Source organism: Micrococcus sp. EWR3.9.1 (assembly GCF_052615555.1).
Genome location: NZ_JBQXFD010000001.1, coordinates 54,740 through 282,031, shown reverse-complemented (window position 1 = coordinate 282,031; position 227,292 = coordinate 54,740). Strand labels below are relative to the sequence as shown.

The following is a 227,292-nucleotide window of genomic DNA, read 5'->3' as shown; positions in this document are numbered from 1 at the left end:
GCCCGGCCTGGACACCACCGCGACGGCGGCGCTCGCCGCCGGCGTGGACCCGCGGCGGGTCTGGCTGGCGGTCTGCGACCTGCATGAGATCCCGCAGGAACGGCGTCTCGGTCGGGACGTGCCGCCGAAGCGGTGAGGGCGCCGGGGCGCGCCGGGGAGGCCGCGGCGCCTGCCCGGCGGTGGCGGCGGCTACAGTGACCTGCAGGACTTCGGCGCGCGCCGCGCGTGAAGGACCCACGTCGCGCGTCCTCTCGACAGCGCGAGGACCCCTGTCTCGTCCCACCCCTCGAGGAGGCCCTATGCCCACTCCCGGTTCGGATGAACCGGTCGCACGCCTGCTGGCGCGCGGCTCAGAGTACAGAGTGATCGTTCCCGATGCGGGTGAGGACTACATCCAGGGCATGGTGCTGGAGGGGACGGTGTACGAGTCCGCGATGCTGGAGAAGATGGCCGAGGCGCTCTCGCCGGGTGACGTGGTCGTCGACGTGGGGGCCAACGTGGGCAACCACACCCTGTTCCTCGCCTGCACGGTGGGGGCTCAGGTGATCGCCGTGGAGCCAGATGCACGGCTCGCAGACGCCGTCCGCCGCTCCGCCGCGCTCAACGGCGTCGAGGACGCCGTGGAGGTGCACGCCTGCGCGGCAGGCGCCGGCGAGGGCGAGGCCGTCCTGCGCGAGGGGGACCCGGCCAACCTCGGGACGCGGTCGATCGACCGGTCTCCGGAGGCCGAGGGCGACCGGGTGCCGGTGCGCACCGTGGACGAGATCGTCGGCTCGCGCCTCGTCGCGATGCTCAAGGTGGACGTCGAGGGATTCGAGGCGCACGTGCTCGACGGCGCCCGCCGCACGCTCCGGCGCAGCCAGCCCCGGCTGTGGATCGAGTGCCTCGACGAGCCCGCCTACGAGGCGGCGGTCGAGCGGCTCCGCCCCCTGGGCTACCGCGTGGCCGACGTGGAGAACTCCTCGCCGACCGTCCTCTTCGTCCCTCGATCCGCGGACGAGCGGCAGGAGGCCGGGATGGACGCGGTCATGCGCCGCATGTACGCCGAGCGCTCGACCGCGCTGGCCCTACGGGAGCGGCTGCGGGCCGGTGACGGTGAGCCCGGCGAGGGCGCGGAGATGCGAGCCGACCTGGCGGAGGCGGAGGCGGACCGGGACGCGGCGCGCCGTCGAGTCGAGGAGCTGGAGGCGCTCGTCGCCCGGAACCGGGAGGACTTCCGCGTGCTCCGGGGGTTCGTGGCGGAGGCCGAGGACCGCATCTGGAACCAGCGGGACGCCCAGTCCGAGCGGGAGGCGGCGCAGGAACGCCTGCAGGAGATGGAGGACGCCCTGGAACGCCTCGCGGTGGAGAAGGAGTCGGCCCTGCAGGCGGTCCAGCAGACGCGGGCCACGTTGCGTCAGGTGCGGTCCTCGCGCACCTTCCAGGCGGGCAAGGCGCTGCGGGAGGCCCAGAGCCTGACCGGCGTGCGCCGCGCCGTGCCCCGACTCATCTCGATCATCCGCGCCGACAAGAAGGGTGGGCAGGCATGAGCCCCAGGATCCCCGCACCTGTGGTTCCCGAGGACGTCGCGTCGCGGCGCCGTGAGACGGATCCGGTGCCGGTCCGCAGACGCACCGGCCGGGCCGGGAAGCTCGTCGTGGCCTGCATCCTGGACGAGTTCTCCTTCACCTCCTTCGAGGGCGAGGCGGACCTGGTGCCGCTGACCATGGAGTACTGGCGCGCCGAGCTGACGGCGGCGCAGCCGGACCTGCTGCTCGTGGAGTCCGCGTGGCGCGGGCACCGCCAGACCTGGTGGAACACCGTCCATCGGTTCGGCCCCGAGCTGGAGGGCATCCTCCGGTGGTGCCGTGAGAGGGGTGTGCCCACCGCCTTCTGGAACAAGGAGGATCCGGTGCACTTCAACACGTTCCTCACCACGGCGGGCCACTTCGACGCGGTCTTCACCACGGACCTGGACTGCGTCCCGCGCTACAAGCGCGAGCTCGGGCACAGCAACGTGCACTTCCTGCCGTTCGCGGCCCAGCCGGTCCACTCCAATCCCGTGGAGGCCTTCGAGCGGGTGCAGGGGTGCGCCTTCGCCGGCGCCTACTACGCCCGCTACCCCGAGCGGCTGGCGGATCTGCGGGAGCTCAGCTCGGAGCTCTCCGCGGATGGCCGGCGGTTCGACATCTACGACCGCAACCTGGGCCGGGGGAACGCCGACTACGCCTTCCCGGAGGAGTACAAGCGGTTCATCGTGGGCGGCGCGCTGACGCCGGACCTGCTGGACATCCCCTACAAGGGCTACACGGTCAACCTCAACCTGAACTCCGTGAAGCAGTCCCAGTCCATGTTCGCCCGCCGGGTGTTCGAGCTCCTGGCCTCCAACACGCTGGTGGTCAGCAACTTCTCCCGCGGGCTGCGGCTCATGTTCGGCGACCTCGTGGTGGCGACGGACTCGGGGACGCAGATGCGACGTCGGCTCGAGCAGATCGAGGCCCACTCCAACGGCAACGAGCGGATGCGCGCCATGGCGCTGCGCAAGGTCCTGCGGGAGCACACCTACGCCGAGCGGCTCTCCTTCGTGGCCCAGCACGCCGGGGTCACCCTGCCTCCGGCCGAGGTCGAGCGCCCGCTGCTGATCGTGCCGCATGCACCGGGCCGCGATGAGGAGGCCGTCCGCGGCCTCCTGGCGTCCTGGACGCGGCAGTCCTGGATCGACTGGGTGCTCGCCGTCCTGGTGGAGGACGATGCGGACGCGGCGGCCGTCGAGGCCGCGGCTGACGACGACCGCGTGGTCGCCGTCCAGTCCGCCGACGGCCTTGCGGCGCTGGCGCGGTCGCGCGGATGCACCGCCCTCGGCACCCTGGAGCCCCAGGACTGGTACGGGCCGCACTACCTCGAGGACCTCGTGCTGACCCTGCGGTGGGCCGACGTGGACGCCGTCGGGCACCGGGAGCACTACGCGGTGCCGGAGGGTGGCGGCGCCCCGGTGCGCCGCGAGCCGCGCACCGCGTGGACCCCGTGCGACGGACTGCCCCTGCACCGGTCGCTGGTGCGCCTCGACCCGGCGGCGGAGGCCGCGGTGTCCGGCGTCCTCACCGAGGCGACGGCGCCTGCCGGCCTGGCCGTCTCCGCGCTCGAGTACTGCGCGGGCGGGGCGCATGACCCGGCCGCCCTCCTGGAGCCGGTGTCGGCGCTGCCCCTCGACCAGGGGCTCGGACTGGACGAGATCCGTCGCCACGCCGACGCGCTGGTGTTCGAGGAGTCCTCCGACGACCTGCCCGTCCTCGACCTCGACATGCTGTTCGAGGGCATGACGACCTTCGACGCCCTCACCATGACGTGGGAGGACGGCGAGGCGCGGCTGACCTCGCGGATGGAGGCAGGCCGCCACCAGTACTGGATCAACCCGCACGTCAGGCCGCTGGACGCGGAGCTCCTCGGTCGCACGGAGCCCCTCTATCTGGACGTCGGGGTCGGGCTCGACGTCATGCTCGTCGCGTACTGGCTCGACTCCGCGGGAGGGCGCATCGGCCACGCGATGATCCCGGCGCGCCAGTTCGTGGAGGTGACCATTCCCGACGACGCCGTGGCCATGCGCTGGGGACTGCGGGTGAGCGGGTCCGGCAGCGCGGTGATCCACCGTGTGGTGAACGGCCCCTTCGTGGCGCCGCCCGTCCCCCTCCTGGTGCGCAGCCCGGACGTGCTGGTGACGAACATCTACCCGTCATACGGGAACCTGTACCGCAACGGGTTCGTGCACAGCCGCCTACGTCGCTACCTCGAGGCGGGGCGCCGGCTCGAGACCGTCACCCTGGGGACCGCTCATCAGCCGGAGTTCCGGGAGTTCGAGGACGTGGACGTGGCCGTGCTGCGGCCGGCTGACCTGTCCGCCACGCTCGCCACGGGGGAGGCGCGCTCGCTCACCGTGCACTGCCTCCTGCCGGAGACCTGGGACGTGCTGAAGACGGCTCCGTCGCTGCCCCCCACCACCGTGTGGATCCACGGGTTCGAGATCCAGCCCTGGTGGCGCCGGCGGTTCAACTACACCTCCGAGGAGGAGCTGGAGGCCGCCAAGGACCTGTCGGAGACCCGTCTGACGATGTGGCGGGAGATCTTCGAGTCCTCTCCCGAGGACATGCACTTCGTCTTCGTCTCCCAGTGGTTCGCGGAGACGGTGTTCGAGGACGTCGGCGTGCGGCTGCCCGACCACCGCTGGAGCATCATCCACAACCCCATCGACGCGGACGTCTTCCCCTACCGGGAGAAGACCGCCCAGCACCGCCTTCGAGTCCTGTCCATCCGGCCGTACCACTCCCGCGTCTATGCGAACGACCTCTCCGTCGCCGCCGTCCTGGAACTCAAGGACGAGCCGTGGTTCGACGAGATGGAGTTCACGTTCCTGGGGGACGGTCCGCTGTTCGAGGAGACCCTCGCACCCCTGCGGGGCCTGCCCAACGTCTCGATCCGCCGCGGCTTCCTCACGCACGAGCAGATCGCCCGGGAGCACGCCGTCCACGGCGTGCTCCTGGTCCCGACCCGCAGCGACACCCAGGGGGTGAGCCGCGACGAGGCCATGTCCTCGGGCTTGGTCCCGGTGACCTCGGCCGTCGCCGCAGTCCCGGAGTTCGTGGACGAGGAGTGCGCGTTCCTCGCCCCGCCGGAGGACCACCACGGCCTGGCCGACGCGTTGCGGGCGCTGCACCGGGACCCGGAGCGCTACCTGGGGATGTCCCGCGCCGCCGCGGAGCGGGTGCGGGCGCAGTCCGGGGCGGACCACGTGGTCGCCGAGGAGATGGCGGCCTCATTCGGGAGGACCGCCTCATGACTCTGCGCACCACCGTCCTCGGCAGTCGGCTGACCTTCAACGCGTTGTCGAGGCACCCGGACTTCGTGACGTCGACGGCCGGATTCCTGTCCCGCGTGTCCCTGGCCGGATGCGGCACTCCTCCCGTGGCGGAGGTCGACCTCGCATCGGTGCCGACCCCTGCACGCACGATGCTGACCCGCGACCTGGACCGCACCCTCCTCGCGGACGTCGTGGTCTCGCAACCGGACGTCGTCGTGCTGGACGCGCTGGAGGAGAGATGGCCGCTCGTCGTCCTCCCCTCCGGCGCGGTGGTGACAGCGTCTCCCGAGCTGGGAAGGCTCGGCAAGGTCGCAGGGGAGAGGGTTCCGTTCGGATCGGACCGTCATTTCGCCCTCTGGGAAGCCGGGTGGGAACGCGCACTGTTGGTGTTCGAATCGGTCGGTCTGCGCGACCGGCTCGTCCTCCATCGAGTGCTGCTGCCGACCCAGGACGAAGCGGGGGACGTTCTGGCGGGCGCCGCCGAGCGACACCGGGCCAACCAGTTTCTCGCACGGGTGTACGGGCGCATGCAGGAAGACCTGCCCTGGCGACGGGTCGTGGCCCTTCCGCCAGCGGCGGCGCACGCCGCCGCATCGGGCGAGGGGAACGCTGATCCGCTGGCCCTGAGTCCGGACTCGGCCGCAGAGCTGACACGTCGCGTGCTCACGGCGGTGGAGTCCACCTCGGGGGGCGTCGCCGGGCGCCCGGGCGGCCTCTTCCTCCACGGTGACCTCTCCCGGGCAGAGGAGGATCGATCCCTCGTCGTCCTCCTCGACGGTCTGCACCACGAGGACGGGGCGGCGCCCCGTGCGGTCGTGGCCGCGCAGGGGTGGCTCACGCAGAGGGCCGTGCCGTGGTTCTCGCTGACGGTGCGCGGCGGCCAGACGGCCGTGTCGGAGGCGGCGGCCGAGCTCGCCGAGCTGTCCGAGGCGACCGGCCGCGATCTGCTCCTCGTGGGCGGCGGAGGCGCCGGATACGAGGCGCTGCGGCTGGCCGGCCGGCTCGGAGACGCGGCGTCCGTGCTCGCGTGGAACCCGGATGCCGGTCCTGAGCCGCAGGACGAGGAGGGCGACGGCGCGAGCACAGAGCGGGTCGACTCCCTCGTCGCGGGACGGCGTGCGCTGGTCCTCCAGGGTTCGGAGGACCCTCGGCTCCAGTCGACTCTGATGCCGGTCGTCCAGCGGACCCCCGGGGCGGGGCCCGGCCCCCTGCTATACGGGGTGGGGGACGGCCACGCGGCCCTCGTGCTGCGGTGGCCCGGCGGCGAGGATGACATTCCTCCGGCGGTGCTCCTGCTCGTCCTCGACGCACTGCGCCGGGGCGGCCGCCCGAGGGCGGTGCTCTCCGCCCTCCAGCGGCGCCTGGCGTCCGGTCCGCCGGCAGCCGTCGCGCACGCCCCCGGAGCGGTGCCGGAGGCGCGGTCCTCCCCTGAGGAGATGACGGGCCCGGAGCCTGCGGAGGCGCCGGTCGTAGACGAGCCGGGGCCGGCCGAGGGCGCGAGCGCCGGTCTCGCCGTGCGGGGGGCCGACGACGGTCGGGTGCGCGTCGACTGGGACCTCGCCGAGCTGTCGGACGGCCGGGCAGCCGGAGCGGACTTCTCGATCGAGGCAGACGGGCTGACGGAGGCGACGGTGGAGGACGCCGTGCCGCCCCTGATCGTGCAGCCGCTCGGCGATGACGGGTCCTGGCGCCTGGACCTGCGGGACGGGCGAGGCCGGGCCGTGGGCTCGGTCCGATTCGACCGGCGTGCGCGTCGGCTCGAGCCACCGACATCCTGAGGCCCGGAGGCTGCCGGGCGCGCGCGACTCGCCGGAGATCGAACACATGTTCGATCCATGCGGTAGAGTCCTGCACAGCAGTGCGACGGGGTGATCTCGTGCACAGGCGGGGCGGGCCACGCTTATCGTGTCCGCCGCCCCCCGTAGATTCACGGACATGACCGAGGCGGGCGCTCCAGCGTCCGCGGCAGCACCACCAGAGCTAGGGGTGAAGGATGAGCAAGGTGACGGATCGCGAGAAGGCCCTCGAGGCCGCTCTCGCCCAGATCGACAAGCAGTTCGGCAAGGGTTCCGTCATGCGGCTGGGGGACCAGACCCAGGCACCCGTCGAGGTCATCCCCACGGGCTCGGTGGCCATGGATGTGGCCCTGGGCATCGGCGGCCTGCCGCGCGGCCGCGTGGTGGAGATCTACGGCCCGGAGTCCTCGGGCAAGACCACCCTGGCCCTGCACGCGGTGGCCAACGCGCAGCGCAACGGCGGCATCGCGGCCTTCATCGACGCGGAGCACGCCCTGGACCCGGTCTACGCCCGCCAGCTCGGGGTGGACACGGACGCCCTGCTGGTCAGCCAGCCGGACACCGGCGAGCAGGCCCTGGAGATCATGGACATGCTCGTCTCCTCGGGCACCCTGGACATCGTCGTCATCGACTCCGTGGCCGCGCTGACCCCGCGCGCCGAGATCGAGGGCGAGATGGGCGACTCCCACGTCGGCCTGCAGGCCCGCCTCATGTCCCAGGCGCTGCGCAAGGTGACCGGCCGCCTGCACCAGACCAAGACCACGGCCATCTTCATCAACCAGCTGCGCGAGAAGATCGGCGTGTTCTTCGGCTCCCCGGAGACCACCACGGGCGGCAAGGCGCTCAAGTTCTATGCGTCCGTGCGCATCGACGTCCGCCGCATCGAGACCCTCAAGGAGGCCGGCAACCCCGTCGGCAACCGCACCCGCGTGAAGATCGTCAAGAACAAGATGGCCCCGCCCTTCAAGCAGGCCGAGTTCGACATCCTCTACGGGGTCGGCATCTCCCGCGAGGGCGGCCTGATCGACATGGGTGTCGAGGAGGGCATCGTCAAGAAGTCCGGCGCGTGGTTCACCTATGACGGGGACCAGCTCGGGCAGGGCAAGGAGAACGCCCGTCGCTTCCTCCGGGACAACCCGGACCTCGCCAACGAGATCGAGGAGCGCATCCTCACGAAGCTCGGCATCGGCGTGGCCCCGGAGGCCGAGGACGACGAGGCCCCGGCCCTGACCGCGGTTCCGGGGGACACCGCGGCCGGATGACCCGATCGCGCCGGAACGTCGGAGGCGGGGCCGCCCACCGGTCGGAGACGGCCGGCCGGAGCGGCTCCGCCCCCGGTGTGTCCGCGTTCGACGACGCGCGCGACACCGACGCCGCCCGGATGTGGCTCGAGCTGGCGGGTGTGCCCGAGGCCGACGGGCCGGTCGAGGAGAGGAACGCGGGCACGGCGTCGCCCGCGGTCCCGCCGGATAACCCGGTCGATCGCAGCCTCGCCGCGGCGGGGAACGCCCCTGCGTCAGCGCCGTCCGGTCCTGTCCCAGCGCGGGCCGAGGCCGAGGCACCGGACCTGGGCTCGCTCTTGGGCCGTGCGAGCGACCTGCCCAGCCCCTCGCCCGGCGCCGCCGCGCGCGTGCTGCCGTGGTCGACGGACGCACGACCCGCGCGTGACGGGGGCGGTGCCCCGTCCGGGCCGAGGCGTGTGCGCCGTCGGAATGCCCGGCCGTCCGCCGCGGATGCCGCGTCCACCCCTGAGGAGGCCCGGCCGCGCCGTCGCCCGGGGCCCGCGCCCCTGCCGGCCGACCCGCAGGAGCGGGAGGAGGCCGCCCGGGAGGTCGTCCTGCGGCAGCTCGCCCTGGGACCGCGGTCCCGCGGCCAGCTCGAGGCCAAGCTCACCGAGCGCGAGGCCGAGCCCGCGCTCATCGCCCGGGTCCTGGACCGGTTCGAGGAGGTCCGGCTCGTGGACGACGTCGCATTCGCCGAGGTCTGGGTCCGCAGCCGCCACCGGTCCAAGGGACTGGCCCGGCGGGCCATCGGCCACGAGCTGCGGCAGAAGGGTGTGGACCGGGACGTCGCGGCCGAGGCGCTCGAGGCCATCGACGGGGAGGACGAGCGTGCCGCCGCCCTTGAGCTCGTCCGCCGCCGCCTGCGCGGCCGCCGGGTCCCCGCCGGCAACGGACCGGACGCGCGCGCAGAGCGGGACAAGGTGACCCGGCGCCTCGTGGGCATGCTGGGGCGCAAGGGGTATGGAGGAGGGCTCGCTTTCGCAGTCGTCCGGGAGGCACTTCAGGAGCAGGGATGACGAGGTGTTCCTCCGGCAAGACCGCGTCGACGGACGCCGAGGCGCCGCCTGGCCGTTACGATGACCGCCATGCTCGCAATGCCAGACGTCACCGCGCTGCCCGGCCCCACAGGACTGGTCGTCGAAGCGCTGGTGCGTGACGTCCCGTCTCCCCGGGGCCTCGTCGTATTCCTCCCCGGAGCGCTCTCGCCCAAACGTGAGGACCGTTCCATGCCGGTGTTCCACCGCTGGTCGTGGGCTGAGGACCTGCCGGACTTCGCGGTCCTGACCATCGCGGACCCCGCACTCCGCCAGGACGCGGAGCTCGACGGGGCCTGGTTCATCCATCCCGAGGTGGACGTGGTCCGCGAGATCGCGGCCGTGGTCCTCGAACATGCCCGGGAACGTGGACTCGGCCGGGACAAGATCCTGTTCTACGGATCCTCGTTGGGTGGTTTCGGTGCGCTCGCCGCCGCCGCCGCCGCCCGGGCCCGTGCGGTGGCTGAAGTGCCTCAGATCGACTTCCGCGGCTGGCTCCCCGGCGCCGTACGGGCCGTCGAGAAGCGCATCCTCGGGATGACGGTCACCGAGTATCGACGCCACCACCCCGAGCGGGTGGACGTCTGGTCCCGGTTCCTCTTCGAGCGGTACGTCCCACCGTTCACCATGATCTCCAATGAGGCGGACCGGTGCTTCCCCCAGCAGCTGAAGTTGATCAGCACGATCCGTTCGAGCACGCTCTACCGCGCGGAGAACGCCGACCTTCTGGTGACGGCACGCACTCACGAGCATCAGACCCTCCAACGCGCAGTGGCGTTGCGCGCCATCAAGGCAGCGCTGCCGACGGAAGGCTGAGGTCTCACCCGGCGGGTATCACCCGATTCCGCCTCGATCGGCCGGTGGACGTCTTGACACTCCCTCTGTCACGGACGACGCCGTCCAGGGGCTTCTGCCGGCTTCGACACCGCTGACGCCGGATCCCCGTCGCCTGCCACGAGCGGGGCGTCCGCGCAACGTCTGATCGGCGGCGGGCCCCGCGCCCCGCCCGAGGTTCCTAGATGTTGTGGGTCATGAGGTTCTTGGCACGGGGGCCGGGCTGAGATGAGACGAGTGGGCCTCTGCCGCAGGATGGAAGTTCCTACACCACCCATCCGCGCAAAGAGACCCACTCATGACTCACGCTCATGCACCCCTGACTCCCACCGGCCGTCTCAGGATGGTCCAACGCCACCTGAACGACGGGATCCCACAAGCGCACGTGGCCGCCGAGTTCCGGGTCGCACGTCCCACGGTGGCCACCTGGGTGGCGCGCTACCACGCCGAGGGCGAGGCCGGGCTGCTGACCGGCCCAGGCGTCCGCGCCGTTCACCTGCCCAGCTCGACCCCGGGGTGGTGGCTCAGATCCAGACCCTGCCTCGCAGGGAGAAGTGCTCGGCCCGCCGGATCCATCACCACCTCGTCTCCGAGGGCCACCGGGTGTGTCTTCGTGCCGTGGGACGGTGGCTGCACCGGGCCGGGCTCTGCCGGCTACGGGACCTGACCCCGGCCGGGGAAGACCCTGCGCCAGCAGCCGGCCCAGAGGATCACCGCGAGGGGGCCGGGGCACAGGGTGCACCTGACGTGAAGAAGATCGGGAAGATCCCTGACGGGGGCGGCTGGCGTGCTCACGGACGGGACTGCGAGAACGCGCGAGCAGCCACGCGCGGGCCTGGCCGGCGGGTCGGCTACACCTGCCTGCACTCGGCGATCGACGGGTTCACCCGCCTGGGCTACACCGAGGCGTTGGAGGATGAGCGGACGGTGACCACGATCGGGTTCTTCTGCCGGGCGCGGGCGTTCTTCGCCGCCCACGGCATCCGGATCGACAGGGTGGTCACGGACATCGGGAACGACTACCGGGCTGCGGAGTTCACCCGGAAGGTGGTCTCGCTCGGGGGCCGGCACCACCGGATCCGCCCCTACACCCCGCGCCATAACGGGAAGGTCGAGCGGTACAACCGGCTGATGGTCGATGAGGTCCTCCACGCCCGCCCGTCTACCTCAGAGACGGCTCGGCGTGAGGCCCTGCAGGTGTGGGTGAACCACGACAACTACCATCGGCCTCATACCTGATGCGGGGACGCCCCGCCGGCCTCACTGGCCCCGGCCCGAGTCAACAACGTCATGCCCTCCTACACCTAGGGGCACTCGGGCCTTCCGCCGCCGACGAGTTGTCTTGAAGCGAGCTGGCTGCAGGTGCGTTGTCTGCGGAGTATCTGAAACGCTCTGAGCAATGTACAAGGGGAACCGGGATGCTTCTATCCAGGGAGTCACACGACGTTGACAGCTTCCACACGTTTTAACTTCTGTATCATCGCACCAATGAATGTGGCCATCTATGGATCGTGTGTCTCTCGAGACGTCCTCCGCGTCCACCCCGTGGCCCCGGTCGCGGCATACGCGGCGAGGTCGTCCTGGGTCTCCGCCCTGACCCCGCCCGTGGCGGAGCCGGACGCAGACATCGGACTTGCCTCGGACTTCCAGGCGCGCATGGTGCGGGACGACTTCGCATCCACCGCGCCCGCCGCACTCGACGCAGGGGATGCCCTGTTGCTCGATCTCACCGACGAGCGCTTCGGCGTGATCGAGTACGGGGGGGGCTTCATCACTCCGTCCAATGAGTTCCGCCGTTCGGCGTGGAACGACGTCGTGGTGGGGCGACGGATCCCCTTCGCCTCGGACGAGCACGTCGCCCTGTTCCGAGAACTGGCCCCCCGCATGAAGGAGAGGCTGCGCGGCCGACGCGCCTGGGTCCTGCGTGCACGCTTCGCCGACGTCACTGACACCGGCGAGTCCGTGTGCCGCTCCGACGGACGATCCGGTGACCAGTGGCAGGTCGCCTTCGCGCCCTACTTCGCGGTGCTGGAAGAGCTGGGGCTGCCGATCCTCGACGTGCCGGACGAACTGGCCGTGGCCTCCAAGGACCACCTCTGGGGCGCAGCGGCCATGCACTATGCGGACCCGTTCTATGCCTGGGTCGCCGACCGGCTCACCGATGCCCCCACGATCGACTGATCGGCGGCGGGCCCCGCGCCGCGCCCGGAGTTCCTAGAATGGTGCGGTGACTCTGACGGACCCCACCCCCCGCACCACCCCGCTCGCGCAGGACGGCGCCGCCGCGCGCCCGCACGAGGGTCTGACCTATGAGGTCCGCACCTTCGGCTGCCAGATGAACGTGCACGACTCCGAGCGCATCTCCGGCCTGCTCGAGTCCACCGGCTACGTCCCGGTCGCCGAGGACGCCCAGGCCGACCTCGTGGTCTTCAACACGTGCGCGGTCCGTGAGAACGCGGACAACCGCCTGTACGGCAACCTCGGCAACCTGCGTGCGGTGAAGGACGCGCACCCGGGCATGCAGATCGCCGTCGGCGGGTGCCTCGCCCAGAAGGACCAGGCCGCCATCCAGCGCAGGGCCCCGTGGGTGGACGTCGTCTTCGGAACCCACAACATCGGCTCCCTGCCCGTGCTGCTGGAGCGCTCGCGCCACAACGCCGAGGCCGAGATCGAGATCCTCGAGTCGCTCGAGGTGTTCCCCTCCACCCTGCCCACCAAGCGCGACTCCACCCACTCCGGCTGGGTGTCCATCTCCGTGGGCTGCAACAACACGTGCACGTTCTGCATCGTCCCGTCGCTGCGCGGCAAGGAGAAGGACCGCCGCCCCGGGGAGATCCTCGCCGAGGTGCAGGCGCTCGTCGACGCCGGCGCCGTCGAGGTCACGCTGCTGGGCCAGAACGTGAACACCTACGGCGTCGAGTTCGGCGACCGCGGCGCGTTCGCCAAGCTGCTGCGCGCGTGCGGGGAGATCGAGGGCCTCGAACGCGTCCGCTTCACCAGCCCCCACCCGGCCGCGTTCACGGACGACGTCATCGACGCGATGGCCGAGACCCCCAACGTCATGCCGCAGCTGCACATGCCCCTGCAGTCGGGCTCGGACAAGGTGCTCAAGGACATGCGCCGCTCCTACCGGTCCGCGAAGTTCCTGCGGATCCTGGAGAAGGTGCGCGAGCGCATCCCGCACGCCGCCATCACCACGGACATCATCGTCGGCTTCCCCGGGGAGACCGAGGAGGACTTCGCCGAGACGATGCGCGTGGTCGAGGCCTCCCGCTTCTCCTCCGCGTTCACCTTCCAGTACTCCATCCGCCCCGGGACCCCCGCCGGGGAGATGGACCACCAGGTGCCCAAGGCCGTCGTCCAGGAGCGCTTCGAGCGCCTCGTGGCCCTGCAGGACCGGATCTCGGCCGAGGAGATGGCCACGCTCGTCGGCACCCGCCAGGAGCTGCTCGTCACCGCCGACTCCGGCTCCAAGGCCGCGGAGCGCGGCCGCCTGTCCGGGCGCGCACCCGACAACCGGCTCGTGCACTTCTCCGTGCCCGCCGGCGCCGAGACCCCCCGCCCCGGCGACTTCGTCACCGTGACGGTCACCGAGGCCCACCCGTTCTTCGCCGTCGCCGACCCGACCGCACAGGACTACGTCCTGCGCCGCTCCCGCGCCGGCGATGCGTGGGACCGCGCCCAGGCCGAGTCGTGCGGCGCCCCGGCCCCCGGCACGGCGGGCGGCTCCGGTGCCACGAGCCTCGGCATGCCGACCCTGCGCCCGCGGTCCTGATGCCCGCCGCCGCGGCCCGGCCGCCCGTCGTCGCCGTCGTCGGGGCGACGGCGACGGGCAAGTCCGCCCTCGCCGTCGCCCTGGCGCACGCGCTGGACGGCGAGGTGGTCAACGGGGATGCCCTGCAGTTCTACCGGGGGATGGACGTGGGCACGGCGAAGGTCACCCCGGCTGAACGCGAGGGCGTCCCGCACCATCTGCTGGACGTGCTCGACGTCGGCCAGGAGGCCTCGGTGGCGGCCTTCCAGTCCGCGGCCCGCGACCTGTTCGACCAGATCCGCGCGCGGGGTCGGACCCCGATCCTCGTGGGCGGCTCCGGGCTGTACGTGCGGGCGGCGCTGGACGTGCTCGAGTTCCCGCCCACGGACCCGGCGCTGCGGTCCGAGCTGGAGGCGCGCGCGCAGCGGGAGGGCCTGGCCGGGCTGAGGGCCGAGCTGGCCGCCCTGGACCCGGTCTCGGCGGAGCGGCTGCAGGACGCCCGCCGCATCGTGCGCGCACTGGAGGTGTGCCGGCTGACGGGCCGTCCGTTCTCCGCGTTCATGCCGGAGCGCACGTACGCCCCGGAGGTCGCCCCCGTGGTGCAGCTCGGCCTGCGCCTGGACCGGGCCGAGCTGCACCAGCGGATCGCGGCCCGGGTGGAGCGCATGCTGGCCGGGGGCCTGCTGGACGAGGTCCGCCGCCTCGACGTCCCCGGGTCGGAGGGGCTGCGGCAGGGGCCGACCGCGTCCCGCGCGATCGGCTACGCCCAGATGCTCGCCGTCCTCGACGGCGAGCTCACCGAGGCGGAGGCGGCCGAGCAGACCGTCGTGGCCACGCGCCGGTTCGCCCGACGCCAGGAGACCTGGTTCCGGGCCGACCCACGCGTCGTCTGGCTCGACGCGCAGGGCGAGGACATCGTGGCGGAGGCGCTCGCCGTCGTCGCCGGGACGCCACCTAGACTGGGCCCATGACCGAGCAGCCCGCGGCGCCCGCCGCCCAGGACCCCCTCCACGCGAGCGCGCCGCGCGTGCCGTTCACGAAGGGCCATGGCACGGGCAACGACTTCGTGCTGATCGCCGACCCGGACGGCAACACGCAGCTCGACGCCCAGCGCGTCGCACGGCTGGCTGACCGGCACCGGGGGATCGGCGCCGACGGCGTCATCCGCGCCGTGCGGTCCGCGCGTCTGCCGGAGGGTGAGGCGCTGCTCGCCGAGCACCCCGAGGCCGAGTGGTTCATGGACTACCGCAACGGCGACGGCTCGATCGCCGAGATGTGCGGCAACGGGGTGCGCGTCTTCGTGCACTTCCTGGTCGAGAAGGGCCTCGTGGACCTGGCCCCCGGCCGGGCGATCACCATCGGCACGCGCGCCGGTGTGAAGGCCGTGACCCGGCTCGAGCACGGCTACGCGATCGACATGGGCCCCTGGTCGTACCTCGACCCCGAGCTGGCGGAGGAGGCGGCGTCGGACTCGATGGTCCTCGCCCACGGCCTCACCGATCCGCGTCCGGCGCTGAGCATCTCGATGGGCAACCCCCACACCGTGGTCCCGCTGGCCTCCTTCGCCGACCTGCAGGGTCTGGACCTGGGCCGCGCCCCCGAGGTGGACCCCGCCCCGCCGCACGGCACGAACGTCGAGTTCGTGGCCGCGCACGAGCCGCTCGTGCGCGAGGGCGTCGGGCGCGTGCGGATGCGCGTGCACGAGCGCGGGGTGGGCGAGACCCAGTCCTGTGGGACGGGCGCGTGCGCGGCGGCTGTGGCGATGCGCGCGTGGTCGGGCGACCAGGGCTCGGACTCGTGGCTCGTCGAGGTGCCCGGTGGCGTGCTGGCCGTGGATGTCGTGCCGGGTCCGGAGGGGACCGAGCACGTGGTCCTCTCCGGCCCGGCCGAGCTGGTCTTCGACGGCGAACTCACCGCCTGACCGCTGTCGTTCGGGAAACGGCGGGCCACGAACCGCTGTCGTTCGGGAAACGGCGCCTCAGCGCGCCCGCGCCACCCGCAGGATCCGGAAGCCCTTGACGCTGTCCGCCCGCTCCGCGGTGAACCGGCCGGGCGCGCGCTCCTCGAGCATCCGGCCGATCCACGGCAGCAGCGAGTCCGCGCCGAGGTTCTTCTGCACCACCAGCCAGGCCTCGCCGCCGGGGGCCAGGCGTGGCAGCCACCGCTCCAGCAGGGCGTGCAGCGCCGGCTTGCCGATCCGGATGGGCGGGTTGGACCAGATGAGGTCGAACTCCGCGCCCTCGGGGACGTCCTCCGGCCGCAGTGCCACGACATTGCCGAGGCCCAGGGCCGCGGCGTTGTCGCGGGTCAGCTGCAGCGAGCGGTCGTTGACCTCGACGGCGGTCACCTCCGCCTCGGGCGACCGCAGCGCCAGCGTGAGGGCGACCGGCCCCCAGCCCGCGCCGACGTCGAGGAACCGGCCCCTCGCCGGCGGCGCGGGCACGGCCGAGAACAGGGCCGCGGTGCCCTTGTCCAGACCGTCCGGGGAGAAGATCCCGTTGGCCGTCTGGACCTCGACGTCGCGGCCGGCCAGGCGTGTCCGCACGGTGCGGCGCCGCTCGGGTGCGGAGGGGTCGGCGTCGAAGTAGTGGGATGCGGAGCTCACGGCGACCATGGTAGCCAGCGGGTCGTGGCGGCCCTCAGCCCGATGCCGGCCCGGCCAGGTCCGCGAGGATCGCGCGCACTGCGTCGCGCCCGGCGCGGTTGGCCCCGACCGTGGACTGGGAGGGCCCGTAGCCGAGCAGGAACAGGCGCGGCTCGTCCAGGGCGCGCCCGCCCGCCACGCGGATGCCGCCGGCGGGCGTGCGCAGCCGCAGGGGAGCGAGGTGCCGGATCGCCGGCCGGAAGCCGGTGGCCCAGAGGATCACGTCCGCCGGTTCGAACGAGCCGTCGGGCATCCGCACCCCGTCCGGCTCGACGGCCGTGAACATGGGGTGGCGCACCAGCACGCCTCGTGTCTCGGCCTCGCGCACCCAGGACGAGCGGTGCATCCCGGTCGCCTCGACCACGGAGCCCGGCGGCAGGCCCGCACGGGTCCGTTCGTCCACCCCGCGCACCGACTCGGCCAGGGCGCCGGGCGCGGCCGAGTCCTGCCACTGCGGCTCGCGGCGGGTCACCCACAGGGTGTCCGCGACCGTGGAGGTCTCGGCCAGCAGCTGCGTCGCCGAGACGCCCATGCCCACGATCACCACCCGCTGCCCGGCGAACTCGTCCTTGGACACGTAGTCATGGGTGTGCAGCTGCCGGCCGCGGAACGAGCGCATCCCGGGCACCGAGGGCCACCGCGGGGACGTCCAGGTGCCGGTCGCGTTGACCACGAAGTCCGCCCGCCACGTGCCCGGCGCCCCGTCCGTGCGGACGAAGAACCCGCGCGCACGTCCCGGCTCGCCGATCCGCTCGACGCGCCTCACGCGCACGGGCCGCCGGATCGGCAGGGCGAACCGTGCCTCGTAGTCCGCGAAGTAGGCCGGCAGCAGGGCGTTGGCGCGCGCGGCCGGGTCGGCCGGCGGCACCGGGTCGCCGGGCAGCTCGTGGATGTGGTTGACGGTGGCCATCGTGAGCGAGTCCCAGCGGTGCTGCCAGGCCCCGCCCGGGGCGGTCTCCGCGTCGAGCACCACGAACGTGCCGGGGGCGTCCTCGGGGACGCCGGCGGCGCCGTCGTCGTTCGGAGTCAGCCCCACGAAGCCGCGGCGGCGCAGGTGGTAGGCGGCGGACAGCCCCGCCTGGCCCGCGCCCATCACGACGACGGTCGCCCGGCCCGTCCGGCCGGGCTGCGGCGGGGCAGGGGAGGGGGACGCGGTCATGCCCGCAGGATACGTGCGCGTCGTCAGCGGACCGGGCGCCGGGGCCCCTGTCGCCCACACGCGCCGCCCGGTACACTCGACGCCCATGTGGATCTTCCTGCGCTGACGCCCCCGCGTCACTGCCCGCCCCCGCCCCCTCGCGCGCCCGCCTCGGATGAGGCCGTCGAGCGCGCCCCGGCACCTGATGGAGATCCCACCATGGACGATGTGGTCCGCCCCTGCACGCCCGCCGACGAGACCTCGTGGCTGCGGTGCCGCGTGCTCACCTTCCTCCCGCGAATGGAGCCGCCGCGAGATCGTCGCAGCGCGGCGCCGACCCCTGCCCACACGGCCGTGCGCGTCACCCGCCACGTCCGCCCCCTGCGGACAGCTGCCTAACGCGTCCGCGCACCCCTCTACCCTGAGACCATCGGGCCGCCCGACCGCGGCGGCCCAGAGGAGACCATGACTGAGAAGAACCAGCACACCCCCGGCCCCCAGGGCGCCCACGGCTCCGAGGACGAGATCCAGGCCGTGATCGACCGCATCCTGGCCGCCGATGACGCTCGCCGCGCCTCCGAGCGCGAGGTGACCGGGCGCGGCTCCGCGGACAGCGCGGCCGCGGACCACGAGGGCGCCCCCGACGACGGGACCCCGGATCGCTCCGGCGCGCTCGCGGGCCGCGCACTCGCCCTGGACGAGGGCGAGGACGGCCACACGGATGCCGACGGCGACCAGGACGAGCTCGCCGCGCGCCACTCCCTCAAGCGCGTGCAGGGCCTGTCCACCGAGCTCGAGGACATGACCGAGGTCGAGTACCGCCAGCTGCGCCTGGAGCGCGTGGTGCTGGCGGGGGTCTGGACCGAGGGCTCCGCGGAGGACGCGGAGAACTCCCTGCGGGAGCTGGCCGCGCTCGCCGAGACCGCGGGCTCGGAGGTGCTCGACGGCGTCATCCAGCGCCGCGCCACCCCGGACCCGGCCACATTCCTCGGCAAGGGCAAGGCGCAGGAGCTCGCCGAGATCGTGGCGCTCTCCGGCGCGGACACCGTGGTGGTGGACTCCGAGCTCGCCCCGTCTCAGCGCCGCGCGCTGGAGGATGTGGTGCGGGTGAAGGTGATCGACCGGACCGCGCTGATCCTGGACATCTTCGCCCAGCACGCGAGTTCGCGTGAGGGCCGCGCCCAGGTCGAGCTCGCGCAGCTCGAGTACCTGCTGCCGCGCCTGCGCGGCTGGGGCGAGTCCATGTCCCGGCAGGCCGGCGGCCGTGCCGCCGCCGGCGAGGGCATCGGCTCCCGTGGCCCCGGCGAGACCAAGATCGAGCTGGACCGCCGCCGCATCCGCACCCGCATGGCGAAGCTGCGCCGGGACATCGCCGGGATGAAGCCGGCCCGCGAGGCCAAGCGCGCCAACCGTCGTCGCAACCGGGTGCCGTCCGTGGCGATCGCCGGGTACACCAACGCCGGGAAGTCCTCCCTGCTCAACCGCCTCACCCACGCCGGGGTGCTCGTGGAGAACGCCCTGTTCGCCACGCTGGACCCCACCGTGCGCAAGGCCATGACGCCGGACGGCATCGGCTACACCCTCTCGGACACGGTCGGCTTCGTGCGGAACCTGCCCACGCAGCTGGTCGAGGCGTTCCGCTCCACCCTCGAGGAGGTCGCGGACGCGGACGTCATCCTGCACGTCGTGGACGGCTCGCACCCGGACCCCGAGGGCCAGATCGCCGCGGTGCGCTCCGTGTTCGCGGAGGTGGACGCGCACCGGATCCCCGAGATCATCGTGCTGAACAAGGCGGACGCCGCGGACCCGGCCGTCATCGCCCGGATCCGGGCCAAGGAGCCCCACGCCGTGGTGGTCTCCGCGCGCACCGGCGAGGGCATCGACGAGCTCGAGCGCGCCATCGCGGCCACCATCCCGCGGCCTGACGTGCGGCTCGAACTGCTGATCCCGTTCACCCGGGGTGAGCTGGTCTCCCGCCTCCACTCGGCGGACGCGGAGATCCTGGCCGAGGGCTACGAGGAGGGCGGCACCCGCCTGTCCGTGCTGGTCCGTGAGGACATCGCGCCGGACTTCGCCGAGTTCGTCGTGGAGGCGGACGCGTCGTGAGCGACGGGGCGAAGGAAGCCGGGGCGGGCGGCGCGCAGCCACTCACGGAGCACGAGCGCGAGGCGCTGCGCCTGCTGGACGCCGCGGTGCAGGCCACCGGCGGCCAGCACCGCGCGGGCCAGCGGGAGATGGTGCTGCAGGTGGCGCGCGCCCTCGAGTCGCGCCGCCACCTGCTCGTGCAGGCCGGCACCGGCACCGGCAAGTCCCTGGCCTACCTGATCCCCGCGCTCCAGCACGCGATGACGCAGGAGGACCCCGTCGTCGTCGCCACGGCCACGCTCGCGCTGCAGGCCCAGATCATGAAGCGGGACGCCCCTCGGCTGGTCGAGGCGCTCAAGGACGAGCTGCCTCGCGAGCCCGTCGTCGCCCTGGTCAAGGGCCGCTCCAACTACCTGTGCCGCCACAAGGTGGACGGCGGCTACCCCGGGGATGAGGGCGAGGAAGCCCTCTTCACGGTCGCCGACGACGGCGGGGTGATCGGCTCCGCCACGGACGGCGCCGCCGGGCCCTCCTCCCTGTTGGGCAAGGAGGTCATGTACCTGCGGGCGTGGGCGGACCAGACCGAGACCGGGGACCGCGACGACCTCGAGGTCCCCGTCACCGACCGCGCGTGGCGGCAGGTCTCCGTCTCCGCAGTCGACTGCCTCGGCGCGTCCCGCTGCCCCCAGGCCGAGGAGTGCTTCTCCGAGCGGGCCCGCGCGGACGCGGCGGACGCGGACGTCGTGGTCACCAACCACGCGATGCTCGCCATCAGCGCCTTCGAGGGGCTCGCGGTCCTGCCGGCGTACTCGGCCGTCGTCGTGGACGAGGCCCACGAGCTGCAGGACCGGGTGACCGGTGCGGTCACCGGGCAGCTGTCCGGGTCGATCGTGCACGGCGCGGCCACCTCGCTGCGCCGCCACACCACCGTGGCCGTCGAGGATCTGATCGAGGCCGGGGCGGCCCTGGACCGCGCGTTCACGGACACCCCGTCCGGCCTGATCGCCGCGGGCCCGGACGAGGTGCAGGAGCAGGCCCTCACCGGCGTCCTCATGGCCGCGCGTCAGTGCCTGTCCGACCTCGGCCAGGACAAGGACAAGGAGGCCGACGCCGACGGCGGACGGCAGATGGCGCGCTCGCGGATCCTCGAGGTCCTCGAGGTGGTGGAGCGCATGCTCGCCGCCCGGCCCGAGGCCGACTTCCCCGAGGTGCTGTGGGCCACCCGCCCCGGCCACTTCGAGCCCGGCGTGGGCTGGCAGCCGGGGGACGAGACCGACCCGCCCCAGCTCTACGTGGCCCCGCTCTCGGTGGCCGGCAAGCTGCGGGAGGGCCTGTTCGGCAAGGCGACGACGGTGCTCACCTCCGCCACGCTCACCGTGGGCTCGGGGGAGCGCCGGTTCGACTCGGTGGCCGGCGACGTGGGCCTGGCCGGCCCGGACGCCCCGAAGTTCGAGGCCCTCGACGTCGGCAGCCCCTTCGACTACCCGCGTCAGGGGGTGCTCTACGTGGCCCGGCACCTGCCCCGGCCCGGCCGCACGGCCTCGCCCGAGTCCCTCGATGAGCTCGAGGCGCTCCTGAGGGCGTCGCGGGGTGGGGCCCTCGGCCTGTTCTCCTCGCGCCGGGCGGCCGAGGACGCCGCCGCCGAGATGCGCCGTCGGCTCGGGCCGAAGACCACGATCCTGTGCCAGGGGGACGCGACCCTCTCCGCCCTCGTGCGCCAGTTCTCCGAGGAGCCGGACACGTCCCTGTTCGGGACCATGAGCCTGTGGCAGGGCGTGGACGTGCCGGGGAACTCGCTGCGGCTCGTGGTGATCGACCGCATCCCGTTCCCGCGGCCGGACGACCCGCTCTCCCAGGCCCGCACCCGGGACGTCGCCCGGCACGGCGGCAACGGGTTCATGCGGATCTCCGCCACGCATGCGGCCGTGCGCATGGCCCAGGGCGCCGGGCGCCTCGTGCGCTCCGTGACGGACCGCGGCGTGGTGGCCGTGCTGGACCCCCGCCTGGCCACCGAGCGGTACGGCGGCTACATCACGAGCGCCCTGCCGGACTTCTGGCGCACCACGGACCGCGACGTCGTCCGCGGGGTGCTGGCACGGCTCGCCTCGGGCGATTGACCTCGCTCGGCCTCGGGCCGTCGGCCCGGCCGGAGGGAGCCGGTCAGAGCGAACGCAGGACCGTGACGACCCGCCCCATCACGGTGGCGTGATCGCCGAGGATGGGCTCGTAGGCCGTGTTCTGGGGGAGGAGCCAGGTGTGCCCGTCACGGCGGCGGAAGGTCTTCACGGTGGCCTCGTCGTCGAGGAGGGCCGCGACGATGTCGCCGTTCTCCGCCGTCTCCTGCCGGCGCACCACCACCCAGTCGCCGTCGCAGATCGCGGCGTCCACCATCGAGTCACCCGTGACACGCAGCATGAACAGCTCGCCCTCGCCCGTGAGGCGTCGCGGGATCGCCATGACGTCCTCGACCTGCTGCTCGGCCAGGACGGGGCCGCCCGCCGCGATGCGGCCGACCCAGGGGACCGGCACGCTGTCCGCCTCGTCCGTGCCGGTGTGCCACGCGGGGATCGTGGAGACCTGCGACGACGGCGCAGCGGCGGGGGAGGCGGCCTCGCCCAGCGGGGTGCCGTCCACGTCGAGCAGCACCTCGAGGGCACGCGGGCGTCCGGGGTCGCGCCGGATGTAGCCGTGCCGCTCGAGACGGCCCAGCTGGTGCGTGACGGAGGAGAGCGAGGCCAGGCCCGCGGCGTCGCCGATCTCGCGCATGGAGGGCGGGTAGCCGTGGTCGGCGATCGCGTCCCGGATGGTCTGCACGATCCGCCGCTGGCGGTCGGTGAGCGGCGCGCGCGCCGCCGGCTGATCGTCGGTGGTGCTCATGGCTGCCGTCCGTTCTCCCGGGGTGATGGTGGCCGGACTCGTGTTCCGGCGTCCGGCTGCCGTCCGGACGCTTACCGTGTCCGCCCCCGCTGGTTGCCTGTGTCCTGGCGATCCCCGGGGGCGTTCCGGGGCGTCCGTGCATGGCCTCGAGCCTAGAGGAGAGCCGCCTCTCCTTCAAAGATATGTTCGATCTCGTCGTGGCATGTCTCGAACACCTGTGCTAGAAAGGCATTCGAACGGATTCGAACACATGTTCGATCACCTGGAGGGCATCCGCCCCGGAGGAGGACACCATGACGCTCACCACCGCCCAGTTCGCCGGCTCGCCCGCGACGGCGCGGCCGCGTCCGGCCACCATCCGTCTGACCCGCCGCGGCCGCCTCGTGCTGCGGGGGATCCCCGTGATCGCCGCGGCCGTGGCCGCCACGCTGGCGGCCGCCTTCTTCCTGGGTGTGCTGCTGTCGCCCGCCGCGGTGTCCGCGGACACCGCGGGGCCCGCCACCCAGTCCGTCACGGTCATGCCCGGGGACAGCCTGTGGACCATCGCCACCACGGTGGCTCCGCAGGCGGACGTCTACGAGGTGATCGCCACGATCGACGAGCTCAACGGACTCGAGGGCCGGGCCCCCGCCCCGGGCGAGGAGCTGTTCGTCCCGGCCACGCGGTGACGCACGGCGGGCCTCGCCCTCCACGCTTCCTAGACTGGCGGCCATGACCGACCTCAGCTCTCTGCCCCTGCGCGAGAACCTCCGCGGCCTGAGCCCCTACGGCGCCCCCCAGCTGGACGTGCCGTACATGCTCAACACCAACGAGAACACGCACCCGGTGCCGGAGGAGGTCGCCACCGCCATCGCCGAGCGGGTCGCGGCCGTCGCCGGGGGGCTGAACCGCTACCCGGACCGCGAGTTCACGGGGCTGCGACGCGCGCTCGCCGGCTACCTCGGCCACGGCCTCACGGCGGACCACGTGTGGGCCGGCAACGGCTCCAACGAGATCCTGCAGCAGATCCTCCAGGCCTTCGGCGGCCCCGGGCGGACACTGCTGAGCTTCCTGCCCTCGTACTCCATGTACCCGCTGCTGGCCGGCGGCACGGACACCGTGTTCGTGGACGGCGGCCGCGCCGAAGACCACACCCTCAGCGCCGAGCACGCGGCGGCCATGGTGCGGGAGCACCGTCCGCACGTCGTCTTCCTGGCCTCCCCCAACAACCCGACGGGCACCGCCCTGGACCTGGCGACCATCGAGGCCGTGTACGCCGCGCAGGCGCAGAACGAGGCCGCCGGCGGGCCCGGCGCCATGGTCGTCGTGGACGAGGCCTACGCGGAGTTCGCCCTCGCCGGCACCCGCTCCGCCCTCACCCTCCTGCCCGGCCGGGAGCGGCTGATCGTCACGCGCACCATGTCCAAGGCGTTCGCCCTGGCCGGCGCGCGCCTGGGCTACCTGGCCGCGGACCCCGCCGTCACCGACGCCCTGCGCCTGGTGCGCCTGCCGTACCACCTCTCCGCGGTCACGCAGGCCACGGCGGAGGCTGCTCTCGACCACGTGGACGCGCTGCTGCGCACCGTGGAGGACATCAAGGCCCAGCGCGACCGCATCGTCTCCACCCTGCGCGGCCTGGGACTGAGGCCCTCGGTGTCCGACTCGAACTTCGTCTTCTTCGGTCACCTCGAGGACGCCTCCGACGTGTGGCGCCGCCTGCTCGACCGCGGCGTCCTCGTGCGGGACGTCGGCATCCCGCACCACCTGCGCGTCACCGCCGGCACCGAGGCGGAGACGACGGCGTTCCTCACCGCTCTCGCGGAGGTCCTCGGCGAGACCGGGGACCGGTCCTGAGGCGTCACCGGAGTCTCGGCGTCCGCCCGGCTCCCTAGGATAGGGACAGCGCGCGCGGCGCCCCGGCCCGCCGGCACCGGCCGCGCGCACCCGCATCCCCCCGCACCCGTCCCGGACCGGTGCGGACCCAGCCCGAGGAGGACCCGTGGCAGCCGAGCTGATCTCCGGACGCCGTGCGCGCATGACGCGCACCACGAGCGAGTCGGACGTGTACGTCGAGATGGATCTGGACGGCACCGGCCGCGCTGAGATCTCCACCACCGTGCCGTTCTACGACCACATGCTCACCGCGCTGTCCCGGCACTCCCAGATCGACCTGACGGTCCGTGCCACCGGGGACACGCACATCGACGTGCACCACACGGTCGAGGACGTCGCCATCACCCTGGGCGAGGTGCTCAAGACCGCGCTCGGGGACAAGTCCGGCATCCGCCGCTTCGGCGAGGCGTCCGTGCCGCTGGACGAGGCGCTGGCGCGCGCCGTCGTCGACGTCTCCGGCCGGCCGTACCTCGTGCACGAGGGCGAGCCCGAGGGCCAGCAGTACCACCTCATCGGCGGGCACTTCACCGGTTCCATGACCCGCCATGTGTTCGAGTCGATCACGTACCACGCGGCGATCTGCCTCCACATGGACGTCGTGCGGGGCCGGGATCCGCACCACATCGTCGAGGCGCAGTTCAAGGCCTTCGCCCGCGCCCTGCGCGCCGCCGTCGAGGACGACCCCCGCATGACCGGCGTGCCCTCCACCAAGGGCGCCCTCTGATGGCCCGCCCCACCACCGTCCCCGGTGTGCGGCCGCGCGTCGCCGTCCTGGACTACGGCTCGGGCAACGTGCACTCGGCGCTGCGTGCCGTGGAGCGGGCCGGCGCGGAGGTCGAGCTCACGCGCGATCCGCAGGCCGTGCAGGAGGCCGACGGGCTGCTCGTGCCCGGCGTCGGGGCGTACGCGTCCGTGATGCGGGCACTGACCGAGGTCGGCGGCACCCGCTGGATCGGCCGCCGCGTGGCCGGGGGCCGACCCGTCCTCGGCATCTGCGTGGGCCACCAGATCCTCTTCGACGCCGGCGTCGAGCACGGTGAGCGCACCGCGGGCATGGGGGAGTGGCCGGGTGTCGTCGCCGAGCTGCCCGCCGAGGTCCTGCCCCACATGGGCTGGAACACCGTCCGGCCGCCCGAGGGCAGCGCCCTCTTCGCGGGCATCGAGGACGAGCGGTTCTACTTCGTCCACTCCTACGGCGTGCTCGACTGGGAGTTCGACCAGACGATCTCCGCCATGCGTCCGCCCCAGGTCACCTGGGCGCACCACGGCGCGGACTTCATCGCCGCCGTGGAGAACGGCCCCCTGTCCGCCACGCAGTTCCACCCCGAGAAGTCCGGGGATGCCGGGCTGCAGCTCCTGCGCAACTGGCTGGAGACCCTCTGATGCCCTACTGGTCCGTCCTGTACCTCGCCCTCGGCGGGCTGCTGCTCGGCGCCGCCTGGTCCATGCGCACGCAGAAGGCGCCGCTGTGGGCCATCGTGATCGTCCTCGTGCTGGCCGGCATGGCCATCGCCGCCTCCTTCCTGACCGTCGGCGCCTGATCGCGCCGGCCGCCCCACCCGAGAGGAACCCCATGACCCCGAACGCCCCCGCACTCGAGCTGCTGCCCGCCGTCGACGTCCAGGACGGCCAGGCCGTCCGCCTCGTCCAGGGCGAGGCCGGCAGCGCCACCTCGTACGGCGACCCGTTGACCGCCGCCCTGGACTGGCAGCGCGCCGGCGCGGAGTGGATCCACCTCGTGGACCTGGACGCGGCCTTCGGTCGCGGTGACAACCGCGAGGTCATGCGCCGTGTGGTGGAGGAGATCGGCGTGAAGATCGAGCTGTCCGGTGGCATCCGCGACGACGCATCGCTCGAGAACGCCCTCGAGATGGGTGCGGCGCGGGTGAACCTGGGCACCGCCGCCCTCGAGGACCCGGACTGGACCGCGCGCGTCATCGAGCGCTTCGGCGACCGGGTCGCCGTGGGCCTCGACGTGCGCGGCACCACGCTCGCCGCCCGTGGCTGGACGAAGGAGGGCGGCGACCTCTGGGAGGTGCTGGACCGCCTCGAGGACGCCGGCTGCGCCCGCTACGTGGTCACCGACGTCACGAAGGACGGCACGCTCAAGGGGCCGAACACGGAGCTGCTGGCCCAGGTCTGCGCGAAGACCGCGAAGCCGGTCGTCGCCTCGGGCGGCATCTCCTCCCTCGAGGACGTCGCCGCGCTCGCCGCCATGACCGGCCAGGGCGTCGAGGGCGCGATCATGGGCAAGGCGCTGTACGCCGGCCGCTTCAGCCTGGAGCAGGCGCTGGCCGTTGCCGGCGGCGCCACGGTGGAGCAGGCGCGCTCCGAGCAGCCCGGCCCGGTCGCCCCGTGACGGGCTCGCACGACGACGGCGGCCTGGCCCGCGACGACGGGCTCGGTCCGATCGACGAGACGGTCGCGGTGCCGCATCCGGCGGCCCGGGAGCTGCCGGGGCACATCCGGGCCGCACTCGACCGCATGCGGGAGAAGACCGCGGGCGAGAACACCGCGGACACCGCGGGCGTCCCGTGGCAGGGCCGTGACCTCTCCGGCCCCGGCGTGGACGGCTCCGCGAACCCGTTGCACGTGTTCGACGAGGACGACGGCACCAGCCCGGCCGAGTGGACCGCCGTCATGTCGGCCCTGACGGACGGCTCCGCCGGTGAGCGGGAGGTGACGGAGGTGCTCGCGCGCATCCGCGTGTTCGCCGCCGTCGTGCCCACCCTTGCCGTGGACGAGGACGACGTCCACGACCACGCCGACCACACCGGTCACGAGCACGACGTCGCGGCGCACGGGGACAAGGCCGCGGACGTGGCCCTCGTGACCATGCGCGCGCCGGACGGCCGGCAGGCGCTGCCGGTGTTCACGAACGTGCCCGCGCTGACGGCGTGGAACCCGGTCGCCCGACCCGTGGCCGTGTGGCTGCCGCGTGCCTGCCTGTCCGCCGTGGACGAGGGCTGTGAGCTCGTCGTCATCGACGCCGGCGCCGAGCACACGTACGTGGTGCGACGCCCGGCCGTGTGGTCGCTCGCCCAGCAGAGGGAGTGGACCCCCGCCTATCGGGACCAGGAGATCGCGGACGAGATCGCCGAGGTCGCCGACCTGGTCCCGAACCTGTTGAACCTGGGCCTCGCACCCGGGTCGGGGGTGGCCACGCACACGGGTTCCGGCGCGGTGATGAACGGAGGCGGGGCCGGGCCCGAGCTGCAGATCGTCGCGATGCCCACCCGGGACGCCGACGCGGCCGGGGTGCGCCTGATGACGGCCACGCTCAAGACCCTCCTGGCAGACCTGCCGCTGCTGGCCGAGCGGGCCGACTCCGTGGAGATCACGGTCCGCCGACCCTGATCGGTCGCCCGGCCTGTCCGGTACCGTTGAGGGGGAGGGGAGGGCCCGTGGTGGCCCCACCCCATCCTGGAGGCCGTGCGCCGCGCGCCGGCCCCATGCCTCCCATCCTCCGAGGAGTACCCATGAGAACCAGAACCTTGACCGGCGTCGCCACCGCGGCGCTGGGCGCGGTGGTGGTGGCCGGTGCCGGCCCCGCCCTCGCGCAGACCACGCTCACCCAGGGCTCGGCGATCACCGCGCCGGCCGGGGCGTGCAGTCTGACCATCGTCGACGACGCCACCGCCTACACCGCGGCCCACTGTGGTGCGGGCCAATGGCAGATCGGCTCGACCGTCCGCGACGTCGACGGCGCCGCGATCGGCACCGTCTCGGCACTGCCCGGCGATTCGGGCGTGGACGCGGTCCGCGTGGCCCTGGCCGACGACGTCGACGTCGTGGGCGACTGGTCCACGCGGCCGGCCTCGTCCATCGGTGTGGGCGAGACCGTCTACACCCACGGCTCGTCCGTGCCGCTGGGCGCGCCGAACACCGTGTCCCACACGCAGACCTTCGAGGCCGCCACGGTCTGCGACGACGCGTACGCGGATCAGGTTGCCCTCGACACCGCCTCGACCTACGCCGGCGACTCGGGCGGGGCCGTCTATGACGCCCAGCAGCGGGTGGTCGGGGTCATCTCGGGCATCGCCCCGGTGACCTTCGACGCCGAGGGCAACGTGGTGGGCTGCGACGCCCAGGCGATGTCCTCGATCATGGTCCCGGTCGAGTCCCTCGACGCGCTGGACGCCTCCGCGGCGCCCGCCGCCGAGACCGCCGCGGCCGCGGAGACCGCCGCGGCCGCGGAGACCGCCGCGGCCGCGGAGACCGCTCCGGCCGCCGAGACCGCCCCGGCGATCGCCGACGTCGCGGGCCCCGTGGCCGACGAGGACCTGCCCACCGGCGGCGAGCCCGCCGTGGACGAGTCCGAGCTGACGGAGTTCACGCCGGCCGAGGAGGAGGCCATCGCGGCCGAGCTCAAGGCCCGCGCCGAGGCTGCCGCGGAGGAGGAGGCCGCCGAGGCGGCCCCCGCTGCTGAGACCCCGGCGGCCGAGGCCGCCGCGCCGGGCGTGACCGACGTCGTGGCCGCGCCCGCCGAGGGTGTCGCCTACGGCACCCAGGTGGTCGCGCAGACCGAACAGGGCGGCTTCGCCTCCGTCACCGTCACGGCCTATGACGCGGACGGCACCGTCCTGGGCCAGGACGGCCTGGACCTCACCGGCGAGTACCGCGCCTGGCTGCCCGTGCCGGCCGAGGTGCCCGCGGGCGGCTCCGTGGTGGTGACCGTGGTCGACGCGGCCGGCGCCGCCACGGACGCCACCGTGACCCTGGGCGGTCAGCTGGTCGGCTGATCGATTCCGCCCCCAACGGCACGACGAGGCCCGGTGATCCCGCACGGATCACCGGGCCTCGTGACGTCCCGGGGCGGCCCCGGCCAGGTGGGGACGCGGTCAGCACAGCCCCTCGAGTCGCCGCCCCAGGCGGGAGAAGATCCGGGTGAGGGACTCCGCCTCGCCCGGCGCCAGGTCGCCGAGGAAGAGCTCGTCCACCTGCCGGGCGTGCTCGATCGCAGCGCGTCGGAAGGCGGACCGGCCCTCGTCGGTGAGGACGGCCTCGAAGCCCCGCCGGTCACAGGCCACCGGGCGGCGGTCGATCAGGCCGCGGGCCACGAGCGTCTTCACCTGGTAGGTGATGCGCGACGGGGAGAAGACCATCCGGGACGCCAGCTCTCCCAGCCGGAGCCGGCCCTCGGGGGACTCGTAGAGGAGCAGCAGCAGGTTGTAGTCGGCCAGCGACATGCCGCAGTCCTGCTTCAGGCGGCGCTCCACCACCTCCGTGAGCATCTGGGTGGCCTCGAAGTAGGCGCGCCAGGCGCGCTTGGGCGGGTCCACCGGGCGGTGCGCCTCCGATGCGGAGCCGAACCAGCCGCCGTCGGGCTCCGCCGGCGCCGCGTCCTGCGCGGCGGGCTCAGGGGCCGGGGTTGAGGAGCTGCTCAAAGGGGGTCACCTCCAGGTCGATGTCCGCGGGCGCGGCGGCGCGTGCCCGCGGGGGGCGGCTCAGGGTGATCTCGGCCAGGTCGCGTCCGGCGGCCCGGATGCGGGACTGCAGCGGGTCGGTCCGCATCGAGGCCTGCACGCCGGCCGCCTCGCCCCAGTCGTCCGAGGCCGCGAAGACCGCGGTCGGCACGATGCGGGCCTTGAGGTAGGCGAACAGCGGCCGCATGGCGGTGTCGATCATGAGCGAGTGGCGGGCGGTGCCGCCGGTGGCGCCGAGGAGCACGGGCACCCCGACGACGGACGTGGGCTCCGCGAGGTCCCAGAAGGACTTGAACAGGCCCGAGTAGGAGGCCTTGTACGTGGGCGAGACCGCGATGACGGCGTCGGCCTGGGCGACCTCGTCCAGGGCGGCGCGCAGGGCCGGGGAGATGGCGAAGGTCACCAGGGCCTGCGCGATGTCCACGGCGAGCTCCCGCAGCGTGATCAGGTGGATCTGCGGGACCACGCCGTGCTCGGAGAGCGCCGCCGAGGCGGACTCCGCCATGCGTTCGGCGAGCATGCGGGTCTGGGACGGGTCCCCGGACCCGCCGGAGACCACGGCGAGGTGCCGGGCCTGCGGCGTGAACGGGGCGGAGGCATCGGGGGCGCCGGGGGTGGTCACTGCGCGGCACCGCCCTTCGCGGCATCGGCGGTGGCGCGCTGCTCGGCGGCCGCCGCGCGGTCGAGCTGGGCCTGCGATCCCTCCTTGCCGCCGGGCACGGGAGCCTCGCCGCGGCGGGCGCGTGCCACGAGGAACTCGTGGGTCGGGGCCGCCGGGACGTCGTCCGGCTTCAGAGCGTCGAACTCCTTGCGCAGCACGGGCAGGACCTCCTCGCCGAAGAGGTCGATCTGCCGCAGGACGGTGTCCGTGGGCAGGCCGGCGTGGTCGATGAGGAACATCTGACGCTGGTAGTCGCCCACCCAGTCGCGGAACGTGAGCGTGCGCTCGATGACCTGCTGCGGCGAGCCGACCGTCAGGGGCGTCATCCTCGAGAAGTCCTCGAGGGACGGGCCGTGGCCGTAGACCGGCGCGTTGTCGAAGTAGGGGCGGAACTCCGCCACGGCGTCCTGCGAGTTCTTCGCCATGTAGGCCTGGCCGCCCAGGGCCACGTACGCCTGATGGGCCTTGCCGTGGCCGTAGTACTCGTAGCGCTGGCGGTACAGGCGCACCATCTGGATGACGTGCTCCTTGTTCCAGAAGATGTTGTTGTGGAAGTAGCCGTCGCCGTAGTAGGCGGCCTGCTCGGCGATCTCGGGGGAGCGGATGGAGCCGTGCCACACGAAGGGGGCGACGCCGTCCAGGGGCTGCGGGGTGAGGGTGAAGTCCTGCAGCGGGGTGCGGTGGTTGCCGCTCCAGTCCACGGTCTCCTCATGCCACAGGCGGTAGAGGAGGTTGTAGTTCTCCACGGCGAGTTGGATGCCCTGGCGGATGTCCTTGCCGAACCACGGGTACACGGGGCCGGTGTTGCCGCGGCCCATCGTCAGGTCCACGCGACCGTCGGCGAGGTGCTGCAGGTACGCGTAGTCCTCGGCCAGACGCACCGGGTCCATGGTGGTGATCAGGGTCGTCGCCGTGGAGAGCTGGAGGGTCTCGGTCTGCGCGGCCAGGTAGGCCAGCAGCGTGGGCGGGTTGCCCGGGGCCACGAAGGGCGGGTTGTGGTGCTGGCCGGTCGCGAACACCTCGAAGCCCGCCTGCTCGGCGTGGCGGGCGATCTTGACGGTGTCCTTGATCCGCTGATGCTCGGTGGGGGCGGTCCCGTTCGTCGGATCGGCGGTGATGTCGCCGATCGTGAAGACGCCGAACTGCATGGTGTGCTCCTCAGTGTGCCCGGGGGCGGGTCTCACGGTGCCGGCCGCGCCGTCGCCGTGTTCTTCAAAAATGAACTATACCGCACAACGAGCCGCCCCGTCCTGAATATTCCGCAGGGCCCGACACGGCAGACTGGTCCCATGAGCCCCGCCTTCGACGCCGGTCGCCTCGCCCACACGGACGTCCTCATCCTGCAGCAGGTGACGAGCTTCCTGTCCAACGACATCCAGGTGACGGACCCGGACGGGCGCACCGTCGTCTCGGTGGTCACTACGGGCGGGGGCCTGGGCCGAATGTTGATGGGGAACCGCAGCTTCGACGTGGTCGACGGTGACGACGGCCGCGTGCTCTTCCGCCTCGCCGACCCGGCCACGTTCGGCCGCGACCGCTTCGCGATCCTGGACGCCGACGGGCTGCCCTTCGCCAACCTCGTCCGCCAGATCGCGTTCCTGCGGACGTCCGTGAACGTCGAGGTCGTGGACGGCACGTGCTTCGCGGTGACCGGCGACCTGTGGGACCACGACTACGCCATGACCGTGGGCCAGCAGCCGATCGCCCGCGTGACCGCGCGGTTCGGAGGCGTCATGAACGCCCTGGCCGGGCGCTCGCGGTACGAGATGCGCCTGGACCCCGGCATGCCGCCCGTGGTGCGCTGCGCCGTGCTCGGCACGGCCATCGCCCTCGACCTGATCCGGGCCAAGGACCGGCGCAGCAACGGCTGAGTCCGCCGAGCGCGCGGCCGTCTCGACGGCGCCTCCGGGGCGTGCCTTGACCCCTCCCGTAGGATTCGACGGTGGACTTCGGAGCGTACGGACGGCTGTTGCAGGACCCTCGGATCCGCCATCTGCTGGCGGTGGGGTTCATCGCCCGCTTCCCGCACACCGCCGCCGGGGTGATCCTCACCCTGCACGTGGCGCTCACGCTGGGCCTGGGCTACGGCCAGGCCGGCCTGGCTGGGGCGGCGATGACGCTGGGCATCGCGGTGGGCTCGCCGTGGCGGGGCCGCGTGGTGGACGCGAAGGGGCTGCGCCGTGCACTGCTGCCCTCCGTGATCGCGGAGGCCGTGATCTGGCCGATCGTCCCGTGGCTGCCGTTCTGGCCGATGCTCCTGGCCGTGTTCCTGGGCGGCGTGTTCTCACTGCCGATCTTCTCCGTCGTCCGGCAGGGACTCGGCGTGCTCACCCACGGCAAGGACCGGCAGACGGCGTTCGCCCTGGACTCCATCGTCACGGAGACGATCTTCATGATGGGCCCGGCGCTGGGCGCCGTCGTCGCGGCCACGTGGTCGAGTGCCCTCGGCCTGACCATCGTCGGCCTCTCCAGCGCGCTGGGCGGCATCCTGCTGATGTGGTTCAACCCGCCGACACGGTCGAGTCAGCTGGCCGTCGTCGGACCGGCGACCGAGGATCCCTACACCGAGGAGCAGGACCGTCAGGAGGCGATCGCCCAGGCGGTGACCGCCGCGCCCATGCACGTGGAGATGGCCGCCCCCAGCCTGGCGACCGGTGCGCTGCCGGCCATCACGGAGGCCATCCCCCTGGTCACCGGGTCGCTGCCCGTCATCGCCGCGGACGGCTCCGGGCCGACGACGGCGCCGCGCCGGGCCCGGGCCGAGCGGCTGCGGCAGTGGCGGCGGACCCACTTCTCCTGGGTCGGGCCGGAGGTGCTCGGTGTGCTCGTGGTGTCGATGGCGGCCGGGATCGTCATGGTCGGCACCGAGGTCTCGATGGTGGCCGAGCTGGAGTCGCAGGGCGCCGCGGCGTCGGTGGGTCTGGTGTACGCGTTCTGGTGCGGCGCCTCCGCCGTGGGCGGGCTCTTCTATGGGGCCTGGGGCCGCCAGGTGCACCCGTACCTGCTGATGGCGCTGTTCGCCGTGGCGACGGTGCCGCTCGCGCTCGTGGACGGGGTGTGGGCGCTCGCGCTGGCCTCGATCCCCTCGGGTCTGCTGACGGCGCCGACCCTGGCCTCGGCCTCGTCCCGGCTCTCGCACCTCGTGGTGGAGGAGCGGCGCGGCGAGGCGATGGGCTTCTACGGCTCGGCCATGACCGCGGGCGCCGCGATGGGCGCCCCGCTGGCCGGCGTGTTCATCGACGGCGTCGCCCCGTCCGCGGGCTACGTGTTCGCGGCGGCCGCGGGCTTCGTGCTCGTGCTGCTGGCCGCCCTGGCGACGGTGGCGCGCGGACGGCGCTCCGCCTGAGCCGGGCCTGCTCCGCGGGTCAGGCCAGGAGCTCGTGGATGCGGCGGACCAGCACGGCGGTGAGGTCCGCGTCGAAGTCCGCGGTGGAGGAGTCCATGAACAGGTGCCGGTCCGTGTCGTACTCGAAGAGGTCGGCGGGGCGGTCCGGGTGCTCGGCGGTGGCCGCGTAGGAGCGGGCGGTCTCGAGGTCGCCCTCGAGGGCCCAGGGGTCGCGGGTGCCGAGGTGGATCTGCAGGGCGGTGTGGGGCTGCCAGAGCGGGGCGTAGGCGTCGAGGGCCTCGGCGCCGGCCATGGCGATGCACGCGCGGAAGCCGGGGACCACCTGGGCGGCACGCCAGGCGGGCATCACACCCATGCTGATGCCCGCGACGACGGAGGCCTCCTGGTGCTGGGCACACGCCCGCATGCCGCGCCGGCCGATCTCCTCGAAGCCGATCTGTTGGGCGTGGGCGACACCCTCGTCCACGGTGGCGAAGGTGCGGCCGTCGTAGAGGTCAGGGGTGTGGACCGTGTGACCGCCGGCGGCGATCTGGTCGGCGAGCGCGCGCACGCCGTCCGTGAGACCGAGGGCGTGGTGGAAGAGGATGATTTGCGCCATGGGTCAGAGCGTAGACCGCGGTGAGCGGCTGCCCCATCGTGGGGGTGTGTGAGCGGGGGCGAAGACGTGAGGTGGCTCGCGTCTGTCGCCACGGGTGAGTTGGCGCTCATTGCGTGGAGGGCAAGCGCAGTGCTTCCCCGACTGGTGCCCTGGGTTCTCGTCTCGGCGGCCCCAGGACAGCACCGTCTCAGTCTTCACGTCGCGCGGTCGGAGACTGCGCGAGCGAGCGGCGAGGAATCTTCTGCATGAGTGCCGAGGCACTCGTGCGATCGGTCACGGGGCTGCTCGAGGCAGGAGCGGGCAGCGGCCTCCTGGCCTCATCCGTCCTGCGACCTTCGGGACGTCTTCGCCGGACGATGCCGCGGCCGCTTCGGACGTACGGCGACGAAGGGGCGCCCTGTCCGACTGCTCCTGGCGACCTCGACCACGGCATCCACGTTCGACGGAGGACGGGAGAACGTCTCGCCGGGTGGACGTCGGAGCTGAGTCCACCGTTCCGCTGCGGTCACACGGGAATCGCCGTCAGTGCGGTCACGCCGGGGCGGGAGACGCGAGCTGGCAGGGCATGCCGGGTTCGGGGACGGCGGGACTGATGTGCACGGCCCGCCCCGGCAGGGGCTCGACCTCGGTCAGCCGGGGCCAGATGAGCCGGTGCTCGGCGTTCGTCCCGGCCGGCACGAAGAAGCGGTGGGGCAGGTGCAGCAGCAGCCGGCCCGTCGCCAGCTCTCGGCCGCCGAACACCGCCAAACGCAGCCCGACGGCCGCCGGACGGCCGAGCCAGTCGTGCACGTCCTCTTCGACCGTGCGGTAGGTGTCCCCGACGCGCAGGCCGGACCACGCGTTCCAGCCCGTGATCACGGCCGTGCCGCCGGCGGCCGCGAGCTCGCGCAGGCGGGCCAGGACGGCCTCCCCGGCTCCCTCGGAGTCCGGGGTCAGCACCGGCAGCCCGGACCGTGCGGCCGCCGCGGCCTCCCCGGTGCCGTCCAGCACGGCCACCGGCCCGCCGCTGCGCACCGCCACCTCGACGACGGCGGCCAGCGTCTCCGCGCGACCTCCCGCGGCCTCGACGATCCACGCGGTGCGTCCCTCCGCGCCGGCCGGCCACCGCCAGGGACGGTGCCGGCCGTGGGCCGCGTCGTCGAGCAGGGCCAGGGCCGTGGCCTCCGCCCGGCGAGCGCGGTCCGGCACCCAGCGCTCCGGCAGGGCGGGGGTGACCACGGGCGGAGGTGTCGGCCAGTCACCCGCCGCGTACTTCTCCACCAGGACCGAGACGACGGCCTCCCAGGGGGCGACGGCCGGGGCGGCCGCGGCCTCGCCCAGCCGTCGCCACACGGGCGTGCCGCCGTCGACCGTCCACTGGGACGCGCGGAACGAGACCGTCGGGCGCCCCGCCGTCGAGAGGATCGCGGAGCCGGGGCGACGCGGGTCGAGCCGGGCCGCGGCAGCCGTGCCCACCAGGTCCCATGACTCCTGCTCCGTCGCGGTGCGCAGGGCGATCGTGCTGCCCAGGTTCGAGCGCAGGTCCGAGCCCACCGCACCCGTGGCCCGCTGCGTGGCCAGGATGAGATGGAAGCCGAGGGAACGGCCCGTGGCGGCCAGACGCTGCAGGACGGCGGCCGCGTCCGGGTGGTCGTCCACGAGCACGCGCAGCTCGTCGATCGCCACGACGAGCCGAGGCAGCGCCGCGTCCGGATGGCGGCGGCGGAAGCCGGGATAGTCGCTGACCCCGGCCTCCGCGAAGAGGGCCTCGCGGCGATGCAGCTCCGCTCGGATGGCGCTCAGCGCCCGCAACGAGGCCGCTCCCACGTGGTTGGTCTCCAGGCTCATCGTGTGGGGGAGCGCGCCCAGCGGACCGAACGACGCGCCGCCCTTGAAGTCCAGCAGCAGGAACGCGACCTCGGCCGGCGGGTGGTGCGCCGCGGCCCCCAGCAGGAGGGACAGCAGGAGGTCCGACTTCCCGGATCCCGTGGTGCCCGCGATGAGCAGGTGTGGCCCGTCGGCGGCCAGGTCCATCTCGACGACGCCCGCCTCGTCACGGCTCCGGGCGAGGGCCACGGTGAGCCCGTCGACGGCATCGCGGGCGCCCACCTGCCCCGGTGGCGTGAGCGTGCCGTCCCCGTCGTCGGTGGGCAGCAGGCCGAGGTCCACGACGTCGTCGGCCAGCTCGGTCAGCCAGGCGACCAGGGTACCGTCGGCGAGACCGTCGGCGGCCATGTCCTCGAAGCGCTGCTGTTCGGCCGGGACCACGACGGTGCGCCCGCGCAGGTCGACGACGGCGTCCCCCGGCGCAGGCGGCGGCCCGGTGAAGTCGTACCGCGTCCAGGGCAGATCCGTCCGGGCCGTGGGCGTCGTCCCCGCGTCGTCGCCGATGGCGGCCCGCCACGCTCGCCACGCCGGATCCAGTGCCGCGTCCTCAGGAGCCGACACCAGCAGCCGCGGGCCGGACCCGCCCGACCACCAGGTGCGGCGGACTCCACCGGCCTCCACCACGAACGCGCCGTCGGCGGCCACCGCGTGCCGCAGGAGCTGGAACACCGCCCACCGGCAGGCCCCGGCCACATCGCGCGGTGGCCCGACCACGACGACGCGCGACTCCGGCGGTGACGTCGTCATCACGGTGCGCCGCGACGTGACGGCCTCCACCCATGCCTCGTCCGGGTCGTCCCGCGACAGGGACAGCGCCCCGACGCCGGAACCCCACGAGACCGCCACGGCCTCGTCGGCCCCTGCCGTCAGTCCGAAGCGGTCCGTCGCGCCGGAGCGGACGGCGCGGGCCACCCCACCGGGGCTCAGTGCCGCCCGAGCCCGCCGGCGGACGACCGCGTCCGCGCGGGCGGCGAGCAGCCGCGCATGCCGCAGCCGGGTACGGCGCTGCATCGCCAGCATGACCAGCGCCACCGCCACGGACAGGACGCCGAACAGCAGGAACATCGGGTTCCCCATCATCAGGACCAGGGCGACCCCGAGCACCAGCGGGCCCAGGGCCGCCACCAGCGGGATCACGACGGACTGCCGGGCCGGTGGGGATCCGAGGTCGACGGCGGGCGGCTCCGGCGTGACCGGCCGCGGCAGGGCGGCCCCGGGCCCGCGGACCAGGCCTAGGGCGGTCCGGCCCACAGGGAGCGGGCTGCGGCCGTCCCACAGGCGTCCGGTGTCCCGAGGACCGTCGTGGACGTGCAGCCCGGTGGGCGCGAGCCGCAGACGCATCGGCCGCGACGGGGCTGAGGGGTCGTCCAGCAGCAGCCGTGCCCCACCGCGTCCCACGCTCAACCCGCCCTCCCCCAGAGGGACGAGGCGGCCGGCGTCGGGTCCGTGCTCGGTGACCACCGCGAGCTCCGGCCCCCGGGCCGGTGCACTCCCGACCCGTTCCGCGTACGTCACGCTGCGCCGCCCGGCAGCGCACCGGCGCAGCGACCGGGCGGGAAAACGTTCCCGCACCGCCCGGTCCTGCTCGTCCGCGCCGGCGGGGAAGTGCTCCACCCGCCATGTCTCGGGAGCGGCCCCGCCCAGGATCCGCACGCTCCAGGCCATCCCCGCCCCTCCCTCCTGAGACCGGCGACTGGCCCGTCCGGCCGCCTGGGGACGACCCTGCCACGGCCTGATGGCGGTTCGGGCGGCCTGTGGACAACTCACCGTCGAACGGGTCCGCCGCCACGTTGTCCACAGTCATGGTGTCCTGGGGCACACGCATCGACGGAACGGGGTATCTTCCTGATCGAGACATGTGCGGCGCTGGGGATGGCGCCGAACCGGGCACAGGAGGGACACATGGATGCGGTGCGCATTCTCGAGGACGAGATCCGGGAGATCGTCCGGCGGCAGGGCATCGACCCGCAGCGTGAGCACGCCCGGGTCCTGACGCTCATCCAGGACGCGGCCGCGGACTACGAGTCCCGCGCGATGGTCAGCTCGCTGCCAGACCTGGAGGATCCCGTGGCGGCGCGGCAGGACCTGTTCGACCGCATCGCGGGCCTCGGGCCGCTCCAGCGGCTCATGGACGATCCCTCCGTGGAGGAGATCTGGCTGAACGCGCCGGACGCCGTCTACTGCGCGCGGTCCGGCCGCTCCGAGCTGACGGGCATCGTCCTGACCGAGGAGGAGGTGCAGGACCTCGTCGAAGTCATGTTGAAGTCCTCGGGCCGGCGGCTGGACCTGTCGATGCCGTTCGTCGACGCGGCCCTGCCGGACGGTTCGCGCCTGCACGTGGCCATCCCCGACATCACGCGGCGGCACTGGGCCGTGAACATCCGGAAGTTCATCGCCCGGGCGCGCCGGCTGGACGACCTCGTCCGGGGCGGTTCCCTCACTCCGACGGCGGCCCGCTTCCTGGACGCGGCCGTGGACGCGGGCATGAACATCCTCGTCAGCGGAGCCACCCAGGCCGGCAAGACCACCCTGCTCAACTGCCTGGCCTCGGCCATCGGCCCGCGGGAGCGCGTGATCACCGTGGAGGAGATCTTCGAGCTGCAGATCCCGGTGCGCGACGTCGTCGGGCTGCAGTGCCGCCAGCCGAACCTGGAGGGCCACGGCGAGATCCCGCTGCGCCGCCTCGTCAAGGAGGCGCTGCGGATGCGCCCGGACCGCCTGATCGTCGGCGAGGTGCGCGAGGCCGAGGCACTGGACATGCTCGTCGCGCTGAACTCCGGCCTGGCCGGCATGTGCACGATCCACGCGAACTCGGCCGCGGACGCACTCACGAAGCTCTGCACGCTGCCCCTGCTGGCAGGGGAGAACATCTCCCGGGACTTCGTCGTCCCGACGGTCGCCACGTGCATCGACGTCGTCGTGCACTGCGAGCGCGACCGCCAGGGCCGCCGGCGGGTGCGGGAGATCCTCACCGTCGGCTCACGGGTGGAGGGTGGGGTCATCGAGACGTCGGCGCTCTTCCAGCGCGACACCGAGGGCGACCTGCGCCTCAACGAGGGTGCGAACCTGGGGTTCGAGGCGCTCGCCCGTCGCGGCGTGGACGTCCACGAGCTGGTGGGGCTCCGCTGATGGCCGCGCTGCTGGGGCTCGCGCTCGGCTGCGGCCTGTTCCTGCTGTGGTGGTCCCTCTGGTCCCCTCCCACGGAGAGACCCGAGGCCGCCCGCGCCGACTCGCGCTTGCGTGTGCTGATCGCCCAGTCCGGCATCCAGCGCCTCAGCCCGGCCGGCGTCGTGTCCGCCATGGCCGTCGGCGGTCTCGTGGTCGGGCTGCTCGTCCTGTCGCTGACCGGCACGTGGACCATCGCCGCGTGCTTCGCCGTCTTCGGGGCGGCCGTGCCCTGGCTGCTGCTGTCCTGGCAGGCCCGTCGGCGGTCCACGGCACTGCGCGAGCTGTGGCCGGACGCGATCGACCACGCCCGGTCGGCCATCCGCGCGGGCCTGACTCTCCCGGAGGCGCTCATCCAGCTCGGGGAGACCGGGCCGGAGGGGCTGCGCGAGCCGTTCCAGCACTTCGCCCGGGACTACCGGGCCGGAGCCCGCTTCGTGGACGCACTGGACCGGCTCAAGGCCCGGATGGCCGACCCCGTCGCGGACCGCCTGGTGGTCTCGCTGCGCCTGACCCGCGAGGTCGGGGGCGCCGACATCGGCCGTCTGCTGCAGACCCTCTCCGAGTTCCTCCGGCAGGACGCCCGCATCCGCGCCGAGCTCGAGGCCCGGCAGTCGTGGACCGTGAACGCGGCCCGGTTGGCGGTGTGCGCCCCGTGGCTCGTGCTCCTGCTGCTGGGGACCCAGCCCGCCGCGGTCGCGGCCTATCGGTCCGCCGCCGGCGGGGCCGTGCTCCTCGCCGGCATGGTGGCCTCCGTCGTCTGCTACCGCGTCATGCTCCGCATCGGCGCGCTGCCCCGGGAGAAGCGGGTGTTCGCATGACGTCCGCGCTGATCTGGGCTGCGCTCCTGGGCCTCACCCTCGGGGCGGGACTGCTCCTCATCCTGGTCACCCAGCCGGTGGGCTGGCGCCCCAGCCTCGAGCAACGGGTCGAACCGCAGCTGCGCCACCACATCCCGGCCTCCCGCCTCCTCGAGGAGGAACGTGCGGGCGCCTCGCCCTGGGGAACGTGGGGACGCATCCTCGATCCCGTGGTGCAGGCCGGAGTCGGCTGGGTCCAGCGCATCTCCCCGGGCGGGGCGGCGCTCGACCGCAAACTGGCCGCCGCGGGGCTCGCGGTCACGTCGACGGACTTCCGTGCCCAGCAGGTCCTGAGCGCGGCCGCGGGGGCCGCCGTGGCGGCCGTCCTCGCGCTCAGCCTCACCGTCACGGGCCGCGTGCCGGTGATCACGGGGGTCGCCCTCGTGATCGCCGGCGGCATGGCCGGGTTCCTGCTCCGGGAGCAGCTGCTCTCCCTGCGGGTGCGACGGCGGCGCGAGGCCATCCTCTCCGAGTTCCCGTCCGTGGCCGAGCTGTTCGCGCTCTCGGTGGGCGCGGGGGAGAGCGCCGCCGGAGCGCTCGAACGCATCGCGGGGACGGCGCGCGGGGAGCTGGCCGGCGAGTTCCGCACCACGCTCGCCGACATGCGTGCCGGGGCGTCGCTGTCCGCGGCGCTCAAGGCCATGGGACGGCGCGTGCAGCTGGCCCCCGTCGAACGGTTCATCGGGGGCGTGCTCATCGCGCTCGACCGCGGCACGCCCCTCGCCGACGTCCTGCGCGCGCAGGCCCAGGACGTGCGTGAGATGGGTCGCCGCGAGCTCATGGAGGCCGCCGGCCGGAAGGAGATCCAGATGATGGTGCCGCATGTCAACCGCTAGGATTACTACATGACCCCTGCCGCCCTGTATCTCCGCCAGTCAAAAGACCGCGCCCGCGACGAAGCGGCCGTAGATCGCCAGGAAGCCGCGTGCCGGGCGCTGGCCGAGGCAAAGGGCATCACGGAGCTGCGGCTATACGTGGATAATGACCGATCCGCCACGGCGGGGGAGCGTCCTGAGTTCGAACGGCTACTAGAGGACGTGAGCGCCGGGCACGTGTCCGTCGTCATCGTCTTCCACCTCGACCGGCTCACGCGGTCAATTCGTGACCTCACTCGCGTAATCGAAGCGGGCCAGCCCCGCCGACTCAATATCGCCAGCGTTCACGGCGTCGGTATCGACCTGGGGGACCCTACGGGCGTTGCTGTCGCCACGATCCTTACCGCCGTTGCTGCTATGGAGGTGCAGCACAAGGGCACCCGCCAGCGCGCTGCTAACCGGCAACGGGCCGAGCGCGGGGCCGCCTTCTGGACGCGCCGCCCGTTCGGGTACGACCGCGAAGACGGGCGGGTCTACGTCGTGGAGCGCGAAGCCGAGGCAATCCGGGAGGGCGCGCGGATGATCCTTGAAGATGGGGCCACCCTGTCTGCCGTCATGCGTGCATGGGACGCCGCCGGTCTGCGGACCACGGGCAAGAACCGCGCGGGGGAACCGGGCCGATGGTCAGTCACCAAGGTTCGCGGCGTGCTGCTCAATCCGCGCTACGCCGGACGGCGCATGTACAACGGAGAGGACGTCGGGCCGGGCGACTGGCCGGCCATCCTCGATCGGGACACATTCGATGACCTCACGGTGAAGCTCACAGACCCGCGCCGCCGGACCGCGCCGGATGACCTCAACGCTAAACACCTGCTCTCGGGAATCCTGACATGCGGGAAATGTGGGGCGCGGATGTTCGCCGCCCCCTCGAAGTACCGGGGCAATGTCCGCATGACGTACCGCTGCCACGGCGGCTACTGCATGGGGCGCGGCATGGAAGACGTTGACGGCGTGGTGACCGCCGTCCTCCTGGCTCGTCTGGCTCAACCGGATGCCCTTGCCGCCATGAGCCCCACGGAGGATGTGCAGGCGTTGCACGCGCGTGCGGCGGACGTGCGTGACCGGCGTGACGCGCTGGCCGAGCTATTGGCAGATGGGCTGATGTCACCCACGGCTGTGCGTGAGCAAGCGGGCCGACTCAACCGAGAACTAACGGACCTCGAAAACCGTCTAGCTGCGGCCACGGGTAATGACCCGGTGGTCAACCTGATTCAGTCCGCCGATGTGGCCGCGTCGTGGGAGACCGCCGCCGTGGCAGACCGCCGCCGCATCGTCCGGGCGCTCATGAAGGTGACTCTCATGCCCGTTGGGAAGGGAACCCGGTTCGCGCCGGAGCATGTCCGTATTACTTGGAAGGGTGGAGACGATGAGTGAGCCGACCCCGCTGGAAGTGTATGACGCACTGAAGCAGTCAGGCCGACTGAAAGCCGCTGTTATTGCGGAATGGAGGTGCAAGAAGAAGGGATGCCTACTGGGGCAGGTGTTCCCTCATGAGGGCGAGTTGTATTTCTACGCGCCCCCTTACCGCCTCTCCCCGGCCCGCCATGAAGCCGAGACGACCCCGCGCGCGCGGGAACGCAATACCTTTGATGGCGCGATCTGGAAGCCCCGCATTCAATGGCTGGAATTCTTTAAAGGTGCCGAGTCGGTGACGGGTATGGACGCCACCTGCCAGCACATGCAGAACGTACGCATCTCGGCCTGGGACATCCTGCGTGCCGCCGAAGAGGGCAGGCCTGGAAAGCCGGTGCGGACCATGTTGTGACTACAGGATTCTGTGGTACACTGTAAAAACAAGTGAAGCGCCCCACCAGCACGGGAAACGCCGGACCATTGGGCAGGTTCGGGACACGCTGAAAGGCTCTCCCGTGCCATCTTCCCGGCCCTCACTCTCCCCGGACGCCCGCGCCGCAATCGCCCGCGCAAACGTCCTCAATCGGCACCGTCCCGCCGGTCATCCCCAGCTCGTCGAAGCTCGCCGTGACGCCGCTGCGGCCACTCTCGCCGACTACGTCTCAGCCGTCGTGGCCGAGGCCCCGCCCCTGACGGACGCCCAGCGCGACCGCATCGCCGCCCTGCTGCGCCCGACCAAGGCGCGGGATGCCGCTTGAGCGCCGCCGCCACCCTCACCCGGCCCACGGTCGGAGACACTGGCCGACTCGACGTGCGGGCCGTACAGCGCATGATTCGCGCCATGTCCAAGCGGGACGCCGTGACGTTCCTCCACCGGCACATCGGTGTGACGACCTCATGGGCCGAGCGGCACCTGAAAGCGCTGGGCCAGATGCATCCCCACGAGTTCGCCCAGGCCCTCGCACTGGGCGGCGCGCCCGCTCACGTCCTCCACGGATTCGACCCCACGGGCAACACCGCCGCGCGCAACGTGGACATGGAGCGGGCGGGGGTGACCGCATGATGCTCCCGAACATGGAAGAACGCCGCCCCCACACCCTGGGAACGGCGTCCATGAATCCAACCGACCCGGCCACCACCAGAGAGCCTGAGTCTGCCGCCATTCTACCTGACGCCGCCGACCTTTTGGAAGGCGTGCACGTCCTCATCGTCGCCATTCAAGAGCCCGAGCGCGTCCGTTACCGGCGTCGATTCATGTACTCCCTGGATGCGGCCGAGAAGGCCCTGAACCGGGCCGTGATGCGTGGTCACCGGGCGTCCATTGTCCTTGCCCGCATCAACGGGGCGGAGACGGTTCGGGGATGGGAGGAGTCCGCATGAGCGCCGCGCTGATCGACACGGCCCGACAGATGCACGCTGCCGGGGTGAACGTGATCCCCGTTCGCCACGACGGCACCAAGGCCCCCGCGCTGAAGGCGTGGCAGTCACACCGGACGACTGCCGCCGACCTCGACGCATGGTTCGGCGGGGACGATCCCCGCCACCGGTCTATCGGGGCCGCGTGCGGTGCCCTCTCCGGCGGTCTGGAGATGCTGGAAATCGAAGGCGCTCATGTCGGGCTGCTGGAGGACGTGGGACGCGCCGCCGGGGCTGCTGGGCTGCTGGAGCTCTGGGAGCGCGTGAACGGGGGATGGTGCGAACTATCCCCGTCTGGCGGAGTCCACTGGTTCTACCGCGTGGAGGGCATGGACGTGCCTGGCAACACCAAGCTTGCCGCCACCGAAGCCCGGCAGACCATCGCGGAGACGCGGGGCCAGGGTGGGCAGGTGGTCCTCGCCCCCTCCGGTGGGACCACGCACAAGACGGGCCGGGCGTGGGAGCGCCTGGACGGTGGGCCGGAGACGGTGCCGACGCTGACCGCTGCTGAGCGCGAGGCGCTGCACGGGCTGTTCAGGGCACTGGATCGCGCGCCCGAACGTGTGCCGGCCCCTGCGCCGACCTCCACGCCCCAGCGGGCCGAGGGTCCGCGCCCTGGCGACCTGTGGGCCGCCCGCACGACGTGGGCCGACCTGCTGACCCGCCACGGCTGGCAGGTCCACCACACGAGCGGGGTAGAGACGCACTGGACCCGTCCCGGCAAGTCCACGACGGAGGGGCCGAGCGCCACGACGCGCGAGGACGGCGGGCTGTACGTGTTCAGCACCTCGACCATGTTTGACGCCGAGACGCCCTACTCCAAGTTCGGGGCGTATGCGGTGCTGGAACATGGCGGGGACCATGCCGCCGCCGCCCGTGCGCTGGCCGCTGACGGGTTCACGGACCGTCCGGTGGTCCCGAGGACCGCCCCGGCCCCCGAGGCCGTCACGGAGGCGCCTGGGGCCGTGGAGCGGTACAGCCGGGATCGTGCGATCGCGGAGGCGGCCGAGCGTCTGCGAGTCACGGAGGCGGCCCGGCGCATGGTGTCCGCTGAGCGTGCAGCTCAGGCCCCGCCGCCGGTACCTGTGGACATGGGAGAGTTCATCGCCGCCCACGCAGACGATGAAGCCTCATGGCTGCTGGAGGACCTGTGGCCCCTGGGCGGCCGGGTCATGCTGACCGCCCCGGCCAAGGGGGGCAAGACGACCATGATGGGGAATCTTGTCCGCACCCTGGCCGATGGTGCCCCGTTCCTGGATCGGTTCGCCCCGGTGAACCTGTCCGAGACGGGCGGGCGCGTGGTGCTGCTGGACACGGAGATGACGGAGGGCCATCTGGCCCGATGGCTGCGGGCCGTGAAGGTGCGCCACCCGGAGCGGGTCCGCGTGGTGTCACTGCGCGGGCGGGTTCAGACGCTGGACCCCACGGAGCCGGCCAATCGTGCCCAGTGGGCGCGCATCCTCGCTGGAGCGCAGACGGTCATCCTCGATCCGGTGGGGCCGGTTCTGGCCGCGCTGGGGCTGGAGGAGAACTCATCGACGGACGTTGGCGGGTTCTTCACGGGCTGGGATGCGCTCATGGCCGAGGCGGGCGTACAGAACAGCCTGATCGTCCACCACCACGGGCACAGCGGGGAGCGGGCGCGCGGCTCGTCCAAGTTCGCGGACTCGTGCGACGCGCTGTGGACTCTCGTACGAGATGGGGACGCCACGGACGCGCCCCGATATTTCAAGGCTATGGGCCGAGACGTGGACGTATCCGAGGGCCGGCTGGAGTTCGACGCGGGTACCCGTCACCTCTCGTACACGGAGGGCAACCGCACGCAGGACCGGCAGACCGAACGGCTGGATGACCTTGTCCCCAAGGTCGTGGACTACGTCACCGCTCACCCCGGCGTCTCCGGCGCGGGGATCGAAGCGGCGTTCCCGGCTCGCGCCGCCGAGGTCCGGGCGGCACGGCAACACGCCCTCGAAACGGGGCAGATCGTGGAGCGCAGACGGGAGGGGAGGGGAGGCGGAAAGGCGTACCACCCGCCCCTGTCCTGACCTCCGAACCTCGTCCCGAACCTCGTCCCACAGACCCCTCTCGGGACGAGGTTCGGGACGAGGTTCGCCGGACGGACCTGGGACGAGGTTTGACCGCATGATGACGCGGAAAATCACAACCTCGTCCAACCTCGTCCAACCTCGTCCCGGACGAGCTAACTAACCTCGTCCCCCCCTTTATGGGGGGGACGGGGTTAGAGCGAAGTACCACCACCCCAGAATCGACAGGAAAAAGACCATGAGCACCACCACCCGCCACACCTGGCTCGACATCGATTTCAAGCCCGCCCCACCCGTGAGCACCACCACCCGGCCCACACCGAAGCACGCCGCCACCACGGCACTCGAACGCATAGCCGCCGAGCTCGCCTACCTGCGGAATGAGTGCCACAGCATCCGCCACGCCCTCGACCACCGAGCCCGGGAGCGCGCATGAGAGCCCGCCGCACGTTCATCGTCGCCCGTGACCGGTGGTCCCGCGACCTCACCACCGCCAGCAAATCCCGGGCCAACGCAATCCTGCGCGAACACCCGGACGGGGGCACCGTGCCGGGCGTGATGATCTTTCGGGACTACTTGCCCGTGCTCGCCCTGACCCCGGACCAGGCGCGGACGCTGGCCGACCAGCTGCACGACGCCGCCGACACCTGCCTAGAGGCCGCCCATGGATGAGCACGCCCGCGCGGCCCTCGTTGCATGGCTGGCCCGCCGACGACGCGAACACATTGAACGCATCCATACCGCCTCAACCGAACGTGAGGCCCCTACAGACATGGCGTGAAGATCACCGGCGGACCCGCAACACCGCGGGGGCTGGAATCAAGGCGGCGAGCGATCGCTAGAGGCCGCGAAGACCCGCCTGCGCCAGAGTGACCGGCAAATGCCCGCACGAGACATGAAAGGGATCACCCATCCGCCTGCGGGCGGTCACTCAAGCGGTCCGGCGTCACCACGACGCCGGGCCGCCCCCTTACCTAAACCCTCTCCGAAAGGAACCCACCATGAACACCCCTACCCCTGCCCCTACCGTCCATGACCTCGCCGCCCAGCTGACCCGTGAGCGCACCCGTGCTGTCGCCCTCGTGCGCAAGCTGGAGAACATCGGCGTGAAGCCGTCTAAGCGTCTGACCGCCGCACGCGAGGCCCAGGCCGCACACAGCCGGCTCCTGGCCGAGACCCGCCGCGACGCCGCCGCCGTCGAGCACGAGATCACCGAGGCCGCCGCCACCGCGAACGGGGACGCCCTCACCGACGCCCTGGCCCGCCGCCAGAACCTGGCCGCCGCCGTAGACGCCCTCAACTCCCCCGACGTGATAGCACGTCTCGTACAGGCCGAGGTGAGCGCCGCCTACGGGGCCGCCCACGACGCCCGTGAGAGCGTCGCCGCGTACTTCAACCGGGCCGCCGAGGAGTTCGTGAACGTACACCGCGAACATTTCAATGCCGGGCCGCTGCTGGCCCACCACGTTCTCGGCACCGCCGCCGCCGGCCGCTGGGGAGAGCTCACGGACGCCGCCGAGCGCATGAGCCTGGCCGCCGCCGTCCTCGACCTTGTAGACGGTGTGGAGGATGAGGCCCCCGCCAGCAGGTACGGGCGAAACCTCCTGCACCCCGCCGCCGCCGACCACAGCCCCATCATGGGAGGCCCCTCCATGCTCCGCGCAGACGGAGACCTCGTGCGCGTAGGCGAAAACATCACCGCCTTCGCCGGTGGCTGGGAATGGCTGGGCAGCCCGGAGGTGGCCCCGCTGCGACCGTGGATCGACCTCGCCACCGCGGACGCCCGACCCGGGGAGCGCGTGGGAATCGCCTATGACCCCGCGGCCGAACGCGCCGACGCCACCATCTGGGCCGCTATGGCCGCAGACCACGGCAACGTGCAGTCCTCCCAGTACGACGTGAACACCCGTGCCGGGTACGCCGCCGCATGGTGGCAGAAGCGTCAGGGCTGACCAGCGCGAACCGAGGCTAGGGCGGGTGGTTGTCAATGCGACACCGCCCGCCCTGGCCCGCCCGCCGCAAGGCAGTGACCCAACGGGACCGAGGGCTGTGCGTGCTATGTGGCAGCAAGGGCACCGACGCGGACCACATAGTGCGTGGCAGAGATGCATGAGCGTAACTACTACCGAAATCGCATTACTGAACTTGAGAATGCTTTGCGAACTGTTGCGCCAAACCATGAAGCGCTAACCGAGAACCTAGCAAGGACTATGGCATAGCCCACTCCCGAATCCTCCCCGCCCCTTTATCTGCCGGTCACCGTTTAGCGCCTGACATTGTGAGCGACCTAAAACAATCCCTCGCGCGCGAGGGAACCCCCTTTGACCCCCAAAACCCCGCGTGTACGGCCCTGAGCGCCGTTCTCACGCACTTTGAAAGGACAGACCTGCAATGACCCGTGAGCGAATCCCCGAAGGCCTTAGAGAGCGTGGAACGCGCCTGTGGAAGGAGACGACCGACGTTCTTGATCTAGAGGCGCACGAAGAACTGACGCTGCTGGAGGCGTGCCGGACCGCTGACCGGCTCGACGCACTGGCGGACGCCCTGGAGGACGCACCGCTGACCGTCACGAATGCCCGTGGCGACGAAGTGGCACAACCGCTGATGGTCGAAGCCCGGCAGCAGTCCATCGTATTAGCCCGTCTGATCGCGGCGTTGCGTATCCCGGACGCCGAGGACAACCGCCCCCAGCGTCGCGGCGTGCGTGGCGCGTACGGGGTGCAGATGCGGAGCGTCTCATGAGGCGGCGGCGTCGTCCCGTGCAGATGGTCCCTGAGCACGCGGCGATTGTGGCCGAGTGGTGTGCGCTGTGGCGCTCGGGGACGCCGGAGGATTTCGATGCCTGGCACTCACGGCATAGCGCCCTGATGCAGCGCATGTACGAGGCGCGTCTATCTCCGGAGACTGTTGCCGAGTGGGCTGGGCCGGACCCGAGGGCGGGTGAGGGCCCGTGGTGACCGCCGTTGGGATGCCACCTACCCCCAGCGCCAGCGTGCCCGTACTGTGGCATGCGTCTCACCCGTAGGTCACGAGAAGGAGGGCCGCAATGGCTCGAAAGCCCCCTGGACACACTTGGGATGGATTCACTGCCGAGCAATCCGAGCTGCTGGACAGTCTCGACGTCTACGGCAACAACGGCTGGGGCCGGAACGGGCAGTCGGAGGCCCTGATGCCGAAGCTCATGGGCGAGGTGGCCGGCAGTGGGATGACGGTGCGCCAGGTGCAGGACGCAATGGAGTCCATCGGTTACTCGCGTAAGGCGGTCCATCAGCTCCAGCGGTGGGAGAACAAGCGCACTACGGGCAAGTTCGGGCGCTGATCTAGCCGCGCCCGCCTCGCGGGGCGGGAGCCGCACTCTTCCCCACCTACTGACCGATCCGGTCCAGAAGGAGGCGCGCGAGTTCGCGCCACGCGTCCGGTGACACTCCGGGTGTGGACTGCGCGGCTAGGAACTCGGCATCCTCGGGGTTCGCGGCGTCCCAGTCCACGCCCGGGGTGACCACGACGGCGGGCGGACAGCTCTCTGACCATGAGATGAAATGGTTGACTCCGCGACGCCCTCGTGTGGCGGTCATCTGGGGCATGTTGAAGCGCCCTGCCCTGACCTCCGCCCCAACGGCGGGGAAGTGGTCTGCGTGTGGCCAGGCCCGCCAGGCGCTACGGAAGCTGAGTTCTACCGTGGTCCGGTTGCCGGCAAGCTCCGGTTGCCCGGCAAGGAGGAGGCCCAGCGCGAGGCCCGTTGATACGGCGTAGGTCTGCTGCTGTTTTGTCCGCGTTTCCATAAGGGGACAGTAACCGGGGTCGGTCATAGCGGAGACGTCAACGCGCCAGGCATGGCGGTGCCCCCGGCCTTGAAACGGGATCGACCGGGGGCACCTAACGCCGCCAGGCCAGCGGGGGGGAATGCGACGGGCGGCGCTGAGGACAACCTAGCGCAGCTCTCGACGTGGGCGTGAGTTGTCCACAACGCGAACAGAAACGATGGCCCCGGCCGTCCCGTTGCGAGATGGGATGGTCGGGGCATTTTCGTGTTTCCGGGGGTGGTGTTCTACTGCGAGGGCTGGACTAGGTAGGTGGTTGCCAGGCCCCTACGGGGCTAGCGGAGCCCTGCGGGCCCAGGTCTCCCGGTCCCTCACTCCAGTCGACCCGCCGCCCTCCGCCCCAGCTCTGCGACATTCGCCCACGCCGACTAGACCCCCACGGTTCGGCGGGTGTCTCTCGGGTGGCCCTGGGACTGGCCGTGCACGGGCTGTCCTCGCCCCGGCGGTTCGGGACGTTCGGGAGGGGTATCACCGCGCCCTCATGATTGGCAGCACAGAGGGCTGTAGACGCTGGAGGATCACGCTGTGACCTCGGGCCGGGCATGGACGGTTCCGGGCGTCCATGCCCAGCACGCGGCCCCGCGTGTGGGGGGCCGGAGGCTTTAGGGCACGCCCTGGCCGGAGAAGATGCGCCACAGGGGCACATGGACTGTGGGGCCGATGACACGGCGCTCACGAGCCGCCCACAGGTCTACAGGCACGTCCTCGCCCGGCATCGGGACACGATGGACGCCCGAGGCATCACGGCGTGTGTGCGCGTGAATGGTGCCGTCCTGGCCGACCATGACCCCGGCGTGCATGTCGCCGTGTGCGTCTCGTGCAGCCTGGGCCAGCGGGGCCGGGTCCGCGTCAGGGTGCGCGCCGACCTGGGCCAGCAGTCGGGCCGCCTTGTCGTGGTGGGAGCCGCCCATGCTCACATCGCCCCCGTGAAGATCGACGGCCAGGAGAGCATGAAGAAGCCCGCCACCGTGACCGCCGTGTAGGTGACGGCGCGGGCGACGGGCTGAAGGAGCTGGGGGAGGGTAGGCTGGTTCACGGCGTCACGTCCTTGATCACGTGGTGTCCATACCCCCGGACGGTTGCCGCCGTCGCGGGGGCTCTTCTATGTGTGGAAGTAGTACGGACGATGACACATGACAGTCCCCCTCGTGTTCGGCATCCTCCCGCTCACGGTGATCTTCGCCGTCTTCCCCGGCATCTCCCTGATGCGCCTGGGGTTCTGAAGACCCACAACTGAATAGTCCATCCATCCACCCACGATCACCATCCACTCCGGCCGCACGGGCGGCCGGCCACCCGAGGAGGGGACCATGCTCCACCACCACGCCATCACCGTCCTGGCCGCCCTGCGCGCCCTCATCCACGACGACGTCCGCGACGAGCGCGGCGACGTCCCCGGCTGGGTGATGATCACCCTCATGTCCGCCGTGCTCGTGGCCGGCCTGCTGGCCCTCGCCCTGCCGGCGCTCCAGGGACTGTTCAACCAGGCCATCTCCCAGGTGTCCCAGGGCGGCTGAGCATGCCCCGGGGTGCTGTCCACGCCGTGCCGGTGCCCCGTGGCGTCCACATGGGCGTCCGCTGGCGGGACGACCGGGGCGCCGCGGTGGCCGAGTCCACCATGGTGATGACCCTGGTCGTCCTGCTCTTCGCGGCGCTGCTCCAGGCCGGCGTCGTGATCCACACGCGCAACGTGATGATCGACGCCGCCTCCGCCGGCGCCCGGTACGGGGCGCTCGCGGACCGGAGCCCCGAGGACGGCGTCCAGCGGGCTCGGGAGCTGCTCTCGGCCGGCGTGCCCGGCCAGTCCGGGGCCGACGTCGCCGCGGAGCTCACCAGCCAGGACGGGGTCCCGGTCCTGCGCGTCACGGTCTCGAGCTCGCTGCCCGGCCTGGGGTTCCTGCCGGGCCCGATCCCCGTGGAGGTGAGCGGTCATGCGTTCCGTCAATGACGTCCGCGACGAGCGGGGAGCGGCCACGGTCGAATTCCTGGGCCTCACCCTCGTCCTGCTGATCCCCGTGGTGTACCTGATGATCTACGTCTCCCAGGTCCAGGCCGCGGCGTTCGCCTCGGTCGCCGCCGCGGACCAGGCCGTCAAGGCCGTGGTCGCCGAGGCCGATCACCCCAGCGCAGGCGCCGCCCACGCCACCGTCGAGCTCACGCTCGCCGACTACGGCGTGGGCGCCGGCCAGTACGACCTGACCGTCGGCTGCGACCAGGGCGGCTGTGGCACGCTCGAACCGGGCGAGGTCGTCGCCGTGCGGGTGGACGTGGGGGTGCCCGTCCCTCTCACGCCGGCAGCGTGGTCGCTGACCCCCGTGACGGTGGGTTCCGACGCCCGGCAGACGGTGCCGAGGTTCTGATGAGCCGCCGCCTCACCGCTCGCCTGGGTCACGACGACGGGCAGACCACCGTCCTCACCGTCGGCCTGTGCGCCGTGCTCGTGGCCCTCATGCTGGTCATGCTCGCGGTCACCACCGTGCAGTTGCAGCACCGTCGCCTGCAGTCGCTCGCGGACTCGGCCGCCGTCGCCGGGGCAGAGGAGCTCGGCTTCCGGCTGGGGGAGGACCCGGGCGTCGTGCTCTCCGACGACGACGTCGCCGCCTCCGCCAGCGCACACCTCGCGGCCGTCGGTGCCCAGGAGGCCGTGCCCGGGCTCGGCGGGATGAACGCCCGCGTGGCCGACGACGGCACCACCGTCGTCGTCACCCTCGACGCCCGGGCCGATCTGTTCGCCATGACCGGCCCGTTCGCGGGGACACTGCCCCTGTCGGTCCCCCTCGAGGCGACGGGCAGCAGTCGCACTAGCCTGGCCCGGTGATCCGCTTCCTCCACGGCATCGGTGGCCGACCCGCCCACTTCGAGCCCCTGGCCGACGCGCTCGACGCCGCGGCCGACCTCGCGGTCTCACCCGCCCTGCCCGGCCACCCGGGCACGGGCGCCAGCGATCCGGACCGCCACCGCGCCGCACGGCCGGCGACCGATGCGGACCCCGTCCTCGACGCCGCCCGCACCTGGGCGGCGCAGGCCGGCCCCGTGCCGGGGCTGCTGATCGGCCACAGCACGGGCGGGGTCATCGCACTGCGCGCCGTCGCCGACGGGCTGGTGCGGCCCCGCGCCCTCGTGGTCATCGACTCGAACGTCCCGGTGACGGACACCGCCCTGGCCGCCCGGGCGGCCAAGGCCCGCCTCGCCGCCCGCTCGGACTGGCGGAGCATGCTCCGCGCCTCGCTCGCACGCGACCTCCTCGCCCCGGAGCCGTGGCGCGAGCGGATCCTGACCGACCTGGACGCCACGCCGGACCATCCGATGCGCGAGCTCTGGGCCGCCGTCCTCGCCGCGGACACCCGTGCCCTCTGGGCCGGCATCACCGTCCCGGTGCTGTACGTGCGCAGCACCCGGGACGTCCACCAGCGAGACCTGGACGCGGTCATCGCGCACACCACCGTCGTCGACGTCGGCCTGGGCCACTGGCCGCACGTCGCGGAGCCCGAGGCCGTCGCCGGGGTGATCCGGCGCTGGCACACGACCGGCGTCCACCCCACGCGGTAGGCTGGCCGAATCATGGCTGACACTGACTTCTCCGCGGAGATCGACTCCCTGCGCCACACCCTGGCCTCCATCGAGCAGGTCTCGGACCTCGACCGCATCAAGGCGGACATCGCCGAACTGGAGCAGCAGGCCTCCGCACCGGACCTCTGGGACGACCCGGAGGAGGCCCAGAAGGTCACCTCCAAGCTCTCCCACCGTCAGACGGATCTCAAGCGCATCACCTCCCTGGAGAGCCGCATCGAGGACCTGGAGACCATGGTCGAGCTCGCCGCGGAGGAGGACGAGCCCTCCCTCCTCGACGACGCGAACCAGGAGCTGACCTCCATCCGCAAGGCCCTGGAGGAACTCGAGGTCGTCACGCTGCTCAGCGGCGAGTACGACCAGCGCGACGCCGTCGTGACCATCCGCGCGGGCGCCGGCGGCGTGGACGCGGCCGACTTCGCCGAGACCCTCATGCGCATGTACCTGCGCTGGGCCGAGCAGCGCGGCTGGTCCACCAAGGTCATGGACACCTCCTACGCGGAGGAGGCCGGCCTGAAGTCCGTCACCTTCGAGGTCAACGCGCCCTTCGCGTTCGGCACCCTCTCCGTGGAGGCCGGCACGCACCGCCTCGTGCGCATCAGCCCCTTCGACAACCAGGGCCGCCGCCAGACGTCCTTCGCGGCGGTCGAGGTGGTGCCGCTGATCGAGTCGGACGACTCCATCGAGATCCCCGAGTCCGAGATCAAGGTGGACGTGTTCCGCTCCTCGGGCCCCGGCGGCCAGTCCGTGAACACCACGGACTCCGCCGTCCGCATGACGCACCTGCCCACCGGCATCGTCGTGTCCATGCAGAACGAGAAGTCGCAGATCCAGAACCGTGCCGCCGCCCTGCGTGTGCTCCAGTCCCGCCTGCTGCTGCTGCGCAAGGCCGAGGAGGATGCGAAGAAGAAGGAGATGGCCGGCGACGTCAAGGCGTCCTGGGGCGACCAGATGCGCTCCTACGTGCTGAACCCGTACCAGATGGTCAAGGACCTGCGCACGGGCCACGAGGAGGGCAACCCCTCCTCCGTGTTCGACGGCCACATCGACGATTTCGTGGACGCCGGGATCCGCTGGCGCGCCGAGCAGGTCAAGGCCGCCCAGGAGGACTGAGTCCCGCGGCGCGGCCCCGCCGCCCAGGCCATCACGACGCCGGCCCGCACCTCCGCAGCGAGGCGCCGGCCGGCGTCGTCGTTCCAGCCCCCGCAGGGGCCGCGGGCCTGGCCCGGCAGACCGGCCCGGTGGGATGCTCGAAGCACCGGGGCGGGCGCCCCCGCGCATCGGCCCGGCACCCGACTACGTCCCCACTCAGGAGGTCGACCAGCATGACCATGCGCGCCGCACGTTGGCACGGCAAGAAGGACATCCGCATCGAGGAGATCGACTCGCCCACGGCCGGTCCGGGGCAGGTCCTCGTGGACGTCGCGTGGTGCGGCATCTGCGGCACGGACCTGCACGAATACCTCGAGGGGCCGATCTTCATCCCGCCGGCCGGGCACCCGCACCCGATCTCCGGCGACGCCGCCCCCGTCACCCTGGGGCACGAGATGTCCGGCACCGTCGCCGCCCTGGGCGAGGGCGTCACGGACCTCGAGGTCGGCCAGAAGGTCGTCGTGGAGCCGTACATCGTGCGCGAAGAGGACCAGGACCGACCGGACTACAACCTCGCGCCGGACATGAACTTCATCGGCCTGGGCGGCAACGGCGGCGGCCTGGCCGAGCAGATCGCGGTGCAGCGCCGCTGGGTCCACCCGGTGGCCGACTCCGTGCCCCTCGACCAGGCCGCGCTCATCGAGCCGCTCTCCGTGGCCCACCACGCGTGGGTGCGGGCCGGTTCTCCGACGTCGGGCGTGGCCGTGATCGGCGGCGCCGGCCCCATCGGCGCGCTCACCGCGGCCGTGCTCAAGGGCAAGGGCCTGACGGTCTACGTCTCCGAGCTCTCCGAGCTGCGTCGGCAGAAGGTGCTCGAGGCCGGTGTGGTGGACGAGGCCTTCGACCCCCGCGAGGTGGACGTGCCCGCCAAGATCCGCGAACTGCACGACGGCCAGGGTGCGGACGTGGGCTTCGAGTGCACCTCGGTGGACGTGGTGCTGGACATGCTGCTGGACGCGGTGCGTCCCGGCGGCGTCATCGTCAACGAGTCCATCTGGGGTCACGAGCCCGCAGTGGCCCTGCACAAGCTGGTGCTCAAGGAGATCGACCTGCGCGGCACGATCGCGTACGCGAACGACCACGCGGACACCATCCGCATGGTCGAGGACGGTGCCGTGGACCTCGCACCGTTCATCACCGGCAAGATCGGCCTCGACGACCTGGTCGACCAGGGCTTCGAGACCCTCATCCACCACAACGAGACGGCCGTGAAGATCCTCGTCTCGCCGACCGGCCAGGGCCTCTGAGGCTCCGGCCCGGCCCTCGGACGTCCCGACGACGGCCCGCGCCCGCAGCCGGCGGGTGCGGGCCGTCGGGTCCCTGCACCGCGGCGCGCCGTCATGGATGCGTCGTCGCCTGGCGCGCCTGTGACCGGGGTCATAGACTGCATTTGAGTGAATCGTGATGAACCGAGTTGAACGTCCCAGGAGGACCGCATGACCGCCGAGCTGCCCCCGCCTCAGCCCACCGATGCCGTGATCGTGGGCGGTGCCCGCACGCCCTTCACCCGGCTGCTCTCGCAGCAGGCCGACCTGCGCGCCGTGGACCTGGGCGCCCACGCGATCACGCACGCGCTCGAGCGCGCCGGCGTGGCCCCCGAGGACGTGGACATGGTCTACATGGGCCAGGTCGTGCAGGCCGGCGCGGGCCAGAACCCGGCCCGCCAGTCCGCGCTCGCCGCGGGCATCCCGTGGAACGTCCCGGCCATGACGATCAACAAGGTGTGCCTGTCCGGCCTCACCGCCGTGATCGACGCCGCCCGTCTCATCCGCCTCGGCGAGGCGGACGTGGTGGTGGCCGGCGGTCAGGAGTCCATGACCAACGCCCCGCACCTGCTGCCCGGCGCGCGCAAGGGCTTCAAGTACGGCCCGGCCACCATGCTCGACGCCGTCGCGTGGGACGGCCTCACCGACTCCCTGAGCCACGAGGCCATGGGCGAGCTGACCGAGTCCGGCAACGGCGAGCGGAACATCGCCCGCGCCGAGCAGGACGAGGTCGCCGCGGCCTCGCACCAGCGGGCCGCCCGGGCCCAGTCCGAGGGCGTCTTCGAGGGCGAGATCGCCCCGGTGGAGGTGCCGCAGCGCAAGGGCGACCCGCTGGTCGTCTCCCAGGACGAAGGGGTCCGACCGGACACGACCGCCGAGTCGCTGGGCGCCCTGCGTCCGGCGTTCGCGAAGGACGGCACGATCACGGCCGGCAACTCCTCGCCCCTGTCCGACGGCGCCGCCGCCCTCGTGGTGACCTCCCGTGCCTTCGCCGAGGAGAAGGGCCTGACGATCCTCGCCACGGTGGGCGCACCCGGCCAGACCGCCGGCCCGGACAGCTCGCAGCTGCACTCGCAGCCCTCCGACGCGATCAACGCCGCCATGCGGAAGCAGGGCTGGGACGTGGCCGACCTCGACTTCATCGAGATCAACGAGGCGTTCGGCGCGGTGGCCGTCCAGTCCCTGCGCGACCTCGACTACCCGCACGAGAAGACCAACATCCACGGCGGCGCCATCGCCCTGGGCCACCCGATCGGCGCCTCCGGCGCCCGGCTGGCCCTGCACGCCGCCCTCGAGCTCGACCGGCGCGACGGCGGCCGCGCGGCCGTCTCGCTCTGCGGCGGCGGCGGCCAGGGCGAGGCCCTGATCCTCTTCCGCTGACGGACCGCCCCTGAGAGAAAGGACCCCGGACATGGCTCTCGACAAGACCGTGGCCACGCCCGCCGAGGCGGTGGCGGATGTGCCGGACGGCGCGTCCCTGGCCGTCGGCGGCTTCGGACTCACCGGCAACCCCGTGCAGCTCATCGAGGCCCTGCTCGAGCAGGGCGCCACGGACCTGTCCGTCGTCTCCAACAACTGCGGCGTGGACGGCTGGGGCCTGGGCATCCTGCTCGGCGCGCGCCGGCTGCGGAAGATGACCTCCTCCTACGTGGGGGAGAACAAGGAGTTCGCCCGCCAGTACCTCGAGGGCGAGCTCGAGGTGGAGCTCGTCCCACAGGGCACCCTCGCGGAGCAGCTCCGCGCCGGCGGCGCCGGCATCCCGGCGTTCTACACCCGCTCCGGCGTCGGCACCCAGGTGGCCGAAGGCGGCCTGCCCATGCGCTACGACGCGGACGGCACCGTGGTGAAGTCCTCGCAGGCCAAGCCCACGGACACGTTCGTGCTCGGCGAGGGCTACCTCAGCCAGACCCCGGACGAGCCCGAGACCTATGTGCTCGAACGCTCCATCGTCACCGACTTCTCCCTCGTGCACGCCTGGAAGGGCGACCGCCACGGCAACCTCGTGTTCCGCAAGGCCACCCGCCAGTTCGGCCCGCCCGCGGCCATGGCCGGCCGGGTGTGCATCGCCCAGGTGGAGGAGCTCGTCGAGCCCGGCGAGATCGACCCGGATGACGTGCACCTGCCCGGCATCTTCGTGCACCGGATCGTGGAGGTCGGCACGGACATCGAGAAGCGGATCGAGAAGCGCACCGTGCGCACATCGGGGGAGGAGCAGGCATGAGCGAGCAGACCACTGAGCGTCCCCAGGGCCTGAGTCGTGACCAGATGGCGGCCCGCGCCGCGCAGGAGCTGCCGGACGGCGCCTACGTCAACCTCGGCATCGGCATGCCCACGCTGATCCCCAACCACATCCCCGCCGGGCGGTCCGTGGTGCTGCAGTCCGAGAACGGCATCCTCGGCACGGGCCCGTACCCCACGGAGGACGCCGTGGACCCGGACCTGATCAACGCGGGCAAGGAGACCGTCACCGTGAACCCGGGGGCGTCCTTCTTCGACTCCGCGCTGAGCTTCGGCATGATCCGCGGCGGCAAGATCGACGTCGCCGTCCTGGGCGGCATGGAGGTCTCCGCCGCGGGCGACCTGGCCAACTGGATGGTGCCCGGCAAGATGGTCAAGGGCATGGGCGGTGCGATGGACCTCGTCCACGGCGCCGGCCGCGTGATCGTCATGATGGACCACGTGTCCAAGGACGGGACCCCCAAGATCGTCGACCAGTGCACCCTGCCCCTGACCGGCCGCGCCGTCGTCGACCGCATCATCACGGACCTGGCCGTCATCGACGTCGTCGGCACCCCGGAACAGCCCCGCCTGGCGCTCGTGGAGACCGCGCCCGGCGTCACCGAGGAGCAGGTCCGCGCGCTCACCGGCGCGCCGCTGGACTGAGCCGACGACGCCGCCCCGCGGCCCCCGCGCACCGCCTCGGCGGGCATCGGACCGGCACGGGATAGACTGGACGGCCGCGCCCTGATCGGGGCGCGGCCGTCGCCGTGGACGCTGGAAGGACGTGAGGCCATGGGCAAGAACAGCAAGGGCAAGGCCACCAAGCAGCCGGCCCCCGGCGAGCGCCAGGTGATCGCCAACAACAAGAAGGCGCGCCACGACTACACCATCCTCGACACGTACGAGGCCGGCATCGTGCTCACCGGCACCGAGGTGAAGTCGCTGCGCGAGGGCAAGGCCTCGCTCGTGGATGGCTTCGCGGTCTTCTACCGGGACGAGCTGTGGCTCGAGCAGGTGTACATCCCGGAGTACCTCAACGGCTCGTGGACCAACCACGCCGCCCGCCGGCGCCGCAAGCTGCTGCTGCACCGCGCCGAGCTGACGAAGATCTCCCGGCAGATCCAGGACCCGGGCCTGACCATCGTGCCCCTGTCCCTGTACTTCCTGAACGGGCGCGTGAAGGTGGAGATCGGCGTCGCGCGCGGCAACCGCGAGTACGACAAGCGGCACAAGCTGCGCGAGCAGCAGGACAACCGCGAGGCCCAGCGGGCCATGCGGATGCGCAACCGGCGCGCCGGCGTGGCCTGAGCGCGGCAGGCCCCTTGGGAATGCCCGGGGGGCGTGCTACGTTGTATCTCTCGCAGGCCCGGTTTCAGGACCGGCGGGCTCCGCGCCCTCCGCCTGCAGTGGTGATTGACAACCTCATAGAGGAGTCGCCCCCCTGGGGCCGATCGGTTTCGACGGTGTGTGTCGCGTCGGGAGAAGCGGGCCGAGGATGCAGAGTCATCTCGTCAAACGCTCTCTGCAAACCAATAAGTGCCGAATCCAAGCGCACTGACTTCGCTCTCGCTGCCTGATCAGTGATCGAGTCCGTCACCCCGAGGTCGCTGTCGCCTCGGATCGTGGCGTCAGCTAGATAGCCACTGGGCGTCACCCTCGCCGGGGGTCGTGACGCCGACATCAATCCGGCTGGGTCCGGGTTGGCCGCCCGTCTGCGGGACGGCCAGGACCGAGCAACACCCACAGCAGACTGCGCCCGGAGAAGACCCGGCAACACCTCATCGGACGCGGGTTCAATTCCCGCCGGCTCCACTCACCACCACGGGAAGGCCCCGGAATCGTCACGATTTCGGGGCCTTCGTCGTGTCCGCGCCCGGTGTGCGGCGGCCCGCCCCTCAGCCGGCCAGGACCGCGTGCAGGCCCAGTCCGGCGCCCCAGCCGACGACGACGGCCACCAGCCCCAGACCCAGATGCGCGGTCCACAGGCGGGCGGCCGCGCCCCATCGACGGGCGAGCGCGGCGTCAGCCGCCTCAGCGGCCACGGTGGACCACGTCCCCAGGGCGAGGCAGAATCCGGACACCACGGCGGACACCGCCGCGACGAGCATGAGCCCCTGCCCGTCGCCCCAGCTCTCGGACGCGTACACCAGCTCCGGCACGGCCAGGCCGACGGTGGCGCCGAGGACCAGGGCCGCCGTCGTGTTGGCGGTGAGCAGACCCCGGGGGCCGAGCCGGTCGGTCAGGCGCCCACGCGCCAGGGCGCCGAGCGCCCCGCCCGCCGCGAGGCAGGCCAGAAGGGCCACCTGGAAGAGAGCGAAGACCTCGTATCCCGCGCCGCTCATGCGTCCTCCGCCGAACGATCCGTCCCGACCACGCGGGAGCCCGGGGCGCCCCCGGCGCGCAGGCCGAGCACGGCCGCCGCCGTCGAGAGCGCAGCCATCAGCGCGAGCACCAGCAGCACCGATGCCGCCGCGGTGAGGACGCCACCCGCCCCGGACACCGCGGCGCCCAGCCGCACCGGCCACAGCACCAGGGCGACGGCGCTGGAGATGGTGGTGAACGCACCGAGGAAGCCGGTTCCCAGCCCCGCCACCAAGCGTGGACGCCAGTCCGGCCCGCGGCGTCGCGAGGCCGCCCACAGCAGGCCGAGCAGGAACGAGCCGAGCACGTTCACCACGAACAGCGGCAGGGCCTGGACGAGCACGTCGACCGCCCCGAACGCGGCGCCGAACGTGCCGCGGAAGTTGGGCGCCCCGGCCAGCGCGGTCACCGCGTTCATCACCCCCGCACCGCACAGCACGCCCGCGGCACCGCCCAGGGCCACCGCACCCGCAGTGCCGGGCCGTCGATCTGTCCCGCGCCCGCCCCTCCGGTCGGCCGTCGGCTCCCCCCGCGCGGCCATCAGGCGCCGTCCTCGGCCTCGTCACCCGCGCGCAGGCGGGCGAGGACGTCGTCGTGGAGCAGGCCGTTCGTGGCCAGCGCATGCCCGCCGAACGGGCCGTCCTCGCCGTCCAGCGAGGTGAAGCGGCCGCCGGCCTCGCGCACGATCGGCACCAGGGCGGCCATGTCATGCAGCTCGAGCTCGGGCTCGGCCGCGATGTCCACGGCGCCCTCGGCGACGAGCATGTAGGACCAGAAGTCGCCGAAGCCGCGCACGCGCCACACGTCCGAGGTGAGCTGCAGGAACGCGCGGATCGAGCCGCGTTCGCGCCAGCCCTCGATCGAGGAGAAGGACAGCGACGCGTCCTCGACCCGATCCATGCCGGACACGGTGATCCGCTGAGCACGCGTGAGCGAGGTGCCCGCGAAGGCGCCCTGGCCGGCCGCGGCCCACCAGCGACGGTGCAGGGCGGGGGCGGAGACGACGCCGACGACGGGCTCGCCGTCGATCAGCAGCGCGATGAGGGTGGCCCACACGGGCACGCCGCGCACGAAGTTCTTGGTGCCGTCGATGGGGTCGACCACCCACTGCCGGCCGGAGCGGCTCAGAGATCCGCCGAACTCCTCACCCACGATGCCGTCGCGCGCCCGGGCACGGGACAGGGTCGAGCGGATGGACTCCTCGGCGGCGCGGTCCGCATCCGTGACAGGGGTGAGATCCGGCTTGGTGCTGACCTCGAGGTCCTGGGCCTTGAACCGGGACATCGTGATCGAGTCCACGTTGTCCGCCAGCATGTGGGCCAGCCGCAGGTCCTCCGTGAGGTCGCGGCCGCGGGTCGCAGGGTTCTCAGGTCGCTCCATGCCGCCCACGCTATACCGCGCGGGCCGCCTCAGTCCTCGGACGACGCCGCGTCCTCCGCCCCCGAGGGGGCCAGCCGGTTGCCGAGCAGACGCCGCAGCGAGGCCAGGCGTGCCGCTCCCGAGGGGCCGGCGTGGCCCGCGGCCACCCATGCGTCCAGGCCGCAGCCGGGGGAGTCGGCGGTGTGGGTGCAGCCGCGCGGGCAGTCCGCCAGCCCGCCGGCGAGGTCGTCGAACGCCTCCACCACGCGGTCCGGCTCGACCCAGCCCAGCCCGAAGGACCGGATGCCGGGGGTGTCCACCACCCAGGTGTCCGGCAGGGGGGCGCCGTCGTCGCCCGTCAGCGGCAGTGCGAGCGCGGACGAGGAGGTGTGCCGGCCCCGGCCGGTGACGGCGTTGACGTGGCCGGTGGCCCGTTCCGCGCCGGTGAGCGCGTTCAGCAGCGTGGACTTGCCGACGCCGGAGGGCCCCACGAACGCGCTCGTGTGCCCGATCAGCCGCTCGGCCACCCGGGCCACGAGCGAGGCGTCCAGGGCGGTGTCCCCGGTCTCGGCCTCGAAGGTCGCCGCACCGGAGGTCATCACCTCCAGGTCCAGGGCCTCGTAGTGCGCCACCAGCGCGGCCGGATCACGCAGGTCGGTCTTCGTGATGAGCAGCACCGGGTGGATGCCGGCGTCGTAGCAGGCGACCAGGGCGCGGTCGATGAAGCCGGTCCGGGGCTCCGGATTGGCCGCGGCCACCATGATCACCAGCAGGTCGGCGTTGGCCACCACCACCCGCTCGACCTCGTCCGAGTCGTCCGCCGACCGGCGCAGGACCGTGCTGCGCTCCTCGACACGGATGATGCGCGCGAGCGTGCCCTCGTCCCCGGAGAGGTCCCCGACGACGGCCACCCGGTCGCCCGTGGCGATCGGCGTGCGGCGCAGCTCGCGGGCGCGCATCGCCGTGATCCGCTCGTCCAGGCGATCCGGCAGCACCACGGCGTACCGGCCGCGGTCCACCGTGGTGACCATGCCGACCTGCGCATCCTCGTGCTTGGGCCGCTCCTTGGTGCGCGGGCGGGTGCCGCGTTTGGACGGGCGCACCCGGACATCGGACTCGTCCCACGCGGAGGGATCGAGGCGCCGGGCCATCAGCGGGCCTCCTCGGCCGCATCGCCGGGTGCCACGAGCGCGGTCCACAGTGCGGGGAAGTCCGGCATCGTCTTCGCGGTGGTCGCCACGTCCACGATGCCGGTCCCCGGCACGCGCAGGCCGACGACGGCGGCGAAGGTCGCCATCCGGTGGTCGTGGTAGGTCTCGAGGGCGGCGGGCGACAGCGGCCCCGACGCGTCCGTCCCCGGGAAGCCGAGCGACGTCTCGTCCTCGTCCACGGTGATCCCCAGGCGGGCGGCCTCGGCGGTGAGCGCGGCGAGCCGGTCCGTCTCATGGCCCCGCAGATGGCCGATCCCCGTCAGGCGGGTGGGCCCGGAGGCCAGCAGGGCGAGCGCGGCCGCTGTGGGGGCGAGCTCGGCCGTGTCCGCGATCTCACCGGCGCCGGTGATGCGGGGCGCGCCGTCGTCGTGGACCGCCCCCGTCACCGTGAGCCGGCCGCGGGAGCGGTCCGTGCGGTCGACCGTGAGGGCCACGCTCGCCCCGAACTGCGGCAGGATCCGCCGCCAGCGGTCGCCGATCTGCGTCGTGCGGGTGGGCCAGTCCGGCACCGTCACGGAGCCGCCCGTGGCCACGGCGGCGGCCAGGAAGGGGCCTGCGTTGGACAGGTCCGGCTCGACGGTCGCCTCGTGTGCCGGGATGCGCCCCGGGGCCACGGTCCACGCCCCGGGACCCGTCTCGGCGACGTCCACCTCGAGCGCGCGCAGCACCCCGACGGTCATCGCGACGTGCTCCGGACTCGGCACGGCCTCCCCGGTGTGCCGTAGCCGGAGACCGCGCGGCATCCCCGCGGCCGCCAGCAGCGCGGCGGACAGGAACTGGGAGGAGCCGGCGGCGTCGACCGCGACCTCCGGCACGTCGCCGTCGGGGGCCACCGTGGCCGCGTCCGCGCGGGTCGTCGTCGTGAAGGGCAGGCGACCGGGCTCACCCTCCTCGACGACGGCCACCCCGAGCTGGCGCAGCGCGTCCAGGACCGGGGCCATCGGGCGCAGGCGCGCGCCGGCGTCGCCGTCGAAGCGGACCCGGCCGGGCCGGAGCGCGGCGACGAACGGGACGAAGCGCATGACCGTCCCCGCCAGTCCGCAGTCCACGGTGACATCCCCGGCCAGCGGCTCGCCGACCGGCATCGGATGCACGCGCAGTCCACCGTCGGACAGGGGCTCGAACCGGGCCCCGAGCGCGGTGAGCGCCGTGCGCATCAGCGCCGTGTCCCGCGACTCGAGGACGCCGTGCAGGATGCACGGGCCGTCGGCGAGGGCGGCGAGCACGAGGTGCCGGTTCGTCAGCGACTTCGATCCCGGCAGCCGCACGTCTCCGCGCACCGGGCGGCGCGCCATGGGCGCGGGCCAGGTCTCGGCGGCGTCGGGACGGGGGGCGGGGGAGTGCGTGGCGGCACGCGTGGGGCGGGTCACCGGACCAGCCTATCCGGCGTCTGTCGGCCGGGGTCGGCCTGTCTCGGGGGAATACCTGGAACGCTGCTGGCGCTCCACTTGGACGACCCCGTACCCGTGTCGGCGGACCGGTCCCGCTTGCCGAGGGCCGCAGCCGGAGAGGAGCCCCGCATGAGCGCCGCCCTGCTGACGCATGCCTCCCGGACCGTAGACTGGCCCGCGATGAGCACTGACAACAGCCGGCCGGAATTCGCCCGGCCCGAGGACGCCCCCGAGCACGACCGCGCCGACATCGACGTCGCCGCCGAGTCCGAACAGCAGCGCCGTGCCCGGTTCGAGCGCGACGCCCTCGAGTTCGTGGACCAGTTGTACTCCGCTGCGCTGCGTATGACGCGCAACCCGCAGGACGCCGAGGACCTGGTCCAGGAGGCGTACACGAAGGCCTACTCTTCGTTCCACCAGTACCGGCCCGGCACCAATCTCAAGGCCTGGCTTTACCGGATCCTCACGAACACGTACATCAACCTCTACCGCAAGCGGCAGCGCCAGCCCCTCGAGGCGGACAACCCTGAGGTGGAGGACTGGCAGATGGCCCGGGCCGCCGAGCACACCTCCGGTGGCCTGCGCTCAGCCGAGACGGAGGCCCTCGACCGGCTCCCCGACTCCCAGGTGAAGGACGCCCTGCAGGCGATCCCGGAGGAGTTCCGGCTCGCCGTGTACTTCGCGGACGTGGAGGGCTTCGCATACAAGGAGATCGCCGAGATCCTCGACGTGCCGATCGGCACCGTCATGTCGCGGCTGCACCGGGGCCGCAAGCAGCTGCGCGAGCGCCTCGCGGACTACGCGGCGGCGCGCGGCATCAAGGCCCAGCCGAAGAAGAAGACCGGGCGCGGCGGAACGAAGCAGACCGAGACGAGCACGAAGGAGGCCACGCGATGACTGTGGACCAGCACGGCCATGAGTGCCGCGACGCCCAGGACGCCTCCCTGGAGCGGCTGTACCAGTACCTGGACGGCGCCCTGACGCCCGAGGACATCGAGCAGGTGCGCGCCCACGTGGCGGACTGTCCGGACTGCCGACACCAGAAGGAGCTCGAGGAGCTCATCCGCTCGGCGGTGCGTCGGTGCTGCCAGGAGAAGGCGCCCGCGCAGCTGCGGGCCACCATCATGACCCGCATCACCCAGACCCCGATGACGACCGTCACCTGGGGCTGACACCGCGACATGCGGACCCGTGGGCACCCGATCGGGCGCCCCGACGATGACGAAGGGCCGTCCCCTGAGGGGACGGCCCTTCGTGGTCTGCGGTCGCCGGGTGGCACCCGGCCGGTCCGCGACGCCGATCAGCGGATCAGGCGTTGGGACGCTTGCCGTGGTTGGCGCCGTTCCTGCGGCGGTCGCGACGCTTGCGTGCACGCTTGCTCATGACGTCTCCCTTCAACGAGTCGGTCGGTGGTCCATTCTGTCACATCAGGCCGTGGGCTCGGGCAGACCGAGCCACTGGTACCAGCCCCGGTGCAGCACGAGCCACGCGATGAGCCCGTGGCCCGCCTGGCCCGGCCGGCCCTGGCCGGAGGCGAGGTCCGAGCGCCACTGCTCGTGGCTCACCAGCGGGGTGAACGTGTCCACGTACACGTGGTTGCGCCGATCGGCCACATCCAGGTAGGCCGCGTTGAGCTCAGCGAGCCGGGCGTTGCGCTGCTCGTCCAGGGTGGGCGTGGGGCCCACCACGAGCACCGGGATGTTCCGCTGCGAGGCGGTGTCCAGGACGTTGGCCAGGTTCAGCCGCGAACGGGCGGTGGAGGTGGCCTCCAGGTCCAGGTCCGCGTCGGACAGGGCCACGACGAGGCGGTTCTCCGTCTCCTCGGAGAAGCGCCGTGAGGCCTCGCCCCACCAGCGCTCGTTGAGGTCCTCGGTGGTCTCGTGCGGCACGGCCAGCACGTAGTTCTCCAGCTCCACGTCGGGGGCCTGGGTGCGGGCGAGCACGCGGCCCCACCAGCCGATGGCGCGGGCGTCGCCCGCACCGGCCAGCAGATGGTCGCCGACGGCGGCGATCCGGATCCGGCGGTTGTGCACAGTGTGTCCTTTCGTCGGCCGTTCCGGCGCCGCCGCCGCACCGGAGGGTGCGGCGGCGGCGCAGGGTCGGTCCGGGTCAGCGGCCGAAGGCGGCGTCCAGCAGCGTGCTGAGCTCCTGGTCGTGGCGGCCCTTGGTGCCCGCGGAGGTCGCGGCCGAGGCCGGGCGGGACACGAGGGTCACGGGGACGTCGAGCTGCGGCACGAGGTTCAGCGCCATGAACGGCCACGGGCCCTGGTTCGCGGGCTCGTCCTGGACCCACGCGACGTCGGCGTCCGGGTAGGCACGGAGCGCCGTGCGGATCTCCTCGAGCGGCAGCGGGTAGAGCTGCTCCACCCGCACGATCGCGGTGGAGGTGTCACCGGACTTCTGGCGGCGGGCGAGCAGGTCGTAGTACAGCCGGCCGGAGACCAGCAGCACGCGCGTGACGTCCTTGGCGTCCACCCCGGCGTCCGGGATGACCGGCTGGAAGCGGCCCTCGGTGAAGTCCTCCACCGAGTTCGCGGCGGCCTTGAGGCGCAGCAGCTGCTTCGGGGTGAACACGATGAGGGGCCGGCGCGGGCGGGCGTAGGCATGCTCGCGCAGCAGGTGGAAGTGGTTGGCGCCCGTGGAGGGGTTGACCACGCGCATGTTGTCCTCGGCGCACATCTGCAGGAAGCGCTCGATGCGGGCGGAGGAGTGGTCCGGTCCCTGCCCCTCGTAGCCGTGGGGGAGGAGCAGGACCACGGACGAGGTCTGCGACCACTTCTGATCGGCCGAGGAGATGAACTCGTCGATGATCGTCTGCGCGCCGTTCACGAAGTCGCCGAACTGGGCCTCCCACAGCACGAGGGCGTCGGAGCGCTCCACGGAGTAGCCGTACTCGAAGCCGAGGGCGGCGTACTCGGACAGCAGCGAGTTGTAGACCCAGAACTTCGCCTGGTCCTCGGAGAGGTGCCTGAGCGGCGCCCACGTGTCGCCGGTGATCCGGTCATGGAACACCGAGTGGCGCTGCGTGAAGGTGCCGCGCTGGGAGTCCTGGCCCGCCAGGCGGACCGGCACGCCTTCCATGAGCAGCGAGCCGAAGGCCGCCAGTTCGGCGAAGCCCCAGTCGATGCCGCCGTCGACGGCCATCTTGGCGCGGCGCTCGAGCAGGGCCGCGAGCTTCGGGTGGACCGTGAAGCCCTCGGGCACGTCGAGGTGCGCCTGCCCGATGGCCCGCAGCATCTCGGCCGAGATGGCCGTGGATGCCGGCGCCTTCGGGACCGCGTCCCGGTCCTCGGCCGGGCGGATGCCCTCGTCGCCGGAGGTGGGCGCGTCTTCGTGGGTCTCCGCGAAGGCCCGCTCGAGCTGCTGCTGGTAGTCCTTCAGGGCGCTGTCCGCCTCCTCCTGCGTGATGTCGCCGCGGCCCACGAGGGACTCGACGTACAGCTTGCGGGTGGAGCGCTTCTGCTCGATGAGGTTGTACATGCGAGGCTGCGTCATCGACGGGTCGTCGCCCTCGTTGTGGCCGCGGCGACGGTAGCAGACGAGGTCGATGACGACGTCCTTGTTGAACCGCTGCCGGTACTCGAAGGCGAGCTGGGCCACGTGCACCACGGACTCCGGCTCGTCGCCGTTGACGTGGAAGATCGGGGCCTGGATGGTCTTGGCCACGTCGGTGGAGTACACCGTGGAGCGCGCCTGGGTCGGCGGCGTGGTGAAGCCCACCTGGTTGTTCACGACCACGTGGATGGTGCCGCCGGTGCGGTAGCCGGGCAGCTGTGAGAGCTGCAGCACCTCGGCCACGACGCCCTGGCCGGCGAAGGCCGCGTCGCCGTGCACCAGGATCGGCAGCACGGAGAAGGAGTCCGGGCGCTGGCCGCCCAGATCGAGGCGGTCCTGCTTGGCACGCACGACGCCCTCGAGGACCGGGTCCACGGCCTCCAGGTGCGAGGGGTTGGCGGCGAGGTATACGCGGGTGCTGTTGCCGGCGTCGGACACGAAGGTGCCCTCGGTGCCCATGTGGTACTTCACGTCGCCCGAGCCCGAGGCACCGCCCGGGGTGGCCCCCTCGAACTCGCGGAAGACCTGGCTGTAGGTCTTGCCGGCGATGTTGGTCAGCACGTTCAGGCGACCGCGGTGCGCCATGCCGATGGCGACCTCGTCCAGCCCGGCGTCGGCGGCATCGCCGAGGATGCCGTCCAGCAGCGGGATGAGGGACTCGCCGCCCTCCAGGGAGAAGCGCTTCTGGCCGATGTACTTGGTCTGCAGGAACGTCTCGAACGCCTCCGCGGCGTTGAGGCGGCCCAGGATGCGCAGCTGCTCCTCGCGGGTGGGCTTCGCGTACGGCTGCTCGAGCTTCTCCTGGAACCAGGCGCGCTCGGACGGGTCCTGGATGTGCATGTACTCGACGCCGAGGGTGCGGCAGTACGCGTCACGCAGCACGCCGAGGATCTTGCGCAGCGTCAGGCTGCCCGCCCCGCCGAAGCCGCCGGTGGGCCACTCGCGGTCCAGGTCCCACAGGGTGAGCCCGTGCTCGCGGATGTCGAGGTCCGGGTGGTAGGCCATCGAGTACTCGAGGGGGTCCACGTTGGCCAGCAGGTGGCCGCGGTCCCGGTACGCGTGGATCAGCTGCTGGATGCGGGCGACCTTGCCGATCTGCTCCTCCGGGTTCACCTGCACGTCCTGGGCCCAGCGGACGGGCTCGTAGGGGATGCGCAGGGAGTGGAAGACCTCGTCGTAGAAGCCGTCCTCGCCCAGCAGGAGGCCGTGCACGATCTTCAGGAACTCGCCGGAGCTGGCGCCCTGGATCACGCGGTGGTCGTACGTGGAGGTGAGCGTGATCGTCTTGGAGATCGCCAGGTCGTGCAGCGTGGACTCGGCGGCGCCCTGGAAGGCGGCCGGATAGGTCAGCGCGCCGACGCCGATGATGGCGGCCTGGCCCTGGGACAGGCGGGGCACCGAGTGCACGGTGCCGATGCCGCCCGGGTTGGTCAGGGAGACCGTGGTGCCGGCGTAGTCGTCCATCGTCAGCTTGTTCTTGCGGGCGCGCTGGACGAGGTCGTCGTACGCCTTCCAGAAGCCGCGGAAGTCGAGGGTCTCGGCGGCCTTGACGTTGGGGACCACGAGCGCGCGGGTGCCGTCCGGGCGGGGCAGGTCGATGGCGAGGCCGAAGTTCACGTGGGCCGGCTCCACCATGGTGGGCTTGCCGTCGCGCTCCTCGTAGGTCACGTTCATCGAGGGCATGGCCGCGAGCGCGCGGACCACGGCGTAGCCGATGAGGTGGGTGAAGGAGACCTTGCCGCCGCGGGTGCGGGCCAGGTGGCTGTTGATGACCACGCGGTTGTCTATCAGGACCTTGGCCGGCAGGTCGCGCACGGTGGTGGCGGTCGGCACGGACAGCGAGGCGTCCATGTTCTTGGCGACGGCCTTGGCCATGCCCTTGAGGACGGTGGCCTTCTCCTGCTTCTCGTCCGCGGTGGTGGCGGTGGTGGTGTCGGCGGGTTCGGAGGGCACGGCCTGGGCCGCCGGGGTCTTCTTGGGCTTGGGGCCGGTGCTGACCGAGGTCTCCTTGGGCTGCGCACCCCGGGCCGGGGCGGTCGCCGCCTTCGGCTCGGTCACCTTGGCGGAGGCCTTCGGCTCGGTCTTGGTGGCGGCCTTCGGCTCGGTCTTGGTGGCGGCCTTCGGCTCGGCCGTGGTGGAGGCCTTCGGCTCGGCCGTGGTGGAGGCCTTCGGCTCGGTCTCGGCGGCGGGGGCGCTGGCCTCGAGACGGGCGAAGATCTGTGCCCACTGCCGGTCCACGGAACCGGAGTCCTCGCGGTACTTCCGGTAGATATCGGCCACGAGCCGTTCGTTCCCCGGGAACTCCTGTGCGAGCCGGTCCGACGTGAGTTCTGGCACTGTGTAACGCCTCTTCCTGAGCCTTGGGATGCGATGTGCTGCGCCGGGCCACCCGCGCGGCGCGCGTGGGGCCGGGAACGCCTCGGGACATCATAGTTCTTCGACGCCCCCGGTCGGAATGCCGCGACCTCGGCTCGACTCCGCTCCCGGCGGACGCGCGGGGGCCTCTCGGCGTCCGCCGCGTCTGGGAGACTGACGCCATGCGCTTCCTCACCGACCCGGCCGTCGACCTGACGTACAACGACGTCTTCCTCGTGCCCTCCCACTCGGACGTCGCCAGTCGCATGGACGTGGACATCGCCCCGGATGACGGCACGGGTGCCACCGTCCCCCTGGTCTCCGCCAACATGACCGCCGTCACCGGGCGCCGGATGGTCGAGACCATGGCCCGGCGCGGCGGTCTCGGGATCCTGCCGCAGGACATCCCGGCGGACGTGATCCGGGACGTCGTGCATCGGGTGAAGGCGGCCCACCCCGTGGCGGACACCGCCCTGACCGTCGGGCCGCAGGACACGGTGCTGGACCTGCTCCACCTCGTGGACCGCCGCAACCACGGGGCCGTCTGCGTGGTCGACGCGCACGGCGGGCTGCTCGGCGTGGTCAGCCCCCAGGACTGTGAGGGCGTGGACCGCTTCGCCTCGGCCGCCTCCGTCATGCACCCTCCGGCGGTGACCCTCACGCTCGCCGAGCTCGGCGGCACGGACGGGGCCCCGAGCAAGGACGCGCTGCGGGCGGCCTTCGAGCGCCTGCACGCCGCGCGCCAGGAGATGGCCCCCGTCGTGGACCCGGCAGTGGGCGCCGCCGCCCCCGTGCTGCGCGGGGTCGTCACCGCGGCGGGCCTGGTGCGCTCGTCCCTGTTCACGCCCGGTCTCGACGACGACGGACGGCTCCGCGTCGGCGCCGCCGTCGGCATCAACGGGGCGGTGGGGGAGAAGGCCGCCGCCCTGGTCGAGGCCGGTGTCGACGTGCTCGTCGTGGACACCGCGCACGGTCATCAGCGGACCATGCTGGACGCGCTCGCCACCGTGCGGGCCCTCGACCCCGACGTGCCCGTGGTGGCCGGCAACGTCGTCTCCGGCGACGGCGTCCGGGACCTGGTCGCGGCCGGCGCGGACATCGTCAAGGTGGGTGTGGGCCCGGGCGCGATGTGCACCACGCGCATGCAGACCGCGGTGGGTCGGCCGCAGTTCTCGGCGGTCCTGGAGTGCGCCGCCGCGGCCCGCGAGCTCGGGGCACGCGTGTGGGCGGACGGCGGGGTGAAGCACCCGCGGGACGTGGCGCTCGCGCTGGCCGCCGGCGCCAGCTCGGTCATGATCGGCTCGTGGTTCGCGGGGACCCTCGAGTCTCCGGGCGACCTCGTGCACGGCCCGGACGGTCGGCGGTACAAGGAGAGCTTCGGCATGGCCTCCGCCCGTGCGGTCCAGCACCGCACCCGCCGCGAGGACGCCTTCACCAAGGCCCGCAAGGCGATGTTCGAGGAGGGCATCTCGTCCTCGCGCATGTACGTGGACCCGCGCCGCCCCTCGGTGGAGGACCTGCTGGACACCATCACGTCCGGTGTGCGCTCGTCGCTGACCTACGCCGGTGCCCATGACCTGGCGGAGTTCCGCGAGCGCGCCGTCGTCGGCCTGCAGTCCGCGGCGGGCTACGAGGAGGGCCGGCCGGTCGCCTCGTCGTGGTGAGGCGGCCGCATTCCCCGGTCCGTTCCGCCGGGGCCTGACGCCCCATATACTGGACGGACTATGGATCACCCTGACACCTGTGTGCCAGACCGCCCCTCCGCCCACGCGGACGCGGCCGGATCGGAGCCTTCCAGTCCTGGTGCCCCGCACCGCCGCCCGGTCCGCCGTCGAGGGGGTGGGGTCGAGTGGAGTGGCTCCTGCTGATCCTCGGCCTGGTCCTGATCGCGGGCACCGGCTTCTTCGTGGCCGTCGAGTTCGCCATGATCGCGATCGACGTGCCGACCGTGCAGCGCATGGTGGACGCGGGTGACCGCGGCGCCGAGCCCCTGCTGCGCTGCCTGAAATCACTCTCGACCCAGCTCTCCGCGTGCCAGCTGGGCATCACCCTGACCACACTGCTCACCGGATACGTGATGGACCCGGCGATCAGCCGGCTCATCGACCCGCTGCTGCTCCAGGTGGGGCTGCCGGCCGGCGTGGTGGGCACCGTCTCGCTCGTCGTCGCGATGGTCGTGGCGACCCTGCTCTCGATGCTCCTCGGCGAGCTGATCCCCAAGAACCTGTCCATCGCCGAGCCCATGGCGATCGGCCGAGCACTCGCCCGGCCCCAGCTCGTGTTCAGCACCGTGTTCAAGCCGGCGATCCTGGTCCTGAACGGGTTCTCCAACGGCGTGCTGGCCCGCGTGGGCATCGAGGCCAAGGAGGAGATCTCCGGCGCCCGCAGCCCCGAGGAGCTCTCCTCGCTGGTCCGCCGCTCGGCGCAGCTGGGCACGCTCGACGCGCAGACCGCCACGTTCCTGGATCGGACGCTGCGCTTCGCGGACCGCACCGCCGCGGACGTGATGACCCCGCGCATCCGCGTGGAGACCGTGAGGGAGGACCAGGCTCTGCCCGAGGTCCTGGACCTGGCCCGCAGCACCGGCTACTCCCGGTTCCCCGTGATCGGCGACTCCTCGGACGACATCCGCGGCGTGGTGCACGTGAAGAAGGTCGTGGCCGTGCCGCGGGAGCGCCGCGCCGACCTCGAGGCCGGTGCGCTGATGACGGACGTCATCCGCGTGCCGGAGACCGTGCACCTGGACCAGCTGCTGGCCGAGCTGCGCGATGCGAACCTGCAGATGGCCGTCGTCGTGGACGAGTACGGGGGCACCGCCGGGGTGGTCACGCTCGAGGACGTGGTGGAGGAGATCGTCGGCGAGGTCGCGGACGAGCACGACCGAGTCACCCCGGGGGTCCTCCAGACGGCCTCCGGCCGCTGGTACTTCCCGGCGGAGCTGCGGCCCGACGAGGTGCGAACCCAGATCCCGGGCCTCGTGGTGCCGGAGGACGGGGCCTACGAGACCGTCGGCGGGTACATCCTGGCCCGACTGGGGCGCCTGGCGGAGGTCGGGGACGTGGTGGACGTGGACGGCGGCACCCTGACGGTCGAGCGGATGGACGGCCGCCGCATCGAGCGCGTGCGCTTCGACCCGGCCGCTGAGGACGAGGAGACGCGCGCATGAACGGGGACGTCGTCGGACTGCTGTGGCTGGTGGTCCTGTTGGCCGCCAACGCCTTCTTCGTGGCGGGCGAGTTCGCCGTCATGGGCGCCCGTCGGGCGCAGATCGAGCCGAGGGCCGAGGCCGGCTCCCGCCAGGCCCAGGTGGCGCTCTACGCGATGGAGCACGTCTCCCAGATGCTGGCCGTCTGCCAGCTCGGCATCACGGTGTGCTCCCTGCTCATCCTCAACGTGTCCGAGCCGGCGCTGCACCACCTGCTCGTCGTCCCGATGGCCGCCCTCGGGGTGCCGGCCGCGGCGGCGGACGTCACCGCCTTCGTGCTCGCGCTGCTGGTGGTCACCTTCCTGCACGTGACCCTGGGCGAGATGGTGCCCAAGAACGCCGCCGTCTCGTTCGCGGACCGCGCCGTGATGCTGCTGGCCCCGCCGCTCGTGTGGCTCTCGAAGCTGCTGCATCCGGTCGTGGCCGCGCTGAACTGGACGGCCAACCTCGTGCTGCGCGCCCTTCGCATCGAGCCGAAGGACGAGGTGGCCTCCTCCTACACGCTCGAGGAGGTGCAGTCGATCGTGGCCGAGTCCACCCGCTCGGGCACCCTGGAGGACGAGTCCGGCGTGCTGCACTCGGCCCTCGAGTTCTCGGACCGCCGGGCCGGGGACGTGATGGTGCCGCGTGAACGGGTCGTCACCGTCCCCGAGGGGATCACGCCGCACGACTTCGAGTGGACCGTGGGCCGCGTGGGCTTCTCCCGGTTCGTGGTCGAGGACCCCGATGGCGGCTACACCGGCTACCTGCACCTGAAGGACGTCCTCACCGTGGGGCCGTCGGGGTACGACGAGCCGATCCCGCTCACGCGCGTGCGGTCGCTGGCCAACGTGCGGCTCGAGGACGAGGTCGAGGACGCCCTGGCGCTCATGCAGCGCACGGGCTCCCACCTGGCCCGGGTGATCACGCCCGAGGGTGAGACCGCGGGGATCCTCTTCCTCGAGGACGTGCTCGAGGAGCTCGTCGGGGAGATCAACGACGTGACGCAGTCGCCACGTCGGTTCCGGCCCGCGTGAGCGTCGCGGGTGGCGCGGTGCTACTGTTGAGAACCGATTTCATGCACCGTCCCCGACACGAACGAGGTCGCCCCATGCTCCGCCGCCGTCGTCTGCCCGCCCTGACCGGGGCCCTCGCCACGCTCACCCTGAGCCTGGCCGCGTGTGGCGGGACCAGCGGCGACTCCTCGGGTGCGCAGGCTGCTGCCGCCGGGTCTGGCTCGGCCGCGGGCGCGCCCGTGGCCGTCGCCACGACGACGCAGCTCGGCTCCGTGCTCGACCGCGTGGTCGCGTGCGCCGACGCCCGCAGCGCCACGGTGATGGGCCCCGGCGACGACCCGCACGACTTCTCCGCCTCGTCCGCGCAGGTGAAGGACATGGTCTCCTCCGGCCTCGTGTTCTCCAACGGCCTCGGCCTCGAGGGCGGCATGGAGTCCGCCCTCGCGAACGCGGAGGCGGACGGCGCGACCGTCGTCGAGGTGGCGCCCCAGCTGGATCCGCTGCCCTTCGGCGGCCATGACCACGCCGAGGAGGGGGCGGGCCACGAGGGCCACGACCACGGGTCCGAGGATCCGCACGTCTGGATGGACGTCGCCCGCATGGCGAGGGCCGCCGAGCTGATGGGCGACACGCTCGCCCAGGAGCGGGGTGACGAGAGGTTCGCCGAGTGCGGCGCGACCGTCCGCGGGGAACTCGAGCAGACGGACACGCAGGTCCGGGAGATCCTCGCCGGGGTCCCGGAGGACCGCCGCACGCTGGTCACGGACCACGACGCCTACGGCTACTTCAGCGACGCCTACGACTTCACCGTGTCCGGCGTCGTCGTCCCGGGCGGCTCCACCGACGGCGAGCCCTCCTCTCAGGAGATCGCCGAGCTCGCCCGGTCCATCCGTGACGGCGGCGCGGACGCCGTGATCACGTCCGTGGGCGCGCGCAACAGCCTCGTGGACACCGTGGCCGAGGAGGCCGGCAACCTGCCGGTCATCGAGGTCTACGAGAGCGGCGTCGGCCCGAAGGACACCCCGGAGGCGGACTACGCCGAGGCCATGCTCGCCAACGCCCGCACCCTCGCCGACGCGCTGGAGGGCTGAGGATGGACTGGCTGCTCGAACCCTTCCAGATGGGCTTCCAACAGCGCGCCCTCGTCGGCGGACTCATCGCGGTGGTGATGTGCTCGGTCGTGGGCACGTGGCTGGTGCTGCGCGGGATGAGCTTCTTCGGGGACGCGTTCGTGCACGGTGTCCTGCCGGGCATCGCCCTGGCGGTCGTCACCGGCGGCAGCCCCCACCTCGGTGCGGCGGTGGCCGCCGTCGTCATGATGGCGGGCATCTCACTGGTGCACCGGGCCACCACCCTCAAGGAGGACACGGCCATCGGCCTGCTCTTCGTGGGGATGATGGCCCTGGGCGTGGTGATCATCTCCAAGTCGGACTCCTACACGGGTTCGCTCACGTCGATCCTGTTCGGCGATGTGCTGGGTGTCAGCGTGGACGCCATCGTGACCCAGGCGGTCATCGCCGTCGTGGTGATCGCCCTGGCCCTGTTGCTCTACCGGCCCCTGCTGGCGCTGAGCTTCTCCGAGGTCAAGGCGCGCTCGCTGGGCATGCGGCCGGGGCTGACGCACACGCTGCTGCTGGTGATGATCGGCGCGGCCGTGATCGGTTCGTTCCAGGCGGTGGGCACGGTGCTCGTGTTCGGCCTCCTCGTGGGACCGCCCGCGACGGCGGCGCTGCTGACGCGCAGCGTCCCCCAGATGATGCTCGTCTCCGTCGTGATCGGCGCGGCGTGCGTCGTCACCGGGCTCACCCTCAGCTACCGGCTGGGCACGGCGGGTTCGGCCACCATGGCGCTCATGCCGATCCTGCTGTTCTTCGTCGTGCTCGCCGTCCGCGCCGCCGTGCTGGCGCTCCTGGGCCGGCACGTGCGCTCGCGCGCGCAGCGTGAGCAGGAGACGCCGGTCGTGGCCCTGCCCGGAGCGGAGGTCGCCCGATGAACGCGTCCTTCCCCGCGGGCGCCGCGGCGGCCACGCCTCCCCTCGCGGTCGCCCGGGCGCTCGAACTGCGCCACGGCTCGCACGTGGCCGTCCGGCCCTCCGACTTCACCCTGCCGGCCCGGCGGCTGATCGCGGTGATCGGGCCCAACGGCTCCGGCAAGTCCACGCTGCTGACCGCCCTGGCGGGCCTGAGCGACCCGGCCTCCGGTGCGCTGGAGGTGCTCGGCGAGAACCCGCGGCGGCGCTCGCAGCGCACCTCCTTCGTGATGCAGTCCATCGGCGTGCCCCAGGGAGTGCCGGTGACGGTGCGCGACGTCGTCGGGATGGGCCGGTACCCCACGCTCGGGTGGTTCCGCCCGTTCCGGAAGCAGGACCGGGACATCGTGCGGGCCGCCATGGAGCGCATGCAGGTCGCGGACCTGGCGCGGCGGCACCTCGACCAGCTCTCCGGCGGCCAGCGCCAGCGCGCCTACGTGGCCCAGGGCCTCGCCCAGGACCACGACGTGCTGCTGCTCGACGAGCCGATGACGGGCCTCGACATCGTCTCCGCCCGCACGATCGACGACCTCCTCCACGAGGAGCCGACGCGCGGGGTGTCCGTGGTCTACACGACCCACGATCTCGACGAGGCTGCGGAGGCGGACCATGTGGTCCTGATGGGCGGGCGTGTCGTGGCCTCCGGCCCGCCGCGGAACGTGCTCACGGTCGAGAACCTGGACATCGCCTACGGCCGGGGCGCCCTGCACGGGCCCTCCAAGGCAGTCGAGGACCCGGCGGACTTCCTGGACGACCCCGCGGGCGGCATCCGCCACTGACCGGGGCCCGGCCCCGGGGTCAGGCCGCGCGGGTGCGCCCCTCGGCCCGGCAGCGGGCACAGACGCCGGTGATCTCCACCGTGTGGTCCGCGTCCGTGAAGCCGTGCTCCGCGGCGACGGCGGTGGCCCACGCCTCGACGTGGGGGGCGGTGACCTCGACGGTGGTCCAGCAGATCCGGCACACCAGGTGGTGATGGTGGCCCTCGTCCTCGCACCGGCGGTACACGGTCTCGCCGTCGTCGCGGCGGAGCATGTCCACGAGGCCGTCGTCGAGCTGCTGCTGCAGGGTCCGGTACACGGTGGCCAGCGAGACGCGTTCGCCCTGGTCCTGGAGGCGGGCATGGAGCTCCTGCGCGCTCACGAAGTCCGGGATGCGGTTCAGGGCTCGGTCGACGGCGGCCTTCTGCCGGGTCGCCCGGGGACGGGCGGCCCGGGGGCTGGGCTGGGGGGCGCTCACGGTGCTCACGACTCCTTCTGCGGCGGCTGCCGCCTCCTCCGCGCGGTCCGGAACAGGTCCGCGCGGGCCATCCTCCAGGTTATCAGCGGCGCCGAATGGGGCGTGGAGTAGGGTGTCCGGGTGCACAGCGAGAGCCCGGACCCATCCCCTGTCCCGGACCGCGACGGCGCCGCCCCCGATCGACCCGACCCGCTGATCGTCGTCGACGAGGGGCAGGGCCGCGTGGTCCCGGCGCCCACGGCGGCCCCGTCCTCGTCCCATGACGCCGGCGGCGACCCGGACGCGGACATCGACGGCGTCGACCCTGAGGCCGCCGAGCCGCCCACCCTGGTGACGGTGGACGTGCTGGCCGGCTGGCTCGGCCTGGCCCCCGTCGAGGACCTGCCGCCGGTGCCCGGGGGCCCGGCCTACGCCCAGCCGGGCCGATGCCGCCCGAACCGGGTGATCCTGCTCGACGTCCGGTTCCGGGCCACGGGGGGCGGGCCGGACCACGCCGCCTATCTCCAGGGCCATCTGCCCGGCGCCGTCTACGTCTCCCTGCCCAGCCAGCTCGCCGGCCACGCCGGTCCGGCGGCGGGGCGCCACCCCCTGCCGGACGCGCGCCAGTTCGCGGAGACCGTGCGGATGTGGGGGATCGACGAGGGGGACACCATCGTGGTCTACGACGACGACCACGGCCTGTCCGCCGCGCGCGCCTGGTGGCTGCTGCGCCACGCGGGGCTGCGGGACTCCGTGCTCCTGGACGGCGGCCTCGAGGCGTGGCGCGCCGCGGGCCTGCCCCTGCAGCCCGGTGAGGTCATCCCGGTGCCCGGCACCGCCCGGCCGTCGTGGGGCCGCATGCCCGTCGTGGACACGGCCGGCGCCGAGGCGATGGCCTCCGGCGGTCTGCTCCTCGACGCGCGGGCGGCCGAACGCTACCGCGGGGAGGTCGAGCCCTTCGACCCCGTGGCCGGGCACATCCCCGGGGCGCGGAACGTGCCCACGGCGGAGAGCATCGCCGAGGACGGCCGCCTGCGGCCCGCCGCAGAGCTGGCGGAGCGGTTCGACGCCGTCGGCGTGGACGACGCCACTCCCGTGGCCGTGTACTGCGGCTCGGGCATCACCGCGGCGCACGCCGTGCTCACCCTGGCCGTCGCGGGGCGACCCGGAGTGGCGCTCTACCCGGGTTCGTGGTCAGCATGGGTCCAGGACCCGTCCAACGCCGTCGCGGTCGGCCCCGAGCCCTACGGCGCGTCCGGCCGGGACTGACGAGCCCCGGGGCCCCGCCCCGCCGACCCCCAGGAGGACCCCCCATGGCCACCGTCTTCAGCAGGATCATCGCCGGCGAGCTGCCCGCCCGCTTCGTGTGGCAGGACCCGACGTGCGTCGCGTTCCTGTCCGCCGCGCCGCTCCAGCCGGGGCACACGCTCGTGGTGCCCCGTGAGGAGGTGGACGAATGGGTGGAGGTCGACCCGGCGCTGGTCACGCACCTGACGACGGTCGCCCAGCAGATCGGCAAGGCGCAGGTGGCGGCGTTCTCCGCCCGCCGGGCCGGGCTCATGATCGCCGGCTATGAGATCCCGCACCTGCACGTGCATGTGTGGCCCTCCACCTCGCTCGCCGACTTCGACCTGGCTCGCGTGGACAACGCCCCCGATCCGGCGGACCTGGACGACGCCGCCGCCCGCCTCCGCGCGGCCCTGCGGGACCTGGGCCACGGCGAGGTCGTCCCGCAGGACTGACGGCCCGCGCCGCCCGGGCCCGACTCAGGCGCGCGTGGCCCGGGCGAGCGCCTGACGCACCCGCTTCTCGGAGACCGAGACCGCCGTGCCCAGCTCCTGGGCGAAGAACGAGACGCGCAGCTCCTCGATGAGCCAGCGCACCCGCTCCAGCTCCGCGGGCACGGGCGTGCCCGCGAACCGGGCGCGGTGGGCCGCGACGGCGGCGTCGAACTCGTCCTCGAGCCCCTGCACCACCGCCATGTGCTGCCCGTCGCGCTGCAGGTGGCCGCCGGCGTCCAACCGGTCCAGGCGCGTCAGCATGCCCTGCAGGTAGCGCGGCAGGTGCTGCAGCCGCTCCCAGCCCGTGGTGGCCACGAAGCCGGGGAACACGAGCTGCTCGAGGTGTGCCTTCACGTCCGACAGCGCCGGCGCGAGGGCGAGCGAGACCGAGCCCTTGAGCCGGCGTCGCACCTGCGCGGCCCGGGAGAGCACCTGCTCCACCAGGGACGTGACGGCGAAGACCGTGTCGATCAGGTCGGCCCGCACCCGGTCGAACAGGGCACGGAACGCGGCCTCGTCGAACGGCAGCTCGTCCCCGACGAGACGGTCGACGGCGGCCTGCGTGCAGTCCGCGACGAGGGAGTCCACCGAGCCGTGCGGGTTCTGGGTGAAGGTGAGCTTCTCCCGGTTGTCCAGGTGGTCCAGCACGTAGCGCTGGGGGCTGGGCAGGGTGGCCAGCAGCAGCCGGATCACCCCGGCCCGGTGCCAGGCCGCCTGGTCATCCGCGGACCGGGCCACGGTCAGGCCGGCCGCGGGGCCGCCGTCGGGCGTGGTCTCCGGCACCAGGCTCGGGTAGCCCGTGATGGCGGGGCCACGCGCCCCGGCCGCGGTGGAGACGGTCCGCGGCACCGTGCCGATGCTCCATGAGGTCAGCCCGTGCCGCTCCTCGAAGGCCGGCGTCGCGCCGGACCGCCCGGGGCCCTCCGGGCGACGGCGTCCCTCGGCCCCGGCCCGCCCGTCGGCCTGGGCCCGGCCGCCGCGGCCCGTGCGGCGCGGCCCCGGCCGGGCCGAGGCGGGGTCGTCGGTGCCGGCGAGCCGGGCGGCGATCGCGGAGCGGTTGGCCTGCGCGAGCCGGGCCTGCAGCGCGGGCAGGTCCTGGCCGGCGCCCATCACGGCGCCGCGGGCGTCCACGACGCGGTAGTCCATCCGCAGGTGCAGGGGCACCGCGTCCGGGGCCCACAGTCCGGGCTCCACCACCACGCCGCGCACCCGGCGCACGGCCGCGGACAGCGCGTCCGGCAGCTCGTCCCGCAGCGGGTCGGCGTGGGCCTCGAGGTCCGCGACGAGCTGCTGGGCCACGTCCGGGGCGGGCACGAGGTTCTTGCGCACGGCCTTGGGCAACGCCTTGATGAGGGCGGTGACGAGCTCGACCCGCAGGCCGGGGACCAGCCACGCGAAGGGGCCGGGGGAGACCTGGTTGAGCAGCAGGATCGGCACGGCCACGGTCACGCCGTCGGTGCCGGCCGCGCCGGTCGGGTCGAACGTGTACTCGAGGTCGAGCTCCACGTCGCCGCCGGGCATCGGATACGTGAACGTGGTGGGGAACGCGTCGGTGTCCAGGTCCTCGGCGTCCTGGGTGAGCAGGGCGGCGACGTCGAGGTCCAGCAGGTCCGGCTGATCCTGGCGCGCCTTCTTCCACCACGCGTCGAAGTGCCGCTCGGAGACGACGTTTCCCGGGATCCGCGCGTCGTAGAAGGCGAACAGGTCCTCGTCCCCGATTCGCAGGTCGCGGCGGCGCAGGCGCGTCTCGAGGGCGTCGACCTCCTCGAGCGCGGCCCGGTTGCGGGCGAAGAACCGGTGGCGCGTGCGCCAGTCGCCCTCCACGAGGGCGTGCCGGATGAACAGCTCGCGGGAGAGCTCCGGGTCGATCCGGCCGTACCGGACCGAGCGGTCCGGGATCAGGGTGACGCCGAACAGCGTCACCTTCTCGCGCGCGACGACGGAACCCGCCCGCCGCGACCAGTGCGGCTCGTTGTAGGTCCGCTTGACGAGGTGGCCGGCGACCTCCTCGGCCCACTCCGGCTCGATCCGGGCCACCGTGCGCGCCCACAGCCGGGAGGTCTCCACGAGCTCGGCGGCCATGACGAACGGGTGGCGCTTCTTGAACAGGGCGGAGCCGGGGAACACGGCGAAGCGGGTGCCGCGGGCGCCCACGTACTCGCGACGGCGCTCGTCGTAGGCGCCGATCTGCGAGAGCAGGCCGGTGAGCAGGGACTTGTGCACGGCCTCGTGCCGGCCGACCGGGTCCACGGGTCCGGCCTCGACGGTGAGGCCCACGTCCTTGGCGAGCTGGCGTAGCTGGCGCACCAGGTCCTGCCACTCCTGCACGCGCAGCCAGTTGATGTGCTCACGGCGGCACAGCTTGCGGAACTGGGAGCCGGAGAGCTCCTTCTGCCGCTCGTGCAGGTAGGCCCAGAGGTTCAGGATCGCGGAGAAGTCCGAGTTCTCGTCCGCGAACCGGCGGTGCAGCTCGTCCGCGGCCTCGCGCTGCTCCGTGGGGCGCTCGCGGGGGTCCTGGATGGTCAGGGCCGCGGCGATCACCATGACCTCCCGGACGCAGCCGCGTTCACCAGCCTCGAGGATCATGCGGCCCAGCCGCGGGTCAACGGGCAGACGGGCCAGGCGGCGTCCGACCCGGGTGATGGTGCCGGCGCGGGCGCCGCCGGCCTCGAGCGCGCCGAGCTCGGTGAGCGTGGTGGCGCCATCGGTGACCTGTCGGCCGTCCGGGGGCTGGACGAAGGGGAACTCCTTGACGTCGCCCGGGGTGCGGGCCACACCGAGGGACAGCATCTGCAGGATCACCGAGGCCAGGGAGGTGCGCAGGATCTCCGGGTCCGTGAACTCGGGGCGGGAGAGGTAGTCCTCCTCCGAGTACAGGCGGATCGCGATGCCGTCCGAGGTGCGGCCGGACCGGCCCGCGCGCTGGTTCGCGCTGGCCTGGGAGACACGCTCGATCGGCAGGCGCTGCACCTTGGTGCGGTGCGAGTACCGCGAGATGCGCGCGGTGCCCGTGTCGATCACGTACTTGATGCCCGGCACGGTCAGGGAGGTCTCGGCGACGTTCGTGGCCAGCACGATCCGCCGGCGCACCCCGGCCCCGGCGCGGCCGAACACGCGGTGCTGCTCCGCCATGGACAGGCGGCCGAACAGCGGCAGGATCTCCGTGCCGGCCAGGCGCGTGGTGCCGGCGACGACGCCGGTCAGGTGGTCCGCGGCCTCGCGGATCTCCCGCTCGCCCGGCAGGAACACGAGGATGTCACCCGGCGGCTCGGCGGCCAGCTCGAGGACGGCGTCGCCGATCGCGTCGAGGGGGTCGCGGGTCTCGGCGGCGTCGTCCGCATCGTCCTCGGGGTCGTCGGGGGAGGGCTCGTCGGTCAGCGGCCGGTAGCGGATCTCGACGGGGTAGGTGCGCCCCGAGACCTCGATGATCGGCGCCGGGACCACGCGGCCGCCGTCGTCGGCCTCCACCGCGTCCGCATGGTCCTCGCCCGCGGCCAGCGGCCGGCCGAAGTGCCGGGCGAAGCGCTCCGGGTCGATGGTGGCCGAGGTGATGATCACCTTCAGGTCCGGGCGCTGGGGCAGCAGGTTGCGCAGGTAGCCCAGGAGGAAGTCGATGTTGAGGCTGCGCTCGTGGGCCTCGTCCACGATGATCACGGAGTAGCGGCGCAGCTGCGGGTCGTGGGGGATCTCGGCCAGCAGGATGCCGTCCGTCATGACCTTGACCCGGGTGGCCTTCGAGGTCTGCGTCGTGAAGCGGACCTGGTAGCCGACCGTCTGCCCGATCTCCTCGCCCAGCTCCTGCGCGATGCGTTCGGCCACGGAGCGGGCGGCGATGCGCCGGGGCTGGGTGTGGCCGATCGAGCCGGCCTCCCCGAGCCCGAGGGCCAGGCACATCTTCGGCAGCTGCGTGGTCTTGCCCGAGCCGGTCTCGCCCGCGACGATCACCACCTGGTGGTCGCGGATCGCGGCCATGATCTCCTCACGGCGCTCCGCCACCGGCAGGTGTTCGGGGAACGTGATCGCGACGGCGTCGTGGGGCGTCGCCGACGGCTGCGCGGCGGGCGTGGAGGGCGGGGGAGTCTGCGTCATGACGGCCTCCATCCTAGGCGCGCGGGGGCCCGGGCCGACCCGGACGGGGCGAATCTGGGACGGACCTGGGACTGGGGCTGAGAGTCCGGATGTGATTCTCTGGAGCCCATGGACACGAACACCGTCTTCCTGTTGGCGGCGATCGGCCTCTATTTCCTCGCGATGATCGCGATCGGCCTGTACGCCTCCCGCAAGAACACCGACCTCGACGACTACATGCTCGCAGGACGCGACATGAAGCCGTCCGTCGCGGCGCTCTCCGCGGGTGCGTCCGACATGTCCGGCTGGCTCCTGATGGGCCTGCCCGGCGCGATCTACGCCGCGGGCCTGGTCGAGGGCTGGATGGCGGTCGGCCTGACCGTGGGCGCGTGGGTGAACTGGCGCGTGGTCGCCCCCCGCCTGCGCTCCTACACCGAGGTGGCCGGGAACTCGATCACGATCCCGTCCTTCCTCGAGAACCGATTCAAGGACCGCACGCACATCCTGCGGATCGTGGCCGGCCTGATCATCCTCGTGTTCTTCACCTTCTACGTGTCCTCGGGCATGGTGGCCGGCGGCAAGTTCGTCGAGTCCACCTTCGGCCCCGACTCCTTCTACGCCCAGGGCATCAGCATCAACTACCTCACCGGCATGCTCGTGGTCGCGGGCATCACGGTGCTCTACACCCTGTTCGGCGGCTTCCTCGGCGCCTCGCTGACGGACGTGGCCCAGGGCATCCTCATGTTCCTCTCCCTGCTGGCCGTCCCCATCGTCGTGATCCTGACCATGGGCGGCTGGGACGCCGTCGTCGAGGGCATCCGCGCCGCCGACGCCGCCGGCGGCGGAGTGAACCACTTCTCGATGTTCGAGAACGCAACGCTGATCGGCGTCCTGTCCTCCCTTGCCTGGGGCCTGGGCTACTTCGGCCAGCCGCACATCATCGTCCGCTTCATGGCCCTGCGCACCCCGCACGACGCGGCCGTCGCCCGGCGCGTCGGCATTGGCTGGATGGCGCTGTCCGTGTTCGGCGCCGTGATGGTCGCCCTCGTCGGCATCGCCTACTTCCAGGCCAACCCCGGCACCACGCTCGAGGACCCGGAGACCGTGTTCCTGGTGCTGGCCTCGATCATGTTCCACCCGTTCGTGGCCGGCCTGGTGCTGGCCGCCGTCCTCGCCGCGATCATGTCCACGCTCTCCTCACAGCTGATCGTGTGCTCCTCCGCCCTGGTGGAGGACCTCTACATGCTGCGCGGGCGCACCGGTTCCCCGACGTTCACCCTGTGGCTCGGCCGCATCGGCGTGCTGGTGGTGGCGCTCGTGGCGGGTCTGCTCGCCCTCAACCCGGACTCCTCCGTGCTCGAGCTCGTCTCCTTCGCGTGGGCCGGCTTCGGCGCCGCCTTCGGCCCCGTGATCCTGCTCGCCCTGTACTGGCCGCGGTTCACCTCGTGGGGGGCGATGGCCGCCATGGTCACCGGCGCCGCCGTCGCCTGGGTGTGGTCCGAGGCCAGTGCCGAGACGTGGGAGTGGTTCGGCCTGTACGAGCTGCTGCCGGGCTTCGTCGCCGCCTTCGTGGTGGGTGTGGTGGTGTCCCTCGTGACCCAGCGCTCGCGCCGGGTGCAGCGGCGGATCGACGCCGAGTTCACCGGCGCGATCGACATCGTGGCCGGCCGCGAGCCGCACCCGGACGTGGCCCCGGCCGCCATGACGCGCGACGCCGCCGGGGGCTCGACCGCAGCCGCCACGGATCCGCGCGCGCAGGCGTGAGGCTCTTCCTCGCGATCCGTCCGCCGAGGGCCGTGCTCGACCACCTCGAGCCGGCCCTCGACGGCGTCCGGGACCGGGCCGGACGCGCGCTGCGCTGGACCGAGCCGGAGCAGCGGCACCTGACGCTGGCGTTCCACCCGGAGGTGCCCGCCGGCGCCGTGGACGACGTCGTCGCCGACGCCGGCCGCATCGCGGCGGGACATGCCCCGCTGCACCTGCACCTGGCCGGAGCGGGGGAGTTCTCCCACCGCACGCTCTGGGTGGGGGTGGGCGGGCAGGTCCGGGAGCTCGGCGCGCTCCTGGCGGAGCCCTGGCTCGCCGACGACGACGGCCGGGACCGCCGGCGTGCCCACCTCACCGTGGCGCGGGTCTCGGCCGCCGCGCCCCGACCTCGGGGTCGGAGGCGGGGCGAGCCCCGTCCGCCGGCACCGGCCACCGTCCTGCTGGCCGAGGCCGTGCGCGCGCTCGCCGTGTACCGCGGTCCGCAGTGGACCGCCGACGGGGTCGAGGTCGTGGCGTCCCGGCTCGGCGAGGGACGGTCCGGCGGGCCGCTGCACGAGGTGCTGGCGACCGTCCCGCTGCGCGGCTGAGAGGCCGACGGGGCGGCCGGAGCGGGAGACCCGCCCGGCCGACCCGGCCCCGGGTCAGCCCTCCAGGGGGCCCTGCACCGCGTACAGGCGCTTGTTGGCGAACTCGTCCACGGCCATGGGGCCGAGCTCGCGGCCGAAGCCCGAGCGCTTCACGCCGCCGAAGGGCAGGTTCGCGCCGGCGGCGGAGGCGAGGTTCACGTTCGCCATGCCCACCTCGAGCTGGCCGGCCACGCGCTTGGCCTCGTCCAGGTCCGTGGAGAACACGGCGCCGCCGAGACCGTACTGGGAGTCGTTGGCCAGGGCCACGGCCTCCTCGGCCGAGGACACCTTGTAGACCACGGAGGCCATGCCGAACAGCTCCTGCGTGTAGGCGGGGTTCTCCTGGTCCACGTCCGTGATCACGGCCGGGGAGACGTAGAAGCCCTCGCCCTGGGGGCCGGACACGCGCTCGCCGCCCACGTGGACGGTGGCGCCGGCCTCCTTGGCCGCGGCGATCTGCTCGGTGAGCCCGTCGGCCGCGGACTCGGAGGACAGCGGGCCGTAGACGTCGGCGTCGCGCGAGGTCGGGTCGCCGGGCTTCATCGCCGAGGAGCGCTGGACCAGCTCATCCACGAAGTCGTCGTAGATGTCCTCCATGACGATCATGCGCTTGTTCGAGTTGCAGGCCTGGCCCCAGTTGCCCATCCGGGTGGCCAGTGCGTCGCGGGCGGCGGCGCGGGCGTCCGGCGCGGAGAGCACGATGTACGGATCGGAGCCGCCGAGCTCGAGCACAACCTTCTTGAGGTGCCGACCGGCCTGCTCGGCGACGGTGGCGCCGGCCCGCTCCGAACCGGTGAGGGACACGCCCTGCACGCGCGGATCGGCGATGATCGTGGAGATCTGGTCGTGGGTGGCGAACACGTTCTGGTACACGCCCTCCGGGAGCCCGGCCTCGGTGAAGAGCTCTTCCAGCAGCTGCGCCACCTGCGGGTTGATCTCGGCGTGCTTGAGCAGGATGGTGTTGCCGAGCACGAGGTTCGGCGCCACGAAACGGGCCACCTGGTACACCGGGAAGTTCCACGGCATGATCCCCAGCAGCGGGCCGAGCGGCAGCCGCTGGATGAACGCCTCCTGCCCGGAGAACTGCTTGATCCGCTGGTCCGCGAGCAGCTCCTCGGCCTCGTCCGCGTAGTACCCGAAGATCTGGGCGCCGTAGCGCACCTCGCCGACTGCCGCGCCGAGGGACTTGCCCATCTCCGTGGTGATCAGCGCGGCGATGTCCTTGGAGCGCTCGGCCAGCAGCTCGGAGATCCGCTTCACGACGGCGGCGCGCTCGGCCACCGACTTCCGGGACCACTGCTCGTACGCGGCCTGCGAGGCGTCGAGGGCGTCGGCGATCTGCTGGTCCGTGGCGTTGTCGAAGGACTTCAGCAGCTCCCCGGTGGCCGGGTTGATCGTGCGGTAGCCCTGAGATGCGGAGGTGGTGGTCATCAGTCGTCACCCTTTCGTGTGGACGTCCTGCGTTGAGCTCCCCATCCTGCCGGAGGCCCCCGCTCACTCCCAGATCCCGGACGCCCCTCTTCGCCACGAGCCGAGAAGGTGGGTGTCCACGATCCCGGCGGCCTCCAGCAGGGCGAAGCACGTGGTCGGCCCCACGAATCGGCAGCCGTGCGCCTTCAGCGCCCTCGCGAGCGCGCGCGACTCGTCCGAGGTCGAGGGGACCTGGGCCACCGTCTCCGGCCGTGGGGTCGCGGCAGGCTGGTGCGCCCAGACCAGCCCCGGCAGACCGCGGGCCGGCCGGTCGCCGTCGCCGTGCCAGGCCGGGCCCGCGCCGGGGGCGCCCGGGTGCAGCGGGGCGAACCGCTCGTCGCGCATCCCGACGACGGCCCTCGCGTTCGCGATCGCGGCCTCGATCTTGCGCCGGTTCCGGATGATGCCGGGGTCTGACAGCAACGCCTCGACTTCCGCGTCCCCGAACGCCGCGACGGCGTCCGCGTCGAAGCCCGCGAACACCTCCCAGAACCGGGGCCGCTTGGCCAGGACGGTCCGCCAGCTCAGGCCCGACTGGAACGCCTCGAGCACGAGGCGCTCGAACAGGCCCCGCTCGTCCGTGACGGGCAGGCCCCACTCCGTGTCGTAGTACTCCCGCAGCAGCGGATCCCGTGCCGCCCACGGCGGGCGGGCCCGCCCGTCCTCACCCACGACGACGCCACTCGGCGGCGCCTGTCGCCCGCCCGCCGGTGGGTCCTCGGCGAGGGTGGAGACGGGGACGGGGAGGCCGTCGTCGGCGTGGTGCGCGCTCATGCACCCGAGCCTAGGAGCGGCCCCGGACATCCGGAGCCGGAACGCGACGCCCGGGGACGCAGCCCCGTCTACGGACACCTGTGCAGGAGGCACGGCCAGACGTCGTCACTCGAGCCGCCCGGCCCGCAGCCGCCACGTGTGGTCGCACCGGGCCGCCACGGCGGGGTCGTGCGTGACGACCACGATCGCCCGCTCCGGCTGGGACATGGAGCGGAAGAGCCCCATCACCTCGTCGGTGCGCTCCTCGTCCAGGGCGCCCGTCGGCTCGTCGGCGAGCAGCAGGGAGGGCCCCATGATCACGGCCCGGGCGATGGCCACGCGCTGGCGCTCGCCGCCGGAGAGCCGGCCGACGGGGTGGTGGAGACGGTCTCCGAGCCCGAGGCGCGTCAGAAGCTCGGCGGCTATGTTGCGGCGCTCCCGCTTCGAGGTGCGCGGCCGCGCGTAGAGCAGCGGCAGGGCCGCGTTGTCCATGGCGGTCGCCCGATCGATGAGCAGATGGTCCTGGAGCACGATGCCGCACGTCCGGTTCCGGTAGGCGTCGCCGTCGGACGACCACGGTGCCGGCAGGCTCCGCCCAGCCACACGGATGCTGCCGGCGTCCGGTGTGTCAAGGCAGGCGAGGAGCCGCAGCAGGGTGGACTTGCCGGACCCGGAGGGTCCCATGATCGCGTGGACGCCGCCCTCGGGGACCTGGAGTGAGACGCCTCGGAGCACGGGGACATCCCCGGCGGGGCCGCGGTAGGAGCGGTGCACGTCGTGCACGGTGAGCAGGGACATCACACGGTCCCTTCGACGAGTGCCGCCGTGCGGACGGCCCGGTGCAGCTGGCGGAGGGGATGACGGGTGCACGCAGCGGCGATCGCCAAGACGACCGCCAGCCCGACCACGACGACGGCAGGCGCCGGACGCAGTCCGCCCGCTTCCGAGGCGATGCCGAGGCCGAGCAACGATCCGAGCACGGCCGGAATGCCCCATACCGCGGCCACGGATGTGGCGATCCGGAGCCGGATCAGTCGTCTGGGCGCCCCGACCGTCAGGTGCGCCAGCCACGTGGGCGTGAGTCGACGGGTCACGGTCGTCAGGAGGCTCACCACCGTCACGACGGCGCTGGCAAGCCCGGCGGTGTAGGCGGTGACCATGAGCGCGGCACCGCGGGCTTCTCGGGCGATCGGAGACCTGGCCGAGGCGATCGGGGCCAACTCGGCGACCACGCCCGTCTCGTCCTCGAGGACGTCGAGTGCCGCTCTCACCTCGGAGGCCGCGTCCTGGCGTGCCACGACGGAACCGTAGACCGCCGCGAGCTGGGCCGGTTCGATCAGGCCGGCCATGGTCGTGGTGCTGGTGACGATGACGGGCGACTCACCCAGGGGCCAGAGGGATCCGTCGGCCCGCGGCGCGGCCGCGTCCCCGGGGAGTGGGCCGGCATAGCTGTGGGGTGTGGACCCCACATACACGGTGCCGCCCGGCCCCCCGGAGGTGATCGCGGCGGGAGCGAAGTACACACCCTCGGCGGGACTGACGGCAGCGGCAGCGCCGAACTCCCGGGCCAGACCAGGCGTGGCGATGATCGCCCCCTGCAGCCGGGGGTCCTCGATTCCGATGGCGTCCGTCACGAGAAAGGCACGGGGGTCGACTCCGTCGACATGGGCGGCGAACGCCCGGGAGACGGTGTCGACGGCGCGGGGGCGGAGGTCGGTCGTGACGGCGGGGTCCAGAATCCTGGCTGTCACCAGGCCCGACGACTCGGCGTCCTCGAGCACCTCGAGCGCCGTGGTCACCCCGCCGGCGACGCCCAGGGCCAGTCCGAACACGATCGACGCCACGGTCGTGTGCAGCAGGGACAGGAACAGCAGTCCGGGCGTGTCGAACAGGTCGCGGAGGCCGTCCGCAACGGCCCGCATGGCTGCCATCATGCGTGTGCCCTTCGGACCCAGAGGGTGGACAGGGTCGTGCCGAGGATGAGGATGGCGTCCACGACGAGGACGGCGGACCAGAGGAGAGCGGTGTCGCCGGTGAGACCGATCTCCGCGTCCCACCGGGGCCATGCCACGAGCCAGACTCCGCCGGCACTCGCGGCGGCGGTCGTCCAGGCGACCATGGCGGGCCCCACACCGAGCCGGGCCGCTCGCAGTGGGGAGGCACCGACGAGGCGGTGCGAGGTAACGGCAGGGAGCAGTCGACTGCGCAGGGTCGTGCGCCAGACGACCTGTGCGCCCAGCAGGGCGAAGCCGGCGAGCACGGCGAGCAGGGGCACATGGACACTGCGTCGCATCGCTGCCTCCCACGGCGGCGGGAGCGGGACGACGTCGACGACGACACCGGCCCGCCGCAGCGATTGGACGAGCTCGCCGAGCTGGGCCGGTGATCCGCCGATCACACCTGTCAGGGACGAACTGTCGGGTGTTAGGAACGGGACCAGGAGGTCTGCTTCGGCGGCGCGATCCGGCGCGGAGGAGAGGTCTCGGACGACGACCCGATCGACGTCCGGCCAGCCCAGCTCGCCCGCAGCGGCACGTGCGGCGAAGGGGGAGGTGCTGGGGACGACCGCGGTCGGGGCGACGCCGTCCGGGAGCACGCCCAGAGCAGGTCGGCCGGCGAGGGCCGTCACGTGGGGGTTCGTGGAGGTGGCCGCGGAGCCGGAGTCCGGGCCCGTCAGCGACGTCCGGATCATGGGCCAGGCCTCGCTAGCGGGGAATGCCGAGATCTCGTACACCGTGCCGTCCATGCGCCAGCGGTCCTCCTTCTCCACCCCGACGTAGGACGCGAGGAGCGCTGCTGTTCCGAGCGTGATCAGGAGAAGGAGGAATCTCGAGACGAGCATCCGGGTCATCACGGCTGGCCCGAGGAGAGCTGAGCGGCTGGATGATGCCTCACCTGGGAAGTGCCCCTGGGGTGCGGACCGGCGGGGTCATGTCGACTTTCACGTCATATTCCCTCCACTCAATTCCTGTGGGCGGATGGGACACGCATCACAGGGGGCCTGCCGGAATAGTGAGCCCAGTGTGTGTGAGTCAAGAGGCATCACCACTCGATCGACCACCGAGCGCACTGCCCCGTCCGTGGGGCCGCGCCTTCGCCGTCCCGGAGGGCCTTGTCCTGGCGATCGCGTCATGACCTGCTGGCGGTCCTCAGGTCATGACGCGATCGTCAGGTGGCGCAGGGGCGGGCCATCCCGCCCCACCTCACCCCGCGTCCCGGCCTCAGGCGTCCGAGGCGGTGCGGATCGTCGGCTCGGGCAGGTACACGGACCCGCCGGCGGCCCGGAACTCCGCGGACTTCGCGGCCATGCCGGCCTCGGCGATCCGCGCCTGCTCGGACGCGCCGCCGAACTCGCTGCGGATGTCCTGGCTGATGCGCATGGAGCAGAACTTCGGCCCGCACATCGAGCAGAAGTGGGCGGTCTTGGCGGGCTCGGCCGGCAGCGTCTCGTCGTGGTACTCCTCGGCGAGCTGCGGATCCAGGCCGAGGCCGAACTGGTCGCGCCAGCGGAACTCGAAGCGCGCCTTGGACAGCGCGTCGTCGCGGTCGCGGGCGCCGGGGTGGCCCTTGGCGACGTCGGCGGCGTGCGCGGCGATCTTGTAGGTGATCACGCCCGTCTTCACGTCGTCCCGGTCCGGCAGGCCCAGGTGCTCCTTGGGCGTGACGTAGCAGAGCATCGCGGTGCCGTAGCGGGCGATCTCGGTGGCGCCGATGGCCGAGGTGATGTGGTCGTACGCCGGGGCGATGTCCGTGACGAGGGGGCCGAGCGTGTAGAACGGGGCGCCCTTGCACAGCTCCTGCTGGCGCTCCACGTTCTCCCGCACCAGGTGCAGCGGGATGTGGCCGGGGCCCTCCACCATGACCTGGACGTCGTACGCCCACGCCCGCTCCGTCAGCTCGGCGAGCGTGTCGAGCTCGGCGAACTGGGCGGCGTCGTTGGCGTCCGCCACGGAGCCCGGCCGCAGGCCGTCGCCCAGGGAGAACGCGACGTCGTAGCGCGCGAAGATCTCGCAGAGCTCGTCGTAGTTCTCGTAGAGGAAGTTCTCCTTGTGGTGGCCCAGGCACCAGCCGGCCATGATCGAGCCGCCGCGGGAGACGATGCCGGTCACGCGGTCCGCGGACAGCGGCACGTGGCGCAGCAGCACGCCGGCGTGCACGGTCATGTAGTCCACGCCCTGCTCGCACTGCTCGATCACGGTGTCGCGGAAGATCTCCCAGGTCAGGGCCTGGTGGTCGCCGCCGACCTTCTCGAGGGCCTGGTAGATCGGCACGGTGCCGATCGGCACCGGGGAGTTGCGCAGGATCCACTCGCGGGTGGTGTGGATGTCGTCGCCCGTGGACAGGTCCATCACGGTGTCCGCGCCCCAGCGGGTGGCCCACTGCAGCTTCGAGACCTCCTCGGCGATCGACGACGTCACCGCCGAGTTGCCGATGTTCGCGTTGACCTTCACGGCGAACGCCTTGCCGATGATCATCGGCTCCGACTCGGGGTGGTTCACGTTCGCCGGAATGATGGCGCGGCCGGCCGCGACCTCGGAGCGCACCAGCTCCACGTCCACGCCCTCGCGCAGGGCGACGTAGCGCATCTCCGGGGTGATCTCGCCGCGCCGGGCGTAGTGCATCTGGGTGACGCGCGCGCCCTCCTTGGCGCGCAGCGGGGGGCGGCGCTCGCCGGCCCACTCCTGTGAGGCGGCGCCGCGGCGCACGGCCGAGCGGCCGTCGTCGAGCAGGTCGCGCTCGCGGCCCTCGTACTCCTCGACGTCGCCGCGGGCGCGGATCCACTCGGCGCGCTGGGCGGGCAGGCCGCGCTCGGGCACGGAGCCCGGGCCCATGGTGCGGTAGACGGTCAGGGGCGCATTGGGCGTGCCGTCGGGGGAGTCGTCCTGGTGGACCTCGGTGACGGGCACGCGGATGCCGTGCTCGGCGTCCTCGAGCCAGCCCAGACGGTGCGTGGGGTAGTTCTCCTCGGCGACGACCTCGGCCGTCGACTCGGCTGCGGGCAGGGGGGTGCGCTCGGAAACGGACATGGCCGCGGCTCCTTCTTCCTTCGCCGGAATGACCCGGACAGGTTCAGACGGTCTCCGGGCGGCGTCAGCCCGGTCTCAGCCCCGTGCCGTGGGGCTCCCGTGGGATGCGAACGACCCTAGCACGTCCCCTGCGGGGCCTCACCGCCGTCGGCAGCGGCCATGCGGCGGGCCGCTCAGGCGCGCGCCGCGCGGGCCGCCCGCCGGCGTACCGTGGTGCGCTCGACGATCCACGTCACGACCAGCATCACGATGATGACGATGCCGGCGTAGCCGAGGACGGGGTAGACGGTGCCCACGAGGTCGGAGAAGCCGACGCTCGAGAGCAGGGTGGCGGCCAGGGCCGTGACGACGGCGATGACCCAGCCCGGCACGCGGCGCATCGAGGACAGCAGGGCGATGCGCTCCACCCCGCCGTACAGGCACGAGACCGCCGTCGTGAACTGCGCCAGCAGCAGGACGACCGTGTACAGCAGGGCGGCCCAGCCGCCGATCATCGCGGCCAGCTCGACCATGGGCAGCTCGGCGCGGCCGATCAGCTGGGCGTGGGCGGTCATCGCGGCCATCACCGCGCCGGCCATCACCACGAGGCCCAGTGCCCCGAGCCCGGCCCCGGCGACGAGGGAGCAGCCCGGCGAGGAGCTCTCCTCGCCGATCGGGGCGAGCACCGCGTAGGCCAGCTGGATGTTGAACGCCACGTACAGCACGCCCGAGAGCCACCACTGGTTGATCAGCGGGGACGAGGTCACGAGCGCGGCGACGTCGTCCACCGCGGCCCCCGGGTTCGCCAACCCCCACACCGCGACGCCGACGGCGACCACGATGATCAGGGGGACCACCACGGCCTGGACGCGCACGAGGCCCGTGATGCCGGCCAGCACCGAGACCACGCAGACGGCCGCCATCACCAGCGAGCCCACGAGCGAGGGCAGCCCGAACGCGGTGTGCACCGCCGCCCCGGCCCCGGCCAGCATGATCACCAGCGTCCCCAGCAGGGACGTGGTGATGCACAGGTCCGCGAACCAGGTGGGCACGCGCGACGTCGTGGGGTTCACGATCCGGTGGATGTCCGTGGTCCGCAGCTTCTGCGCCAGCCGCAGCACGATCACCGCGAGCAGGAAGAACAGTGCGCCGGCGATCACGAGCGCCCCCGTGCCGCCCCAGAGGCCGAAGCTCACGAAGTACTGCAGGATCTCGTTGCCCGAGGCGTACCCGGCGCCGATGGTGGTGCCGATGAACGTGGCGGCGATCCCGAGCGGGGAGGTCGGCCGCAGCGGCGCCGACTCCTCGGCTTGGCCGGGGTGCGCGGGAGAGCTCTCTGTGACGTGGGACATGCGACTACATTCTCATGGGCGGGATCGGCCCGGCCCGGACGGCCGATCCGCCCCGACCCGAAGGAGCCCCCGCATGACCCCCGCCGTCCCCCGCGTGCTCAGCATCGCCGGCTCCGACTCCGGCGGCGGCGCCGGTGTCCAGGCCGACCTGAAGACCATCGCCGCGTGGGGCGGCTACGGGATGACCGCGATCACCGCGATCACCGCCCAGAACACGCAGGGCGTGCAGGCCGTCCACCCGCTGCCGGTGGACGTGGTGCGCGCCCAGCTCGACTCGGTCGCCGCCGACATCGCCGTGGACGCCGTGAAGATCGGCATGCTCGGCACGGTGGAGCTCATGCGGGCCGTCGCCGGCTGGCTCGAGGAGACCCTGCCCGCCGTCGTCGTCGTGCTGGACCCGGTCATGGTGGCCTCGAGCGGTGACGCTCTCACCGCGGTGGGCGACGACGACGGGCGCGCCGCGTGGTCCCGGCTGCTGCGGGCGGCGCACCTGGTGACCCCCAACCTGCCCGAGCTGGCCCGGCTGACCGGGCGGGACGCGACGGGCTGGGACGCCGCCCTCGACGCGGCGCGGGGCCTGGCCGCCGAGCACGGGGTGACGGTGCTGCTCAAGGGCGGGCACCTGGACGAGACCGAGGCGCCCGAGGCCGCAGCGGCGGAGGTGCCGGACGCCGTCGTGCGCGTGGACGGAGCCGTGCACGAGGTGCGCGGCCCGCGCGTGACGACCCGCGCCTCGCACGGCACCGGCTGCACCCTCTCCTCGGCCCTGGCCACGCTGGCCGGGGCGGGCCTGAGCTGGGAGGACGCACTCGAGCGAGCCAAGCCGTGGCTGGCCGACGCGATGCGGGCGGGGGAGGCGCTCGCGGTCGGGGACGCCTCGCGGCCGACGTGGCACGGGCCCGTCGACCACGGTCATGCGCAGCGGGGCTGAGGGCGGGACCTCCGGGCTTCGACACGTTCGAGGCGGGAAATCCGGCGAATACGCACCTCGGGACGTCCCATGAGGTCGATTTCCCGCCTCGAATGCCGGTGACCCGGACCTCCCGCTCCGCTCGAGCGTCCGGGTCCGCAGAACGCAGAAGAGCCGGACCACCGTGTCGCCACGGGGGTCCGGCTCTGTTCGCTCGTGCCCCCGGCAGGATTCGAACCTGCGGCCTTCTGCTCCGGAGGCAGACGCTCTATCCCCTGAGCTACGGAGGCGGGGGTCGCAGCGCGTCGAGCGCGTTGCGGACTCGACGACTCTACACCATCAGGACGGCCCGTCCGTGACCTCCCCGCGGGGCGCGTCAGTCGGGCAGGCCCGCGCGCAGCGTCCGGGCCGCGGCCTCGGGGTCCTCGGCCTGCGTCACGGCGCGGACCACCACGATCCGCTCCGCCCCGGCCGCGCGGACCTCGGGCAGCCGGTCCGCGTCGACGCCGCCGATGGCGAACCACGGCCGCGCCCCCGCCAGGTCCTCGACGTCCAGGCGCGCGGCGAGGGCCGGCAGCCCCAGTCCGACGGCGGCCCGGCCCGGCTTCGTGGGCGTCGCCCACACCGGCCCCGTGCAGAAGTAGTCCAGGCCGTCCTCCGCGCGGGCGGTGCGCACCTGCGCCCCGGTGTGGCACGAGCGGCCGAGCACCACGTCCGGGCCCAGCAGGGCGCGGCACTGCGCGGTGGTCAGGTCGGTCTGGCCCGTGTGGAACACGTCCACCCCGGCCAGGGCGGCGACGTCGGCGCGATCGTTGGCGGCCGAGAGCGCCCCGTGCTCCCGAGCCAGCGGGACGAGCACGGCGAACGCGGCCAGCTCGACCGCCACGTCCACGGCCTTGTCCCGCACCTGGATCACGTCCACCCCGCCGCGGAACGCCGCCGCGCAGAAGTGAGCGAACGCGGCCGAGTCGAGCGTGCCGTCCGGGCGCAGGAACGGCTGCAGGTCGGTGCAGACGTACAGCCGGGAGGCGGCGAGGCGGGCGCGACGGCCCGCGCCGGGGCCGGTGCCGCCGTCGTCGCGGCCGGCCGCGGCCATCAGGAGCGGATCGGGGGAGTGCATGCGCCCACTGTGGCAGACTGGCCGCAGTTCCATGGGAGCCCGGGCCGCACACGCCGGGCTGAGAGGGCCGCAGGGGCGCGCCGCGCCGGCGCGGCCGACCATCACCACTCGATGCGGGTCATGCCGCCGTGAGGAGGACCGGTCCGTGCACGTGGCCGTCGTCGGGGCCGGGATCATCGGCCTCACCGCCGCCGTGCGTCTGCGCGCCGCAGGCCACGCCGTCACCCTGATCGCCCCCGAGCTGGACACCGCCGGGCGCCCACACGCCGTGGCCGGGGCCACCCACGCCGCGGCGGGGATGCTCGCGCCGCTCGCCGAGACCCAGTTCAGCCAGGACGACCTCGCCCCGCTGCTGCAGGCCGGCTGGGAGGCCTACCCGGCGCTCGTCGACCTGCTCGCCGCCTTCACCGACGTCGAGACGGGCTTCCTCGCACAGGGCGCCTGGATCGTGGCCGCGGACCCCTCCGACGCCCGCGCGTGGGACCACGTGCTCGAGCACGCCTCGGTCCTCGGCCGCCGGGTCGAGCCCGTCTCCGTCCGCGCGCTGCGCCGCGCCGAGCCCGCCCTGGCCCCGGGCCTGGCCGCCGGCTTCGACGCCCCGGACGACCATCAGGTGGACCCACGCCGGCTCGCCGCCGCCTGCGTCGCCGCCCTGCGCGCCCAGACCGGACCCGACGGCGGCCCGCTCCCGGCCGACGCCGGACCCGCCGCCCGGTTCGTGGCCGGACGCGTCACCGCCGCCGACCCGGAGGGCGAGGGAGTGCGCCTCACGCTGGCCGACGGGGGCGTCCTCACTGCTGACGGGGCGGTCCTCGCCGCGGGCCTGGGCCACCGCGGGATCGGCGGTGCGGCCACCGCCGTCGAGGTCCCGCTGCGCCCCGTCCACGGCGACGTGCTGCGCCTGCGGGTGCGCCCCGAGCAGCTGCTGCCGGGGGAGTCGCACCTGATCACCCGCACCGTCCGCGGCCTCGTCCACGGGCGCCAGGTCTACCTCGTGCCCCGCGCGGACGGCACCCTCGTGGTCGGCGCCTCGGCCCGCGAGGACGGGCTGGCCGGGACCTCCGCCGGGGCCGTGCTGGACCTGCTCGCCGACGCCGCCGCGATCCTGCCCGCCGTCCGCGAGTGCGAGCTCGTCGAGATCACCACCGCCGCCCGCCCCGGCACCCCCGACGACGCCCCGCGCGTGCTCGCCGTGCCCGAGGCCCCGGGCGCCGTCGTCGCCACCGGCTTCCACCGTCACGGGATCCTGCTCGCCCCCTGGGCGGCAGGGCGGATCCTCGAGCTGCTGCACGCCCGCCTGAAGGAGATCGCATGAGCACCCTCACCCTGACCCTCAACGGAGAGCCCGCCGAGCTGGCCGTGGCCACCGTCCGCGACGTCGTCGCGCACGTCACCGGGCGCGCGATCGGCGACGACGGCGCCGCCGCGGACGGGCGGCGGCTCGGCGTGGCCGTGGCGGTCGGCGGCGAGGTCGTGCCCCGGTCGGCCTGGGCCACCCGGGCGCTGGCCGCCGGGGACGAGGTCGACGTCGTCACCGCGGTGCAGGGGGGCTGAGCGATGGCCGAGCACCGCACCCCGCCCGCCGCCCCCGCGATCCCGCCGCTGCGGATCGGCGGCTACGACCTGGCCTCCCGGCTCATCATGGGCACGGGCGGCATCACCGACCTCACGGCGCTCGAGGGCGCCCTCGTCGCCTCCGGCACCACGCTCACCACCGTGGCGCTGCGCCGCTGGTCCGCGGACACCCGCGACGGCCTGGTCGCGCTGCTGGACCGCCTCGGCATCGACGTGCTGCCCAACACCGCCGGCTGCTACACCGCCCGGGACGCCGTGCTCACCGCCCGGCTCGGCCGGGAGGCGCTCGAGACCGACCTCGTGAAGGTCGAGGTCATCGCCGACGAGCGCACCCTGCTGCCCGACGTCGTCGAGACCCTGGAGGCCACCGAGCGGCTCGCCGCCGACGGCTTCACCGTCCTGGCCTACACCTCGGACGACCCCGCCATGGCGCTGCGTCTCGAGCAGGCCGGCGCCGCCGCCGTCATGCCGCTGGGCTCGCCGATCGGCTCGGGGCTGGGCATCCTCAATCGCGCACACCTGGAGCTGATCGTCTCGCGCGCCTCCGTGCCGATCGTGCTCGACGCCGGCGTGGGCACGGCCTCGGACGTCGCCCTGGCGATGGAGGCCGGCTGCGACGCCGTGCTCGCCGCCTCCGCGATCACCCGCGCCGCCGAGCCCGCCCGCATGGCCCACGCGTGCCGGCTCGCGCTCGAGGCGGGCTTCCACGCCCGCCGTGCCGGGCGCATCCCGCGCCGCGAGCACGCCCTGGCCTCCTCGCCGATGGCCGGGCGGGTCACGGCCGAGGAGGACGAGCGGTGACCGCTGCCCCGGACCCCGCCGCCCGCGAGCCCCGCGACCTCACCGCACTGTCCGACACCCAGCTCGAGCGCTTCGCCCGCCACCTGAGCCTGGACGGCTTCGGCCCTGAGGCCCAGCTGGCGCTGCTGCGCTCCCGCGTCCTCGTGGTCGGCGCCGGCGGCCTCGGGGCGCCCGTGCTGACCTACCTCGCCGCGGCGGGCGTGGGGGAGGTCCACGTGATCGACGACGACGTGGTGGACCGCTCCAACCTGCACCGCCAGGTGATCCACGCCGAGGCGGACCTCGGCCGCCCCAAGACCGCCTCCGCCGCCGCGACGATGCGCGGCCTGCACCCCGAGGTGCGCGTGGTCGAGCACCGCGAACGCCTGACCGCGACCAACGCGCTCGAGCGGGTCGGCGCCGTGGACCTCGTGCTCGACGGCACGGACAACTACGCGACCCGCTACCTCGTGGCCGATGCGTGCGAGATCGCCGGCGTGCCCGTGGTGTGGGGCGCGATCCTGCGGTTCGCGGGGCAGGTGAGCGTGTTCGCCCCGGGCGGGCCGCTGTACCGGGACGTGTTCCCGGAGCGGCCCGAACCCGGTGAGGTGCCCTCGTGCGCGCAGGCCGGAGTGCTCGGGGTGCTGCCCGGGATCATCGGCTCCCTCATGGCGGCCGAGGCGATCAAGCTGCTCTCCGGGGTGGGCGAGCCCCTGGTCGGGCGGCTGCTCTCCGTGGACGCCCTGACGATGCGCTTCCGTGAGCTGCGGCTCGTGGCCGACCCCGAGCGGACCCCCGTGACGGACCTGTCTGCCCACGCGGCCCAGGCCCCCGGCCCGGACGACGCCGGCGCCCCCGGCTCGGCGGAGGCCTGCGGCGCCGCGGGCGGGGAGATCGCCCCCGCCGCGCTGGCCGCCCTGCTCGCCGACCCCGCCCGGGCCGCGTCCCTCACCCTGCTCGACGTCCGCGAGGACTGGGAGCGCCGCCTGCGCCGGGTCGAGGCCCCCGCGGCGGTGGCCGATCGGCACGTCCCGCTCGAGGCCGTCCTCGCGGAGCCGGCGGCCCTCGCGCCCGGGCGGGACCGCGTCCTGGTGGTCTACTGCGCCGCCGGGGCCCGGTCGGCCCGGGCGCGGGACGCCGTCGTCGGGGCCGACCCGAGCGCCGGCGGGCGCGTCCTGTCCCTCGCCGGCGGCCTCGCCGCCTGGCCCGCCTGACCCCCACCCCGACGAACCCTGCGAGATGGCCCCCACCGCGGGCCGGAGGGGGCCATCTCGCAGGGTTCGTTCGCACGCGCACGGGCGCGGCGGCCCTTCCGTAGACTTGCGCGGGTGAAGCCCGAAGACCTCTCCGCCCTGCTGTCCGCTGTCCTCACCGACGCCGTCGATGCCGGTGACCTCCCCGCCGCGCTGCGGGAGGAGATCACCCCCGCGCGCGTGAAGGTGGAGCGACCCCGCAGCCGCGAGCACGGCGACTGGGCCACCAACGTCGCCCTCCAGCTGGGCAAGAAGGCCGGGATGGCCCCGCGCGACCTCGCCGGGCTCGTGGCCGAGCGCCTGACCGACAAGCCGGGCATCGCCGCCGTCGACGTCGCCGGCCCCGGCTTCCTCAACGTCACCCTGGACGCGGCCTCGGCCGGTGCCCTGGCCCGCGAGATCGTCGAGGCCGGCCCGGAGTACGGCCGCAACGACGCCCTGGCCGGGCACACCGTGAACATGGAGTTCGTCTCCGCCAACCCCACCGGCCCGCTGCACATCGGCCACACCCGCTGGGCCGCGCTGGGCGACGCGATCGCCCGCCTGCTGCGCGCCTCGGGCGCGGACGTCACCGCCGAGTACTACGTCAACGACGCCGGCAACCAGATGAACGTGTTCGCCGACTCGGTCCTCGCCCGCCTGCACGGCCGCGACGTCCCCGCGGGCGGCTACCCCGGCGCGTACGTGCAGGAGCTGGCCGACGCCGTCGCCCTCGAGCACCCGGACGTGCGCGAGCTGACGGACGAGGCCGCCCGCCCGGTGGTCCGAGAGGCCGCGTACCGGCTCCAGATGCAGGACATCAAGGACACGCTCGCCGCCTTCGACGTGCACTTCGACGTGTTCACCTCGGAGCAGACGCTCCACGACTCCGGCGCGATCGAGCAGGCCGTGCAGCGGCTGCGCGAACAGGGCCACGTCGAGGACCGCGAGGGCGCGGTGTGGCTCAAGACCACGGACTTCGGCGACGACAAGGACCGCGTGCTCATCCGCGCCAACGGCGAGCCCACCTACTTCGCCGCCGACGCCGCCTACTACCTCCACAAGCGCGACCGCGGCTTCGAGGAGAAGGTGTACCTGCTCGGTGCCGACCACCACGGCTACGTGAACCGCCTCAAGGCGATCGCCGCCGCCGCCGGCGACGACCCGGCGACGAACATCGAGATCCTCATCGGCCAGCTCATCTCGGTCAACGGCGCGAAGCTCTCCAAGCGCGCCGGCAACATCATCGAGCTCAAGGACCTCGTCGAGTGGCTCGGCCGCGACGCCCTGCGTTACGACTTGGCCCGCTACCCCGCGGACTCGCCCCTGACGATCGACCCCGAGCTGCTGCGCTCCACCACGAACGACAACCCCGTCTACTACGTGCAGTACGCCCACGCCCGTGCCTCGGGCGCGGCGCGCACCGCGCAGGCCCACGGGGTGGACCGCTCCGAGTTCGACGCCGCCCTGCTCACCCACGCCACCGAGTCGGAGCTGCTGGCTCAGCTGGCGGAGTTCCCGGCCGTCGTCGCCGCGGCGGCGCGCCTGCGCGAGCCGCACCGCGTGGCCCGCCACCTCGAGGTGATCGCCGGGGCCTACCACTCGTGGTACGCCGCCTGCCGGATCGTGCCCATGCCCACCGACGACGGCACGCCGCGCCCCGTGGAGACCCTCAACCGCACCCGCCTGTGGCTCAACGACGCCACCGCCCAGGTGCTGGCCAACGGCCTGGGCCTGCTCGGCGTGTCCGCCCCGGAGAAGATGTGAGCGCCCGGATGAGGACGCCGCAGCCCGCCCCCGCCTCCCCGCTCGCCCCCGCCTGGCTCCCCGCACCGGGGGACCCGGACGCGCTCGTGCCCGGCCTGTGGGCCGCCGGCGTGGACCGCGCCGCCGACGGCGAGCTCACCGTCCAGGGCCTGCGCGCGAGCGCGCTCGCCGCGGAGTTCGGCACGCCGCTGCTCGTGGTGGACGAGGACGACTTCCGCGCCCGCGCCCGCGCGTTCCGCAAGGGCTTCGACGCCGCCTTCGCCGACCTGTGCGGGGGAGCGGACGTCTACTACGCCGGCAAGTCCATGCTCACCCTCTCCACCGCCCGCTGGGCCGCCGAGGAGGGCCTGCGCGTGGACACCGCCTCGGGCGGCGAGCTGGCGATCGCGCTGGCCGCCGGCATCGACCCGGCCCACATCGGCCTGCACGGCAACAACAAGTCGGACGCCGAGCTGCGCACCGCCCTCGAGGCGGGCGTGGGCCGGATCATCGTGGACTCGCTCGACGAGCTCACCCACCTGGCCGCGCTCGCGGCCGAGGCCGGCCGCCGCGCCCCCGTGATGCTCCGGCTGACCCCGGGCGTGCACGCGCACACCCACGACTTCATCGCCACCGCGCACGAGGACCAGAAGTTCGGGCTCTCCCTGGCCCCGGCCTCCACCGACCGGGACGGCAATGTGGCCGGCCGCTCGCCGGCCGCCGTCGCCGTGGCCGCGGCCCTGGCCGCCGAGTCGATCAAGCTGCTGGGCGTGCACTGCCACATCGGGTCCCAGATCTTCGAGGCCGAGGGCTTCGGGCTGGCGGCCGGACGCGTGCTCGAGTTCCTCGCCGAGGTCAAGGCCGAGCACGGGGTGGAGCTGGCCGAGCTCGACCTCGGGGGCGGCCACGGCATCGCCTACACGGCCGTGGACGAGCCGCGCCCGGCCGCGGAGATCGCCGACGCCCTCGCCGACGACGTCCAGAAGACCGTCGAGCGCCTCGGCCTGGCGTGCCCGCGCATCTCGCTCGAGCCGGGGCGGGCCATCTCGGGCCCCGCGGGGCTGACCCTCTACACGGTCGGGGTGACCAAGACCGTGGACGTGGACGCCCCCGACGGCGGCACCGCGGCCCGCCGCTACGTCGCCGTGGACGGCGGCATGTCCGACAACCCGCGTCCCGTCCTCTACGACGCCGACTACACCGCCGTCTCCGCGCGCCGCACCTCGGAGGCCGAGCCGGTGCTCTCCCGTGTGGTGGGCAAGCACTGTGAGTCCGGCGACATCCTGGTCCGCGACGTGTACCTGCCGGCCGACCTGGGCCGCGGCGACCTGCTGGCCGTGCCGGCCACGGGCGCGTACACGCACGTGATGTCCTCGAACTACAACGCGCTGGCCCGCCCGGCCGTCGTCGCGGTCTCCGGCGGGCAGGCGCGGGTGATCATCCGTCGCGAGACGCAGGAGGACCTGTTCGCCCGCGAGGCCGATCCGCGCCTCGCCCGCTGAGGACGCGGGCGCGGCGCACCCGGCCGCCGGCCTCGAGCCCGGGTGGGTCCGTCCCGCTCTGCGGACACCGAGTGTCGCGCGGTGGGACGGGCCGGGGCGCCGCGCTAGATTCGAGGCCAGCCGGGCCGCGCGGTCGCGCGGGCCCGACCCACCCTGGATCACGGAGGACCATGCCCCAGCACACCGACGCCCCCACCGCACTCAAGGTCGCCCTGCTGGGCGGCGGGACCGTGGGGTCCCAGACCGCCCGGATCCTCACCGAGGACGCCGACATCCTGCGGGACCGCGTGGGCGCCGACCTCGAGCTCACGGGCATCGCGGTGCGGGACACGGGCGCGACGCGCGACTGGCAGGCGGACCCGGCGCTCTACACGACCGACGCCGAGGCGCTCGTGGACGGCGCGGACGTCGTCATCGAGCTGATGGGCGGCATCGAGCCGGCCCGCACCCTGATCCTGCGCGCCCTGGCCGCCGGCACGTCCGTGGTGACGGGCAACAAGGCGCTGCTGGCCCAGCACGGCGAGGAGCTGTACGCCGCGGCCGCCGCCACCGGCGCGCAGCTCAGCTTCGAGGCCGCCGTCGCCGGCGCCATCCCGATCCTGCGCCCGCTGCGCGACTCCCTGGGCGGCGACCGCGTCACCCGCGTGATGGGCATCGCCAACGGCACCACCAACTTCATCCTCGACCGGATGGACTCCGAGGGGGCGGACTTCGACGACGCCCTCGCCGAGGCCCAGCGGCTCGGCTACGCCGAGGCCGACCCGACCGCCGACGTCGAGGGCCACGACGCCGCCGCGAAGGCCGCGATCCTGGCGACCATCGCGTTCGGGGCGCCGTACACACTGGACCAGGTGGCCGTCGCGGGCATCACCGCGATCACGGCCGAGGACAACGCCGCCGCCGCGGAGGCGGGCTACGTCATCAAGCTGCTGGCGATCGCCGAGCGCGGCCGCGCCGCCGACGGCGCCGAGGGCGCGGTCCTGCGCGTGCACCCCACCCTGCTGCCGCGGGAGCACCCGCTGGCCTCCGTGCGCGGGGCGTTCAACGCCGTCTTCGTGGAGGCCGACAACGCCGGCGAGCTCATGTTCTACGGTCCCGGCGCCGGCGGCGCCCCCACCGCCTCCGCGGTGATGGGCGACGTCGTCTCGATCGCCCAGCGCATCGTGCGCGGCGGCCCGGCGCGCCTGCGCACCCCCGTCACCGCCCTGCCCGCCCTGGACCCGGCCGAGGCCCACACCTCCTTCATGGTCGTGCTGCGCGCGGCGGACCAGCCCGGCGTGCTGCGCCGTGTCGCCGGGGTGTTCGAGGAGCACGGCGTCTCCATCGAGACGCTGCGCCAGGTCCCATCTGAGCGCGAGGACGCCCCCGGCGCGTCCCTGCGGCTGATCACCCACCGTGCGCGGCAGCGCGACCTCGACGCCACCGTCGGGGCGCTCGCCGCCCTGGACGTCGTCCACGAGGTCGCGTCCGTCCTCCGAGTCGAAGGGAACTGACCCATGGCCCACCAGTGGCGCGGCGTCGTCCGCGAGTACGCCGACCGCCTGCCCGTCACCGAGGACACGCGCGTGATCACCCTCGGCGAGGGCGGCACCCCGCTCATCCACGCCCCCCACCTCTCCGAGCTGGTGCAGGGCACCGTGCACGTGAAGTTCGAGGGCATGAACCCGACCGGCTCCTTCAAGGACCGCGGCATGACCATGGCGATCACCGCGGCCGTCGCGGACGGTGCGAAGGCCGTCGTCTGCGCGTCCACCGGCAACACCTCCGCCTCGGCGGCGGCCTACGCCGCGCAGGCCGGGATCACGTGCGCCGTGCTCGTACCCGAGGGGAAGATCTCGATGGGCAAGATGTCCCAGGCCGTGGCCCACGGCGCGGAGATCCTCCAGGTGCAGGGCAACTTCGACGACTGCCTCGAGGTGGCCCGCAAGCTGGCCGAGAACTACCCCGTGTTCCTCGTGAACTCCGTCAACCCGGCCCGCATCGAGGGGCAGAAGACCGGCGCGTTCGAGGTCGTGGACACCCTCGGCGACGCCCCGGACTACCACCTGCTGCCCGTGGGCAACGCGGGCAACATCACCGCGTACTGGAAGGGCTACCGCGAGTACGCCGCCCCCTACGTGAACCCGCACGAGGGCGCCTCGGACGCCGAGCTGCCCGCGGTGGCCACGAAGACCCCCGTGATGTGGGGCTTCCAGGCCGCGGGCGCCGCCCCGATCGTCCAGGGCCACCCCGTGACCGACCCGGACACGATCGCCACCGCCATCCGGATCGGCAACCCGGCCTCGTGGGAGCAGGCCGAGGCCGCCCGCGACGAGTCCGGCGGGATGATCGACTCCGTCACGGACGAGGAGATCCTCGAGGCCCACCGCTGGCTCTCCGCGAAGGAGGGCGTGTTCGTCGAGCCCGCCTCCGCCGCCGGCGTCGCCGGGCTGCTCAAGCACCACGCCGCCGGGAACGTGCCGGCCGGCAAGAGCTGGGTCATCACCGTCACCGGCCACGGCCTCAAGGACCCGCAGTGGGCCCTGCGCGGCGCCGACGGCGCCGACGTGACCCCGCGCTCGGTGCCGTTCGACGTGGTCACCGTCGCCCAGGCCCTCGGCCTGAGCTGAGCCATGGCCGCACCGCAGCCGCTGGCGCCCGGGACCGCCGCGTCCGTCTCCGTCCCCGCCACCTCCGCCAACCTCGGCCCCGGCTTCGACTCGATGGGCCTGGCCCTGGAGCTGCGCGACGAGGTGACGCTCACGGTCGTGGCGGGCCCCGACGTCGCGGAGGTCGTGGGGGAGGGGGAGGCCACCCTGCCGCGGGACGGCGCGCACCTGATCCTGCGCCTGGCGCACGAGCACCTGCGGGACCGCGGGTTCACCGCGCCGGGGCTGCACCTGCGCGCCGTGAACCGGATCCCGCACGCCCGCGGGCTCGGCTCGTCCGCGGCCGCCGTCGTCGCGGCCTACGCCGCGGCCGAGGCCCTGCTGCCGGCCGCGCTGCGCCGGGCGCCCGCGGACCTGCTCGAGGCGGCCACCCGCTTCGAGGGGCACCCGGACAACGTCGCCCCCGCGCTCGTGGGCGGGGCCACCGTCTCCTGGACCCGTGACGACGTCCCCGGCCCGGCCACGGCGCGGCTGCGGCTGCACGAGCGCGTGGTGCCGGTGGTCGCGATCCCGGACACCGAGCTGTCCACCCACGTCGCCCGGGGCGTGCTGCCCGCCGAGGTGCCCCACGCCGTGGCGGCGGCCCAGGCCGGCCGTGCCGCGCTGCTCGTCCACGCGCTGGCGGAGGACCCCGCGCTGCTGCCGGCCGCCACACGGGACTGGCTGCACCAGGAGCCGCGCGCCGTGACCATGCCGGCCAGCGCCGCACTGGTCGCGGGGCTGCGCGAGCGCGGCCATGCCGCCGTCGTCTCCGGCGCAGGTCCCACCGTGCTCGCGCTGTGCGACGGCGTTCAGGCGGCCGAGCACGCCGCGGAGGCGGCGCGTGCTCTGACGGCGGACGGGGCGGCCTCCTGGCGCGTGCTGGTGCCGTGCGTGGCCGTGGACGGTGTTAGGGTGGAATCACTCCACCACGGCTGACCCCACCGCCTCGCGCGGCCCGGGTCTCCGGTGCCCGGGCCAGTGACGGCCGGACGCACCGTGCGCCGTCGGCCGGAACCCCGCCGCGATCCATCCCGTGCTGCGCACGGCCGGCGTGCGGGACCCCCTCCGGCTCGGTCGAGTCCGGACGCCTCCGCCCCGTCACGCAGCGACTGCGCACGATCAGGGGAGGCGCCACTGATGAGTTCACACCATGAAACCCGGTTTTCTGGGGCGCCGCTGCGCGGCCCGACCGGATGCACACCGCAGCCCGACGCGCCACGCGCCGCCGGGCCGCATTCGAGGGAGAAGGAACCTTCGTGACCGAATCCACGGAACAGACCACGCCGACGAACGGCGGTGGCCTGGCCTCGCTCAAGCTCGCCCAGCTCCAGGCCCTGGCCTCTCAGCTCGGCATCGCCGGCGGCTCGCGCATGCGCAAGGCCGACCTGGTGACCGCGATCTCCGACCACCAGCGCGGCGGCTCCGTGGCGGACCGCGACGCCGCCGAGCGCGCGGCCCAGACCACCGCGGCCCCCGCCGCCGAGGCCGCCCCGGCGGCCGCGTCCTCAGAGGACGCCGCCCCGGCCGCCGAGCGCCCGGCCCGCCGCCGCTCGCGCCGCGCCGATGCCGACACCTCGGCTCCGGCCGCCGCCCAGGACGGGCAGCCCCAGGCCGAGGCCCGCGAGGACCAGACGGAGCAGGCCCCCCGGGAGACCGCCTCGGACCAGGATCGGTCCGAGGGGTCCGAGACCCGCGACGAGGGCGAGGGCCGCCCGCAGTCCGAGCGCCGCTCCCGCGGCCGCCGCGCCGGCGACGACGACGCCCAGCAGGGTCAGGACCGTCGCTCCGACGGCGCCCGGGGCGAGGACGGCGCGGACCGCCGCGGCGACAGGGAGGACCGTGACGACAACGGGCGCGAGAACGGCCGCGGCCGCAACGGCCGCAACGGGCGGGACCGTGAGAACGGCCGTGACCGCGAGAACGGCCGCGAGAACAATCGGGACCGTGAGAACGGCCGTGACGGCTCGCGCGAGCAGCGCGGCGACAAGTCCGAGGACGGCGGCCGGGGCGACGGCGGACGCGGGGACCGCAGCCGCCGCGACGACCGCGACGACGAGGGCGGCCGCAACCGTCGCAACCGCCGCAACCGCAACGAGCGCGGCCGCAACCGCCGTGGCCGCGGCGGCCCCGAGGTCGACGAGACCGAGCTGACCGAGGACGACGTCCTGCAGCCCGTGGCCGGCATCCTCGACGTGCTGGACAACTACGCGTTCGTCCGCACCTCCGGCTACCTGCCGGGCCCGAACGACGTCTACGTCTCCCTGGCCATGGTGAAGAAGTACGGTCTGCGCAAGGGCGACGCCGTCGTCGGCGCGATCCGCGCCCCGCGCGACGGTGAGAAGCAGCACCACGGCGGCGGCTCCAACCGCCAGAAGTTCAACGCCCTGGTGAAGATCTCCTCGGTCAACGGCCAGCCCGCCGTCGAGCACCCGCAGCGCGTGGAGTTCGGCAAGCTCGTGCCGCTGTACCCGCAGGAGCGCCTGCGCCTGGAGACCGATCCCAAGCTGATCGGCCCCCGCGTGATCGATCTGGTCAGCCCCATCGGCAAGGGCCAGCGCGGCCTCATCGTCTCCCCGCCCAAGGCCGGCAAGACGATGATCCTGCAGTCGATCGCCAACGCGATCAAGACGAACAACCCCGAGGTCCACCTCATGATGGTGCTCGTCGACGAGCGCCCCGAGGAGGTCACCGACATGCAGCGGTCGGTGGACGGCGAGGTCATCGCCTCCACGTTCGACCGCCCGGCGGACGACCACACCACCCTCGCCGAGCTGGCCATCGAGCGCGCCAAGCGCCTCGTGGAGATGGGCCGCGACGTCGTCGTGCTGCTCGACTCCATGACCCGCCTGGGCCGCGCCTACAACCTGGCCGCCCCGGCCTCGGGCCGCATCCTCTCCGGCGGTGTGGACTCCTCGGCCCTGTACCCGCCGAAGAAGTTCTTCGGCGCCGCCCGCAACATCGAGAACGGCGGCTCGCTGACCATCCTGGCCACCGCGCTGGTCGAGACCGGCTCGCGCATGGACGAGGTGATCTTCGAGGAGTTCAAGGGCACCGGCAACATGGAGCTGCGCCTGTCCCGCCACCTCGCGGAGCGCCGCATCTTCCCGGCGGTGGACGTCAACGCGTCCGGCACGCGCCGCGAGGAGGCCCTGCTCTCGCAGGAGGAGGTCAAGATCATGTGGAAGCTGCGCCGGGTGCTCTCCGGCCTCGACCAGCAGCAGGCCCTCGACCTGCTCACCAACAAGATCAAGGACACCGCGTCCAACGCCGAGTTCCTCATGCTGGTCTCCAAGACCACGCTGGGGTCCAAGGGCGACGACTGACCGTCCCGTCGCACGGCCCCGTCCCGCCGGGGGGAGCTCGTCTCCGCCGGACGGGGCGGGGCCGTCCGCATCGGACAGCCCGGCCCCCTGAGGCCGGAGGAGGAGAGGCACGCACGTGTTCGATTCGGAGCAGCGGCGCGAGGCCGTGGATCGGCTCCTGGCGGAGCATCGCGAGCTGACGGCGCGCCTGTCCGACCCGGCGGTGCACCAGGACCCGGCACTCGCCCGCCGGCTGAACCGGCGGTTCGCCGAGCTCGGCGCCGTGGTGACGGCCCACCGCGCCTGGTCGGCGGCCGCGGAGGAGCTGGCCGACGCGCGGGAGCTGGCCGCGGCCGGCGATGACGACGCGGCGGCCTTCGCGGCCGAGGTGCCCGGTCTGGAGGCGGCCGAGGCGGAGGCCGCCGAACGGCTGCGCCGGCTGCTGATCCCGCGCGACCCCGACGACGCCCGCGACGTGATCCTCGAGATCAAGGGCGGCGAGGGCGGCGAGGAGGCGGCCCTGTTCGCCGGCGACCTGCTGCGCATGTACCTGCGCTACGCCGACTCCCGGGGCTGGAAGACGGAGATCCTCTCCGCCACGCACTCCGACCTGGGCGGCTACAAGGACGTCCACGTGGCGGTGCGGGGGAGCGCGGCCGACCCGGCCGACGGCGTCTACGCCCGGCTCAAGTTCGAGGGCGGCGTGCACCGAGTGCAGCGCGTGCCCGTCACCGAGTCCCAGGGCCGCATCCACACCTCCGCCGCCGGCGTGCTCGTGCTGCCCGAGGTGGACGCCCCGGACGAGGTCCACCTCGATCCGAACGACCTCAAGGTGGACGTCTTCCGCTCCTCCGGGCCGGGCGGCCAGTCCGTCAACACGACCGACTCCGCGGTGCGCCTGACGCACCTGCCCACGGGGATCGTCGTCTCCATGCAGAACGAGAAGTCCCAGATCCAGAACCGCGAGGCCGCGCTGCGCGTGCTGCGGTCGCGGCTGCTCGAGCGGCAGCGGGCGGAGCAGGACGCCGAGGACTCCGCGGCGCGCGCCGCGCAGGTGCGCACCATGGACCGCTCGGAACGCATCCGCACCTACAACTTCCCGGAGAACCGGATCGCGGACCACCGCACCGGCTACAAGGCGCACAACCTCGACGCGGTCCTCGACGGCGACCTCGAGGCCGTGATCGCCTCCTGCCTCGCCCTCGACGAGCAGCGGCGGCTCGCCGCGCTGGGCGGGGACGCGTGAGCGCACCGGCCTGGTCCGCGCTGCTGCGCGACGCCGCCGCCCGCCTGACCGCGGCGGGCATCGACTCGCCGCGCGTGGACGCCGAGCTGCTGCTGGCCCACGTGCTCGGACTCGACCGCGGCGCGCTGCTGGCCCGGGTGTTCGCCGGGGCCGTGGCCGAGCCCGCGCAGGCGGCGGCGTTCGAGACGCTCATCGGGCGCCGCGCCGCCCGCGAGCCCGTCCAGCACCTGACCGGCGTCGCGCACTTCCACGGGCTCGACCTCGCGGTCGGCCCGGGCGTCTTCATCCCGCGGCCGGAGACCGAGCGGCTCGTGGAGACCGTCGTGGCCGACCTGGCCGCGCGGCCCGCGGCGGGCGTCGTGGTGGACCTGTGCACCGGCTCCGGCGCGATCGCCGCGGCCGTCGCGGCGTGGGGCGAGGCGCGGGGCCGCCCGCTCGCCGTCACCGCCGTCGAGCTCGACCCGACGGCGGCCGACTGGGCCCGGCGGAACCTCGCCCCGCGCGGGGTCGACCTGCGACAAGGTGATGCCCTTGTCGCATGCCCCGACCTCGAGGGCCGCGTGGACGTCGTCGTGAGCAACCCGCCCTATGTGCCCGAGGCCGAGGTGCCCGCCCAACCGGAGGCCCGACTGGACCCGGCGCGGGCGCTCTACGGCGGGGACACGCCCGGGCTGCGGATCCCGCGGGCCATCGCGCACCGGGCGGCGGGCCTGCTCGCCCCGGGCGGCCTGTTCGCCATGGAGCACCACGAGACGCAGGGCCCGGCCCTCTTGTCCGCCCTCGGTGCGGACCCCCGGTTCACGGGCGAACGAGTCCACCAGGACCTCACCGGACGGGACCGGTTCCTGACGGCGCGCCGGTCCGGCGAAGCCGCGGCGGGCGCGGAGGTGGAAGAATGACCGACGTGAGTGACTTCATCGACGTCTCGGATCCGGCCGCCCTCGAGGATGCCGTGGCCCGCGCCCGCGAGGTCCTCGCGGACCGCGGCTGCGTGGTCCTGCCCACGGACACCGTCTACGGCATCGGAGCGGACGCGTTCTCCCCCCTGGCCGTGGCCGTGCTGCTGGCCGCCAAGGGCCGTGGCCGCACCATGCCGCCGCCCGTGCTCATCGCGGACCGCCGCGTCATGGCGGGCCTCGCGTACGACGTGCCGGAGGAGGCCGAGGCCCTCGCCGAGCGCTTCTGGCCCGGCGCCCTCACGCTCATCCTCAAGTCCCAGCCCACGCTGACCTGGGACCTCGGCGAGACCCGCGGCACCGTCGCCCTGCGCGTGCCCGACGACGCGGTGGCCCGCGAGCTGCTCTACGCCGTCGGCCCCATGGCCGTCTCCAGCGCGAACCGCACCGGCATGGACGCCGCCACCACCGGCGACGCCGCCCGCTCGATGCTGGGGGAGTCCGTGGCCCTCTACCTCGACGCCGGCCCCCGCGAGAGCCGGGATCCCTCGACGATCGTGGACTGCACCGTCACCCCGTTCCGCGTGGCCCGGCAGGGTTCGGTGCCCCTGGAGGAGCTGCGCGCGGTGGTGCCGGACCTGCTCGCCGAGGGCGAGGAGCCCCCGGTCGCCGCCGATCGGATCGCGGCTGAGGACGCTGCCGCGGCGCGCCCCGCCGACGGGGAGGCCTGACCGGCCCCCATGCGCGCGTATCTCGTCCTGGTCATGGTCACGGCCGTCGCCTGCGGGGCCCTGACGCCCCTCATGCGCCGGCTGGGGCTGCGCGCGCGCGTGTTCACCCCGCTGCGCCAGCGGGACGTGCACCGGCACCCCGTGCCGAAGCTGGGTGGAGTCGCCATGGCCGCGGCCGTGCTGGTCGGCTTCGCCGTCGGGGGAGTCGTGCCGTTCCTCCAGGGGATCTACGCGGACGACGCCGCGATGCGCGGGCTCCTGGTCGCCGTCGCCGTCGTGCTCGTCGTGGGCATCGCCGACGACATGTGGGACCTGCGCTGGTGGGTGAAGATGGCCGGCCAGGTGCTGGCCGGACTCGCGGTGGCCCTCGGCGGGATCCGCATCGAGGCGATGCCGGTGGGCTGGATCCCGGTGGGGAACGAGACCACGCAGGTCATCCTCACGGTGTTCGCCGTGGTGCTGACGATGAACGCGATCAACTTCGTGGACGGTCTGGACGGCCTGGCGGCGGGCGTCGCGCTGATCGGCGGCTCGGCCTTCTTCGTCTACTCGTATCTGCTGACGCGGACCATCAACCAGTTCGACTACGCCAACCTCGCCACCCTGCTCATGGCCCTGCTCGTCGGCGCGTGCATGGGCTTCCTGCCGTGGAACCTGGCCCCGGCCCGCATCTTCATGGGTGAGGTGGGGGCCATGCTCATCGGCCTGCTGATGGCCGCGGCCGCGGTCGCCGTGACCGCTGACGTCAACGCCCTGGACGGGATGCGCTTCCGCAACGTCCCCGCCTACATGCCGATCCTGCTGCCCGTCGCCGTCCTCGCACTCCCGCTCGCGGACCTCGCCCTGGCCGTGCTGCGGCGGACGGCCAAGGGCACCAGCCCCTTCTCGGCGGACCGCGGGCACCTGCACCACAAGCTCGTGGACGGCGGCTACACCCAGGCGCAGGCCGTCGCGCTGCTCTGGCTCTGGGCGTTCCTCGTGGCATGGGGCGCGGTGTCCCTGAACTTCGTGGACCCCATGATCGTCCTGCCCGTGCTCGCCGTGGCCCTGGCCGGAGCCGGCTACCTGACCCTGCTTCCGATCGTGGAGCGCCGTCGCGCGGACCGGAACGACGCCGCGGCCCACCCGGACGAGCGGGGGGACGCGTGACCGGGGCGGGCGGTCGCCGACGCCGGCGCCGCTGGGAGAACCGCCGTGGCTGGTGGGGGATCCTCGGGTGGTCCCTGGCCACGGCGGGTGCTGCCCTGGCGATCACGGGCGCCGCGTGGCTGTTCTCCGCCGGCGGGGAGGCGGCCGGGAGCGCCCTGCTGGGCGGCGGCGCGGTGCTCGCGCTCTCGGCGCTCACCGGGGTGACGACGGCACTCGTCTGGGACCGGGCGCGCGAGGCGGCGCTGCCGGTCAGCGTGGGGCTGTTCGTGCTCAAGATCGCGGTGTTCGCGGTGCTGCTGGGGGTCCTGCCCCGCCCCGGCTGGGTCCGGACGGACGCGGCGGCGATCGCCGCCCTCGTGACGATCCTCGTCTGGCAGGCCACGGAGGTCCTCGTCTTCGCGCGGACCCGCCGCGGGATCTACTCCGACTGACCCGCCCGAGGCGCGAAGACACCGAGCCGGGGGCCATGCCGTGGGCCCCTTCCGCGGTATGGAGCACGGGTCACCGTTTGGTATCGTTGTCAGCGAACACTTCGACGGCGCCCATCTGCCGCTATCCGTGTCTCGCATCGCACCGGTACCCCGCAATGTCGCGGCGCCCGCCTGTGGTCCGGGGACGAGGCTGCTGTCCCGTCGACTGCATCACTTCGGAGAGGAACCGTGTGCTGACCCTCGTGCTGGCCAACGCATCATTCGTGCCCCCCACCATCTCTGATGGTCACCTCCCGGAGATCTTCCCCTGGGGTGCGGAGTACGGCACCGGCTTCGGCAAGCAGATGCTGCTCGTCCTGCTCTCCGTGGTGCTCATCACCGCCTTCTTCGCGTGGGCCATGCGCCGTCCCCGGCTCGTGCCCGGCAAGGCCCAGTGGCTCGCCGAGTCCGGCTACTCCTTCGTCCGGAACGACATCGCGAAGGACATCCTGGGCGAGAAGAACTTCAAGCAGTGGGTCCCGCTGCTCTTCGCCATCTTCTTCTTCGTGCTGCTGAACAACCTGTTCGGCGCCATCCCGGTTCTGCAGCTGCCGACCTTCTCCCACGCGGGCGCCGCCTACGGCCTGGCCCTCATCGTCTACGCGATCTGGATCGGCGTCGGCATCAAGCGACACGGCGTGCGCTACCTGAAGTTGGCCGTCGTGCCCTCGGGTGTGCCCGGCTGGATCCTGCCGCTGCTCGTGCCGCTGGAGATCATCTCCAACTTCATCGTGCGCCCGCTGACCCACTCCCTGCGTCTGATGGCCACCATGCTCTCCGGCCACATGATCGTGATGCTCGCCGGCGCCGGCGCCGCCTACCTGATCACGCAGACCGACAGCCTGGCCCTGCAGGGCACCGGCATCCTGGTCATCCTCGGCTCGGTGGCCCTGTACTTCCTCGAGCTGCTGATCATGTACCTGCAGGCCTTCGTCTTCACGCTGCTGACCGCCATCTACATCCAGGGCGCGATCGACGCGAACGACCACTGATCTTCCGGGGCCGCCTCGGGCATGACCCAGGCGGCCGCGGTACGGCGGGAGAGCCCGCCACCAGTCTTCCCGGCCCTCCGCAGGAGGACCACCCGGGAGGCCGCCCCTCCACAACCCGGCCGGACACCTCGGCCTCGTGAAAGGAACACCATGGAACTGCACGGTTCGCTCAACATGATCGGCTACGGCCTCGCCGCCATCGGCTCCGCCATCGGCGTGGGCCTGATCTTCGCCGCCTACATCAACGGCGTCGCCCGTCAGCCGGAGGCCCAGCGCATCCTGCAGCCGATCGCCCTCCTGGGCTTCGCGCTCGCCGAGGCCCTCGCCATCCTGGGCCTCGTCTTCGCCTTCGTCATCGGCGCCTGACGCGCCGCGTCCACGGAGCGCCCGCACGGTGAGACCGTCGATGCTCCATCTCCACAGGACTCTTGACCGAAGGATGGTTGAAACATGATCAGCAACGGACTGATCCTCGCGGCGGCTGAGGGGGCCAACCCCCTGATCCCCAACCCGTGGGAGATCCTCGTCGTCGTGGTGGGCTTCGCCCTGCTCATGTTCATCGTCATCAAGTTCATCGTCCCGACCCTCGAGAAGTCCTACCAGGACCGTGTCGAGGCGATCGAGGGCGGTCTGGCCAAGGCTGAGAAGGCCCAGGCTGAGGCGAACGCGATGATGGCGGACTACGAGTCGCAGCTGGCGGACGCCCGCACCGAGGCGAACCGCATCCGGGAGGATGCCCGCACCGAGGCCGCCGAGATCGTGGCCGAGGCGCGCGAGCGCGCGACCGCCGAGGCGAGGCGCATCTCCGAGCAGGCGCAGGCGCAGATCGCCGCCGAGCGTCAGCAGGCCGCCGCGCAGCTCAAGCGCGAGGTCGGCTCGCTGGCCACGACCCTGGCCGGCAAGATCGTGGGCGAGTCTCTCGAGGACGACGCCCGCTCGCAGCGCGTGGTCGACCGCTTCCTGGCTGACCTGGACCGTCACCAGAGCGCAGGTGTCGCCGAATGATGACGGGCGCATCGAGGGACTCCCTGGCCGCCTCCCTGGAGGCCGTCGGTCCGGTGCTGGACGAGGGCGGCGTGGCCCTGGCACGCGAGCTGTTCGGCGCGCTGGACGTGGTGGACGAGCACGGCGCCCTGCGTCGCGCCCTGACCGACCCCGCCTGGACCACCGAGCGCCGTCACGGCCTCGTCGACTCGCTGTTCGGCGCCCGGGTGACCCCCGGTGCACTGCAGGTCCTCAAGGACCTTGCCGGCCGCCGCTGGTCGGCGGAGCGCGATCTCGGGGACGCCCTCGAGACGGTGGCCGTGCACGCGGCCGCCGCGGAGGCCGCACGCGGCGGACATGCGGGCCTGGCCGCCCTCTTGGGCGAGCTGTTGGCCTTCAACCGCACGGTGGAGGACTCGCACGAGGTGCAGCGGGCGCTCACCGATCAGCGCGCACCCCTCGAGGCACGGGTCAGACTGGCCGGTCGTCTCCTGGGCGCGTCGGCCAGTCCGGCCGGCCGACTGCTGGTCGAGCGCGCCGTCTCGGCCCCGCGCGGCCTGAAGCCGTCCGCCGCTATCCGCAAGGCCGCGGACATCGTCGCCGAGCGGCAGCGTCAGTGGATCGCCGAGGTGACCGTGGCCCGGCCGCTCGAGGCCGAGCAGCAGGAGCGGCTGGCCCTGGGCCTGCGCCGCGCCTTCGGCCGCGATCTCGTCATGGACGTGACGGTGGACCCCCACGTGGTGGGCGGCGTCCGCGTCCAGGTCGGCAACGACGTCGTCGACGGGTCCATGGCCTCGCGCCTTCACGACCTCCAGCGGCGGATGGCCGGCTGACGCCGGCCCCCGCCCGCATCCGGAACACCCACGAACGTAAGCATCATCGTCACGTCGATGATCACCAAGCACAGAGAGCAGGGACTGCAGATGGCCGAATTGACCATCAACGCTGACGATGTCCGCAATGCCTTGAACGAATTCGCGGCATCGTACGAACCGTCGGGCACCGATCGCACCGAGGTCGGCCGTGTCATCTCCGCGGCGGACGGCATCGCTCGTGTGGAGGGTCTGCCCTCCGTCATGGCGAACGAGCTGCTGCGCTTCGAGAACGGCATCCAGGGCCTGGCCCAGAACCTCGACACCCGCGAGATCGGTGTCGTCGTCCTCGGCGAGTTCCAGGAGATCCGCGAGGGCATGGAGGTGCAGCGCACCGGCGAGATCCTCTCCGTCCCGGTGGGCGATGCCTTCCTGGGCCGCGTGGTGGACCCGCTGGGCCAGCCCATCGACGACCTGGGCCCGATCGAGGCCGAGGGCCGCCGCGCCCTCGAGCTGCAGGCGCCGACCGTGACCGAGCGCAAGTCGGTCCACGAGCCGCTGCAGACCGGCATAAAGGCCATCGACGCCATGATCCCGATCGGCCGTGGCCAGCGTCAGCTGATCATCGGTGACCGCCAGACCGGCAAGACCGCCATCGCCGTGGACACGATCCTCAACCAGAAGGCCAATTGGGAGTCGGGCGACGTCGAGAAGCAGGTCCGCTGCGTCTACGTGGCCGTGGGCCAGAAGGCCTCCACCATCGCCGGCGTCCGCGCCACGCTGGAGGAGCACGGCGCCCTGGAGTACACCACCATCGTGGCCTCCCCGGCGTCCGACCCGGCCGGCTTCAAGTACCTCGCCCCCTACGCCGGATCGGCCATCGGCCAGCACTGGATGTACGGCGGCAAGCACGTGCTGATCATCTTCGACGACCTGTCGAAGCAGGCCGAGGCCTACCGCGCCGTCTCCCTGCTGCTGCGCCGCCCGCCGGGCCGCGAGGCCTACCCGGGCGACGTCTTCTACCTGCACTCCCGGCTCCTCGAGCGCTGCGCCAAGCTCTCGGACGACATGGGCGCGGGCTCGATGACCGGCCTGCCGATCATCGAGACCAAGGCGAACGACGTGTCGGCCTACATCCCGACCAACGTCATCTCCATCACCGACGGCCAGATCTTCCTGCAGTCGGACCTGTTCAACGCCAACCAGCGTCCCGCCGTGGACGTGGGCATCTCGGTGTCCCGCGTGGGCGGCGCCGCCCAGGTCAAGGCCATGAAGAAGGTCTCCGGCACGCTGAAGCTGGACCTGGCGCAGTACCGCGACCAGCAGGCGTTCTCCATGTTCGCCTCGGACCTGGACCCGGCCACCCGCCGCCAGCTCGCCCGCGGTGAGCGCCTCATGGAGCTGCTCAAGCAGCCCCAGTACTCGCCCTACCCGGTCGAGGAGCAGGTCGTGTCCATCTGGGCTGGCTCCAAGGGCCACCTCGACGAGGTGCCGGTGCAGGACGTGCTGCGCTTCGAGCGCGAGTTCATCGACCACCTGCGTCGCCACACCTCCGTCCTGACCGACATCGCCTCCACCGGCAAGCTCGAGGACGGCACCGTGTCCGCGCTCGAGTCGGCCGTCGCCGAGTTCTCGAAGGGCTTCCAGTCCTCCGAGGACGGCGGCGTGCAGGCCGGTCACGAGGAGCACCGCGCGATCGAGCAGGACCAGGTCGCGCAGGAGCAGATCACCAAGCAGAAGCGCTGACCGCCGGTCGGTGAGGGAGCGGTCCGGCGTCGGGCCCCACGGGGACGACGCCGGGCGGCCCTCCCGCCAGGGAAAGGACCACCATGGGAGCCCAGATCCGGGTCTACCGTCAGAAGATCGCGTCGACGTCGTCGATGAGGAAGATCTTCAAGGCGATGGAGCTGATCGCCACGTCTCGCATCACCAAGGCACGTGAGCGCGTCAGCGCGTCGTTGCCGTATGCGAACGCGATCACCCGCGCCGTCTCGGCCGTGTCGAGCCAGCACGACATCGATCATGTCCTCACCACGGAGCCCGAGAACCCGACCCGGGCGGCCGTGCTCATCATGTCCTCGGACCGCGGCCTCGCCGGCGCGTACTCCGCGAACGTGCTGCGCAAGGCCGAGCAGCTCCTCACCCGCCTCGGCGAGGAGGGCAAGGACGTGGACGTGTACGTCGTCGGCCGCAAGGCGCAGACGTACTTCGACTTCCGCGGCCGCGGCTACAAGAAGCTGTGGACCGGTCAGACGGACGCCCCCGTCGCCGAGCGCGCCGCCGAGATCGGCGAGGTGCTCGTGGACGCGTTCCTCACGGACACGGCCGACGGCGGCGTGGACGAGATCCACGTCGTGTTCACCGAATTCGTCTCGCTCGTGAAGCAGAACCCCCACGTGGTGCGCCTGCTGCCCCTCGAGGTCGTCGAGGAGGAGGCCGCCACCGCCGAGGATGTGCTGCCGCTCTACGAGTACGAGCCGGACGCGGAGGAGGTCCTCGACGCGCTGCTGCCCAAGTACATCGAGTCGCGCATCTTCAACGCGATGCTGCAGTCGGCGGCCTCGGAGCTCGCCAACCGTCAGCGTGCCATGAAGTCGGCGGGCGACAACGCCACGAGCCTCATCAAGGACTACACCCTCCTGATGAACAACGCCCGTCAGGCCGAGATCACCCAGGAGCTCACCGAGCTCATCGCGGGCGCGGACGCGCTCAACAACTCCTGAGCCCGTTCGGGACTCACCAGACTCGCCATCCACACACGATAGAAGTGAGAGAGATGACTGCCACCATCACTGACCAGGGCACCGGGACCCCCACCGGCGGTGCCACCGGACGCGTGTCCCGCGTCATCGGCCCCGTGATCGACGCCGAGTTCCCGGCCAACGCGATGCCGGAGATCTACAACGCGCTGACCACCGAGATCGACCTCAACGGCCAGCGCCGCACGGTCACCTTCGAGGTCGCCCAGCACCTCGGCGACAACATGGTCCGCGCCATCTCCCTGCAGTCCACCGACGGCCTGGTGCGCGGCACCGATGTCGTGGACACCGGCGCCCCCATCTCGGTGCCGGTCGGCGACGCCGTGAAGGGCCACATCTTCAACGTGCTCGGCGAGACCCTGGACATGCCGACCTCGCAGCTGCAGGCCGAGGACCGCTGGCCGATCCACCGCCCGGCCCCCAACTTCGCCTCCCTCGAGGGCTCCACCGAGATGCTGGAGACCGGCATCAAGGTCATCGACCTGCTGACCCCCTACATCAAGGGCGGCAAGATCGGCCTGTTCGGCGGCGCCGGCGTGGGCAAGACCGTGCTCATCCAGGAGATGATCACCCGTGTGGCCCGCAACTTCGGCGGCACCTCCGTGTTCGCCGGCGTCGGTGAGCGCACCCGTGAGGGCAACGACCTCTGGGTCGAGATGGACGAGGCGGACGTCCTGAAGGACACCGCCCTCGTGTTCGGCCAGATGGACGAGCCGCCGGGCACGCGTCTGCGCGTGGCCCTGTCCGCGCTGACCATGGCGGAGTACTTCCGCGATGTGCAGAACCAGGACGTGCTGCTGTTCATCGACAACATCTTCCGCTTCTCGCAGGCCGGCTCCGAGGTCTCCACGCTGCTGGGCCGCATGCCCTCCGCCGTGGGTTACCAGCCGAACCTGGCGGACGAGATGGGCGTGCTCCAGGAGCGCATCACCTCGACCCGCGGCCACTCCATCACCTCGATGCAGGCCGTGTACGTCCCCGCGGACGACTACACCGATCCGGCCCCGGCCAACGTGTTCGCGCACCTGGACGCGACCACCAACCTGACCCGTGACCTCGCGTCCCGTGGCCTGTACCCGGCCGTGGACCCGCTGGCCTCGACCTCGCGCATCCTCGACCCGCAGTACGTGGGCCAGGAGCACTACGACGTCGCCATCCGCGTGAAGCAGATCCTGCAGAAGAACAAGGAGCTGCAGGACATCATCGCGATCCTCGGCGTGGACGAGCTCTCCGAGGAGGACAAGATCACCGTGGGCCGCGCCCGCAAGATCGAGCAGTTCCTCTCGCAGAACACCTACACCGCCAAGCAGTTCACCGGCGTCGAGGGCTCCACCGTGCCGGTCAAGGACACCGTCGAGGGCTTCAAGGCCATCGCCGACGGCGACCTGGACCACGTCGCGGAGCAGGCCTTCTACAACGTGGGCGGCCTGGACGACGTCGAGCGCGAGTGGGCCAAGATCCAGGCCGAGGGCTGATCGATCATGGCTGAGCTCAACGTCGAGATCGTCTCCGAGGAGCGGTCCATCTGGTCGGGCGCCGCGTCGGCCGTGTCGGCGCGCACCGTCAACGGTGAGATCGGCATCCTCCCGGGCCACACCCCGATGCTCGCCGTCCTCGGCGACGGCGAGGTCGTGGTGCGCACCACGGACGGCGGCACCGTCACCGCGCAGGCCCACGGCGGCTTCTTCTCCGTGGACCACGACCGTGTCGTGATCGCCGCGACGTCCGCCCGGCTGGGCGACGCCGCGGCGGCCTGACGCGGCGCGGCAGGACCTGACGGTGGAGGGCCCGGTGCTCATCGCCTCGGCGGCCGTGGGGGCAGTCATCGTGCTGTCGGCACTCGCCCTGGTGATGCGGCGCCGGGCCCTCGCCCGTGTCACGGCCGCCTTCCCGGCGGTCCTGGAGCGGGAGGGCCCGGGGCGTGAGCGTGTGATCGGCGTGTACGACGAGTCCCGCCTGCGCCTCACCGGGGGCTGGCGCCTCTCGCGGGAGCGCTGGAGCGCGGACCGGAGCCGCCTGCAGATCGACCGCCTCCCGGCGGACGAGGCCGGCCGGGCCGTCCTGGAGCTGAGCGCCGGCACACGTCCGGTGCGCGTCGTCGTCGACCCCGACGACGCCGGCGCCCTGCGCGCCTGGAGCGAGGCGGGGCCGTCCGCGGCGTCGTCCTTCTGGCGCCGCTGAGCCCGCCCGGCCCCTCAGAACAGGCGGGACTCGGCGTCGTCCACGCCGCGCATCGCGTCGTAGTCGAGGGTGACGCAGCGGATGCCGCGGTCCTCGGCGAGGGTGCGGGCCTGGGGCTTGATCTGCTGGGCCGCGAACACGCCGCGCACGGGCGCCAGGAGCGGGTCCCGGTTCATCAGCTCGAGGTAGCGGGTGAGCTGCTCGACCCCGTCGATGTCCCCGCGGCGCTTGAGCTCGACCGCCACGGTGCCGCCGTCGGCGTCGCGGGCCAGGATGTCCACGGGGCCGATCGCCGTCATGTACTCGCGGCGCACGAGGGTGTGGCCGTCGCCGAGCAGGCTGATCTGCTCGGCCAGCAGACGCTGCAGATCCGCCTCCACGCCGTCCTTGACGAGGCCGGGGTCCACGCCGAGCTCGTGGGAGTCGTCCGCCAGGACCTCCTCGATGAGCACGATGAGCCGGTCATCGGACTTCTTGGCCTGCACGCGCCAGACCTGCGTCACCCCCTGGTCGGCCTGATCGGGGGAGGGCTCCTCCACGTGCAGGGTCGCGGGCGGCGACATCCAGTTGAGGGGCTTGTAGGAGCCGCCGTCGGAGTGCACCAGCACCGAGCCGTCCGCCTTCACCATGAGCAGGCGGGTGGCGGTGGGCAGGTGGGCGTTCAGGCGGCCCTCATAGGTCACGGAGCAGCGGGCAATGACGAGTCGCACCGGTCCATCCTAGGCGGACCGCGCCCACCCGCTCGTGTGCCAGCATGGGGGCATGCCCCGTTCGAACCGCCCCCGCCGCTCGTCCGCGCCTCGGCGGAGCGAGCGCGGGGCCTCCGGCGCCTCCCGGCGGTCCCGGCCGTCGCCGGGGCGCGCCGACCCGCTCGAGGAGCTCCTCGGCCTGGACGCGGGCTACTCGCGCCAGTCCGGGTCCGACGGCGGATGGCACGTCCGGCAGATCCCCGCGTGGCGCGCGGTGAAGGACTACACGTGCCCCGGCTGCGGCCGGGTGATCCGGCAGGGCCAGGCGCACCTCGTGGCCTGGCGCGCGGACTGGATCATGGGGGACGAGGACGCGGGGGCGGACCGGCGGCACTGGCACCCGGTGTGCTGGCGCACCCGACCGGGCCGCTGACCGCGACGGTCCGGGCCGCGCCGCCGTCGTGGGCCTACCGGGCGTCCTGGCGGGGGATGAAGACCTCGCGGACCAGCAGCAGCAGCGCGACGGCGAGCGGGATCGCCATGAGGGCGCCGAGGACGCCGAGCAGCGCGCCTCCGGCGATCACCGCGATCACGGCCACGGCCGCCGGCACGGACACCGCGCGCGCCATGACGCGCGGCGAGATGACGTAGGCCTCGATCTGCAGATAGACGAAGTAGATGGCCGCGAACACGGCGGCGGTCTGCCACGACGTCAGCAGGCTCACGAGGGTCAGCAGCGTGCCGCCGATCGCGGCGCCCACCAGCGGGATGAACGCCATGAAGGCGGCGATCGCGGCGAGCAGGACGGCGAAGGGGGCGCCGGCGATGGCCAGCGCCGTGAACGCCACCGCGCCGTTGAGGGCGGCCACGAAGGACTGGCCCATCACGTAGTGGCCGACCGAGGAGGTGATCTGCTCGGACAGCGCCTCGATGCGGGGCCGGCGCGAACGCGGTGCGAGCCGGTAGGCCCAGTACTTCATGTGCGGCAGGGAGGAGAGGAAGTACAGCGTCAGCACGACCACCACGAGCACCGAGAAGACGGCGTTCAGCACGGTCTGGCCGAAGCCGAGGAGCCCGCCGAACAGGTCGGTGACGGCGACGCCGTCGGCGGCGAGGCGCTCGGTCTGGGCGCGGACGGCCTCCTGGAGGTGGAACTCCTCGTCGAGCTGCACGAACCACTCGGCGGTCATCACCCCGTCGATGATGGCCGGCAGGTCCTGGACCAGCTGCGTGGACTGCTCGATCACCGTGGGGACCAGGAGGGCGACGAACGCCCCGGCCACGGCGGCCAGGCCGAGCGCGGCCGTGAGCACGCCGACCCAGCGGGGCGCGCCCCAGGACTCGACCCGGCGCACCAGCGGATCCAGGCCCAGGGCGATGAACAGGGCCGCGGCGATCCACACGATGAGCTGTCCGTTCGTGCGCAGCACCGAGACGACGCCGATGGCCAGGGCCACGCCGACTGCGAGCAGGAAGCCGGTCAGCACGGGGGACTCGACGACCACGGCCGCGACCGCCGGATCCTCGGCGCCGTCGACGGGGACCGACTCGGGGTCCACCCGGTCCTCCTCGAGGAAGGGACGGCGCCGCCGCAGGACCGAGCCCAGGCGGGGCAGTCGACGACGCCCGGCGGGCGCCGGCCCGTGCGACCGCGGCGCGGCGGCCACCCCGACCGGCTCCACGGGGACGCCGGCCACGGGCGGCTGCTCGGCGCCCTCGGGCTCGGCCGGGGCGCGGACGTCGGCGACGCCGGTGGCATCCGGGCCGGATGCGGTCTCCTTCTCCTCCACGCGCTCAGCGTACGTCAGGGCCCCGGCCTGACCGCGCCGCGCCCGGGAGGCTACCGTGGGGCCCAGTGACAACGCCCCTCGCCCCGGCGACGGGGCGGCCCCGGACCGGAAGGATCGTGACCGACGTGACCGCCCAGCCCCCCTCCGACGCCCCGTCCCACCTGCGCGGCGCCGTCGACCTGTCCTCGCTCGGCACCCCGGCCCCGGCCGGGCGCACCGCGCCGGGGGCCGACGCCGGCGCCGGCGGCGGCTCGTGGGTGATCGCGGACGCCGACCAGGGTCTGCTGCAGCAGCTGGTCCAGCTCTCCGCCCAGGTGCCGGTGCTGCTGCACCTGCACGTGCCCGGGGATGCGGCGAGCGAGGCGCTCTACCGCCAGTTCGCGGACGCGGCCGACGCCCAGGCGGGACGGCTCGTGCTCGCGCGTCTGGACGTGGCGAAGGAGCCCGCAGTGCTGCAGGCGCTCGGCCTGGGGGCCGGCCCCGCGGTCATGGCCGTGGTGGCGGGGCAGCCGGTGCCGCTGGTCAATCAGGAGGTGCCGGAGGAGACGCTGCGCCAGCTCATGGGGGAGATCCTCGAGGTGGCCCGTCAGAACGGCGTCGCCGGCACCGTGCCCCCCGTCGCCCCGGCGCGCCAGGACGCCGACGCCGCGGCTGCGGAGGCTCCGCCCGTGCCGCCGCTGCACCGGGCCGCCCATGAGGCCCTCGCCGCCGATGACCTGCCCGGGGCCGTCTCGGCGTGGGAGGCGGCGCTGGCCGACAGCCCCGCGGACGCCGTGGCCCAGCAGGGCCTGTCGGCGGCCCGCCTCATGCTGCGCACCCGTGACGCCGACGCCGCGGCGGTGCGCGCGGCCGCCGCGGACGGCCCGGACGACGTCGCCGCCCAGCTCGCCGTCGCCGACCTGGACGTGCTCGGCGGCCACGTGGAGGACGCCTTCGACCGGCTCGTGCGGTTCATCGCCCTCCACCCCGGCGACGACCGTGAGACGGCGCGCGCCCACCTCGTGGACCTCTACACCGTGGTGGGCACGGACGACCCCCGCGTGCAGGCCTCGCGGCGCCGGCTGGCCGCAGCGTTGTTCTGAGGGACCCACGGTTCATCCCTGAGGAGGACGCCGTGACCGCCTGACAGTGGGTAACGTCCCAGGCATGACTCCGCATGCGTCCGAGCCTGCCCCCACCCACCTCGCCGCCGCCACCCGTCGGCGCGCGGTGGACGCCCCCGATCCGGACCTCGCCCTCGTCACGCGCGGGCTGACCCAGCGGTTCGGGGACAAGCTGGCACTCGACGCGCTGGACCTGGACGTCCCGGCCGGATCGTTCTTCGGGGTGGTCGGGCCCAACGGGGCGGGCAAGACCACGGCCCTGTCGATGGCCACCGGGCTGCTGCGCCCGGACCACGGCCGCGCCTGGATCCACGGCGTCGACGTGTGGGAGCAGCCCCTCGAGGCCAAGCGACGGGTCGGCGTGCTCGCCGACGGCGTGCGCACCTTCGACCGCCTCACGGGCGCGCAGCTCGTGACCTACGCCGGGCTGCTGCATGGCCTCGACGCGGACACCGTGGCCGAGCGGACCGCGGACCTGCTGCGGGTGATGGACCTGGAGGACGCCGGCCGCACGCTCGTGGCCGACTACTCCGCCGGCATGACCAAGAAGGTGTCCCTGGCGGCCGCCATGGTCCACGCCCCGGACCTGCTCGTCCTGGACGAGCCGTTCGAGGCCGTGGACCCGGTCTCCGCCGCGAACATCCGGGACATCCTGCACTCGTACGTGGAGCGGGGCGGCACCGTGATCGTCTCGAGCCACGTGATGGACCTCGTCCAGCGCATGTGCACCCACGTCGCCGTGATCGCGGCCGGGACGCTGCGGGCCGCCGGCACGCTCGAGGAGGTCCGGGACGGGCACGACCTCGAGGACCGCTTCGTGGACCTCGTCGGCGGCCGCCACGGCTCGGAGGGGCTGGCATGGCTCTGACGCTCGTCCGACTGCGCTGGACGCTGACCCTGAACCAATGGCGGCGGTCCCCGTTCACCCTGGTGGTGAGCGTGCTCGGCGCGCTGTACGTGCTCGGCATGGCCGCCGTGGCGGTGACGCTGCTCGTCACGGGCCTGCCCGCCCTGCCGGACGAGGCCCGCGGCGCCACGACCGTGCTGGCCGCCACCGTCGTGGTGCTCGCCTGGCTCGTCATCCCGCCGTTCGTCACGGGCGTGGACGCCACCCTCGACCCGCACAGCTTCGTGCTCTTCCCCGTCCCGGCCCGCACCCTCATCGCCGGGCTGGTCCTGAGCGCCTTCACGACGCCGGTCGGGCTCGCCACGCTGGCCGTGCTGGTGGGCCTGGGGGCCAGCTGGTGGGACCGGCCGGCCGCGCTGGCGGCAGGCCTGGCCGGGGGCGCGCTGACCGCGGTGACCGCCGTGGCGATCGGCTCCGGCCTCGCCGGCCTCCTGGCCGCCTACGCGAGCCGCCGTCGGGTGCGGGACGTCGTCTCCATCCTGCTGTTCATCCCGCTCATGCTCGGCGGCCTCGCCCTCTCGCGGGCCGTCGCGTCGTTCGAGGACTTCCTGGCGATCGCGCCCCAGATCGCCCGCGGCGCGGCGTGGACCCCGTTCGGGGCGGGCCCCGCCGCGGCGTGGGCGGCCGCCGAGGGCCGCGGCGCCGCCGTCGCGCTCCACCTCGCGGTGGCGGCGGCCTGGTGCCTGGCCGCCCTGGCCCTGTGGCACCTGGCCGTGCGCCGCACCGTGGAGCCGGTGGCCGTGGGCGGCGGTCGGTCCCGCCGCGTCGCCGCGGGCGCGGACCCGACGCCGCTGCGCTGGCTGGGCCGACCGGCCACGGGCCCGCGCACCGCGATCGCGGCCCGCGCCCAGCGCTACTGGCTGGCCGATCCGCGGTACGCGGCCGGGCTCATCATCATCCCGCTCATGGCCGTCCTGCTGTGGTTCACCGGGGGCATGGCCGCGGAGGGGGGTCCCGGACTGGGCCTGCTGCTGATCCTCGGGCCGATCACCGCCTGGTCCCTGGCCTACTCGATCTCCGCGGACATCGCCTACGACCACACGGCGTTCCACCTGCACGTCGTCTCGGGCGTGCGGGGCGTGGACGACCGCTGGGGCCGGGTCCTGGGCCTGGCGGGCTGGGGGGTGCCGATGATCCTGCTCGTGACGACGGCGACGGTGGCGGCGGCGGGGGACTGGTCCCTGCTGGCGCCGATGCTGGGCCTGGCCCTCGGCCTGTTCGGGACGACCGCCGGGCTGTCCGCGTTCGTCTCCGCCCGCTTCGTCTACCCGGTTCCGAAGCCGGGCGACAGCCCGTTCGCGACGCCGCAGGGCGCGGCCATGCGCACGATGCTCGTCCAGGGCGCCTCGCTGCTGGTGAGCCTCGCGCTCGCGATGCCGTTCCTGGCGCCCTTCGTCGTCTGGCTCGTCACCGGGGCCGCCGTGTGGGGCTGGGTGACGGTGGCCCTCGGGCTGGTGTGGGGCGCCGTCGCGCTGTGGCTGGGCGTGCGCCTGGGGGCGCGCTGGTACGACCGCGCGCAGGCCGAGACCTACCAGGCCGTGGCCGCCTTCTGAGGGGCGCGGCTAGACTGGCCCGCATGAGTGTGACCGGCGAACCCGACCTGAACGACCCCTTCGCGCCCGCCGGCGGCGGCACGTCCGTCCTCGAGCGCGAGGAGCTGCGGCAGGAGATCGAGCCGGGCGACCACGAGCGCTTCGCCCACTACGTCCGCAAGGAGAAGATCACGGAGTCCGCCGTCACCGGTGCCCCCGTGATCGCCCTGTGCGGCAAGGTGTGGGTGCCGGGCCGGGACCCGAACAAGTTCCCCGTGTGCCCCACGTGCAAGGAGATCTACGAGGGCCTGCGCGAGCCGCAGGACGGCGGCGACGGCGACGGCGGCGGCAAGCGCGGTGGCTGGTTCGGAGGCCGCGGCCGTGGCTGACGGCCGCTCCCTGACGAGCGGCACCCCGGACGGCAGCGTCCAGCACGACCTGTTCCACATCGGCGAGGACCTTCCCCCCGCCATGCCCGAGCGCGCGGCGTGGGGAACGGCCCCCAAGCTGCGCCAGTGGCAGCAGGAGGCGCTGGAGCGCTATCTCGAGACCGCGCCGCAGGACTTCCTGACGGTCGCGACCCCCGGCGCGGGCAAGACCACGTTCGCGTTGCGCGTGGCCAAGATCCTGATGGACTCCGGCGTGGTGCAGCGGCTGACCGTCGTGGCGCCCACGGACCACCTCAAGCGCCAGTGGGCGGACAACGCCGCGCGCGTGGGCATCGCGATCGACCCGAACTTCAAGAACGCGGACGGGCGGCACGGCGCCGAGTACCGCGGGGTGGCGCTGACGTACGCCCAGGTGGCGAACAAGCCCGTCCTGCACCGGAACCGCACCGAGGCCGCCAAGACCCTCGTGATCCTCGACGAGATCCACCACGGAGGCGACGCCCTGAGCTGGGGCGAGGGCATCCGCGAGGCGTTCGAGCCGGCCACGCGGCGTCTGTCCCTGACCGGCACCCCGTTCCGCTCCGACACCGCCTCCATCCCCTTCGTCCGCTACGAGCTCGGCGCGGACGGCATCGAGCGGTCCAAGGCGGACTACACGTACGGCTACGGCCCGGCGCTGCGGGACCACGTGGTGCGCCCGGTGATCTTCATGGCCTACTCCGGGCAGATGCGCTGGAAGACCTCCACCGGCGAGGTCATGGAGGCTCAGCTCGGCGAGGCCGCCACGAAGGACATCACCGCCTCCGCCTGGCGCACCGCGCTGGACCCGGCGGGCGAGTGGATCCCGTCCGTGCTGCGCGCGGCCGACCGGCGGCTCAGCGAGGTGCGCCGCAACGTGCCCGACGCCGGCGGCCTCGTGATCGCCTCGGACCACCAGGACGCGCGCGCGTACGCCGCGCAGCTCGAGGCGCTGACCGGCCAGCGGCCGGCCGTGATCCTCTCGGACGACAAGGGCGCCTCGGATCGCATCGAGAAGTTCGCCGCGTCGGACGAGCGGTGGATGGTGGCGGTGCGCATGGTGTCCGAGGGCGTGGACGTGCCCCGCCTGTGCGTGGGCGTGTACGCCACGTCCACGTCCACGCCCCTGTTCTTCGCCCAGGCCGTGGGCCGCTTCGTGCGCTCCCGCCGGCGTGGGGAGACCGCCTCGGTGTTCCTGCCGTCCGTGCCCGCGCTCATGCTGCTGGCCAACGAGATGGAGCTCGAGCGGGACCACGCGCTGGACCGCAAGGAGGGCGCCGTCGAGGTCGAGGACCTCGAGGACGCCCCCGAGGAGGACCTCATCGCGGAGGCCAACCGGGCCGAGAGCGGCTCGGACGCGCTGACGCGGGAGAAGTTCGAGGCCCTCGAGTCCCGGGCGAGCTTCGACAAGGTGCTCTTCGACGGCGGCGAGTTCGGCCTCGGCGGCGCCGTCGGCTCGGAGGAGGAGCAGGACTTCCTCGGCATCCCGGGCCTGCTGGACGCCGAGCAGGTCTCCGCCCTGCTGCGGCAGCGGCAGGCCGAGCAGATCCAGCGCCGGCCGCGTGCGCAGGCGGCCGAGCCCGCCGACGTCGTGGACCACCGGCGGATGAAGGAGCTGCGCTCCGAGCTGTCCAAGACGGTGTCCGCCTGGGCGGCCCGTTCCGGCCAGCCGCACGGGGTGATCCACAACCGCCTGCGGGAGATCTCCGGCGGCCCCGCCGTGGCCCAGGCCTCCCGCGAGCAGCTGGAGAAGCGGCTGAGCACCCTGCGCGGGTGGTTCGTCGGCCGGGCCTGAGGTCCGTCGGGCGCGGCGGGCGCCGGCGGGCCGTGCCGACCTGAGCGCCGGGTTCAGCCGTCCCGGGACTGGACGCGCACGAAGGCGCGCAGCTCGTCGCCCTCCACGTCACGGGACTCGCGGAAGCCATGGGTCTCGTAGAAGGCGCGCTGGCGCTCCTCGGTGTCCGTGAGCAGCACGTGCTGACGGACATGGCCGTACCGGCGAAGACGTGGCGCAGCAGCTCGGAGGCGATGCCGCGGCGCTGGTGCACCGGATGCACGAGGATGTCCTGCAGGTAGGCGATGGTGTGTCCGTCGGAGACCACGCGGGCCAGGCCGACCAGACGGCCGCCGTCGAAGGCGGTCACCACGGTGGCCGAACCCTGCAGCCCGCCCATGAGCGTGTCCATGTCCGCCGTGGAGGCGGACCAGCCCACGGCGTCGTAGAGGGCGCGGACGTCGTCGGCGGCCGGGATCGCTCCGGAGAGGTAGCGGATGCCGTCCCGGTCTGCGGCGATGGGGGAGTCGGTTATGGCTGCTCTCCTCGTCTGCGTCGGGCACCGGCTCCGGCACGCCCGCCGGGGCCGCACCCGCTCACGAGGTCGCCAGGACGGCCCCGGCGGCCTCCATCTCGTGGAGCGCGGCCTGGGCGGCCGCCTCGTCGACGCCGGCCACCAGGTCGGTCAGCACCGTGACCTCGTAACCGGCGTCGAGGGCGTCGAGCACGGTGGCGCGCACGCAGTGATCCGTGGCGATGCCCACGACGGTGATCGCGTCCACGCCCTGCTCGCGGAGCCACTCGTCGAGGCCGGGGGCGCCGGACTCGACGGCGGCCGCGGCCACGGCGGTGGCCCCGTACGGGCCGACGGTCCCGGAGGGGCGCTCGCCCGCGGCCCCGGTCGGGACGGCGTCGGGCTCGCCGAGGGCGCCGTCGAAGCCGGAGTAGGCGTCCGTGTGCAGGCCCTTGAGGAACTCGGCGTCGAGGTGCTCGGCGTCCAGGTCGGGATGCAGCTCGGCGCCGGCGGTGCCGGCCACACAGTGCACCGGCCAGGTGGTGCGGAAATCCGGCTCGGCGCCGGTGGCCGCGGCGAAGTGCGTGCCCGGGTCGACGTGCCAGTCGCGCGTGGCGGCCACGGCCGCGTAGGCGTCCGCGTGCTCGGCCAGGTGCTCGCTGACCCCGGCCGCGACGGCGGCGCCGCCGGTCACGCCGAGGGCGCCGCCCTCGCAGAAGTCGTTCTGCACGTCCACGATCACCAGGGCGCGGTTCAGGTTCTCCATGGGTCAGTCCTCCAGGAAGATGGTCGGGATGGCGGGGTCGCCCGGCTGCAGGCGGCCCACCGAGGCGGGCAGCTCGCGCAGGGAGGCGGCGTGCCGCTCGGCGGCGCGGGTGACGGCCTCGGGGCCGGTCCAGCCCTCGGCCAGCTCGCCGGTGTGCACGAAACGGTGCAGCAGGGGACGGTCGTCGGCGTCGGGCGCGGCGCTGCGGTTGACGCCGATCACCTCGGCGGTGGCCCGGCCCCGCGGGTCGCGGCGGCGCGCGGCCTCCTTGCGGCCGCCCCGGCTGGCCTTGCCGGAACTGGCCTTGGCCACGTCCACCCACGTGCCGTCGTCGTCCTGGCGGGCCACGAGCTTGTAGACCATGGAGGCGGTGGGCGCGCCGGACCCGGTGACCAGGCGCGTGCCCACGCCGTACGAGCTGACGGGGGCGGAGCGCAGGGCGGCGATCGCGTACTCGTCCAGGTCCGAGGTGACCATGATCCCGGTCTCGGTGTTGCCCAGCTCGTCGAGCAGCTCGCGCACGCGGTGGGCCTGGATCACGAGGTCGCCGGAGTCGACCCGGACGTTCCGCAGGGCCGGGCCGGCCACCTCGACCGCGGTGCGCACGCCCTGCTCCACGTCATACGTGTCCACGAGGAGGGTGGTGTCCGCTCCGAGCGCGGCGACCTGGGCCTCGAAGGCGGCGAGCTCCGAGTCGTGCAGCAGGGTGAAGGAGTGGGCGGCGGTGCCGACGGTCGGGATGCCGTACCGGCGGCCCGCCTCGAGGTTCGAGGTCGCGGTGAAGCCCGCGATGGCCGCGGCGCGGGCGGCGGCCACGGCGGACTCCTCGTGCGTGCGGCGCGAGCCCATCTCGGCGCACGGGCGGCCGTCCGCGACGGCCGTCATGCGGGAGGCGGCGGAGGCCACGGCGGAGTCGTAGTTGTAGATGGAGAGCAGGTAGGTCTCCAGGATGCACGCCTCGGCGAACGTCGACTCCACCTGCAGGAGGGGGGAGTGCGGGAAGTAGGCCTCGCCCTCGGCGTAGCCCACGATGTCGCCCGTGAACTCGTAGTCGGCGAGCCAGGCCAGCGTGGCGTCGTCGAGGGCGGTGGTGTCCGCGAGGAAGTCGAGCTCGGGCGTGTCGAACCGGAAGCGGGACAGGCCCTCCAGCGCGCGGCCCACGCCGGCCACCACGCCGTAGCGGCGGCCGCTGGGCAGGCGTCGGGTGAACAGCTCGAAGCGGGAGCGGCGGTGCGCGGTGCCGGCCTTCAGCGCGGCCTGGAGCATGGTCAGCTCGTAGTGGTCGGTCATCAGCGCCGTGGGGATCTGCCAGTCGTCGGCGGTCCGCGGGGCGCTGGGCACGGGGTTCTGGCTCACGCGCCCACCCTAGTGGACCGTGGCGGGGCCGGTCCTGGCCCGCCCGCCTCATACACTGGGGCGCATGTCCGTGCTGACCCGCCACGATCCGTCCGCGCCGCGCGCCGTGCGTCCGGCGCCGGCTGAGTCCGTCCCCGCCGGCGCCACCAACACCGCCCTGCTGGAGCGGCCTCACGAGGACACAGCCCGGGACCGGCCGTGGAACGTGGTGGTGTGGAACGACCCGGTGAACCTGATGAGCTACGTCGCCTACGTGTTCCGCACTCACTTCGGCTACTCCGCGGCCAAGGCGCAGCGGCTCATGCTCGAGGTCCACGAGCGGGGCCGGTCCGTGGTGGCGACGGGCACCAAGGAGAAGGCCGAGCTGCACGTGGGCGCGATGCACGGCTACGGTTTGTGGGCCACGCTGGAGCAGGCGGAGGACTGAGGAGGGGCATGGCAGAACGGTTCCGCTGGACGCGGCGGGGGTACACGGCGCAGCTGGAGCTGCCGGAGGTGCGCCTGCTGCGCGGGCTGGTCAGGGACGTCGTCGCCCTGCTCGAGGGCCGACGCGCGGACGTGCGCCCCGCCGAGGCGGACCCCGCCGGGGCCCCGGCCGCCGAGGACGGCGTCGCCACGCCCGAAGATCCCCCGGCGGCGCCGCCGTCCGTGTCCGCCGCGGAGGACGCGGGCCCCGTGGCCGGGCTGGACGCGTCCGACGCCGCGTTCTGGGGGCTGGTCTCCGGGCTGCACCTGGGCCAGGACCCGGAGCCGCAGCGCTCGGCCCCCGCCGACCCGGCCGTCGCACGCCTCCTGCCGGATGCGATGCCCCAGGCCGGCGCCGCCGAACAGGGCGCCCACCGGGCCCTGACCGAGGACGCCCTGTCGGAGGGGAAGCTCGCGGACGCGCGCCTGGCACTCGAGCTGCTGCGCTCGACGCGCGTGGAGGTCCCGCACGACCAGGCGCCGGCCTTCGGCCGCGCGCTCAACGACGTGCGCCTCGTCCTCGCCGCCCGCCTGGGCGTCGAGACCGAGGAGGACGCCGCCCGCGTGCACGCCGTGGACGACTGGCGCAGCGCGGAGGACGTCGAGTCCACCATGGCCCTGCTCTACAACTTCACCTCGTGGCTGCTGGAGACGCTCATGACGGAGATGCTCAGCGAGCTGCCCGAGGGCTCGGACGAGTCCGCGCCGGGCGCCGGGGACGCGGAGGACGAGCAGTGACCGGCCAGCGCGCCGCCGTGGACGCCGCGGCGCCGATCGGCGTGTTCGACTCGGGCGTGGGCGGGCTGACCGTGGCCCGGGCGATCATGGACCAGTTGCCCCACGAGTCCATCCTCTACGTGGGCGACACGGAGCACTCGCCGTACGGCCCGCGGCCCATCGCCGAGGTGCGGGCCCTCGCCCTGGCGATCATGGACGAGCTCGTCGCGCGCGGCGTCAAGGCGCTCGTGATCGCGTGCAACTCCGCGTCGGCCGCCGTGCTGCGCGACGCCCGCGAGCGCTACACGGGAGGCCACGGCATCCCCGTGATCGAGGTGATCCAGCCCGCCGTGCGCCGCGCCGTGGCCGCCACCCGCACGGGCCGGATCGGTGTGATCGGCACCGAGGCGACCGTCGGGTCCCGCGCCTACGAGGACTCGTTCTCGGCCGCCCCGCACCTCGAGATCACCTCGGTCGCGTGCCCGCGGTTCGTGGAGTTCGTGGAGGCCGGCATCACCACCGGCCCCGAACTGCTGGAGACCGCCCGGGAGTACACGGCCCCGCTGCGTGCGGCGGGCGTGGACACCCTCGTGCTGGGATGCACCCACTACCCGCTGCTGACCGGCGCCCTCTCGCTCGTGATGGGGGAGGACGTCACGCTCGTCTCCTCCGCGGAGGAGACCGCCAAGGACCTCTACCGGGAACTGGTCCGCCTCGGCCTCGAGCACCCCCACTCGGCTGCGGGCTCCGGCCAGGCCACCCGCCACCGCTTCGCCGCCACCGGCGACCCCGACCACTTCCAGGCCCTCGCGCGCCGCTTCCTCGGACCCGAGGTCGAGTCCGTGCGCCGCCTGGAGACGATCGGCGCGCCCCGCCCCGCGGCCGCGCCGGTCCCGACGCGCTCGACGGCCTTCGTGCGGCTGGGCGCCGAGCAGGAGGGTGTGACGTGAAGCTGACCATCATCGGGGCCTCCGGGTCCTTCCCCGGCCCGGGCTCACCCGCCTCGTGCTACCTCCTCACCGCCGAGGGCGTGGCCGAGGACGGCGTCACCCCGCGCACGTGGCGGATCCTGCTCGACCTCGGCAACGGCGCCCTCGGCGTGCTGCAGCGCTACGTCGAGCTCGAGGACCTGGACGGCATCCTGCTCTCCCACCTGCACCCGGACCACTTCATGGACCTGTGCGGGATGCACGTGGCCATCCGCTGGAACCCGGCCGGCTGGGGACGCGGCCGGCTGCCCGTCTACGGACCCGCCGGCACCGCCGACCGCATCGCCGAGGCGTACGGGATGGACCCCGAGCCGGGGATGCACCAGGACTTCGAGTTCCGGTGCTGGGCCGCCGGCCGCACCGAGCGGCTGGGTCCGTTCCGGTTCACCCCGGTCCCCGTGCGCCATCCCATCGACGAGGCCTACGCGATCCGGGTCGAGGTGGACCGCGTCGACGACGACGGCGGCGTCACCACCCGCGTGCTCACCTACTCCGGAGACACCGACGCGTGTGAGGGGCTCGTCGAGGCCGCGCGGGACGCGGACATGTTCCTGTGCGAGGCCGCCTTCCACGAGGGCCGGGACGACGGCATCGACGGCGTCCACCTGACCGGCCGACGGGCCGGCGAGACGGCGGCGCAGGCCGGAGCCCGGAAGCTGCTGCTCACGCACCTGCCGGTGTGGAACGATCCGCAGCGCGCCGTCCAGGAGGCCCGTGAGGTGTACGACGGCCCGCTGGCCGTCGCCGTCTCGGGGCTGAGCTACGGCGTCTGAGCGCGTGCCTAGACTGGAGACCATGAGCTCTCCCGCCCCCACCGCCCCCCGCCCGGACGGCCGCGCCGTCGACGAGCTGCGCCCCATCACCATCACCCGGGGCTGGTCCCGGCAGGCGGAGGGCTCGGCCCTGATCGAGTTCGGGAAGACCCGCGTGCTGTGCACCGCCTCCTTCGCCGAGGGCGTGCCGCGCTGGCTCAAGGGCGAGGGGACCGGCTGGGTCACCGCCGAGTACGCGATGCTCCCGCGGGCCACCAACGAGCGCAGCCAGCGCGAGTCTGTCAAGGGCCGGATCGGCGGGCGCACCCACGAGATCTCCCGTCTGATCGGCCGGTCCCTGCGCGCCGTCATCGACCTGTCCGCCCTGGGGGAGAACACCATCGTCCTCGACTGCGACGTCCTCGACGCCGACGGCGGCACCCGCACCGCCGCCATCACGGGCGCCTACGTCGCCCTCGCCGAGGCGGTGGCCTGGGCGCGGCGCGAGGGGATCCTCGCGAAGGGCGCCGCCGTCCTCAAGGATTCCGTCGCCGCGGTGTCCGTGGGCATCGTGGACGGGGTGCCCGTCCTCGATCTGTCGTACGTGGAGGACGTGAAGGCGGAGACGGACATGAACGTGGTCGTCACCGGCGCCGGCGAGTTCGTGGAGGTGCAGGGCACCGCCGAGGGCGTGCCGTTCACCCGCGCCGAGCTGGACACTCTGCTGGACCTGGCCCTGATCGGCACGGGTGAGCTGGCGCGCATCCAGGCCGAGACCCTGGCCGCCGCCACGGAGGACCGGGCGTGAACGCGCCCGCCGTCTCCTCGTCGTCGGGCCTGCCCGAGGGCGCCCGCGTCGTGCTCGCCACGCACAACGCGGGCAAGGTGCGCGAGCTGCGGCAGCTGCTCGCCGGCGCCGTGCCCGGCCTCGACGTGGAGACCGCGGTGGTGGACGCGGGCGCCGTGGGCGCCCCGGACGTCGTCGAGGACGGCGTCACGTTCGCCCAGAACGCGCTGAAGAAGGCCCGCGCCGTGGCCGCGCACACCGGGCTGATCGCCGTCGCGGACGACTCCGGTCTGGCCGTGGACGTGCTGCACGGCGCCCCCGGGATCTTCTCGGCCCGCTGGGCCGGGCGCCACGGGGACGACCGTGCCAACCTCGAGCTGCTGCTGGCCCAGCTGGCCGACGTGCCGGACGAGCATCGGGGTGCCCAGTTCGTGTGCGCCGCCGCGCTCGCGGTCCCCAGCGGCCCGGACGCCGCGGGCGCCCGGGCCATCCACGTCGAGCACGTCGAGCACGGCCGCCTGCCCGGCACGCTGCTGCGCGAGCCCGTGGGGGACGGCGGCTTCGGCTACGACCCGATCCTGCGGCCCGAGGGCCGGGACGTGTCCACCGCGCAGCTGAGCCCCGAGGACAAGAACGCGATCAGCCACCGGGGGCACGCCTTCCGCGCCCTGCTGCCCTACCTGGTGGACGCGCTCGACGCGCGCCCGTGAGCGGCGGGCGCGTCCCCGTGCCGGGGCTGGACTTCACCGCGATCGACTTCGAGACCGCCAACGGCTTCCGCGGCTCCCCGTGCGCCGTGGGCGCCGTCCGGGTGCGGGACGGGGTCATGGTGGACCGTGCCGAGTGGCTGATCCGTCCGCCCGTCGGCTTCGACCGGTTCGATCCCCGCAACGTGCGCATCCACGGCATCACCGAGGACCGCGTCCTGGACGCCCCCCGGTTCGCGCAGGTGTACGACGAGCTCGCGGACTTCGTGGGGACGGACGTGCTCGCGGCGCACAACGCGGGCTTCGACGTCGGCGTCATCGAGTCCGGCCTCGAGGTCTCCGGCCGGGACGTGCCGGGCCTGGAGTTCGTGTGCACCCTGGTGCTGGCGCGCCGCGTCTACGACCTGCCCTCGTACGCCCTGCCCTCCGCGGCGCGCGAGGCCGGGTTCACCCCGGGGCGCCACCACGACGCACTGGCCGACGCCGAGGCCTGCGCGGCCATCCTCGTGGACATCGGCCGGCGCGTGCTGGGAGCGCCGCCGGCCGACGCGGACGTTCTGCCGGGTCTGACCGACGCGCCGGCCGGCCGCGGCGTCGACCGCCTGATGCGGGCCCAGGGGCTGGGCGTCAGCGTCCTCGCCCCGCGGGCGGCGGGTGCGGGCGCCGAGTCGAAGGCCACCCGCCAGGCCCGGCGCACCGAGGGCGTCTTCGACGCGCGGGTCCCGCTGCGGGACGAACGCGCCATGCCCGACTTCATGCGCTGGCCGGACGAGGGCGTCAATCCGCTCCCGAACCCGGCCGCCGACCCGGGCCACCCCCTGTTCGGCCAGACCGTGGTGTTCACGGGCGGCATCGGCATGTCGCGTCAGCGTGCCAAGACGCGCGCGGCCGCGCACGGTGCGCAGACCGCGAACCGGGTGGGCGCGGCCACCACGATGCTCGTCGTGGGGGACGGCTTCGAGGCCGCGGACCTGCACCGCCCGCGCGCCGAGGACGGGGCACCGCAGGCCGTGACCACGGCGCTGGCGCACCGCAAGACGCGGGACGCCCTGCGCCGGCGGGACCGTGGGCAGGCCATCGCCCTGGTCTCCGAGGGGGAGTTCCTGCAGATGCTCGACGGGAACTGGCCGGACGCCGCGCGCTGAACCACTCAGGTGGTCGCGGCGCTCCAGCGCCGGGCGGCCTCCAGGACGACCTCGCGCTCGGCGATCCACCCCGGGACGGAGGCCTCGGCCGCGGCGCGGTCCGCGGGGTCGTGCGCGCCGAACACGGCGGTGCCGTGCGCCGCGCCGAGCACCTGCCCGGCCAGCGAGGCCGTGGAGTCGGAGTCGCCGTCGTGGTTCACGCCGATCCGCAGCGCCAGGGCGAGCGCCGCCGCCGGATCGGCCGGGTGTGCCGCCTGCGCGGTGAGCGCGGCATAGAGCGCGATGGCCAGGGCCTCCTCCGCGACCCAGCCCTCGCCGAGCGCGGTGGGGAGGGCGCCGGGGGCGCCGGGGTCTGCGTCGACGGTGCCGGCCAGGTCGACCGCCGCGGTGACGGCGGCGCGGGTCTCCTCGGCCTCCTCGCCCAGGGTGTCGAGCCACGCGCGGGCGTGCGCGACCGCGGCGGCCAGGTCCAGGCCGCGCAGCAGGGCCGCGATGACGAGGGCGTACGCGGCCGCCGCGACCCACGCGGTGGGGTGGCCGTGCGTGAGGACGGCCCCCTGGCGGGCAAGGGACACGACGTGCGGGTCCTCGAGCCCCGGCACCATCCCGTACGGGGCCGAGCGCATGACCGTCCCGCAGCCCTTCGAACCCGGGTTGTGCGGGTCGCCCGGCAGGCCCATCCCCGGTTCGGCGAGCCCGGTCAGGCACGCGGTGCCCGGCGCGCGGCGCACCTTCAGCTCCGCGTGCGCGTCGATCCAGCGGGGCGGGGCCGGGGGAGCGCCCTCGGGCAGCGCGCCGTCCTGCGTGGCGAACCAGCGCAGGCACGCGAGCCACACGCACGCCGCGGGATCGGCCGGGACGCCGTCGTTCTGCCACTCGATCCACTCGAGCAGGCCGTCGAGCACGTACAGCGTCAGCTGCGTGTCGTCCGTGATCGGCAGGGCGTGGGCGCCCTCCTGGGCGAGCAGGTCCGCGGCGTCGGTGACGCCGGCGGGGCCGTGCACCGCCGCGATCCCCGACGCGGGGGTGAACTCGACGACGCCGCCCAGCGCGTCCCCGGCGGCACCGGCCGCGAGGAGGGCCAGGACCCGGTCGGCGTGCTCGGGGCCGGGCAGGGGCGTGGACGAGGAGGCGGTGGGCTCGGGCGCGGTGGCGGACATGCCGCCATCGTACGAGCTGCACCGCGTCGTGCTTATCCCGTCCACACCCTCCCTAGAGTGGGCCGCATGATCCTGCTGCACACCTCGGACTGGCATCTGGGCCGGTCGTTCCACGGTACCGGGCTGCTCGAGGCCCAGGAGGAGGTCCTGGACGCCCTCGTCGCGACCGTGACGGAGCGCGGCGTGGACGCCGTCCTGCTGGCCGGGGACGTGTACGACCGCGCGTTGCCTCCGGCGGACGCCGTCCGGCTGCTGGACCGGACGCTCACCCGGCTGCACGCGGCCGGCGCCCAGGTGGTGCTCACGAGCGGCAACCACGACTCGGCGGTGCGCCTCGGCTTCGGCGGCGGACTCCTGGCGGCCGCGGGCGTGCACGTGCGCGCGGACGCGGTGGAGCTGGACCGCCCCGTGCTGCTCACCGAGCCCGGGGTCGACGGCGGCGCGGGCCAGACCGTGGCCGTCTACGGCATCCCCTACCTCGAACCGCGCCACCAGGGACCGGCCTGGGGCGTGGAGCCCCACCACACGGCCGTGCTGACGGAGGCGGTCCGCCGCGTCCACGCCGATCTGGCCGCCCGCCGCGCCGAGACGCCGGAGCCGGTGGCCGCCGTCGTGCTGGCCCACCTGTTCGCGGCCGGGGGCCACGGCTCCGAGTCCGAACGGGACATCGGCGAGGGCGAGCACGTCGAGCCGGACGCCCCGCCCGAGATGCTGGTGGGCACGCTGGGGCAGGTGCCGGTCTCCGTGTTCGACGGGCTCGACTACGCGGCCCTGGGCCACCTGCACGGCCGCCAGCGGCTGGCAGAGCACGTGCGGTACTCCGGCTCACCGCTGCCGTACTCCTTCTCCGAGGCGGGCCACCGCAAGGGCGGCTGGCTCGTCCACGTCACGGGCGGGGCCGTCACCGACGTCGAGGCCGTGGACTGGGACGCCGGACGGCGCCTGGCGGTGCTGTCCGGGCCGATCGAGGACCTGCTGGAGTCCCCGGAGTTCGCGTGGGCGGAGCAGTGCTGGGTGCAGGTCACCGTCACCGACGACGAACGCCCCGAGCGGGCCCTGGAGCGCCTGAAGACCCGGTTCCCCTCCGTGCTCGTCTTCCGCCACGAACCGGCCGGCGGGAGGCGGGCCCGGGAGCGGACCTACGCCCAGGTCCTGCGGCAGGCACCCTCGGACCACGCGCTCGCGGTCGGTTTCGTGGACCACGTCCGGCAGCGGCCGGCCAGCGGGGCCGAGCAGGACCTGCTGCGGGACGCCCTCGAGGCCGCTCGCGCGGGGGAGGTGCGCGCATGAGGATCCATCGGATGCGCCTGGAGGGGCTCGGGCCCTACGCCCAGGCGCAGGACGTCGACTTCGACCGGCTCAACGCGGCCGGCCTGTTCCTGCTGGACGGGCCCACCGGCGCGGGCAAGTCCACGGTGCTGGCCGCGCTGTGCTTCGCCCTCTACGGGACCGTGCCGGGCGGACGGTCGGCCGAGTCGCTCGTGACCACGCTGCGCGAGCCCGGCGCGGTGATCCCCGAGGTGCAGGTCGAGTTCACCGTGCAGGGCCGGCGCTTCGAGGTGGTCCGCTCGCCCAAGCACGAGCGGCCCCGCCGGAGACGCAGCGCGGCGGGCGGCGCCACCGTCACCACGCCGGCCACGGTCTCCCTGCGGGAACGCGTGGACGGGGAATGGACGGCGCCGCTCACCCGGGCGGACGAGGTCGGCCAGCAGATCGCGGCCGTCCTGCACCTGGACGCCGAGCAGTTCATGCAGGTGGTCCTGCTGCCTCAGGGACAGTTCGCCCAGTTCCTCACCGCGAAGTCGGATGAGCGCCGCGTCCTGCTGCGGCGGCTCTTCGGCACGCAGCGCTTCGACGGCGTCGAGGAGCACCTGCGCGTCGAGACGGCCCGGCTGGACACCGCGGTGGCCGTGGACGCGGACGTGGCCCGGACCGCGCGGGCACAGCTGGCCGAGGCGCTCCACGAGGCGCTCGGCCCGGACTGGCATGCGCCGGAGCCGTCACCGGACACGGACGAGCGGCTGCTCGCCCTCGCCGCTGAGCGCGCGGGTCGCGCGCACGAGGACGCACGGGCCGGCCTCGCCACGGCCCGCGCCGCCGAGCAGCAGGCTCGGGTGACGGCGCGTGAGCTGGAGACCCGCGGGCGGGACCTGGCCGCGGCCGAGGCGTGGGGGCGCCGTCGACGCGACCACGACGCCGAGGCTGAGACCGCCGCCGCGCGGCGCCGCGCCGTCGACGCCCATGAGCGCGCCGGGCGGGTGCTCACCGCCGCGCAGCGGGCCACCGCGGCGGCGGACGCCGCCGGCACCGCGTCGGAGGCGGTGACGCAGGCCCTGGCGCACGTCGAGGACGAGCCGACCGCGGCGGCGTGGCTCGCCGCCGCCCGGGCGGACGGGGCCGCCGACACGCCCGCCTCCCGCCAGGCGCTGGGGGAGGCCGAGCGCGCCGCGGAGGCGGTGGCGCGCGCGGTTCGGGACCGTGACCGGATGCGCGAGCTGGAGCAGGAGGCGGCCGCCGCGGCGGAGCGGCGGGCCGAGATCGACCGCGACCGCGCCGCCCTGGTCGAGTCCCGCCCCGAGCGTGAGGCGGCCGTCGCGGCACACCGCGCGGTCGTCGAACGCGGCACCGAGCGTCTCGGCGCCCGGGAGGCCGTGGACCGCGCCGTGTCCGAGGCCGCCGCTCGCCGCACGGCCGCCGAGGCCGCGGCCGCCCGCGCCGTCGAGGTCGAGACCGCGGCCCGGGCCCACCGGGAGGCACAGGAGCGGCGACGTGAGGCCGCCGAACGGCACGTCGGTCTGCTGCGTGCCCGGTACGAGCAGGCCGCCTCCGAACTGGCGGAGCGGCTCGTGCCCGGCGAGCCGTGCGCCGTGTGCGGCTCGCCCGAGCACCCGGCCCCGGCCGCGACCGCGGACACCGCGGTGACCGAGGCGGACGTGCGGGACGCCGAGCAGGCCCGGACCGCGGCCGACCGGGCCGCGACCGACGCCGAGACCGCCCTGCGCGCCGCCGAGCAGACCCTCCGCTCGGCGGGCGAGGCCGCCGCCGGGCTCGCACCCGAGGCCGCGCGGGAGGCGCTCGAGCGCGCCGAGACCGAACGGGCCGCGCTGGACCAGGCGGCGAAGGACCTCGCCGCGGACCGCCGCCGGCTGACCGCCGCCGAGAAGACGCTCGCCGGGGCCGACGAGACCGCCGCCGCGCTCGCGGCCGAGGACGGCCGGCTCGCCGAGGCCGCCGCCCACCGCGCCGCCCGGCTGACCGAGCTGCGGGACGCCGTCGAGGCCGCCCGCGGCGACGCCGAGACCCTCGACGCCCGCCGCGACCAGGTCACCGCCGCACGCCGGGTCCTGGCCGCCCTCGCTGCGGCGCAGGACGAGGACGCGCGCGCCCGGGCGGTCGCCGACGAGACCGGCCAGGCGCTCACCGCCGCGCTGGCCGAACAGCGCTTCGACGACGTCGACGCGGCGCGCGCGGCCCGCCTCGAGGAGACGGAGGCCGCCGCGCGCACGGCCGCCGTGCAGGAGTGGGACGCCGAACGGGCCCGCCTCGCCGAGCTCGAGGCGAGCGAGCCCGTCCGCCGGGGCCGCGCCCTCGCCGAGGCGGGCGTCGAGCCGCCGACCGAGGAGCAGACCCGCGCCGCCGCCGAGGCGCTCGCCGCGGCCGAGGCCGCGAGCTCGTCCCGGGCGACGGCGGTCGGGCGACTCGATTCACTCGTCGCCACGGTGCGCCGCCAGTCGGCCGCCCTGACCGAGGTCCTGGAGCGGTCCGCCGGGCTCATCGCCGAGCACACGCGGGTGCGGGGGCTGCTCGACCTCGTCCGCGGCGGCGGGGAGAACCTGCTCAAGATGCCGCTGACGAGCTACGTCCTCGCCGGGCGGCTCGAGGAGGTCGCCGCCGCGGCCACCGAGCGTCTGCTCGCCATGACGGACCAGCGGTATTCGATCGAGTACTCCGACGCCGTGGGCGGGCGCGGGAACAAGGGCCTCGAACTCGTCATCCGGGACCACTACGTGGACGAGACGCGCCACCCGGCCACGCTCTCGGGCGGCGAGACCTTCATGGCCTCCCTCGCCCTCGCCCTGGGGCTCGCGGACACCGTGCAGGCCGAAGCCGGCGGCATCGAACTGGACACGCTCTTCGTGGACGAGGGCTTCGGCTCGCTCGACGCGGACACCCTCGACGACGTCCTGGACGTCGTGGACACCCTGCGGACCGGTGGCCGGACCGTGGGCCTCGTCTCCCACGTCGAACGGATGAGGCAGGAGATCGGCGTGCGCCTCGAGGTGCGCAAGGACCGGCGCGGCTCGAGCCTCGCGGTGCACGACGGCGCCTGAGCGGCGGGGGTGCGCCCCGCCGCCCCGGCCCGCGCCACGCGTGAGCGGTCAGGCCCGGCGCCACCGCCGGCGGAGGCGCTGCCGGAGTCGGCCGAGGCGTCCGGCGTCGAGCTCGGACGGGGCCGCGCTTCCCTGCTCGGCCCGGCGCTCCCGCTCGGCCGCGACGCGCTGCGCCTCCCATGCGGCCGCGACACGGCGCTCCTCCTGCAGGCGGCGCTCCCCGCGGACCTCGGTGAGCCGGTACAGCACGGGCACGAGCACGAGGGTGAGCAGGGTGGAGGAGACCAGGCCGCCCACCACGGCCACCGCGAGGGGCTGGGAGATGAACCCCGCGTGCCCCGTGACGCCCAGGGCCATCGGGGTCATGGCCAGGACGGTGGCCAGGGCCGTCATCACCACCGGGCGCACGCGGTTGAGCGCGCCCACCTCGATGGCCTCGTCCAAGGGCATTCCGCGGTCGCGTCGGTACTGGTTGATCAGGTCGATCAGCACGATCGCGTTCGTCACCACGATGCCCACCAGCATGAGCAGCCCGATCATCGTGGACAGTCCCAGGGGCGTGCCGGTGGCCAGCAGCGCCAGGAACACGCCCGTGGCGGCGAAGGGGATCGACACGAGCAGCACGAGCGGCTGGCGCAGCGAGTTGAACGTCGCCACCAGCACGACGTACACGGTCGCCACGGCGGCCAGCAACGCCAGCCCGAGGTCCCGGAACGTCTGCGCCTGCTGCTCCGCCGCGCCGCCCACGGCCGCGGTGACGCCCTCGGGCAGGTCCAGCTCCGCCACGGCCTGCGTGACCCGGCGTGAGACGGCCCCGAGGTCCTCGTCGTCCGGGGTCACCGTGACGACGGCGGTCCGCTCGCCGTTCGAGGACGTCACCCGGGCGGGCACGGACACGCGCGAGACCTCGGCGAGGTCGGCCAGCGGCACGGGTCCCTCCGCCGTCTCCACAGGCACCTGGCGCAGGGCGTCGAGGGACTCGACCGGCTCCGGGTCACCCAGCTGCACCGCGAAGCTCTCGAACCCGAAGCGGACCTCGCCCACGGGCACGGCCTGCAGGGCGGCGGCGGCCTGGCCGGCCACCGCCTCCTCGGTCAGGCCGAGCCGGGCGGCGGCGACGGTGTCCACGTCCACCTGGAACGTCGGGCGCAGGTCCGAGGCCGGCGTCGTCACCTCGCGGGCACCCTCGACGGGCTGCAGCGCCTGGGCGACCTGGCTGGCGGCCGCGGTGAGGGTCTGCGGGTCGGGGGCGGAGACGGACACCTCGATGTCCTGGCCGCCGCTCGGCCCCTGCTGCGTGGAGACGGACACGTCGCCCACGCCGTCGAGACCCGTGAGCTCGGCGCGCACCCCGTCCTGAAGGGCCACCTGATCCGCATCCGGGTCGGTCACCACCGTGAACCGCGCCCGTTCCGCCGAGGAGCCGCCGAAGGCCCCCATCGGACCGGCGGCGGTGCCGGCCGTCCACTGGACCGTCTCGACGCCGTCGGTGTCCAGCAGCACCCGCTCGATGCGCTCGGCGGCGGCGGCCGTCGTCTCCAGCGACGCCCCCGGCTCCTGCTCCGCCGTGACGACGAACGAGTTCTGTCCCGAGTCGCCCAGGAGGTTCGTGGGGATCAGCGGGACCAGCGCGGCCGTACCGGCCAGCAGCGCCAGGGCGGCAGCGAGTGTGACCACGGTGTGCCGCTGCGTCCAGCGCAGCACCGGGCGGTAGGCCCGCGTGAGCCATCCGCCGGCCGCCACGGGCCGGTCGCCGGCGACGGCGGGCGCGGCCGCGGTCTCGGCCCCGCGCCGCGGGGAGCGCAGGAACCACCAGCACAGCACCGGCACGATCGTCAGGGCGACGACGAGGGAGGCCAGCAGGGCGACCGTGGCGGTCACGGCGAAGGGCCGGAACAGCTCGCCGGCCAGGCCGCCCACGAAGGCGATGGGCAGGAACACGGCCACGGAGACGAGGGTGGAGGCGGTGATCGCGGTGGCGACCTCGCGCGTGCCGTCCAGGATCGCGGTGCGCCGGTCGGCGCCCAGGCTGAGGTGCCGGCGGATGTTCTCCACCACCACGATCGCGTCGTCCACGACCCGGCCGATCGAGATCGTCAGCGCCCCGAGCGTCAGCGTGTTGAGGGAGTAGCCGAAGGCCGCCACCCCGATGAGGGCGGCCAGCAGGGACAGCGGAATGGACACGGCGGTGACGAGGGTGGAGCGCACCGAGAGCAGGAACACGGCGATCACCAGCACGGCGAACGCCAGGCCCAGCAGGCCCTCCTGGAACAGCGTGTCGATGGACTGCTGGATGAACGGGGCCTGGTCGAACACCACGATCAGGTCCGCGCCGCCGCCCACCAGGGACGCCAGCTCCGGCAGGGCGTCGCGCACGGCCTGCGAGACCGCCACGAGGTCGGCGTCCGGGGTCGCGGTCACGGAGACGGACAGCGTCGGCACCCCGTTGGTGCGGGTCAGGGACGTGGGGGCCGCGGCCACGAGGGAGACGTCGGCGACCTCGTCCAGGGTGCGCGGTTCGCCGTCCCCGGAGGGAGCGACGACGATCCCGCGCAGGCCCTCGAGGTCCTCGACGGCGGAGCCCGCCTGGACGGGATAGGTGGTCGCGCCCTCGGTGACCTGGCCGACGGGGAAGAGGCCGGTGTTCTCCTCGAGTGCGTCGGTGATGTCGGAGGTGGTCAGCCCGGCGGCGGCGAGCGCGGCCGGGTCCGGGACCACGGAGACGTTCTCGTCCGTGCCGCCGAGGACGTCGGCGCCGCGGACGCCGTCGATCTTCTGCAGCCGCGGGGCCAGGACGTCCTCGGCGCGGCGGCGCAGGGTGTTGAGGTCCTCGTCCCCGGACAGGGCGAGGAAGACCACGGGGAAGTCGGAGACGGAGCCCGCGAAGGACGAGGTCTCCGCCTCCTCCGGCAGCTGCGGCCCCAGGTTGGCGACCACCCGGTCCACCTGGGACCGGGCCCGGTTCAGGTCGGTGCCGTAGGCGAACTCCAGCTGGACCGCGTTGAAGTCGGACTGCGACGTGGACCGCGAGGATTCGAGGCCCTCCACGGCCTGCAGGGCCGTCTCGAGGGGTTCGCCCACCTGCGCGTCCACGACCTCGGGGGACGCCCCCGGGTAGAGCGTCGAGACGGAGATGACGGGCAGCTCGAGCGGGGGGATCAGCTCCCGCTTGAGCTGCCCGGCGGAGAGGACGCCGAACACCGCGATGAACACGGTGACGAGCGCCACGAGCGCCCGCCGGCCGAGTGAGAACCGTGCGAGCGCTCCCATCGCGGCGTCAGGCCAGCTTCAGTGCGGCGTCCGTGACGGTGCGGACCTCGTCCAGCAGCGCCGGGTCGTCGTTGAGCGTGTGGCCCAGCGACGGGATGAGCTCCTTGAGCGTGCCGTCCCAGCCGGCCATCTTCGCGGGGAAGCAGCGCTCGAGCAGCTTCACCATGATGGGGGCAGCGGTGGAGGCGCCCGGCGAGGCGCCGAGCAGGCCGCTGAGCGAGCCGTCCGCGTGGGTGACGACCTCAGTGCCGAACTGCAGGACGCCGCCGAAGCGGCCCTTGCGCTTCATCACCTGCACGCGCTGGCCCGCGGTGATCAGCTCCCACTCGCCGCCGTCGGCCTCCGGGTAGAACTCGTGCAGGGCGTCGATCTTCTTGTCCCGGGACTTCAGCACCTCGGTCACGAGGTACTTGGTCAGGTCCATGTTGTCCTTGGCCACGTCCAGCATCGTGCTGAGGTTGTGCGGGCGCACGGACAGCGGCAGGTCCAGGTAGGAGCCGGTCTTGAGGAAGTTCGTGGAGAACCCGGCGTAGGGGCCGAACAGCAGGGAGCGCTTGCCGTTGACGAAGCGGGTGTCCAGGTGGGGCACGGACATCGGCGGGGCGCCGACGGCGGCCTGGCCGTACACCTTGGCCATGTGCTGGTTCACCACGGACTCGTCCGTGCAGCGCAGGAACTGGCCGGAGACCGGGAAGCCGCCGAAGCCCTTGATCTCGGGGATGCCGGACTTCTGCAGCAGGGGCAGGGCGCCGCCGCCGGCACCGACGAAGACGAAGCGGGCGCGGTCCACGAGCTCGGAGCCGGCGGCCTTGTTCTTGACCTTGACCTCCCAGCGGCCGTCCGTGCCGCGGGTGAGGCCGGTGACCTTGTGACCGAAGCGCACCTCGGCGCCGGCGCCGGCCATGGCCGTGACGAGCTGGCGGGTGAGGGAGCCGAAGTCCACGTCGGTGCCGCCCGTGTGGCGGGACGCCGCCAGGCGCTGGCCCGACTCGCGGCCTTCGATCAGCAGCGGGGCCCAGGCGCGGATCTGCTCCGGGTCCTCGCTGTGCTCCATGCCGGCGAACAGCGGCTGGGCGGACATGGCCTCGTAGCGGGCGCGGAGGTAGTCGGCATGGTCGTCGCCCCACACGAAGGACATGTGCGGCAGCGGGTTGATGAAGGACTTGGGGTCCTTGAGCGTGCCGTCCGCCACCAGGGAGGACCAGAACTGGCGGGTGATCCAGAACTGCTCGTTGATGCCCAGCGCCTTGGTGACGTCCACCCGGCCGTTCTTGTCCATGGGCGAGTAGTTCAGCTCGCACAGGGCGGCGTGGCCGGTGCCCGCGTTGTTCCACGGGTCGGAGGACTCCAGGCCGGCCTGGTCGAGGCTCTCGTACAGGGCGATGGACCAGGTGGGCTCGAGCTTCTGCAGCAGCACGCCCAGGGTGGCGCTCATGATGCCGCCGCCGATCAGGACGACGTCGTGGGTGGCGGTGGACGAGGTGGTGGGCACGGTCAACTCCTGAAGCAGAACGACGGCGGGTGGGCGCAGTGCGACCAGGCCGAGCAGTGGCGGTCGGGCCGGGCGCCGTGACCTCCCACTGTACTACCGGTGCGTTCAGCCTTCGGTCAGCCTGACGCGCGAGAAGGGCTCGTCCAGCTGCGGCGACGTTGGGTAGGAGGCCACGCGCGGGCCGGTGGCCAGGGCCGAGATCGGATAGACCAGCGGCAGCGCCGGCAGGTCGAGGGCCATGGCCCGGACGACGCGGCGGAACAGGGCGCGGCGCGCGTCGTCGTCGGTCTCGGCCGCCGCCGCGTCCACGTCCTCGACGACGCGCGGGTTGCGGTAGCCGGTCTCGGCGCGGCCCGAGCGCGCGAAGGGCTCGAGGAACGCGTGCGGGTCGCGGTAGTCGCCGGTGCGGCCCATCAGGTGCAGGGCTCGGGTGGGCCGGGAGGCGACGGCGTGCAGGTAGTCCTGGTCCTCCGGCACGGGCACGGGCACGATGTGCATCCCCACCGCGCCGAGGTCGTGGGCGACCATCGCGTAGACCCGCTCCGGCTCGGGCAGGGCGGGGCGGGCCGTGCCGACCGGGTAGAGGAACTCCAACGGCTCCCCGTCGTATCCCGCCAGGCCGAGGAACTCGCGGGCCCGGCTCGGGTTGACGTCGTAGCGCCGGGCCTCCTCGTCGCCGACGCCGAGGGACGGGGGGACGAGGTCGTGGGCCAGGCGGGTGCCCTCGAGGAAGACGTCGCTGCCGGCGATGCGCGGGCGGTCCACCGCGTATGCGATCGCCTGGCGCAGGTACTGCGAGCGCACGAGCGGGTGGTCCAGGTTCATGCCCACGTAGAGCACGCCCAGGGGGTCCCGGGGCAGCACCTGGGTGCCGGCCTCGACGAGGGGGCGCAGCTGGCCGGGGGCGACGACGTCGATCACGTCCGCCGTGCCGCGCCGCAGCTCCCGCAGGCGCACGGAGGCCCGACCCCACGCCTGCACGGCCACCGGGAACGCCGCCGGATCGGAGCCGCGGTGGCGGGCGCTGGGGACCAGGATCGTCGCGCCCGAGGCACCCGGGTGGGCGCGCGTGAGCTCGGCGGTCTCCGCGGCGTCGGCCCAGCGGTAGGGGCCGGTGCCGGCGGGGGTGGTGACCTCGGAGCCGTCCACGTCGACCGTCCGGTCCCACGAGGCCGGCGAGGAGATCGCGAAGGCCGGCGAGGCCAGTGCGGCTGCGAGGTGACGGCGGGGGGAGTGCAGGCGCAGCCGCACCTCGAGCTCTCCGTGGGCCTCGACGCCGGAGAAGGCGGAGTCCGCGTCCCCGGCGTATCCGCCGAAGGCCGAGACGAACGAGGAGGGCGGGGTGACGGTCCCGTCCACGGGCGCAGGGGCGGCGGCCCACCGCTCGATGTTCGCGACCACGGCGGCGGCGTCGCACGGCTCGCCGTCGTCGAACACCACCCCGGAGACCAGGCGGAACGTGTGGAGGCGGCCGCCGTCGGACTCCTCGTGCCGCTCGGCGAGGCGGGGCGTGGGGGCGCCGGTGTCTGGGTCCACACCGAGCAGCGTCTCGAAGACCTGGCGGATCAGACGGAAGGACTCGATGTCCAGCGCGCGGGCCGGATCCCGCGTCAGCGCCCGCGCCGGGGCACCGACCACGAGCAGCCGGCCCGGTCCCGAGGAGATCGGGGCGGCGGTGGACGGCGCCGCGGGCGACGTCGTGCAGCCGGCCACGCCCAGGCCGAGCAGACCCAGGCCCCCGCCGAGGAAGGCGCGGCGAGTGGGCTGCATGGCGGCCTCCTCTGGCAGGTGACATCGGGATCGGGCGGGCCCGGGGAGTGCGGGCGGGGGGACTCGAACCCCCACGTCCAGGACACTGGAACCTAAATCCAGCGCGTCTACCAGTTCCGCCACGCCCGCGCACACCCCGCGCACGGGGCGAGGCCCGATCCTACCGTGCGGTGCCCGGGCGCGGCGGGCGCGGATCAGGCCTCGTCGAGGCCGAGGGTGCGGCGCAGTCGGGCCACGTGGCCGGTCGCCTTCACGTTGTACTGCGCGTGGGTGACCTTCCCGTCCGGGCCGACGACGATCGTGGAGCGGATCAGACCCTCGAAGGTCCGCCCGTAGTTCTTCTTCTCGCCCCAGGCGCCGTAGGCCTCGGCCACCGCGTGGTCCTCGTCCGAGAGCAGGGGGAACGTCAGGCCCTCCTGCTCGGCGAACCGGATGATCTTGCCGATCGGGTCGGGGGAGATCCCCAGGACGACGTAACCGGCCGCGGTGAGGGAGGCGAGGCTGTCCCGGAAGTCGCAGGCCTGCGTGGTGCAGCCGGGCGTGGACGCGGCCGGGTAGAAGTAGACGATCGTGTGCTTGCCCGCGCTGTCACGCAGCGAGACGGGCCGGCCCTCCTGGTCCTGGAGGGTGAACGCAGGTGCCGTGTCGCCGGGCTGGAGGCGGTGCTGGGTCGTGTCGGTCATGGGCCCAAGCCTACGGTGGGGCCTGCCGGGAGCGGAGACGACGAAGGCCCCGTCTCCGTGGAGACGGGGCCTTCGCTTCGTGTGGTGCACCCCCCGGGACTCGAACCCGGAACCTGCTGATTAAGAGTCAGATGCTCTACCGGTTGAGCTAGAGGTGCAGGTGCCGCACCGCCTCTCGGATCTCTCCGGTGCGCCGTGCAACGAGGTGAAACCCTACCAGGGGTCTCAGACGCCGTGCAAATCGGGGGGCGTGACGTCCGTCGTGTCCGGCTCCGGGGCCGCGTAGAGGCGGTCCAGCTCATCCATGAACGCGGTCATGAAGGCGTGGAAGTCGGTGGCGTCCTCGGACTGGTCGAGCTCCGCGGTGCCGTCCTCCGTGAGGTCACCCACCGGGACGCGCGTGTGCTCCGGGACGTCGAACCACGTGCGGAAGCCCGTGACGGTCTCCACCTGATAGCCGCTGCCCGTGTCCGCCACGGTGGCCACGTTGGCCAGGCCCACCTCGACGACGTCGGCGCGGTCCGGGGAGACCTCGGTCACCGGGCCGTGCGGGTCGTCCTCGGCCACGCCCGGCGCGCTTCGGTCGTGGTCGTCCGGGGTGGAGGTGGGGTCGAACGGGCACAGCAGCATCTCGAGTGGCTGGTGGCGGTAGCCGATGACGAGGGGGGAGGAGGAGCCCGAGGGCTGGCCGTAGACGACGTTGTAGTCGCCATGGTTGAACACGCGCGCATCGAAGACGCGGCGCAGCCGTCTGTGCAGGGTGGGCGTGTCCATGGCCCCAACGTACGCGGACCCGTCCGCACGTGTCATGCCGCCGCACCCGTCACACGGGGACGTCGCTCCGGCCCGGTGGCGCCGTGCTCACTAGACTCCGCGGCATGGACTCCGCCGCGTCGACTCCCAGCACCCCGTCCGCCGCCCCCGACATGAAGCCGCGCTCGCGCGACGTCACCGACGGCATGGAGCGCACCGCCGCCCGCGGCATGCTCCGCGCGGTCGGCATGGGGGACGAGGACTTCGGCAAGCCGCAGATCGGCATCGCCTCGTCCTGGAACGAGATCACCCCCTGCAACCTCTCCCTGGACCGCCTCGCCCAGGCCTCGAAGGACGGCGTCCACGCCGCCGGCGGATATCCCCTGGAGTTCGGCACGGTCTCCGTCTCGGACGGCATCTCCATGGGCCACGAGGGCATGCACTTCTCCCTCGTCTCCCGTGAGGTGATCGCCGACTCGGTGGAGACCGTGATGATGGCCGAGCGCCTGGACGGCTCCGTCCTGCTCGCCGGCTGCGACAAGTCGCTGCCGGGCATGCTCATGGCTGCCGCCCGCCTGGACCTGGCCTCCGTGTTCGTCTACGCCGGCTCGATCATGCCGGGTGTCGCCCGCCTGACCGACGGCACCGAGAGGCAGGTGACCATCATCGACGCCTTCGAGGCGGTCGGCGCCTGCGCCCGCGGTCTCATGTCCGAGGAGGACCTGCTCCGCATCGAGAAGTCCATCGCCCCGGGCGAGGGCGCCTGCGGCGGCATGTACACCGCCAACACCATGGCCTCCATCGGTGAGGCCCTCGGCATGTCCCTGCCCGGTTCCGCCGCCGCCCCCTCCGCGGACCGTCGCCGTGACGCCTTCGCGCGCCGCTCCGGCGAGGCCGTGGTGAACATGCTTCGCCAGGGCATCACGGCCCGGGACATCATGACCAAGCCCGCGTTCGAGAACGCGATCGCCGTGACCATGGCCTTCGGCGGCTCCACCAACGCCGTGCTGCACCTGCTCGCCATCGCCCGGGAGGCCGGCGTCGACCTGCAGCTGTCCGACTTCAACCGCGTCGCCGACCGCACCCCGCACATCGCCGACCTCAAGCCGTTCGGCCAGTACGTCATGACGGACGTGGACCGCATCGGCGGTGTCCCCGTGGTCATGAAGGCCCTGCTGGACGAGGGCCTGCTGCACGGGGACACCCTCACCGTCACCGGCAAGACCCTCGCCGAGAACCTGGCCGCGCTCGATCCGGACCCGGTGGACGGCAAGGTCATCCGCACCATGGACGACGCGCTGCACCCCAACGGTGGCATCGCGATCCTCCACGGATCGCTGGCCCCGGAGGGCGCCGTCGTGAAGTCCGCCGGCTTCGATGCGGACGTCTTCGAGGGCACCGCGCGCGTCTTCGACCGTGAGCGCGCCGCCATGGACGCCCTCGAGGACGGGACCATCGCCGCCGGCGACGTCGTGGTCATCCGCTATGAGGGCCCGAAGGGCGGCCCGGGCATGCGCGAGATGCTCGCGATCACCGGCGCCATCAAGGGCGCGGGCCTGGGCAAGGACGTCCTGCTGATCACCGACGGGCGCTTCTCCGGCGGCACCACCGGCCTGTGCATCGGCCACATCGCCCCCGAGGCCGCCGAGGGAGGGCCGATCGGCCTGGTGCAGGACGGCGACCGCATCCGCGTGGACATCGCCGGGCGCACCATGGACCTGCTCGTGGACGAGGCCGAGCTCGCCGCCCGCCGCGAGTCCTGGGAGCCGGTGCAGCCGAAGTTCACCACGGGCGTGCTGGGCAAGTACGCCAAGCTGGTGCACTCCGCCGCCGAGGGCGCCTACCTGGGCTGAGGCCCGGTCGGCCCGCACGCCGCGACGAGCAGGGGATGAGCATGCACGAGATCGACGCCCGGGCCGGGGGACCCGCGCCGCGTCCCGGGCGGGAGGCGCGCTGATGGAGGTCGTCATCCTGTCCGACGCCGCCGGCGTGGACGTGCAGCTGCTCGCCGCGCAGACCCGGCGGGACGACGCCCGCTTCTTGGACGGCGACCTCGAACTCGCGGGGGAGTACCGCCACATGGGGGAGGCCAAGCCGTCCTGGCAGGGCCTCTGAGCGCCCCTCGTCCATCGACCCGTCCACCCCCGGAAGGTGCATCCGTGCCCGCCTCGCTCCCTCACCGGCCGCGCGCCGAGCAGGCATCGCCGGCCGTCGCATCCCCGTCGGTGCTGCGCGCGGACCGCGTCCATGACGGCGAGTGCCTCGGCGGCCCCGGCTGGATCGCCCTGGCCGAGGGCCGCGTGGTGGCTGTCGGGACCGGCGACCCGCCGCGCACCCGCGGCCCCGTCCACGACCTCGGCGACGGCCTCCTCGCTCCCGGCTGCGTGGACGTGCACTGCCACGGCGGCGGCGGACACGCCTTCGAGTCCGGTGCGGCCGCGGCACGCGCGGCGGCCGCGGCCCACGCCCGTGCGGGCACGACCACGGTGGTGGCCTCCCTCGTCACGGACCACGTCGATGCGCTCGCGGAGCAGCTGACGGCCCTGACGCCCCTGTGCGCGGAGGGGGTGCTGGCCGGCGTGCACCTTGAGGGTCCCTGGCTCTCGCCCCTGCACGGCGGCGCACACCGGTCCGCGTCGCTGCGGGCGCCGGCGCCCAAGGACGTCGCTCGCCTCGTCGAGGTCGGCGCGGATCACCTGGCGATGGTCACGCTGGCCCCCGAGCTGCCCGGGGCCCTCGACGCGGTGGACCGGCTGGCGGAGGTGGGCGTCGTCGTCGCGATCGGCCACACGGACGCCTCCTACGAGACCACGCGCGCGGCGATCGACGCGGGCGCGCGGATGGCCACCCACCTGCACAACGCATGCCGGCCCGCCCACCACCGCGAGCCCGGGCCCGCCGTCGCCCTGCTGGAGGACCCGCGCGTGGGGATCGAGACCATCGTGGACGGCGTCCACCTGCACGCGGCCACGGTGCGGCGGGTCGCCCGGGAGGCCGGGGAGCGGTGGATCCTCGTCTCGGACGCGATGGCCGCCGCCGGCTGCGGCGACGGCGAGTTCCCCCTCGGGCCGCTGCGGGTCCGGGTCCACGACGGCGTCGCGCGGGTGGTCGGCGCGGACGGGGCCGCCGGGGCCATCGCCGGGTCCACCGCCACGGTCGCCGGCTCGGTGCGCTCCGCCGTCGCCGCCGGGGTCGACCTCGACGCCGCGCTGCGGGCGGCCACGGCCGCGCCCGCGGACGCCCTGGGGCTCCCCGACGTCGGCCGGCTCCGAGCCGGGAGCCGAGCGGACGCCGTCGTCTTCGGCCCGGAGCTCGAGGTGCGCGGGGTGCTCCGTCACGGAACGTGGGTGAAGGCGGCCGCCCCCTCGGCGGCTGACTAGGGTGGGCTCAGGCCCGGGATCCGACCTCGACCGCCCCGTCGTCTCACGATGTGACGCTTTATCTCACATTGCGAGACAGTCGGGTGGTCGATGGCGGACGAGGCGCCCGGCTGTCGATACTGAGACCACCCCCGAAGGACCCGGCGGCCGTGTCCCCACCTCAGACTCCGCCACGCCGGCCCGATCCGTCATCGACGCGGCCACGGTCCCCGACGCCCGACGGATCCGAACGACGACCGTCCGACGCCCCCGCGCCGGACACGCAGCGACGAACGCAGTGAGGTGACCCCATGAGCACGACCCCCCGCGACGCCCGCGCGGCGGTCCCGCAGGTCCCGACGCCGGCCTTCCGCCCGACGGAGACGGCCCGGGCCCAGGAGCGCCGTCCGGCCCTCCGTCCCGAGATCGTCGAGCCGCGGGTGCCCGGCGAGGGCTCCCGCGTCGAGCCGACCCGGATGACCGGCTCGCAGGGCATCATCCGCTCCCTGGAGGAGCTGGGGGTCACGGACGTGTTCGGGCTGCCCGGCGGCGCCATCCTGCCGACCTACGACCCGCTCATGGACTCCGATCGGATCCGCCACATCCTGGTGCGCCACGAGCAGGGCGCCGGTCACGCGGCACAGGGCTACCACCTGGCCACCGGCAAGGTCGGCGTGGCCATCGCCACCTCCGGTCCCGGCGCCACCAACCTGGTGACCGCCATCGCGGACGCCCACATGGACTCCCAGGCGGTCGTGTTCATCACCGGCCAGGTCTCCTCCGCCGCGATCGGCACGGACGCCTTCCAGGAGGCGGACATCGTGGGCATCACGATGCCCATCACCAAGCACTCCCGGCTCGTGACCCGGCCCGAGGACATCCCCCAGGCCCTCGCCGAGGCGTTCCACATCGCCGCCACGGGCCGGCCCGGGCCCGTGCTCGTGGACGTCACCAAGGACGCCCAGCAGGGCGAGTTCGAGTTCGCGTGGCCGCCCCGGATCGACCTGCCCGGCTACCGCCCCGTCCTGCGCGGCCACCCCCGGCAGATCCGCGAGGCCGCCCGGCTGATCCGCGCGGCCCGGCGCCCCGTGCTGTATGCGGGCGGCGGCGTGGCCCGCGGCGAGGCCCATGAGGAGCTGCGCGCCCTCGCCGAGCTCACGGGCGCCCCCGTGGTCACCACGCTCACCGCCCGCGGCGTCTTCCCCGACTCGCATCCCCAGCACCTGGGCATGCCGGGCATGCACGGCGGCGTCCCCGCCGTGGCCGCGCTCCAGCAGGCCGACCTGCTGATCACGCTCGGCGCCCGCTTCGACGACCGCGTGACCGGTCACCTGCCCTCGTTCGCCCCCGGCGCCCGCGTGATCCACGCGGACATCGACCCGGCCGAGATCTCCAAGAACCGCACCGCGGACGTGCCGATCGTCGGCCACGTCAAGGAGATCATCCCGGACCTGGTGGCCGAGCTCGCGACGGACACCGAGGCGCTGCCCGACCTCGCCGACTGGTGGGCGGTGCTGCGGCGCCTGCAGGACACCTACCCGATGGGCTGGACCGAGACCGAGGACGGCCTCCTCGCGCCCCAGGAGGTGATCTCGCGCCTGTCGGCCCTGTCCGGCCCCGAGGCCACCTACGTGGCCGGCGTCGGCCAGCACCAGATGTGGGCCAGCCAGTTCGTCGCCTACGAGCGTCCGCGCCAGTGGCTCAACTCGGCCGGCCTCGGAACGATGGGCTTCGCCGTCCCCGCCGCGATGGGGGCGCAGGTGGGCGAACCCGACCGCGTGGTCTGGGCCATCGACGGCGACGGCTGCTTCCAGATGACCAACCAGGAGCTCGCCACGTGCGTGATCAACCGCATCCCCATCAAGATCGCGGTGATCAACAACTCCTCGCTGGGCATGGTGCGTCAGTGGCAGACCCTCTTCTACGACGGGCGCTACTCGAACACGGACCTGAACACGGGCCATGACACCGCCCGGGTGCCGGACTTCGTCAAGCTCGCCGACGCCTACGGCGCCGCGGGCCTGCGCTGCGACCGTCGGGAGGACCTGGACGACACCATCCGCCAGGCACTCGCCATCGACGACCGCCCCGTGATCGTGGACTTCGTGGTGTCCCGCGACGCCATGGTCTGGCCGATGGTCCCCGCGGGGGTCAGCAACGACGCGATCCAGGTGGCCCGGGACATGACGCCCGACTGGGACCAGGAAGACTGAGGAGGGCAACCGATGGAACGCCACACCCTGTCCGTGCTCGTCGAGGACGTGCCCGGCACCCTGACCCGCGTGGCCGGCCTCTTCGCCCGGCGCGCGTTCAACATCCACTCGCTGGCCGTGGGCGTCACGGAGGTCGAGGGCCTGTCCCGGATCACCGTGGTCGTCGACGCCGACACGGACCTGCTCGAGCAGGTCACCAAACAGCTGAACAAGCTGATCAACGTGATCAAGGTCGTCGAGCTCACGCCCGACTCCTCCGTTCAGCGCGACCACCTGCTCGTGAAGGTGCGCGCCGATGCGGCCACCCGCGGCCAGGTCGTCCAGGCGGCCGACCTGTTCCGCGCCCACGTCGTCGACGTGGCCCCGGAGTCCCTGACCCTCGAGGCCACCGGCACCCGTGACAAGCTCGAGGCCTTCCTCGAGATGATGGAGCCCTACGGCGTGCGTGAGCTCGTCCGCTCGGGCACCCTCGCCCTCGCCCGGGGGCCGCGGTCCATGACCGACCGCGCCCTGGCCCGCTGACCGTCCCGATCCACCCATCCCGTGAGGAGAACAGCATGACCGTGAAGAAGTTCTACGACGACGACGCCGACCTGTCGATCATCCAGGGCCGCACCGTGGCCGTCATCGGCTACGGCTCCCAGGGCCACGCCCACGCCCTGTCGCTGCGCGACTCCGGCGTGGACGTGCGCATCGGCCTCGCCGAGGGCTCCAAGTCCCGCGCCAAGGCCGAGGCCGAGGGCCTGCGCGTCGTCGACGTCGCCACCGCCGCCGCCGAGGCCGACCTGATCATGATCCTCACCCCGGACCAGGTCCAGGCCGACGTGTACGACCAGCACATCGCCGGCAACCTGCAGGAGGGCGACGCCCTGTTCTTCGCGCACGGCTTCAACGTGCGCTTCGGCTACATCCAGGCCCCCGAGGGCGTCGACGTCGCCCTGGTCGCCCCCAAGGGCCCGGGCCACGTGGTGCGCCGCGAGTTCGAGGCCGGCCGCGGCGTGCCCGCGCTGATCGCCGTCGAGAAGGACGCCTCCGGCCAGGCCCACGCCCTCGCCCTGTCCTACGCCAAGGCCGTGGGCGGCACCCGCGCCGGCGTCATCGAGACGACCTTCACCGAGGAGACCGAGACCGACCTGTTCGGCGAGCAGGCCGTGCTCTGCGGCGGCGCCTCCCAGCTCGTGCAGTACGGCTTCGAGACCCTCACCGAGGCCGGCTACCAGCCCGAGATCGCCTACTTCGAGGTGCTGCACGAGCTGAAGCTCATCGTCGACCTCATGGTCGAGGGCGGCATCGCCAAGCAGCGCTGGTCCATCTCCGACACCGCGGAGTACGGCGACTACGTCTCCGGCCCCCGCGTCATCACCCCCGACGTGAAGGAGAACATGAAGGCGGTCCTCGCCGACATCCAGTCCGGCGCCTTCGCGCAGCGCTTCATGGACGACCAGAAGGCCGGTGCGCCCGAGTTCAAGGAGCTCCGCGCCCGGGGCGAGGCCCACCCGATCGAGAAGACCGGCCGCGAGCTGCGCCAGATGTTCTCCTGGCTCAAGGACGCGGACGACGACTACACCGAGGGCACTGCGGCCCGCTGAGCCGCCCGAGCCCCCGACGCCGGCCCCGGGCATCGCGCTCCGGGGCCGGCGTCGCATTCCGGCCACGGTCCGGTCACGCGTCTAGGCTCGAACCGGAGCGCGGGCCGGCCCGCCTCCCATCCCACCGCACCACACCTCCAGGAGCACCCGTGAGCGCAGCCCAGCCCGTCGTCCTGATCGCCGAGGAACTCTCGCCCGCCACCGTCGAGGCCCTCGGCCCCGACTTCGAGATCCGCCGCACGGACGGCGCCGACCGCGCCCGACTCCTCGAGGACCTGCGCGACGTCGACGCGGTGCTGATCCGCTCGGCCACCCAGATGGACGCCGAGGCGATCGCCGCCGCGCCGCAGCTGAAGGTCATCGCGCGCGCCGGCGTCGGGCTGGACAACGTGGACGTGCCCGCCGCCACCGAGGCCGGCGTCATGGTCGTCAACGCGCCGACGTCGAACATCATCTCCGCCGCCGAGCTCACCTGCGGCCACATCCTGGCCGCCGCCCGCAACATCGCGGCCGGCAACGGCTCGCTGAAGGCGGGGGAGTGGAAGCGTTCGAAGTACACGGGCGTCGAGCTGTACGGGAAGCGGCTGGGCGTGATCGGCCTGGGCCGCATCGGCGCGCTCGTGGCCGAGCGCATGAAGGCGTTCGGCATGGAGATCCTCGCCTACGACCCCTACGTGACCACCGCCCGCGCGCAGCAGCTCGGCGCGAGCCTCGTCGAGCTGGACGAGCTGCTCGAGCGCGCCGACGTGGTCACGATCCACATGCCCAAGACCCCCGAGACGGTCGGCATGATCGGCGATGAGCAGTTCGCCCGTATGAAGGACACCGCGATCATCGTGAACGTGGCCCGCGGCGGCCTCGTGGACGAGGACGCCCTCGCCCGCGCGCTCGAGGCCGGAACCATCGGGGGCGCCGGCATCGACGTGTTCAGCTCCGAGCCGGCCACGGACCTGGCGTTCTTCGCCCACGACTCCGCCGTCGTCACCCCCCACCTGGGCGCCTCGACCGCCGAGGCCCAGGAGAAGGCGGGCGTCGCCGTCGCCGGCTCCGTGCGCCTGGCCCTCTCCGGCGAGCTCGTGCCGGACGCCGTGAACGTGGCCGGCGGCGCGATCCACGAGGACGTGCGCCCCGGTCTGCCGCTGGCCGAGAAGCTGGGCCGCGTGCTCACCGCGCTGGTGGGCGAGCAGTCCATCACGGCCGTCGAGGTGGAGATCGCCGGTGAGATCGCCGAGCACGACGTCTCCGCGATGCGCCTGGCCGCCCTGAAGGGCGTGTTCACGGACATCGTCTCGGACCAGGTCTCCTACGTGAACGCCCCCGTGCTGGCCGAGCAGCGCGGCGTCGAGTGCCGCCTCACCACCACCGCGGTGTCCGAGTCCTACCGCAACACCGTCACGGTGCGCGCCGCGACCGCGCAGGGCACCCAGACCGCCGTCACCGGCACGCTCACCGGCCCGCGCCAGGTGCAGAAGCTCGTCGGTGTGGACCGGCACGAGCTCGAGGTGCCGCTGGCCGACCACCTGCTCGTGTTCGCCTACCAGGACCGCCCGGGCGTGATCGGCGTCCTGGGCCAGGCCCTCGGGGTGCAGGGCGTGAACATCGCCGGCATGGACGTCTCGCGCGACGACGAGGGCGCCGCCCTGGCCGTGCTGACCCTGGACGGGGCGCTGTCCGGAGACACCGCGGCCACGCTGGCCGCGGCCATCGGCGCCGCCCGTGCGGCCGAGGTGGACCTCTCCGCCTGACCCGTCGACGCCCGGGCGGGCATCGCGGGGCCGGCGCGCGTCGCCCTGTGTTGAGATGGTGTCCATGTCGCGTCCACCCGAGCCCCGCCCCGCACCCGCCCCGACCGCGCGCGCCGCAGCAGCCCGCCCCGCCACGGCTCCGGGCGTGCAGGGCCGCTGGGCCCGGCGCGCGGCGGGCGGGCTGATCGGCGTCAGCGTCCTGCTCCCCACCTGGTCGTTCGCCCTCCCCTTCGTGTTCGGGCTGGGCCCGCGGCAGGTGCCGTGGTGGCGCGAGGTCTTCGACGTGAACCACGAGGCCAACCTCACCGCGTGGTGGAGCTCGGGCCTGCTCCTGCTGGGGGCCGCGGGCTTCACCACGGTGGGTCTCGTGCGTCGCGCGCTGGGGGCGGACCGGCGGCGGAGCCTGCTCGCGTGGTTGACCCCCGCGGCCCTGCTGGGGGCCATGAGCCTGGACGAATCGACGCAGATCCACGAGTAGGCCGGCCAGCTGTGGGAGGCCCTGCCGTTCGCGGGGGAGAACCCGCTGCCCGCGTTCCAGTGGCTGATCCTCGGCGCGCCGGCCGCGATCGTCGTCCTCGGGCTGCTCGCGCTGTGCACCGTCGCCCTGCCCCGCCGGACCCGGGCGCTGACGGTGGCAGGCGGCGCGGTGTTCTTCGTCGGCGCGATCGTCCTCGAGGCGGTGCCGCTCGTCTTCGGGATCGGGCGCAGCACCCTGGCCTACCACGTGGCGACGCACGCGGAGGAGCTGACCGAGATGATCGGGGCGTCCGTGCTCGTGGTGGCCCCGTGGGCCCACCTCCACCTGCGGCCTGCGCCGGGCCATCTGCAGGTGACCGCCGACGGCGTCCCGGACGTCGGCGCGGACGACGTCGTCCTCGGCGCGGGCCCCGGCCCCGCCAGTAGACTCGACGACTGTGACTGACGCCCGCGCCCCGTACTACCTGACCACGGCCATCTCCTACCCGAACGGCGAGCCGCACATCGGCCACGCCTACGAGTACATCGCCTCGGACGCGATGGCCCGCTTCCAGCGGCTCGACGGGCGGGACGTGCGCTTCCTGACCGGCACGGACGAGCACGGCCAGAAGATGGAGCAGACGGCGCAGCAGCAGGGCGTGAGCGCCCTCGAGCTGGCCACGCGCAACGCCGCCGTCTTCAAGGAGATGGACGACGACGTCCTGGACATCTCCTACGACCGCTTCATCCGCACCACGGACACGGACCACGCCGAGGCCGTCCGCGAGATCTGGCGGCGCATGGAGGCCAACGGGGACATCTACCTCGGCTCCTACGCCGGCTGGTACTCCGTGCGGGACGAACGCTACTTCGGCGAGGACGAGACCGAGGTGGGTCAGGACGGGGTGCGCCGCGCCGTCGAGACCGGCACCGAGGTGACGTGGACGGAGGAGGAGTCCTACTTCTTCCGCCTGTCCAAGTACCAGCAGCCGCTGCTGGACCACTACCGCGAGCACCCGGACTTCGCCGCCCCCCGGTACCGCTTCAACGAGGTCATCCGCTTCGTGGAGGCCGGGCTCGAGGACCTGTCCATCTCCCGGACCTCCTTCCAGTGGGGCATCGACCTGCCGGCGCCCGCGGACCCCGACGCCGACGACGCCGACCGGCGCGCCGACCACGTCACCTATGTCTGGGTCGACGCGTTGACGAACTACCTCACCGGCGCGGGCTGGCCCGCCGAGGACCCGGAGGCGTTCGCGCGCTACTGGCCCGCGGACCTGCACGTGATCGGCAAGGACATCTCCCGGTTCCACTGCATCTTCTGGCCCGCGTTCCTCATGTCGGCCGGCCTCGAGCTGCCGCGCCGCGTCATGATCCACGGCTTCCTGAACAACAACGGGGCCAAGATGTCCAAGTCCCTGGGCAACGTGGTGCACCCGCGGGAATGGGTGGCCCGGTACGGCCTCGACGCCATCCGCTTCTTCCTGCTGCGCGAGTTCCCGTTCGGCGCGGACGGCTCCTACAGCCACGAGGCCGTGGTGAGCCGCAAGAACGCGGACCTGGCCAACAACCTCGGCAACCTCGCCCAGCGCTCGCTGTCCATGGTGGCCAAGAACTGCGGCGCCGCCGTGCCCGAGCCGGGCGAGCTCACCGAGGCGGACCGCGCCGTCCTGGCCCAGGTCGACGCCCTGCTGGAGCACTCCCGGTCCGCGTACGCGGTGCAGGACTTCCACGACGCGCTCGAGGAGACCTGGCGCGTGCTGGGGGAGGTCAACGCCTACTTCGCGGACCAGGCCCCGTGGGTGCTGCGCAAGACGGACGAGCCACGCATGCGCACGGTGCTGTACGTGACGCTGCAGGCCGTGCGCCGGGTGGCCCTGCTCGCGCAGCCGGTGATGCCCGACTCGGCCTCGCGGCTGCTGGACCTGCTCGGCGTCCCCGCCGGGGGCGACGCCGGCCGCACCGGCGCGTCCGGCTCCGGCCCGCGGTCCTTCGCCGCCTTCCACGAGGACCTGGTCCCCGGCACTCCGCTGCCCGCACCGCAGCCGGTCTTCCCGCGCCACGAGGAGCCCGCGGAGGACTGAGTCCGTCCGGAGGGTGAGACCGGGTGTCACACGATGTGGTCCCCACGCGTGCCGCGCGTAGCCTGAGGGCCATGACCGAGACCACACGCAGCTCCGCAGACCCCCTGGACATCGCCGTCATCGGCGGCGACGGCATCGGCCCCGAGGTCACCGACCAGGCCGCCGCCGTCCTGCAGGCGGCGCTGCGTGCCGAGGGACGCCCGGAGGCCCGGCTCACCCCGTATCCGCTGGGTGCGGAGCACTGGCTCGAGACCGGCGAGGCGCTCACGGACGAGGTCCTCGAGTCCCTGCGCCGCCACGACGCGATCCTGTTCGGGGCCGTGGGCGCCGCGCCCGGGGACGAGCGCATCCCGTCCGGGCTGATCGAGCGCGGCATGCTGCTCACGCTGCGCTTCGCGCTGGACCACGGCGTGAACCTGCGCCCGGCCACCCTGCTGCCCGGCGCCGTCAGCCCCCTGGCCGCGCCCGGCGAGATCGACTTCACCGTGGTGCGCGAGGGCACGGAGGGGCCGTACGTGGGCAACGGCGGTGCGATCCGCGTGGACACCCCGCACGAGATCGCCACGGAGGTCTCCGTGAACACGGCGTTCGGCGTGCGCCGCGTCGTCGAGGACGCCTTCCGTCGCGCCGACGCGGGCGAGCGCAAGCGCCTCACGCTCGTGCACAAGCACAACGTGCTGGTCCACGCCGGCCACCTGTGGCGCCGCACCGTGGAGTCCGTGGCGGCCGACTTCCCCGCGGTCACCTGGGACTACATGCATGTCGACGCCGCCATGATCTTCCTGGCGACGGACCCGGCCCGCTTCGACGTGATCGTGACGGACAACCTGTTCGGGGACATCATCACGGACCTCGCCGCCGCCGTGACCGGCGGCATCGGGCTCGCCGCCTCCGGCAACATCAACGTCGAGGGCACGGCGCCGTCGATGTTCGAGCCGGTCCACGGCTCCGCCCCGGACATCGCAGGCCAGGGGGTCGCCGACCCCGTGGCCGCCATCCTCTCCGCCGCCCTGCTGCTCGAACACGTGGGCGAGGCCGGCGCGGCGTCGCGCGTGCGCACCGCCGTGTGGGCGCACCTGAAGGACCGGGTGGACGGCGCGCGGGGCACCACCGCCGAGGTCGGCGCCGACGTCGTCGCGCGGGTCTGACGCGCGGGCCCGGCGCGTCGGCGCCGGGTCTAGGATGGGGCGACGGCCTGTGGCGTGTGCCACGCCCGGCGCCGTGGCCCCCGCGCGTCGTGCCCGGCACCGGAGCCGTCCCCATCCGCCACCCGTCACGAGGAGTGATCCCACCGTGTCCGAGACCGTGTTCACGCGGCAACCGCATCTGTCCCCGATGTCCGATCAGCAGCGCGTCGAGATCCTCCAGGACCCCGGTTTCGGCAACGTCTTCACGGACCACATGGTCTCGATCGACTGGACCTGGGACGAGGACGGCGGCGCGTGGCACGACGCCCGCGTGGAGCCCTACGGCCCGCTCTCCCTGGACCCCTCCGCCTCCGTGCTGCACTACGGCCAGGAGATCTTCGAGGGCCTCAAGGCCTACCGCCACGAGGACGGGTCCGTGTGGACGTTCCGCCCCGAGGCCAACGCCGCGCGCCTGAACCGCTCCGCCCGTCGCCTCGCGCTGCCCGAGCTGCCCGAGGAGATGTTCCTCGGCTCCCTCAAGGCCCAGCTCGAGGCCGACCGGGACTGGGTCCCCACCGGCGAGGGGCAGTCCCTGTACCTGCGCCCGTTCATGTTCGCCACCGAGGCGTTCCTGGGCGTGCGCCCGGCCAAGGAGGTGCGGTACATGGTGATCGCCTCGCCGGCCGGCAACTACTTCGGCGGCGAGCTCAAGCCGGTGACCATCTGGGTCTCGCGTGACTACGCCCGCGCCGGCAAGGGCGGCACGGGCGCGGCCAAGACCGGCGGCAACTACGCCGCCTCGCTGCTGCCCCAGCTGCAGGCCGCGGCGAAGGGCGCCGACCAGGTCGTGTTCCTCGACCAGTACCACGACGACGCGATCGAGGAGCTCGGCGGCATGAACGTGTTCTTCGTGCACGCCGACGGCCGCCTCGTCACCCCGGCGCTCACCGGCACGATCCTCGAGGGCGTCACCCGCTCCTCGATCCTCCAGCTCGGCCGGGACATGGGCCTGACCGTCGAGGAGCGTCGCGTCACCCTCGCCGAGTGGGCCGAGGGCGTCCGCTCGGGCGAGATCACCGAGGTCTTCGCGTGCGGCACCGCCGCCGTCGTGACCCCGATCGGCCGTCTGCTCGACGGCGACGACGTGATCGAGTCCGCCGGCGGGGCCGACGTGGCCCTGAAGATCCGCACCGAGCTCGAGGGCATCCAGACCGGGCGCGTCGAGGACCGCCACGGCTGGCTGCACCGCCTCGTCTGACCCCACCCCACGAACGGAGACCCCCGTGAGCTCGCACCGCTCCTCCGCGGCCGCCGAGGGCGCCCCACTCCCGGCCACGACGCCGGAAGACCTCCCGCCCACCGAGGCCGCCGGCCGGCCCCGCTGGACGCCCGCGAAGATCGCCGTCTGGGTGGCCGTCGCCCTGCTCGGCGGCGTCGCCTGGACCATGCTCGCCCTGCACCGCGGCGAGACGATCAACGCGATCTGGTTCGTGTTCGCCGCCGTGGCGACGTTCGCGATCGGCTACCGCTTCTACTCGAAGTACGTCGAGCGCATGATCGTCCACCCGGACGACACCCGCGCCACCCCGGCCGAGTACCGGGCCGACGGCCGGGACTACGTGGCCACCGACCGCCGCGTGCTCTACGGCCACCACTTCGCGGCCATCGCCGGCGCCGGTCCGCTCGTGGGCCCCGTGCTCGCCGCGCAGATGGGCTACCTGCCCGGCACCATCTGGATCATCGTCGGCGTGATCCTGGCCGGCGCGGTCCAGGACTACCTCGTCCTGTTCTTCTCGATGCGCCGCGGCGGCCGCTCGCTCGGCCAGATGGCCCGGGACGAGCTGGGCCGCGTCGGGGGCACCGCCGCGATCGTCGCGACCCTGCTGATCATGGTGATCATCACGGCCATCCTGGCCCTCGTGGTGGTCAACGCCCTGGGTGAGTCCCCGTGGGGCGTGTTCTCCGTGGCCATGACCATCCCGATCGCGCTCTTCATGGGCGTGTACCTGCGCTGGATCCGCCCGGGCCGCATCACCGAGATCTCCGTGATCGGGTTCGTCCTGCTCCTGGCGGCCATCATCGGCGGCGGCTGGGTGGCCGGGACCGAGTGGGGCGCGGCCCTGTTCACCCTGGACCGCACCACCATCGCCTGGGCCGTGATCATCTACGGGTTCGTCGCGGCCGTGCTGCCCGTGTGGCTGCTGCTCGCTCCGCGCGACTACCTGTCCACCTTCATGAAGATCGGCGTGATCGCCGGTCTCGCGCTGGCCATCGTCGTCGTGCAGCCGCGCATCGGCACCCCCGCGTTCTCCGAGTTCGCCTCGGGCCAGACCGGCCCGGTGTGGCCCGGTTCGCTGTTCCCGTTCCTGTTCGTCACCATCGCGTGCGGTGCGCTCTCCGGCTTCCACGCGCTGATCGCCTCGGGCACGACGCCCAAGATGGTGGAGAAGGAGCGGCAGACCCGCTTCATCGGCTACGGCGGCATGCTCATGGAGGCCTTCGTGGCGGTCATGGCGCTCGTGGCGGCCGTGTCCATCGACCGCGGCATCTACTTCGCCATGAACGCCCCCGCCGCGCTCACCGGCGGCACCCCCGAGACGGCGGCCGCTTGGGTGATGAGCCTGGGCCTGGCCGGCGTGGACGTCACGCCCGAGCAGCTCACCGCGCTGGCGAACCTCGTGGGCGAGGACACGGTCGTCTCCCGCACGGGTGGCGCCCCGACGCTCGCCGTCGGGCTCTCGATCATCATGGGCCAGCTGATCGGCGGCGAGGCCCTCATGGGCTTCTGGTACCACTTCGCCATCATGTTCGAGGCGCTGTTCATCCTCACCGCCGTGGACGCCGGCACCCGCGTGGCCCGGTTCATGCTGCAGGACTCCCTGGGCAACGTGGTCCCGCGCTTCAAGGACACCTCGTGGCGCGTGGGCGCGTGGGTCTGCACGGCCATCATGGTGGCCGCCTGGGGCGCCGTGCTGATCATGGGCGTCACCGATCCGCTGGGCGGCATCAACACGCTGTTCCCGCTGTTCGGCATCGCCAACCAGCTGCTCGCGGCGATCGCGCTCGCCGTCGTCCTGACGATCGTCGCGCGCCGCCGGGACTTCCGGGGCCTGTGGATCGTGGCGCTGCCGCTGGCGTTCATCACCGTGGTCACCACCGTGGCGTCGTTCCAGAAGATCTTCTCCTCCATCCCGGCGGTGGGCTACTGGGCGCAGCATCGCGCGTTCCAGGACGCGCTGGCGGCGGGGAAGACGAGCTTCGGCGCCGCGAAGTCCGTGCCGGCCATGGAGGCCGTGGTCCGCAACACCTTCATCCAGGGCACGCTCTCCGTCGTCTTCCTGGTGTTGGCGCTGATCGTCATCACGACGTCGGTGCTCGCCACGGTGCGCGCCTTCCGCGGCACCGAGGTCATCGACCACCAGGACCCGTACGTGCCCTCGCAGCGCTTCGCCCCGGCCGGGCTGTTCGCCACGGCCGAGGAGAAGGAGCTGCAGCGGCAGTGGGACGCCCTGCCGGCGGACCGGCAGCCGGTGCGGGGTCACTGACGTGGCCGATCCGCGCGCGACGCCGGCCGGGCCCTCCACCGCGGAGGGCTCGGCCGGCCCGTCACGGCCCGGGGTGTGGGCCCGGGCGCGCTGGTGGGTCCGCCAGCTCTCCGGTGAGGGGAAGTACGACGCCTACGTGGCCCATCACCGGGCCCACCACCCGGGGCGGGCACCGATGACCGAGCGGGAATTCTGGCGGGCCGAATACGCCCGCCAGCAGGCGAACCCCGGCAGCCGCTGCTGCTGAGCGGTCTCGACCCGCTCCGCCCGGCACCCCGCGCCGCACCCCGCTGAGCCAGACGAATCCGCCCGCGAGCCAGACGAATCGGTCGCCCCGGGCCGTCCGCCGCGGCCGAATCGTCTGGCTCGCGGCGTCAGCGGGGTCGGCATCGGGTGGGGTGTCCAGCGACGGCGCCCGCTGCTCACCCACTAGGCTGGCGGCCATGCGCATCGCCCGTTTCGTGGACCAGGCCGAACCGACCTACGGCATCGTGGAGGGCCCGGCCGACGCCGACCCCGCCGAGCTGAGCATCACCGCCCTGCAGGGGGACCCGTTCTTCCATGGGATCCAGCCGACCGGCACGACCCACCGCCTCGAGGACGTGCGGCTGGTCGCGCCGATCATCCCGCGTTCGAAGATCGTGGGCGTCGGCCGCAACTGGGCCGACCACGCGAAGGAGCTCGGCAACGAGGTCCCCGCCTCGCCGCAGTTCTTCCTCAAGCCGAACACCGCCGTCGTGGGTCCGAACGAGCCCGTGACCCTGCCGAGCTGGTCGGACGAGGTCTCCTACGAGGCCGAGCTCGCCGTCGTCATCGGCACCATCTGCAAGGACGTGCCGGTGAGCCGCGTGGACGACGTCGTGTTCGGCTACACCGTGGGCAACGACCTCACCGCCCGCGACGCCCAGCGCACCGACCTGCAGTGGGCCCGCGCCAAGGGCTTCGACGGCGCCTGCCCGCTGGGCCCGTGGATCGAGACCGAGCTGGACGTGGAGCCGGCCGGCGGCCTGCGCATCACGTCTCGGCTCGACGGCGAGACCCGCCAGGACGGCACGACGGCGGACATGGTCTTCGGCGTCCGCGAGCTCGTGGCCGCGGCCTCGGAGATGTTCACCCTCCTTCCCGGCGACGTGATCCTGACCGGCACCCCGGGCGGGGTCGGGACGGTCCAGGAGGGCCAGCGCGTCGAGGCCGAGGTCGAGGGCATCGGCGTCCTCGCCACCGTCTTCCGCCGCTGATGCAGGCGCCCGACGACGGCGTCCGGGCCCCCGCGTAGACTCGGGACATCATGACTGACGCCACCGCTCCCGTGTCCGAGAACGCCCCCGCCCCCTTCGCCGACGTCCCCCAGGTGGACGCCGAGACCCCCGTGCGCGTGCGCTTCGCCCCCTCGCCCACCGGCACCCCCCACGTGGGGCTGATCCGCACCGTCCTGTTCAACTGGGGCTGGGCGCGGCACACCGGCGGCACCCTCGTGTTCCGCATCGAGGACACGGACGCCAAGCGCGACTCGGAGGAGTCCTACCAGCAGCTGCTCGAGGCGATGCGCTGGCTCGGGATCGACTGGGACGAGGGCGTCGAGGTCGGCGGCCCGCACGAGCCGTACCGTCAGTCCCAGCGCGGGCAGATCTACGCGGACGTGATCGAGAAGCTCAAGGCCGGCGGATACATCTACCCGTCCTACTCGAGCCCCGAGGAGACCGAGGCCCGTCACCGGGCCGCCGGCCGCGACCCCAAGCTCGGCTACGACGGCCACGACCGCGACCTCACGGACGAGCAGATCGCCGCCTTCGAGGCCGAGGGCCGCGCGCCGGTCTGGCGGCTGCGCATGCCGGACGAGGACATCACCTTCACCGACCTGGTGCGCGGGGAGATCACCTTCAAGGCCGGCTCCGTGCCGGACTTCGTGGTGGTGCGCGCGGACGGCTCGCCGCTGTACACCCTCGTGAACCCGGTGGACGACGCGCTCATGGGCATCACCCACGTGCTGCGCGGTGAGGACCTGCTCTCCTCGACTCCGCGCCAGATCGCGCTCTACCGCGCCCTGCACGCGATCGGCGTCGCCCGGTACATGCCGGTGTTCGGCCACCTGCCCTACGTGATGGGCGAGGGCAACAAGAAGCTCTCCAAGCGCGACCCGCAGGCCAACCTGTTCCTGCACCGGGACAACGGCTTCATCCCGGAGGGCCTGCTGAACTACCTCGGCCTGCTGGGCTGGTCCCTCTCCGCGGACGAGGACATCTTCACCCCGCAGCAGTTCGTGGAGCACTTCGACGTGCACAAGGTGCTGGCCAACCCCGCCCGCTTCGACGAGAAGAAGGCGATCGCGATCAACGGCACGCACGTGCGCATGCTCGACGTGGCCGACTTCCGCGACCGTCTCGTGCCCTACCTGCACGCGGCCGGCCTCGTGGGCGAGCACCTGACGGAGCGGGAGATGGAGGTCCTCACCGCCGCGGCCCCGCTCGTGCAGGAGCGCGTGCAGCTGCTCGGCGAGGCCGTCGAGATGCTCGCCTTCCTCTTCACGGCGGACCGGGACGTCCGGACGGCCGAGGGCGCCCTCAAGGGGATGCCGGCGGACCTGGGCGCCGCCGTCGCCGCGGCCCGGGAGGCGCTGGCCGCCCTGCCCGAGGACGAATTCACCACCGAGCGGATCGAGGCGGCGCTGCGGGCCGCCCTCATCGACGGCCTGGGCCTCAAGCCGCGCCAGGCGTTCGGCCCCGTGCGCGTCGCGGTGACCGGCCGCAAGGTGTCCCCGCCGCTCTTCGAGTCGCTCGAGATCCTGGGCCGCGACTCCGCGCTCGCCCGCCTGGACCGCTTCGCCGCGGAGCAGGGCCTGGACCAGGGCCGGCCCACCGACGCATGAGCCGGGGCGCCAGCACGACGCCGGCCGGCGGGTCCGCGGGCGCGCCCGCGCCGCCGGCCTGGGACGCCGTCCTCTTCGACCTGGACGACACGCTGCTGGATCTGCGCTCCGCCCAGCACGCCGCGTTCGACGCGACGGTGCGCCGGCAGTGGGCCGGGGCCGCCGACGTCGACCCGGCGGTGCTGGCCGAGGCCACCGAGGCCTTCGCGTCCGACACCGGCGGCCACTACGGGCGCTACGTGTCCGGGGAGCTGACGTTCGAGGAGCAGCGGCTGGCCCGCGTGGCCGACGCCCTGCGCACGCTCGGCGTGCCCGAGGATGCGGCGACTCCGCTCGACGGCCTGTGGACCACCGACTACGAAGAGGTCGTGCGCGGGCACTGGGCGCTGTTCCCCGCGACCGCCGACGTGCTCGCCGAGGTGCGGGGAACAGGCCGTGGCGTGGGGATCGTCACGAACAACGTGGAGACCTACCAGCGCGGCAAGGCCGACGCCCTCGGCCTGGAGTGGGTCGAGGTGCTGATCGGCTCGGACACGGCCGGGGCCCCGAAGCCGGACCCGGCCCCCTTCCTGGCCGGCTGCTCCCGCCTGGGCACGGACCCGGGACGCACCCTCATGGTGGGGGACAGTCTGCGTCACGACGTCGAGGGGGCCCGGTCGGCGGGGCTCGTTCCGGTGTGGATGAGCCCCGACGCCCCCGCCCACGGCGGGGTGGCGGAGCCGCTCTGGGACGAGGAGCACGCGTGCTGGCGGATGCGGGCGATCGGCGGGCTGCGGACCTGGCTGGCGGCCTGACCCGCCGATTTTGCACGCGCCGCCCGGAGGGTGTAGAGTTCTTTCTCGTTGCCGGAGAGATCCGGGAACACCGGGCTCATGAATATGATGCACATCGGCCAGGCGTGCTTGACCGACAGTGGGGTATGGTGTAATTGGCAACACAACGGTTTCTGGTACCGTCATTCTAGGTTCGAGTCCTGGTACCCCAGCGAGTCTTCGGACTCAGTGAACGCGCACGGGCGGAGACGCTCGGACGTGGCGCACGGCCCCATCGTATAGCGGCCTAGTACGCCGCCCTCTCACGGCGGTAACGCGGGTTCAAATCCCGCTGGGGTCACGCAGTCGCCGCCCGGTCCTCGGACCGGAACGGCACGGGCGGATGAACGCATCCGTCGCCTGAACAGGAGACACAGGCGCAGAAGAAGGTCTCCACGGCATCGCTTCCGCACACGCGGACAGCGCGCTCGGCCCCATCGTATAGCGGCCTAGTACGCCGCCCTCTCACGGCGGTAACGCGGGTTCAAATCCCGCTGGGGTCACCCGAGTGACAGGAGGCCCGGTCCCTGCGGACCGGGCTTCCGTCGTCTGCGTCGGCCGGGCCGGCGGGATGGGCGGCCGGCGCGCGCCCGTGAGACGATGGCCCACGTGCCACACACGGATCAGAACGCCCCAGACCTCGGTGTCGACACGGCCGTCCGCCGCGTGCGCGAGCACCTCGCCGCGCTCGAGCTGCCCTTCGAGACCGTCACCGCGGGGCAGGACCGCGCCGAGCGCGAGCGCACCCTGCACCAGATCGACGACTACGTGCTGCCCCGCCTCGATTCGCTCGACGCGCCGCTGCTGGCCGTCGTGGGCGGCTCCACCGGTGCGGGCAAGTCCACGCTGGTGAACGCGCTCGTCGGCCACGAGGTCTCCCGCTCCTCCGCCCTGCGGCCCACCACGCGCCAGCCGCTGCTGCTGCACAACCCCGCCGACGCCCACTGGTTCACGGGCCCGCGGGTGCTGCCCGACCTCGCCCGCGTCAGCGTGCACCGCGACGCGGCCGCCGGCCCCGTCGAACCCGACCAGTCCGCGATGGACACGGTCGCGCTCGTGGCCGAGCCCGCACTGCCCTCGGGCATCGCCCTCGTGGACGCCCCGGACATCGACTCCGTGGCGGACCAGAACCGCGCGCTGGCCCGGCAGCTCCTCGAGGCCGCCGACCTGTGGATCTTCACGACGACGGCGCACCGCTACGCCGACGCCGTGCCCTGGCAGCTGCTGGACGAGGCCGCCGCCCGCGACATCACCGTGGCCGTCGTGCTCGGCCGCGTGCCCGAGGGCGCGGCGGAGGACATCACCCCGGACCTGCGGCGCATGCTCACCGAGCGTGGCCTCGCCGACGCCCGGATCCACGTGATCCCCGAGACCCGCTTCGACGAGCGCGGCCTGCTCCCGCAGGAGCACGTCGCGGGCCTGCGCGCGTGGCTCGAGACCCTCGCCGCCGACGCCCAGGCGCGCGGCGCCGTCGCCCGCCGGACCGTGGACGGCGTGCTGGGCCAGCTGGCCGCCCGCGTCGCCGACCTGGCCCGCGCCGAGGAGGAGCAGCGGCACGCCGCGGACCTGCTCGCCCGGATCGTGGGGGACTCCACGGACCAGGCCGTCGGCCGGGTCCACGAGGCCACCTCGGACGGCACGCTGCTGCGCGGCGAGGTGCTCTCCCGCTGGCAGGACTTCGTCGGCACGGGGGAGTTCTTCCGCGGCGTCGAGACCACGATCGGCCGGCTGCGGGACCGCCTCGGCGCCCTCGTGCGCGGGCGCCCGGCAGCGCCCGAGGAGGTCGAGACCGCACTGGAGACCGGCCTGCACGCCGTGATGGTCGAGGCGGCCGCCGCGGCCGCCGAGCAGATCGAGCGGCGCTGGGCGTCCGAGCCGGCGGGCCGGGCCCTCGTGGCCGGGCGCGACCTGGGCGCCCTGGCGCCGGACGCGTCGGCGCGGGCGGCCGACGTCGTGCGGGACTGGCAGTCGGACGTCTTGGCACTGGTCCAGGAGGAGGGCGCGGGCAAGCGCACGCGCGCCCGCCTGGCGGCCACCGGCGTGAACGGCGCGGCCGTGGCCCTCATGGTGATCTCGTTCGCCTCCACCGGCGGACTCGCGGGCATCGAGGTCGGCATCGCCGGCGGCGCCGCCGTCGTCGGGCAGAAGCTGCTCGAGTCGATCTTCGGCGAGGACGCCGTGCGCCGCATGGCCCGGCGTGCCGATGAGCTGCTCGAGCGCCGCGTGCGGGCCTTCCTCGAGACCGTGCTCGCGGACCGCTTCCTGCCGCTGCTCCACCTCGAACGCGAGCCGCAGGCCACCGAGGAGCTGCGCGCCCTCGAGCCGGTGCTGCGCCGCGGGGTGGCCGCCGGCGTCGACGGCCCGACCGGGCCCGAGCACGCCCCGTCCGCCGCCGAGGCGGGGGAGGAGCCCCGATGAGCCGCCGCGACACCCCCGCCCTGGCCCCCCGCCTGGACGCCCTCGGCGAGGCCGCCGAACTGGCCGCGGGCCGCCTGCCCGAGGACGTCGTGGCCGGGGCCGACGCCGTCGTGCGCGCGGCCGGGGAGCGCCAGGCACTCTCCGCGGAGCACACCGTGGTCGGGTTCTTCGGGGCGACGGGCTCCGGCAAGTCCTCCCTGTTCAACGCGCTCACCGGCCGCAACCTGGCCCGCGTGGCCGCCACCCGGCCCACCACGTCCGAGCCGCTCGCCGCGGTCTGGGGCGTGGGCCGGGGACAGGGGCTGGACCCGGACGCGGAGCACGGCGACGGCACCAGCGAGGGCGGCGGCGCGGCCGCCCTGCTCGACTGGCTCGGCGTGCGCCGCCGCCACCTGCTGGACGAGGCGCCCGTGCTCGACGACGGCCGCCCCGGCTTCCTCGGCGTCGGCCGCCGTGACGGCGCCGACGCCACCGGCCTGATCCTGCTGGACCTGCCGGACATCGACTCGGTCGAGCGGGGCAACCGCGAGATCACCTCCCGGCTGGCCGGCCACGTGGACGTGCTGGTGTGGGTCGTGGACCCGGAGAAGTACGCGGACGCTGTGCTGCACCGCGAGTTCCTGGCGACCATGGGCTCGCACGCGGCCGTGACCCTCGTGCTGCTCAACCAGGTGGACCGGCTCTCGGTGCGTGACCGGGACGTCGTGCTGGCCTCGCTGCGCCGGATGCTCTCGGGGCACGGCCTCGGCGATGTCAGGGTGCTGCCCGTGTCCGCGCGCACGGGGGAGGGCCTCGAGGAGGTCGGCCGGCAGGTCGCGGCGATCGTCGCCCAGCGCGGCGCGGCCGCCGAGCGCCTGGGCGCGGACGTCGCGGCCCGTGCCGCGGACCTCGCCGCCGCCTCGGGCGAGGGCGAGCCGGCCGGCGTCGGGCCCGGGGACGAGCAGCGGCTCGGGCGCGAGCTGGCCGTGGCCGGCGGCGTGCCGGCCGTCGTCCGGGCGGTCGAGGGCTCGTACCGGCTGCGTTCGGCCAAGCGCACCAGCTGGCCCGTGCTGCGCTGGATGCACTCCTTCCGCGCGGACCCCCTGCGGCGCCTGCACCTGATGCCCGAGAGCGCCGCCCCCCGCCGCGACCGGGACGAGGTCGCCCGCGACCCCGCGCTGCACCGCACCTCCCTGCCCGAGCGCTCGGGCACCCAGCGGGCCGTCGTCGACGGCGCGGTCCGCACGCTGGCCGCCGCGGCCGGCGCGGGAGCCTCCGAGCCGTGGGCCGCCGCCATCCGCCGCGCGGGCCGGGAGCACGCCGAGGAGCTCCCCGGCGCCGTGGACCAGGCGATCGCCGCCACCGACCTCGGGGCCGGTCGGGGCAGCTGGTGGCACCCCGTGCTGGACGTGCTGCAGTGGCTCGCCCTCCTCACCGCCGTCGTCGGCGCCGGCTGGCTGGGCGTCCTCGCCCTGGCGGGGTACCTGCAGTTCCCCCTGCCGCCCGCGCCCACGGTCGAGGGCTTCCCCCTCCCGACGCTGCTGCTCGTCGGCGGCCTCGCGCTCGGCGTGCTGCTGGCCCTGCTGGCGATCCCCCTGACCCGGTGGACCGCCGCGGCGCGGGGACGCCGCGCGCGCCGCCGCCTCGAGGAGGCGACCACCGACGTCGGCCGGCGGCTCGTCGTCGACCCGGTGCGCGCCGAGGTGGACCGCTTCCACGCCTTCCGCGACGCCCTCGCCCGGGCCTCCGGCGTCCCGGTCCGGCGGGGCCGCCGATGACGGTGTGCGACCCCGCGGCCACGGCGGGGGCGACCGTCGGCGACCTCACGGAGGCCGAGCTGCTGGAGGTCGTCCTGACCGGTCTCGCCCCCGCCGTCCGGGACGGCCACTGGCCCGCCGGCACCGTCGCCCCGGGCGACGACGCCGCCCTCGTGCCCGCGCCCTGCGGTGGGACGCTCATCTCCACGGACGCGATGGGGGAGGGCACGGACTTCCTGCCCCGCTGGCCCGCCGGCCCCCGCACCCGCGGCCACGACGCCGGCTGGAAGGCCGTCGCCCAGAACCTCTCGGACGTCAACGCGATGGGCGGGACCGCCTCCGCGCTCGTCACCGCCCTCACCCTGCCGCCGACGACGCCGGTCGCCTGGGTGCGGTCGTTCGCCGCGGGCATCGTGGGCGCGGTGCGTCACCTCGGCGCGCCGGACTGCCGGGTGGCCGGGGGCGACCTGGGCACCGGCGGACGGGTCCACGCCGCGGTGACGGTGCTCGGGGACCCGCACCCCGGCGGCGTGCTGTGCCGCACGCCGGCCGCGGCGGACCGGGACCGCGTGCTCGCCGAGGGCGCCGACCTCGTCCATGCCCAGGCGGTGCCGGGAGGTCCCCGGGCCGCCGCGCCCCCGGGGCCGGGGTGGGCCGCCGCCGGGCTCGCCGTGCTGCTCACCGACCGCGCGGAGCTGGAGCGACGGGCGGACGCCCTCCCCGCCGCCGACCGGCCGTCACCGCGGGAGCTCGCCCGCGCCGTCCGCGCCCAGCTGCGACCCCGCCCGCCGCTGGCCCTCGGGCCCGCCGCGGTGACGGCCGGCCTGCTCACCCTCATGGACGTCTCCGACGGCCTGGGCAAGGACGCGCACCGCATGGCGGCCGCCACCGGCGGGGCCGGCCCCGCGCCGGCACCGTGGCTGGACGAGGCCTGGCTGGCGGAGGCCGCCGCACCCCTGCGCCGCGTGGCCGCCCTGGCCGGGACCAGCCCGGAGGCGCTCGTGACCGGCGGGGGCGAGGACTACGGCCTCCTGGGGCTGGCGTGGCCCGAGACCGAGCTGCCCCGGGGGTTCACGCGGATCGGCCGGCTCGTGCCGGCCGGGGCCCGGCCGCCGGCCGGGCACCGGCCCCTGTCCGGGTCCGGCTGGGACCCGTTCGCCGGCTGAGCGCCCGGGCCGGGGTCCGCGGGCGGGTCAGGCCGCGCGGAGGAGTCGCTCCGGGTCGAAGCGGTGGCCGAGGCCGATGACGTCCCACCCGTGCTCGCGCCACGCGGCGACGTCCAGGACGTTGCGCCCGTCGATCAGCAGGCGGGAGGCCACGCGTGCGCCCACGGTGTCCGGATCCATCTCGCGGAACTGGCGCCACTCGGTCAGCAGCAGGGTCAGCTCGGCGCCGTCCACGGCCGCCTCGAGCGAGTCCACGTAGTCGAGCCGCGGGAAGCGGGCGGCCGCGTTGGCGTTGCCCTCCGGGTCGTACACCCGGACGTCGGCGCCGGCCGTGTAGAGACGGTTGGCGACGTCGAGGGCGGGGGAGTCCCGGACGTCGTCGGAGTCCGGCTTGAACGTGACGCCCAGCACGGCGATCCGCGTGCCGTTGAGCACCTGCACGCTCGCCGGGGTGGGGGCGGGCCCGGAGGCCTCGGCCCGGCGGATGCGGCCGTCGCGAGCCGCGGAGAGCACCTGCACCGCCAGGTCCACCACGCGGTCACGGCGGCGCAGGTTGATGTCGTCCACCTCCGCCAGAAACCGCATGGTCCGGTCCAGGCCCAGCTCGGAGACGCGCGCCTGGAGCGCGCGGATGTCCTTGGGCAGACAGCCGCCCCCGAACCCCACGCCCGCGTTGAGGAACCGGCGTCCGATCCGCGCGTCGTGGCCGATCGCGTCCGCAAGGGTGCCGATGTCCCCGCCCACGTTCTCGGTGATCTCCGAGAACGCGTTGATGAACGAGATCTTCGTGGCCAGGAAGGCGTTCGCGGCCACCTTCACCAGCTCGGCCGTCTCGAGGTCCGTGCTGATCCACGGGGTGTCGTCCGCGAGCTGCCGCGCGTAGACCCGGCGCAGGATGCCCGCGGCGCGGGGCCCGTGCGTGCCGATGACGAGGCGGTCCGGGGTGAGCGTGTCCCTCACGGCGAAGCCCTCCCGCAGGAACTCGGGGTTCCAGGCGAGCTCGACCTCGCCCGGCAGCCCGGCCTCGGCGCGCACGGTGCGCACGAGCTCGGCCAGGCGGCGCGCGGTGCCCACGGGCACGGTCGACTTGCCGACGATCAGCGCGTCGCGGTCGATCGCCGCAGCGAGGGAGGCGACGGCGGCGTCCACATAGCTCAGGTCCGCCGCGGTCTCGCCCACCTTCTGCGGGGTGCCGACGCCGATGAAGTGGACGTCCGCCCAGCGGGCCGCCTCCGCGACGTCCGTGGTGAAGCGCAGCCGCCCGGAGGCGACGTGGGTGCGCAGCAGCTCGGGCAGGCCGGGTTCGTGGAAGGGCACCTCGCCGCGGGCCAGGCGCTCGATCTTGGCCGGGTCCACGTCCACGCCGAGGACCTCGAAGCCCAGCTCGGCCATGCACGCGGCGTGCGTGGCGCCCAGATAGCCCGTGCCGATCACGGACAGCCGCGGCGCGGCCTCCTGCTCGGCGGGGGCGGCGGGCGCGGTCGTCTCGGTCACGGCGGACTCCTCGGTGGTGCGGGGGCGGCGGTCGGGGACCTGGCTGACGCTAGGCCCCGCGGGTGAACGCGGGAAGAACGGGGTGTCTCGGCGGCGCGTCCCGTCGGTGGCGCGGGCGGGCCTCAGGCCTCGCCGGCGCGGATGAGCTCGGTGAGCCGCGTCGCGGCGGAGACGACGGCGTCCGCGTGCAGCCGGCCCGGCTGTCGGGAGAGCCGCTCGAGGGGGCCGGAGATCGAGACCGCCGCGATGACGCGGCCGCTGGGACCGCGCACCGGCGCCGACACCGAGGCGACCCCGGGCTCGCGCTCGGCCAGGGACTGGGCCCAGCCGCGCCGCCGCACCGCCGCGAGGACGGTGGGTGTGAACACGGCGCCGGCCAGCCCCTCGACGAGCCGCTCGTGGTCCTCCCAGGCCAGGAGCACCTGCGCGGCGGAGCCGGCCTTCATGGACATGCGAGCGCCCACGGGGATGGTGTCGCGCAGGCCCCAGGGCCGCTCCGCGCTGGCCACGCACACGCGGGAGTCCGCCTGCCGACGGAACACCTGGGCGCTCTCGCCCGTGGCGTCGCGCAGCCACAGCAGCACCGGGCCGGAGGCCGTGGTGAGCCGGTCCTCGCCGGCGGCGGAGGCGAGCTCGGCGAGGCGGGTGCCCAGCACGTAGCGGCCCTGCAGGTCCTTGCCCACCATGCGGTGGTGCGTGAGGGCGGCCGCGAGCCGGTGCAGCGTGGGCCGCGCGATCCCGGTGGCGATGACGAGCTGGGCGAGCGTGGCCGGGCCGGACTCGAGCGCGTCAAGGATCGCCACCGACTTGTCCACCACGCCGACACCGCTGGGATGCCGGTGGAGCGAGGGGCCGATGAGGTCGTCCTCGGTGGGCGGGCGCACGGGCTCGGTGGTCATGGGGTGATCGTAGTCGTCTCACTGCGCGGACGGCCGGGGATGTCGGCGCGCGACGTGCGCGACCGGGCCGGCCTCCGCCGCGTCCGGCATGTGAGACGAAATCTCACGATGTGGAATATCGCGCCGCGTGGTCGAGAACAGCCCCGCCGCGCCCCACAGTGGTCCGTGAGCACCGGCGCCCCGCGCCGGGCGACGACTGACAGGTGCGTGAGCAGGAAGGTGCGGCACATGACGACGGCGACGACGCGGCCCAGGACGCTGGCCGAGAAGGTCTGGGACGAGCACGTGGTGGTGCGCGGCGGGGGCGAGGGCGCCTCCCGCACCCCCGACCTGCTCTACATCGACCTGCACCTCGTGCACGAGGTGACGAGCCCGCAGGCCTTCGAGGGGCTGCGTCTGGCCGGGCGTCCGGTGCGTCGGCCCGACCTGACCATCGCCACGGAGGACCACAACACCCCGACGCTGGACATCGACCAGCCGATCGCGGATCCCACCTCGCGCACCCAGATCGAGACCCTGCGGGCCAACTGCGCCGAGTTCGGCGTCCGCCTGCACCCGTTGGGCGACGCCGAGCAGGGCATCGTTCACGTCGTCGGCCCCCAGCTGGGCCTGACCCAGCCCGGCCTCACCGTGGTCTGCGGCGACTCCCACACCTCCACCCACGGTGCGTTCGGCGCCCTGGCGTTCGGCATCGGCACCTCCGAGGTCGAGCACGTCCTGGCGACCCAGACCCTGCCGCTGAAGCCCTTCAAGACCATGGCGGTCACCGTGGACGGCACGCTGCGCCCGGGTGTGACGGCCAAGGACATCATCCTCGCGGTCATCGCGAAGATCGGCACGGGCGGGGGCCAGGGCTTCGTGCTCGAGTACCGCGGTGAGGCCATCCGGAACCTCTCCATGGAGGGCCGGATGACCATCTGCAACATGTCCATCGAGGCCGGCGCCCGCGCCGGCATGGTCGCCCCGGACGAGACCACCTTCGCCTACCTGAAGGGACGGCCCCATGCCCCCGAGGGCGCCGACTGGGACGCCGCCGTCGAGCACTGGCGCACCCTCGCCACGGATGAGGGCGCGGAGTTCGACGCCGAGGTGGTCATCGACGCGGACACGCTGGAGCCGTTCGTCACGTGGGGCACCAACCCGGGTCAGGGCGTGAGCCTGAACGACACCGTCCCCGCGCCCGAGGACTTCACCGACCCGGTGGCCCAGGAGGCGGCCCGCAAGGCGCTGTCCTACATGGACCTGGCCCCCGGCACGCCGATGAAGCAGGTCGAGGTCGACACCGTCTTCATGGGCTCGTGCACCAACTCCCGCATCGAGGACCTGCGGGCGTTCGCCGAGGTCGTCCGGGGCCGGCGCAAGGCCGAGGGGCTGCGCGTCATGGTCGTGCCGGGCTCGGCGCGCGTGCGTCTGCAGGCCATGGACGAGGGCCTGGACAGGGTGTTCGAGGACTTCGGGGCCGAGTGGCGGTTCGCCGGCTGCTCCATGTGCCTGGGCATGAACCCGGACCAGCTCGCCCCGGGGGAGCGCTGCGCGTCCACCTCCAACCGCAACTTCGAGGGCCGGCAGGGCAAGGGCGGACGCACCCACCTGGTGTCCCCGGTGGTCGCCGCGGCCACCGCCGTGCTGGGCCGCCTCGCCAGCCCGTCCGACCTGCCCGCCCTCACCCTCCAGGAGGCCTGAGCCATGGAGAAGTTCACCACCCACACCGGCGTCGGCGTGCCGCTGCGCGCCTCGAACGTGGACACGGACCAGATCATCCCGGCCGTGTACCTCAAGCGGATCTCCCGCACGGGCTTCGAGGACGCCCTGTTCGCAGGCTGGCGCCAGGACCCCGACTTCATCCTGAACACCGAGCCGTTCAGCGGGGGCACCGTGCTCGTGGCGGGCTCGGACTTTGGCACCGGCTCCTCGCGCGAACACGCCGTGTGGGCGCTCAAGGACTACGGCTTCCGCGCCGTGATCTCCCCGCGCTTCGCGGACATCTTCCGCGGCAACTCCGCCAAGCAGGGGCTCGTCGCGGCCCAGGTGGAGCAGGAGGACGTCGAGCGCATCTGGAAGGAGCTGGAGAACCGTCCCGGGACCCCGGTCACCGTGGACCTCGTCACACGCACCGTCGAGTGCGGGGATGTGACCGCCCCGTTCCAGATCGACGACGACACCCGTCACCGGCTGCTCGAGGGCCTGGACGACATCGCCGTCACCCTGGGGCACCAGGCCGAGATCGACGCCTACGAGGCGGACCGCCCCGCGTACAAGCCCACCACCCTGCCGGCCCGCACGGCCGGCTGACCGGCGCCGCCGGGGGAGCACCATTGCCGCGCGTGCCCGGCGACGCCCTATGCTGGGAGGCGATTCCGGGACCGCCCGCCGCACACGGCGGGCGGTCCCGTTCAGAGACCTCCCCGCTCCGGCGGAGTGGCCGAGACCGTGGCCCTGCGGCCGCGCTGAGGAAGGACGCGCATGGCGAAGCTCTTGACCATCCATGGCGGCAAGCCGCTGACCGGTGAGGTGACCGTGCGCGGTGCCAAGAACCTGGTGCCCAAGGCCATGGTGGCCGCCCTGCTCGGCAACTCGCCGTCCGTGCTCCGGAACATCCCCGAGATCAAGGACGTGGACGTCGTCAGCTCCCTCCTCGAGATCCACGGCGTGTCCGTGGAGTGGGACAAGGAGACCGGGCGGATCACGATGGACCCGGCCGGGGTGAAGTCGGCCCTGACCGCCGAGATCGACGCCCACGCCGGCGACTCGCGCATCCCGATCCTCTTCTGCGGCCCGCTCATGCACGCGATCGGGGAGGCCTTCATCCCCGACCTCGGCGGCTGCAAGATCGGCGACCGCCCGATCGACTACCACCTGGCCGTGCTGCGCAACTTCGGCGCCGTCGTGGACAAGCGCCCGGGCGGCATCTCCATCTCCGCCCCCAAGGGCCTGCACGGCGCCAAGCTCGAGCTGCCGTACCCCTCCGTCGGCGCCACCGAGCAGGTGCTGCTGACCGCCGTGAAGGCCGAGGGCATCACCGAGCTCAAGGGCGCCGCCGTCGAGCCGGAGATCCACGACCTCATCGCCGTCCTGCAGAAGATGGGCGCGATCATCACCGTGCAGACGGACCGCACCATCCGCATCGAGGGCGTGAGCGAGATGCGCGGCTACAACCACATCGCGCTGCCCGACCGCAACGAGTCCGCCTCGTGGGCCTCCGCCGCCCTGGCCACCCGCGGGGACATCTACGTCCGCGGCGCCGAGCAGCGCGACCTGACGGCGTTCCTGAACACCTACCGCAAGATCGGCGGCGAGTTCGACGTCGTCGACGACGGCATCCGGTTCTGGCACGCCGGCGGCGATCTCAACCCGCTCGTGCTCGAGACGGATGTGCACCCCGGCTTCATGACCGACTGGCAGCAGCCCCTCGTGGTGGCGCTGACCCAGGCCAAGGGGGTCTCCATCGTGCACGAGACCGTGTACGAGAACCGCTTCGGCTTCACCGACGCCCTCGTGCGGATGGGCGCCTCCATCCAGCTGCACCGCGAGTGCCTCGGCTCCGTGCCGTGCCGCTTCGGTCAGCGCAACTTCCTGCACTCGGCCGTGATCTCCGGCCCGACGCCGCTGCACGGCGTCGAGTTCGACATCCCGGACCTGCGCGGCGGCTTCTCCCACCTGATCGCCGCCCTCACCGCCGAGGGCACCTCCACGGCGACGGGCCTGGAGATCATCAACCGCGGCTACGAGCACTTCATGGCGAAGCTCGAGGGCCTCGGCGCCGACGTCGAGCTGACCGAACGCGACCGGTGAGCGGCGTGGACGCGCAGAGCCCTGCCGCCGCGGGGGGTCGTCCGACGCGTGCCGCGCGGGCCCCCTACGTGATCCCGGGGGTGATCGTGCGACCGGCGATGCGGGCCCTCGTCCGCCAGGTGTGGGAGGGGACCGAGCACCTGCCCGAGACCGGCGCGATCCTCGCCGTCAACCACATCTCGGAGGTGGACCCGCTCTCCGTGGCCCACATGGTCTACAACCAGGGCCTGCTGCCGACCTTCCTCGCCAAGGCCGAGCTCTGGAAGGTGCCCGTGCTCAAGCAGGTCCTCGAGGCCACCCGCATGATCCCGGTCGAGCGCACCCGCGACGGCGGCCGCTCGCTCGCCGCCGCCCGCGAGGCCGTCGCCACGGGCCGGGCGATCATCGTCTACCCGGAGGGCACCGTCACCCGCGATCCCGACGGCTGGCCCATGGCCGGGCGCAACGGGGCCGTGCGCCTCGCCCTGCAGACCGGCGCCCCGCTCATCCCCGTCGGTCAGTGGGGCATCCAGGAGCTGCTGCCGTACGGCGGCCGCTCCCTCCGCGTCCTCCCGCGCAAGACCGCCCGGATCCGGGTCGGCGCGCCCGTCGACCTCGCGGACCTGCGGGACCGCCCCGTGACGGCGGCGACCCTGCGCGAGGGCACCGGCCGCATGATGGCCGCGATCACCGACCTGGTCGCCGAGCTGCGCGGAGAACCGGCCCCGGAGGGCCGCTGGGATCCCGCGACCGGAGCGCGGGTGATCGGGGCATGAGCGATCCGCGCACCGTCGCCGTCCTCGGGGCCGGCAGCTGGGGGTCGGCCTTCGCCCGCGTCCTGGGCCTGAGCACCAGCCCCGAGTCCGCCCGCGCGTCCGAGATCGTGATGTGGTCCCGGCGGGCCGAGGTCGCCGAGGCCATCACCGAGCGACACGAGAACCCCGAGTACCTGCCCGGCATCACCCTGCCCACCTGCGTGCGCGCCGTCACCGACGCCGCCGAGGCGGTCCGGGGCGCCGGCGTCGTGGTGGTGGCCGTGCCCGCGCAGCACGTGCGCGAGACGCTGCGCACCGTGCGCGCCGACCTGGCCCCGGACGCCGTCGTGGTCTCCCTCGTCAAGGGCCTCGAGCGCGGCACCGACGCGCGGATGTCGCAGGTCTGCGCGGCGGAGCTGGGCCTCAGCCCGGACCGGTTCGCGGTGGTCTCCGGACCCAACCTCGCCCTCGAGATCGCGCGCGGCGAGCCCACCGCCACGGTGGTCGCCTCGGCCTCGCGCGCGACGGCGGAGCGCATCGCCGCCCTCACGGCCGGCCGGACCTTCCGGCCCTACACGAACACGGACGTCGTGGGCGTGGAGATCGGCGGCGTGGTGAAGAACGTCATCGCGCTCGCCGTGGGCATCTGCGACGGGCAGGGGCTGGGGGACAACTCCAAGGCCTCCGTCATCACCCGGGGCCTGGCCGAGACCACCCGGCTGGCCGTCGCGCTCGGCGGCGACCCGGCCACCATGGCCGGGCTCGCCGGCCTGGGCGACCTCGTGGCCACGTGCGCCTCGCCCCTCTCCCGCAACCGCACGGCCGGCCGCCACATCGGCACCGGCCTCAGCGCGGAGGAGGCGGTGGCCGCCATGAGCCAGACGGCCGAGGGCATCAAGTCCGTCTCCGCCATCGTGCACGCCGCCCGCGCCCACGGTGTGGAGATGCCCATCAGCGAGCTGATGGACCGGGTGGTCGCCGGGGACGTGGCCGTGGACCGCCTCGCCGAGCTGCTGCTCGCCCGTGACCTGAAGTCGGAAGGACGCACCGCATGACCGCCACCCCCGCCCCGGAGGCCGCCGCCGACGCGCGTCCCCGCGTGCTCCTGCTCTTCGGCGGCCGCTCGAGCGAGCACCCCATCAGCTGCGTGACCGCGGCGGGCGTGCTGCACGCGGCCGACCGTCAGCGCTGGGACGTCGTGCCGGTGGGTGTGGCCCGCTCCGGCCTGTGGTCGCACGACGAGCTGGACGTGGCCTCGTTCCGCCTGGACGGCGACGCCCTGCCGGAGGTGCCGGAGCCCGAGGCCCCGGTGAGCCTGCGCGCCCTGCCGGACGGCACCGTCGAGCTGACCGCGGCCGACGGCTCCTCGCTGGGCCCGGTGGACGTCGTGTTCCCGCTGCTGCACGGCCCCTGGGGCGAGGACGGCACTCTCCAGGGCATGTTCGAGTCGCTGGGTCTGCCCTACGTGGGCTGCGGCGTGCTCGCCTCCGCGGTCGGCATGGACAAGCACTTCATGAAGGTCGCCTTCCAGGCCGCCGGCCTCGAGGTCGGCCCGTGGGAGACCATCACCGCCCGCGACTGGGCGCGCGATCCGGAGGCGGCCCTCGCCCGCGCCGGGGCGCTCGCCTACCCGCTGTTCGTCAAGCCCGCCCGCGCCGGCTCGTCCTTCGGCATCACCCGCGTCACCGAGCCCGCGGGTCTGCGCGCCGCCGTCGAGGAGGCCCGTCGCTTCGACCCCAAGGTCGTGGTGGAGGCGGGCATCGTCGGCCGCGAGATCGAGTGCGCCGTCCTCGACGGGCACGGCGCCGCCGCCCCGCGCGCCTCGCTGCCGGGGGAGATCGTCGTGGCCCACGACGAGGGCGAGACGCAGTTCTACGACTTCGAGTCGAAGTACCAGGACACCGGCACCACCCAGCTGTCCTGCCCGGCCGAGCTGCCGGAGGAGGAGATCGAGCGGCTGCGCGCCCTGGCGATCCGCGCCTTCGAGGCCGTGGACGGATCCGGCCTGGGCCGCTGCGACTTCTTCTTCACCCCGGACGGGCGGTGGGTGGTCAACGAGATCAACACCATGCCGGGCTTCACGCCCATCAGCATGTACCCGGCCATGTGGGAGCGGACGGGCCTGTCCTACGACGATCTGATCTCGGAGCTGCTGGACCTCGCCCTCGAGCGGGGCGTCGGCCTGCACTGACGCGGCTCGCGGCCGGCGCGCGCCGGTCTCAGCCGACGGGTGTGGCGTCCTGCACGCCGACGCAGCCGCCGCTGGGCTCGATCTGCGCGACCGCCGAGGACAGGCCCACCATCACGGTGTCCGAGCTGGCCTGGTCCTTGCCGAACAGCACCTCCACGGCCGGGTCACGGCCGTAGGTGGTGATCCGCCAGTTCTCGTCCTCGTCCCGGACGACCCAGTCGATCCCGTCCACGGAGATGCAGCGGTCCGTGGTGGGGCCGGGGACCTCGGCGCCGCAGCGCAGGACGACGGCGGCCGGGTCGCCCCACACGGCCGTCGCCTGGCTGTCGGTGGGGCGCAGGTCGAGGTCGCCCAGGGCGTCGGGCATGGCCACCATGGCCGGGGCACACGCCGGGTCAGCGGCGTGGGGCGCGGCCTCCACCGTGGCCACCCGTCCGGTGCAGGCCGTGGCGCCGAGGGCGATCGCGGTCAGGAGGGGCACGAGACGACGCAGACGGCGGGATTCCATCCGCCCAGGATACGCGCGGCGCCGGGACCCGCGGGGGCCCGTGCCCTAGCATGGGCGAGACCGTTCCCGTCCCCGCCTCAGGAGCCCACGTGAGCAGCACCGCGGACCCCCGCCCCCGCCCCCCGCAGGAGGACGTCGCCGTCGGGCGGCGCCGCCGTCGTCGCCGCCCGTGGCTGATCGCCCTGGCGGTCGTGCTCGTGGCACTGCTGGCCGTGGGCATCGCGGCGGCGGTGTACGTCGGCGGGATCGCCCGGACCATCGACCAGGACACCCAGCGCTTCGACGGCGGCGCGTTCCCCGCCGAGTCGGGCCGCCCGGGCGCCGCGGGGGCGTCCGCCCAGCAGCCCACCGCGCCGCCGCCCGGCATGGACGCGGAACAGGCCGCCGAGGGCGCCCAGGGCCCCGTCGCCCCGGGCGCGGACGAGAAGGCGGACGAGCAGGCCCTCGACGTGCTGCTCGTCGGCGAGGACGCGGGCGCGGAGGGCCGTGACTCCGCCGGCCGATCGGACACCCTCATGTGGGTCCACGTGCCCGGGGACCGCAGCGAGATCCAGGTCATGTCCATCATGCGTGACATGTGGGTGCCGATCCCGGGGCACGGGGACCACAAGGTCAACGCCGCCTACCAGTACGGCGGCATCCCGCTGACGGTGGCCACCGCGGAGAACATGTTCCAGGCACGCGTGGACCACGTGATCGCCGTGGACCTCGCCGGCTTCAAGGGCCTCGTGGACGCCCTGGGCGGCGTCAGCGTGGACAACCCTGCCGCCTTCGTCTCGACCGGCGGCATCGACTTCCCCGCGGGCACCGTGCAGATGGACGGGGACAAGGCCCTGGCCTACGCGCGGGAGCGGTACAACCTGCCGCGCAGCGACTTCGACCGTGTGGAGAACCAGCAGCGCCTGGTCAAGGCCATCGTGGCCGCGTTCCTCTCCCGCGACACCCTCTCTGACCCGAGCCGCGTGCAGGCCGCCGTCGAGGAGTTCGCCCCCTTCCTGACCCTCGACGACGAGCTCGACTCGAGCACCCTCGCGAACCTGGCGTGGTCCCTGCGCGATGCGCGCGACGCCCCGATCGTGACCAGCACGGTGCCGTCCGTGGGCGTGGGCTACACGGACACCGGCGAGGACGTCGTGTGGCCGGACTGGGCGGCGATCGCCCGCCTGGGCGAGGGCATCCGCACCGGCACCCTGGGGGAGGCCGTCGCGCAGTGAGCACGCCGTCCCGGCCGTCACTGGTACGGCACTGGCTCGCGCTCGCGGAGGAGCTCGTGGGCCGGGCCGCGCCGCGACTCGACGCCCTGAACCTCTTCCCGGTCCCGGACGCGGACACGGGCACGAACATGCTCGCCACGCTGACGGCGGCCCGCACCGCGGCCGACGCCTGCCCCGCACAGGACGACGTCGGCGCCGTGCTCGCGCACGCGGGCGCGGCCGCGCTGGACTCGGCCCGGGGCAACTCGGGCATGCTGCTCGCGGTCAGTCTGGCGGGGATGGCCGAGCCCCTGCGCGGCCGGGAGCGCGTCGACGCGTTCGCCCTGGCGGCGGCGTTCGGAGCCGCCGACCGGGCCGCCCGGCAGGCCCTGTCGGATCCGCGCGAGGGGACGATCCTCACGGTGCTCTCCGCGGCCGCCCGCAGCCTCGCGCGCTCGTCCACCCAGGCCCCGGACACGCCCGCGGTGGCCGGCGACGCGGACCCGGCCGTGCGGCTCGGTCCGGCCGTGACCCTCATGCTGGCCGACTGCGTGCAGGCCGTGGAGGAGACCGAGTCGTTGCTCGCCCCGCTGACCCGGGCGCACGTCGTGGACGCCGGCGCCGTCGGGCTGCTCTGGGTGTTCGAGGCGCTGCGCGCCGTCGTCACGGGCACGCCCGTGGACGAGGAGCTGGCCACCGCCCTCCCCGGCTACGTCGAGGGCGTCCACGCCGCGGAGGGCGAGCCCGCTGCCGAGGCGGAGGCGTCGGCCGAGGGGGCCGTCGAGGTGATGGGCACCCTGACGCTCACCCCGCTCGCCGCGGCCGAGCTGCGCCGACGGCTGACCGACGTGGGGGACGCCGTGATCCTCGCCCCCGTCGGGACCGCCCGTGACGCGCAGGGCCGCGTGCCGTGGCGGGTCCACGTGCACGTGCCCCGCGCCGAGGACGCGATCGGCCCCCTGCGGGCCGCCGGCGACGTGGAGGGCCTGGCCGTCACCGACCTGGCCGAGCCGTCGCACGGCGACGACGCCGCACCGGATGGGTGCCATGGCCGCTGAGGCCCCCGTCACCGACCTGCCCCTGTCCGAGGTGCTGGGCGGGAAGCTGCCCGCCCGCCTCGAGAAGGAGCTCGGGCTGACCACGGTCGGGGACCTGCTGGACCACGTGCCGCGCCGCTGGATCGAGCGCGGCGAGCTCACCCCCATCGCCGCCCTGCCGTACGACGCCGAGGTGACCGTCGTCGCCGTCGTGGAGTCGGTGACCACGCGGCGCATGCACAGCCGGCCCGGGTTCATCGTGGACGTCACCGTCGCGGACCCGTCCGTGGCCGGCGTGCCGGGGGCGAGCCTGTCCATGGCCTTCTTCAACGGCCACGACGCCCGCCGCCGCCTCGCCCCCGGGATGACCGCCATGTTCCAGGGCCGCACGACCGAGTACCGCGGCCGGATCACGCTGAACAACCCGGACTTCGCGCTCCTGGACGACGACGTCGCCCCGGGGGAGGTGGACGTGCGACCGGTCCCGCTCTACCGGGCCACGGGGAAGCTGCCGTCGTGGACGGTCCGCTCCGCCGTCGCCCGGGTGCTCGAGACCGTCGACCTGGGACGGATCCCCGAGCTGCTCACCGAGCGGATCCGCGCGGAGGCCGCCGCGGCGCTCGACCTGGACGCGCCGCTGCCGGGCACCGCCCAGGCGTACCGGGACCTGCACGCCCCTCACGACGTCGCCGCCACCGGCCCGGCGCGGACCGCGCTGGCCCTGCGTGAGGCGCTGCTCGTCCAGGCCGCGCTCGCCTGGCGCCGGGACCGGGAGCGGGCGGTGCCCGCCGTGCCCCGCCCGCCGCGGCCCGGGGGCCTGCTCGAGGCCCTCGACGCCCGCCTGCCGTTCGCGCTGACGCCCGGCCAGGTGGCGGTGGGGGAGCAGCTGTCCGCCGAGCTGGCCCGGGACGCCCCGATGAGCCGGCTGCTGCAGGGGGACGTGGGCGCGGGCAAGACGCTCGTGGCCCTGCGGGCGATGCTGCAGGTCGTGGACGCCGGCGGCCAGGCCGCCCTGGTGGCGCCCACCGAGGTGCTCGCCGCGCAGCACCACCGTGCCCTGCTGCGCCTGATGGGCCCGCTCGCCGAGGCCGGCACCCTCGGGGCCGGCGACGGCCCGGCCACGAGGATCGCGCTGGTCACCGGCTCGCTCAAGACCGCGGCGCGCCGCGAGGCGCTGCTGGCCCTGGCCTCCGGCGAGGCCGGGATCGCCGTGGGGACGCACGCCCTGCTCTCCGAGAAGGTGGGCTTCGCCGAGCTGGCCCTGGCCGTCGTCGACGAGCAGCACCGCTTCGGCGTGGACCAGCGCGAGGCCCTGCGGCGGGCCAACCCCGGCACGCACCTGCTCGTCATGTCCGCCACGCCCATCCCACGCTCCGTGGCGATGACGGTGTTCGGCGACCTGGACCTGTCGGTGCTCGAGGGGCTGCCCTCGGGGCGACAGCCGGTCACCACGCACGTGGCGCGGATGGCCCACGGCCCGCGCGTGATCGGCCGGGTGTGGGAGCTGATCGCCGAGCACGTGGCGGCCGGTCACCAGGCGTTCGTGGTGTGCCCGCGCATCGACCCCGACGACGCCGACCCGGGCCACGCCAACGTGGAGGAGATGACACCCCGGCTGCGGGGTCTCCCGGCGCTGGCGGGACTGCGGATCGACGCCGTGCACGGGCGCATGGACCAGGCCGAGCAGGACGCGGCGATGCAGGCCTTCGCGCGCGGGGAGACGGACGTGCTCGTGGCGACCACCGTCGTGGAGGTGGGCGTGGACGTGCCCAACGCGACGGTCATGGCGATCCTCGACGCCGACGACTTCGGCCTGTCCACCCTGCACCAGCTGCGCGGCCGCGTGGGCCGCGGGCCCGGGGCGGCGGTCTGCCTGCTGGCCACGCGCCTGCCGGACGGGCACCCGTCGCTGCGCCGGCTCGAGGTCCTGGCCCAGGAGCAGGACGGCATGCGCATCGCGCAGGAGGACCTCGCCCAGCGCGGTGTCGGCGACGTGCTCGGCGCCGCCCAGTCCGGGCTGGCCTCGGGGCTGCACCACGTGGACGTCATCGCCGACGCCCCGCTGATCGCCGTGGCCGCCGACGCCGTCGCGCAGGTCATGGCGGCCGGCCCGGGGCTCTCCGCCCACCCGGCGCTCGCCGCCGAGGTGGCCCGCTGGGAGGCCGAGCACCTCACCGCCGCCGACTACCTCGAGAAGGGTTGAGCCATGTCCCGCATCATCGCCGGCGCGGCCGCCGGGCGGCCCCTGAGCGCCGTCCCCGGCACCGGCACGCGCCCCACCACGGACCGCACCAAGGAGGCCCTGTTCTCCTGGCTCGAGGCCCGCGACTGGCTGGACGGGACGGCCGTGCTCGACCTCTACGCCGGCTCCGGCGCCCTGGGGTGCGAGGCCGCCAGCCGCGGAGCGGCATCGGTGCTGCTGGTCGAGCGGGATCGGAAGGCCGTGGCCGCGTGCCGCGCGAACGCCGCGCTGGTCAACCGGGCGCGCGGGGCCGACGTCGTGCGCGTGCGCGCCGGGAGCGTGGAGCAGGCGCTCGCGGCGGAGGCCGCGCCCGTGGACCTGATCCTGGCCGACCCGCCGTACCCGCTGGCCGGCCCGCCGCTCGAGGCCGTGCTGGAGGCGGCGGCCGGGCGGCTCGCCCCGGGCGGGCTGCTCGTGCTCGAGCGGGCGGCCCGGGACGCGGCGCCGCGCCGGCCGCGCGGCCTCGAGGAGGTCGAGGTGCGCGTCTACGGCGAGACCGCCCTGTACCTCTGGCAGGACGAGCGCTGACCCCGCCCACCCGCTTTCGTTCGGGAAACGGCGGCGTGTCGGCCCGTTTTCGTTCGGGAAACGGCGGCGTGTCGGCCTGCTTTCGTTCGGGAAACGGCGGCGTCTCGTCCCGTTCTCATTGGGGCGACGAGAGGGCGGAACGGACTGTGCTCAGCACCGAACCGCGAGCACGGCGGCCGCCGTTTCCCGAACGCAAGTGCTCCGGGGACCGCCGTTTCCCGAACGAAAATGCTCTGGGGACCGCCGTCTCGTCAACGAAAGCGTCGGGGGTCAGGCCGCGCGCAGCCGCGGGGCCGCCTCGGCCAGGCGGCGCATCGCCTCGTCGATCGCATCCGGGGACTTGCAGAACGCCAGCCGCAGCCACGACCGCAGGTGGCCTCCGTCCGGGCGGCAGAGCGCGCCCACGGGGATGCCCGTGACGCCGGCCTCACGCGTCCACCGCACCGCGGCCTCGGCCGCGTCCGTCACACCCCACGGGGCGAGGTCCACGACGACGAAGTAGCCCGCCGCCGGGACGACCGGGTCCAGGCCCGCCTCCCGCAGGCCCGCCACGAGCCGATCCCGGGCGTCGCGGTACCGCTCGCGCTGGCCGGCGAGGTGCCGTTCGGCGCCGTCGGTGGGCAGATAGGCACCCAGCGCGCGCTGGAAGGCGGGGCCGGAGGAGTAGGTGAGGAACTGCTTGACGGCGCGCGCGGCCCCGACGAGCTCGGCCGGGCCGGTCAGCCAGCCGACCTTCCACCCGGTGACGGCGAACGCCTTGCCCGCGCTGGAGACCGTCAGGGCGATGTCCTCGGCGCCCGCGACCGAGCGCAGGCTGACGTGCTCGCCCTCGTAGACGAGGTGGTCGTAGACCTCGTCCGAGAGGATCAGCACGCCCCGGGACCGGCACAGGGCCACGAGCTCCTCGAGCAGCTCCCGCGGATAGACCGCACCCGTGGGGTTGTGCGGCGTGTTCACGATGAGCAGGCGCGTGCGGTCGGTCATCGCCGCGGCCACCCGCGCCGGGTCCGGAAGGAAGTCCGGCGCCTCCACCGGCACGCTCACGTGCCGGGCGCCGGCCAGGGCGATCGTGGCGGCGTGCGAGTCGTAGAACGGCTCGACCGTGACGACCTCGTCGCCCGGGCGCACGAACGCCAGGACCGCCGCGGCGATGCCCTCGGTGGCACCCGTGGTGATCATGACCTGCGTGGCGGGGTCCTCCGTCACGCCCCAGTGGCGCCGGCGGTGCTCCGCGACGGCCTGCCGCAGCGCGGGGTCGCCCGTGCCGGGGGCGTACTGGTTGGGGCCCGCCAGCACGGCGTCGGCCGCCAGCCGCAGCAGCGCGTCGGGGCCGTCGGCGTCGGGGAAGCCCTGGCCGAGGTTCACGGCCCCGTGCTCGACGGCGAGGCCCGTCATCGTCTCGAACACGGTGGGCACGGGGCCGGCGTCGCCGAGCAGGCCCGCGGCCGCCGCCGTGCGACGCCACGGCGCGTCCACGTCGACGTCGTGCCGTGCTGCTCCGGGGGTGGGCTGGGTTCCGTCCATGGCCGCACTGTACCCATCGCCGCGGACCGCACACGGCGGCGCATGCCGCGTCCGTCACCACCGCGACGCGCCGGAGCCGGACCGGACGGGCGTCCGTCGCCGCTCGGCGCGGCCCCCGCTAGGCTGGCACCCATGCGTCGTGCCGTCTGCCCTGGTTCGTTCGATCCCCTCCACAAGGGGCACGTCGAGGTGATCGCGCGAGCCGCGAACCTCTTCGAGGAGGTGGTGGTCGCCGTGTCCTCCAACCCGGCCAAGACGTACCGCTTCAGCGTGGACGAGCGCATCGCCATGATCGAGGCGACGGTGTCCTCCCTCGCCGGTGTCGCGGTCCGGCCCATGGGCCCGGGCCTGCTGGCCGAGTTCTGCCGGCAGATCGGCGCGGACGCGATCGTCAAGGGGCTGCGCGGCGGCGCCGACCTCGAGTTCGAGGCCCCGATGGCCGCGATGAACCGCCATCTCACCGGGGTCGAGACGGTCTACCTCCCGGCCGACGCCCGGTACACCCACGTGTCCTCCTCGCTCATCAAGGAGGTCCACGGACTCGGCGGCGACGTCGCCGAGTTCGTCCCGGCCGCGGTCCTGCGCGGCCTCGACGGCGGGGCCTGACCCCGCCCGGCCCACCCGCGGGCCACCCTTCCGCTCGTCCCACCGCATCAACCGCAGGAGAACCGCCGATGACCGTCCCGCCCCCCTCCCGCCCCCGCACCCGCAAGGCCGTCATCCCGGCCGCCGGCCTGGGCACCCGCTTCCTGCCGGCCACCAAGGCCATGCCGAAGGAGATGCTGCCGGTGGTGGACCGGCCGGCCATCGAGTATGTGGTGACGGAGGCCCGGCGTGCGGGCCTCGCCGACGTGCTGATGATCACGGGCCGGAACAAGCGGGCCCTCGAGGACCACTTCGACCGCCATCCCGCGCTGGAGGCCGCGTTGGAGCACAAGGGCGACACCACGCGGCTCGCGCAGATCCACGAGTCGGACCTGGTGGGGGACATCCACTACGTCCGCCAGGGCGAGGCCCTCGGGCTCGGCCACGCGGTGAACTGCGCACGCCGCCACGTCGGCGAGGAGCCGTTCGCGGTCCTGCTGGGCGATGACATCATCGGCGACGGCGAGGCGCTGCTCGAGCGCATGATCGACGTGCAGCAGCGCCTCGGCGGCTCCGTGATCGCCCTCATGGAGGTCCCGGAGGAGGCCGTCTCGGCCTACGGCGTGGCCGCGGTGCAGGCCGTGCCGGGGGAGGGCGACGACGTCGTCCGCGTCACCGACCTCGTGGAGAAGCCGGCCCGCGAGGACGCCCCCTCCACCCTCGCGATCATCGGCCGCTACGTGCTGGCCCCGCAGGTGTTCGACGTGCTGGACGAGACCCCGCCCGGCCGCGGCGGGGAGATCCAGCTCACCGATGCGCTGCAGAGGCTGGCCACGGAGGACGGCGAGGGCCGCGGCGTGCACGCCGTCGTCTTCGACGGCCGCCGCTACGACACGGGGGACAAGCTCGGCTACCTGCAGGCGGTCATCGAGTTCGGCACCCGGCACGAGGACCTCGGGGCCGACCTGCGCGCCTGGCTCCGGGAGTTCACCGCCGGGCTCTGAGCCGGGCCGGCGACGCGCGGGACGCCGCCGGCTTTGGCCGAGGCGGACCCACCCGGTAGGATGGGCTGTCGGTCCGTCGTGGCTGGACCCGTGTCCAGGCCGCATCGCACCCCCGCAGAGGGCGTGCGGACGGGCCGTGTACCCCCGCCGTCCCACCCGCCGAGAGGAGCGACCATGGACAGCATCCAGCACCACGGCGCCGACTCGCCGTGGGTGATCCCCGTGCGCGATCTGACGCGCGGGGCCGGAGTCCAGCGCGAGCTGACGGCCGAGTGGCCCGCCCCTGCGGGCGTCTCCACGCCGCTGCTGGGGATCCCCGAGGGGGACCCCGTCGAACTGGACCTGCGTCTGGAGTCGGTGCACGAGGGCGTCCTCGTCACCGGCACCGCGGACGCGACCCTGAAGGGCGAGTGCGGCCGTTGCCTGCGCCCGCTGCACGAGGGGATCACCGTGGACCTGCAGGAGCTGTACCTCACCGGCACGTCCGAGGACGACGCCGGCGAGCAGCCGCTCGTGGTGCGCGAGACCGTGGACCTGGAACCCGTGTTCCGGGACGCCGTGGTCATCGCCCTTCCGTTCCAGCCGCTGTGCCGGCCGGACTGCGAGGGCCTGTGCGCCGACTGCGGCATCCGCCTCGAGGACGCGCCCGAGGGGCACGCCCACGAGCGCGTGGACCCGCGCTGGGCCGCCCTGGCCCACCTCGCGGGCACCTCAGAGACCTCCATCACCGAGACAGAAGAGAGATAGTCGTGGCAGTCCCGAAGCGGAAGATGTCCCGTGCCAACACCCGTGCCCGCCGGTCGCAGTGGAAGGCCACCGCGCCCGCCCTGGTGAAGTCCGTCGAGAACGGTCGCGTCTCGTACCGCCTGCCCCACCAGGCCGAGCTGAAGACCGACGCCGCCGGCACCCCCCTGTTCTTCGAGTACAAGGGCCGCAAGGTCGCCGACGCCTGAGATGGCGTCCCCGTCGGCTCGCCGCGGGCCTGAGCCCGCGCCCGAGCCAGAAGAGCTGTTCGAGCGTCTCGGCGTGCACATCACCGCCGGGACGCTCGAACGTGCTCTGACGCACCGCTCGTTCGCCTATGAGCAGGGCGGGCTGCCCACCAACGAGCGCCTCGAGTTCCTCGGGGACTCGGTGCTGGGCTACGTGGTCACCGACCACATCTTCACGGTGTACCCGGACCTGGCCGAGGGCGACCTCGCCCGCCGCCGGGCCGCCGTCGTGTCCACGCGTGCCCTGGCGAAGGTGGCGCGCCGGATCGGCATCGGCCCGTTCGTGCGCCTGGGCACGGGGGAGCGCCGCACCGGCGGGGCGGACAAGGACTCGATCCTCGCCGACACCCTCGAGGCGCTCATCGGCGCCGTCTACGTGGACCACGGGGCCGTGGCCGCGGCCGCACTCGTGCACCGCCACGTGGTGCCGCTGCTGGATGAGCCGGACCTGCTGCGCGAGAGCACCGACTGGAAGACGGTCGTGGCCGAGGCCGCCAGCCGCCATGGTCTCGGCGCCGTCCGCTACGCGATCGAGGGGCAGGGCCCCGCGCACGACCCCCGCTACCGGGCCACCCTCGTCGTCGGCGAGCGCGAGTACGGCTCCGCCGTCGCCAGCTCCAAGAAGCAGGCCGAGCGGGACGCCGCGGCCGCCTCGTGGCCCGCCCTCGAGGCGGGCCTGCCGGCCGCGGGGCGCTGAGCCCGTGCCGGAGCTGCCCGAGGCCGAGGTCGTCCGGCGCGGCCTGGCCCGGTGGGCCACGGGCGCCGTCGCCGCGGAGCTCGAGGTCCTCGACCCCCGCTCGCTGCGTCGCAGCCCCGGCGGTGCGGACGCCCTCCGGGAGCTGCTGCTCGGCGCCCGGCTGGCCGAGCCGGCTCGCCGCGGCAAGTTCCTCTGGCTGCCCCTGGCCGAGGGCGACGACGCCGTCGTCGTGCACCTGGGGATGAGCGGGCAGATCCTCGTGGACGAACCGGGGGCCGCCGACCAGCGTCACCTGCGCCTGCGCCTGCCCGTCACGGCGGCGGACGGCTCCGCCCGCGAGCTGCGGTTCGTGGACCAGCGGATCTTCGGCGGCTGGTGGCTCGACGCCCTGCGGCCCGACGACGCCGCCGGTGGTGAGCGGATCCCCACCACGGCCGCCCACATCGCCCTGGACCCGCTGCACCCGCTGTTCGACCCCGTGGCCGTGCACGCGCGCCTGGCACGGCGCCGCTCCACCCTCAAGCGCGCGCTGCTGGACCAGTCGCTGGTCTCCGGGATCGGCAACATCTACGCGGACGAGGCCCTCTGGGGCGCCCGCCTGCACCCCGAGCGCCCGACCGAGCGCATGCGACGGGCCGACACGCTGCGCCTCATGGCGGCCGTCCAGGACGTGATGCGCCGGGCCCTGGAGGTGGGGGGCACGAGCTTCGACGCGCTCTACGTCAACGTGGACGGGCGATCGGGCTACTTCGCCCGCTCCCTGGCGGCCTACGGGCGCACCGGGCAGCCATGTCGCCGCTGCGCCGCCGAGGGGGTCGACACCCGCATCGTCCGCGAGCCGTTCATGAACCGTGCGAGCCACCTGTGCCCGCGCTGCCAGCCCAGACCGCGCCGTCGCCGGGCCGTGGCGGCCGACGCCTGACGAGGCGTCCGTAGACTGGCCTGACCCCCGACCTCGAGCAGGAGACCCGAGTGAGCCATCCCCCGGCCGCGTCCTGGACGCCCGAGCCCCTGCCGCGTCCCGCGTCCCCCCGCGACGACGCCCCGCCGGTCTCGCGGCGCCGCCGGCGCTGGCCGTGGGTCGTCGGCGTGCTCGCCGTCCTGCTCGCGGCGCTGCTCGGTCTGGGCGCCTGGTACGCGGGCTCGCTCGGGCGCACCTTCGACGACCACCGACAGACGGTGGACGTGGGGGCGCTCGAGCAGGCGGCCGGGGACGGCCCGCTGAACGTGCTCGTCCTGGGCTCCGACTCCCGTGAGGGCGAGGGCGAGCAGGACATGGGCCAGCGCTCGGACACCATGATGCTCGTGCACATCCCCGCGGACCGACGCCAGGTCTACGTCATGTCCGTGCTGCGGGATTCGTGGGTCACCGTGCCCGGCCACGGCGAGGCGAAGATCAACTCGGCCTTCGACACGGGCGGCTACGCGCTCGCCGTGGACACGGTGGAGCTGCTGCTGGGAGTGCCGATCCACCACGTCCTGGAGGTCGACTTCCAGGGCTTCCGGGGCGTGACGAACGCGCTGGGCGGCGTCGAGGTCTGCAACCCGCAGGCCTTCTCCTCCGGTCAGGCCAACCCCTCGTACTACCCGCGCGGGCACATCCTGCTGCAGGACACCGCCGCCCTGCGCTACGTGCGCGAACGGCACGCCTTCGACGACGGCGACGTCACCCGGGTGAAGAACCAGCAGCGCTACCTGGCCGGGGCGATGGACCGCTTCCTCAGCCCGCAGATCCTGGGCAATCCCGCCCGCACCACCGAGGTCGTCGCCACGTTCTCCGACCACCTCGGTGTGGACGAGGGGCTCACGTCCGGAGTGATCGCCTCGCTCGCGTGGCAGCTGCGCGACGTGCGCGGCGAGGACGTCGAGATGTTCACGGTGCCCCGCAAGGGCTTCGCCGAGGGGCCGAACGGCGACGCCATCGTCGAGCTCGACGAGGACAAGCTGGCGGACCTGCGCTCCGCCCTCGCCGACGACGACGTCCAGCGCTATGTCGACGAGCACGAGCCCCAGAAGGAGAAGAAGGCCCAGGCCGCCGGCGGGCCCGCCCCCGTGCTGACCCTGCTGACCGGCACCACGCCCGCACCCGCCCTCGGGGAGGACCCCTGTGACGACTGAGTCGCGCCGCCCCCGCCTGCTGCTGGTCTCCCACTCCTACCGGCCCGAGCGCACCCCTCCCGCGCGTCGCTGGGGCGCGGTCGTGGCGGCGCTGCGGTCGGCGGGCTGGGACGTCGACGTCGTCGCGCCCGGGGGTGTGCGCCCCTTCGCCGGGCCCGACGGCGAACGTGTCCTGCCCACGCCTCGCCTGCCCCTGGGGGAGGCCGGCCGCAACGGCCGCTTCGCCGAAGCGGTGGTGCACGCGCTGCTCGCCATCCCCCGTGGGATGGCCACCCGACGCCCGGACGTGGTGGTGGCCACCGTGCCCGCCCTGCCCGTGGTGGTGCCCGGCGTCGTGCTCTCCCGCCTCTGGCGCCGTCCCCTCGTGCTGGAGATGCGCGACGCCTGGCCGGATCTCGCCCACGAGGCCGGGGTCCACCAGGGCCTGCTGGGCGTCGCGATGGAACGCGTCGTGACCGGCGGCCAGCGCGCAGCCCGGCTCGTGGTGACCGTCACGGACGGTTTCGCGGAGACGCTGCGCGGGCGCGGGGTGCGGGTGGTCCGCACCCTGGGCAACGGTGTGGACCTGGCTCGCCTGGCGGTGGCGCCGCGGCGCGAGCGGCCCGCCGGTGAGCTCCACGTGCTGTACCTGGGCAACATGGGCGAGAGCCAGGGGCTCGAGCGGCTCGTCGACGCCGCGGCGACGCTGCGGCGCACCCGGCCGGGGGTGCGCGTCCGGCTGGTCGGGGAGGGGACCCGGCGTCCGGCGCTGGAGGCCCGCAACGCCGAGCTCGGCTCGCCGGCCGAGATCCTCGGACCCGTCCACGGCGCGGCCGTGGCCGAGCAGTACGCGTGGGCGGACACGCTGGTGGTGGCCCTGCGTCCCGACTGGCCGAGCTTCCGGCACACCGTGCCCTCCAAGACCTACGAGGTGCTCGCCGTCGGCCGGCACGTCACGGGCCTGGTGACGGGGGAGGCCGCCCGCACCCTCGAGGCGGCCGGCGGCGCCGAGGTCATCGGCCCGGACGTGGACGACCTGGTGCGGCACCTGACGGCGCTCGCGGACGACCCGCACCGCACCGACGTCGGCGCGGGCGGACGCGACTGGGTGCGCCGCCACGCCGACCTGCCGGCCGTGGCCCGCCGCTACGAGCGACTGCTGCGCCGCGTCGCCGGTCGCTGAGCCCGACGTCGGCCCCTTGCTAGGGTTGACGCCGCCGCACCCGGCCGGGTGCACTCCACCGGGACACCGAGGAACGGTTCTGATGCCAGCTGGGAAGTCCATCCGTCAGGTCGCGCGCGCGGGCGCTCGCCTGCTGCCGCCCGAACAGCGCCGTCGGGTGCGCCGCACCGGCGGCGCGCTGCTGCGCAGGCTGCCGCCGCCGGTGGCCGAGGAGGTCCGCGGCGTGTTCGGCATCCGCTGGGGCGCCCCTCCGGCGCACGCCCGGCCGGCCGACGCCCTGGGCCTGGCGGGCGGGCCGGCCCGCACCGGCAGCTCCTCCCTCACCGGCCGCGGTGCGGCCGCCGTCGGCGCCGATCCGGAGGCCGCGGCCCGTCTCGAGCGGGCCCTGGGCCTGGCCGACACGTCCCGCACCGAGCGGGGCGGGCGGGCCGTCGGCGTCGTCGCCGCCCCGGACGTGCGCGCGGCCCTCGCGGCCGCCGGGCACCGCGTCGTGCCGCTCGTGCCGGGCACCGCGGGCGCGGTGGCCGAACGCGTGGAGGCCGTCGTCGTGGACGTGGACGGCGTGGACGGGCCGTGGGCCGGGGCCCTCGACGCCGCCGGCGCGGCCCTCTACCTCGAGCTGCGGGGTGCCGTGAGCGCGGCCGCCGCGCGCGGGGTCACCGTCTGGGTGCTCTCCCGGGGCCGTCACCGGCATCGGCTCGGGGCCCTCGCCCTGCTGCACGCCGGGGACGTCATCGTGGTCGAGGCCGGCGCGGACCGGACGCCGTTGCACTTCACCGAGGACCCGGGCGACGCGCCCCAGGGGATCGCCGACGTCCTCGCCGCCTGCCCGGAGGAGAGCGCATGAACACGCACCACCCCGACCGCCTGACCGACGCCGCCGGCGTGCGCGTCCTGCTCTACGGCGACGTCGACCTGAACGTCATCGACGGCTCCGCCACGTGGCTGCCCTCCCTGGCGGAGACGCTCGCCCGCACGGGTGCGAGCGTGGACGTCCAGCTCAAGGCCGTCGAACGCCGGGACCTGCTCACCGCTCCGCTGCGCGCCCTGACGGGGGTGCGCGTGCTCCCCGCCGAGCCGGCGGCCGGGCAGGGGGGGATGACCCCCTCCCGTGCCGCGGATGTGCTGGCCCGCCGGGACGACGAGTCCCGGTACGACGTGGTGCTCGTGCGCGGCATCCACGCCTGCCTCGAGCTCGCCGACCGCGGTGCCTTCCCGGGGCGGCTGTGGTCCTACGTGACCGAGTACGGCTACGTGGAGGACGGCTTCCCGGCCGGGCGCGTCGAGGAGCTCGGCCGCATTGCCGCGGCGAGCCGTCTGATGCTGGCCCAGACGCCCCAGGCCCGCGCCGTGCTCGAGGCGATGGTCCCGGCCGCCGCCGGGCGCACCGAGCTGCTCTCGCCGATGGTGCCGGACGCGCTCGCTCCGGCCGAACGGGCCGAGGTGCCCGCCGACGGCCCGGTGCGTCTCGTGTACACGGGCAAGTTCGCCCACGACTGGCGCACCGACCTCATGCCGGACGTGCTGACCGCCCTCCATGAGGCCGGTGTCCCGGCCACGCTCACGATGGTGGGGGACAAGGTCCACCCCGAGCGGGACCGGCCCGGCTGGGCGGCGGCGATGCGCTCCCGCCTCGAGGCGGACCGGCCCGACTTCGAGTGGACCGGAGCGCTCTCCCGCGAGGAGTCCATGGCCCGCACCGCGGCCGCGGACGTCTCTCTGGGCTGGCGCGCCCCCGCCCTGGACCTCTCGCTCGAGATCTCCACGAAGGTGCTGGAGAGCTGCGCGGTCGGAGTGCCGCCGCTCCTGAACCGGACCGTGGCGCATGAGGAGCTGCTGGGGGCCGACTACCCCCTGTTCGTGGACGGGGTGAGGGACTCGGCCCGCGATGTGGCCGCCCGCATCGCGGCCGTCCGCCACGACCTGCCGGCCCTCTCGCGGCGCGTCGTCGAGGCCGCCGCCCCCTACCGCGTGGCCGCGCGCGCACGTGCCCTGACGGGCGTCATGGACCGGCTCGGCCTGCTCGACCGACGGCCCGCCCGCGGCGGGTCACGCACCCGCGTGGTCCTGGCCGGCCACGACCTGAAGTTCGCGGGGGAGCTCGTCGACCTGCTGCGGGACGACCCGGGCGTCGAGCTGCGCATCGACCACTGGCAGGGCCTGCACCGCCACGACGAGGCCGCCTCACGCCGCCTCGTCGAGTGGGCCGACGTCGTGGTGTGCGAGTGGGCGGGCCCCAACGCCGTCTGGTACGCCCGCCACAAGCGCCCCGGCCAGCGGCTCGTGGTCCGCCTGCACATGTTCGAGCTGCGCGGCGGCTGGCTCTCCGCGCTCGAGACCGACGCCGTGGACCGCCTCGTGACCGTCTCCGATCTCTACCGGGACCTGGTGCGCGAGCACCTGCCCATCGAGCCCACGCGGGTCACGGTGATCCCCAACGCCGTGTCCGTGGCGGACCTGGACCGTCCCGGCCTGCCGGGTCGCCGGTTCCGGCTCGGCCTCGTCGGCGTGGTGCCGTTGCGCAAGCGCCTGGACCGGGCCGTCGACCTGCTGGAGATCCTGCGCGCCCATGACGAGCGGTTCACCCTGCACGTGCGCGGCCGCATGCCGTGGGAGTACCCGCACGAGTGGCGCAAGCCCCTCCAGCGCGAGGGCTACCTCGACCTGTTCGCCCGCCTCGGCGCCGGTCCGCTGCGCGGGGCCGTCGCCTTCGAGCCCTTCGGGGCGGACATGGGCTCGTGGCTGACGAAGATCGGCTGGGTGCTCTCGCCGTCCACCACCGAGAGCTTCCACCTCGCGCCCGCCGAGGGCATGGTCTCGGGCGCGGTCCCGCTCGTCTGGGACCGGCCCGGCGCGAGGGGCGTGTTCGGCGACGAGTTCGTGCTCGACGACACCGACGCCGCGGCGCGGCGGGTGCTCGAGGCGGTCGCCGACGACGCGCGGTGGGACGAGCTCTCGACCCTGGCCCGGGAACGGGTGCGCGCGTACGACGAGCGCGTCGTGGCCGGTCTGTGGCGCGAGGCGCTGGGGCTGGACTGAAGCAGGCCGGGCGACGGCGGTAGGGTGGGACGCGTCCGCCCCCGCCCGCCGGTGCCTGGGGCCGCCGCCGTGAACCATTCCCCATTGAGGAGACCCCGTGAAGAAGATCGAGACCGTCGCCGTCATCGGCCTGGGCTACATCGGCCTGCCCACCGCCGCCATCCTCGCCGAGAACGGCGTGAAGGTGCTCGGCGTGGACGTCTCGGACCGCACGGTGGAGGCCGTGAACGCGGGCACGGTGCCCTTCGTGGAGCCGGACCTGGCCGGGTTCGTCACGCGCGGCGTCGAGAAGGGCCTGCTCAGCGCCTCGACGACGACGCCGGCCGCGGACGCCTACATCGTCGCCGTGCCGACCCCGTTCAAGGACGGACACTCCCCGGACCTGGGCTACATCGAGGCCGCCGCCCGCGGCCTGGCCCCGCAGCTGACCGGCGACGAGCTCGTCATCCTCGAGTCCACCTCGCCCCCCGGCGCCACCGAGCACATGGCCGAGGTGATCTTCGCCGAGCGTCCTGAGCTGCGCGAGTCCGAGCTGGACTTCGCCCACTGCCCCGAGCGGGTGCTCCCGGGCCGCGTCATGGTCGAGCTCGTGACCAACGACCGGATCGTCGGCGGCTCGACCCGACGCGCGGCCGAGCGGGCCCGCGACCTCTACCGTACGTTCTGCGAGGGCGAGATCCTGCTGACGGACACCCGCACCGCGGAGATGGCCAAGCTCGTGGAGAACTCCTTCCGCGACGTCAACATCGCCTTCGCCAACGAGCTGTCCGTGATCTGCGCCGAGCAGGGCATCGACGTGTGGGAGCTCATCGAGCTCGCCAACCACCATCCCCGCGTGAACATCCTGCAGCCGGGCCCCGGCGTGGGCGGCCACTGCATCGCCGTGGACCCGTGGTTCATCGTGGACGCCGCCCCGCAGACCGCCCGGCTGATCCGCGCGGCCCGGGAGATCAACGACGGCAAGCCCCAGTGGGTCATCGACCAGGTCAAGGCCGCTGCCTTCGACGTCCAGCAGGCCACCGGCCGCGCGCCCGTCGTCGCCGCCCTGGGCCTGGCCTTCAAGCCGAACATCGACGACCTGCGTGAATCCCCGGCCCTGAACATCGCGGCCGAGCTGGCGGGCCAGTTCTCCGGGTCCGACGTGCTCGTGGTCGAGCCGCACGTCACGGAGCTGCCGGCCGCGCTGCAGGGCAAGGACAACGTCCGCCTGGTCGCGGCCGACGAGGCCCTGGACGCCGCCGACATCGTGGTGCTGCTGGTGGACCACTCCGCCTTCGCCGACCTCGGCGACCGCGTGGCCGACAAGCGCGTGATCGACACGCGCGGCCAGTGGCGCACCGGCCCGTCCCTCTGACAAGACGCGGCCCGCGCCCCGCCCCGCCCCGCCGACATGAGCCCGCACCGATGACCGCACGCGAGCGCCCCGCGTCGTCCCGCCGCCCGCTGCTGCGGTCCCTGGCCCTGACCGCCCAGACCGTCCGCGAGCACGTGACGGACGACCCGGTGCTGTTGGCCCTGCAGGTCTCCCGTCGACTTCCGCCCGCGGTGGCGGACGGGGCGGCCGGCGTCCTCACCCGCCTGGGCCGGAACGGCGTCGTGCCCGCGCTCGGCCACGAGATGCGGGGCGAGCGCGCGGCGGCCCTGGCCGCCCTCGGCGTGGACGAGGCCGGCCGGCCCGTCCGCGCGTCCCGTCCGGGGGCGGGGAGCGGCCGCGGGCTGGTCCACCGGGCCGACGCGGCCCTCGGCATGGGCCGGCCCGACGTCGCCGAGACGCTGCTCGGCAGCGTGCCGGAGGAGCATCGCGGCGCGGCGTGGACGGCCGCCGCCGCACGCCTGGCGGCGCACCGCGGCGACCTGGGCGGCGCGGCCGCGCTCGCCGCGCGGCATCCCCGCAACCGTCATCTCGCCCGCCGCATGGCGGGGGAGCGGGACGCGTTCCGCGGCGTCGCCCCGACCGTGCCGACCGAGCCCGGTTACCGCCCGGTCCCGGGGCGGGTGCTGCACGTGCTGACCAACTCCCTGCCCCACACCGGGTCGGGGTACGCCCAGCGCAGCCACGCGATCCTCACCTCCCTGCGGGACGAGGGCTTCGATGTCGCCGCCGTGACGCGGCCGGGCTACCCCGTGCAGATCGGCGTGCCCTGGGCGGCACAGCGGGATGTCGTGGACGGGATCGGCTATGCCCGGCTGCTGCCGGCCCGGCTCGCCCAGGGCCAGGCCGCCCGCATCCAGCAGCACGCCGAGCTGCTGGCCGCGTACGTGCGACGACACCGTCCCGCCCTGCTGCACACGACCACGCACTTCGTGAACGCGCTCGCGGTCGAGGCGGTGGCGCGGGCCTTCGGGATCCCGTGGGTGTACGAGGTCCGCGGGCAGCTCGCGGACACGTGGGCGGCGGTGCGCGGTCCCGAGGCCCTGGCCTCGGAACGGTACCGGCTCTTCCAGGAGCGGGAGACCGAGGCCGCCCGCCGCGCCGACGGGGTCGTGACGCTCGGGGCGGGCATGCGCGACCGCCTGGTCGCGGCCGGGGTGGCCGAGGACGCCGTCGTGCTCTGCCCCAACGCCGTGGGCCCGGCCTTCATCGCCGAGCCGGCGGACCGGGACGAGGCACGCGCCCGGCTGGGCTGGGACCTGCCGCCCGACGCCTTCGTGGTGGGCACCGTCTCGAGCCTCGTGGACTACGAGGGCCTGGACACCCTGTTGCGCGCCGCCGCACGGCTGGCCCCGCACCGTCCCCGGCTGCGCGTGCACATCGCCGGCGACGGCGTCGCCCGGCCCGGGCTGCAGGCCCTGGCCGCGGAGCTCGGCATCGCGGAGCTGTGCGCCTTCCCCGGCCGGGTCGACCGCGAGGACGCGCGCCTGCACCACGCCGCCCTGGACGTGTTCACGGTCCCGCGCCGGGACCTGCCCGTCACCCGCGCGGTGACGCCGATGAAGACCGTCGAGGCCTCGGCCACCGGTCGACCCGTCGTCGCCTCGGACCTGCCGGCCCTGGCCGAGCTCGTCGAGGACGAGCGGACCGGCCTGCTCGTCCCCGCGGAGGATCCCGCCGCGCTGGCCGCTGCCCTCGACCGGCTCGCGGAGAACCCAGCCGAGCGGGTGCGCCTCGGCGCGGCCGGCCGAGAATGGGCCCTGCAGACGCGCACCTGGGAGGCCAACGCGCGCCGCTATCGGGCGCTGTACGACCGGCTCGGCGTCTACCCGCGCTGATACAGTGACGCTGGCGCCGGGCCCCCGCACTCCCGTGTTCCGGGGGCCTCCTCGACGCCCGCCCGACGCTCGCCGCGTGGGGCCCGTGCACGGAAGGAAGACTGGACCCGCATGAAGATCGCCGTCGTCGCCCTGGGCAAGATCGGCCTGCCGCTGGCCGTGCAGTTCGCGAGCAAGGGACACGAGGTGGTCGGCGTGGACGTCAACGCCACCGTCGTGGACCTCGTCAACGCGGGGACCGAGCCCTTCCCGGGCGAGGCCCACCTGCAGGAGAAGCTCTCCTCCACGGTGGCCGACGGCCGCCTGCGCGCCACCACCGACTACGGCGACGCCGTCCCGGGGGCCGACGCCGTCGTGCTCGTCGTGCCGCTCTTCGTGGACGACGAGGCCCGCCCCGACTTCGGCTGGATGGACGGCGCCACCACCGAGCTGGCGAAGCACCTGACCCCGGGCACCCTCGTCTCCTACGAGACCACGCTGCCCGTGGGCACCACCCGCACCCGGTGGAAGCCGATGCTGGAGGAGGGCTCGGGCCTGACCGAGGGGGAGGACTTCCACCTCGTGTTCTCGCCGGAGCGCGTGCTCACCGGCCGCGTGTTCGAGGACCTGCGCCGCTACCCCAAGCTGATCGGCGGCCTGACCCCGGCCGGCGCCGAGCGCGCCCGCGAGTTCTACGAGGCCGTGCTGGACTTCGACGAGCGTCCTGACCTGTCCCGTCCCAACGGCGTGTGGGACCTCGGCTCCGCGGAGGCCTCCGAGATGGCCAAGCTCGCGGAGACCACCTACCGCGACGTCAACATCGGCCTGGCGAACGAGTTCGCCCGCTACGCCGGCGCGAACGGCATCGACATCTACCGGGTGATCGAGGCCTCCAACTCGCAGCCGTACAGCCACATCCACCGCCCTGGCATCGCCGTGGGCGGCCACTGCATCCCGGTCTACCCGCGCCTGTACCTGTGGAACGACCCGGCCGCGGACATCGTCCGCACCGCGCGCGCCGTGAACGCCTCGATGCCGGACTTCGCCGTGGACCTGCTCGCCCAGGCGCACGGCGACCTCGCCGGTCAGCGCGTCGTCGTGCTGGGTGCCGCCTACCGCGGCGGCGTGAAGGAGACCGCGTTCTCCGGTGTGTTCGCCACCGTGGGCGCCCTGCGCACCCGCGGCGCCGAGGTCACCGTGGACGACCCGATGTACACGGACGAGGAGCTCACCGCGCTGGGCTTCACCCCGCACTCCGCCGGCGCCGAGGTCGACGCCGCGATCCTGCAGACGGACCACGCCGAGTACCGCGCCCTCACCCCGGCCGACCTGCCGGGCGTGCGCACCTTCGTGGACGGCCGCAACGTCACCGACGCCGACGCCTGGGCGGGCGTGACCCGTCGGGTCATCGGCCTGCCGCAGGACGCCGAGGCCGCCCGATGAGCGGGAACGTCTTCACCGCCGCCTCGGCCGACGTGGCCGAGGACGCCGTCCTCGGCGCCGGCACCAAGGTCTGGCACCTCGCGCAGGTCCGTGAGCAGGCCCGCCTCGGCGAGCGCTGCATCGTCGGCCGCGCGGCCTACATCGGCACCGGGGTGGAGCTCGGCGACGACTGCAAGGTCCAGAACCTCGCCCTCGTCTACGAGCCGGCCCGTCTGGGCCGCGGCGTGTTCATCGGACCCGGCGTCGTCCTGACCAACGACACCTACCCCCGCGCGGTCAACCCGGACCTGTCCCAGAAGTCCGGGGACGACTGGGACGCCGTGGGCGTGGACATCGGCGACGGCGCCGCGATCGGCGCGCGGTCGGTGTGCGTCGCGCCGGTGCGCATCGGCGCGTGGGCCCTGGTGGCGGCCGGCTCGGTGGTCACCCGTGACGTGCCGGACTTCGGCCTCGTGGCCGGGGTGCCCGCGAAGCGCATCGGCTGGGTCGGCCGGACAGGCCGCCGGCTGGAGGAGAAGGACGGCGTCTGGGTGTGCCCGGACACCGGGGAGACGTTCATCGAGCGGGACGGGGCGCTGCGCCCGGCCGGACCCGCGCAGGAGGAGGAGAACCATGGCTGAGTTCATCCCGGCAGCGAAGCCGCTCATCGGTGACGAGGAGCGCGAGGCGGTGGACCGCGTCCTGCGCTCCGGCATGGTGGCGCAGGGCCCCGAGGTCGCGGCCTTCGAGGAGGAGTTCGGTGCCGCGATGGTGGACGGCCGGGCCTGCGTGGCCGTCAACTCCGGCACCTCCGGCCTGCACCTGGGCCTGCTGGCCGCGGGCATCGGCCCCGGCGACGAGGTCATCGTGCCCGCCTTCACCTTCGCGGCGACCGGCAACGCCGTCGCCCTCACGGGCGCGACCCCGGTCTTCGCGGACGTGGACCTGCAGACGTACACCCTCGACCCCCAGGACGTGCGCGCCAAGGTGACGGATCGGACCGCCGCCGTCATGCCGGTGCACCTGTACGGCCACCCGGCCCGCATGGACGAGCTCGAGGCGATCTGCCGCGAGCACGGCCTCCAGCTGTTCGAGGACGCGGCGCAGGCGCACGGCGCCCGCTGGAAGGGGCGCCCCGTGGGCACCTTCGGGGCGTGGGGCATGTTCAGCCTCTACCCGACCAAGAACATGACCTCGGGTGAGGGCGGCATGGTCTCCGTGGGGGAGGCGGATGTCGCCCGTCGCCTGCGTCTGCTGCGCAACCAGGGCATGGAGGTCCAGTACCGCAATGAGCTCGTGGGCTTCAACAACCGCATGACGGACATCCACGCGGCCATCGGCCGGGTGCAGCTGACCAAGGTCGGCGCATGGACCCGGCGCCGGCAGGAGATCGCCGCCCGCTTCGACGCCGAGCTGTGCGGGGTCACCGTGCCGACGGTGCTCGAGGGCGCCGAGCACGTGTACCACCAGTACACGGTCCGCCTGCCCGAGGAGCTGGCCGGGAAGCGGGCGGACGTGCTCGCCCGCCTGAAGGACGAGTTCGGGGTCGGCACGGGGGTCTACTACCCGGTGCCCACCAATGAGCTGCCCTCCTTCGGCGTCGAGGCGGACCTGCCGAACACCCGCGTGGCCGCGTCCACCGTGTTCTCCATCCCTGTCCACCCGTCCCTGACGGACGCGGACGTCACGCGCGTGGTCGAGGCCGTCAACACCGTGGTGGCGGAGGCCGCCGCATGAGCGTGCTGCGCACCGGACTGATCGGCCTGGGCATGATGGGACGCCACCACGCCCGCGTGATGCGCTCCATCGAGGGCACCGAGCTGGTCGCCGTCGCCGACGCGATGGGTGATCCGCACGGCGTGGCGGGGGACCTGCCCCTCTACGACTCGGTCCAGGGGCTCATCGAGCACGGCGTGGACGCCGTCATGTGCGCGGTCCCGACCGGCCTGCACGAGGAGGTCGGCATGGCCCTGGCCGAGGCCGGCGTGCACGTGATGGTCGAGAAGCCCATCGCGCACAGCACCGAGGCGGGCACCCGCCTGGTCCGCGCCTTCGACGAGGCCGGCCTCGTCGGCGCCGTGGGCCACATCGAGCGCTTCAACCCCGCCCTCCAGGAGATGCGCCGCCGGATCCGGGCCGGCGAGCTGGGCCGGGTCCTGCAGATCACGACCGTGCGCCAGGGCGGCTTCCCCGCCCGCATCGCCGACGTCGGGGTCGTCAAGGACCTCGGCACGCACGACATCGACCTGACCGCGTGGCTGGCGGACAGCCCGTTCACGCGCGTGGCCGCGGAGACCATGACCAACTCCGGCCGTGAGCACGAGGACATGGTGGTCGCCAGCGGCCGCCTCGAGTGCGGGGTCATCACGAGCCACGTGGTGAACTGGCTCTCGCCGGTGAAGATCCGCCAGACGGTCGTCACCGGTGAGCTCGGCGCGTTCGTGGCGGACACCGTGCACGCGGACCTGACCTTCCAGGCCAACGGATCGGTCCGCACCCGCTGGGACGCGGTGTCCGCGTTCCGTGGCGTCTCCGAGGGGGACGTCACCCGGCTGGCGATCGAGAAGCCCGAGCCGCTGCACACCGAGCACGAGGCGTTCCGCGACGCGATCCTCGGCGTCCGGCAGGAGCACGTGTCCATGGCGGAGGGGCTCGACACGCTGCGCGTGGCCGAGGCGATGATCGCGTCGGCCCGCACGGGCGAGAGGGTGGCCCTGTGATGCCCCCGAGCGGAAGCCGGTGGTGGCGCCAGGCACGTGGACACGCCGTCCGCTCTCTCATCCGGCGTGCCGAAGGACTGCCGGGGCCTGGCCGTCGGTTGCTCCGTGACGGGTTCACGGCGCTGCCCGAGTGGACGCCGGGGAAGGACAGCATGCGTCGGATAGCTGGGCAGACTCGGTCCCGCCGACGTGATGGCGACGAGTCGCCGCCTCAGAAGGCGACACCGCGTCGTCGACCTCCGGGAGGCTACGGTGGATACCTGCATTGGTCAGACGCGGGATCGACATACTCCGAACGTGAGATCGCCACCTTCCTTCAGCTGGAGCTCGCCCACCTCAAGCAGGCTCTCTACGCCGAGCCGCTCCCGCCCCTTGAACCGACGGGGTATGAGGAAGAGGACGCGAGCAACACCGAAGACCGCATCGCCGAGTACTTGGATCTCGTCGAGGATTCCTCAGTGGCCGAAGGTGATGTGAGCCACCTCGTCATTCTGAATCAATACCCGAAGGTGGGGGCGGAGTATGGGAACGGATTCGTTCACCGCCGGGTCAAGTACTACATCGAGGCCGGTGTCCGAGTGCATGTGGCAGTGGTCAACGCGTCGGAGGAACCCAGCTCGTATGTGTATGACGGCGTGCCGGTTCTCGTGGGCAGGGGCGCCGAGGCCCGTCGTCTCCTCGAGACAACCGCGTACACATCGGTCTCGACACACTTTCTTCAGCCGTATATCTGGCGTCAAGTGCGTGAGGCGATGCGAGGGCACAGACTCTTCTCCTTCATGCATGGCTTCGAATCACGTAGATGGATCCGCACAATTCGGAACTACCGGTCACCTGAGCCGTTGGTGAATGGCATCAAGGACAGCCTCACTCGACAGCGATTCTGGCGCGAGGTTCTGAATGACCCGGCGGGACCCGAGAAGTTCGTGTTCGTCTCCCGCTGGTGGCGTCGGGGAGCCCAGGATGACCTGGAAATGGTATTCCCAGAGCAGCGAGTCGCGGTGGTGCACAATGTCATCGACACCGAGCTCTTCCGCTTCCATGAGAAAGACCCCGCACAGCGATTCCGGTTGCTGTGGGTCCGGTCTGCTGCGAACCTGAACTACGCCTCGGATCTCGCCGTCGCAGCATTGGTGCGCTTGAGGGAGACCGAATGGTGGCCGCAGCTGGACATCCGGATCATCGGCGACGGGAAGTACTTCGGTGCATTCGAGGAGACCTTCGCCGACGATGAGAACGTGGTTGTTGAGCGACGCTTTGCCTCTCAAGCAGAGATTGCTCGACTTCACCGGGAATACGGCATGTTCCTCGTGCCCACACGATGGGACTCGCAGGGCGTGTCCCGAGATGAAGCGATGTCGTCTGGCCTGGTCGCCGTGACCAACGCGGCGTGTGCTGTCCCCGAATTCGTCGACTCCAGTTGCGCCGTTGTAGCTCGTCCGGAGGACGTTGAAGGCCTGGTGGCCGGGATGATCCGAGTGTTCGAGTCGCCCGAACTCTTCCTCCGCCTGGCACGTGCGGGCGCACAGAGGGTCGCAGCCTCCACGTCACCCACGCACACCGTGATGCGTGAAATGGCGCTGATGGGACTCCTGCCCGAGTCCGGGGGGAGCGAGGCTTCGTCATGAGGTATCTGATGATCACGGCCGGTTTCGGGGTTGCCGAAGCGCGGCTCGTCGATGACGCGAGGCGGAACGGGTCCACCATGGACGTCATCGACGTTCAAGGGCCCTCCTGGCTCCGATTCACCGGCTCCGGGAGGCCCGTGCCCCTGTTCCGCTGGATCGCCCAGTGGCCCCTGCGGGACTCCAGCAACCAGGTCGCGCGGGTGATGCGTCAGGTCCTTGAGCGCGGTGCATATGACCTGATCCTCGCGTCCGGCCTGCGGGCGTGCGGGTTTGCAGGACGATACCTCGAAGCCGAGTTCGTCCCCCTGCTCTGGCGGGGCGACCTGGACTTCTCGGCGGTCCGCCGGCACTCGGAAGAGGATTTCGCAGCCGTCACGAGGGCCGTGGACCGTCTGTTCCTCGAGGACGAATGGGAGTTCGACAAGGCCCTGTCGAAGGGGTCGTGGAGCGCCCACCTCCGCCATCCACGTCGAGCCCTGCCGCCCGAGTTGTTGCCTCCGCTGGCCGAGGAATTCGAGACGCCGAGCGTCGTCGTCCTCCATCCCGAACACGTCGACGCCGATCGCCTCGCGGCGCAGATGGAGGCGCTCCAGACCGCGGTGGACACGGTGCCGGGCGCCTCGCTCCGCAGCCTCTCGGCCTCCGCCCTCTACCGCACCCGCGACCTCGTCGCAGGACGCGCGTTCGACGCGGTCGCGGCGACCCGGCTCGGCGGCGCCACGCACGTGGTCCTCGTGGGCTCGTCGCGCGACCACACGGCCGTCGGCGAACTCCTGGTCGGCACCGGCTTCGCGGAACGGCTGGTGGTGGAGGACACCATCGGCTCGGGCGCGTGGGCCGCGGGCCATCCGGGCGTGCGGACGGGGCGGGGGCTGCGCCTCGTCACGGAGCTCGCCGCGGCCCTGCGCGGGGGGCCCGAGCCTCACTCCGCCGTCGACACCGTCGACGCCGGCACCACCGACCTGCTCGCCGCCTACCGCGCGGCGATGACCGGTCGCGTGGACAGGACGTTCGAGGATCTCGCGGTGCTGCGGCACGACGGCCCGTTGGACGTGTTCTTCTCCACCTCGCCGCTGGAGGACCGCACCGACGGGGCCCGTCCCCAGCGGGTGCGCAACATGAACGACGCCCTCTCCGAGCCTGCCGCGGCGCTGCGGCTCTCCTCCGTCCCGGGCGTCTTCGACCGGCGGCTCCGGGTCCTGGACGAGGCGCTCGCCGCCGGCCGTCCCCTCGGACTCCTCTACGGCGAGAACTCGACGTCGCCGATCCCGGTCGGCCGGGTGACCGCCGCCCTCGCGGACGTCATGGCCCGCTTCTCGGCCGGCGGCGGCACGAGCGTCTGGTTCGTGCGTGACCTGCACTGGCTGGACGAGATCGACGGGTACCTCGAGGACGCCGACGCGCGGCGCGACGTCCAGGAGCGTGGGCTCGCCGAGTTCGACGCGATGGCGGCGGCCGCGGACCGGCTGGCGGCTCCGTCCGCGGAGTCCGGGGCGGGCTTCGACGCCCTGCTGGCCCGTCACGGCCGCGGGCCCGTGGACTGGCTGCCGCTGCCGCCTGCCGTGTCTCCGGCGAACACCGTCCCCGCCGACGCCCCGGCGATCGGCGAGGAGGACGTCACCCTGCTGTACGCCGGAGGCGTGGGCGGGATCTACGGCCTGGGCCAGTACCTCACCGCCGTCGGGACGCTCGACCCGCAGGTGCGACTCGACTTCGTGGTCCGCACGGGGGAGCGTTCCGTGCTGGAGGACATGCTGGCCGAGCACGGCCTGGCGGACCGGCCCGGGCTGCGGATCACCACGGTCCCCCTCGAGTGGTACGTCCCCGCGACGAGGACCGTGGTGGGCGTGGTGCTGCTGGGCGGCGAGTACGCCCGCTTCAGCTTCCCCTACAAGACCATGTCCCTGATCGAGCGCGGCTACCCCGTGCTCTGCTTCGCGGACATGGGGATCGCGGACTTCCTCGAGCGCAACCGCGTGGGGCTCGGCGTCGCGCGCTCCTCGGAGGCGATCCGCGCCGGCATCGTCGCGCTCGTGCGGGACGGGGCGCCCGGCATGGCCGAGGCCCAGCGCTCGCAGTCCTGGGCCGTCCGGGTGGCCACCGCCCGCGCATCGGCCGAGGACTGAGTCCCGGCCTCACGGGGGACCCGGGAGGGGCCCGCCGCGGATCACACCGCGGCGGGCCCGTCCGTCGTCTCCGCGGGGCTGAGCAGGGCCTGCAGCCGCACCAGCACGGCTTCGGGCGCGTGCAGCCGCGCGTGGTGCTCGTGCGCCCGCTCCCGCCGTTCCCGCGCGGCCGCCGACGTCTCCTCCAGCAGGCTCAGCACCGTGGCGAGGAGCGTGGCGTCGTCGGTCTCGATCACCGGCGGGGCGCACCCGTCCGGCGCGGCAGTCACCGGCGGCCCGGCGACCACAGCGCTGCCCGCGGCCAGGGCCTGCAGGGCTGCGACCTCCAGGTCCCCCGTGTGCAGCGGGGCCACGACGACGTCGCTGCGGAACGCGTCGGGTCGACGGCGGAACCGGGGACCCGACGGGGCCTCAACCGGGATCCCGCGTGCGGCCAGTTCCGCGACCAGCTCGTCCACCGCCGCCGACTCGGCCGAGGTGCGGTCCCCGGGCAGGATGAGCACGCTGCGGGGTGCAGACGCGCCGTCATGACCGGGTCCCCGGTCCGTCGGCGTCGGGATCGGTGCGGGCAGCCACAGCACGCCCGGCGTCAGCAGCGCCTCCACGCGCCGGTGGGAGAGCACGGGGACTCCGGCGGCCAGGGCGGCCTGGAACGGGCGGCCCTGACGCCGGATGCGGCGGTCCAGCGCCGCCCGCGCGTCCGGGGCCAGCCCTCCCCAGGGGTGACCGGGGACGGCCGTCAGCCGCCGGTCGACGCCGGCGAGGTTCCGCTCGCCGGCCACGAGCGCGACCTGGCGTCCGCGAGCCCGGAGGGAGAGCAGTTCATGGACGGGGGACTGCTCGGCCCGGCCCCACAGCGGCCCCTCGCCCCCGCTGAGGACCGTGCCGTGGGCACGGTCGTCCGTGACCCAGTCCTGCAGGACGCCCCAGACCGCCTCGGGGCCGCCCACGGCGAGGCCGCGGCCCTCGGGGACCTCCCGTGGCGGCCGCAGCGTCACGGGGCCGGCGTCGGCGGGCCAGGCGTCCACGAGGGGCCGGACCGTAGGCGGGTCGCCCACGACCAGGAGCCCGCGGGGCCGGGGATCGCGCGCGGGGTCCGGGGCGATCTCCACGGGCGGCGGCGCGGCGGGCGTGGGCACGAGACGTCGCCAGAGGCCGTGCAGCGCCCGCTCGGCGGCCTCCCACCCGTGACGGGCGGTGATCTCCGGGGTGCGTGCGGCGGCGGTCAGCTCGGTCCGTCGCGCCAGGAGGTCGCGCACCGCCCGGGCGAGGTCCGCCGCGTCCCCGGGGGTGAACACGGTCCCCACCCCCTGCTCCCGGACGAAACGGGCCTGCTCGCGCAGGTCGGACACGATCAGCGGCAGACCCGCCAGCAGGCATTCACGCAGCTTGGTGGGGACGGCGCTCTCGTGGGCCGGGGTGGGGAGCAGCGGGCTCACGCCCGCGGTGGCGGAGGAGACGTACCACGTCACAGAGGCCGAGGGCACGTAGTCGACGATGTGCATCCGGTCGGCGACGTCGAGCTGGGCCGCCCGGTCGCGCAGGCCCTGCCGGGCGTCGGGGTCGGGGGAGCCCACGAACGCGACGTGGACGCCGGGCAGCAGCGGCAGGGCGTCCACCAGCGTGCCCACGCCGCGGACCGCGGCCAGCCTGCCGAGGTAGACGAGCAGCGGGACGTCGTCGGACAGGCCCAGCTCGGTGCGCAGGGGCGGGCGCTCGGCCGGGTCCATCGGGAGCTGCGTGCCCCACGGCCCGTTGATCACCGTCACGGGGCGTTCCGGCAGGGCGTGGTACTGGCGCATCCGTTCGGCCAGTTCGTCCGTGACGGCGACGACGGCGTCGGCCCCGTGAATCAGCTCGGCCTCGGCCGCCTTCCACGCGATGCGCTGGTCCACGGGCCCGGGCATCATCTGGCCGGGCAGCCACTCGTGGGCGTCGTAGACCCACGGCACCGGCGGCAGGCCGCGCGCAGCGCGGTAGCGGTCGTAGGCGGCCGCGGCGGGCAGGGGATGGCGGTCGTGCACGTGGACGAGGTCGGGCGCGAGGTCGATCAGGGCACGCAGGAAGCCGTCCTCGTAGTCCGCGATCAGGGGCCAGACTTCGCGCCAGGCGCCGGTCCGTCCGGCGGCGAAGTTCTTCAGCGCGCGCCGGCCCCGCGTTGCTGCCGGGCCCCGGCGGCCCCGTGCCGGGCCGAGGCGGTCCAGGCGACGGGCGGCCCGGCCGAGTCGGCCGCGGGCCCGGTCGGGCAGGGCGTGGGGCGACAGCCCGTGCACCACGGCCTGGGGCAGGCCCGCCCCGGCCTCGTGGGCGAGGTCCCAGGCGGTCATCGCCGCAGCCTCCTCGGGGTCCAGCACGGCGGACCAGTCCGTCATGTCCGGCCGGGCGGTCCCGTGCAGGGTCTCCCAGGCCATGTGCCGCCGGAACGTCACGGGCACGCGCAGGATGGGCACGGACCCGTACCGGCCGAGGTTGAACGTGGTGCGGTGCGAGACGCCCACCACGACGACCTCGTAGCCGGCGCGCACCGCAGAGACCGCGGCCTTCTCCACGCGCGAGTCTCCGACGACCTGGTTCCCCACCAGCATCGCCATCCGGGGTCGGCGGGGGGCGGGCGTGGCGACGGCCATGGGGCTCCTCCTCGGCGGGGTCAGGTGGCGGCGCCCCCCAGGACCCGGCGGACCAGGGCAGGCACGACGTCCTCCTCAGCATAGGTGTGTGCCACGTCTCGCCGGGCCTGGGCCACGGCGGACCGCCAGGCCCGCGCGTCGGACGTGGCACGGCGAAGGGCGTCGGCCATGGTGGCCACGTCCGGGCTCAGCCACGCGGCGGGGTAGAGCAGGTCGGCGCCCGCCCACGCGAGTGCGGCCGGCAGACAGCCGTGCGCGGCGCCGTCGGGCAGCGTGAAGTGGAACGACTCGAAGTCCGAGACGGAGAGCGCGACGCCCACCCGGGCGTACCACGCGGGCATGTCCAGCCCGTGGGGGTCCCAGGCCACGGCTCCCGCGAGCATCGGGTCGGTCTCGATGCGGCGCAGCTGCGCCCGGTAGTAGGCCGCCGCGGCGGGGCGCTGCGTCATCCAGCCGACCTCCTCCGGGTGGTGGCCACGGATCCGGAGCGTGTGGCGGGGCTCGACCCGGCGGAGCGCCGCCAGCAGGTCGAGGGCGCGGTGCAGCCCCTTCCGCTCGGGCAGCACGCCGACCAGCCCGAGCACGAAGCGCCGGTCGTCGTCGCCGTCCGGGAGCGTGGGCGGCACGGCCACCGCGTTCGGCACCACCGAGGTCCGCGCGGCCGGGAAGCGGGTGTCCCGCAGCACCTGGGCGCGCACGTGCTCGGCCACGAACACCCACGCGTCCAGGGCGTCCTGACGCACCCGGGACGGGAACGCCGTGCCCGCCTCCTGCAGGTGGAGCCTGCTGGTCAACCGCGTGGTGCGGTGCGGGGAGTCCAGGTGCCGGGAGTACCAGGCGAGATTGCCGAGGCTCCATTCGCAGTGCACCACGTCCGCCCACGCGGCCAGGGCGCGGCTGCGCTCGACGTCGTGGCGGGCATGGCCGCGCCAGGCGTCCACGCGCACCTCGTGCCCGTCGGCGCGCAGCCGGTCCATCAGCGCGCCCGCGAACTTCAGGTCGTGGCCCGCGACGACGACGCGGCGCGGCTCCGCGGTCACCCGCACCCGGGGCGTGGAGGCGGCGGGTGGGCCGGCGGCCTCGGCGGGAGTGAGCGAGTCCAGGCGCGCCGCCCGGCCGGCGGCGGCCAGGCGCTCCCACGTCTCGCCTGCCCGGTCCGGGCCGATCACGGCGCGGCCCGCGCGTGCGGCCACGCTGGCGAGCGCGGGGTCCAGCCGGGTCCCCTCCGGGGCGAGGACAGCGTCGACAAGCCCCAGTGCGGCGAGGGCCCGCGCCCGTCCGGCCGCCGTCGCCGGGTCCGGGCACGCGACGACGACCACCCCGGGGAGGCGGGCCCCGGCGGTGCGCAGGGCGGCGGTCAGGGCCCGGCGGGAGGCCGGGTCAGTCATCAGCACCGTGTGCAGGCCGGGCGCGCCGGCGGGCATCTCCAGGTCCGCGCAGCGCCGGCCGGCCAGCTCGGCGGCCGCCTCGACGGACCAGCCGCGCCCGGCCTGCCCGTCCACCGGCAGGAGCAGGACGGCCGGCGCGGCGGCCGGCCGGGGCCCGAGGGGGGAGAACGCGTCGAGGGAGGGGACGCGCGCACCCGTCAGGGCGCGGCGCAGCACCGCCGCCGCCGGGAGCGGGAGCGCGGCCGACGCGTCCGGCACATACACGTCCGCCGCACGCCAGGTGCGCTCCGGGAGGACGGCCGCGCCCCGCGCGCCGCGCGCCGCGCGGAGGGCCGAGGCGCCGACGTCGCCGGCCGTGGCGGCCGCGCGCTCGCCCACGATGCGGGCCCGGCCCACCCAGCGACGCAGCCGCGCCCCGGCCGTGTTCACAGCGCGGTGATCCCGGTGGGCCGCTCGCCGCCGCTCCACGCGATGCGCTCCCGCACGAGCTCTGACTGCTTGCGCTCGAGGATTTCCTGGGCCTCCTCGGTCCGCCCCTGGGCCATGGCCCGGGCGTAGAGGTTGTAGCCGCGCGTCACGGCGCGAGGGCTGCCGTCCATCGTCAGGACGCCCCGCTCGATCCAGATCACGCGCTGGCACATCTCCTGGATGGTGCTGAGGGAGTGGCTGACCAGGAACACGCAGCCGGCCTGCTCGCGCAACTCGTCGAGCCGCTGGCGCGTGCGCTCCCGGAACTGGGCGTCGCCCGTGTTGAGCGCCTCGTCGATCACGAGGATGTCCGGGTCCACCGAGGTGGCGATCGCGAACTGCAGGCGCGCGGCCATGCCCGAGGAGTACGCCTTGAGCGGCAGCTGGAGCGCGTGGTCGTCGAGACCGGACAGGGCGACGACGGCGTCCCGCTTGGCCTCCGCCTCCGCGCGGGACATCCCCATCGCCAGGCAGCCCAGACGGATGTTGTCCTCACCGGAGACCTGGCGCACGAGCGCGGCGTTGACGCCCAGCATCACGGGCGTGGAGGTCGCGTAGATGTGGCCGGTGGTCGGGCGCATCTGGCCAGTGATGAGCTTCATCAGGGTGGACTTGCCGGACCCGTTCGTGCCGATCACGCCCACGGACTCGCCGCGCCCCACCACGAACGACAGCGGCTGCAGCGCCTGGACCTCCGTGGTGCGAACGCCCCGGGCGGCGCGGACCCGACCCCGCAGGCCCCGGCGGGGCTGGACCGCTTCGGCCGAGAGGACGCGGTAGGTCATGGACGCCTCGTCGACGACGACGGAGGGAGTCAGCGGCTCCGCGCTCATCGTTCCTCCCCGTAGGTCTCCTCGGCGCGCCAGAACACCACGGTCCCCACCACGAGCAGGGCCGCCGTCCACGCCGCGAGGACGATCCACCGCATGGGGTCCGCGTCGGAGGCGTACAGCAGGGACTGTCGCGCGATGTCCAGGACGCAGAACAGCGGGTTCAGATGCATGGCGGTCATCAACGGCGGGATGTTCGCGAAGCGGTCGGCGCTGAAGAACACGGCGGAGACGTAGAGCCAGATCCGGGTGCCGAACGCGATGAGGTTGGACAGGTCGGACCAGCGGGCCACGTAGCGGGCCAGCAGGAGGGAGGCGCCGACGTTGAACAGCGTCTGCAGCGCCAGCAGCGGGATCAGCAGCAGCCAGCGCCACGTGATCTGCTCCATCGGCGGGATGGCCAGGACCAGCACCAGCATCACCACCAGCGTCGGGCCGAAGAGCATCAGCTCGCGGATGTTCGTCGCGATCGGCAGTGTGGCCCGCGGGAAGCGGAAGGCGCGGACGATGGAGAGGTTGGTCGAGATCGAACGCGACCCCGCCGTGATCGCGCTCGAGGTGTAGCGGAACAGGAACACGCCGATGATCAGGTAGCCGAGGAAGTTCGGCACGCCACGGCCGGTGCCCAGCAGCAGCCCGAACACGAGGAAGTACGCCGCGCCGTCGAGGATCGGGTTGAGGACCATCCAGACGCGGCCGAGCGCGTTGACGGAGTTCGCCCCGGCGATCCGGGAGCGGGAGTCGAACAGGATGAACGAGCGGTACTCCCAGAGGGAGGCCAGGTAGCGCGCCAGGCCCGGACGGGCGCCCACTCGGCGCAGGGTGGCTCCGTCCACGGTCAGGACCGCGGTGCCGCTCGGGACGCGGGGATCGCCGGTGTCTGCCATGCCGTCGCGGCCTCTCTTCATGCAGGCGGGAAGGCGGGCCGGGGCGGCCCGCCGCGAGTCGCCACTCTAGCAACCGGTGGTGCGGCGGCGCCGTCAGTAGACTGGCGACAGCTCGCGCCCGCGTCGAGCCTGATCGGGCCGCGGCCGCGGTCCGTCGTCCAGTCAAGAGGAGCAACTGTGCCCAAGGTCATGCCCATCTACGGAACCCGCCCGGAGGCGATCAAGGTGGCCCCCATCGTCAAGGCGCTGCAGGCCGACGAGCGGTTCGAGTGCGTGGTGACCGTCACGGGGCAGCACCGCGAGATGCTGGACCAGGTCAACGAGCTGTTCGGCATCGTCCCGGACCACGACCTGAACATCATCCAGCCGCGCCAGACCCTCAACGGCGTGTTCGCCCGCACCCTCGACGGGCTCGACGCCGTCCTCGAGCAGGAGCGGCCGGACGCCGTCGTCGTCCAGGGCGACACCACGACCTCGACGGCGGGCGCCGTCGCCGCCTTCAACCGCGGCATCCCCGTGGTCCACGCCGAGGCAGGCCTGCGCAGCTTCGACATCCTCTCCCCGTTCCCGGAGGAGGCCAACCGCAAGATCACCAGCCAGATCTCGGCGCTGCACCTGCCCCCGACCACCGTGAGCCGGGACAACCTGCTGCGTGAGGCCGTGGCCGCGGAGGACGTCTACGTCACGGGCAACACCGTGATCGACGCACTGCTGGAGGCCGTCAGCCACCAGGTGCCGTTCGAGGACGAGCGTCTGGCCGAGCTGGAGGCGTCCGGCCGTCGCGTCGTCCTCGTGACCACCCACCGGCGCGAGAACCAGGGCGATGCGATGCGCGGCGTGGGCCGCGCCCTGGCCCGCCTGGCCGCGGACCACCCCGAGGTCACCTTCGTGCTGCCGGCGCACCGCAACCCGGTGGTGCGCGAGGCGATCCTGCCGGAGATCGAGGGCCGCGAGAACGTGCTCGTGACCGAGCCCCTCGCCTACGGCGAGTTCACCCACCTGCTGTCTGTGGCCACCGTCGTGCTGACGGACTCCGGCGGCGTCCAGGAGGAGGCCCCGTCGCTGGGCAAGCCCGTCCTCGTGATGCGCGAGAACACCGAGCGTCCCGAGGCCGTGACCGCCGGCACCGTGCGTCTGATCGGCACGGACGAGGAGGTCGTGGTCACCGAGGTCACCCGCCTGCTGACGGACGAGGCCGCGTACAGCGCGATGTCCCAGGCCGTGAACCCCTACGGCGACGGCCGCGCGGCCGAGCGCACGGTCTCAGCGATCGCCGAGCTGCTCGGCGTGGGCGAGCGGCTGCCGGCCTTCGACGGCGCCTGAGCCGCACCACACCCCCGGACGGGGACACCCACCCCGTCGACGTCACGAGGCCGCCGTCCCCGCGGGGACGGCGGCCTCGTGCCTGCCCCGACGTCACCCGTCCTCGCGCGGGGTCACCCGGGCGTCCTCCGGGCGGACCAGCGGCAGGGACCCGGTGCGGGGCCCACCGGGCACGATCGGCAGATTGGTCTCCGGAGCACGCCACCACGCGAGCGCGCCGAGCAGGATGACGCCGCCGGTGAGCGCGAACGCCCATCCGTAGCCGGCGGTGTCCACCACGAGCCCGGCCAGCAGCGGACCGGAGATGGCGCCCAGGTCGGCGGACATCTGGGCGGTGGACATCACAGCGCCGGCGCGCCGCCCCTGGCCGACGACGTCGCCGATGGCCGCCTGCTGCGGGGCGTTCAGGGTGCCCGTGCCCGCGCCGGCCAGCAGGCACGCGAGCAGGAAGAGCGCGGGCGAGCTCATCCAGCCGATCACCCCGGTGGTGACGGCCATGACGAGCAGGCCCGTCAGGATCAGCGGCCGGCGCCCGTGCACGTCGGACAGCCGCGAGCTGAACGTCACGGCCGTGACGTTGCCGAGCGCGAACACGGACAGGGCCAGGCCCGCCATGAGCGCGCCGTCCACCTCCCAGCCCAGCAGCGCCGTGCCGGCGAACGCGCTCGCCGCGAACAGGGGCATCACCGAGTTCCGCACCCCGAACGTCGCCCAGCCGTTGGCGAAGAAGGAGACCAGCGCGGCCCGGTAGGACGGGTTGGCCAGGGCCTCCCGGATCGGCATGGCGGGGCGGACGTCGCGGACGGCGCGGTCCGCGAGCCGGGTGTCCTTGAGCAGGAAGAACACGAGGGCCGCCGCCACCACCAGGGAGCTGCCGTAGATCAGGAACGGGGCCCGGTACCCGAACACGGCCAGGGCGGAGCCCACGATCGGCCCCACGATGTTGCCGATCAGAAAGGCGGACGCGTAGGCGCCCGAGATCCTGCCGCGCATCGTGGGCGGGGACTTCCGGGCCAGGAACGCCATCGCGGACACGGTGAACAGGGTGGAGCCGATGCCGCCGATCGCGCGGAAGAGGATCAGCTGCGGGAAGGTCTGCGCGAAGGCGATCAGGAACATGGACGCGGCCACGATCAGCACGCCCGTCATGTACACGGGCGTCTCGCCGAGCCGGTTCGTCAGCTTGCCGGAGACCGGGGCGAACAGGAGGCGGGTCAGCCCGAACGCGGACACGACGGCGGCCACCCCGACGGCGGACGCGTCGAACGTCGCCGCGTACTGCGGCAGCAGCGGGGCGATGATGCCGAAGCCGATCGCGATGATGAACGCGGCGGCGACGAGGACCTTGATCTCACGGGGCAGGGGGACCCGCGAGGAGCGGGCGGACGACAACGGCATGACCGCCATCTTCGCACGGCGCCGGGTGTGCGACCCGGGGCGACGTCCGCCACGCCTCGTGGGACACTGGTGAGATGGACCACCGGTCTTCCTCCGGCCGTCGCCGGATGTTCCGCGTCTGCGCCGGCCTGCTGGCCGCTGCCGTCGGGTTGGCGGGCTGTGCACCTCACCCTGCCGCGGCGCCCGGCGACGAGTCCGGGGATCCTCCCCAGACAGCTGGCCACCCCATGACCGCCGTCGAACGCGCAAGCCTCTCTCCGTGTCGAGGCTATGGGCAGCTCCAGAGATTCAACACCGTGGAGACCAACGCGCGGGACGTCTACGGGTGGCGCCAGTTCGATCCCGTCGCGGTGGGTGACGGATCGGGTGACATCGACTGGGATGTAGATCCTTACCAGGACGAAGGCTGGCGTCTGTGGCTGTCTTCCCTCAGGTGGATCGGGCCCAGCATCGAAGCCGGCCGGGAAGGCGACGAGGAGGCCCTCGGTGTCGCTGAGCGGGTCATACGCGATTGGCGGGCTGACCACGAGGGCGGATGGGGCGGCGACCATGATGATGCGGAGGCCAACCATCATCGCATGGGGGTCCTCCTCTGCTTCCGTGAAGTGGTCGCCGACCGCGCAGCACGTTCTGCTGAACTTGCCAAGGACGGCAGTCTGCCGGAGGAGTATGCCTGGCTGGATGATCTGATCGGCCAGCACGCAGCGCAGAACATGGCGCGCTACTCGAAGCGGCACAATCACGGGTCGATGGAGAATCTGGCTCTTCTGGGCGCCGGGTGCGTTCTGGGCCGACCGGACTGGATGGAGCACGCCATGGAGCGCGCCGAAGGAGATATCCCCTTCCAGGTGGACGACCAGGGCCTCAGCAACGAAGCGGCACCGCATTACGCGCAATTCAACTATGTGCTCTTCCAAGCCATCGATGAGACGGCAGCCCGATGCGGGGTCGAATCCGGCGCCTTCGAGGATGGGGTGGAAAAAATGGGTCAAGCCCTTCCTCATATGGTTGATTCGACGGGCTCATATTGGCAATACGGGGACAGTGCAGAGTTCCCTGTCAAGCCATTCGACGGCATGAGCGATGAGCTGCGCTACGCGGCCACCGACGGGGCGGAGGGCGTCGCGTCCGCCGACCGTGTCCGTGCTTTTGACTCCGGCCCCGTATTCGGCCGGTCATCCTGGGGAACTCCCGACGACGGCTTCGCGGACGCCGCCGCGTGGATGCTGCGCACGGGCACGGGGCGGGAGACGAAGTCCCACCGCGGTGATCTGATGCAGTTCCTGTACACGGCGCGCGGTCGCCAGATCGTCGAAGACGGGGGACATCCCGGCATCGTCGAGGACAGTTGGCGACCGTGGGGTCTGGGGCCGACTGCGCACAACGTGATCCACATTCCGACGCTCGACGAGTACCCGGGCGCGGGTCCCGCCGAGCGGGGTGATGTGTGGGTGTCGTCGGATGGCTCTGCCGACGGTGCGACGGCGCGCCAGAACCTGGACGTCGGCGGGGAGCGGGCCCGTTCTGTTCTCGTGCTCACCGACCCGGACGTCGCCGTCATCGTGGATCGCACTCGCATCCTCGACGGCCGGACGGACCATGTGGTCGAGACGCTCTGGAATCTTCCGGCGGAGTTCTCGGCAGAGAGGGTCTCCGAGGACACCGTCCGGGCGGTGGACGCAGGCTCCGGCGAATCGACGACCCTGGTGCAGGTGCGCCTGGACGGTGAGCCGGTGCCGCGTGGCGGTGTGCACCTGCGACGGGGCGAGACCGACGTCGAGGGCGGCCACGCCCACCACGGATGGCACTACCCCGCAGAGCAGGAACGGGAGGAGGCGACTCAGGTCGCGTTCCGTTCGACCGGAGCCGAGTCCGCGATCGTGAGTGTGCTCGTCCCGGCCGCCGCGGGCGACGCCGTGAAGGTGGACAGTGAGAGCGCCCCCGACGGCTCCGTCATCCTCACGGTCCGGAGCGAGGATGGGCACGCCCGAGTCGCGGTGCAGCAGGACGGCACCCTCTCCCGCCTGACGTGAACCGTGCGGCCCGGGGCGGGCGACGGCCCGTGTGACAGACTGGGCCCGTGGAAATCGTGCTCATAGTCTCAGTCGTGGCCGCCCTGCTGCTGGGCGGCGTGCTCGTCGGCCTGCTGGATCGGCGCCCCGCCCCGCCGAAGGGCTCGTACCAGGGAGTGCGGGACGCGGACGACCCGCGCCCGAGTCCGCGGCACGCGGCTCCGTCGGGGTCCACCGCCGTCCTGGAGCGCCCCGAGGTCGACGAGGCGCCGGCCGTCGTCGCCGAGCCGGAGCCCGCCGTCGTCGAGGAGGTGGAGACCGCCCCGGCGAAGCCCGAGTACGAGCGGCCCGAGGCCGCCGGCTCGCGCCTGGCCCGCCTGCGGGCTCGCCTGCTCAAGTCCAACAACGTCTTCGGCAAGGGCCTGCTGGCGCTGCTGTCCCAGGACCGCATCGACGACGACGTGTGGGACGAGATCGAGGAGACGCTGCTGATGGCGGACCTCGGCACCGAGCCCACCCTGGAGCTCGTCGACCGCCTCAAGGCCCGCGTCACGGTCGAGGGCACGCGTGACCCCGAGCAGGTGCGCACCCTGCTGCGCGAGGAGCTCGTGGCGATGGTGGACCCCTCGATGGACCGCCGTCTCGCCGCGACCCGCAAGGGCGACCGCCCCGCCGTGACCATGGTCGTGGGCGTCAACGGCGTCGGCAAGACCACCACCGTGGGCAAGCTCGCCCGTGTGCTCGTGGCGGAGGACCGCACCGTCGTGCTCGGCGCCGCGGACACCTTCCGCGCCGCCGCCGCCGAGCAGCTCGCCACGTGGGGCGCCCGCGTGGGCGTCGAGACCGTCCGCTCCGAGAAGGAGGGCGCCGACCCGGCGTCCGTCGCCTTCGAGGCCGTGGAGCGCGGCATCGCCGAGGGCGTCGACGTCGTGCTCGTGGACACCGCGGGCCGCCTGCAGAACAAGGCCAACCTCATGGACGAGCTCGGCAAGATCAAGCGCGTCATCGAGAAGCAGGCCGAGGTGGACGAGGTCCTGCTCGTGCTCGACGCCACCACGGGCCAGAACGGCCTGACCCAGGCGAAGGTGTTCGCCGAGGTCGTGGATGTCACCGGCATCGTGCTGACCAAGCTGGACGGCACCGCCAAGGGCGGCATCGTGATCGCCATCCAGCGCCAGCTCGGCGTGCCCGTCAAGCTGATCGGCCTCGGCGAGGGCCCCGACGACCTCGCACCGTTCACCGCCGAGGGCTTCGTGGACGCGCTGCTGGCCGACTGACGTCCCGCACCCCGGTCCAGGGCCCCTACCGACGTCGTCGGGAGGGGCCCTGTTCTGTCACGGAGACGTCATCGACGTGTGGTGCGGCCCACTCCTCCGGTATCTTCCTTGCATCGGCCCCGATCGGGGCCGGGCAGCGACGCCGCGGGACGGGCGTGCGCCCCCGGCTCGCGGCCCGGACCGAAGGAGACCCCCATGGAGGAGTCGAACGTCCTGGACGCAGGGACAGTGTGGATGGTGACGAGCGCGGCGATGGTCCTGCTCATGACACCCGGACTGGCCATCTTCTACGGCGGCATGACCCGCGCGAAGTCCTCGCTCAACATGATCATGATGTCCTTCGTCTCGATGGGCCTCGTCGGCGTCGTCTGGGTCCTGTGGGTCCACGGGATGACCGGCGGCGACGGGTGGGCCGGGGTGGTGGGGAACCCCGCCGGTGACCTCGGGCTGACCGGCACGATGGCCGAGGGCGGGCTCGTCGCCGCGGCCTACGGCGCCACCTTCGCGATCATCGCGGTCGCCCTCATCTCCGGCGCGGTGGCTGACCGGTTCAAGTTCGTCACGTGGTGCGTCTTCGTGCCCGTCTGGACCACCGTCGTCTACGCGCCGCTGGCCTACATGGTGTGGGGCGGCGGGCTCCTCTCCGCGGACGGCGCCATCGGCGCCCGTCTGGGGGAGGCCCTCGACTTCGCCGGCGGGCTCGTGGTGCACATCAGCGCCGGCGTGGCCGCCCTCGTGCTCGCGCTGCTGCTGGGCAAGCGCCACGGCTTCGGCGTGGACCCCGGCCACCGGCCGCACAACGTCCCGTTCACCATGCTCGGCGCGGCCCTGCTCTGGTTCGGCTGGTTCGGGTTCAACGGGGGCGCGGCGGGCGGTGTCGACGAGCTCGGACTGATCTGGGTGGACACCCTCGCCGCCGGCGCCGCCGGCATGCTCGGCTGGGTGTTCGTGGAGTGGCTGCGCCGCGGCCGGCCGACCTCGATCGGCACCGCGTCCGGGATCGTCTCGGGACTGGTCGCCATCACGCCCGCGTGCGCCTATGTGAGCCCCCTGGGGGCCGTGGTGATCGGCCTGGTCTCCGGTGCGGCCAGCGCGCTCGCGGTCAACCTCAAGTACCGCCTCGGCTTCGACGATTCGCTCGACGTCGTCGGCGTGCACCTCACCGCCGGCATCCTGGGCACCGTGCTGATCGGCTTCTTCGCCCTGCCGGACGAGGGCCGGGCGGGCCTGTTCTACGGCGGAGACGCCGGTCTCCTGGTGGCCCAGACGGTGGCCGTGCTCGTCGCCGTGGTCTTCACCGCCGTGGTGACCACGGTCATCGCCCTGGTCCTGCGCGGGATTATGGGCCTGCGAGTGAGCAAGGAGGACGAGGAGCGGGGCGTCGATCTGACCCTGCACGACGAGTCGGCCTACGACGTCGGCTTCGGCGGGGTGCCCGTCCCCGCGGAGGCGCGGTGAGCCGCCGCGGACGGGTGAGGCCGGTCGGTTGCTAGGCTTGGCGGGCGCCGCGGTGGATGCCGCGGCGCCCGCGACCGACCGCGTCCGGATCAGTCGACCCCGCTTCGAAGGATCACACCCGCCGTGTTCAACTCCCTGTCCGACCGCCTCACAGCCACCTTCCGCAGCCTCAAGGGCAAGGGGCGGCTGAGCGAGGCGGACATCGACGCCACCGCACGCGAGATCCGCCGCGCCCTCCTGGACGCCGACGTCGCCGTGCCCGTGGTCCGCCAGTTCATCGCGCAGATCAAGGAGCGCGCCCTCAGCGCCGAGGTGGCCCAGGCCCTGAACCCGGGCCAGCAGGTCGTGAAGATCGTCAACGAGGAGCTCGTGGGCATCCTCGGCGGCGAGACCCGGCGCATCCAGCACGCCAAGACGGGCACCACCGTCATCATGCTCGTGGGCCTGCAGGGCGCCGGCAAGACGACCCTCGCCGGCAAGCTCGCCCACCTGCTCAAGTCCCAGGGCCACACCCCGCTGCTC

Annotated in this window: 200 protein-coding genes, 6 tRNA genes, 1 other RNA gene and 2 pseudogenes (2 of these 209 only partly in view); 158 read left to right on the top strand and 51 right to left on the bottom strand. The window is 73.5% G+C overall.

Annotation, left to right across the window (positions count from 1 at the left end):
• The 12 genes and pseudogenes from ACUJ8O_RS01345 to dapF all read left to right on the top strand — a co-directional run.
• On the top strand, nt 1–136 hold the 3' portion of the coding sequence (locus ACUJ8O_RS01345; RefSeq protein ID WP_002856506.1) for a DUF3046 domain-containing protein. 83 nt of this gene lie to the left of the window's left edge; only the last 136 of its 219 coding nucleotides appear in the window; its start codon lies off the left edge, out of view; it ends in the stop codon at nt 134–136.
• Between the two features lie 226 nt (nt 137–362).
• Nucleotides 363–1,529, top strand: coding sequence for an FkbM family methyltransferase (locus ACUJ8O_RS01340; protein ID WP_159305495.1), 1,167 nt, complete (start codon nt 363–365; stop codon nt 1,527–1,529).
• On the top strand, nt 1,526–4,810 hold the full coding sequence (locus tag ACUJ8O_RS01335; RefSeq protein ID WP_159305496.1) for a glycosyltransferase family protein: 3,285 nt from the start codon (nt 1,526–1,528) through the stop codon (nt 4,808–4,810). Before ACUJ8O_RS01340 ends, ACUJ8O_RS01335 begins: the two co-directional genes overlap by 4 nt.
• Complete coding sequence (locus ACUJ8O_RS01330) at nt 4,807–6,609, top strand: DUF6270 domain-containing protein (protein ID WP_148408544.1); 1,803 nt, start codon at nt 4,807–4,809, stop codon at nt 6,607–6,609. Before ACUJ8O_RS01335 ends, ACUJ8O_RS01330 begins: the two co-directional genes overlap by 4 nt.
• A gap of 215 nt (nt 6,610–6,824) precedes the next feature.
• Nucleotides 6,825–7,889: a recombinase RecA gene (recA, locus tag ACUJ8O_RS01325; RefSeq protein ID WP_070708704.1), complete on the top strand. Its 1,065-nt coding sequence runs from the start codon at nt 6,825–6,827 to the stop codon at nt 7,887–7,889.
• Between the two features lie 437 nt (nt 7,890–8,326).
• Nucleotides 8,327–8,926, top strand: coding sequence for a regulatory protein RecX (locus ACUJ8O_RS01320; protein ID WP_230955743.1), 600 nt, complete (start codon nt 8,327–8,329; stop codon nt 8,924–8,926).
• A 69-nt stretch (nt 8,927–8,995) separates the two neighbouring features.
• A complete protein-coding gene (locus ACUJ8O_RS01315; RefSeq protein WP_143739890.1) occupies nt 8,996–9,760 on the top strand; it encodes a hypothetical protein in 765 nt (254 codons plus the stop codon).
• A gap of 316 nt (nt 9,761–10,076) precedes the next feature.
• A pseudogene (locus ACUJ8O_RS01310) lies at nt 10,077–11,086 on the top strand (IS481 family transposase).
• A 180-nt stretch (nt 11,087–11,266) separates the two neighbouring features.
• Nucleotides 11,267–11,959 carry a DUF6270 domain-containing protein gene (locus ACUJ8O_RS01305; RefSeq protein WP_236557952.1) on the top strand — a complete coding sequence of 231 codons (693 nt, stop codon included), beginning with the start codon at nt 11,267–11,269 and terminating at the stop codon, nt 11,957–11,959.
• A 46-nt stretch (nt 11,960–12,005) separates the two neighbouring features.
• A complete protein-coding gene (gene miaB / locus ACUJ8O_RS01300; protein ID WP_396830700.1) occupies nt 12,006–13,553 on the top strand; it encodes a tRNA (N6-isopentenyl adenosine(37)-C2)-methylthiotransferase MiaB in 1,548 nt (515 codons plus the stop codon).
• Nucleotides 13,553–14,503, top strand: a complete 951-nt coding sequence (gene miaA, locus ACUJ8O_RS01295) for a tRNA (adenosine(37)-N6)-dimethylallyltransferase MiaA (RefSeq protein WP_036315053.1) — start codon at nt 13,553–13,555, stop codon at nt 14,501–14,503. Before miaB ends, miaA begins: the two co-directional genes overlap by 1 nt.
• Entirely contained in the window at nt 14,500–15,453 is a 954-nt protein-coding gene (dapF, locus tag ACUJ8O_RS01290) for a diaminopimelate epimerase (RefSeq protein WP_095695526.1), read from the top strand. The genes miaA and dapF overlap by 4 nt, the downstream gene beginning before the upstream one ends.
• Nucleotides 15,454–15,510: 57 nt before the next feature.
• Here dapF and ACUJ8O_RS01285 read toward each other — a convergent pair whose 3' ends face one another.
• The gene (locus ACUJ8O_RS01285) at nt 15,511–16,146 is read right to left on the bottom strand and encodes a class I SAM-dependent methyltransferase (RefSeq protein WP_036384239.1); all 636 of its coding nucleotides are present in this window, start codon (nt 16,144–16,146) and stop codon (nt 15,511–15,513) included.
• Between the two features lie 25 nt (nt 16,147–16,171).
• Nucleotides 16,172–17,335: an NAD(P)-binding domain-containing protein gene (locus tag ACUJ8O_RS01280; RefSeq protein ID WP_063190300.1), complete on the bottom strand. Its 1,164-nt coding sequence runs from the start codon at nt 17,333–17,335 to the stop codon at nt 16,172–16,174.
• 444 nt (nt 17,336–17,779) lie between these two features.
• Here ACUJ8O_RS01280 and hflX point away from each other — a divergent pair, with 444 nt between their 5' ends.
• Nucleotides 17,780–19,420 carry a GTPase HflX gene (gene hflX / locus ACUJ8O_RS01275; protein WP_063190301.1) on the top strand — a complete coding sequence of 547 codons (1,641 nt, stop codon included), beginning with the start codon at nt 17,780–17,782 and terminating at the stop codon, nt 19,418–19,420.
• Nucleotides 19,417–21,516 (top strand): ATP-dependent DNA helicase, encoded by a 2,100-nt coding sequence (locus ACUJ8O_RS01270; protein ID WP_063190302.1) that lies wholly within the window; start codon nt 19,417–19,419, stop codon nt 21,514–21,516. The genes hflX and ACUJ8O_RS01270 overlap by 4 nt, the downstream gene beginning before the upstream one ends.
• A gap of 43 nt (nt 21,517–21,559) precedes the next feature.
• Here ACUJ8O_RS01270 and lexA read toward each other — a convergent pair whose 3' ends face one another.
• Nucleotides 21,560–22,276 (bottom strand): transcriptional repressor LexA, encoded by a 717-nt coding sequence (lexA, locus tag ACUJ8O_RS01265; RefSeq protein WP_063190303.1) that lies wholly within the window; start codon nt 22,274–22,276, stop codon nt 21,560–21,562.
• A 293-nt stretch (nt 22,277–22,569) separates the two neighbouring features.
• Between lexA and ACUJ8O_RS01260 the strand changes: the two genes are divergently transcribed.
• The 8 genes from ACUJ8O_RS01260 to ACUJ8O_RS01225 all read left to right on the top strand — a co-directional run bounded on the left by ACUJ8O_RS01260 (nt 22,570) and on the right by ACUJ8O_RS01225 (nt 28,890).
• On the top strand, nt 22,570–22,944 hold the full coding sequence (locus ACUJ8O_RS01260; RefSeq protein ID WP_445373077.1) for a peptidoglycan-binding protein LysM: 375 nt from the start codon (nt 22,570–22,572) through the stop codon (nt 22,942–22,944).
• Between the two features lie 43 nt (nt 22,945–22,987).
• Entirely contained in the window at nt 22,988–24,109 is a 1,122-nt protein-coding gene (locus tag ACUJ8O_RS01255) for a histidinol-phosphate transaminase (protein ID WP_445373076.1), read from the top strand.
• A gap of 181 nt (nt 24,110–24,290) precedes the next feature.
• Entirely contained in the window at nt 24,291–24,872 is a 582-nt protein-coding gene (gene hisB / locus ACUJ8O_RS01250) for an imidazoleglycerol-phosphate dehydratase HisB (protein ID WP_152743305.1), read from the top strand.
• Nucleotides 24,872–25,531, top strand: coding sequence for an imidazole glycerol phosphate synthase subunit HisH (hisH, locus tag ACUJ8O_RS01245; RefSeq protein WP_101965584.1), 660 nt, complete (start codon nt 24,872–24,874; stop codon nt 25,529–25,531). The genes hisB and hisH overlap by 1 nt, the downstream gene beginning before the upstream one ends.
• Nucleotides 25,531–25,689: a hypothetical protein gene (locus tag ACUJ8O_RS01240; RefSeq protein ID WP_004167696.1), complete on the top strand. Its 159-nt coding sequence runs from the start codon at nt 25,531–25,533 to the stop codon at nt 25,687–25,689. The genes hisH and ACUJ8O_RS01240 overlap by 1 nt, the downstream gene beginning before the upstream one ends.
• A 32-nt stretch (nt 25,690–25,721) precedes the next feature.
• Complete coding sequence (priA, locus tag ACUJ8O_RS01235) at nt 25,722–26,507, top strand: bifunctional 1-(5-phosphoribosyl)-5-((5-phosphoribosylamino)methylideneamino)imidazole-4-carboxamide isomerase/phosphoribosylanthranilate isomerase PriA (protein WP_098093230.1); 786 nt, start codon at nt 25,722–25,724, stop codon at nt 26,505–26,507.
• The gene (locus tag ACUJ8O_RS01230) at nt 26,504–27,505 is read left to right on the top strand and encodes an SseB family protein (RefSeq protein ID WP_020628148.1); all 1,002 of its coding nucleotides are present in this window, start codon (nt 26,504–26,506) and stop codon (nt 27,503–27,505) included. Before priA ends, ACUJ8O_RS01230 begins: the two co-directional genes overlap by 4 nt.
• A gap of 122 nt (nt 27,506–27,627) precedes the next feature.
• Entirely contained in the window at nt 27,628–28,890 is a 1,263-nt protein-coding gene (locus ACUJ8O_RS01225) for a trypsin-like serine protease (RefSeq protein ID WP_445373075.1), read from the top strand.
• 99 nt (nt 28,891–28,989) lie between these two features.
• Here the strand turns inward: ACUJ8O_RS01225 and ACUJ8O_RS01220 are convergent, their stop codons facing one another.
• Genes ACUJ8O_RS01220 through ACUJ8O_RS01210 form a run of 3 tightly spaced genes read right to left on the bottom strand, consistent with a single transcriptional unit; the run spans nt 28,990 to nt 31,383 of the window.
• Nucleotides 28,990–29,535: a MarR family winged helix-turn-helix transcriptional regulator gene (locus tag ACUJ8O_RS01220; protein WP_020628146.1), complete on the bottom strand. Its 546-nt coding sequence runs from the start codon at nt 29,533–29,535 to the stop codon at nt 28,990–28,992.
• Nucleotides 29,507–30,196, bottom strand: a complete 690-nt coding sequence (locus ACUJ8O_RS01215; protein WP_020628145.1) for an FMN reductase — start codon at nt 30,194–30,196, stop codon at nt 29,507–29,509. The genes ACUJ8O_RS01220 and ACUJ8O_RS01215 overlap by 29 nt, the downstream gene beginning before the upstream one ends.
• Nucleotides 30,193–31,383 (bottom strand): LLM class flavin-dependent oxidoreductase, encoded by a 1,191-nt coding sequence (locus tag ACUJ8O_RS01210; RefSeq protein WP_036313995.1) that lies wholly within the window; start codon nt 31,381–31,383, stop codon nt 30,193–30,195. Before ACUJ8O_RS01210 ends, ACUJ8O_RS01215 begins: the two co-directional genes overlap by 4 nt.
• A gap of 141 nt (nt 31,384–31,524) precedes the next feature.
• Here ACUJ8O_RS01210 and ACUJ8O_RS01205 point away from each other — a divergent pair, with 141 nt between their 5' ends.
• On the top strand, nt 31,525–32,106 hold the full coding sequence (locus tag ACUJ8O_RS01205; protein WP_036339093.1) for an LURP-one-related/scramblase family protein: 582 nt from the start codon (nt 31,525–31,527) through the stop codon (nt 32,104–32,106).
• A 71-nt stretch (nt 32,107–32,177) separates the two neighbouring features.
• Nucleotides 32,178–33,581: an MFS transporter gene (locus tag ACUJ8O_RS01200; RefSeq protein WP_230282202.1), complete on the top strand. Its 1,404-nt coding sequence runs from the start codon at nt 32,178–32,180 to the stop codon at nt 33,579–33,581.
• 19 nt (nt 33,582–33,600) lie between these two features.
• On the opposite strand, the gene ACUJ8O_RS01195 is transcribed toward ACUJ8O_RS01200, so the two are convergent.
• On the bottom strand, nt 33,601–34,179 hold the full coding sequence (locus ACUJ8O_RS01195; protein WP_445373074.1) for a dienelactone hydrolase family protein: 579 nt from the start codon (nt 34,177–34,179) through the stop codon (nt 33,601–33,603).
• 531 nt (nt 34,180–34,710) lie between these two features.
• Nucleotides 34,711–37,710, bottom strand: a complete 3,000-nt coding sequence (locus tag ACUJ8O_RS01190) for an FtsK/SpoIIIE domain-containing protein (protein ID WP_445373073.1) — start codon at nt 37,708–37,710, stop codon at nt 34,711–34,713.
• Between the two features lie 237 nt (nt 37,711–37,947).
• Here ACUJ8O_RS01190 and ACUJ8O_RS01185 point away from each other — a divergent pair, with 237 nt between their 5' ends.
• The 14 genes from ACUJ8O_RS01185 (at nt 37,948) to ACUJ8O_RS01120 (ending at nt 49,078) form a co-directional block, all read left to right on the top strand.
• Nucleotides 37,948–39,174: a CpaF family protein gene (locus tag ACUJ8O_RS01185; RefSeq protein ID WP_445373072.1), complete on the top strand. Its 1,227-nt coding sequence runs from the start codon at nt 37,948–37,950 to the stop codon at nt 39,172–39,174.
• Entirely contained in the window at nt 39,174–40,031 is an 858-nt protein-coding gene (locus ACUJ8O_RS01180) for a type II secretion system F family protein (RefSeq protein WP_158184560.1), read from the top strand. The genes ACUJ8O_RS01185 and ACUJ8O_RS01180 overlap by 1 nt, the downstream gene beginning before the upstream one ends.
• The gene (locus tag ACUJ8O_RS01175) at nt 40,028–40,906 is read left to right on the top strand and encodes a type II secretion system F family protein (RefSeq protein ID WP_260855951.1); all 879 of its coding nucleotides are present in this window, start codon (nt 40,028–40,030) and stop codon (nt 40,904–40,906) included. Before ACUJ8O_RS01180 ends, ACUJ8O_RS01175 begins: the two co-directional genes overlap by 4 nt.
• Before the next feature lie 9 nt (nt 40,907–40,915).
• Nucleotides 40,916–42,319 carry a recombinase family protein gene (locus ACUJ8O_RS01170; protein WP_445373071.1) on the top strand — a complete coding sequence of 468 codons (1,404 nt, stop codon included), beginning with the start codon at nt 40,916–40,918 and terminating at the stop codon, nt 42,317–42,319.
• The gene (locus tag ACUJ8O_RS01165) at nt 42,312–42,710 is read left to right on the top strand and encodes a hypothetical protein (RefSeq protein WP_445373070.1); all 399 of its coding nucleotides are present in this window, start codon (nt 42,312–42,314) and stop codon (nt 42,708–42,710) included. The genes ACUJ8O_RS01170 and ACUJ8O_RS01165 overlap by 8 nt, the downstream gene beginning before the upstream one ends.
• Before the next feature lie 103 nt (nt 42,711–42,813).
• Nucleotides 42,814–43,056, top strand: coding sequence for a hypothetical protein (locus ACUJ8O_RS01160; RefSeq protein WP_113914207.1), 243 nt, complete (start codon nt 42,814–42,816; stop codon nt 43,054–43,056).
• An 83-nt stretch (nt 43,057–43,139) separates the two neighbouring features.
• Complete coding sequence (locus ACUJ8O_RS01155) at nt 43,140–43,361, top strand: hypothetical protein (RefSeq protein WP_113914206.1); 222 nt, start codon at nt 43,140–43,142, stop codon at nt 43,359–43,361.
• Complete coding sequence (locus ACUJ8O_RS01150) at nt 43,358–43,678, top strand: hypothetical protein (RefSeq protein ID WP_445373069.1); 321 nt, start codon at nt 43,358–43,360, stop codon at nt 43,676–43,678. Before ACUJ8O_RS01155 ends, ACUJ8O_RS01150 begins: the two co-directional genes overlap by 4 nt.
• The gene (locus ACUJ8O_RS01145) at nt 43,675–45,759 is read left to right on the top strand and encodes an AAA family ATPase (RefSeq protein ID WP_445373068.1); all 2,085 of its coding nucleotides are present in this window, start codon (nt 43,675–43,677) and stop codon (nt 45,757–45,759) included. The genes ACUJ8O_RS01150 and ACUJ8O_RS01145 overlap by 4 nt, the downstream gene beginning before the upstream one ends.
• Before the next feature lie 238 nt (nt 45,760–45,997).
• A complete protein-coding gene (locus ACUJ8O_RS01140; protein WP_445373067.1) occupies nt 45,998–46,195 on the top strand; it encodes a hypothetical protein in 198 nt (65 codons plus the stop codon).
• Nucleotides 46,192–46,431 carry a hypothetical protein gene (locus ACUJ8O_RS01135; protein ID WP_445373066.1) on the top strand — a complete coding sequence of 80 codons (240 nt, stop codon included), beginning with the start codon at nt 46,192–46,194 and terminating at the stop codon, nt 46,429–46,431. Before ACUJ8O_RS01140 ends, ACUJ8O_RS01135 begins: the two co-directional genes overlap by 4 nt.
• Nucleotides 46,432–46,760: 329 nt before the next feature.
• A complete protein-coding gene (locus ACUJ8O_RS01130; protein WP_445373065.1) occupies nt 46,761–47,711 on the top strand; it encodes a hypothetical protein in 951 nt (316 codons plus the stop codon).
• Nucleotides 47,712–48,150: 439 nt separating this feature from the next.
• Nucleotides 48,151–48,501 carry a hypothetical protein gene (locus ACUJ8O_RS01125; RefSeq protein WP_069941322.1) on the top strand — a complete coding sequence of 117 codons (351 nt, stop codon included), beginning with the start codon at nt 48,151–48,153 and terminating at the stop codon, nt 48,499–48,501.
• Nucleotides 48,502–48,805: 304 nt separating this feature from the next.
• Nucleotides 48,806–49,078, top strand: a complete 273-nt coding sequence (locus ACUJ8O_RS01120) for a hypothetical protein (RefSeq protein WP_445373064.1) — start codon at nt 48,806–48,808, stop codon at nt 49,076–49,078.
• A 1,415-nt stretch (nt 49,079–50,493) separates the two neighbouring features.
• Here ACUJ8O_RS01120 and ACUJ8O_RS01115 read toward each other — a convergent pair.
• Nucleotides 50,494–50,616, bottom strand: a complete 123-nt coding sequence (locus ACUJ8O_RS01115; protein WP_271437777.1) for a hypothetical protein — start codon at nt 50,614–50,616, stop codon at nt 50,494–50,496.
• A 274-nt stretch (nt 50,617–50,890) separates the two neighbouring features.
• Here ACUJ8O_RS01115 and ACUJ8O_RS01110 point away from each other — a divergent pair, with 274 nt between their 5' ends.
• From ACUJ8O_RS01110 to ssrA, 12 genes are all read left to right on the top strand, one after another.
• Nucleotides 50,891–51,097, top strand: a complete 207-nt coding sequence (locus ACUJ8O_RS01110; RefSeq protein WP_010079078.1) for a hypothetical protein — start codon at nt 50,891–50,893, stop codon at nt 51,095–51,097.
• 2 nt (nt 51,098–51,099) lie between these two features.
• A complete protein-coding gene (locus ACUJ8O_RS01105) occupies nt 51,100–51,528 on the top strand; it encodes a TadE/TadG family type IV pilus assembly protein (protein ID WP_010079077.1) in 429 nt (142 codons plus the stop codon).
• Nucleotides 51,512–51,940 (top strand): hypothetical protein, encoded by a 429-nt coding sequence (locus ACUJ8O_RS01100; protein WP_036313982.1) that lies wholly within the window; start codon nt 51,512–51,514, stop codon nt 51,938–51,940. The genes ACUJ8O_RS01105 and ACUJ8O_RS01100 overlap by 17 nt, the downstream gene beginning before the upstream one ends.
• A complete protein-coding gene (locus ACUJ8O_RS01095; protein ID WP_095346593.1) occupies nt 51,940–52,398 on the top strand; it encodes a pilus assembly protein TadG-related protein in 459 nt (152 codons plus the stop codon). The genes ACUJ8O_RS01100 and ACUJ8O_RS01095 overlap by 1 nt, the downstream gene beginning before the upstream one ends.
• Complete coding sequence (locus tag ACUJ8O_RS01090; RefSeq protein WP_095346591.1) at nt 52,395–53,129, top strand: alpha/beta fold hydrolase; 735 nt, start codon at nt 52,395–52,397, stop codon at nt 53,127–53,129. Before ACUJ8O_RS01095 ends, ACUJ8O_RS01090 begins: the two co-directional genes overlap by 4 nt.
• Before the next feature lie 12 nt (nt 53,130–53,141).
• On the top strand, nt 53,142–54,263 hold the full coding sequence (prfB, locus tag ACUJ8O_RS01085) for a peptide chain release factor 2 (protein WP_012750800.1): 1,122 nt from the start codon (nt 53,142–53,144) through the stop codon (nt 54,261–54,263).
• A gap of 218 nt (nt 54,264–54,481) precedes the next feature.
• The gene (locus ACUJ8O_RS01080; RefSeq protein WP_201749635.1) at nt 54,482–55,549 is read left to right on the top strand and encodes a 2,3-butanediol dehydrogenase; all 1,068 of its coding nucleotides are present in this window, start codon (nt 54,482–54,484) and stop codon (nt 55,547–55,549) included.
• A gap of 189 nt (nt 55,550–55,738) precedes the next feature.
• Nucleotides 55,739–56,947, top strand: coding sequence for an acetyl-CoA C-acetyltransferase (locus ACUJ8O_RS01075; RefSeq protein WP_445373063.1), 1,209 nt, complete (start codon nt 55,739–55,741; stop codon nt 56,945–56,947).
• Between the two features lie 31 nt (nt 56,948–56,978).
• Nucleotides 56,979–57,788 (top strand): CoA transferase subunit A, encoded by an 810-nt coding sequence (locus ACUJ8O_RS01070; protein WP_036337740.1) that lies wholly within the window; start codon nt 56,979–56,981, stop codon nt 57,786–57,788.
• Nucleotides 57,785–58,450: a CoA transferase subunit B gene (locus tag ACUJ8O_RS01065; protein ID WP_036313972.1), complete on the top strand. Its 666-nt coding sequence runs from the start codon at nt 57,785–57,787 to the stop codon at nt 58,448–58,450. The genes ACUJ8O_RS01070 and ACUJ8O_RS01065 overlap by 4 nt, the downstream gene beginning before the upstream one ends.
• Before the next feature lie 129 nt (nt 58,451–58,579).
• Nucleotides 58,580–59,095 (top strand): SsrA-binding protein SmpB, encoded by a 516-nt coding sequence (gene smpB, locus ACUJ8O_RS01060; RefSeq protein WP_051995219.1) that lies wholly within the window; start codon nt 58,580–58,582, stop codon nt 59,093–59,095.
• Between the two features lie 135 nt (nt 59,096–59,230).
• Nucleotides 59,231–59,602, top strand: a transfer-messenger RNA (tmRNA) gene (ssrA, locus tag ACUJ8O_RS01055).
• Between the two features lie 80 nt (nt 59,603–59,682).
• On the opposite strand, the gene ACUJ8O_RS01050 is transcribed toward ssrA, so the two are convergent.
• The 5 genes from ACUJ8O_RS01050 to aroA form a co-directional block, all read right to left on the bottom strand.
• Nucleotides 59,683–60,129 (bottom strand): CrcB family protein, encoded by a 447-nt coding sequence (locus ACUJ8O_RS01050; RefSeq protein WP_036313970.1) that lies wholly within the window; start codon nt 60,127–60,129, stop codon nt 59,683–59,685.
• Nucleotides 60,126–60,611: a FluC/FEX family fluoride channel gene (locus ACUJ8O_RS01045; RefSeq protein ID WP_036337743.1), complete on the bottom strand. Its 486-nt coding sequence runs from the start codon at nt 60,609–60,611 to the stop codon at nt 60,126–60,128. The genes ACUJ8O_RS01050 and ACUJ8O_RS01045 overlap by 4 nt, the downstream gene beginning before the upstream one ends.
• A 77-nt stretch (nt 60,612–60,688) precedes the next feature.
• Nucleotides 60,689–61,528, bottom strand: a complete 840-nt coding sequence (gene hisN, locus ACUJ8O_RS01040) for a histidinol-phosphatase (protein WP_095346587.1) — start codon at nt 61,526–61,528, stop codon at nt 60,689–60,691.
• 29 nt (nt 61,529–61,557) lie between these two features.
• A complete protein-coding gene (gene rsgA, locus ACUJ8O_RS01035) occupies nt 61,558–62,658 on the bottom strand; it encodes a ribosome small subunit-dependent GTPase A (RefSeq protein ID WP_063190317.1) in 1,101 nt (366 codons plus the stop codon).
• A complete protein-coding gene (gene aroA / locus ACUJ8O_RS01030) occupies nt 62,658–64,088 on the bottom strand; it encodes a 3-phosphoshikimate 1-carboxyvinyltransferase (RefSeq protein WP_445373062.1) in 1,431 nt (476 codons plus the stop codon). Before aroA ends, rsgA begins: the two co-directional genes overlap by 1 nt.
• Before the next feature lie 201 nt (nt 64,089–64,289).
• Here aroA and ACUJ8O_RS01025 point away from each other — a divergent pair, with 201 nt between their 5' ends.
• Both ACUJ8O_RS01025 and rsrA read left to right on the top strand, forming a co-directional pair.
• Complete coding sequence (locus ACUJ8O_RS01025) at nt 64,290–65,006, top strand: sigma-70 family RNA polymerase sigma factor (RefSeq protein ID WP_036314006.1); 717 nt, start codon at nt 64,290–64,292, stop codon at nt 65,004–65,006.
• Entirely contained in the window at nt 65,003–65,281 is a 279-nt protein-coding gene (rsrA, locus tag ACUJ8O_RS01020; protein ID WP_036313960.1) for a mycothiol system anti-sigma-R factor, read from the top strand. Before ACUJ8O_RS01025 ends, rsrA begins: the two co-directional genes overlap by 4 nt.
• 136 nt (nt 65,282–65,417) lie before the next feature.
• On the opposite strand, the gene ACUJ8O_RS01015 is transcribed toward rsrA, so the two are convergent.
• From ACUJ8O_RS01015 to ACUJ8O_RS01005, 3 genes are all read right to left on the bottom strand, one after another.
• Nucleotides 65,418–65,492 carry a 50S ribosomal protein bL37 gene (locus ACUJ8O_RS01015; protein ID WP_095346645.1) on the bottom strand — a complete coding sequence of 25 codons (75 nt, stop codon included), beginning with the start codon at nt 65,490–65,492 and terminating at the stop codon, nt 65,418–65,420.
• A 44-nt stretch (nt 65,493–65,536) separates the two neighbouring features.
• Complete coding sequence (locus ACUJ8O_RS01010) at nt 65,537–66,142, bottom strand: GDSL-type esterase/lipase family protein (RefSeq protein ID WP_036337755.1); 606 nt, start codon at nt 66,140–66,142, stop codon at nt 65,537–65,539.
• A 76-nt stretch (nt 66,143–66,218) separates the two neighbouring features.
• Nucleotides 66,219–70,001 (bottom strand): multifunctional oxoglutarate decarboxylase/oxoglutarate dehydrogenase thiamine pyrophosphate-binding subunit/dihydrolipoyllysine-residue succinyltransferase subunit, encoded by a 3,783-nt coding sequence (locus tag ACUJ8O_RS01005; RefSeq protein ID WP_445373061.1) that lies wholly within the window; start codon nt 69,999–70,001, stop codon nt 66,219–66,221.
• Between the two features lie 200 nt (nt 70,002–70,201).
• Here ACUJ8O_RS01005 and ACUJ8O_RS01000 point away from each other — a divergent pair, with 200 nt between their 5' ends.
• The 6 genes from ACUJ8O_RS01000 to ACUJ8O_RS00975 all read left to right on the top strand — a co-directional run bounded on the left by ACUJ8O_RS01000 (nt 70,202) and on the right by ACUJ8O_RS00975 (nt 77,027).
• The gene (locus ACUJ8O_RS01000; protein WP_036337761.1) at nt 70,202–71,683 is read left to right on the top strand and encodes a GMP reductase; all 1,482 of its coding nucleotides are present in this window, start codon (nt 70,202–70,204) and stop codon (nt 71,681–71,683) included.
• A gap of 185 nt (nt 71,684–71,868) precedes the next feature.
• Nucleotides 71,869–73,185 carry a hemolysin family protein gene (locus tag ACUJ8O_RS00995; protein ID WP_144919004.1) on the top strand — a complete coding sequence of 439 codons (1,317 nt, stop codon included), beginning with the start codon at nt 71,869–71,871 and terminating at the stop codon, nt 73,183–73,185.
• Entirely contained in the window at nt 73,182–74,240 is a 1,059-nt protein-coding gene (locus ACUJ8O_RS00990; RefSeq protein WP_036337765.1) for a hemolysin family protein, read from the top strand. Before ACUJ8O_RS00995 ends, ACUJ8O_RS00990 begins: the two co-directional genes overlap by 4 nt.
• A 74-nt stretch (nt 74,241–74,314) precedes the next feature.
• On the top strand, nt 74,315–75,310 hold the full coding sequence (locus tag ACUJ8O_RS00985; RefSeq protein ID WP_036337767.1) for a metal ABC transporter substrate-binding protein: 996 nt from the start codon (nt 74,315–74,317) through the stop codon (nt 75,308–75,310).
• A 2-nt stretch (nt 75,311–75,312) separates the two neighbouring features.
• Nucleotides 75,313–76,212, top strand: coding sequence for an iron chelate uptake ABC transporter family permease subunit (locus ACUJ8O_RS00980; protein WP_445373060.1), 900 nt, complete (start codon nt 75,313–75,315; stop codon nt 76,210–76,212).
• A complete protein-coding gene (locus ACUJ8O_RS00975; RefSeq protein ID WP_044659228.1) occupies nt 76,209–77,027 on the top strand; it encodes a metal ABC transporter ATP-binding protein in 819 nt (272 codons plus the stop codon). Before ACUJ8O_RS00980 ends, ACUJ8O_RS00975 begins: the two co-directional genes overlap by 4 nt.
• Nucleotides 77,028–77,046: 19 nt before the next feature.
• Here ACUJ8O_RS00975 and ACUJ8O_RS00970 read toward each other — a convergent pair whose 3' ends face one another.
• Nucleotides 77,047–77,493: a Fur family transcriptional regulator gene (locus tag ACUJ8O_RS00970; RefSeq protein WP_061867901.1), complete on the bottom strand. Its 447-nt coding sequence runs from the start codon at nt 77,491–77,493 to the stop codon at nt 77,047–77,049.
• Between the two features lie 111 nt (nt 77,494–77,604).
• Between ACUJ8O_RS00970 and ACUJ8O_RS00965 the strand changes: the two genes are divergently transcribed.
• Nucleotides 77,605–78,732 (top strand): sulfurtransferase, encoded by a 1,128-nt coding sequence (locus ACUJ8O_RS00965; RefSeq protein WP_044659227.1) that lies wholly within the window; start codon nt 77,605–77,607, stop codon nt 78,730–78,732.
• A 44-nt stretch (nt 78,733–78,776) separates the two neighbouring features.
• The gene (locus ACUJ8O_RS00960; protein WP_044659226.1) at nt 78,777–79,205 is read left to right on the top strand and encodes an HIT family protein; all 429 of its coding nucleotides are present in this window, start codon (nt 78,777–78,779) and stop codon (nt 79,203–79,205) included.
• 24 nt (nt 79,206–79,229) lie between these two features.
• On the opposite strand, the gene hrpA is transcribed toward ACUJ8O_RS00960, so the two are convergent.
• Nucleotides 79,230–83,333, bottom strand: a complete 4,104-nt coding sequence (gene hrpA / locus ACUJ8O_RS00955; RefSeq protein WP_445373059.1) for an ATP-dependent RNA helicase HrpA — start codon at nt 83,331–83,333, stop codon at nt 79,230–79,232.
• A 108-nt stretch (nt 83,334–83,441) separates the two neighbouring features.
• Here hrpA and putP point away from each other — a divergent pair, with 108 nt between their 5' ends.
• Both putP and ACUJ8O_RS00945 read left to right on the top strand, forming a co-directional pair.
• Nucleotides 83,442–85,076 (top strand): sodium/proline symporter PutP, encoded by a 1,635-nt coding sequence (gene putP, locus ACUJ8O_RS00950; RefSeq protein WP_036341398.1) that lies wholly within the window; start codon nt 83,442–83,444, stop codon nt 85,074–85,076.
• On the top strand, nt 85,073–85,666 hold the full coding sequence (locus tag ACUJ8O_RS00945) for a 2'-5' RNA ligase family protein (RefSeq protein ID WP_036341396.1): 594 nt from the start codon (nt 85,073–85,075) through the stop codon (nt 85,664–85,666). The genes putP and ACUJ8O_RS00945 overlap by 4 nt, the downstream gene beginning before the upstream one ends.
• 54 nt (nt 85,667–85,720) lie before the next feature.
• On the opposite strand, the gene ACUJ8O_RS00940 is transcribed toward ACUJ8O_RS00945, so the two are convergent.
• The 7 genes from ACUJ8O_RS00940 to ACUJ8O_RS00910 form a co-directional block, all read right to left on the bottom strand.
• Entirely contained in the window at nt 85,721–87,136 is a 1,416-nt protein-coding gene (locus ACUJ8O_RS00940; RefSeq protein ID WP_036341393.1) for an NAD-dependent succinate-semialdehyde dehydrogenase, read from the bottom strand.
• Nucleotides 87,137–87,199: 63 nt separating this feature from the next.
• Nucleotides 87,200–87,949 (bottom strand): DNA-3-methyladenine glycosylase I, encoded by a 750-nt coding sequence (locus ACUJ8O_RS00935; RefSeq protein WP_036341391.1) that lies wholly within the window; start codon nt 87,947–87,949, stop codon nt 87,200–87,202.
• A 105-nt stretch (nt 87,950–88,054) separates the two neighbouring features.
• Entirely contained in the window at nt 88,055–88,726 is a 672-nt protein-coding gene (locus tag ACUJ8O_RS00930) for an ABC transporter ATP-binding protein (RefSeq protein WP_144919010.1), read from the bottom strand.
• A complete protein-coding gene (locus ACUJ8O_RS00925; RefSeq protein ID WP_233263260.1) occupies nt 88,726–89,862 on the bottom strand; it encodes a hypothetical protein in 1,137 nt (378 codons plus the stop codon). Before ACUJ8O_RS00925 ends, ACUJ8O_RS00930 begins: the two co-directional genes overlap by 1 nt.
• Nucleotides 89,859–90,779 (bottom strand): hypothetical protein, encoded by a 921-nt coding sequence (locus ACUJ8O_RS00920; RefSeq protein ID WP_036341410.1) that lies wholly within the window; start codon nt 90,777–90,779, stop codon nt 89,859–89,861. The genes ACUJ8O_RS00925 and ACUJ8O_RS00920 overlap by 4 nt, the downstream gene beginning before the upstream one ends.
• Before the next feature lie 370 nt (nt 90,780–91,149).
• Nucleotides 91,150–92,955 carry a phosphomethylpyrimidine synthase ThiC gene (thiC, locus tag ACUJ8O_RS00915; protein ID WP_036341386.1) on the bottom strand — a complete coding sequence of 602 codons (1,806 nt, stop codon included), beginning with the start codon at nt 92,953–92,955 and terminating at the stop codon, nt 91,150–91,152.
• A 173-nt stretch (nt 92,956–93,128) separates the two neighbouring features.
• Nucleotides 93,129–94,286, bottom strand: a complete 1,158-nt coding sequence (locus tag ACUJ8O_RS00910) for a YkvI family membrane protein (RefSeq protein WP_158184553.1) — start codon at nt 94,284–94,286, stop codon at nt 93,129–93,131.
• 73 nt (nt 94,287–94,359) lie between these two features.
• On the opposite strand from ACUJ8O_RS00910, the gene thiD reads away from it, so the two are divergent.
• On the top strand, nt 94,360–95,217 hold the full coding sequence (thiD, locus tag ACUJ8O_RS00905) for a bifunctional hydroxymethylpyrimidine kinase/phosphomethylpyrimidine kinase (protein ID WP_036341380.1): 858 nt from the start codon (nt 94,360–94,362) through the stop codon (nt 95,215–95,217).
• 196 nt (nt 95,218–95,413) lie between these two features.
• Here thiD and ACUJ8O_RS00900 read toward each other — a convergent pair.
• A tRNA-Arg gene (locus ACUJ8O_RS00900) sits at nt 95,414–95,486 on the bottom strand.
• Between the two features lie 86 nt (nt 95,487–95,572).
• On the bottom strand, nt 95,573–96,316 hold the full coding sequence (thiE, locus tag ACUJ8O_RS00895) for a thiamine phosphate synthase (RefSeq protein WP_036341377.1): 744 nt from the start codon (nt 96,314–96,316) through the stop codon (nt 95,573–95,575).
• Nucleotides 96,317–96,461: 145 nt separating this feature from the next.
• Here thiE and thiO point away from each other — a divergent pair, with 145 nt between their 5' ends.
• From thiO to ACUJ8O_RS00775, 24 genes are all read left to right on the top strand, one after another.
• Nucleotides 96,462–97,631: a glycine oxidase ThiO gene (thiO, locus tag ACUJ8O_RS00890; RefSeq protein WP_036341375.1), complete on the top strand. Its 1,170-nt coding sequence runs from the start codon at nt 96,462–96,464 to the stop codon at nt 97,629–97,631.
• Nucleotides 97,628–97,870, top strand: a complete 243-nt coding sequence (thiS, locus tag ACUJ8O_RS00885; protein ID WP_036316587.1) for a sulfur carrier protein ThiS — start codon at nt 97,628–97,630, stop codon at nt 97,868–97,870. Before thiO ends, thiS begins: the two co-directional genes overlap by 4 nt.
• A 3-nt stretch (nt 97,871–97,873) precedes the next feature.
• Nucleotides 97,874–98,692: a thiazole synthase gene (locus tag ACUJ8O_RS00880; RefSeq protein WP_036316581.1), complete on the top strand. Its 819-nt coding sequence runs from the start codon at nt 97,874–97,876 to the stop codon at nt 98,690–98,692.
• Nucleotides 98,689–99,885: a molybdopterin-synthase adenylyltransferase MoeB gene (gene moeB, locus ACUJ8O_RS00875; RefSeq protein WP_095346557.1), complete on the top strand. Its 1,197-nt coding sequence runs from the start codon at nt 98,689–98,691 to the stop codon at nt 99,883–99,885. Before ACUJ8O_RS00880 ends, moeB begins: the two co-directional genes overlap by 4 nt.
• A gap of 114 nt (nt 99,886–99,999) precedes the next feature.
• The gene (argS, locus tag ACUJ8O_RS00870) at nt 100,000–101,670 is read left to right on the top strand and encodes an arginine--tRNA ligase (protein ID WP_078026020.1); all 1,671 of its coding nucleotides are present in this window, start codon (nt 100,000–100,002) and stop codon (nt 101,668–101,670) included.
• Nucleotides 101,671–101,678: 8 nt separating this feature from the next.
• Nucleotides 101,679–103,151, top strand: coding sequence for a diaminopimelate decarboxylase (lysA, locus tag ACUJ8O_RS00865; protein WP_087114103.1), 1,473 nt, complete (start codon nt 101,679–101,681; stop codon nt 103,149–103,151).
• Between the two features lie 170 nt (nt 103,152–103,321).
• The gene (locus ACUJ8O_RS00860) at nt 103,322–104,644 is read left to right on the top strand and encodes a homoserine dehydrogenase (RefSeq protein WP_049147165.1); all 1,323 of its coding nucleotides are present in this window, start codon (nt 103,322–103,324) and stop codon (nt 104,642–104,644) included.
• Nucleotides 104,645–104,647: 3 nt separating this feature from the next.
• Complete coding sequence (gene thrC, locus ACUJ8O_RS00855) at nt 104,648–105,760, top strand: threonine synthase (protein WP_036313078.1); 1,113 nt, start codon at nt 104,648–104,650, stop codon at nt 105,758–105,760.
• 3 nt (nt 105,761–105,763) lie between these two features.
• Complete coding sequence (thrB, locus tag ACUJ8O_RS00850; protein ID WP_170747941.1) at nt 105,764–106,717, top strand: homoserine kinase; 954 nt, start codon at nt 105,764–105,766, stop codon at nt 106,715–106,717.
• A gap of 320 nt (nt 106,718–107,037) precedes the next feature.
• Nucleotides 107,038–109,104, top strand: coding sequence for a transcription termination factor Rho (rho, locus tag ACUJ8O_RS00845; RefSeq protein WP_095346549.1), 2,067 nt, complete (start codon nt 107,038–107,040; stop codon nt 109,102–109,104).
• A 115-nt stretch (nt 109,105–109,219) separates the two neighbouring features.
• On the top strand, nt 109,220–110,329 hold the full coding sequence (gene prfA / locus ACUJ8O_RS00840) for a peptide chain release factor 1 (protein WP_095346547.1): 1,110 nt from the start codon (nt 109,220–109,222) through the stop codon (nt 110,327–110,329).
• The gene (gene prmC / locus ACUJ8O_RS00835; RefSeq protein WP_095346545.1) at nt 110,326–111,228 is read left to right on the top strand and encodes a peptide chain release factor N(5)-glutamine methyltransferase; all 903 of its coding nucleotides are present in this window, start codon (nt 110,326–110,328) and stop codon (nt 111,226–111,228) included. Before prfA ends, prmC begins: the two co-directional genes overlap by 4 nt.
• Nucleotides 111,225–111,956 (top strand): L-threonylcarbamoyladenylate synthase, encoded by a 732-nt coding sequence (locus ACUJ8O_RS00830; protein WP_095346543.1) that lies wholly within the window; start codon nt 111,225–111,227, stop codon nt 111,954–111,956. The genes prmC and ACUJ8O_RS00830 overlap by 4 nt, the downstream gene beginning before the upstream one ends.
• Nucleotides 111,957–111,965: 9 nt before the next feature.
• Entirely contained in the window at nt 111,966–113,105 is a 1,140-nt protein-coding gene (locus ACUJ8O_RS00825) for an MraY family glycosyltransferase (protein ID WP_445373058.1), read from the top strand.
• Nucleotides 113,102–113,536, top strand: coding sequence for a hypothetical protein (locus ACUJ8O_RS00820; protein ID WP_095346539.1), 435 nt, complete (start codon nt 113,102–113,104; stop codon nt 113,534–113,536). Before ACUJ8O_RS00825 ends, ACUJ8O_RS00820 begins: the two co-directional genes overlap by 4 nt.
• Before the next feature lie 230 nt (nt 113,537–113,766).
• Nucleotides 113,767–114,567 carry a F0F1 ATP synthase subunit A gene (gene atpB / locus ACUJ8O_RS00815; protein WP_010079020.1) on the top strand — a complete coding sequence of 267 codons (801 nt, stop codon included), beginning with the start codon at nt 113,767–113,769 and terminating at the stop codon, nt 114,565–114,567.
• A 150-nt stretch (nt 114,568–114,717) separates the two neighbouring features.
• Nucleotides 114,718–114,933 (top strand): ATP synthase subunit C, encoded by a 216-nt coding sequence (locus ACUJ8O_RS00810; RefSeq protein WP_002857264.1) that lies wholly within the window; start codon nt 114,718–114,720, stop codon nt 114,931–114,933.
• An 84-nt stretch (nt 114,934–115,017) separates the two neighbouring features.
• Complete coding sequence (locus tag ACUJ8O_RS00805; protein WP_115261380.1) at nt 115,018–115,572, top strand: F0F1 ATP synthase subunit B; 555 nt, start codon at nt 115,018–115,020, stop codon at nt 115,570–115,572.
• A complete protein-coding gene (locus tag ACUJ8O_RS00800; protein ID WP_115261378.1) occupies nt 115,569–116,384 on the top strand; it encodes a F0F1 ATP synthase subunit delta in 816 nt (271 codons plus the stop codon). Before ACUJ8O_RS00805 ends, ACUJ8O_RS00800 begins: the two co-directional genes overlap by 4 nt.
• A 90-nt stretch (nt 116,385–116,474) precedes the next feature.
• Nucleotides 116,475–118,109 (top strand): F0F1 ATP synthase subunit alpha, encoded by a 1,635-nt coding sequence (gene atpA, locus ACUJ8O_RS00795; protein ID WP_115261376.1) that lies wholly within the window; start codon nt 116,475–116,477, stop codon nt 118,107–118,109.
• Between the two features lie 83 nt (nt 118,110–118,192).
• Nucleotides 118,193–119,086 carry a F0F1 ATP synthase subunit gamma gene (locus tag ACUJ8O_RS00790; RefSeq protein ID WP_010079016.1) on the top strand — a complete coding sequence of 298 codons (894 nt, stop codon included), beginning with the start codon at nt 118,193–118,195 and terminating at the stop codon, nt 119,084–119,086.
• 53 nt (nt 119,087–119,139) lie between these two features.
• Complete coding sequence (atpD, locus tag ACUJ8O_RS00785) at nt 119,140–120,597, top strand: F0F1 ATP synthase subunit beta (protein WP_073115742.1); 1,458 nt, start codon at nt 119,140–119,142, stop codon at nt 120,595–120,597.
• Nucleotides 120,598–120,603: 6 nt separating this feature from the next.
• Nucleotides 120,604–120,879 carry a F0F1 ATP synthase subunit epsilon gene (locus tag ACUJ8O_RS00780; protein ID WP_002857254.1) on the top strand — a complete coding sequence of 92 codons (276 nt, stop codon included), beginning with the start codon at nt 120,604–120,606 and terminating at the stop codon, nt 120,877–120,879.
• A 34-nt stretch (nt 120,880–120,913) separates the two neighbouring features.
• Nucleotides 120,914–121,303: a DUF2550 family protein gene (locus ACUJ8O_RS00775; protein WP_225348404.1), complete on the top strand. Its 390-nt coding sequence runs from the start codon at nt 120,914–120,916 to the stop codon at nt 121,301–121,303.
• 14 nt (nt 121,304–121,317) lie between these two features.
• Here ACUJ8O_RS00775 and nucS read toward each other — a convergent pair whose 3' ends face one another.
• Nucleotides 121,318–122,013 carry an endonuclease NucS gene (gene nucS / locus ACUJ8O_RS00770; protein ID WP_002857250.1) on the bottom strand — a complete coding sequence of 232 codons (696 nt, stop codon included), beginning with the start codon at nt 122,011–122,013 and terminating at the stop codon, nt 121,318–121,320.
• 52 nt (nt 122,014–122,065) lie between these two features.
• On the opposite strand from nucS, the gene ACUJ8O_RS00765 reads away from it, so the two are divergent.
• Nucleotides 122,066–122,425 (top strand): hypothetical protein, encoded by a 360-nt coding sequence (locus ACUJ8O_RS00765; RefSeq protein ID WP_049161478.1) that lies wholly within the window; start codon nt 122,066–122,068, stop codon nt 122,423–122,425.
• Between the two features lie 34 nt (nt 122,426–122,459).
• Here the strand turns inward: ACUJ8O_RS00765 and ACUJ8O_RS00760 are convergent, their stop codons facing one another.
• Nucleotides 122,460–123,782, bottom strand: a complete 1,323-nt coding sequence (locus tag ACUJ8O_RS00760) for an AI-2E family transporter (RefSeq protein WP_095346535.1) — start codon at nt 123,780–123,782, stop codon at nt 122,460–122,462.
• A 125-nt stretch (nt 123,783–123,907) separates the two neighbouring features.
• Here ACUJ8O_RS00760 and ACUJ8O_RS00755 point away from each other — a divergent pair, with 125 nt between their 5' ends.
• From ACUJ8O_RS00755 to ACUJ8O_RS00735, 5 genes are all read left to right on the top strand, one after another.
• Nucleotides 123,908–124,864, top strand: coding sequence for a co-chaperone YbbN (locus tag ACUJ8O_RS00755; protein WP_256999277.1), 957 nt, complete (start codon nt 123,908–123,910; stop codon nt 124,862–124,864).
• A 64-nt stretch (nt 124,865–124,928) separates the two neighbouring features.
• Nucleotides 124,929–125,753: an ABC transporter ATP-binding protein gene (locus tag ACUJ8O_RS00750; RefSeq protein WP_095346531.1), complete on the top strand. Its 825-nt coding sequence runs from the start codon at nt 124,929–124,931 to the stop codon at nt 125,751–125,753.
• A complete protein-coding gene (locus ACUJ8O_RS00745) occupies nt 125,744–127,345 on the top strand; it encodes a Tat (twin-arginine translocation) pathway signal sequence (protein ID WP_445373057.1) in 1,602 nt (533 codons plus the stop codon). The genes ACUJ8O_RS00750 and ACUJ8O_RS00745 overlap by 10 nt, the downstream gene beginning before the upstream one ends.
• 23 nt (nt 127,346–127,368) lie before the next feature.
• Nucleotides 127,369–127,713: a DUF3039 domain-containing protein gene (locus ACUJ8O_RS00740; RefSeq protein WP_010079007.1), complete on the top strand. Its 345-nt coding sequence runs from the start codon at nt 127,369–127,371 to the stop codon at nt 127,711–127,713.
• Complete coding sequence (locus ACUJ8O_RS00735) at nt 127,706–129,526, top strand: DEAD/DEAH box helicase (protein WP_095347690.1); 1,821 nt, start codon at nt 127,706–127,708, stop codon at nt 129,524–129,526. The genes ACUJ8O_RS00740 and ACUJ8O_RS00735 overlap by 8 nt, the downstream gene beginning before the upstream one ends.
• A 53-nt stretch (nt 129,527–129,579) precedes the next feature.
• On the opposite strand, the gene ACUJ8O_RS00730 is transcribed toward ACUJ8O_RS00735, so the two are convergent.
• The 4 genes and pseudogenes from ACUJ8O_RS00730 to ACUJ8O_RS00715 all read right to left on the bottom strand — a co-directional run bounded on the left by ACUJ8O_RS00730 (nt 129,580) and on the right by ACUJ8O_RS00715 (nt 132,141).
• Nucleotides 129,580–129,705: a hypothetical protein gene (locus tag ACUJ8O_RS00730; protein ID WP_370450160.1), complete on the bottom strand. Its 126-nt coding sequence runs from the start codon at nt 129,703–129,705 to the stop codon at nt 129,580–129,582.
• Between the two features lie 83 nt (nt 129,706–129,788).
• A pseudogene (locus tag ACUJ8O_RS00725) lies at nt 129,789–129,905 on the bottom strand (GNAT family N-acetyltransferase); the annotation flags it as partial.
• A gap of 196 nt (nt 129,906–130,101) precedes the next feature.
• On the bottom strand, nt 130,102–130,785 hold the full coding sequence (locus ACUJ8O_RS00720; RefSeq protein ID WP_010079002.1) for an isochorismatase family protein: 684 nt from the start codon (nt 130,783–130,785) through the stop codon (nt 130,102–130,104).
• A 3-nt stretch (nt 130,786–130,788) separates the two neighbouring features.
• Entirely contained in the window at nt 130,789–132,141 is a 1,353-nt protein-coding gene (locus ACUJ8O_RS00715; RefSeq protein ID WP_170747946.1) for a nicotinate phosphoribosyltransferase, read from the bottom strand.
• Nucleotides 132,142–132,205: 64 nt separating this feature from the next.
• Between ACUJ8O_RS00715 and clpS the strand changes: the two genes are divergently transcribed.
• Genes clpS through ACUJ8O_RS00680 form a run of 7 tightly spaced genes read left to right on the top strand, consistent with a single transcriptional unit; the run spans nt 132,206 to nt 137,703 of the window.
• Nucleotides 132,206–132,568: an ATP-dependent Clp protease adapter ClpS gene (clpS, locus tag ACUJ8O_RS00710; RefSeq protein WP_036341306.1), complete on the top strand. Its 363-nt coding sequence runs from the start codon at nt 132,206–132,208 to the stop codon at nt 132,566–132,568.
• 8 nt (nt 132,569–132,576) lie between these two features.
• A complete protein-coding gene (locus tag ACUJ8O_RS00705; protein WP_206450965.1) occupies nt 132,577–133,344 on the top strand; it encodes a DUF2017 family protein in 768 nt (255 codons plus the stop codon).
• Nucleotides 133,341–134,273 (top strand): glutamate racemase, encoded by a 933-nt coding sequence (murI, locus tag ACUJ8O_RS00700; protein WP_095347687.1) that lies wholly within the window; start codon nt 133,341–133,343, stop codon nt 134,271–134,273. Before ACUJ8O_RS00705 ends, murI begins: the two co-directional genes overlap by 4 nt.
• On the top strand, nt 134,270–135,085 hold the full coding sequence (locus tag ACUJ8O_RS00695) for an MBL fold metallo-hydrolase (protein WP_445373056.1): 816 nt from the start codon (nt 134,270–134,272) through the stop codon (nt 135,083–135,085). Before murI ends, ACUJ8O_RS00695 begins: the two co-directional genes overlap by 4 nt.
• A gap of 22 nt (nt 135,086–135,107) precedes the next feature.
• The gene (rph, locus tag ACUJ8O_RS00690; protein ID WP_366364913.1) at nt 135,108–135,872 is read left to right on the top strand and encodes a ribonuclease PH; all 765 of its coding nucleotides are present in this window, start codon (nt 135,108–135,110) and stop codon (nt 135,870–135,872) included.
• Nucleotides 135,869–136,561, top strand: a complete 693-nt coding sequence (locus ACUJ8O_RS00685) for a non-canonical purine NTP pyrophosphatase (RefSeq protein ID WP_115261336.1) — start codon at nt 135,869–135,871, stop codon at nt 136,559–136,561. Before rph ends, ACUJ8O_RS00685 begins: the two co-directional genes overlap by 4 nt.
• Complete coding sequence (locus ACUJ8O_RS00680) at nt 136,558–137,703, top strand: exonuclease domain-containing protein (protein ID WP_095347685.1); 1,146 nt, start codon at nt 136,558–136,560, stop codon at nt 137,701–137,703. The genes ACUJ8O_RS00685 and ACUJ8O_RS00680 overlap by 4 nt, the downstream gene beginning before the upstream one ends.
• Nucleotides 137,704–137,708: 5 nt before the next feature.
• Here ACUJ8O_RS00680 and ACUJ8O_RS00675 read toward each other — a convergent pair whose 3' ends face one another.
• On the bottom strand, nt 137,709–138,863 hold the full coding sequence (locus ACUJ8O_RS00675; protein WP_036338369.1) for an ADP-ribosylglycohydrolase family protein: 1,155 nt from the start codon (nt 138,861–138,863) through the stop codon (nt 137,709–137,711).
• Nucleotides 138,864–138,929: 66 nt separating this feature from the next.
• Here ACUJ8O_RS00675 and ACUJ8O_RS00670 point away from each other — a divergent pair, with 66 nt between their 5' ends.
• Both ACUJ8O_RS00670 and ACUJ8O_RS00665 read left to right on the top strand, forming a co-directional pair.
• Nucleotides 138,930–140,153, top strand: coding sequence for an exonuclease SbcCD subunit D (locus tag ACUJ8O_RS00670; protein ID WP_036338366.1), 1,224 nt, complete (start codon nt 138,930–138,932; stop codon nt 140,151–140,153).
• Nucleotides 140,150–143,194, top strand: coding sequence for an AAA family ATPase (locus tag ACUJ8O_RS00665; RefSeq protein ID WP_445373055.1), 3,045 nt, complete (start codon nt 140,150–140,152; stop codon nt 143,192–143,194). The genes ACUJ8O_RS00670 and ACUJ8O_RS00665 overlap by 4 nt, the downstream gene beginning before the upstream one ends.
• A 48-nt stretch (nt 143,195–143,242) precedes the next feature.
• Here the strand turns inward: ACUJ8O_RS00665 and ACUJ8O_RS00660 are convergent, their stop codons facing one another.
• From ACUJ8O_RS00660 to ACUJ8O_RS00630, 7 genes are all read right to left on the bottom strand, one after another.
• Entirely contained in the window at nt 143,243–146,464 is a 3,222-nt protein-coding gene (locus ACUJ8O_RS00660) for an efflux RND transporter permease subunit (protein ID WP_445373054.1), read from the bottom strand.
• A gap of 7 nt (nt 146,465–146,471) precedes the next feature.
• Nucleotides 146,472–147,962, bottom strand: a complete 1,491-nt coding sequence (locus tag ACUJ8O_RS00655; RefSeq protein WP_445373053.1) for a malate:quinone oxidoreductase — start codon at nt 147,960–147,962, stop codon at nt 146,472–146,474.
• 99 nt (nt 147,963–148,061) lie between these two features.
• Nucleotides 148,062–149,726: an ABC transporter substrate-binding protein gene (locus tag ACUJ8O_RS00650; RefSeq protein ID WP_095347314.1), complete on the bottom strand. Its 1,665-nt coding sequence runs from the start codon at nt 149,724–149,726 to the stop codon at nt 148,062–148,064.
• A 48-nt stretch (nt 149,727–149,774) separates the two neighbouring features.
• Nucleotides 149,775–149,855, bottom strand: a tRNA-Leu gene (locus ACUJ8O_RS00645).
• A gap of 65 nt (nt 149,856–149,920) precedes the next feature.
• Nucleotides 149,921–150,409 (bottom strand): thioredoxin-dependent thiol peroxidase, encoded by a 489-nt coding sequence (bcp, locus tag ACUJ8O_RS00640; RefSeq protein ID WP_010078986.1) that lies wholly within the window; start codon nt 150,407–150,409, stop codon nt 149,921–149,923.
• 82 nt (nt 150,410–150,491) lie between these two features.
• Nucleotides 150,492–150,567: transfer RNA gene (locus ACUJ8O_RS00635), tRNA-Lys, on the bottom strand.
• Between the two features lie 67 nt (nt 150,568–150,634).
• The gene (locus tag ACUJ8O_RS00630; protein ID WP_041103201.1) at nt 150,635–151,183 is read right to left on the bottom strand and encodes a hypothetical protein; all 549 of its coding nucleotides are present in this window, start codon (nt 151,181–151,183) and stop codon (nt 150,635–150,637) included.
• Between the two features lie 104 nt (nt 151,184–151,287).
• Between ACUJ8O_RS00630 and ilvD the strand changes: the two genes are divergently transcribed.
• The 23 genes from ilvD to ACUJ8O_RS00515 all read left to right on the top strand — a co-directional run bounded on the left by ilvD (nt 151,288) and on the right by ACUJ8O_RS00515 (nt 176,278).
• Nucleotides 151,288–153,015: a dihydroxy-acid dehydratase gene (ilvD, locus tag ACUJ8O_RS00625; protein WP_095347313.1), complete on the top strand. Its 1,728-nt coding sequence runs from the start codon at nt 151,288–151,290 to the stop codon at nt 153,013–153,015.
• 103 nt (nt 153,016–153,118) lie between these two features.
• Entirely contained in the window at nt 153,119–153,277 is a 159-nt protein-coding gene (locus ACUJ8O_RS00620; protein WP_199244611.1) for a hypothetical protein, read from the top strand.
• Between the two features lie 44 nt (nt 153,278–153,321).
• On the top strand, nt 153,322–154,542 hold the full coding sequence (locus ACUJ8O_RS00615) for an N-acetylglucosamine-6-phosphate deacetylase (protein ID WP_445373052.1): 1,221 nt from the start codon (nt 153,322–153,324) through the stop codon (nt 154,540–154,542).
• Nucleotides 154,543–154,832: 290 nt separating this feature from the next.
• Nucleotides 154,833–156,734 (top strand): acetolactate synthase large subunit, encoded by a 1,902-nt coding sequence (locus tag ACUJ8O_RS00610; protein WP_445373051.1) that lies wholly within the window; start codon nt 154,833–154,835, stop codon nt 156,732–156,734.
• A gap of 12 nt (nt 156,735–156,746) precedes the next feature.
• Complete coding sequence (gene ilvN / locus ACUJ8O_RS00605) at nt 156,747–157,256, top strand: acetolactate synthase small subunit (RefSeq protein ID WP_002854209.1); 510 nt, start codon at nt 156,747–156,749, stop codon at nt 157,254–157,256.
• A 35-nt stretch (nt 157,257–157,291) separates the two neighbouring features.
• Entirely contained in the window at nt 157,292–158,323 is a 1,032-nt protein-coding gene (ilvC, locus tag ACUJ8O_RS00600; protein WP_010078979.1) for a ketol-acid reductoisomerase, read from the top strand.
• 149 nt (nt 158,324–158,472) lie between these two features.
• Nucleotides 158,473–160,068: a phosphoglycerate dehydrogenase gene (gene serA, locus ACUJ8O_RS00595; protein WP_158184531.1), complete on the top strand. Its 1,596-nt coding sequence runs from the start codon at nt 158,473–158,475 to the stop codon at nt 160,066–160,068.
• Nucleotides 160,069–160,132: 64 nt separating this feature from the next.
• Nucleotides 160,133–160,546 carry a hypothetical protein gene (locus tag ACUJ8O_RS00590; protein ID WP_236649750.1) on the top strand — a complete coding sequence of 138 codons (414 nt, stop codon included), beginning with the start codon at nt 160,133–160,135 and terminating at the stop codon, nt 160,544–160,546.
• A gap of 168 nt (nt 160,547–160,714) precedes the next feature.
• Entirely contained in the window at nt 160,715–160,990 is a 276-nt protein-coding gene (locus ACUJ8O_RS00585) for a hypothetical protein (protein ID WP_236649748.1), read from the top strand.
• Nucleotides 160,983–162,608, top strand: coding sequence for a methionine--tRNA ligase (gene metG / locus ACUJ8O_RS00580; protein WP_158184530.1), 1,626 nt, complete (start codon nt 160,983–160,985; stop codon nt 162,606–162,608). The genes ACUJ8O_RS00585 and metG overlap by 8 nt, the downstream gene beginning before the upstream one ends.
• Nucleotides 162,609–162,679: 71 nt before the next feature.
• Complete coding sequence (locus tag ACUJ8O_RS00575; RefSeq protein WP_445373050.1) at nt 162,680–163,756, top strand: 3-isopropylmalate dehydrogenase; 1,077 nt, start codon at nt 162,680–162,682, stop codon at nt 163,754–163,756.
• Between the two features lie 187 nt (nt 163,757–163,943).
• On the top strand, nt 163,944–164,993 hold the full coding sequence (locus ACUJ8O_RS00570; RefSeq protein WP_445373095.1) for a branched-chain amino acid aminotransferase: 1,050 nt from the start codon (nt 163,944–163,946) through the stop codon (nt 164,991–164,993).
• Nucleotides 164,994–165,018: 25 nt separating this feature from the next.
• Nucleotides 165,019–167,280, top strand: a complete 2,262-nt coding sequence (locus ACUJ8O_RS00565) for a carbon starvation CstA family protein (RefSeq protein ID WP_445373049.1) — start codon at nt 165,019–165,021, stop codon at nt 167,278–167,280.
• Nucleotide 167,281: 1 nt separating this feature from the next.
• Nucleotides 167,282–167,527, top strand: a complete 246-nt coding sequence (locus ACUJ8O_RS00560) for a YbdD/YjiX family protein (RefSeq protein ID WP_080772545.1) — start codon at nt 167,282–167,284, stop codon at nt 167,525–167,527.
• 196 nt (nt 167,528–167,723) lie between these two features.
• Complete coding sequence (locus ACUJ8O_RS00555) at nt 167,724–168,518, top strand: fumarylacetoacetate hydrolase family protein (RefSeq protein WP_036338067.1); 795 nt, start codon at nt 167,724–167,726, stop codon at nt 168,516–168,518.
• Nucleotides 168,519–168,568: 50 nt separating this feature from the next.
• The gene (gene gltX, locus ACUJ8O_RS00550; protein WP_445373048.1) at nt 168,569–170,146 is read left to right on the top strand and encodes a glutamate--tRNA ligase; all 1,578 of its coding nucleotides are present in this window, start codon (nt 168,569–168,571) and stop codon (nt 170,144–170,146) included.
• Nucleotides 170,143–170,940, top strand: coding sequence for an HAD family hydrolase (locus tag ACUJ8O_RS00545; protein WP_242934236.1), 798 nt, complete (start codon nt 170,143–170,145; stop codon nt 170,938–170,940). The genes gltX and ACUJ8O_RS00545 overlap by 4 nt, the downstream gene beginning before the upstream one ends.
• 119 nt (nt 170,941–171,059) lie before the next feature.
• A tRNA-Gln gene (locus tag ACUJ8O_RS00540) sits at nt 171,060–171,131 on the top strand.
• Between the two features lie 55 nt (nt 171,132–171,186).
• Nucleotides 171,187–171,259, top strand: a tRNA-Glu gene (locus ACUJ8O_RS00535).
• Between the two features lie 129 nt (nt 171,260–171,388).
• A tRNA-Glu gene (locus ACUJ8O_RS00530) sits at nt 171,389–171,461 on the top strand.
• A gap of 106 nt (nt 171,462–171,567) precedes the next feature.
• Entirely contained in the window at nt 171,568–173,376 is a 1,809-nt protein-coding gene (locus ACUJ8O_RS00525; protein ID WP_445373047.1) for a dynamin family protein, read from the top strand.
• Nucleotides 173,373–175,133, top strand: a complete 1,761-nt coding sequence (locus tag ACUJ8O_RS00520; RefSeq protein ID WP_445373046.1) for a GTPase — start codon at nt 173,373–173,375, stop codon at nt 175,131–175,133. The genes ACUJ8O_RS00525 and ACUJ8O_RS00520 overlap by 4 nt, the downstream gene beginning before the upstream one ends.
• Nucleotides 175,130–176,278 (top strand): thiamine-phosphate kinase, encoded by a 1,149-nt coding sequence (locus ACUJ8O_RS00515; RefSeq protein ID WP_445373045.1) that lies wholly within the window; start codon nt 175,130–175,132, stop codon nt 176,276–176,278. Before ACUJ8O_RS00520 ends, ACUJ8O_RS00515 begins: the two co-directional genes overlap by 4 nt.
• Nucleotides 176,279–176,305: 27 nt before the next feature.
• Here the strand turns inward: ACUJ8O_RS00515 and ACUJ8O_RS00510 are convergent, their stop codons facing one another.
• Together ACUJ8O_RS00510 and ACUJ8O_RS00505 are read right to left on the bottom strand one after the other, a co-directional pair.
• Nucleotides 176,306–177,772, bottom strand: coding sequence for a UDP-glucose dehydrogenase family protein (locus tag ACUJ8O_RS00510; RefSeq protein ID WP_036312925.1), 1,467 nt, complete (start codon nt 177,770–177,772; stop codon nt 176,306–176,308).
• A gap of 122 nt (nt 177,773–177,894) precedes the next feature.
• Nucleotides 177,895–178,671, bottom strand: a complete 777-nt coding sequence (locus tag ACUJ8O_RS00505; protein ID WP_078026043.1) for an IclR family transcriptional regulator — start codon at nt 178,669–178,671, stop codon at nt 177,895–177,897.
• Nucleotides 178,672–178,899: 228 nt separating this feature from the next.
• On the opposite strand from ACUJ8O_RS00505, the gene leuC reads away from it, so the two are divergent.
• The 6 genes from leuC to ACUJ8O_RS00475 all read left to right on the top strand — a co-directional run bounded on the left by leuC (nt 178,900) and on the right by ACUJ8O_RS00475 (nt 185,388).
• The gene (leuC, locus tag ACUJ8O_RS00500; protein ID WP_044659168.1) at nt 178,900–180,354 is read left to right on the top strand and encodes a 3-isopropylmalate dehydratase large subunit; all 1,455 of its coding nucleotides are present in this window, start codon (nt 178,900–178,902) and stop codon (nt 180,352–180,354) included.
• Nucleotides 180,355–180,357: 3 nt separating this feature from the next.
• Nucleotides 180,358–180,963, top strand: a complete 606-nt coding sequence (gene leuD, locus ACUJ8O_RS00495; protein ID WP_036338085.1) for a 3-isopropylmalate dehydratase small subunit — start codon at nt 180,358–180,360, stop codon at nt 180,961–180,963.
• Between the two features lie 171 nt (nt 180,964–181,134).
• Complete coding sequence (murA, locus tag ACUJ8O_RS00490) at nt 181,135–182,463, top strand: UDP-N-acetylglucosamine 1-carboxyvinyltransferase (RefSeq protein ID WP_002856412.1); 1,329 nt, start codon at nt 181,135–181,137, stop codon at nt 182,461–182,463.
• Between the two features lie 80 nt (nt 182,464–182,543).
• Nucleotides 182,544–183,218 carry a lysophospholipid acyltransferase family protein gene (locus tag ACUJ8O_RS00485; protein WP_073115803.1) on the top strand — a complete coding sequence of 225 codons (675 nt, stop codon included), beginning with the start codon at nt 182,544–182,546 and terminating at the stop codon, nt 183,216–183,218.
• Complete coding sequence (locus ACUJ8O_RS00480) at nt 183,215–184,252, top strand: NAD(P)H-dependent glycerol-3-phosphate dehydrogenase (protein ID WP_163720886.1); 1,038 nt, start codon at nt 183,215–183,217, stop codon at nt 184,250–184,252. Before ACUJ8O_RS00485 ends, ACUJ8O_RS00480 begins: the two co-directional genes overlap by 4 nt.
• Nucleotides 184,249–185,388: a D-alanine--D-alanine ligase family protein gene (locus ACUJ8O_RS00475; protein WP_036382065.1), complete on the top strand. Its 1,140-nt coding sequence runs from the start codon at nt 184,249–184,251 to the stop codon at nt 185,386–185,388. Before ACUJ8O_RS00480 ends, ACUJ8O_RS00475 begins: the two co-directional genes overlap by 4 nt.
• Before the next feature lie 28 nt (nt 185,389–185,416).
• Here the strand turns inward: ACUJ8O_RS00475 and ACUJ8O_RS00470 are convergent, their stop codons facing one another.
• Complete coding sequence (locus ACUJ8O_RS00470) at nt 185,417–185,896, bottom strand: DUF3515 family protein (RefSeq protein WP_036382062.1); 480 nt, start codon at nt 185,894–185,896, stop codon at nt 185,417–185,419.
• 89 nt (nt 185,897–185,985) lie between these two features.
• On the opposite strand from ACUJ8O_RS00470, the gene ACUJ8O_RS00465 reads away from it, so the two are divergent.
• Genes ACUJ8O_RS00465 through rsmD form a run of 4 tightly spaced genes read left to right on the top strand, consistent with a single transcriptional unit; the run spans nt 185,986 to nt 190,896 of the window.
• A complete protein-coding gene (locus ACUJ8O_RS00465; RefSeq protein ID WP_445373044.1) occupies nt 185,986–187,110 on the top strand; it encodes an LCP family protein in 1,125 nt (374 codons plus the stop codon).
• A complete protein-coding gene (locus tag ACUJ8O_RS00460) occupies nt 187,107–188,147 on the top strand; it encodes a DAK2 domain-containing protein (protein WP_445373043.1) in 1,041 nt (346 codons plus the stop codon). Before ACUJ8O_RS00465 ends, ACUJ8O_RS00460 begins: the two co-directional genes overlap by 4 nt.
• Nucleotides 188,137–190,329, top strand: a complete 2,193-nt coding sequence (locus tag ACUJ8O_RS00455) for an ATP-dependent DNA helicase RecG (protein WP_445373042.1) — start codon at nt 188,137–188,139, stop codon at nt 190,327–190,329. Before ACUJ8O_RS00460 ends, ACUJ8O_RS00455 begins: the two co-directional genes overlap by 11 nt.
• 3 nt (nt 190,330–190,332) lie before the next feature.
• On the top strand, nt 190,333–190,896 hold the full coding sequence (rsmD, locus tag ACUJ8O_RS00450) for a 16S rRNA (guanine(966)-N(2))-methyltransferase RsmD (protein WP_136940823.1): 564 nt from the start codon (nt 190,333–190,335) through the stop codon (nt 190,894–190,896).
• A gap of 270 nt (nt 190,897–191,166) precedes the next feature.
• Here the strand turns inward: rsmD and ACUJ8O_RS00445 are convergent, their stop codons facing one another.
• On the bottom strand, nt 191,167–192,420 hold the full coding sequence (locus tag ACUJ8O_RS00445) for an aminotransferase class I/II-fold pyridoxal phosphate-dependent enzyme (RefSeq protein WP_445373041.1): 1,254 nt from the start codon (nt 192,418–192,420) through the stop codon (nt 191,167–191,169).
• A gap of 132 nt (nt 192,421–192,552) precedes the next feature.
• Here ACUJ8O_RS00445 and coaD point away from each other — a divergent pair, with 132 nt between their 5' ends.
• From coaD to ACUJ8O_RS00355, 18 genes are all read left to right on the top strand, one after another.
• Complete coding sequence (gene coaD / locus ACUJ8O_RS00440; RefSeq protein ID WP_036338106.1) at nt 192,553–193,026, top strand: pantetheine-phosphate adenylyltransferase; 474 nt, start codon at nt 192,553–192,555, stop codon at nt 193,024–193,026.
• A 68-nt stretch (nt 193,027–193,094) separates the two neighbouring features.
• On the top strand, nt 193,095–194,009 hold the full coding sequence (gene galU / locus ACUJ8O_RS00435; RefSeq protein ID WP_271437754.1) for a UTP--glucose-1-phosphate uridylyltransferase GalU: 915 nt from the start codon (nt 193,095–193,097) through the stop codon (nt 194,007–194,009).
• A 174-nt stretch (nt 194,010–194,183) separates the two neighbouring features.
• Entirely contained in the window at nt 194,184–194,756 is a 573-nt protein-coding gene (locus tag ACUJ8O_RS00430; RefSeq protein ID WP_002856392.1) for a YceD family protein, read from the top strand.
• Nucleotides 194,757–194,758: 2 nt separating this feature from the next.
• Nucleotides 194,759–194,962: a 50S ribosomal protein L32 gene (gene rpmF / locus ACUJ8O_RS00425; RefSeq protein ID WP_002856390.1), complete on the top strand. Its 204-nt coding sequence runs from the start codon at nt 194,759–194,761 to the stop codon at nt 194,960–194,962.
• A 73-nt stretch (nt 194,963–195,035) separates the two neighbouring features.
• Nucleotides 195,036–195,698: a ribonuclease III gene (gene rnc / locus ACUJ8O_RS00420; protein WP_020621711.1), complete on the top strand. Its 663-nt coding sequence runs from the start codon at nt 195,036–195,038 to the stop codon at nt 195,696–195,698.
• Between the two features lie 4 nt (nt 195,699–195,702).
• Nucleotides 195,703–196,620, top strand: coding sequence for a bifunctional DNA-formamidopyrimidine glycosylase/DNA-(apurinic or apyrimidinic site) lyase (mutM, locus tag ACUJ8O_RS00415; RefSeq protein WP_445373040.1), 918 nt, complete (start codon nt 195,703–195,705; stop codon nt 196,618–196,620).
• A gap of 50 nt (nt 196,621–196,670) precedes the next feature.
• The gene (locus ACUJ8O_RS00410; protein WP_445373039.1) at nt 196,671–197,816 is read left to right on the top strand and encodes an LCP family protein; all 1,146 of its coding nucleotides are present in this window, start codon (nt 196,671–196,673) and stop codon (nt 197,814–197,816) included.
• On the top strand, nt 197,806–198,978 hold the full coding sequence (locus tag ACUJ8O_RS00405) for a glycosyltransferase family 4 protein (RefSeq protein ID WP_445373038.1): 1,173 nt from the start codon (nt 197,806–197,808) through the stop codon (nt 198,976–198,978). Before ACUJ8O_RS00410 ends, ACUJ8O_RS00405 begins: the two co-directional genes overlap by 11 nt.
• Nucleotides 198,979–199,060: 82 nt before the next feature.
• Entirely contained in the window at nt 199,061–199,825 is a 765-nt protein-coding gene (locus tag ACUJ8O_RS00400; protein ID WP_129866817.1) for a hypothetical protein, read from the top strand.
• On the top strand, nt 199,822–202,017 hold the full coding sequence (locus ACUJ8O_RS00395; protein ID WP_445373037.1) for a glycosyltransferase: 2,196 nt from the start codon (nt 199,822–199,824) through the stop codon (nt 202,015–202,017). The genes ACUJ8O_RS00400 and ACUJ8O_RS00395 overlap by 4 nt, the downstream gene beginning before the upstream one ends.
• A 97-nt stretch (nt 202,018–202,114) precedes the next feature.
• A complete protein-coding gene (gene wecC, locus ACUJ8O_RS00390; protein WP_144860353.1) occupies nt 202,115–203,371 on the top strand; it encodes a UDP-N-acetyl-D-mannosamine dehydrogenase in 1,257 nt (418 codons plus the stop codon).
• Nucleotides 203,372–203,421: 50 nt separating this feature from the next.
• The gene (locus ACUJ8O_RS00385; protein WP_323662611.1) at nt 203,422–205,227 is read left to right on the top strand and encodes a glycosyltransferase family 4 protein; all 1,806 of its coding nucleotides are present in this window, start codon (nt 203,422–203,424) and stop codon (nt 205,225–205,227) included.
• Nucleotides 205,228–205,338: 111 nt separating this feature from the next.
• On the top strand, nt 205,339–206,649 hold the full coding sequence (locus ACUJ8O_RS00380; protein WP_049158734.1) for a nucleotide sugar dehydrogenase: 1,311 nt from the start codon (nt 205,339–205,341) through the stop codon (nt 206,647–206,649).
• Nucleotides 206,646–207,269 carry an acyltransferase gene (locus ACUJ8O_RS00375; RefSeq protein WP_049158735.1) on the top strand — a complete coding sequence of 208 codons (624 nt, stop codon included), beginning with the start codon at nt 206,646–206,648 and terminating at the stop codon, nt 207,267–207,269. The genes ACUJ8O_RS00380 and ACUJ8O_RS00375 overlap by 4 nt, the downstream gene beginning before the upstream one ends.
• Nucleotides 207,262–208,365, top strand: coding sequence for a DegT/DnrJ/EryC1/StrS family aminotransferase (locus ACUJ8O_RS00370; RefSeq protein WP_144860357.1), 1,104 nt, complete (start codon nt 207,262–207,264; stop codon nt 208,363–208,365). Before ACUJ8O_RS00375 ends, ACUJ8O_RS00370 begins: the two co-directional genes overlap by 8 nt.
• A complete protein-coding gene (locus tag ACUJ8O_RS00365) occupies nt 208,362–209,348 on the top strand; it encodes a Gfo/Idh/MocA family protein (protein ID WP_144860359.1) in 987 nt (328 codons plus the stop codon). The genes ACUJ8O_RS00370 and ACUJ8O_RS00365 overlap by 4 nt, the downstream gene beginning before the upstream one ends.
• A 152-nt stretch (nt 209,349–209,500) precedes the next feature.
• Nucleotides 209,501–210,976: a glycosyltransferase family 4 protein gene (locus ACUJ8O_RS00360; protein ID WP_144824350.1), complete on the top strand. Its 1,476-nt coding sequence runs from the start codon at nt 209,501–209,503 to the stop codon at nt 210,974–210,976.
• 77 nt (nt 210,977–211,053) lie between these two features.
• Nucleotides 211,054–213,102, top strand: coding sequence for a hypothetical protein (locus ACUJ8O_RS00355; RefSeq protein WP_445373036.1), 2,049 nt, complete (start codon nt 211,054–211,056; stop codon nt 213,100–213,102).
• Between the two features lie 41 nt (nt 213,103–213,143).
• Here the strand turns inward: ACUJ8O_RS00355 and ACUJ8O_RS00350 are convergent, their stop codons facing one another.
• From ACUJ8O_RS00350 to ACUJ8O_RS00335, 4 genes are read right to left on the bottom strand one after another with little or no spacing between them, the layout of a single operon-like run.
• Nucleotides 213,144–215,729: a glycosyltransferase family 4 protein gene (locus tag ACUJ8O_RS00350; RefSeq protein ID WP_144860361.1), complete on the bottom strand. Its 2,586-nt coding sequence runs from the start codon at nt 215,727–215,729 to the stop codon at nt 213,144–213,146.
• 20 nt (nt 215,730–215,749) lie between these two features.
• Entirely contained in the window at nt 215,750–217,546 is a 1,797-nt protein-coding gene (locus tag ACUJ8O_RS00345; protein ID WP_445373035.1) for a hypothetical protein, read from the bottom strand.
• Nucleotides 217,543–218,418, bottom strand: a complete 876-nt coding sequence (locus tag ACUJ8O_RS00340; RefSeq protein WP_100057395.1) for an ABC transporter ATP-binding protein — start codon at nt 218,416–218,418, stop codon at nt 217,543–217,545. Before ACUJ8O_RS00340 ends, ACUJ8O_RS00345 begins: the two co-directional genes overlap by 4 nt.
• Nucleotides 218,415–219,302 (bottom strand): ABC transporter permease, encoded by an 888-nt coding sequence (locus ACUJ8O_RS00335; RefSeq protein ID WP_098471505.1) that lies wholly within the window; start codon nt 219,300–219,302, stop codon nt 218,415–218,417. Before ACUJ8O_RS00335 ends, ACUJ8O_RS00340 begins: the two co-directional genes overlap by 4 nt.
• 177 nt (nt 219,303–219,479) lie before the next feature.
• Between ACUJ8O_RS00335 and wecB the strand changes: the two genes are divergently transcribed.
• Complete coding sequence (gene wecB, locus ACUJ8O_RS00330) at nt 219,480–220,625, top strand: non-hydrolyzing UDP-N-acetylglucosamine 2-epimerase (RefSeq protein WP_100057394.1); 1,146 nt, start codon at nt 219,480–219,482, stop codon at nt 220,623–220,625.
• A gap of 93 nt (nt 220,626–220,718) precedes the next feature.
• On the opposite strand, the gene ACUJ8O_RS00325 is transcribed toward wecB, so the two are convergent.
• Complete coding sequence (locus tag ACUJ8O_RS00325) at nt 220,719–222,023, bottom strand: MFS transporter (protein WP_206481482.1); 1,305 nt, start codon at nt 222,021–222,023, stop codon at nt 220,719–220,721.
• A 296-nt stretch (nt 222,024–222,319) separates the two neighbouring features.
• On the opposite strand from ACUJ8O_RS00325, the gene ACUJ8O_RS00320 reads away from it, so the two are divergent.
• The 4 genes from ACUJ8O_RS00320 to ffh all read left to right on the top strand — a co-directional run.
• A complete protein-coding gene (locus tag ACUJ8O_RS00320; RefSeq protein ID WP_185194693.1) occupies nt 222,320–224,056 on the top strand; it encodes an alginate lyase family protein in 1,737 nt (578 codons plus the stop codon).
• 47 nt (nt 224,057–224,103) lie between these two features.
• The gene (gene ftsY / locus ACUJ8O_RS00315; protein ID WP_170720936.1) at nt 224,104–225,312 is read left to right on the top strand and encodes a signal recognition particle-docking protein FtsY; all 1,209 of its coding nucleotides are present in this window, start codon (nt 224,104–224,106) and stop codon (nt 225,310–225,312) included.
• A 195-nt stretch (nt 225,313–225,507) separates the two neighbouring features.
• Entirely contained in the window at nt 225,508–226,770 is a 1,263-nt protein-coding gene (locus tag ACUJ8O_RS00310; RefSeq protein WP_402846782.1) for an ammonium transporter, read from the top strand.
• Between the two features lie 123 nt (nt 226,771–226,893).
• Nucleotides 226,894–227,292, top strand: partial view of a signal recognition particle protein gene (gene ffh, locus ACUJ8O_RS00305; protein WP_402846780.1) — the 5' portion only. Its footprint extends 1,188 nt past the window's final position; 399 of the gene's 1,587 nt are visible here — the first part of the coding sequence; its start codon is at nt 226,894–226,896; its stop codon lies beyond the right edge, outside the window.

Excerpts from the sequence above, each read along its gene's own strand:
- ACUJ8O_RS01335 (WP_159305496.1), top strand. The coding sequence starts at position 1,526 with ATGAGCCCCAGGATCCCCGCACCTGTGGTTCCCGAGGACGTCGCGTCG.
- ACUJ8O_RS01330 (WP_148408544.1), top strand. The coding sequence starts at position 4,807 with ATGACTCTGCGCACCACCGTCCTCGGCAGTCGGCTGACCTTCAACGCG.
- recA (WP_070708704.1), top strand. The coding sequence starts at position 6,825 with ATGAGCAAGGTGACGGATCGCGAGAAGGCCCTCGAGGCCGCTCTCGCC.
- ACUJ8O_RS01315 (WP_143739890.1), top strand. The coding sequence starts at position 8,996 with ATGCTCGCAATGCCAGACGTCACCGCGCTGCCCGGCCCCACAGGACTG.
- ACUJ8O_RS01305 (WP_236557952.1), top strand. The coding sequence starts at position 11,267 with ATGAATGTGGCCATCTATGGATCGTGTGTCTCTCGAGACGTCCTCCGC.
- miaA (WP_036315053.1), top strand. The coding sequence starts at position 13,553 with ATGCCCGCCGCCGCGGCCCGGCCGCCCGTCGTCGCCGTCGTCGGGGCG.
- dapF (WP_095695526.1), top strand. The coding sequence starts at position 14,500 with ATGACCGAGCAGCCCGCGGCGCCCGCCGCCCAGGACCCCCTCCACGCG.
- ACUJ8O_RS01285 (WP_036384239.1), bottom strand. The coding sequence starts at position 16,146 with ATGGTCGCCGTGAGCTCCGCATCCCACTACTTCGACGCCGACCCCTCC.
- ACUJ8O_RS01280 (WP_063190300.1), bottom strand. The coding sequence starts at position 17,335 with ATGACCGCGTCCCCCTCCCCTGCCCCGCCGCAGCCCGGCCGGACGGGC.
- hflX (WP_063190301.1), top strand. The coding sequence starts at position 17,780 with ATGACTGAGAAGAACCAGCACACCCCCGGCCCCCAGGGCGCCCACGGC.
- lexA (WP_063190303.1), bottom strand. The coding sequence starts at position 22,276 with ATGAGCACCACCGACGATCAGCCGGCGGCGCGCGCGCCGCTCACCGAC.
- ACUJ8O_RS01260 (WP_445373077.1), top strand. The coding sequence starts at position 22,570 with ATGACGCTCACCACCGCCCAGTTCGCCGGCTCGCCCGCGACGGCGCGG.
- ACUJ8O_RS01255 (WP_445373076.1), top strand. The coding sequence starts at position 22,988 with ATGACCGACCTCAGCTCTCTGCCCCTGCGCGAGAACCTCCGCGGCCTG.
- hisB (WP_152743305.1), top strand. The coding sequence starts at position 24,291 with ATGACGCGCACCACGAGCGAGTCGGACGTGTACGTCGAGATGGATCTG.
- hisH (WP_101965584.1), top strand. The coding sequence starts at position 24,872 with ATGGCCCGCCCCACCACCGTCCCCGGTGTGCGGCCGCGCGTCGCCGTC.
- ACUJ8O_RS01240 (WP_004167696.1), top strand. The coding sequence starts at position 25,531 with ATGCCCTACTGGTCCGTCCTGTACCTCGCCCTCGGCGGGCTGCTGCTC.
- priA (WP_098093230.1), top strand. The coding sequence starts at position 25,722 with ATGACCCCGAACGCCCCCGCACTCGAGCTGCTGCCCGCCGTCGACGTC.
- ACUJ8O_RS01225 (WP_445373075.1), top strand. The coding sequence starts at position 27,628 with ATGAGAACCAGAACCTTGACCGGCGTCGCCACCGCGGCGCTGGGCGCG.
- ACUJ8O_RS01210 (WP_036313995.1), bottom strand. The coding sequence starts at position 31,383 with ATGCAGTTCGGCGTCTTCACGATCGGCGACATCACCGCCGATCCGACG.
- ACUJ8O_RS01205 (WP_036339093.1), top strand. The coding sequence starts at position 31,525 with ATGAGCCCCGCCTTCGACGCCGGTCGCCTCGCCCACACGGACGTCCTC.
- ACUJ8O_RS01195 (WP_445373074.1), bottom strand. The coding sequence starts at position 34,179 with ATGGCGCAAATCATCCTCTTCCACCACGCCCTCGGTCTCACGGACGGC.
- ACUJ8O_RS01190 (WP_445373073.1), bottom strand. The coding sequence starts at position 37,710 with ATGGCCTGGAGCGTGCGGATCCTGGGCGGGGCCGCTCCCGAGACATGG.
- ACUJ8O_RS01185 (WP_445373072.1), top strand. The coding sequence starts at position 37,948 with ATGGATGCGGTGCGCATTCTCGAGGACGAGATCCGGGAGATCGTCCGG.
- ACUJ8O_RS01180 (WP_158184560.1), top strand. The coding sequence starts at position 39,174 with ATGGCCGCGCTGCTGGGGCTCGCGCTCGGCTGCGGCCTGTTCCTGCTG.
- ACUJ8O_RS01175 (WP_260855951.1), top strand. The coding sequence starts at position 40,028 with ATGACGTCCGCGCTGATCTGGGCTGCGCTCCTGGGCCTCACCCTCGGG.
- ACUJ8O_RS01170 (WP_445373071.1), top strand. The coding sequence starts at position 40,916 with ATGACCCCTGCCGCCCTGTATCTCCGCCAGTCAAAAGACCGCGCCCGC.
- ACUJ8O_RS01165 (WP_445373070.1), top strand. The coding sequence starts at position 42,312 with ATGAGTGAGCCGACCCCGCTGGAAGTGTATGACGCACTGAAGCAGTCA.
- ACUJ8O_RS01155 (WP_113914206.1), top strand. The coding sequence starts at position 43,140 with ATGTCCAAGCGGGACGCCGTGACGTTCCTCCACCGGCACATCGGTGTG.
- ACUJ8O_RS01150 (WP_445373069.1), top strand. The coding sequence starts at position 43,358 with ATGATGCTCCCGAACATGGAAGAACGCCGCCCCCACACCCTGGGAACG.
- ACUJ8O_RS01145 (WP_445373068.1), top strand. The coding sequence starts at position 43,675 with ATGAGCGCCGCGCTGATCGACACGGCCCGACAGATGCACGCTGCCGGG.
- ACUJ8O_RS01140 (WP_445373067.1), top strand. The coding sequence starts at position 45,998 with ATGAGCACCACCACCCGCCACACCTGGCTCGACATCGATTTCAAGCCC.
- ACUJ8O_RS01135 (WP_445373066.1), top strand. The coding sequence starts at position 46,192 with ATGAGAGCCCGCCGCACGTTCATCGTCGCCCGTGACCGGTGGTCCCGC.
- ACUJ8O_RS01130 (WP_445373065.1), top strand. The coding sequence starts at position 46,761 with ATGAACACCCCTACCCCTGCCCCTACCGTCCATGACCTCGCCGCCCAG.
- ACUJ8O_RS01125 (WP_069941322.1), top strand. The coding sequence starts at position 48,151 with ATGACCCGTGAGCGAATCCCCGAAGGCCTTAGAGAGCGTGGAACGCGC.
- ACUJ8O_RS01120 (WP_445373064.1), top strand. The coding sequence starts at position 48,806 with ATGGCTCGAAAGCCCCCTGGACACACTTGGGATGGATTCACTGCCGAG.
- ACUJ8O_RS01110 (WP_010079078.1), top strand. The coding sequence starts at position 50,891 with ATGCTCCACCACCACGCCATCACCGTCCTGGCCGCCCTGCGCGCCCTC.
- ACUJ8O_RS01105 (WP_010079077.1), top strand. The coding sequence starts at position 51,100 with ATGCCCCGGGGTGCTGTCCACGCCGTGCCGGTGCCCCGTGGCGTCCAC.
- ACUJ8O_RS01100 (WP_036313982.1), top strand. The coding sequence starts at position 51,512 with ATGCGTTCCGTCAATGACGTCCGCGACGAGCGGGGAGCGGCCACGGTC.
- ACUJ8O_RS01095 (WP_095346593.1), top strand. The coding sequence starts at position 51,940 with ATGAGCCGCCGCCTCACCGCTCGCCTGGGTCACGACGACGGGCAGACC.
- prfB (WP_012750800.1), top strand. The coding sequence starts at position 53,142 with ATGGCTGACACTGACTTCTCCGCGGAGATCGACTCCCTGCGCCACACC.
- ACUJ8O_RS01080 (WP_201749635.1), top strand. The coding sequence starts at position 54,482 with ATGCGCGCCGCACGTTGGCACGGCAAGAAGGACATCCGCATCGAGGAG.
- ACUJ8O_RS01075 (WP_445373063.1), top strand. The coding sequence starts at position 55,739 with ATGACCGCCGAGCTGCCCCCGCCTCAGCCCACCGATGCCGTGATCGTG.
- ACUJ8O_RS01070 (WP_036337740.1), top strand. The coding sequence starts at position 56,979 with ATGGCTCTCGACAAGACCGTGGCCACGCCCGCCGAGGCGGTGGCGGAT.
- ACUJ8O_RS01065 (WP_036313972.1), top strand. The coding sequence starts at position 57,785 with ATGAGCGAGCAGACCACTGAGCGTCCCCAGGGCCTGAGTCGTGACCAG.
- smpB (WP_051995219.1), top strand. The coding sequence starts at position 58,580 with ATGGGCAAGAACAGCAAGGGCAAGGCCACCAAGCAGCCGGCCCCCGGC.
- ACUJ8O_RS01050 (WP_036313970.1), bottom strand. The coding sequence starts at position 60,129 with ATGAGCGGCGCGGGATACGAGGTCTTCGCTCTCTTCCAGGTGGCCCTT.
- hisN (WP_095346587.1), bottom strand. The coding sequence starts at position 61,528 with ATGGAGCGACCTGAGAACCCTGCGACCCGCGGCCGCGACCTCACGGAG.
- rsgA (WP_063190317.1), bottom strand. The coding sequence starts at position 62,658 with ATGGCCCGGCGCCTCGATCCCTCCGCGTGGGACGAGTCCGATGTCCGG.
- ACUJ8O_RS01025 (WP_036314006.1), top strand. The coding sequence starts at position 64,290 with ATGAGCACTGACAACAGCCGGCCGGAATTCGCCCGGCCCGAGGACGCC.
- rsrA (WP_036313960.1), top strand. The coding sequence starts at position 65,003 with ATGACTGTGGACCAGCACGGCCATGAGTGCCGCGACGCCCAGGACGCC.
- ACUJ8O_RS01000 (WP_036337761.1), top strand. The coding sequence starts at position 70,202 with ATGCGCTTCCTCACCGACCCGGCCGTCGACCTGACGTACAACGACGTC.
- ACUJ8O_RS00990 (WP_036337765.1), top strand. The coding sequence starts at position 73,182 with ATGAACGGGGACGTCGTCGGACTGCTGTGGCTGGTGGTCCTGTTGGCC.
- ACUJ8O_RS00985 (WP_036337767.1), top strand. The coding sequence starts at position 74,315 with ATGCTCCGCCGCCGTCGTCTGCCCGCCCTGACCGGGGCCCTCGCCACG.
- ACUJ8O_RS00980 (WP_445373060.1), top strand. The coding sequence starts at position 75,313 with ATGGACTGGCTGCTCGAACCCTTCCAGATGGGCTTCCAACAGCGCGCC.
- ACUJ8O_RS00975 (WP_044659228.1), top strand. The coding sequence starts at position 76,209 with ATGAACGCGTCCTTCCCCGCGGGCGCCGCGGCGGCCACGCCTCCCCTC.
- ACUJ8O_RS00960 (WP_044659226.1), top strand. The coding sequence starts at position 78,777 with ATGGCCACCGTCTTCAGCAGGATCATCGCCGGCGAGCTGCCCGCCCGC.
- hrpA (WP_445373059.1), bottom strand. The coding sequence starts at position 83,333 with ATGACGCAGACTCCCCCGCCCTCCACGCCCGCCGCGCAGCCGTCGGCG.
- putP (WP_036341398.1), top strand. The coding sequence starts at position 83,442 with ATGGACACGAACACCGTCTTCCTGTTGGCGGCGATCGGCCTCTATTTC.
- ACUJ8O_RS00940 (WP_036341393.1), bottom strand. The coding sequence starts at position 87,136 with ATGACCACCACCTCCGCATCTCAGGGCTACCGCACGATCAACCCGGCC.
- ACUJ8O_RS00935 (WP_036341391.1), bottom strand. The coding sequence starts at position 87,949 with ATGAGCGCGCACCACGCCGACGACGGCCTCCCCGTCCCCGTCTCCACC.
- ACUJ8O_RS00930 (WP_144919010.1), bottom strand. The coding sequence starts at position 88,726 with ATGTCCCTGCTCACCGTGCACGACGTGCACCGCTCCTACCGCGGCCCC.
- ACUJ8O_RS00925 (WP_233263260.1), bottom strand. The coding sequence starts at position 89,862 with ATGATGGCAGCCATGCGGGCCGTTGCGGACGGCCTCCGCGACCTGTTC.
- ACUJ8O_RS00920 (WP_036341410.1), bottom strand. The coding sequence starts at position 90,779 with ATGACCCGGATGCTCGTCTCGAGATTCCTCCTTCTCCTGATCACGCTC.
- thiC (WP_036341386.1), bottom strand. The coding sequence starts at position 92,955 with ATGTCCGTTTCCGAGCGCACCCCCCTGCCCGCAGCCGAGTCGACGGCC.
- ACUJ8O_RS00910 (WP_158184553.1), bottom strand. The coding sequence starts at position 94,286 with ATGTCCCACGTCACAGAGAGCTCTCCCGCGCACCCCGGCCAAGCCGAG.
- thiD (WP_036341380.1), top strand. The coding sequence starts at position 94,360 with ATGACCCCCGCCGTCCCCCGCGTGCTCAGCATCGCCGGCTCCGACTCC.
- thiE (WP_036341377.1), bottom strand. The coding sequence starts at position 96,316 with ATGCACTCCCCCGATCCGCTCCTGATGGCCGCGGCCGGCCGCGACGAC.
- thiS (WP_036316587.1), top strand. The coding sequence starts at position 97,628 with ATGAGCACCCTCACCCTGACCCTCAACGGAGAGCCCGCCGAGCTGGCC.
- ACUJ8O_RS00880 (WP_036316581.1), top strand. The coding sequence starts at position 97,874 with ATGGCCGAGCACCGCACCCCGCCCGCCGCCCCCGCGATCCCGCCGCTG.
- lysA (WP_087114103.1), top strand. The coding sequence starts at position 101,679 with ATGAGGACGCCGCAGCCCGCCCCCGCCTCCCCGCTCGCCCCCGCCTGG.
- ACUJ8O_RS00860 (WP_049147165.1), top strand. The coding sequence starts at position 103,322 with ATGCCCCAGCACACCGACGCCCCCACCGCACTCAAGGTCGCCCTGCTG.
- thrC (WP_036313078.1), top strand. The coding sequence starts at position 104,648 with ATGGCCCACCAGTGGCGCGGCGTCGTCCGCGAGTACGCCGACCGCCTG.
- thrB (WP_170747941.1), top strand. The coding sequence starts at position 105,764 with ATGGCCGCACCGCAGCCGCTGGCGCCCGGGACCGCCGCGTCCGTCTCC.
- ACUJ8O_RS00830 (WP_095346543.1), top strand. The coding sequence starts at position 111,225 with ATGACCGACGTGAGTGACTTCATCGACGTCTCGGATCCGGCCGCCCTC.
- ACUJ8O_RS00825 (WP_445373058.1), top strand. The coding sequence starts at position 111,966 with ATGCGCGCGTATCTCGTCCTGGTCATGGTCACGGCCGTCGCCTGCGGG.
- ACUJ8O_RS00810 (WP_002857264.1), top strand. The coding sequence starts at position 114,718 with ATGGAACTGCACGGTTCGCTCAACATGATCGGCTACGGCCTCGCCGCC.
- ACUJ8O_RS00805 (WP_115261380.1), top strand. The coding sequence starts at position 115,018 with ATGATCAGCAACGGACTGATCCTCGCGGCGGCTGAGGGGGCCAACCCC.
- ACUJ8O_RS00800 (WP_115261378.1), top strand. The coding sequence starts at position 115,569 with ATGATGACGGGCGCATCGAGGGACTCCCTGGCCGCCTCCCTGGAGGCC.
- atpA (WP_115261376.1), top strand. The coding sequence starts at position 116,475 with ATGGCCGAATTGACCATCAACGCTGACGATGTCCGCAATGCCTTGAAC.
- ACUJ8O_RS00790 (WP_010079016.1), top strand. The coding sequence starts at position 118,193 with ATGGGAGCCCAGATCCGGGTCTACCGTCAGAAGATCGCGTCGACGTCG.
- atpD (WP_073115742.1), top strand. The coding sequence starts at position 119,140 with ATGACTGCCACCATCACTGACCAGGGCACCGGGACCCCCACCGGCGGT.
- ACUJ8O_RS00780 (WP_002857254.1), top strand. The coding sequence starts at position 120,604 with ATGGCTGAGCTCAACGTCGAGATCGTCTCCGAGGAGCGGTCCATCTGG.
- ACUJ8O_RS00765 (WP_049161478.1), top strand. The coding sequence starts at position 122,066 with ATGCCCCGTTCGAACCGCCCCCGCCGCTCGTCCGCGCCTCGGCGGAGC.
- ACUJ8O_RS00750 (WP_095346531.1), top strand. The coding sequence starts at position 124,929 with ATGACTCCGCATGCGTCCGAGCCTGCCCCCACCCACCTCGCCGCCGCC.
- ACUJ8O_RS00745 (WP_445373057.1), top strand. The coding sequence starts at position 125,744 with ATGGCTCTGACGCTCGTCCGACTGCGCTGGACGCTGACCCTGAACCAA.
- ACUJ8O_RS00740 (WP_010079007.1), top strand. The coding sequence starts at position 127,369 with ATGAGTGTGACCGGCGAACCCGACCTGAACGACCCCTTCGCGCCCGCC.
- ACUJ8O_RS00720 (WP_010079002.1), bottom strand. The coding sequence starts at position 130,785 with ATGGAGAACCTGAACCGCGCCCTGGTGATCGTGGACGTGCAGAACGAC.
- clpS (WP_036341306.1), top strand. The coding sequence starts at position 132,206 with ATGTCCGTGCTGACCCGCCACGATCCGTCCGCGCCGCGCGCCGTGCGT.
- ACUJ8O_RS00705 (WP_206450965.1), top strand. The coding sequence starts at position 132,577 with ATGGCAGAACGGTTCCGCTGGACGCGGCGGGGGTACACGGCGCAGCTG.
- rph (WP_366364913.1), top strand. The coding sequence starts at position 135,108 with ATGAGCTCTCCCGCCCCCACCGCCCCCCGCCCGGACGGCCGCGCCGTC.
- ACUJ8O_RS00675 (WP_036338369.1), bottom strand. The coding sequence starts at position 138,863 with ATGTCCGCCACCGCGCCCGAGCCCACCGCCTCCTCGTCCACGCCCCTG.
- ACUJ8O_RS00670 (WP_036338366.1), top strand. The coding sequence starts at position 138,930 with ATGATCCTGCTGCACACCTCGGACTGGCATCTGGGCCGGTCGTTCCAC.
- ACUJ8O_RS00665 (WP_445373055.1), top strand. The coding sequence starts at position 140,150 with ATGAGGATCCATCGGATGCGCCTGGAGGGGCTCGGGCCCTACGCCCAG.
- ACUJ8O_RS00660 (WP_445373054.1), bottom strand. The coding sequence starts at position 146,464 with ATGGGAGCGCTCGCACGGTTCTCACTCGGCCGGCGGGCGCTCGTGGCG.
- ACUJ8O_RS00650 (WP_095347314.1), bottom strand. The coding sequence starts at position 149,726 with ATGCAGCCCACTCGCCGCGCCTTCCTCGGCGGGGGCCTGGGTCTGCTC.
- bcp (WP_010078986.1), bottom strand. The coding sequence starts at position 150,409 with ATGACCGACACGACCCAGCACCGCCTCCAGCCCGGCGACACGGCACCT.
- ACUJ8O_RS00630 (WP_041103201.1), bottom strand. The coding sequence starts at position 151,183 with ATGGACACGCCCACCCTGCACAGACGGCTGCGCCGCGTCTTCGATGCG.
- ilvD (WP_095347313.1), top strand. The coding sequence starts at position 151,288 with ATGGACTCCGCCGCGTCGACTCCCAGCACCCCGTCCGCCGCCCCCGAC.
- ACUJ8O_RS00620 (WP_199244611.1), top strand. The coding sequence starts at position 153,119 with ATGGAGGTCGTCATCCTGTCCGACGCCGCCGGCGTGGACGTGCAGCTG.
- ACUJ8O_RS00610 (WP_445373051.1), top strand. The coding sequence starts at position 154,833 with ATGAGCACGACCCCCCGCGACGCCCGCGCGGCGGTCCCGCAGGTCCCG.
- ilvN (WP_002854209.1), top strand. The coding sequence starts at position 156,747 with ATGGAACGCCACACCCTGTCCGTGCTCGTCGAGGACGTGCCCGGCACC.
- ilvC (WP_010078979.1), top strand. The coding sequence starts at position 157,292 with ATGACCGTGAAGAAGTTCTACGACGACGACGCCGACCTGTCGATCATC.
- ACUJ8O_RS00590 (WP_236649750.1), top strand. The coding sequence starts at position 160,133 with ATGTCGCGTCCACCCGAGCCCCGCCCCGCACCCGCCCCGACCGCGCGC.
- ACUJ8O_RS00575 (WP_445373050.1), top strand. The coding sequence starts at position 162,680 with ATGACCGAGACCACACGCAGCTCCGCAGACCCCCTGGACATCGCCGTC.
- ACUJ8O_RS00570 (WP_445373095.1), top strand. The coding sequence starts at position 163,944 with ATGTCCGATCAGCAGCGCGTCGAGATCCTCCAGGACCCCGGTTTCGGC.
- ACUJ8O_RS00555 (WP_036338067.1), top strand. The coding sequence starts at position 167,724 with ATGCGCATCGCCCGTTTCGTGGACCAGGCCGAACCGACCTACGGCATC.
- gltX (WP_445373048.1), top strand. The coding sequence starts at position 168,569 with ATGACTGACGCCACCGCTCCCGTGTCCGAGAACGCCCCCGCCCCCTTC.
- ACUJ8O_RS00545 (WP_242934236.1), top strand. The coding sequence starts at position 170,143 with ATGAGCCGGGGCGCCAGCACGACGCCGGCCGGCGGGTCCGCGGGCGCG.
- ACUJ8O_RS00520 (WP_445373046.1), top strand. The coding sequence starts at position 173,373 with ATGAGCCGCCGCGACACCCCCGCCCTGGCCCCCCGCCTGGACGCCCTC.
- ACUJ8O_RS00515 (WP_445373045.1), top strand. The coding sequence starts at position 175,130 with ATGACGGTGTGCGACCCCGCGGCCACGGCGGGGGCGACCGTCGGCGAC.
- ACUJ8O_RS00505 (WP_078026043.1), bottom strand. The coding sequence starts at position 178,671 with ATGACCACCGAGCCCGTGCGCCCGCCCACCGAGGACGACCTCATCGGC.
- leuC (WP_044659168.1), top strand. The coding sequence starts at position 178,900 with ATGACGACGGCGACGACGCGGCCCAGGACGCTGGCCGAGAAGGTCTGG.
- leuD (WP_036338085.1), top strand. The coding sequence starts at position 180,358 with ATGGAGAAGTTCACCACCCACACCGGCGTCGGCGTGCCGCTGCGCGCC.
- murA (WP_002856412.1), top strand. The coding sequence starts at position 181,135 with ATGGCGAAGCTCTTGACCATCCATGGCGGCAAGCCGCTGACCGGTGAG.
- ACUJ8O_RS00480 (WP_163720886.1), top strand. The coding sequence starts at position 183,215 with ATGAGCGATCCGCGCACCGTCGCCGTCCTCGGGGCCGGCAGCTGGGGG.
- ACUJ8O_RS00475 (WP_036382065.1), top strand. The coding sequence starts at position 184,249 with ATGACCGCCACCCCCGCCCCGGAGGCCGCCGCCGACGCGCGTCCCCGC.
- ACUJ8O_RS00470 (WP_036382062.1), bottom strand. The coding sequence starts at position 185,896 with ATGGAATCCCGCCGTCTGCGTCGTCTCGTGCCCCTCCTGACCGCGATC.
- ACUJ8O_RS00455 (WP_445373042.1), top strand. The coding sequence starts at position 188,137 with ATGGCCGCTGAGGCCCCCGTCACCGACCTGCCCCTGTCCGAGGTGCTG.
- rsmD (WP_136940823.1), top strand. The coding sequence starts at position 190,333 with ATGTCCCGCATCATCGCCGGCGCGGCCGCCGGGCGGCCCCTGAGCGCC.
- ACUJ8O_RS00445 (WP_445373041.1), bottom strand. The coding sequence starts at position 192,420 with ATGGACGGAACCCAGCCCACCCCCGGAGCAGCACGGCACGACGTCGAC.
- coaD (WP_036338106.1), top strand. The coding sequence starts at position 192,553 with ATGCGTCGTGCCGTCTGCCCTGGTTCGTTCGATCCCCTCCACAAGGGG.
- galU (WP_271437754.1), top strand. The coding sequence starts at position 193,095 with ATGACCGTCCCGCCCCCCTCCCGCCCCCGCACCCGCAAGGCCGTCATC.
- ACUJ8O_RS00430 (WP_002856392.1), top strand. The coding sequence starts at position 194,184 with ATGGACAGCATCCAGCACCACGGCGCCGACTCGCCGTGGGTGATCCCC.
- ACUJ8O_RS00400 (WP_129866817.1), top strand. The coding sequence starts at position 199,061 with ATGCCAGCTGGGAAGTCCATCCGTCAGGTCGCGCGCGCGGGCGCTCGC.
- ACUJ8O_RS00395 (WP_445373037.1), top strand. The coding sequence starts at position 199,822 with ATGAACACGCACCACCCCGACCGCCTGACCGACGCCGCCGGCGTGCGC.
- ACUJ8O_RS00385 (WP_323662611.1), top strand. The coding sequence starts at position 203,422 with ATGACCGCACGCGAGCGCCCCGCGTCGTCCCGCCGCCCGCTGCTGCGG.
- ACUJ8O_RS00380 (WP_049158734.1), top strand. The coding sequence starts at position 205,339 with ATGAAGATCGCCGTCGTCGCCCTGGGCAAGATCGGCCTGCCGCTGGCC.
- ACUJ8O_RS00375 (WP_049158735.1), top strand. The coding sequence starts at position 206,646 with ATGAGCGGGAACGTCTTCACCGCCGCCTCGGCCGACGTGGCCGAGGAC.
- ACUJ8O_RS00370 (WP_144860357.1), top strand. The coding sequence starts at position 207,262 with ATGGCTGAGTTCATCCCGGCAGCGAAGCCGCTCATCGGTGACGAGGAG.
- ACUJ8O_RS00365 (WP_144860359.1), top strand. The coding sequence starts at position 208,362 with ATGAGCGTGCTGCGCACCGGACTGATCGGCCTGGGCATGATGGGACGC.
- ACUJ8O_RS00360 (WP_144824350.1), top strand. The coding sequence starts at position 209,501 with ATGCGTCGGATAGCTGGGCAGACTCGGTCCCGCCGACGTGATGGCGAC.
- ACUJ8O_RS00355 (WP_445373036.1), top strand. The coding sequence starts at position 211,054 with ATGGACGTCATCGACGTTCAAGGGCCCTCCTGGCTCCGATTCACCGGC.
- ACUJ8O_RS00350 (WP_144860361.1), bottom strand. The coding sequence starts at position 215,729 with ATGGCCGTCGCCACGCCCGCCCCCCGCCGACCCCGGATGGCGATGCTG.
- ACUJ8O_RS00340 (WP_100057395.1), bottom strand. The coding sequence starts at position 218,418 with ATGAGCGCGGAGCCGCTGACTCCCTCCGTCGTCGTCGACGAGGCGTCC.
- ACUJ8O_RS00335 (WP_098471505.1), bottom strand. The coding sequence starts at position 219,302 with ATGGCAGACACCGGCGATCCCCGCGTCCCGAGCGGCACCGCGGTCCTG.
- ACUJ8O_RS00325 (WP_206481482.1), bottom strand. The coding sequence starts at position 222,023 with ATGCCGTTGTCGTCCGCCCGCTCCTCGCGGGTCCCCCTGCCCCGTGAG.
- ACUJ8O_RS00310 (WP_402846782.1), top strand. The coding sequence starts at position 225,508 with ATGGAGGAGTCGAACGTCCTGGACGCAGGGACAGTGTGGATGGTGACG.